The 230,686-nt window shown below is 60.5% G+C and carries 198 protein-coding genes and 5 pseudogenes (2 of these 203 cut by a window edge); 116 read left to right on the forward strand and 87 right to left on the reverse strand.

Annotated elements, in window-relative coordinates; all coding sequences use genetic code 11:
* From ACYG9Z_RS05160 to ACYG9Z_RS05180, 5 genes are all read left to right on the forward strand, one after another.
* Positions 1-13, forward strand: the end of a protein-coding gene (locus ACYG9Z_RS05160; RefSeq protein ID WP_023830842.1) for a carbohydrate ABC transporter permease. It extends 947 nt beyond the left edge of the window; the window shows 13 of its 960 coding nt (coding positions 948-960); its start codon lies off the left edge, out of view; its stop codon occupies positions 11-13.
* Positions 10-900, forward strand: a complete 891-nt coding sequence (locus ACYG9Z_RS05165) for a carbohydrate ABC transporter permease (protein ID WP_031244109.1) — start codon at positions 10-12, stop codon at positions 898-900. The genes ACYG9Z_RS05160 and ACYG9Z_RS05165 overlap by 4 nt, the downstream gene beginning before the upstream one ends.
* A 124-nt stretch (positions 901-1,024) precedes the next feature.
* On the forward strand, positions 1,025-2,122 hold the full coding sequence (locus ACYG9Z_RS05170; protein ID WP_023739523.1) for an ABC transporter ATP-binding protein: 1,098 nt from the start codon (positions 1,025-1,027) through the stop codon (positions 2,120-2,122).
* Positions 2,123-2,153: 31 nt separating this feature from the next.
* On the forward strand, positions 2,154-3,317 hold the full coding sequence (locus ACYG9Z_RS05175) for a mandelate racemase/muconate lactonizing enzyme family protein (protein ID WP_023752139.1): 1,164 nt from the start codon (positions 2,154-2,156) through the stop codon (positions 3,315-3,317).
* Positions 3,318-3,340: 23 nt separating this feature from the next.
* Positions 3,341-4,084 carry a ribonuclease activity regulator RraA gene (locus ACYG9Z_RS05180; RefSeq protein ID WP_023752140.1) on the forward strand — a complete coding sequence of 248 codons (744 nt, stop codon included), beginning with the start codon at positions 3,341-3,343 and terminating at the stop codon, positions 4,082-4,084.
* Between the two features lie 72 nt (positions 4,085-4,156).
* Here ACYG9Z_RS05180 and ACYG9Z_RS05185 read toward each other — a convergent pair whose 3' ends face one another.
* Positions 4,157-5,254, reverse strand: coding sequence for a DUF930 domain-containing protein (locus ACYG9Z_RS05185; protein WP_023752141.1), 1,098 nt, complete (start codon positions 5,252-5,254; stop codon positions 4,157-4,159).
* Positions 5,255-5,396: 142 nt separating this feature from the next.
* Entirely contained in the window at positions 5,397-5,552 is a 156-nt protein-coding gene (locus ACYG9Z_RS05190; protein ID WP_023681184.1) for a DUF1127 domain-containing protein, read from the reverse strand.
* 235 nt (positions 5,553-5,787) lie between these two features.
* On the opposite strand from ACYG9Z_RS05190, the gene ACYG9Z_RS05195 reads away from it, so the two are divergent.
* The 7 genes from ACYG9Z_RS05195 (at position 5,788) to ACYG9Z_RS05225 (ending at position 11,432) form a co-directional block, all read left to right on the forward strand.
* Complete coding sequence (locus ACYG9Z_RS05195; RefSeq protein WP_023752143.1) at positions 5,788-6,657, forward strand: LysR family transcriptional regulator; 870 nt, start codon at positions 5,788-5,790, stop codon at positions 6,655-6,657.
* Between the two features lie 318 nt (positions 6,658-6,975).
* Positions 6,976-7,956 (forward strand): cell division protein FtsZ, encoded by a 981-nt coding sequence (gene ftsZ / locus ACYG9Z_RS05200; protein ID WP_023702103.1) that lies wholly within the window; start codon positions 6,976-6,978, stop codon positions 7,954-7,956.
* 453 nt (positions 7,957-8,409) lie between these two features.
* Positions 8,410-9,051: a hypothetical protein gene (locus ACYG9Z_RS05205; protein ID WP_023691383.1), complete on the forward strand. Its 642-nt coding sequence runs from the start codon at positions 8,410-8,412 to the stop codon at positions 9,049-9,051.
* Between the two features lie 183 nt (positions 9,052-9,234).
* Entirely contained in the window at positions 9,235-10,206 is a 972-nt protein-coding gene (locus ACYG9Z_RS05210; RefSeq protein WP_023668089.1) for an SDR family oxidoreductase, read from the forward strand.
* A 269-nt stretch (positions 10,207-10,475) separates the two neighbouring features.
* Positions 10,476-10,793: a hypothetical protein gene (locus tag ACYG9Z_RS05215; RefSeq protein WP_023687854.1), complete on the forward strand. Its 318-nt coding sequence runs from the start codon at positions 10,476-10,478 to the stop codon at positions 10,791-10,793.
* 26 nt (positions 10,794-10,819) lie between these two features.
* Positions 10,820-11,011, forward strand: a complete 192-nt coding sequence (locus ACYG9Z_RS05220; protein WP_023752145.1) for a PPC domain-containing DNA-binding protein — start codon at positions 10,820-10,822, stop codon at positions 11,009-11,011.
* Positions 11,004-11,432, forward strand: a complete 429-nt coding sequence (locus ACYG9Z_RS05225; RefSeq protein ID WP_084566308.1) for a GFA family protein — start codon at positions 11,004-11,006, stop codon at positions 11,430-11,432. The genes ACYG9Z_RS05220 and ACYG9Z_RS05225 overlap by 8 nt, the downstream gene beginning before the upstream one ends.
* A 125-nt stretch (positions 11,433-11,557) precedes the next feature.
* On the opposite strand, the gene ACYG9Z_RS05230 is transcribed toward ACYG9Z_RS05225, so the two are convergent.
* From ACYG9Z_RS05230 to ACYG9Z_RS05250, 5 genes are all read right to left on the reverse strand, one after another.
* Positions 11,558-13,696, reverse strand: coding sequence for a response regulator (locus ACYG9Z_RS05230; protein WP_245259910.1), 2,139 nt, complete (start codon positions 13,694-13,696; stop codon positions 11,558-11,560).
* Positions 13,644-19,355, reverse strand: coding sequence for a HAMP domain-containing protein (locus ACYG9Z_RS05235; RefSeq protein WP_031195793.1), 5,712 nt, complete (start codon positions 19,353-19,355; stop codon positions 13,644-13,646). Before ACYG9Z_RS05235 ends, ACYG9Z_RS05230 begins: the two co-directional genes overlap by 53 nt.
* A 183-nt stretch (positions 19,356-19,538) precedes the next feature.
* Positions 19,539-19,673: a hypothetical protein gene (locus tag ACYG9Z_RS05240; protein ID WP_280790991.1), complete on the reverse strand. Its 135-nt coding sequence runs from the start codon at positions 19,671-19,673 to the stop codon at positions 19,539-19,541.
* Positions 19,674-20,122: 449 nt separating this feature from the next.
* The gene (locus tag ACYG9Z_RS05245; protein WP_023687850.1) at positions 20,123-20,743 is read right to left on the reverse strand and encodes a cysteine hydrolase family protein; all 621 of its coding nucleotides are present in this window, start codon (positions 20,741-20,743) and stop codon (positions 20,123-20,125) included.
* 23 nt (positions 20,744-20,766) lie between these two features.
* Entirely contained in the window at positions 20,767-21,309 is a 543-nt protein-coding gene (locus ACYG9Z_RS05250; RefSeq protein ID WP_023700055.1) for a DUF6894 family protein, read from the reverse strand.
* A gap of 155 nt (positions 21,310-21,464) precedes the next feature.
* On the opposite strand from ACYG9Z_RS05250, the gene ku reads away from it, so the two are divergent.
* Positions 21,465-22,292 carry a non-homologous end joining protein Ku gene (ku, locus tag ACYG9Z_RS05255; protein WP_023681176.1) on the forward strand — a complete coding sequence of 276 codons (828 nt, stop codon included), beginning with the start codon at positions 21,465-21,467 and terminating at the stop codon, positions 22,290-22,292.
* Between the two features lie 644 nt (positions 22,293-22,936).
* Here the strand turns inward: ku and ACYG9Z_RS05260 are convergent.
* The 5 genes from ACYG9Z_RS05260 to ACYG9Z_RS05280 all read right to left on the reverse strand — a co-directional run bounded on the left by ACYG9Z_RS05260 (position 22,937) and on the right by ACYG9Z_RS05280 (position 26,770).
* Complete coding sequence (locus tag ACYG9Z_RS05260) at positions 22,937-23,983, reverse strand: ATP-dependent DNA ligase (protein WP_023752149.1); 1,047 nt, start codon at positions 23,981-23,983, stop codon at positions 22,937-22,939.
* Positions 23,984-24,111: 128 nt separating this feature from the next.
* Positions 24,112-24,618: a YciE/YciF ferroxidase family protein gene (locus ACYG9Z_RS05265; protein WP_023752150.1), complete on the reverse strand. Its 507-nt coding sequence runs from the start codon at positions 24,616-24,618 to the stop codon at positions 24,112-24,114.
* 332 nt (positions 24,619-24,950) lie between these two features.
* Complete coding sequence (locus ACYG9Z_RS05270) at positions 24,951-25,370, reverse strand: HD domain-containing protein (protein WP_023668074.1); 420 nt, start codon at positions 25,368-25,370, stop codon at positions 24,951-24,953.
* Between the two features lie 40 nt (positions 25,371-25,410).
* A complete protein-coding gene (locus ACYG9Z_RS05275) occupies positions 25,411-25,821 on the reverse strand; it encodes a DUF427 domain-containing protein (RefSeq protein WP_031214606.1) in 411 nt (136 codons plus the stop codon).
* 634 nt (positions 25,822-26,455) lie between these two features.
* On the reverse strand, positions 26,456-26,770 hold the full coding sequence (locus ACYG9Z_RS05280; protein ID WP_031201473.1) for a hypothetical protein: 315 nt from the start codon (positions 26,768-26,770) through the stop codon (positions 26,456-26,458).
* Between the two features lie 346 nt (positions 26,771-27,116).
* Here ACYG9Z_RS05280 and ACYG9Z_RS05285 point away from each other — a divergent pair.
* Positions 27,117-27,422 (forward strand): annotated as a pseudogene (locus tag ACYG9Z_RS05285) (GNAT family N-acetyltransferase); the annotation flags it as partial.
* On the opposite strand, the gene ACYG9Z_RS05290 reads toward ACYG9Z_RS05285, so the two are convergent.
* The 5 genes from ACYG9Z_RS05290 to ACYG9Z_RS05310 form a co-directional block, all read right to left on the reverse strand.
* Positions 27,366-27,515, reverse strand: coding sequence for a hypothetical protein (locus ACYG9Z_RS05290; RefSeq protein WP_023668069.1), 150 nt, complete (start codon positions 27,513-27,515; stop codon positions 27,366-27,368). The pseudogene ACYG9Z_RS05285 and the gene ACYG9Z_RS05290 overlap by 57 nt on opposite strands.
* Before the next feature lie 113 nt (positions 27,516-27,628).
* Positions 27,629-27,961, reverse strand: coding sequence for a hypothetical protein (locus ACYG9Z_RS05295; RefSeq protein ID WP_023681169.1), 333 nt, complete (start codon positions 27,959-27,961; stop codon positions 27,629-27,631).
* A gap of 2 nt (positions 27,962-27,963) precedes the next feature.
* Entirely contained in the window at positions 27,964-28,326 is a 363-nt protein-coding gene (locus ACYG9Z_RS05300) for a hypothetical protein (protein WP_245260251.1), read from the reverse strand.
* A complete protein-coding gene (locus tag ACYG9Z_RS05305; protein ID WP_023668066.1) occupies positions 28,323-29,543 on the reverse strand; it encodes an NRAMP family divalent metal transporter in 1,221 nt (406 codons plus the stop codon). The genes ACYG9Z_RS05300 and ACYG9Z_RS05305 overlap by 4 nt, the downstream gene beginning before the upstream one ends.
* Positions 29,540-30,001, reverse strand: a complete 462-nt coding sequence (locus ACYG9Z_RS05310; RefSeq protein WP_050586847.1) for a hypothetical protein — start codon at positions 29,999-30,001, stop codon at positions 29,540-29,542. Before ACYG9Z_RS05310 ends, ACYG9Z_RS05305 begins: the two co-directional genes overlap by 4 nt.
* Before the next feature lie 517 nt (positions 30,002-30,518).
* Here ACYG9Z_RS05310 and ACYG9Z_RS05315 point away from each other — a divergent pair.
* The 3 genes from ACYG9Z_RS05315 to ACYG9Z_RS05325 all read left to right on the forward strand — a co-directional run bounded on the left by ACYG9Z_RS05315 (position 30,519) and on the right by ACYG9Z_RS05325 (position 32,664).
* Positions 30,519-31,316 (forward strand): SDR family NAD(P)-dependent oxidoreductase, encoded by a 798-nt coding sequence (locus ACYG9Z_RS05315; RefSeq protein ID WP_023696321.1) that lies wholly within the window; start codon positions 30,519-30,521, stop codon positions 31,314-31,316.
* Between the two features lie 250 nt (positions 31,317-31,566).
* Positions 31,567-32,250 (forward strand): hypothetical protein, encoded by a 684-nt coding sequence (locus ACYG9Z_RS05320; protein WP_280804108.1) that lies wholly within the window; start codon positions 31,567-31,569, stop codon positions 32,248-32,250.
* Between the two features lie 168 nt (positions 32,251-32,418).
* Entirely contained in the window at positions 32,419-32,664 is a 246-nt protein-coding gene (locus ACYG9Z_RS05325) for a hypothetical protein (protein WP_023687844.1), read from the forward strand.
* 180 nt (positions 32,665-32,844) lie between these two features.
* On the opposite strand, the gene ACYG9Z_RS05330 is transcribed toward ACYG9Z_RS05325, so the two are convergent.
* Both ACYG9Z_RS05330 and ACYG9Z_RS05335 read right to left on the reverse strand, forming a co-directional pair.
* Positions 32,845-33,261, reverse strand: coding sequence for a response regulator (locus ACYG9Z_RS05330; RefSeq protein ID WP_023668061.1), 417 nt, complete (start codon positions 33,259-33,261; stop codon positions 32,845-32,847).
* Complete coding sequence (locus tag ACYG9Z_RS05335; RefSeq protein WP_023704632.1) at positions 33,258-36,371, reverse strand: CheR family methyltransferase; 3,114 nt, start codon at positions 36,369-36,371, stop codon at positions 33,258-33,260. The genes ACYG9Z_RS05330 and ACYG9Z_RS05335 overlap by 4 nt, the downstream gene beginning before the upstream one ends.
* A 158-nt stretch (positions 36,372-36,529) precedes the next feature.
* Here ACYG9Z_RS05335 and ACYG9Z_RS05340 point away from each other — a divergent pair, with 158 nt between their 5' ends.
* Both ACYG9Z_RS05340 and ACYG9Z_RS05345 read left to right on the forward strand, forming a co-directional pair.
* On the forward strand, positions 36,530-37,084 hold the full coding sequence (locus tag ACYG9Z_RS05340) for a response regulator (RefSeq protein ID WP_050588792.1): 555 nt from the start codon (positions 36,530-36,532) through the stop codon (positions 37,082-37,084).
* A 2-nt stretch (positions 37,085-37,086) separates the two neighbouring features.
* Entirely contained in the window at positions 37,087-37,377 is a 291-nt protein-coding gene (locus ACYG9Z_RS05345; RefSeq protein WP_031197822.1) for a hypothetical protein, read from the forward strand.
* 223 nt (positions 37,378-37,600) lie between these two features.
* Here ACYG9Z_RS05345 and ACYG9Z_RS05350 read toward each other — a convergent pair whose 3' ends face one another.
* The gene (locus ACYG9Z_RS05350; protein WP_023681159.1) at positions 37,601-37,864 is read right to left on the reverse strand and encodes a hypothetical protein; all 264 of its coding nucleotides are present in this window, start codon (positions 37,862-37,864) and stop codon (positions 37,601-37,603) included.
* A 24-nt stretch (positions 37,865-37,888) separates the two neighbouring features.
* Here ACYG9Z_RS05350 and ACYG9Z_RS05355 point away from each other — a divergent pair, with 24 nt between their 5' ends.
* Positions 37,889-38,065 (forward strand): hypothetical protein, encoded by a 177-nt coding sequence (locus ACYG9Z_RS05355; RefSeq protein ID WP_023707700.1) that lies wholly within the window; start codon positions 37,889-37,891, stop codon positions 38,063-38,065.
* A gap of 138 nt (positions 38,066-38,203) precedes the next feature.
* Here ACYG9Z_RS05355 and ACYG9Z_RS05360 read toward each other — a convergent pair whose 3' ends face one another.
* The 3 genes from ACYG9Z_RS05360 to ACYG9Z_RS05370 all read right to left on the reverse strand — a co-directional run bounded on the left by ACYG9Z_RS05360 (position 38,204) and on the right by ACYG9Z_RS05370 (position 40,618).
* A complete protein-coding gene (locus tag ACYG9Z_RS05360; protein WP_023668056.1) occupies positions 38,204-38,368 on the reverse strand; it encodes a hypothetical protein in 165 nt (54 codons plus the stop codon).
* A gap of 245 nt (positions 38,369-38,613) precedes the next feature.
* Positions 38,614-40,107 (reverse strand): alpha,alpha-trehalose-phosphate synthase (UDP-forming), encoded by a 1,494-nt coding sequence (locus ACYG9Z_RS05365; protein ID WP_023704631.1) that lies wholly within the window; start codon positions 40,105-40,107, stop codon positions 38,614-38,616.
* 286 nt (positions 40,108-40,393) lie between these two features.
* Positions 40,394-40,618 carry a hypothetical protein gene (locus ACYG9Z_RS05370; protein ID WP_023687840.1) on the reverse strand — a complete coding sequence of 75 codons (225 nt, stop codon included), beginning with the start codon at positions 40,616-40,618 and terminating at the stop codon, positions 40,394-40,396.
* Positions 40,619-40,810: 192 nt separating this feature from the next.
* Between ACYG9Z_RS05370 and ACYG9Z_RS05375 the strand changes: the two genes are divergently transcribed.
* Both ACYG9Z_RS05375 and ACYG9Z_RS05380 read left to right on the forward strand, forming a co-directional pair.
* Entirely contained in the window at positions 40,811-41,281 is a 471-nt protein-coding gene (locus tag ACYG9Z_RS05375; RefSeq protein WP_023707699.1) for a GFA family protein, read from the forward strand.
* Between the two features lie 182 nt (positions 41,282-41,463).
* Complete coding sequence (locus ACYG9Z_RS05380) at positions 41,464-42,348, forward strand: alpha/beta fold hydrolase (RefSeq protein ID WP_023687838.1); 885 nt, start codon at positions 41,464-41,466, stop codon at positions 42,346-42,348.
* On the opposite strand, the gene ligD is transcribed toward ACYG9Z_RS05380, so the two are convergent.
* On the reverse strand, positions 42,328-44,970 hold the full coding sequence (gene ligD / locus ACYG9Z_RS05385; RefSeq protein ID WP_023752156.1) for a DNA ligase D: 2,643 nt from the start codon (positions 44,968-44,970) through the stop codon (positions 42,328-42,330). The two genes, ACYG9Z_RS05380 and ligD, sit on opposite strands and share 21 nt — an antisense overlap.
* 165 nt (positions 44,971-45,135) lie before the next feature.
* Positions 45,136-45,429, reverse strand: coding sequence for a hypothetical protein (locus ACYG9Z_RS05390; protein WP_023687836.1), 294 nt, complete (start codon positions 45,427-45,429; stop codon positions 45,136-45,138).
* A 414-nt stretch (positions 45,430-45,843) separates the two neighbouring features.
* Between ACYG9Z_RS05390 and ACYG9Z_RS05395 the strand changes: the two genes are divergently transcribed.
* Together ACYG9Z_RS05395 and ACYG9Z_RS05400 are read left to right on the forward strand one after the other, a co-directional pair.
* Positions 45,844-46,836 carry a YihY/virulence factor BrkB family protein gene (locus tag ACYG9Z_RS05395; RefSeq protein WP_023752157.1) on the forward strand — a complete coding sequence of 331 codons (993 nt, stop codon included), beginning with the start codon at positions 45,844-45,846 and terminating at the stop codon, positions 46,834-46,836.
* A gap of 73 nt (positions 46,837-46,909) precedes the next feature.
* A complete protein-coding gene (locus ACYG9Z_RS05400; RefSeq protein ID WP_023752158.1) occupies positions 46,910-47,206 on the forward strand; it encodes a hypothetical protein in 297 nt (98 codons plus the stop codon).
* A gap of 91 nt (positions 47,207-47,297) precedes the next feature.
* On the opposite strand, the gene ACYG9Z_RS05405 is transcribed toward ACYG9Z_RS05400, so the two are convergent.
* The gene (locus ACYG9Z_RS05405; protein ID WP_023752159.1) at positions 47,298-48,698 is read right to left on the reverse strand and encodes a phospholipase D family protein; all 1,401 of its coding nucleotides are present in this window, start codon (positions 48,696-48,698) and stop codon (positions 47,298-47,300) included.
* Positions 48,699-49,121: 423 nt separating this feature from the next.
* Here ACYG9Z_RS05405 and ACYG9Z_RS05410 point away from each other — a divergent pair, with 423 nt between their 5' ends.
* The 5 genes from ACYG9Z_RS05410 to ACYG9Z_RS05430 all read left to right on the forward strand — a co-directional run bounded on the left by ACYG9Z_RS05410 (position 49,122) and on the right by ACYG9Z_RS05430 (position 51,915).
* The gene (locus ACYG9Z_RS05410; RefSeq protein WP_023668043.1) at positions 49,122-49,649 is read left to right on the forward strand and encodes a YciE/YciF ferroxidase family protein; all 528 of its coding nucleotides are present in this window, start codon (positions 49,122-49,124) and stop codon (positions 49,647-49,649) included.
* 216 nt (positions 49,650-49,865) lie between these two features.
* Positions 49,866-50,078, forward strand: a complete 213-nt coding sequence (locus ACYG9Z_RS05415; RefSeq protein ID WP_245259911.1) for a hypothetical protein — start codon at positions 49,866-49,868, stop codon at positions 50,076-50,078.
* 68 nt (positions 50,079-50,146) lie between these two features.
* Positions 50,147-50,923 carry an exodeoxyribonuclease III gene (xth, locus tag ACYG9Z_RS05420; protein ID WP_023752160.1) on the forward strand — a complete coding sequence of 259 codons (777 nt, stop codon included), beginning with the start codon at positions 50,147-50,149 and terminating at the stop codon, positions 50,921-50,923.
* Complete coding sequence (locus ACYG9Z_RS05425) at positions 50,920-51,603, forward strand: hypothetical protein (protein WP_023714643.1); 684 nt, start codon at positions 50,920-50,922, stop codon at positions 51,601-51,603. Before xth ends, ACYG9Z_RS05425 begins: the two co-directional genes overlap by 4 nt.
* A 15-nt stretch (positions 51,604-51,618) precedes the next feature.
* Positions 51,619-51,915, forward strand: coding sequence for a SemiSWEET family sugar transporter (locus ACYG9Z_RS05430; protein ID WP_023687830.1), 297 nt, complete (start codon positions 51,619-51,621; stop codon positions 51,913-51,915).
* 1 nt (position 51,916) lies between these two features.
* Here the strand turns inward: ACYG9Z_RS05430 and ACYG9Z_RS05435 are convergent, their stop codons facing one another.
* Both ACYG9Z_RS05435 and ACYG9Z_RS05440 read right to left on the reverse strand, forming a co-directional pair.
* Positions 51,917-52,516, reverse strand: coding sequence for a cupin (locus ACYG9Z_RS05435; RefSeq protein ID WP_023687829.1), 600 nt, complete (start codon positions 52,514-52,516; stop codon positions 51,917-51,919).
* 40 nt (positions 52,517-52,556) lie between these two features.
* On the reverse strand, positions 52,557-53,066 hold the full coding sequence (locus ACYG9Z_RS05440) for a pyridoxamine 5'-phosphate oxidase family protein (RefSeq protein WP_023700023.1): 510 nt from the start codon (positions 53,064-53,066) through the stop codon (positions 52,557-52,559).
* Positions 53,067-53,206: 140 nt separating this feature from the next.
* On the opposite strand from ACYG9Z_RS05440, the gene ACYG9Z_RS05445 reads away from it, so the two are divergent.
* Complete coding sequence (locus ACYG9Z_RS05445) at positions 53,207-53,383, forward strand: hypothetical protein (protein WP_155922451.1); 177 nt, start codon at positions 53,207-53,209, stop codon at positions 53,381-53,383.
* A gap of 183 nt (positions 53,384-53,566) precedes the next feature.
* On the opposite strand, the gene ACYG9Z_RS05450 is transcribed toward ACYG9Z_RS05445, so the two are convergent.
* Positions 53,567-54,484 (reverse strand): glycoside hydrolase family protein, encoded by a 918-nt coding sequence (locus tag ACYG9Z_RS05450; RefSeq protein WP_023752161.1) that lies wholly within the window; start codon positions 54,482-54,484, stop codon positions 53,567-53,569.
* 353 nt (positions 54,485-54,837) lie between these two features.
* Between ACYG9Z_RS05450 and ACYG9Z_RS05455 the strand changes: the two genes are divergently transcribed.
* From ACYG9Z_RS05455 to ACYG9Z_RS05465, 3 genes are read left to right on the forward strand one after another with little or no spacing between them, the layout of a single operon-like run.
* A complete protein-coding gene (locus ACYG9Z_RS05455) occupies positions 54,838-56,010 on the forward strand; it encodes a glycosyltransferase family protein (RefSeq protein WP_031244114.1) in 1,173 nt (390 codons plus the stop codon).
* A 2-nt stretch (positions 56,011-56,012) separates the two neighbouring features.
* On the forward strand, positions 56,013-57,155 hold the full coding sequence (glf, locus tag ACYG9Z_RS05460) for a UDP-galactopyranose mutase (RefSeq protein WP_023668033.1): 1,143 nt from the start codon (positions 56,013-56,015) through the stop codon (positions 57,153-57,155).
* A 47-nt stretch (positions 57,156-57,202) separates the two neighbouring features.
* Entirely contained in the window at positions 57,203-57,724 is a 522-nt protein-coding gene (locus ACYG9Z_RS05465) for a ferritin-like domain-containing protein (protein ID WP_023687824.1), read from the forward strand.
* A gap of 69 nt (positions 57,725-57,793) precedes the next feature.
* Here ACYG9Z_RS05465 and ACYG9Z_RS05470 read toward each other — a convergent pair whose 3' ends face one another.
* Positions 57,794-58,951 (reverse strand): hypothetical protein, encoded by a 1,158-nt coding sequence (locus ACYG9Z_RS05470; protein ID WP_023691420.1) that lies wholly within the window; start codon positions 58,949-58,951, stop codon positions 57,794-57,796.
* 299 nt (positions 58,952-59,250) lie between these two features.
* On the opposite strand from ACYG9Z_RS05470, the gene ACYG9Z_RS05475 reads away from it, so the two are divergent.
* The 5 genes from ACYG9Z_RS05475 (at position 59,251) to cyoD (ending at position 64,388) form a co-directional block, all read left to right on the forward strand.
* Complete coding sequence (locus ACYG9Z_RS05475; RefSeq protein ID WP_023668030.1) at positions 59,251-60,141, forward strand: MBL fold metallo-hydrolase; 891 nt, start codon at positions 59,251-59,253, stop codon at positions 60,139-60,141.
* Between the two features lie 197 nt (positions 60,142-60,338).
* Positions 60,339-61,304: a ubiquinol oxidase subunit II gene (gene cyoA / locus ACYG9Z_RS05480; protein WP_084627195.1), complete on the forward strand. Its 966-nt coding sequence runs from the start codon at positions 60,339-60,341 to the stop codon at positions 61,302-61,304.
* 2 nt (positions 61,305-61,306) lie between these two features.
* Positions 61,307-63,307: a cytochrome o ubiquinol oxidase subunit I gene (cyoB, locus tag ACYG9Z_RS05485; protein WP_032903785.1), complete on the forward strand. Its 2,001-nt coding sequence runs from the start codon at positions 61,307-61,309 to the stop codon at positions 63,305-63,307.
* Complete coding sequence (locus ACYG9Z_RS05490) at positions 63,304-63,981, forward strand: cytochrome (ubi)quinol oxidase subunit III (protein WP_023752164.1); 678 nt, start codon at positions 63,304-63,306, stop codon at positions 63,979-63,981. The genes cyoB and ACYG9Z_RS05490 overlap by 4 nt, the downstream gene beginning before the upstream one ends.
* On the forward strand, positions 63,978-64,388 hold the full coding sequence (cyoD, locus tag ACYG9Z_RS05495) for a cytochrome o ubiquinol oxidase subunit IV (RefSeq protein WP_023712206.1): 411 nt from the start codon (positions 63,978-63,980) through the stop codon (positions 64,386-64,388). The genes ACYG9Z_RS05490 and cyoD overlap by 4 nt, the downstream gene beginning before the upstream one ends.
* A 217-nt stretch (positions 64,389-64,605) precedes the next feature.
* On the opposite strand, the gene ACYG9Z_RS05500 is transcribed toward cyoD, so the two are convergent.
* Positions 64,606-65,496 carry a LysR family transcriptional regulator gene (locus ACYG9Z_RS05500; RefSeq protein ID WP_023752165.1) on the reverse strand — a complete coding sequence of 297 codons (891 nt, stop codon included), beginning with the start codon at positions 65,494-65,496 and terminating at the stop codon, positions 64,606-64,608.
* Positions 65,497-65,647: 151 nt separating this feature from the next.
* Between ACYG9Z_RS05500 and ACYG9Z_RS05505 the strand changes: the two genes are divergently transcribed.
* Together ACYG9Z_RS05505 and ACYG9Z_RS05510 are read left to right on the forward strand one after the other, a co-directional pair.
* A complete protein-coding gene (locus tag ACYG9Z_RS05505) occupies positions 65,648-66,031 on the forward strand; it encodes a DUF1330 domain-containing protein (RefSeq protein ID WP_023748057.1) in 384 nt (127 codons plus the stop codon).
* A 100-nt stretch (positions 66,032-66,131) separates the two neighbouring features.
* Positions 66,132-66,974 (forward strand): SDR family oxidoreductase, encoded by an 843-nt coding sequence (locus tag ACYG9Z_RS05510; protein ID WP_023752166.1) that lies wholly within the window; start codon positions 66,132-66,134, stop codon positions 66,972-66,974.
* Between the two features lie 131 nt (positions 66,975-67,105).
* Here ACYG9Z_RS05510 and ACYG9Z_RS05515 read toward each other — a convergent pair whose 3' ends face one another.
* Positions 67,106-70,435, reverse strand: coding sequence for a DEAD/DEAH box helicase (locus ACYG9Z_RS05515; protein ID WP_023752167.1), 3,330 nt, complete (start codon positions 70,433-70,435; stop codon positions 67,106-67,108).
* Positions 70,436-70,745: 310 nt separating this feature from the next.
* On the opposite strand from ACYG9Z_RS05515, the gene ACYG9Z_RS05520 reads away from it, so the two are divergent.
* From ACYG9Z_RS05520 to ACYG9Z_RS05530, 3 genes are all read left to right on the forward strand, one after another.
* A complete protein-coding gene (locus ACYG9Z_RS05520) occupies positions 70,746-71,585 on the forward strand; it encodes a Crp/Fnr family transcriptional regulator (protein WP_245259912.1) in 840 nt (279 codons plus the stop codon).
* A gap of 19 nt (positions 71,586-71,604) precedes the next feature.
* Entirely contained in the window at positions 71,605-71,841 is a 237-nt protein-coding gene (locus ACYG9Z_RS05525; RefSeq protein WP_023725511.1) for a DUF6894 family protein, read from the forward strand.
* A gap of 203 nt (positions 71,842-72,044) precedes the next feature.
* Positions 72,045-72,221 carry a hypothetical protein gene (locus tag ACYG9Z_RS05530; protein WP_023725512.1) on the forward strand — a complete coding sequence of 59 codons (177 nt, stop codon included), beginning with the start codon at positions 72,045-72,047 and terminating at the stop codon, positions 72,219-72,221.
* Between the two features lie 168 nt (positions 72,222-72,389).
* Here the strand turns inward: ACYG9Z_RS05530 and ACYG9Z_RS05535 are convergent, their stop codons facing one another.
* The 4 genes from ACYG9Z_RS05535 to ACYG9Z_RS05550 all read right to left on the reverse strand — a co-directional run bounded on the left by ACYG9Z_RS05535 (position 72,390) and on the right by ACYG9Z_RS05550 (position 75,017).
* Entirely contained in the window at positions 72,390-72,782 is a 393-nt protein-coding gene (locus tag ACYG9Z_RS05535) for a response regulator (protein ID WP_023668021.1), read from the reverse strand.
* 242 nt (positions 72,783-73,024) lie between these two features.
* Positions 73,025-73,555, reverse strand: coding sequence for a DUF1003 domain-containing protein (locus ACYG9Z_RS05540; protein WP_031244116.1), 531 nt, complete (start codon positions 73,553-73,555; stop codon positions 73,025-73,027).
* Between the two features lie 20 nt (positions 73,556-73,575).
* Entirely contained in the window at positions 73,576-74,634 is a 1,059-nt protein-coding gene (locus ACYG9Z_RS05545) for an alpha/beta fold hydrolase (RefSeq protein ID WP_023752171.1), read from the reverse strand.
* A 128-nt stretch (positions 74,635-74,762) separates the two neighbouring features.
* Positions 74,763-75,017: a hypothetical protein gene (locus tag ACYG9Z_RS05550; RefSeq protein WP_023696347.1), complete on the reverse strand. Its 255-nt coding sequence runs from the start codon at positions 75,015-75,017 to the stop codon at positions 74,763-74,765.
* Between the two features lie 221 nt (positions 75,018-75,238).
* Here ACYG9Z_RS05550 and ACYG9Z_RS05555 point away from each other — a divergent pair, with 221 nt between their 5' ends.
* The 13 genes from ACYG9Z_RS05555 (at position 75,239) to ACYG9Z_RS05615 (ending at position 90,423) form a co-directional block, all read left to right on the forward strand.
* Complete coding sequence (locus ACYG9Z_RS05555; protein WP_023752173.1) at positions 75,239-78,391, forward strand: GAF domain-containing protein; 3,153 nt, start codon at positions 75,239-75,241, stop codon at positions 78,389-78,391.
* Between the two features lie 370 nt (positions 78,392-78,761).
* On the forward strand, positions 78,762-79,730 hold the full coding sequence (locus ACYG9Z_RS05560; RefSeq protein WP_023681124.1) for a manganese catalase family protein: 969 nt from the start codon (positions 78,762-78,764) through the stop codon (positions 79,728-79,730).
* 141 nt (positions 79,731-79,871) lie between these two features.
* On the forward strand, positions 79,872-80,921 hold the full coding sequence (locus ACYG9Z_RS05565) for a chemotaxis protein CheB (protein ID WP_023681123.1): 1,050 nt from the start codon (positions 79,872-79,874) through the stop codon (positions 80,919-80,921).
* 273 nt (positions 80,922-81,194) lie between these two features.
* Entirely contained in the window at positions 81,195-81,977 is a 783-nt protein-coding gene (locus tag ACYG9Z_RS05570; protein WP_023712209.1) for a heme-binding protein, read from the forward strand.
* A complete protein-coding gene (locus tag ACYG9Z_RS05575; RefSeq protein ID WP_031244118.1) occupies positions 81,974-83,851 on the forward strand; it encodes a methanol/ethanol family PQQ-dependent dehydrogenase in 1,878 nt (625 codons plus the stop codon). Before ACYG9Z_RS05570 ends, ACYG9Z_RS05575 begins: the two co-directional genes overlap by 4 nt.
* Before the next feature lie 58 nt (positions 83,852-83,909).
* On the forward strand, positions 83,910-84,701 hold the full coding sequence (locus tag ACYG9Z_RS05580) for a substrate-binding domain-containing protein (protein ID WP_023668012.1): 792 nt from the start codon (positions 83,910-83,912) through the stop codon (positions 84,699-84,701).
* Positions 84,698-85,231, forward strand: a complete 534-nt coding sequence (locus tag ACYG9Z_RS05585) for a c-type cytochrome (RefSeq protein ID WP_023681119.1) — start codon at positions 84,698-84,700, stop codon at positions 85,229-85,231. The genes ACYG9Z_RS05580 and ACYG9Z_RS05585 overlap by 4 nt, the downstream gene beginning before the upstream one ends.
* Positions 85,228-86,241 (forward strand): cytochrome c oxidase subunit II, encoded by a 1,014-nt coding sequence (gene coxB, locus ACYG9Z_RS05590; RefSeq protein WP_023681118.1) that lies wholly within the window; start codon positions 85,228-85,230, stop codon positions 86,239-86,241. The genes ACYG9Z_RS05585 and coxB overlap by 4 nt, the downstream gene beginning before the upstream one ends.
* Positions 86,238-88,208, forward strand: a complete 1,971-nt coding sequence (ctaD, locus tag ACYG9Z_RS05595; RefSeq protein ID WP_023725519.1) for a cytochrome c oxidase subunit I — start codon at positions 86,238-86,240, stop codon at positions 88,206-88,208. The genes coxB and ctaD overlap by 4 nt, the downstream gene beginning before the upstream one ends.
* Complete coding sequence (locus tag ACYG9Z_RS05600) at positions 88,205-88,810, forward strand: cytochrome c oxidase subunit 3 (RefSeq protein ID WP_023681116.1); 606 nt, start codon at positions 88,205-88,207, stop codon at positions 88,808-88,810. The genes ctaD and ACYG9Z_RS05600 overlap by 4 nt, the downstream gene beginning before the upstream one ends.
* Positions 88,810-89,151, forward strand: a complete 342-nt coding sequence (locus ACYG9Z_RS05605) for a hypothetical protein (RefSeq protein WP_023681115.1) — start codon at positions 88,810-88,812, stop codon at positions 89,149-89,151. Before ACYG9Z_RS05600 ends, ACYG9Z_RS05605 begins: the two co-directional genes overlap by 1 nt.
* A complete protein-coding gene (locus ACYG9Z_RS05610) occupies positions 89,148-90,026 on the forward strand; it encodes a cytochrome c oxidase assembly protein (RefSeq protein WP_023668006.1) in 879 nt (292 codons plus the stop codon). The genes ACYG9Z_RS05605 and ACYG9Z_RS05610 overlap by 4 nt, the downstream gene beginning before the upstream one ends.
* A complete protein-coding gene (locus tag ACYG9Z_RS05615; RefSeq protein ID WP_023668005.1) occupies positions 90,007-90,423 on the forward strand; it encodes a c-type cytochrome in 417 nt (138 codons plus the stop codon). Before ACYG9Z_RS05610 ends, ACYG9Z_RS05615 begins: the two co-directional genes overlap by 20 nt.
* Before the next feature lies 1 nt (position 90,424).
* On the opposite strand, the gene ACYG9Z_RS05620 is transcribed toward ACYG9Z_RS05615, so the two are convergent.
* The 8 genes from ACYG9Z_RS05620 to ACYG9Z_RS05655 form a co-directional block, all read right to left on the reverse strand.
* Positions 90,425-91,231, reverse strand: coding sequence for an ABC transporter permease (locus ACYG9Z_RS05620; protein ID WP_023713344.1), 807 nt, complete (start codon positions 91,229-91,231; stop codon positions 90,425-90,427).
* The gene (locus tag ACYG9Z_RS05625) at positions 91,228-91,953 is read right to left on the reverse strand and encodes an ATP-binding cassette domain-containing protein (RefSeq protein ID WP_023739564.1); all 726 of its coding nucleotides are present in this window, start codon (positions 91,951-91,953) and stop codon (positions 91,228-91,230) included. Before ACYG9Z_RS05625 ends, ACYG9Z_RS05620 begins: the two co-directional genes overlap by 4 nt.
* Positions 91,950-92,912 carry a PQQ-dependent catabolism-associated beta-propeller protein gene (locus tag ACYG9Z_RS05630; protein ID WP_023739565.1) on the reverse strand — a complete coding sequence of 321 codons (963 nt, stop codon included), beginning with the start codon at positions 92,910-92,912 and terminating at the stop codon, positions 91,950-91,952. The genes ACYG9Z_RS05625 and ACYG9Z_RS05630 overlap by 4 nt, the downstream gene beginning before the upstream one ends.
* Complete coding sequence (locus ACYG9Z_RS05635; RefSeq protein WP_023752175.1) at positions 92,900-94,075, reverse strand: type 1 periplasmic-binding domain-containing protein; 1,176 nt, start codon at positions 94,073-94,075, stop codon at positions 92,900-92,902. The genes ACYG9Z_RS05630 and ACYG9Z_RS05635 overlap by 13 nt, the downstream gene beginning before the upstream one ends.
* Positions 94,072-94,743, reverse strand: coding sequence for an ABC transporter ATP-binding protein (locus ACYG9Z_RS05640; RefSeq protein WP_023752176.1), 672 nt, complete (start codon positions 94,741-94,743; stop codon positions 94,072-94,074). Before ACYG9Z_RS05640 ends, ACYG9Z_RS05635 begins: the two co-directional genes overlap by 4 nt.
* Positions 94,743-95,444: an ABC transporter permease gene (locus ACYG9Z_RS05645; protein ID WP_245259917.1), complete on the reverse strand. Its 702-nt coding sequence runs from the start codon at positions 95,442-95,444 to the stop codon at positions 94,743-94,745. Before ACYG9Z_RS05645 ends, ACYG9Z_RS05640 begins: the two co-directional genes overlap by 1 nt.
* A 76-nt stretch (positions 95,445-95,520) precedes the next feature.
* A complete protein-coding gene (locus ACYG9Z_RS05650; RefSeq protein ID WP_031244119.1) occupies positions 95,521-96,555 on the reverse strand; it encodes an ABC transporter substrate-binding protein in 1,035 nt (344 codons plus the stop codon).
* A 157-nt stretch (positions 96,556-96,712) separates the two neighbouring features.
* A complete protein-coding gene (locus ACYG9Z_RS05655) occupies positions 96,713-97,054 on the reverse strand; it encodes a DUF768 domain-containing protein (protein ID WP_023667997.1) in 342 nt (113 codons plus the stop codon).
* Positions 97,055-97,242: 188 nt separating this feature from the next.
* Between ACYG9Z_RS05655 and ACYG9Z_RS05660 the strand changes: the two genes are divergently transcribed.
* The 4 genes from ACYG9Z_RS05660 (at position 97,243) to ACYG9Z_RS05675 (ending at position 100,570) form a co-directional block, all read left to right on the forward strand.
* Positions 97,243-98,199, forward strand: coding sequence for an NAD(P)/FAD-dependent oxidoreductase (locus ACYG9Z_RS05660; RefSeq protein ID WP_031193031.1), 957 nt, complete (start codon positions 97,243-97,245; stop codon positions 98,197-98,199).
* 165 nt (positions 98,200-98,364) lie between these two features.
* Complete coding sequence (locus ACYG9Z_RS05665; RefSeq protein WP_031244121.1) at positions 98,365-99,651, forward strand: SDR family oxidoreductase; 1,287 nt, start codon at positions 98,365-98,367, stop codon at positions 99,649-99,651.
* On the forward strand, positions 99,651-100,133 hold the full coding sequence (locus ACYG9Z_RS05670) for a DUF2269 family protein (RefSeq protein ID WP_023681104.1): 483 nt from the start codon (positions 99,651-99,653) through the stop codon (positions 100,131-100,133). Before ACYG9Z_RS05665 ends, ACYG9Z_RS05670 begins: the two co-directional genes overlap by 1 nt.
* Positions 100,134-100,243: 110 nt before the next feature.
* On the forward strand, positions 100,244-100,570 hold the full coding sequence (locus tag ACYG9Z_RS05675; protein ID WP_023687797.1) for a low affinity iron permease family protein: 327 nt from the start codon (positions 100,244-100,246) through the stop codon (positions 100,568-100,570).
* A gap of 214 nt (positions 100,571-100,784) precedes the next feature.
* Here ACYG9Z_RS05675 and ACYG9Z_RS05680 read toward each other — a convergent pair whose 3' ends face one another.
* A complete protein-coding gene (locus tag ACYG9Z_RS05680) occupies positions 100,785-101,060 on the reverse strand; it encodes a hypothetical protein (protein ID WP_023667991.1) in 276 nt (91 codons plus the stop codon).
* A 217-nt stretch (positions 101,061-101,277) separates the two neighbouring features.
* On the opposite strand from ACYG9Z_RS05680, the gene ACYG9Z_RS05685 reads away from it, so the two are divergent.
* From ACYG9Z_RS05685 to ACYG9Z_RS05725, 9 genes are all read left to right on the forward strand, one after another.
* On the forward strand, positions 101,278-102,384 hold the full coding sequence (locus ACYG9Z_RS05685) for an NAD-dependent epimerase/dehydratase family protein (protein WP_031244122.1): 1,107 nt from the start codon (positions 101,278-101,280) through the stop codon (positions 102,382-102,384).
* Positions 102,381-103,454: a GDP-mannose 4,6-dehydratase gene (locus ACYG9Z_RS05690; RefSeq protein ID WP_023744471.1), complete on the forward strand. Its 1,074-nt coding sequence runs from the start codon at positions 102,381-102,383 to the stop codon at positions 103,452-103,454. The genes ACYG9Z_RS05685 and ACYG9Z_RS05690 overlap by 4 nt, the downstream gene beginning before the upstream one ends.
* Positions 103,451-104,743 (forward strand): TIGR04295 family B12-binding domain-containing radical SAM protein, encoded by a 1,293-nt coding sequence (locus tag ACYG9Z_RS05695; protein ID WP_023725527.1) that lies wholly within the window; start codon positions 103,451-103,453, stop codon positions 104,741-104,743. Before ACYG9Z_RS05690 ends, ACYG9Z_RS05695 begins: the two co-directional genes overlap by 4 nt.
* Positions 104,728-105,828 carry a glycosyltransferase family 4 protein gene (locus ACYG9Z_RS05700; protein ID WP_023681099.1) on the forward strand — a complete coding sequence of 367 codons (1,101 nt, stop codon included), beginning with the start codon at positions 104,728-104,730 and terminating at the stop codon, positions 105,826-105,828. Before ACYG9Z_RS05695 ends, ACYG9Z_RS05700 begins: the two co-directional genes overlap by 16 nt.
* 2 nt (positions 105,829-105,830) lie before the next feature.
* The gene (locus ACYG9Z_RS05705) at positions 105,831-106,961 is read left to right on the forward strand and encodes a CgeB family protein (RefSeq protein ID WP_023681098.1); all 1,131 of its coding nucleotides are present in this window, start codon (positions 105,831-105,833) and stop codon (positions 106,959-106,961) included.
* On the forward strand, positions 106,958-108,052 hold the full coding sequence (locus ACYG9Z_RS05710) for a CgeB family protein (RefSeq protein ID WP_023667985.1): 1,095 nt from the start codon (positions 106,958-106,960) through the stop codon (positions 108,050-108,052). The genes ACYG9Z_RS05705 and ACYG9Z_RS05710 overlap by 4 nt, the downstream gene beginning before the upstream one ends.
* Positions 108,049-109,152, forward strand: a complete 1,104-nt coding sequence (locus ACYG9Z_RS05715; protein ID WP_023681097.1) for a CgeB family protein — start codon at positions 108,049-108,051, stop codon at positions 109,150-109,152. The genes ACYG9Z_RS05710 and ACYG9Z_RS05715 overlap by 4 nt, the downstream gene beginning before the upstream one ends.
* Before the next feature lie 23 nt (positions 109,153-109,175).
* The gene (locus ACYG9Z_RS05720) at positions 109,176-110,216 is read left to right on the forward strand and encodes a UDP-glucuronic acid decarboxylase family protein (RefSeq protein WP_031244123.1); all 1,041 of its coding nucleotides are present in this window, start codon (positions 109,176-109,178) and stop codon (positions 110,214-110,216) included.
* A 94-nt stretch (positions 110,217-110,310) separates the two neighbouring features.
* On the forward strand, positions 110,311-110,496 hold the full coding sequence (locus ACYG9Z_RS05725) for a hypothetical protein (RefSeq protein WP_023667982.1): 186 nt from the start codon (positions 110,311-110,313) through the stop codon (positions 110,494-110,496).
* Between the two features lie 8 nt (positions 110,497-110,504).
* On the opposite strand, the gene ACYG9Z_RS05730 is transcribed toward ACYG9Z_RS05725, so the two are convergent.
* On the reverse strand, positions 110,505-112,319 hold the full coding sequence (locus ACYG9Z_RS05730; protein WP_023752181.1) for a hypothetical protein: 1,815 nt from the start codon (positions 112,317-112,319) through the stop codon (positions 110,505-110,507).
* A gap of 85 nt (positions 112,320-112,404) precedes the next feature.
* Between ACYG9Z_RS05730 and ACYG9Z_RS05735 the strand changes: the two genes are divergently transcribed.
* The 11 genes from ACYG9Z_RS05735 (at position 112,405) to ACYG9Z_RS05785 (ending at position 121,377) form a co-directional block, all read left to right on the forward strand.
* The gene (locus ACYG9Z_RS05735) at positions 112,405-113,508 is read left to right on the forward strand and encodes an inositol-3-phosphate synthase (RefSeq protein WP_023681094.1); all 1,104 of its coding nucleotides are present in this window, start codon (positions 112,405-112,407) and stop codon (positions 113,506-113,508) included.
* On the forward strand, positions 113,505-114,101 hold the full coding sequence (locus tag ACYG9Z_RS05740) for a histidine phosphatase family protein (protein ID WP_023667978.1): 597 nt from the start codon (positions 113,505-113,507) through the stop codon (positions 114,099-114,101). The genes ACYG9Z_RS05735 and ACYG9Z_RS05740 overlap by 4 nt, the downstream gene beginning before the upstream one ends.
* Before the next feature lie 14 nt (positions 114,102-114,115).
* Positions 114,116-115,216, forward strand: coding sequence for a CgeB family protein (locus ACYG9Z_RS05745; RefSeq protein ID WP_023667977.1), 1,101 nt, complete (start codon positions 114,116-114,118; stop codon positions 115,214-115,216).
* Positions 115,216-116,019: a sugar phosphate nucleotidyltransferase gene (locus ACYG9Z_RS05750; RefSeq protein ID WP_023725532.1), complete on the forward strand. Its 804-nt coding sequence runs from the start codon at positions 115,216-115,218 to the stop codon at positions 116,017-116,019. Before ACYG9Z_RS05745 ends, ACYG9Z_RS05750 begins: the two co-directional genes overlap by 1 nt.
* Positions 116,020-116,022: 3 nt before the next feature.
* Positions 116,023-116,784 (forward strand): TIGR04290 family methyltransferase, encoded by a 762-nt coding sequence (locus ACYG9Z_RS05755; protein WP_023681093.1) that lies wholly within the window; start codon positions 116,023-116,025, stop codon positions 116,782-116,784.
* The gene (locus ACYG9Z_RS05760) at positions 116,777-117,709 is read left to right on the forward strand and encodes a glycoside hydrolase 5 family protein (RefSeq protein ID WP_023681092.1); all 933 of its coding nucleotides are present in this window, start codon (positions 116,777-116,779) and stop codon (positions 117,707-117,709) included. Before ACYG9Z_RS05755 ends, ACYG9Z_RS05760 begins: the two co-directional genes overlap by 8 nt.
* A 15-nt stretch (positions 117,710-117,724) precedes the next feature.
* On the forward strand, positions 117,725-118,873 hold the full coding sequence (locus ACYG9Z_RS05765) for a glycosyltransferase (RefSeq protein WP_023714678.1): 1,149 nt from the start codon (positions 117,725-117,727) through the stop codon (positions 118,871-118,873).
* A gap of 8 nt (positions 118,874-118,881) precedes the next feature.
* Complete coding sequence (locus tag ACYG9Z_RS05770; RefSeq protein WP_023714679.1) at positions 118,882-119,859, forward strand: GNAT family N-acetyltransferase; 978 nt, start codon at positions 118,882-118,884, stop codon at positions 119,857-119,859.
* Positions 119,759-120,766, forward strand: a complete 1,008-nt coding sequence (locus ACYG9Z_RS05775; protein ID WP_245259913.1) for a class I SAM-dependent methyltransferase — start codon at positions 119,759-119,761, stop codon at positions 120,764-120,766. Before ACYG9Z_RS05770 ends, ACYG9Z_RS05775 begins: the two co-directional genes overlap by 101 nt.
* A complete protein-coding gene (locus tag ACYG9Z_RS05780; protein WP_460222882.1) occupies positions 120,738-121,058 on the forward strand; it encodes a hypothetical protein in 321 nt (106 codons plus the stop codon). Before ACYG9Z_RS05775 ends, ACYG9Z_RS05780 begins: the two co-directional genes overlap by 29 nt.
* 142 nt (positions 121,059-121,200) lie before the next feature.
* Positions 121,201-121,377: a hypothetical protein gene (locus tag ACYG9Z_RS05785; protein ID WP_023667969.1), complete on the forward strand. Its 177-nt coding sequence runs from the start codon at positions 121,201-121,203 to the stop codon at positions 121,375-121,377.
* Here ACYG9Z_RS05785 and ACYG9Z_RS05790 read toward each other — a convergent pair whose 3' ends face one another.
* The 5 genes from ACYG9Z_RS05790 to ACYG9Z_RS05810 form a co-directional block, all read right to left on the reverse strand.
* On the reverse strand, positions 121,378-121,941 hold the full coding sequence (locus ACYG9Z_RS05790) for a sigma-70 family RNA polymerase sigma factor (protein ID WP_023667968.1): 564 nt from the start codon (positions 121,939-121,941) through the stop codon (positions 121,378-121,380). It lies immediately after the preceding gene.
* A 623-nt stretch (positions 121,942-122,564) separates the two neighbouring features.
* Positions 122,565-123,536, reverse strand: a complete 972-nt coding sequence (locus tag ACYG9Z_RS05795) for an amino acid ABC transporter permease (RefSeq protein WP_023687785.1) — start codon at positions 123,534-123,536, stop codon at positions 122,565-122,567.
* 19 nt (positions 123,537-123,555) lie between these two features.
* Positions 123,556-124,836 carry an NAD(P)/FAD-dependent oxidoreductase gene (locus ACYG9Z_RS05800; protein ID WP_023687784.1) on the reverse strand — a complete coding sequence of 427 codons (1,281 nt, stop codon included), beginning with the start codon at positions 124,834-124,836 and terminating at the stop codon, positions 123,556-123,558.
* A 144-nt stretch (positions 124,837-124,980) separates the two neighbouring features.
* Positions 124,981-125,808, reverse strand: coding sequence for a transporter substrate-binding domain-containing protein (locus ACYG9Z_RS05805; protein WP_031244125.1), 828 nt, complete (start codon positions 125,806-125,808; stop codon positions 124,981-124,983).
* A 299-nt stretch (positions 125,809-126,107) separates the two neighbouring features.
* Complete coding sequence (locus ACYG9Z_RS05810; RefSeq protein WP_031244126.1) at positions 126,108-127,310, reverse strand: MFS transporter; 1,203 nt, start codon at positions 127,308-127,310, stop codon at positions 126,108-126,110.
* A gap of 176 nt (positions 127,311-127,486) precedes the next feature.
* Here ACYG9Z_RS05810 and ACYG9Z_RS05815 point away from each other — a divergent pair, with 176 nt between their 5' ends.
* The 4 genes from ACYG9Z_RS05815 (at position 127,487) to ACYG9Z_RS05830 (ending at position 130,659) form a co-directional block, all read left to right on the forward strand.
* On the forward strand, positions 127,487-128,398 hold the full coding sequence (locus ACYG9Z_RS05815; RefSeq protein ID WP_023691455.1) for a LysR family transcriptional regulator: 912 nt from the start codon (positions 127,487-127,489) through the stop codon (positions 128,396-128,398).
* A 290-nt stretch (positions 128,399-128,688) separates the two neighbouring features.
* On the forward strand, positions 128,689-128,892 hold the full coding sequence (locus ACYG9Z_RS05820) for a hypothetical protein (protein WP_023667962.1): 204 nt from the start codon (positions 128,689-128,691) through the stop codon (positions 128,890-128,892).
* Between the two features lie 224 nt (positions 128,893-129,116).
* Positions 129,117-129,371, forward strand: coding sequence for a hypothetical protein (locus ACYG9Z_RS05825; RefSeq protein WP_023699977.1), 255 nt, complete (start codon positions 129,117-129,119; stop codon positions 129,369-129,371).
* A gap of 313 nt (positions 129,372-129,684) precedes the next feature.
* Entirely contained in the window at positions 129,685-130,659 is a 975-nt protein-coding gene (locus tag ACYG9Z_RS05830) for a L,D-transpeptidase family protein (RefSeq protein WP_023681079.1), read from the forward strand.
* 88 nt (positions 130,660-130,747) lie between these two features.
* Here ACYG9Z_RS05830 and ACYG9Z_RS05835 read toward each other — a convergent pair whose 3' ends face one another.
* The 5 genes from ACYG9Z_RS05835 to ACYG9Z_RS05855 all read right to left on the reverse strand — a co-directional run bounded on the left by ACYG9Z_RS05835 (position 130,748) and on the right by ACYG9Z_RS05855 (position 137,788).
* A complete protein-coding gene (locus ACYG9Z_RS05835) occupies positions 130,748-132,793 on the reverse strand; it encodes a CHASE2 domain-containing protein (protein ID WP_084023710.1) in 2,046 nt (681 codons plus the stop codon).
* Positions 132,794-132,808: 15 nt separating this feature from the next.
* Positions 132,809-133,633 (reverse strand): FecR family protein, encoded by an 825-nt coding sequence (locus ACYG9Z_RS05840; RefSeq protein WP_023691460.1) that lies wholly within the window; start codon positions 133,631-133,633, stop codon positions 132,809-132,811.
* Positions 133,630-134,904, reverse strand: coding sequence for a tetratricopeptide repeat protein (locus ACYG9Z_RS05845; RefSeq protein WP_023681076.1), 1,275 nt, complete (start codon positions 134,902-134,904; stop codon positions 133,630-133,632). Before ACYG9Z_RS05845 ends, ACYG9Z_RS05840 begins: the two co-directional genes overlap by 4 nt.
* A gap of 480 nt (positions 134,905-135,384) precedes the next feature.
* Positions 135,385-136,572, reverse strand: coding sequence for a magnesium transporter (locus ACYG9Z_RS05850; protein WP_023733226.1), 1,188 nt, complete (start codon positions 136,570-136,572; stop codon positions 135,385-135,387).
* 499 nt (positions 136,573-137,071) lie between these two features.
* A complete protein-coding gene (locus ACYG9Z_RS05855; RefSeq protein ID WP_023681073.1) occupies positions 137,072-137,788 on the reverse strand; it encodes a pentapeptide repeat-containing protein in 717 nt (238 codons plus the stop codon).
* A 1,083-nt stretch (positions 137,789-138,871) separates the two neighbouring features.
* On the opposite strand from ACYG9Z_RS05855, the gene ACYG9Z_RS05860 reads away from it, so the two are divergent.
* The 4 genes from ACYG9Z_RS05860 to ACYG9Z_RS05875 are packed head-to-tail and all read left to right on the forward strand — an operon-like array spanning position 138,872 to position 144,454.
* Positions 138,872-140,320: a TolC family protein gene (locus tag ACYG9Z_RS05860; protein ID WP_023681072.1), complete on the forward strand. Its 1,449-nt coding sequence runs from the start codon at positions 138,872-138,874 to the stop codon at positions 140,318-140,320.
* Between the two features lie 37 nt (positions 140,321-140,357).
* Complete coding sequence (locus tag ACYG9Z_RS05865) at positions 140,358-142,490, forward strand: type I secretion system permease/ATPase (protein ID WP_031244127.1); 2,133 nt, start codon at positions 140,358-140,360, stop codon at positions 142,488-142,490.
* Between the two features lie 43 nt (positions 142,491-142,533).
* On the forward strand, positions 142,534-143,823 hold the full coding sequence (locus tag ACYG9Z_RS05870) for an HlyD family type I secretion periplasmic adaptor subunit (protein WP_023752188.1): 1,290 nt from the start codon (positions 142,534-142,536) through the stop codon (positions 143,821-143,823).
* Positions 143,813-144,454, forward strand: coding sequence for a ribbon-helix-helix domain-containing protein (locus tag ACYG9Z_RS05875; RefSeq protein WP_023681069.1), 642 nt, complete (start codon positions 143,813-143,815; stop codon positions 144,452-144,454). The genes ACYG9Z_RS05870 and ACYG9Z_RS05875 overlap by 11 nt, the downstream gene beginning before the upstream one ends.
* An 85-nt stretch (positions 144,455-144,539) precedes the next feature.
* Here ACYG9Z_RS05875 and ACYG9Z_RS05880 read toward each other — a convergent pair whose 3' ends face one another.
* On the reverse strand, positions 144,540-145,478 hold the full coding sequence (locus tag ACYG9Z_RS05880) for a transglutaminase-like cysteine peptidase (RefSeq protein ID WP_023752189.1): 939 nt from the start codon (positions 145,476-145,478) through the stop codon (positions 144,540-144,542).
* 322 nt (positions 145,479-145,800) lie between these two features.
* Here ACYG9Z_RS05880 and ACYG9Z_RS05885 point away from each other — a divergent pair, with 322 nt between their 5' ends.
* The 6 genes from ACYG9Z_RS05885 (at position 145,801) to ACYG9Z_RS05910 (ending at position 161,743) form a co-directional block, all read left to right on the forward strand.
* Complete coding sequence (locus ACYG9Z_RS05885) at positions 145,801-157,569, forward strand: VCBS domain-containing protein (protein WP_460222883.1); 11,769 nt, start codon at positions 145,801-145,803, stop codon at positions 157,567-157,569.
* 68 nt (positions 157,570-157,637) lie between these two features.
* Complete coding sequence (locus tag ACYG9Z_RS05890) at positions 157,638-158,009, forward strand: hypothetical protein (RefSeq protein WP_031243544.1); 372 nt, start codon at positions 157,638-157,640, stop codon at positions 158,007-158,009.
* 81 nt (positions 158,010-158,090) lie between these two features.
* Positions 158,091-158,801 (forward strand): lytic transglycosylase domain-containing protein, encoded by a 711-nt coding sequence (locus tag ACYG9Z_RS05895; protein WP_245260768.1) that lies wholly within the window; start codon positions 158,091-158,093, stop codon positions 158,799-158,801.
* A 97-nt stretch (positions 158,802-158,898) separates the two neighbouring features.
* A complete protein-coding gene (locus ACYG9Z_RS05900) occupies positions 158,899-160,098 on the forward strand; it encodes an ABC transporter substrate-binding protein (protein ID WP_031244258.1) in 1,200 nt (399 codons plus the stop codon).
* 13 nt (positions 160,099-160,111) lie between these two features.
* Positions 160,112-160,825 carry a thermonuclease family protein gene (locus ACYG9Z_RS05905; RefSeq protein WP_245259981.1) on the forward strand — a complete coding sequence of 238 codons (714 nt, stop codon included), beginning with the start codon at positions 160,112-160,114 and terminating at the stop codon, positions 160,823-160,825.
* 165 nt (positions 160,826-160,990) lie between these two features.
* Positions 160,991-161,743, forward strand: coding sequence for a GGDEF domain-containing protein (locus tag ACYG9Z_RS05910; RefSeq protein WP_023687765.1), 753 nt, complete (start codon positions 160,991-160,993; stop codon positions 161,741-161,743).
* 240 nt (positions 161,744-161,983) lie between these two features.
* Here the strand turns inward: ACYG9Z_RS05910 and ACYG9Z_RS05915 are convergent.
* A pseudogene (locus tag ACYG9Z_RS05915) lies at positions 161,984-162,732 on the reverse strand (hypothetical protein).
* A 931-nt stretch (positions 162,733-163,663) separates the two neighbouring features.
* The gene (locus ACYG9Z_RS05920; RefSeq protein ID WP_023753045.1) at positions 163,664-163,885 is read right to left on the reverse strand and encodes a hypothetical protein; all 222 of its coding nucleotides are present in this window, start codon (positions 163,883-163,885) and stop codon (positions 163,664-163,666) included.
* A gap of 96 nt (positions 163,886-163,981) precedes the next feature.
* Here ACYG9Z_RS05920 and ACYG9Z_RS05925 point away from each other — a divergent pair.
* Positions 163,982-164,116, forward strand: a pseudogene (locus ACYG9Z_RS05925) (SOS response-associated peptidase family protein); the annotation flags it as partial.
* A gap of 20 nt (positions 164,117-164,136) precedes the next feature.
* Here ACYG9Z_RS05925 and ACYG9Z_RS05930 read toward each other — a convergent pair.
* Positions 164,137-164,334, reverse strand: coding sequence for a hypothetical protein (locus ACYG9Z_RS05930; RefSeq protein ID WP_023733236.1), 198 nt, complete (start codon positions 164,332-164,334; stop codon positions 164,137-164,139).
* Positions 164,335-164,771: 437 nt separating this feature from the next.
* Here ACYG9Z_RS05930 and ACYG9Z_RS05935 point away from each other — a divergent pair.
* Positions 164,772-165,106: pseudogene (locus ACYG9Z_RS05935) on the forward strand (sunset domain-containing protein).
* Here ACYG9Z_RS05935 and ACYG9Z_RS05940 read toward each other — a convergent pair.
* From ACYG9Z_RS05940 to ACYG9Z_RS05960, 5 genes are all read right to left on the reverse strand, one after another.
* The gene (locus ACYG9Z_RS05940) at positions 165,034-165,225 is read right to left on the reverse strand and encodes a hypothetical protein (protein WP_023733238.1); all 192 of its coding nucleotides are present in this window, start codon (positions 165,223-165,225) and stop codon (positions 165,034-165,036) included. The pseudogene ACYG9Z_RS05935 and the gene ACYG9Z_RS05940 overlap by 73 nt on opposite strands.
* 716 nt (positions 165,226-165,941) lie before the next feature.
* Complete coding sequence (locus ACYG9Z_RS05945; protein WP_031244256.1) at positions 165,942-166,256, reverse strand: hypothetical protein; 315 nt, start codon at positions 166,254-166,256, stop codon at positions 165,942-165,944.
* Positions 166,257-166,373: 117 nt separating this feature from the next.
* Positions 166,374-166,619 (reverse strand): hypothetical protein, encoded by a 246-nt coding sequence (locus ACYG9Z_RS05950; RefSeq protein ID WP_023714697.1) that lies wholly within the window; start codon positions 166,617-166,619, stop codon positions 166,374-166,376.
* Positions 166,620-166,720: 101 nt separating this feature from the next.
* The gene (locus ACYG9Z_RS05955) at positions 166,721-166,846 is read right to left on the reverse strand and encodes a hypothetical protein (RefSeq protein ID WP_280791034.1); all 126 of its coding nucleotides are present in this window, start codon (positions 166,844-166,846) and stop codon (positions 166,721-166,723) included.
* 68 nt (positions 166,847-166,914) lie between these two features.
* Positions 166,915-167,211 carry an ATP-dependent DNA ligase gene (locus tag ACYG9Z_RS05960; RefSeq protein WP_023753041.1) on the reverse strand — a complete coding sequence of 99 codons (297 nt, stop codon included), beginning with the start codon at positions 167,209-167,211 and terminating at the stop codon, positions 166,915-166,917.
* Between the two features lie 179 nt (positions 167,212-167,390).
* On the opposite strand from ACYG9Z_RS05960, the gene ACYG9Z_RS05965 reads away from it, so the two are divergent.
* Positions 167,391-167,903 carry a response regulator gene (locus ACYG9Z_RS05965; RefSeq protein ID WP_023753040.1) on the forward strand — a complete coding sequence of 171 codons (513 nt, stop codon included), beginning with the start codon at positions 167,391-167,393 and terminating at the stop codon, positions 167,901-167,903.
* Between the two features lie 1,129 nt (positions 167,904-169,032).
* On the opposite strand, the gene ACYG9Z_RS05970 is transcribed toward ACYG9Z_RS05965, so the two are convergent.
* Positions 169,033-169,503, reverse strand: coding sequence for a pyridoxal phosphate-dependent aminotransferase (locus ACYG9Z_RS05970; protein ID WP_081726094.1), 471 nt, complete (start codon positions 169,501-169,503; stop codon positions 169,033-169,035).
* A 481-nt stretch (positions 169,504-169,984) separates the two neighbouring features.
* Here ACYG9Z_RS05970 and ACYG9Z_RS05975 point away from each other — a divergent pair, with 481 nt between their 5' ends.
* On the forward strand, positions 169,985-171,415 hold the full coding sequence (locus ACYG9Z_RS05975; RefSeq protein ID WP_023753038.1) for a coiled-coil domain-containing protein: 1,431 nt from the start codon (positions 169,985-169,987) through the stop codon (positions 171,413-171,415).
* Between the two features lie 289 nt (positions 171,416-171,704).
* Here the strand turns inward: ACYG9Z_RS05975 and ACYG9Z_RS05980 are convergent, their stop codons facing one another.
* From ACYG9Z_RS05980 to ACYG9Z_RS06020, 9 genes are all read right to left on the reverse strand, one after another.
* Positions 171,705-173,042: an HlyD family type I secretion periplasmic adaptor subunit gene (locus tag ACYG9Z_RS05980; protein WP_023753037.1), complete on the reverse strand. Its 1,338-nt coding sequence runs from the start codon at positions 173,040-173,042 to the stop codon at positions 171,705-171,707.
* A gap of 26 nt (positions 173,043-173,068) precedes the next feature.
* On the reverse strand, positions 173,069-174,781 hold the full coding sequence (locus ACYG9Z_RS05985) for a type I secretion system permease/ATPase (RefSeq protein ID WP_023753036.1): 1,713 nt from the start codon (positions 174,779-174,781) through the stop codon (positions 173,069-173,071).
* A gap of 335 nt (positions 174,782-175,116) precedes the next feature.
* A complete protein-coding gene (locus ACYG9Z_RS05990) occupies positions 175,117-176,031 on the reverse strand; it encodes a class I SAM-dependent methyltransferase (RefSeq protein WP_023805942.1) in 915 nt (304 codons plus the stop codon).
* A gap of 70 nt (positions 176,032-176,101) precedes the next feature.
* Positions 176,102-177,361 carry a polysaccharide biosynthesis/export family protein gene (locus tag ACYG9Z_RS05995; protein WP_023701104.1) on the reverse strand — a complete coding sequence of 420 codons (1,260 nt, stop codon included), beginning with the start codon at positions 177,359-177,361 and terminating at the stop codon, positions 176,102-176,104.
* Entirely contained in the window at positions 177,348-178,625 is a 1,278-nt protein-coding gene (locus ACYG9Z_RS06000; protein ID WP_023753035.1) for a hypothetical protein, read from the reverse strand. Before ACYG9Z_RS06000 ends, ACYG9Z_RS05995 begins: the two co-directional genes overlap by 14 nt.
* Positions 178,622-179,626, reverse strand: coding sequence for an SDR family NAD(P)-dependent oxidoreductase (locus ACYG9Z_RS06005; protein ID WP_023753034.1), 1,005 nt, complete (start codon positions 179,624-179,626; stop codon positions 178,622-178,624). Before ACYG9Z_RS06005 ends, ACYG9Z_RS06000 begins: the two co-directional genes overlap by 4 nt.
* A 44-nt stretch (positions 179,627-179,670) precedes the next feature.
* Positions 179,671-180,345: a sugar transferase gene (locus tag ACYG9Z_RS06010; protein ID WP_023681043.1), complete on the reverse strand. Its 675-nt coding sequence runs from the start codon at positions 180,343-180,345 to the stop codon at positions 179,671-179,673.
* On the reverse strand, positions 180,342-181,493 hold the full coding sequence (locus ACYG9Z_RS06015; RefSeq protein ID WP_023737039.1) for a DegT/DnrJ/EryC1/StrS family aminotransferase: 1,152 nt from the start codon (positions 181,491-181,493) through the stop codon (positions 180,342-180,344). The genes ACYG9Z_RS06010 and ACYG9Z_RS06015 overlap by 4 nt, the downstream gene beginning before the upstream one ends.
* Before the next feature lie 49 nt (positions 181,494-181,542).
* Positions 181,543-182,271, reverse strand: a complete 729-nt coding sequence (locus ACYG9Z_RS06020; RefSeq protein ID WP_023681041.1) for a nucleotidyltransferase family protein — start codon at positions 182,269-182,271, stop codon at positions 181,543-181,545.
* A gap of 635 nt (positions 182,272-182,906) precedes the next feature.
* On the opposite strand from ACYG9Z_RS06020, the gene ACYG9Z_RS06025 reads away from it, so the two are divergent.
* A complete protein-coding gene (locus ACYG9Z_RS06025) occupies positions 182,907-183,584 on the forward strand; it encodes a LuxR C-terminal-related transcriptional regulator (RefSeq protein WP_023670902.1) in 678 nt (225 codons plus the stop codon).
* A gap of 101 nt (positions 183,585-183,685) precedes the next feature.
* Here ACYG9Z_RS06025 and ACYG9Z_RS06030 read toward each other — a convergent pair whose 3' ends face one another.
* On the reverse strand, positions 183,686-185,404 hold the full coding sequence (locus ACYG9Z_RS06030; RefSeq protein ID WP_023805943.1) for a sensor histidine kinase: 1,719 nt from the start codon (positions 185,402-185,404) through the stop codon (positions 183,686-183,688).
* A 254-nt stretch (positions 185,405-185,658) separates the two neighbouring features.
* On the opposite strand from ACYG9Z_RS06030, the gene ACYG9Z_RS06035 reads away from it, so the two are divergent.
* On the forward strand, positions 185,659-186,336 hold the full coding sequence (locus ACYG9Z_RS06035; protein ID WP_023689781.1) for a helix-turn-helix transcriptional regulator: 678 nt from the start codon (positions 185,659-185,661) through the stop codon (positions 186,334-186,336).
* Between the two features lie 159 nt (positions 186,337-186,495).
* Entirely contained in the window at positions 186,496-187,632 is a 1,137-nt protein-coding gene (locus ACYG9Z_RS06040) for an NAD-dependent epimerase/dehydratase family protein (RefSeq protein WP_023737042.1), read from the forward strand.
* 49 nt (positions 187,633-187,681) lie between these two features.
* Here the strand turns inward: ACYG9Z_RS06040 and ACYG9Z_RS06045 are convergent, their stop codons facing one another.
* The 6 genes from ACYG9Z_RS06045 to ACYG9Z_RS06070 form a co-directional block, all read right to left on the reverse strand.
* Positions 187,682-188,887, reverse strand: a complete 1,206-nt coding sequence (locus tag ACYG9Z_RS06045; RefSeq protein WP_084566348.1) for an acyltransferase family protein — start codon at positions 188,885-188,887, stop codon at positions 187,682-187,684.
* A 215-nt stretch (positions 188,888-189,102) separates the two neighbouring features.
* Positions 189,103-191,271 carry a polysaccharide biosynthesis C-terminal domain-containing protein gene (locus ACYG9Z_RS06050; protein ID WP_027048988.1) on the reverse strand — a complete coding sequence of 723 codons (2,169 nt, stop codon included), beginning with the start codon at positions 191,269-191,271 and terminating at the stop codon, positions 189,103-189,105.
* A gap of 69 nt (positions 191,272-191,340) precedes the next feature.
* On the reverse strand, positions 191,341-193,542 hold the full coding sequence (locus tag ACYG9Z_RS06055) for a GumC family protein (protein WP_023753030.1): 2,202 nt from the start codon (positions 193,540-193,542) through the stop codon (positions 191,341-191,343).
* 1 nt (position 193,543) lies between these two features.
* A complete protein-coding gene (asnB, locus tag ACYG9Z_RS06060; protein WP_023821914.1) occupies positions 193,544-195,541 on the reverse strand; it encodes an asparagine synthase (glutamine-hydrolyzing) in 1,998 nt (665 codons plus the stop codon).
* A 1-nt stretch (position 195,542) separates the two neighbouring features.
* Positions 195,543-196,802: an O-antigen ligase family protein gene (locus ACYG9Z_RS06065; RefSeq protein ID WP_023681031.1), complete on the reverse strand. Its 1,260-nt coding sequence runs from the start codon at positions 196,800-196,802 to the stop codon at positions 195,543-195,545.
* Positions 196,799-198,025 (reverse strand): glycosyltransferase family 4 protein, encoded by a 1,227-nt coding sequence (locus ACYG9Z_RS06070; protein ID WP_023681030.1) that lies wholly within the window; start codon positions 198,023-198,025, stop codon positions 196,799-196,801. The genes ACYG9Z_RS06065 and ACYG9Z_RS06070 overlap by 4 nt, the downstream gene beginning before the upstream one ends.
* 992 nt (positions 198,026-199,017) lie before the next feature.
* Here ACYG9Z_RS06070 and ACYG9Z_RS06075 point away from each other — a divergent pair.
* Both ACYG9Z_RS06075 and ACYG9Z_RS06080 read left to right on the forward strand, forming a co-directional pair.
* On the forward strand, positions 199,018-200,496 hold the full coding sequence (locus tag ACYG9Z_RS06075) for a M10 family metallopeptidase C-terminal domain-containing protein (RefSeq protein ID WP_023681029.1): 1,479 nt from the start codon (positions 199,018-199,020) through the stop codon (positions 200,494-200,496).
* Positions 200,497-200,583: 87 nt separating this feature from the next.
* Complete coding sequence (locus ACYG9Z_RS06080; RefSeq protein WP_023670889.1) at positions 200,584-200,796, forward strand: DUF768 domain-containing protein; 213 nt, start codon at positions 200,584-200,586, stop codon at positions 200,794-200,796.
* Positions 200,797-200,875: 79 nt separating this feature from the next.
* On the opposite strand, the gene ACYG9Z_RS06085 is transcribed toward ACYG9Z_RS06080, so the two are convergent.
* Positions 200,876-201,601, reverse strand: a complete 726-nt coding sequence (locus tag ACYG9Z_RS06085) for an AAA family ATPase (protein ID WP_023670888.1) — start codon at positions 201,599-201,601, stop codon at positions 200,876-200,878.
* Between the two features lie 341 nt (positions 201,602-201,942).
* Between ACYG9Z_RS06085 and ACYG9Z_RS06090 the strand changes: the two genes are divergently transcribed.
* Genes ACYG9Z_RS06090 through ACYG9Z_RS06110 form a run of 5 tightly spaced genes read left to right on the forward strand, consistent with a single transcriptional unit; the run spans position 201,943 to position 209,572 of the window.
* Positions 201,943-204,693: a non-ribosomal peptide synthetase gene (locus ACYG9Z_RS06090; RefSeq protein ID WP_031215078.1), complete on the forward strand. Its 2,751-nt coding sequence runs from the start codon at positions 201,943-201,945 to the stop codon at positions 204,691-204,693.
* On the forward strand, positions 204,690-205,670 hold the full coding sequence (gene nadE, locus ACYG9Z_RS06095; RefSeq protein WP_280790677.1) for an NAD(+) synthase: 981 nt from the start codon (positions 204,690-204,692) through the stop codon (positions 205,668-205,670). Before ACYG9Z_RS06090 ends, nadE begins: the two co-directional genes overlap by 4 nt.
* A gap of 6 nt (positions 205,671-205,676) precedes the next feature.
* The gene (gene asnB / locus ACYG9Z_RS06100; protein WP_023733262.1) at positions 205,677-207,704 is read left to right on the forward strand and encodes an asparagine synthase (glutamine-hydrolyzing); all 2,028 of its coding nucleotides are present in this window, start codon (positions 205,677-205,679) and stop codon (positions 207,702-207,704) included.
* A complete protein-coding gene (locus ACYG9Z_RS06105; RefSeq protein WP_023753026.1) occupies positions 207,694-209,250 on the forward strand; it encodes a class I adenylate-forming enzyme family protein in 1,557 nt (518 codons plus the stop codon). The genes asnB (ACYG9Z_RS06100) and ACYG9Z_RS06105 overlap by 11 nt, the downstream gene beginning before the upstream one ends.
* Before the next feature lie 55 nt (positions 209,251-209,305).
* Entirely contained in the window at positions 209,306-209,572 is a 267-nt protein-coding gene (locus tag ACYG9Z_RS06110) for an acyl carrier protein (RefSeq protein ID WP_023670883.1), read from the forward strand.
* A 54-nt stretch (positions 209,573-209,626) separates the two neighbouring features.
* Here ACYG9Z_RS06110 and ACYG9Z_RS06115 read toward each other — a convergent pair whose 3' ends face one another.
* The gene (locus tag ACYG9Z_RS06115; RefSeq protein WP_023689767.1) at positions 209,627-210,319 is read right to left on the reverse strand and encodes a N5-glutamine methyltransferase family protein; all 693 of its coding nucleotides are present in this window, start codon (positions 210,317-210,319) and stop codon (positions 209,627-209,629) included.
* Between the two features lie 486 nt (positions 210,320-210,805).
* Between ACYG9Z_RS06115 and ACYG9Z_RS06120 the strand changes: the two genes are divergently transcribed.
* Positions 210,806-211,177, forward strand: coding sequence for a response regulator (locus tag ACYG9Z_RS06120; RefSeq protein ID WP_023670881.1), 372 nt, complete (start codon positions 210,806-210,808; stop codon positions 211,175-211,177).
* Positions 211,178-211,548: 371 nt separating this feature from the next.
* Positions 211,549-211,752, forward strand: coding sequence for a hypothetical protein (locus tag ACYG9Z_RS06125; protein ID WP_155921622.1), 204 nt, complete (start codon positions 211,549-211,551; stop codon positions 211,750-211,752).
* 173 nt (positions 211,753-211,925) lie between these two features.
* Here the strand turns inward: ACYG9Z_RS06125 and ACYG9Z_RS06130 are convergent, their stop codons facing one another.
* Positions 211,926-212,111, reverse strand: a complete 186-nt coding sequence (locus ACYG9Z_RS06130; RefSeq protein ID WP_023681021.1) for a hypothetical protein — start codon at positions 212,109-212,111, stop codon at positions 211,926-211,928.
* Between the two features lie 1,491 nt (positions 212,112-213,602).
* Between ACYG9Z_RS06130 and ACYG9Z_RS06135 the strand changes: the two genes are divergently transcribed.
* From ACYG9Z_RS06135 to ACYG9Z_RS06145, 3 genes are all read left to right on the forward strand, one after another.
* The gene (locus ACYG9Z_RS06135) at positions 213,603-213,767 is read left to right on the forward strand and encodes a KTSC domain-containing protein (protein WP_084558913.1); all 165 of its coding nucleotides are present in this window, start codon (positions 213,603-213,605) and stop codon (positions 213,765-213,767) included.
* A 451-nt stretch (positions 213,768-214,218) separates the two neighbouring features.
* The gene (locus ACYG9Z_RS06140) at positions 214,219-214,416 is read left to right on the forward strand and encodes a hypothetical protein (RefSeq protein WP_023741159.1); all 198 of its coding nucleotides are present in this window, start codon (positions 214,219-214,221) and stop codon (positions 214,414-214,416) included.
* A gap of 396 nt (positions 214,417-214,812) precedes the next feature.
* A complete protein-coding gene (locus tag ACYG9Z_RS06145; RefSeq protein ID WP_023741158.1) occupies positions 214,813-214,968 on the forward strand; it encodes a hypothetical protein in 156 nt (51 codons plus the stop codon).
* Between the two features lie 205 nt (positions 214,969-215,173).
* On the opposite strand, the gene ACYG9Z_RS06150 is transcribed toward ACYG9Z_RS06145, so the two are convergent.
* Both ACYG9Z_RS06150 and ACYG9Z_RS06155 read right to left on the reverse strand, forming a co-directional pair.
* Entirely contained in the window at positions 215,174-215,929 is a 756-nt protein-coding gene (locus ACYG9Z_RS06150; RefSeq protein ID WP_245259978.1) for a site-specific integrase, read from the reverse strand.
* 287 nt (positions 215,930-216,216) lie between these two features.
* Positions 216,217-216,444: a hypothetical protein gene (locus tag ACYG9Z_RS06155; protein WP_155923509.1), complete on the reverse strand. Its 228-nt coding sequence runs from the start codon at positions 216,442-216,444 to the stop codon at positions 216,217-216,219.
* 1,001 nt (positions 216,445-217,445) lie between these two features.
* Between ACYG9Z_RS06155 and ACYG9Z_RS06160 the strand changes: the two are divergent.
* The 3 genes and pseudogenes from ACYG9Z_RS06160 to ACYG9Z_RS06170 form a co-directional block, all read left to right on the forward strand.
* Positions 217,446-217,607, forward strand: a pseudogene (locus ACYG9Z_RS06160) (calcium-binding protein); the annotation flags it as partial.
* Positions 217,608-217,847: 240 nt separating this feature from the next.
* Positions 217,848-228,923: a cadherin domain-containing protein gene (locus ACYG9Z_RS06165; RefSeq protein WP_460222907.1), complete on the forward strand. Its 11,076-nt coding sequence runs from the start codon at positions 217,848-217,850 to the stop codon at positions 228,921-228,923.
* Positions 228,924-229,124: 201 nt separating this feature from the next.
* A protein-coding gene (locus ACYG9Z_RS06170; protein WP_245259977.1) for a type I secretion system permease/ATPase crosses the window boundary here: on the forward strand, positions 229,125-230,686 show its 5' portion. It continues 112 nt past the right edge of the window; only the first 1,562 of its 1,674 coding nucleotides appear in the window; it begins with the start codon at positions 229,125-229,127; its stop codon lies beyond the right edge, outside the window.

Consider the following 230,686-nt stretch of genomic DNA (forward strand, 5'->3'; position numbering starts at 1 on the left):
GGGGAGCGCATGAGCACGATCGTCGAGACAGTCCCTCGACGTCCGGCCCGGCGCCGCATGCACATCGACGGATGGCGTTGGGCCGGGCGCATCTTCCTCGTGTTCATGCTGCTTTACACCGCGTTGCCGATGATCTGGATGCTGATCACCTCGATCAAGTCCGGCTTCGCGGCGATGCAGTTCCCACCGCAATGGTGGCCGGAAGAGCCTACCCTGGCCAGCTACCAGAAGCTGCTCGATCCGCAAAACAGCGTCGGCCAGGACTTCCTGCGTTTTTTCTGGAACAGCCTCTACGTGTCGACCGTCACCACAATCCTTTCGGTGATCGTGGCCGTTCCTGCGGCCTACGCCTTTTCGCGCTTTCGTTTCCCCGGTCGAAACTTCCTGTTCTTCACCGTGCTTTTGCGCAACATGTTCCCGGCGGTGATCTTTCTCGTGCCGCTCTTCATCCTGATGCGCGCGATCGGGCTGGTGAACACGCATGGCTCGCTCATTCTCACCTATCTCACCTTCGGCCTGCCGCTGGCGATCTGGCTGCTCAAGGGCTTTTACGACAACATTCCGGTGCAGCTCGAGCAGGCGGCGCGGATCGATGGGGCGACCCGGTTCCAGGCCTTCATCCTGATCGTGATGCCGCTCTCGACGCCCGGAATCATCGCCACCGCGATCTATTCCTTCATTGGCGCCTGGAACGAGTACATCTATGCCTACACCTTCCTTTCCAAGAACGAGCAGTTGACCCTGCCGGTCGGCATACAGCGTTTCTTCTCGGAGAATACGACGGACTTTCCGGGCCTGATGGCGGCCAGCTTCATGATGAGCGTGCCCGTCGTGGTGCTGTTCCTCCTCCTGCAACGATACTTCGTACGCGCCCTTACAGAAGGCGCGGTCAAACACTAGAGCCGGATGATTTCAGGTCTGTTCGACCTCAAATCTGAATCCGCCTCTAAATCAAAGAGATAGAGCATGATGTCGTCCGAAAACCGCTTCACACTTTTCGGCATCATGCCGTAGGGAGTTGCCGATGGCCCACGTGGTCCTGAGAGATCTCGTCAAGACCTATGGCGGCTTCAAAGCTGTCAACGACGTTTCGCTGACGGTCAATGACGGCGAGTTCGTTGCGCTCGTCGGCCCTTCGGGCTGCGGCAAGACAACCACGCTCAATCTTGTCGCGGGATTGATCCCGGTCACATCGGGCGACATCGTCATCGGCGACCGCGTGGTCAACGACCTCGACCCCAAGGACCGGGACATCGCGATGGTGTTCCAGAACTACGCGCTCTACCCGCAGAAATCGGTCTACAAGAACCTGGCGTTCCCGCTGCAGATGCGCAAGCTGCCCAGGGACGAGATCGACAGGAAGGTCAAGGAAGCGGCGCGCGTGCTCGACATGACGCACCTGCTCGAGCGCAAGCCGCGCGAACTTTCAGGCGGGCAGCAGCAACGTGTCGCCTTGGGGCGCGCCCTCGTCCGCGACCCTGCCGTTTTCCTCATGGACGAGCCGCTCTCCAACCTCGACGCCAAACTGCGCGTCCAGATGCGCTCGGAGATCAAGCGCTTCCACCAGGACCTCAAGGCGACCATCATCTATGTCACGCACGACCAGCTCGAAGCCGTGACCATGGCCGACAAGATGGCGGTGATGAACGGCGGCTACCTGTTGCAATACGATTCTCCGGCGCAGGTCTTTGCCCATCCGGTGAACATGTTCGTCGCCAGCTTCATCGGCAGCCCGGCGATGAGCCTTGTTCCACTGGAGGCATCGACAGCAAACGGCAACACTGCGTTGACCGGCGCGGAGGGCTGGAGCCTTGAGCTCTCGCCGCTCAACGCCCGGAAGGTTGCGAAGGCAACGTCGAGGAAAGTCGTGCTCGGCGCACGTCACTCGACCATCAGGCTCCACAAGAGCGCGGTGCCAGGCAGCGTCCCGGCCAGGGCCTATACAGTGGAGCCGACCGGAGACGTCACCTTCGTGCAGGCGTTGCTGTCAGGCGCCATCGTCAACATCAGCGTGTCCCCCAACATCGCCGTCGCACCTGACGAGCAGATCTGGCTCGAGTTCGACCAGGAGCGGCTGCATCTGTTCGATGGCGAAACTGAACTGGCCCTCAAGGCCGGCTGAGACAAGACGGGGTTCATTGGGAAGGTTGGGGATGACTGAAAAGCTTAAGATCACCGCGATCAAACCCTATCCTGTATGGGTTGGAACGCGTAATCAGATGCTCGTCAAGATCGAGACCGACCAAGGCGTCTTCGGCTGGGGCGAGAGCGGCTTGAGCGGGCGCGAAAAGGCCGTTGCCGGCGCGGTCGAGCATTATCGCGAATTTCTCATCGGCCGCGATCCTATGCAGATCGGGCGGATCTGGCAGGAGGCATATCGCAGCCAGTACTTCGAAGGCGGGCGCGTTCTGCAGGCGGCGATCTCCGCCATCGACATCGCCCTGCACGACATCAAGGGCAAGGCGCTGGGGGTGCCGGTCTACGAACTGCTGGGCGGCAAGCAGCGCGACTGCATCCCCACCTTCGCCTCGACCGGAGACGAGGCCGAGGGCGATGCCGCCATCGAACGAGCCCGGGAGCTGCGCGCACGGGGGTGGCAGGCGATCCGCTTGTTCCCCGCAGGGCAAAGCAGCAGGGACATCTTCGAACCCCGCGAGTCGATCGGCGCTACCGCAAGCATGCTGAACAAGGCGCGCGAGGCGCTGGGCGACGACGTCGTCCTCGGCATCGACTATCATCATCGGCTGTCGGTGGCAGAGGCGGCGAGCTTCTGCAACAAGCTCGGCCGCGGCGTGCTTGATTTTCTCGAGGAGCCGATCCGCGACGAGACACCTGAAGCCTACGAATCCCTGCGCAGGATGACCGACATTCCCTTTGCCATCGGCGAGGAATTTGCCAGCAAGTGGCAGTTCCTGCCCTACATCGAGCGCGGCATCCATCAGTTCAACCGTCTCGATGTCTGCAATGTCGGCGGGCTCACCGAGGCGATGAAGGTCGCTGGCTGGAGCGAGGCGCACTATGTCGACCTGATGCCGCACAATCCGCTTGGTCCGGTGTGCACGGCCGCGACCCTGCATCTCGCCGCCGCCGTACCCAACTTCGCGTGGCTCGAGACCAGGGAACCCGAGACGAAGCTGGGCTTCGACAATTCCGACTTCTTCCCCGTGCAGCCACGGCTCGACGGTGCCGACTATCCGGTCAGCGACCTGCCGGGCCTCGGCGTCGAGGTCAACGAAGCGGCGGTCCAGGCGGAGGCTTTTCGTTTCTGGGAAGCGCCTCACCTCAGGCGCCGGGACGGGTCTGTTACGAACTGGTAGTTCCATCTCAACCGGAGTCCACAATGACGCATATCCCTGACATCACGCGACCGTCCAAAGACCTCATTGACGCCCTGAGGGAAATCGGCGCCGCGACGGTTGCCGGCACGCTGGGCCACATGGGTTTCCGCAATCCTCACATGGTCGGTCCGGTGGCGCAGAACCATGGGAAGTCGATCGTCGGGCCGGCGCTGACGCTGCAGTTCCTGCCGCAGCGGCCGGACCTCTTCAGCGAGGGAGAATACGCCGACCCGGAAACGCAACTGCACCGGCACGTGCTCTATCACGCGCAGGAAGGCGATGTGGTCGTCGTCGACGCGCGCGGCGACATGAGCTCGGGCGTCTTCGGCGATATGATGTCGACCTATTTCAAGGGCAGAGGCGGCGCGGGCATCGTCATCGACGGCTGCATGCGCGACCGGCCCAATGTCGAGAAGCTCGATCTGCCCCTATGGCTGCGCGGCTGGACGCCCAACTACCATGTGCAAACCAGCATCTATCCGAACGCCGTCAACGTTCCGATAGCCTGTGGTGGTGTCACGGTGATCCCGGGCGACATTATCATCGCAGACGACGACGGGGCGGTTGTGCTTCCCGTCGCAATGGCGGCAAAGGTAATTGAAGAATCGAAAAAACATCACGATTGGGAGGAGTTCTCGCGCGAGAAGCTCATGCAGGGCGCCCCGCTGCAGCGCTACTATCCGCTGCACGACGATGCTCGCGGCGAATATGAGGAGTGGCGCAAAGCCAATCGTCCGGCGGATTGACGCAGGCATTCAAGACGATCCATATGTGCGGTGAAATTCGATGTGCCCCCCGGCAGACTACTGGGGGCCGTCTCAGCCGGGACCGCGCCGCCGACGGACGTCCCGATCAAGAAAGGCGCTTTCCTCTGGCGAGGCGGCGGCTCCGACGCGGAAGGCGAACGACGTGACCCGCGTCGCATTGATGTCGATACCGCACCGAAAGCTCAGATGGTACCATGTCGTTGCCGTGCGGAAAGCGGTGTCTGGGGCGTCAAGAACATTGCCGGCCTTGAGCGGAATGCTTGGGATCAATTGGGGAGAATAAGAGGCGTCGTTCAACTCTTGCTCAAGAACGCTGGCGCAAAGTCTGGCGGCCCGTTGATCGCGAGGCACGTCGGCCATCGAGTTCGTTGCGAACACATCACCGGTAGCGCCTTGCGAAAAGAGTTTGCGAACGCCCGGAAGGCCCGAATATGGCCGCGGTGTAGCCGAGGCCACGTCGATGGAGTTTGGCTCTTCGGTGATTCCGCGTCCTGACTTCGTAGCCTTTGCGGGGCGGCGTTTCGGCACGTTTTCGGGTCTGGTCCGAGGCGCCTGAGCCGACGCGGGAAGCTCGATCTCACCGTCGTCCCCATGGGCAGCCAAAGGCATTGCGGCCGCGGATGCCTGTTTGTCAGCGGGTGGGGTCGCAGCCTCCCGTTTGTCCGCTTCCGGCTTCTCATTAATCTTGGCTGACTCTGCCGGCTCTCCGGCGTCTGGCGCTGGGGCGGGTTTACTCTCCGCATACTTTGGCGCGACAGCCGACTGTGGCTCGTTATCCTTGGCCGGCGATGGCGCATTGTCTTGAGCGCTGCCTCCATCCAAGGATTTTTTGGGGCCAGTGTCTTTGTCGCCGAACTGAAAAACAGGCTTCAGGACCTCGATCGGCGGCAGCTTTTCCGGTGCCGGCTTTTCAACCTTCTGCTCCGGCGGCTTTCCAGGTTGCGGTGGCGGCGGCGCGGGAGCGGGTTTCGGTTTTGGCTGTTCGGGCGGCGGCACGAGCGCGACGTTCACCGGTTGCTCCTCCTGCGGCTGCTCGGGAGGAATGGGCAGGCCGTAGACCAGGAACGCAGTGATAAGCGCGTGCAGGACCAGCGATGCGGGCAAGGCCCACAGCAAAGTCCGCCGCCGCTCGGATGTCTCGGTCTTCATCCCTTTCGATGTGGAGCGAAACTGCGGCCGCATCAAGCATGGCCACTGCATTGGCACGATTTAGCCGCAGCTCAGCAGTGAGGAGACGACGCCTGATTGCTTCTCGCCGCCGGCTCCATTCTCTGCATGCCCGCCTCCAATCTCAGCGACGCAGGCTGGCGTCGCGGGCACGCTCGCGGAGCTCTTCGCGAGAAAGGCCCGCATCCGCCAATATGCTGTCTGGAAGCCGCCTCAAGCTCGCAAGCGTCTGGCGATAGGCAAGCCAGCGGGCGAAACGGTGTCGAAGTTCATGCAACATGATCGTCTCCTTGGCGAGCAGGATACCCACGCTCTTGGATTGGTCGAAAACGCAAAGCAATCGCGCAAAGCGTATGCACGATCGAACGGATTGCGCTGACTGCCTGGCCAACCGAGGTGCCTGTCATTTTCCCGCCAGGGCAGAATTATCAAGCGCTTCCAATGCCTATATACTTGCGCGTGATGGCCGCTTCGCGCTACAGCCACGGTCGCAAGGAGTTTTTCATTTCTGCAAAATGGATATTGGCTGGGACGATCTGAGGTTGTTTCTCGACGTTGCGCGGCTGGGTGGCCTGAGCGCGGCTACGGCAACCACGCGCCTCAGCGCAGCCACACTGGGACGACGCGTCACCGCGCTCGAAAAGCAGATCGGCGAAGCGCTGTTCGTACGGCAGCAGACCGGCTACCGGCTAACCCCGGTCGGTGAAGAACTGCTGCGGCGCGCCGAAGACGTCGAAGCAGCAATGCAGTCGCTGACCCGCTGGCGCGAGGGAAACCTGCCCGACCGCATTGTCCGCGTCTCGGCCGGGCCTTGGACCTCGGCCTTCGTTTCGGCCCATATCGGCGAAATCTGGACGGTCGATGACGGCATCAGGGTGGAACTCGTCACCACCACCGACCGGGTCGACATCGGTCGCCGCGCCGCCGATATCGGCATCCGCAGCGAGCGTCCAACCGAACAGTGGCTGGCCGGCCGCCAGAGCGGCAAGGTCGCGTATGCCATTTATTCCGGACGCCACCTGATCAACGGCATCGCTGCCGGCTTGTTCGTCGGCGTCACCGGCGAAGGAGCAAACGTCGCCTCGGCGCGCTGGCTGCAAGCCCATCATGGCGACCGCATCGCCGTGCGAGGCAACAACACCCATTCGGTGCGAGAACTTGTGGCCGCGGGCGCCGGCCTTTCCGTGTTTCCGTGTTTCGTCGGCGACAGCGATCCGCGGCTGGTTCGCGTCGCTCAGCCTATCCCCGAACTCGAAACCGACCAGTGGATCGTCACCCATCATGAGGAACGCCACTCCCCGCCAGTACGAAAGATTGCCGACCGGATTGCCGCTCTGATGCGGGCCCATCAGCCGTTGTTTCGCGGCAAGATGCCGATCCGCTAAGCGTCAGGCGTCGATCGGCCGCCAGATTCTCAAGGTTCTCGCGCGTGAGGCGGGCGCGTGAAGCTTGAAGGGGTTGGATCCCGGATTGTGGATTTTCGCTGGCCAGAAGCCGAGCGAATTCCGGAACATTGGACTAGACCCATTCAAAAGGTCGGCTCATTCAGGCGTATATGATACAAGTCCCACATCTTGTCTTGCCGCAAAGTTCACCCTCTGATTCCCTGTGCCAAGGCGATAGAACCTGATTCTTGCACCTGGCGTGTTCAAGCGGCGCGTTCCGGGAACTTTTTTGTCGATCAATTCCAAGGAGACAAGACGATGAGCACCGCGGCAAGGCCCGTCATCTCGGAAATGCGGCCGAAGATAACCGTCATTGGTGTGGGCGGTGGCGGCGGCAACGCGGTCAACAACATGATTGCCGAAAATCTGCAGGGTGCGGAGTTCATCGTCGCCAACACCGATGCCCAGGCACTGACCATGTCGAAAGCATCGCGGCTGATCCAGCTGGGTGCCCATGTCACGGAAGGCCTGGGCGCCGGGTCGCTGCCCGCGGTCGGCCGCGCGGCAGCCGAGGAATCGATCGACGAGATCAGGGACCACCTTGCGGGAACCCATATGTGCTTCGTGACCGCCGGCATGGGAGGCGGAACTGGAACCGGTGCCGCGCCCGTCATAGCGAACGCTGCACGGGCAGCCGGCATCCTGACCGTGGCCGTCGTCACCAAGCCGTTCACCTTCGAAGGGAAGCGCCGCATGCAAGCCGCCGAAGAGGGCATCGAGCAGCTTCGCGAATGCGCCGATACCGTGATCGTTATTCCGAACCAGAACCTCTTCAGGATCGCCGACGCAAAGACGACTTTCGCGGACGCCTTCGCCATGGCTGATCGCGTCCTTTATTCCGGCGTCGGCTGCATAACCGATCTCATCGTCAAGGAGGGGCTGATCAATCTCGACTTCGCCGACGTGAAGTCGGTGATGCGCGACATGGGTCGCGCAATGATGGGTACCGGGGAAGCCACGGGCGAGGACCGCGCCAGGAAGGCCGCCGAAGCGGCGATAGCAAACCCGCTTCTCGACGAAGCCTCGATGATCGGCGCCAAGGGCGTCCTGGTCTCGATCTCGGGCGGCATGGACATGACGCTGTTCGAAGTCGATGAGGCCGCCACCCGCATCCGCGAGGAGGTCGACGCCGACGCCGACATCATCGTCGGCGCCATATTCGACCGGGCACTCGCCGGAAAATTCAGGGTCTCAGTCGTCGCGACAGGATTGCGGCAGGGCCTGGAGATACCGCAGTAGGCAGGATCCGGGCTGCTGATTTATGAGTCTGGTGGACCGTGGTCATGGGCTTCGCCACCGAAAAGTCGGCCCAAGCCCGCACCATTGAACTTGCCGGTGAATTCGCGTTGCCGGCCTAGAGACCGAATTTGTTTCGAGGCCGCTGCCACGAATGCGCGAACTCGCATCAGCGCCGCCGCGGAACCGCTCCCAACTGCAACCGCGCCGCGAATGCGCTTCGACCCGGATCCCCAACAGGAGGCCATACAGATTGACCGCGGCAGACATTTCGCCTGCGATATGGCCAGCGTCTGCTGACCACATGATCGGCCCTTTCTGATCGGTGATGCGGGCTCGCTGGATATGGCACAATAAAACCGGCATGGGTCAGACGTCGGGAGCGTCCAGTGGCGGCCAGCCTCGCAAGCGCTATATCGAAGAAAAACTCAGGTCGACCCGACAGGAGCATACTCCATGGCTGACACGCCGACACCCGATGCTTCGTTTCTCGCGGCCCTGACGACAGAGCATTTCGTGCAGCAGACAGCGATCAGCACGTCCATAAGTGAAATGGCGTCGCGGACGACCATCTACATTATGGCTCTGTCGAGCGCTCTGGTGGCAACGGGCTTTGTTACGCAGTCCTCCGAGTTCTTCCTGCCGTTTGTCGCGGTTGTGCTGCCATCGGTCTTTTTACTGGGTGCCTTTACCGTCTTGAGGTTGGTCGACATCGCCGCTGAGAACATGCAGGCCCATATCGGCATTGCCCGGATCAGAGCCTACTATCGAACTTTGGGCGACGAGGCTGCCTTCCAGTTTTCCAAGGAATTCGGTCGCTGGCCCGAAAATGACGCCGAACCTTCTCTTCGTACTGGGCCTCTCCTGGCGTACCTGACCACTGCAGCTACTATGATCGCATTCATAAATGCCATCGTCGCTGCGGCGGGCGTTACTCTGCTTGCGTTTCGTGTCGGTGCAGAACTATTGCTCGCGCTGTGTCTTGGTGCTGGAACAGCAATCGGCTTAATGACGATTTTCTATTTATACCAGCGCCTTCGGACGAAAGGCATGGTCCGCATTGCCAAACCCTATGGTTCTGAAAAGAGCGTGCTTTGAGCGGGTAATGAATGTGGTGTTTGTGTGAACGCCACCGGCATGGCAATTCCGATCTTATTGACGACCAATGCTCCACGCCCCTCGCAGGCTGTTCGCAATGGCGAGCCCTTTCGGGATCGAGATATTTGCGCAAACTTTTTTGCCCGGCATGCGTTGTTCGTTCTCCGAGCACAGGAGAAAGCCATGCAGACTAAGTCGCAGACTTCAGCCGAAGCCGCCAAGCAACGCCATATCCAGCGTGGTATCGACGCCAAAGACGAGACGAAGAGCATTGGCAAAATGCAACAAGCGATGCAAGCCGGCGCCCGCAAATATCCCGAGCCACCTTTTCCCGAGCAGCATCAACCCAAACCGGGGCATGAATGGGCGATCGAGCCCGCTCCGCTCTACGATGCGCCTTACTACCTCGGATCGAAAAAACTCGATGACAAGGTAGCGCTTATCACGGGTGGTGATTCCGGCATCGGCCGTTCGGTGGCAGTCTTGTTCGCCCGCGAGGGCGCCGACATTGCGATCGTATACTTGAGTGAAGACAGGGACGCCGAAGCGACCAAAAACGCCGTCGAAAAGGAAGGCCGGCGTTGCATACTGATAAAAGCCGATGTCAGTGAACGCGAGCATTGCCGCAACGCCGTGGCGCTGACGGTCGAAAAATTCGGCAGGATCGACGTGCTGGTCAACAACGCCGCTTTCCAAATCCATTCCAGTGACTTCAACGACCTGACCGAGGAACATTTCGACACGACGCTGAAGACCAATCTTTACGGCTATTTTCATATGGCGCAGGAGAGCGTGCCGCACATGGAGCCGGGCTCCGCGATCATCAATACCGGTTCGGTGACCGGCATCGACGGTTCCAAGCAACTGGTTGACTATTCGATGACCAAGGGCGGCATTCATGCCTTCACGCGAGCGCTTTCGGGCAATCTGGTCGGCAAGGGCATCCGGGTAAACGCGGTCGCGCCAGGTCCGGTGTGGACGCCGCTCAACCCTTCGGACAAGGAAGCCGACGACGTCTCGAAATTCGGCGCGGATACGCCGATGAAACGGCCAGCGCAACCGGAAGAACTTGCCCCGGCTTACGTGTTCCTCGCCTCGTCGCATTGCTCGAGTTACATCACGGGAGAGATCCTGCCGGTGGTCGGTGGCTACTGAGGTCGCGGAACGTATTTCGTTGCATTGGGCTACCGAGTAGACGGCACGCGACGACGTCGTCTCCAGGGAGACGCTTGCCGCGCTCGATCGCTTCAAGAAACGCGTGATCGGTGCCGTGCGCCGCCGCTACACGGCACCCGCCACGGCTCCGGACCAATAGCGCTCCGTGTTGGTCGAAATCCTCGCTCGCGTTTTCAATTTTCTGAATTTCCGCTTGGAACTCTCCCGCCGGCATACCGTTCAAACGTCATTGAGCCAGGAGAACGACCATGCCACGAGGCGACAAATCGAAATACAGCGACAAACAGGAACGCAAAGCCGACCACATTGCCGCAGGCTATGAGAAGCGCGGTGTTTCCGAGAAGGAATCCGAGCGCCGGGCATGGGCGACCGTCAACAAGGACGATGGCGGCGGCAAGAAAGAAGGCGGCTCGGGTCGTGGTAAACACACCGGACACCCCGCGGCCCACAAGGGTGGGAAAAGCGGCGGCAAGGCATCGGCTTCACGGTCAGCCGCAAGCCGATCGGAATCGGCAAAGAAGGCAGCGGCAACACGCAAGCGGAATGCCGAGCACCATGCCCATTAACTGCCCCGCAACAGGTTCGGAACGCCATGAAACCCAAGCTCGTCGATCAGGTTAGCGGGCAAAGAATTTTCGTCGTGGTGCTCGACCTCGGCGACGAACGCTTCGCCGCGCTGACCGCCTTCGCAACCGACAAGAACATCGCCGACAAGAACATCGGCAGTGCCTCTTTGACTGCGATCGGAGCGTTCGGCGCCGCCTTGATCGATCTTGATGCGTGAGGTTGGCAAGCGCCTACCCGGCTCCTTGGCCATCAAGGGCGGATGTCTCTGTGGCAGGATCCGATTCAGCGCCGGGATCGAACCGAGGGTTCACTACTGCCACTGCGATATGTGCAGACGAGCGACCGGCAGCGCGTTTGCAGTTCTTGCCTGGATGCCCTGCCAAAGCCTGACCTGGAATTCCGGAACGCCAACATATCGAAGGTCTTCGCCGATCGCGCAAAGAGGCTTCTGCCCAGAATGCGGGTCGCCGCTCAGCCTTTGCTACGACGCGTCGCCAACCGAGATCGCGCTGCACGTCGGTACCTTCGATGATCCGGCTCACCTGGTGCCTCGGTACAACTACGGTTCAGCGCAGCGCCTTGGTTGGGTGTGCTGCGGAATAGACCTACCGGACCGCGACACCGAGGAGCGCTGGTAGCGCCGCCTGTTGCGAATGACCTAGATTGCCGATCAGGAATGCGGCCCTTGTCGCCGTGCCCCGAAAGTGCGGTCTCGATCTGCCCGGCCTGCCGACGTGGCCAGACCGTCGACAAGCCCTAAGCGCTAGCCGGTTTTGATCCTTTGGGGGGCCGCATTCTCTATCGCGAGGAAAATCGCTTCGAACAGATCCTCGTCGCGGAAGGGCTTGCCGAGCAAGGGCACGTCGGCCGGCCGATCGGCAATCTCCCGGGCATCGGCATAGCCCGTGATCATGACCGCTGGCCAGTCCGAGCGCAAATTGCGCGCGAAGCGGATTACGTCGACGCCGGATACGAGTGGCATGGCGAAGTCGGTGATAATGACGTCGAACTTGTCGGGAGTGCGCTCCATCATGCCCAGCGCCTCCGCCCCTCCTCCCGCGCAGGTCACCTCGAAACCGCGCTGGCGAAGGGACTCGGCGGTCAATTGCCGCAAAACATGGCTGTCGTCGATCAGGAGGATTGATGGGTGCTCCATTCCGGCATCGGCGAACGCTCGTTCAATGTCGGGTTCCACCGCAGGATCCACCGGCTGTTCGGTCGAACGTGGCAGCCAGAGTTGCATGGTAGTTCCGCGGTTGACGACGCTTTCTATGCGAAGTGTCCCACCTGACTGCTTCATGAAGCCGTAGACCGTGCTGAGACCGAGGCCCGTTCCCTTACCGACCGGCTTGGTGGTGAAGAACGGTTCGACGACCTTGGCGACAAGATCGGGTGGTATGCCGGATCCGGTGTCCTTGACGGCGATCAGGACATAGTCGCCCGGCGGAATATCCTCTGTTTGCGTCACGATCGATCGATTCTGCGCATGCACGGTTATTGTCCCGCCAGAGGGCATGGCGTCACGCGCGTTGAAAACCAGATTCATCAGGGCCAATTCAAGTTGGCCTGCATCGACATGCACCGGCCAGATCGTGTCATCGATCTGCCAGTCGAAACGGATCAACCCCCCCAGTACGGGCGCCACCAATCCATTCATCGTGTCGCCCAGCGCAGCAAGGCGCACCGCTTCCGGCTTCAGGGTCTGGCGCCGCGAGAATGCCAGCATTCGCGCCACAAGGTCAGCGCCTTGTTTTGCAGAACGCCGCGTCAGGTCGAGTACCTGTTGCGCCTGATCATCCAACGTGGCCCGGCGTTCAAGCAGCCCTAACCCACTGAGAATTGCGGCGAGCAGGTTGTTGAAATCATGCGCCAGGCCGCCGGTTAGCTTGCCGATAGCGTCGATGCGCTGGGATTGAAGCAGCTGATCCTCAAGACCGCGCCGCTCGGTGATGTCAAGCAATGTGCCGATGATTTCCGGTTCACGGCCATCTGAGCCGTCCGACATCACCCCCTGGTCGAGAAAAATGCGATACTCGCCATTGGCGCATTGCCAGCGGAACTCGCACGTATAGGAGCCGGTGGTTTTTGCCGCCAGCAGCGCTTCCCTCAATCGCGGCAGGTCGTCCGGATGAACGCGGCTGAGACCGAACTCTGGATCCGATGTCAGGTATTCAGGCGCAAAGCCGGTCAAGCGCTCGACGCCCTCCGTAACAAAGCGCGCCGCAAAGGGCGGCTCGGCTGCCCGAGCATGAAAGCAGACCGGCAACGAATTCAGGATGGCGTCCTGCCGTTGCTCGGCGCTGCGCAGCGCGCGTTCGGCCTGAAGCTTGTCCTTGTGCGCCTGCAACGCCTGCGCCAATAGTCCCTGCTCGACCTCCGCCTTGCGCTGGATCTCGAGCGTCTTCTCGTGGAGTTCGACGAAAACCGCGACTTTCGAACGCAGCATGATCGGATCGAATGGCTTGAACACATAGTCGACCGCGCCGGCATCATAGCCGCGCAGCATATGCGCATCCTCCTTGTTGATGGCGGTCAAGAAGATGATTGGGGTGCGCTTGGATTGCTCGCGCTGGCGGATAAGTGCGGCCGTTTCATACCCGTCCAACCCTGGCATGAGGACATCCAGGAGAATGACGGCGAACTCCTCTTTCAGCAAAAAGCGCAGAGCCTCTTCGCCCGATTGGGCGCAGATGACCTCTCCGATAGTCGCGAGCACTTCGCTGATCGCCAGCAGATTGCGCTCATCGTCGTCCACCGCCAGGATACGGGCTCTTGCCGGCCCTTCGGCAAGAGCTGCCACCTCAAGTTTCCTTACCCTGTTTCTTGCCAGCTTTTGCATCGAACGGCCGTCAGTTCGCTGCCAGGAGAATTTTTTCCGGGCTCTCGACACGGGATCGGGCACGTCCGATCCAGACACGAAGCAGCGCCAGCAGGAGATCCAGATCGACGGGTTTGGCGATGTAGTCGGAAGCCCCGGCATCCAGACATTTTTGCCGATCCCCCTTCATCGCCTTTGCGGTGACGGAAATCAGCGGGATATGAGCAATCGCCGGTGTGCCGCGAATCCGCCGCATCGTCTCGTAGCCGTCCATCTCCGGCATCATGATATCGATCAATGCCACGTCGACATCGGGCGCCTGTTCAAGAAGCGCGATGCCATCACGGCCCCGCTCGGCATGCAGAACCTGTATGTCATAGGTCTCCAGAACACTCGTGAGCGAATAAATGTTACGAATGTCGTCGTCGACGATGAGAACTTTCGCCCCGGCGAGATCGGACTTGCCGTTGTGTTCAGTTCCTGCCCAGGCCTCTTGGCGACCTTCTCCCGGCAGCGTTGCCGAAATATGCAGCGCCAATTGAGCGAAGTTCTCCGCCCGCGGTGCTTCCGCCAAGGCCGGGTTCAATGCCAGTACCTGTTCAAGCGCGTCCGGGTGAGGTGTAAAGAACAGCAGCTGCGGCAAGGCTTCGCCGAATTGGCCGGTGATCTCGTCCAGCGCCTTTGCGTTGTCCTTGGCGGAGCGTCCAAAGCCGAGCACGACGGCATCATAGAAGGCGAGGCCAACGTCTTCTGCATTTGCCGCAACACGACCGATCGCGGTGACCGACGTTACGCCGTCGCGGATTGCCTCGACCAGAGCCAGACGCCGCTCCGGGTCAGGGTCCACGACCAGAACGCGGCGCTGAACGCGGAGCTTCTTCGAGTGGATATCCTGAAACACCTTCATCAGCTCGTCCGAGGAAACGGGCTTGGTGGAAATGCTGGACGCCCCCTTGCGTGCGAGACTGTCGATGTCTTCGGCACCCGAGATGACATGGATAGGAATTCCCCTCGTCTTCTGGTCATGCCGCAGCAGATCGAAAAGCACCCAGCCATCGATATCCGAAAGTCCGAGATCAAGTGTGATTGCGTCGGGAACGAGCTTGCGGGCCAATGCCAGCGTGCCGGAACCTGCAGTCGACAGAACGCCTTTCAGCCCGGCCGACCGGGCGAGGCCAAGCAGCAACCCGCCAAAGGTCGGATCGTCTTCGACGATCAACACGATCCGATCGGTGGGTAGGATTGAATCGCGGTCGTCGATCAGCTCTGCCGAGGGCGGACTGCTGAGCAGAGCTGTCGCAGCAACCGCCTCCGCCGCCGGAGCCAAGGTCGACTGTACTGTCGTCACGCGGGGGCCGTCGAACGGGATGATGAGGGTAAATGTCGACCCCTTGCCCGGCGTGCTTTCGACCCGCAATTCGCCGCCAAGCAAGCGAGCGATCTCGCGGCTGATCGAGAGCCCAAGGCCGGTGCCGCCATACTTGCGGCTGGTGGTGCCGTCGGCCTGCTGGAAGGCCTCGAAAATCAGCTTCTGTTTGTCTTCTGGAATGCCAATGCCGGTGTCGGTGACGGCGATCGCGAGAGCCTTCACCGGCTGCGTCGCGCCATTGCGGCGGCCGGCCTTTTCAACCCGGAAGTTCAGGCTGACCTCGCCTTCCGAGGTGAATTTGAATGCGTTGGAAAGCAGGTTGAGGACAATCTGCTGCAAGCGTTTCTCATCTGTGCGGACCGTGTCGGGAAGCGCCGGATCGACCTTGATGGTGAAGCCAAGTCCCTTGTCGGCTGCCAGCTGACGAAAAGTTCGTTCCATATGCTGGCGAAGATGCGTCACCGGCATATCGTTGATGTCGATGGAAACAGTGCCCGACTCGATCTTCGACAGATCGAGGATATCGTTGATGAGGCTGAGAAGATCGGTTCCTGCCGAATTGATGGTGCGGGCGAACTCTACCTGTTTTTCGTTGAGGTTGCCGTGCTGGTTGGTCGCCAGCAGGTTTGACAAAATGAGCAGCGAATTGAGCGGCGTGCGCAGTTCGTGGCTCATATTGGCCAGGAATTCGGATTTGTATTTCGACGTGAGCGCCAGTTGCTCGGCTTTTTCCTCCAGCGCGCGTCGCGCCATCTCGATTTCGAGATTCTTGTTTTCGACCTGCTTCTTTTCGTTCTCGAGCAGCTGCGCCTTTTCCTGCAGCTCCTCGTTTGTCGCATGCAGCTCTTCCTGCTTTTTTGTCAGCTCGGTTTGACGCGCTTGCAATTCCGACGTCAGCAGTTGCGACTGCTTGAGCAGGCCCTCCGTGCGCATCGTCGCAGCGATGGTGTTGAGAACGATGCCGACGGATTCCATGAGCTGGTTGAGGAACGACTGGTGTGTGTCACGAAACTCGCCGAACGAGGCGAGCTCGATGACGGCTTTGACTTCATCCTCGAACAGGGCAGGCAGGATGATGACATTGGCTGGCGAGGCGCTGCCAAGACCAGATGTGACCCGAAGGAATTCTGGCGGCACATTGTCCAGCATGATGGCGCGCTTGTCGGCGGCACTTTGCCCAACCAGGCCCTCTCGCAGATCAAGCCGCTGCTTGATGGCAGCCTTGCTCTCGGCGCCATAGGAAGCCGCCAGCTCAAGATAGGATTCCTCCTCGTCGCGATTGGTGACGTAGAACACCCCATACTGGGCGTTCACCAGAGGAGCGAGTTCGGACATGATGAGCCGCGAGACGGTGGCAAGGTCGCGCTCGCCTTGCAGCATGCGCGAAAACCGGGCGAGATTGGTCTTCAACCAGTCCTGCTCGGCATTCTTCAGCGTCTGATCCTTCAGATTGCGGATCATTTCGTTGATGTTGTCTTTCAGCGCGGCGACCTCGCCGGAGGCTTCGACGCTGATCGAACGGGTAAGATCGCCCTTGGTCACCGCCGTCGAAACCTCGGCGATGGCACGCACCTGGGTGGTCAGATTGGCAGCGAGTTGATTGACATTGTCGGTCAGGTCGCGCCAGAGGCCGGCGGCACCTGGCACACGCGCCTGACCACCGAGCTTACCCTCGATGCCCACCTCACGGGCGACGTTGGTCACCTGGTCGGCAAAGGTGGCAAGCGTCTCGATCATGCCGTTGATGGTGTCGGCCAGCAGGGCGATCTCTCCCTTCGCGTCGACCGTCAGTTTGCGCCTGAGATTGCCTTGCGCGACCGCCGTCACGACATCGGCGATGCCGCGCACCTGATTGGTCAAGTTCGTCGCCATCAGGTTGACGTTGTCGGTCAGGTCCTTCCAGGTACCGGCAACACCTTCGACGCGCGCCTGGCCACCAAGCTTGCCCTCGGTGCCAACCTCACGCGCGACTCGGGTGACCTCGCCGGCGAAGGAGTTCAACTGGTCCACCATGGTGTTGATGGTCGACTTGAGCTCCAGGATTTCGCCCTTCACATCGACGGTGATCTTCTTCGACAGGTCGCCGCGCGCCACGGCGGTCGTGACTTCGGCGATGTTGCGCACCTGGCCGGTCAGATTCTCGGCCATCGAGTTCACATTGTCTGTGAGATCCTTCCACGTGCCGGCAACGCCGCGCACCTGCGCCTGGCCTCCCAACTTGCCTTCCGTGCCGACCTCGCGTGCCACGCGCGTGACTTCCGAAGCGAAGGAATTAAGCTGGTCCACCATTGTGTTGATGGTGTCCTTCAGCTCCAGGATCTCGCCGCGGACATCGACGGTGATCTTCTTCGAAAGGTCCCCGAGCGCCACGGCGGTGGTTACCTCGGCGATGTTGCGCACCTGGCCGGTCAGGTTGGCCGCCATGGCGTTGACGTTTTCGGTCAGATCCTTCCACGTGCCGCCGATGCCGCGCACCTGGGCCTGGCCGCCGAGCTTGCCATCGGAGCCGACCTCGCGCGCCACACGTGTCACTTCCGAAGCGAAGGAATTGAGCTGGTCGACCATCGTGTTGATGACGTCCTTGATCTGCAAGATCTCGCCCAGCGCGTCGACGGTGATCTTCTGGGTCAAGTCGCCGGTCGCTATGGCCGTTGCCACCTTCGACACGTCACGCAACTGCACCGTCAAATTGCCGGCCATGGCGTTGACGTTGTCGGTCAGATCCTTCCAGGTGCCACCGACGCCTTCGACATGCGCCTGGCCACCAAGCTTGCCTTCCGATCCCACTTCGCGGGCCACACGCGTGACCTCAGAGGCGAAGGAGTTCAGTTGGTCGACCATCGTGTTGACGGTGTCCTTGAGCTCCAGGATCTCGCCTTTGACGTCGACGGTGATCTTCTTCGACAGGTCGCCGCGCGCCACGGCGGTGGTGACTTCTGCGATGTTTCGAACCTGGCCAGTCAGGTTGGCGGCCATGAGATTGACGTTGTCGGTCAAATCCTTCCATGTGCCGCCGACGCCCCTCACCTCTGCCTGGCCGCCCAGCTTGCCTTCGGTGCCGACCTCGCGTGCCACGCGCGTCACTTCCGAGGCAAAGGAGTTCAGTTGGTCGACCATCGTGTTGATGGTGTCCTTGAGTTCCAGGATTTCGCCTTGCACGGCGACCGTGATCTTCTTGGACAGATCGCCCGACGCGACCGCCGTGGTCACCTCGGCGATATTGCGCACCTGACCGGTCAGGTTCTCGGCCATCGAGTTGACGTTGTCGGTGAGGTCCTTCCAGGTGCCGGCGACGCCGCGCACCTGCGCCTGGCCGCCAAGCTTGCCTTCGGTGCCAACCTCGCGTGCCACGCGCGTGACCTCGCCCGCGAATGAATTCAGCTGGTCCACCATCGTGTTTATCGTGGATTTCAGCTCGAGAATCTCGCCCTTCACGTCCACCGTAATCTTCTTCGACAGGTCGCCCAAAGCCACCGCGGTCGTCACTTCGGCGATGTTGCGCACCTGGCCAGTCAGGTTCTCGGCCATGGAATTCACATTGTCGGTCAGATCCTTCCACGTACCACCAACACCCTCAACGCGCGCCTGGCCGCCAAGCTTGCCTTCAGTGCCGACCTCGCGCGCCACGCGCGTCACTTCCGAAGCGAAGGAATTAAGCTGGTCCACCATCGTGTTGATGGTGTTCTTCAGTTCTAGGATTTCGCCCTTGACATCGACTGTGATCTTCTTCGACAGGTCGCCCGACGCGACCGCCGTCGTAACCTCCGCGATGTTGCGCACTTGCCCGGTCAGGTTCGTGGCCATCGCGTTGACGTTGTCGGTCAGATCTTTCCACGTGCCGGCGACGCCCTTGACCCGGGCTTGGCCGCCGAGCTTGCCTTCCGTACCGACCTCGCGCGCCACGCGCGTCACCTCAGAGGCGAAGGAGGCCAACTGGCCGACCATGGTGTTGACGATCTTGCCGATGCGCAGGAATTCGCCGCGCAGCGGTCGGCCATCAATTTCGACCATCATGGTCTGCGAAAGGTCGCCCTTGGCGACGGCGCCGATAACGCGCGCAACCTCAGCCGTTGGCTGAACCATGTCTTCGATGAGATCATTGACTGAACGGACACTGGATTCCCAACTGCCGGTGGCATTGCGAACCCGGCCGCGCTCGCCTATCCGCCCCTCCTTGCCGACGACCCGGCTCAAGCGCTCGAACTCGCGCGTCACTTGGTCGTTGAGGTCAGCGATCTCATTGAAAGTCTCAGCTATCTCAGAATCGAGGCCTTCATAAACATTGTCGATGCGGACGGAGAAATCGCCGCGCCGGAAGGCTTTCAGAGAATTCAGGATGCTTCGACGGTCCAATTGCTTCTTGGATGCCTGCACGGTCACAGCGCCACTCCCAGCCCTATGGATTTATACGGATAAAGTTGCCCCCGCGGCCAATGGTGGATCGCGCCGCAAGACCCCAAACGCGGCATCTTCAATTTTGTTCCATCGTGCCGTGAATTCCAGGCCGACGGTTGCGCCTTGGTTTGAACGCCGGATTTTCATGATGCGGTTGTGGATTTATCGTGCTTCAGCCGACCACGACACGTCATAGCCGTTTGCCATTGCCAGAGAGGCATGAATTGCGTTGCGCAACTCGGAAGGCGAGGCAGCCACCCGGTGGTCGAAGCTCACGGCAATTTTCTTGCCGGACATGGCATGGACCATAAGCCCGACAATTCCTCGTCGTCGCAGCGACACTCAGGAAACTTGCGCGGATTCCATCGACCGCAAACGCCGTCGACACAATGTCGTCAGCGCGATTGCCAGCGACTAGGTTTCAAGGTCAATGACTTCGCTTTTCAGCAAATCACCCTCCCAGCGGAAGGCCGACGGCAGAGGCGCCGGATGTCTCGCAAAGATTGCTAGATGCCGGCATCGAGTCTTCGGCGCTGTATCCTGTCCATTCTATGACGGTTGGCCGCGCTGTCGATAGCTCTGCAAGGCTTTGTACGCTTCCAGACACTGATTCACGCGAGCGAGCAGATCAGGCAATCGTGCCGTTCATATACGTTTTCCGGTTCACTGTAGTGCCGTCCGCCAACTGAAACAGTCCGCCCGACCAGAATGACGATTGTCGGCCCTTTCACTTGGAGCCCCCCAGATCAGCGAGTGAGTTGTGGCCAACACTCCAACACCTCCGCCATGCTGGCCGCCTCAATCTGCTCACTGAAGCGGGAATGGTAGACTTCCATCAGTGCGTCATGGGTCTGGTCGGCAGAGCTGCAGATGGCATCGGTGACGAGAATGACGCGAAAGCCACGATCGATGGCGCCAAGCACGGTCGCGAGAACGCAAACGTCGGTTTCGCCACCGGTGATCACGAGCGCACGCACGCCGGAGCCACTCAGCAGCGCGTCGAGCCGCCCCTCGGTCCAGGGCGAATAGACATGTTTGTCGACCACCGTCGCCGGCGGTACAAATCGTGCAAGTTGAGGCATCAGCTCGATCAGGCGCGGATCGATGTTGGAAAGGGTTACCTCCGCCCACCGACGATAGTAGTTTGCCCACATTCCCGGCGCCTCGCCCGGGCGGGCGGCAGGAATGAAGCGCGTGAACAGGGTACGGCTGGCATGTCTGGCGACCAGTTCTTCGATCGCCGGGACCACCTTTTCAGCCCACGGCACGGGCCAAGGTCCACCCGGCGCAAACAGGCGCTGCATGTCGACGCACAGATGCAGGCCATCGTCGCCTATTGGTCCGTGAATCAATCCTTGGGCGGCCACTGGTGGATTCCGTCGGGTTTGGGTTACTGGCCTGCCTGCCGCGCTGCATCGGCCTCAGCCACATCAACAGTGTAAAGCAATTCACCGTTTTCGTTGGATACCCTCACAAGCCAGCCGGACAGAGCGTCCGTGCCAGGCTGCAGGTCGGCGAGAAGATCGATTGCGCAGCGGATAGCTTCGGACCGGGCCGCCTCAAGGCTCGCCATCCTCGACGGCGGTATGCGTCGGCTGGTTTCGCCATCGCGATACTCAAAGACATATACGTCGCCGGCGCCGTCGCTTGCAGAGGTTATCTCGACCTGGTCGAAATTGCCGTTGCTGCTCGCGTCATATTCATTGGCTGCGAGATCAAAGGTCGCTGTCTGGACCAGGATTGCCTTTGCGCGGGCAAGCACGTCATCTTCAGCTTGTATCCCGACGTTTGCCATGTCCACCGTAACGCAGTCGCCGCCCTCGCCGCAAAATATCACCCGGCGAACCGACTGCCCGTCTGGCGCCCTGGCATTCACCACTTCGGTCCGAACGACTTGCATGACACTCTCCTGCCTGTGTCTGACAATGTTCATGGTGCGCTTTCGGTTCCTGCGGATGCAGGCGCCGGCCCGGCTGTCGAGACCGACAGGATTTCCCCCACCGGACATTCACGGTGCACCGAGCCCCCGCCGCAGGAACAATTCGAGCGGAAACGCGTTGCCCTAGCTGGAAACGGGATAAGCGCAAAATGGCCGCGCCACGTGCTGCCTGGAAGGGCTTCTTGAAGGTTGGTTCGGTTACTTGCGGCGTGAAGATTGTCGGCGCAACCAGCGAAGCATCCAAGATCCATTTCAAGATTTTGAACCGCAAGGACGGTCTGCCGGTCAGGAGCGTCTACGCCGACGAGGAGACCGGAAAGCTGGTGGATGCAGCGGATCAGGTGAAGGGTTTCGAGATCGAAAAGGACGAATTTCTCCAGATCGAACCTGACGACATAAAGGCGTTGAAGCTGACGTCGAAGCACACGCTCGAAGTCGGCGAATTCGTATCGATTGACGATATCGATACGCGCTATCTCGAGAAGCCCTACTATCTGATCCCGGCCGACGGCGCCGCAATCGAAGCATACGGAGTGATCCGCGATGCCATGAAGAACAAGGGCGTGGCTGCTCGATCCTGCGTGGTGCTCTACCAGCGCGGCCGCGAAGTGCTGATTCAGCCCTATGGCAAGGGGATGGTGATGACCGAGCTTCGCAACCACAACGAAATGGTTTCGGAAAGCACTGTGTTCGATGGATTGGCCAAGCAGAAATACGACCCCGATCTGCTCGAAATCGCCGGCATGCTTATTGACAAAAAAGTGACGACCTTCGATCCCTCGAAATTTGAAGACACCTATGAAGACGCGCTGATCGCCATGATCGATGCAAAGCGCAAAGGCAAGAAGCTGCCGAAGCCGGCACCAAGGCCACAGGAGAATGTCATCAACCTCGCTGAGGTGCTGAAGAAGAGCCTCAAACAGGAAGGGCTGGCGAGATCCACAAAGAGAGCCTCACCGAAACGCAAGACAGCATAGTTGGTAACTGCCCAGCCAGAAGGTCCGCACAGCAGCCCCAGCCGCCCTAAATCGCTCGGAACAATTCTCGCGGTTGCCCGTTGGCCACCAAGTTATGGCCGAGATCAAGAACGTCGACAGGGCAGTCCTCAAAGAGCCAGAGGCAGCGGATGCCAACATTGCGCTCAAAGGAGCCGGAACGCAGGACTCTGATCGAGCGTCGACAAGCCCCAGGACCGCTGGCCATCGGTAAAATACATGGGGTGTGAAAGGACCCTTTCGCCTCCAGACGCGGCGACGCGCGACCTGTGGCGGGCCGAACCCCACGCCCAAGCGAAACCCGGAGAATAGATGTGCCCCCCAAACCAGAGCCAACCGAAGAGCCGCCAGTGGATGCGCCGACGTGGACGCCGGACATACGCGAGCCTGAGCCGGATCTTCTTCCCGACGAAGTGCCAGTTCCTAATCCGGACGAGAATCGTGATCCGCCAAAGCGAGGCGTGGTGACAGACTGAACAACGGGTTTGGTCCGGCATCCTCCTGCAAAGGCGTTTATCTCGCCGCCGGGTTCAAGATCGCCAGTGAAATGCGACTGGATTTGGCTGCGCCGAATGCTTGACGGATTTGGTCTCCATAGTGTGGACCTGCCGACGCTTCGCCAAGCCTCATTTTCCAAGTATCTGTTCGAACGTGCATTGCTTCGGGCTTTTGTCAGGACGCCATCGCAGAAATTTGGTGCCATGACGGAAACGATCCCCGGTGACATGATCGAACCGCACCTCCGCCACCAGTTCGGGCCGCAATGGCTCCCATTGTCCGCTTCTTTCCGTGCTCCACCGACTGGGACCGCCCGGCGCTTTTCCCGTGAAGCCAGGAGCCGATCGCAAAGCTTCAAGTTGTCGCGTAAGCTTGGCCCTGTCCTCCCGGGCGATCGTCGAAGTGAACCCGACATGGTCGAGTTGCCCCTGGTCATTGTACAGGCCAAGCAACAGGGAGCCGACTTCACGCGAATTCGCCAGGTAGCGGAACCCTCCGACGACACAATCGGCCGTGCGCAGGTGCTTGACTTTGACCATGGCGCGCTCGCCGGGTCGATATTCATCATCGAGAAGCTTGGCAACGACCCCGTCGGTCGAACCTTGTCCGGATTGGCCAAGCCATCTGCCTGCCGCCGCCAAATCACGCGTTGCCCGAGACAGTTCGAGATCCTTTCGCCCGGCCGACTTCACGAACAGTTCGAGTGCAGCGCGCCGAACCGAGAGCGGCTGCTGCATCAAGGCGCCCTCGGAGGTCGCCAACATGTCAAAGAGGATCAGCTTTGCCGGCGTCGCGACCGACAGTTTCCGGATCCTGCTTTCCGCCGGATGCAGCCGCATCTGCAAGGCGTCGAAAGAAAGAGAGCCTGCAATTTCGATGACGATCTCACCATCGACCACGAACTCTTTTGTTTTCAGTTCATGCAACATCGCGACGACTTCCGGGAAATACCGCCCTAACGGCTTGCCGGATTTTGCACGCAACTCCACGGCCGCGCCGGCTTTAAAGGCCAGGCAGCGGAACCCGTCCCATTTGGGTTCGTATTGCCATCGGCCAGCATCGGCCGGCAACGTGTCGGCAGCCTTTGCTTCCATCGGCGCCGTGCTCAACGCCACGCCGAAAGACAATTTTACACTCGTCGGCAGATCGCGAGAGATGGCAGATTCGCCCGTCATGAAAGTTCCGTGGACAACGATGGAGATCGACTCAACGCAGCACTGGTGCCGGTTTTGGAAAAATCATGCTTCAACAGGGTTAGGTCATGATGAGATTTCAACCAGATCTCATCATGACCTCGGACGGTCTACTCGGCAGCCTGCATGTTGATCTTGCTTTCCGCCATTTCGGTGAGCTTGCGATCGGTCGCCTGCTCTTCTTTCAGGTTCTTGGCCAACACGTTGGCGCAGTCGCTGCGGCCAAGCTGCTTGGCCCAGGCGATGAGCGTGCCATATCTGGTCATCTCATAATGTTCGACCGCCTGCGCCGACGCTATCAGTGCCGCGTCTAGGACCTCCTTGTCGTCAACGTCGCCGCTCACATCGTCGGCTTCTTCGAGAATGCCGTCTATCGCCGGGCAGTTGACCTCCTTGGCCTTGACGCCATGCAATTCGAACACCTGTTCGACGCGCTCGATATGGCCTTTGGTCTGCTCGAGGTGTTTTTCGAATCCGGCCTTCAATAGCGGATCGGTTGCCTTGCCGATCATCTTCGGCAGCGCTTTCTCGATCTGCTTTTCGGCGTAATAGATGTCGCGCAGCGTGTGCACGAAGAGATCGTCGAGTGTCTTGATGTCCTTCGAAAAGAAGCCCATGGCCTTACCTTTCATTGTGCAGAAGTTCGGGTTTGGCGGCGGCTTGCCCGCCACCCGCGGAGGCCGGGAACTCGTCCCGGCTTGCTGGTCAACGCGCCGGTGCCGGAGGAGTTCCTGATTCCGAGCCGGGCCGTTACTCCTTTTCGAGACGCTGCGATCCATCTCCGGAGGAGCTTTGACCCGATCACACGTTCCATGGTCCAGACGACGACCCCCAGGCGCACGCCGGCGCGGAAAAACTGACGGCCAGGAGAGCCGAAACGTGCTGTGCGCCGCAAGCTCTCGCAGGCGATGGCTGCCTCGGCAGATGCAATGCCAGCGTCGGGCGCGCACTATTGTCGGGAGAACTCTTGGTCAGGTATGCGAAGGCCCTCTTCATATTTGGCCGCCGACGCTCCGACCTGCCTCGACTGCCAGATGTTGTCCTCCAGATCGGCGCGTTTTACGGGGAGCGCCACTGGGTTCGACGCAGCCCGCCGGACAAAGGCGAAATACTCCTCATCCGGCCTGCGCGACATGGCATCGACCGCCGCGGCAATTGTCGGTCCGAAGCCTGCTTCTTCGAGCTTGGCGCGGGTCCAGCCTTCGCCTTTCTCCAGAACGTCATGAAGGTAGGCAACAGTCTTCTGATCGATTGTCTCGACAGCGTCGACGACACGGCGGCAATGCTCGATGTAGGGCCGCCCGGTCTTATCGCGCTGCGACGCGTGAACCTCCTCCGCAATCTTTGCCGCCTGGTAGAAACTGCTCATCGCGCCTGTCGTTACCGTGATTGTCTCTGCCTGATGAAACCTATTCGACGATATGTGGCGTGTGTCGCTTGTCCTCGGCAGGGTCGACATCGATACGGGCCTTTTCCGGATCGAAAGCGGCGTGACCTGCAATAGCCAGAGCGGCCGCATCGGGCGTTTCGTAGGCCCACATGAAATCGTCGGAAGAACTGCCGACGGCGTGGACACGCCAGTAGGTTGCGGTGCCTTTAAGCGGGCACCGGGTGGTGGTGTCGGTCTTTTCGAAAAGATCGAAATAGATGTCCTCGAAGGGGATATAGAAAACGGGCTCGTGCCCGTCTTCACGCAGGACCTTCGCCCGCTCCGTAGCTGCGACGATGGCGTCGGAAAACCGCACCGTCACCGTGCCGGAAAACGGTTCTATGGCCAATCGGCCAAGGTTTTGCTGTGAAGTTGCGCCTGAAGTTTGCATTTGGATTTCTCCCTGGCGATTACCGCAAGATCGGTCATGCTTGGAGACGAAATGCGCGGCGGCGCTTCAGGTTCCGGCATGTCCGATGAACCTGAATTGCAGCCGGACTTAAAGCGCCTATCGGTTGCCGTATCCAGCAGTACTCGTCGGTAAGGCGCGGTGAAATGCTCGTCCAACCCATTCGAAGACTTTGGAAGACGACACGGTGGTCGCTTCCGTGGAGCGTCAGGGCTGGCACCGAAATGATCTTCGCCGCTACTTGCCGGCGGGCGAGTTCCTGGCAGGAGATGCTCCAGCTGTTTGGCCGTCGTCAGCTGCCGCCTCACGCACGGGCTCCGGGGCGGCCTGAGTTGCTGCCAAGTGGGCCGCAAGGTCCCTATAGACCTTGCCCCTGCCGCCATCGTGTTTAGCGATCAGGCCAGGTAGGTCATGACGGCTTAGCTTTGCAATCTTCATTAGGAATTCGAATTCGTGCTTCGGAATCGAGGCTGCTAAGCGATCGAGTTTGGCCCGCCGGGTCTCTTTGGACACATGTGCTCCTATGTATCCAGGCAGCATGCGAGGCACGTATTCGGAGGCCCGCCATTGTCTTGATGGCGGGCCTTCGGGCGGCCGAAGCCGCTAGGTCCATCGACTACTTGTTGCAATTTTGCACGGTCGAGGTCGTTGCGCCACTTGCAGTGTTGTTATCGATGTCATTGCCTGCGGCGTCCTTGCAACGGTCGGTCATGCCGTTCGATTTTGTAGTCGAGTTTGTGGAATTCGGATCGGTTGGCACGGCCGCATTCCCGCTGCCAGTGCCAGCGGCGCCGCCGCTGCCAACAGTTCCAGTACCAGTTCCATTACCCGTGCCAGCCGTGCCGCCAGCACCCGTTCCATTTGTCTGCGCCAAGGCGGAACCGGCCAAGGCAATAGTTAGCACCGACGCGGCTAGAATTTTCTTCAACATTGGAGTCTCCGTGTTTGAATCGCCGAATTGCGATCGCTTTCCCAACGACAGGTTTTTCTCATTGTTCCCGGCGTAATGGATTGTGATCCGCAGCAGCCTTCGTCGAGGTGGACACTCTTGACGGCGCACGAATTGTGATGAGACCTGACAAGGGCAGGATGGGCTTTGTTCAACACCAAAGCGATATGTTGGGCGCGGCTGCATGCATCCGACGCGGATCGCGATGCGGAATGTGGGCAAGACGGGTTACAACAGAAGCGGCGATCAGAGCTGCGAGCGAACCGGCCGCCTTGATGTTAGTCTGACGGTTGAATCTCAAGACCATTCCGACGCAGGAGCAGAACGCATGCCGGCTCGATCCGAAGGATTTACAATCGCTCTGGCTCACAACGGGGATGCACGAACGCAGGCGGCCGCTGCGCTCTATCGACACAACATCGAACAAACCGGAATCGATGACCGGGCAGTGATCGGCGCGGAGCTTACCGACCCCTCGGGAAAGATCTGGGGTGGAATTTGGGGCAGAACGGAACTGGGGCTCCTGTTTCTCGACATGTTCTTCTTGCCTGACAAATTGCGTGGCCGATCCTATGGATCACAGCTTCTTATGGCGATTGAGGAGGAAGCCATTAGGCGCGGATGCAAGAGAGCCGTCGTCGAGACGAGCAGTTTCCAGGCGCCTCAATTTTACCGGCTTCATGGGTTTGAGGAATTCGGCAAAGTCGAATTCGTTATTCCAGGACATGCCCGCATCTTCCTTCGCAAGAAACCTGCAGTAATCTTTGCGGAGGCGCCATCTGCACGAACGGCTGTTCGCCGGCAAAACGCCGGCGCCTTAGCCCTCCCAGCCGTAGCCATCTACTCCCGAAGGTCCTTTTGCCCTTTCCATCCGGGAAGCTCGGTCATCGGGCATAGCAGCCGCGGTCGCGCCGGATCGGAGATATCGAGTTTATCCCAGGGAATGCGGTACAGGCCGTCGCGGCGGCGCAGCCGAAACAGGTCGAGCATCGCGATGCCGATGGTCGAGGCCGACAGACGCTCGAACGCGGCGTAGATGCCAACGTGGAATTCAGTAACGACGAGCTCGTCGCCACGCTGTTCGGCGAGAATCTCTTCGATGTGACCGATGCTCTTTCCGCGCTGCGAGAGCACGCGTCGCCCGGCAAGATGTTCGAGGTTGACTGTCCTCATCATCACGCTCCTGGGATGCGCCCGATGACATGATCGCGCAACCAGTCCTGCCAGGCGAAAATCGACGTCTCGCCCACCTCGATGTCACATTCGATGTCGAGCCCGTTGTCCTGCACCTTTTTCCACGCAATCCTGTGTGGCTCGGCGTGGCGTTTGCCACCCACCCTCGTCGCCAGTTGCGCCATCCATTCCCCGGGCCGCGCGCCAAGGCGGCGCGCCAAAGTGATGGAGCCGAGTTCTATCGCGACAATCCTTGGTGGTTTGCCCCGCCGCAACTCGGCCACCACTCCGTCGACCTTGCCGATCTTGACCCGCCGGCGGTCGAACACCTGCTTGTCCAGGAGATCACGCATCAATTCCATCATGTGCCTCCGAATATCTGCAGCGGAATCGTCACCACGGCGAGCACGAAGGCAAGCGCGATAATGAAGACAACGGCGGCATTCGAAATGATGCCGTTGCGATGTTCGCCGACATAGCGTTCGTCATTCAGCAGGAAGAGAAATGGAACTACCGTCAGCGGAAGGCTCGCCGCCGTTACCGCCATGGAAAAGATGGTCAGCCTCAGTGGGTCGAGGCCAAGCATGATCGGAATGGCGGCCAAAAACAATGATGCCGTATAGACGGCACTGAAGCCCGGATCATCGCGCGGCTTGCGATCCTCGCCCCAGGTCCAGCCAAAGCCCTGTGCCACCAGATATGCCTGTTGCAACCCGACTTCGAGTGCGGCGCCGAAACAGGCAATGGCGAGCGAGGCAACGAATAGAACGAACCCCCAGAAGCCGAATATAGGGATCAGCATCAACGGCAGTTGGTGATAGTCGTCCACCTGGTCGATGCCGCGCGTCGCGAGAACGAGAGCAGCGACGATCAACACGCCGATCGAAATGGTCCCACCGAAGGTCATGCCCAGCCCGGCGATGGCACGATTGGCCCCAAGGTGGCTTTCATCCCATTTGTCCTCGATAGCTCCCGAGGAATAGAACATGAAAAGATATGGCGATATCGACGCGCCGAGAATGCTGGCCGCCATGAACCAGTAATTGATGGCATCGTGAGCCGGCAGCGAAGGCACGGCGCTGCCAGCGACCGCTGTCCAGTCGGGCTTTAACATCACCGCACCAACCACGAAGCACAGCGTCACGAGGCCGAGGACCGAAACGCCTTTCTCGATAAAGCCAAACGTGCCTTTCCACAGCAGCAGCCATGCCAGCAACGCCACCGGCAGTGCCCACCACTGGAAGCCTATGCCGGTGGCAAGTTCGAGTGCGATGGCCACACCGCCGATCTCAGCGGACAGCACCATGAAATTGACGAGAAGGACGACGAGCAACGGCCATAGGAAGACGTTGAACCCAAATCTTTCACGAATGCCCTCTGAGATCGTGTGATGGCTCATCGCGGCGAACCGACCGGCCATTTCAACCAAAAAGATGATGCATATGGTGCCGAGAACTATGGCCCAGATCAGCTGGAATCCGAAGGCGGCACCCGCCTGCGCCGCCGTAGCCATCGACCCGACTTCGAGGAAACCTCCGACACTGGTGACGACGCCAAGCGATATTTCCAGAAGCTTCTTCACGGCTTTGGTCCGAAAGCGCTGGTGTAAGCGGCGGCGAGCGAGCGCATGGCCGCCCGAAGATCCTGTTGTGCGCTTTCCACCTCAGTGCGATTGTTCACCCGCAATCCCGCCTCGGCATGCGCCACCGCCACCGACAAACTGTTGACTGCTGCCGTCAGTCCTGCTCGCCCGGCTGGTTCAGCGGTCTCGGCCGATCGAATTTGCGCCTCGACATCGGCCAGCGTTTTTCCGACCGAGTGCAGTGCGGCCGTGGCATAGGCGGACGGTGCCGCTCCCTCCACCCAGGCATCCAGCACCATCGATACGGTCTGTGCCGCGGAGGCCGCTGTTCGTGATTGCTGCGCCACCTGATTGGAAGACGAGCATCCGGCCAACCCGGCTAGAATCAGAAGCAAGCACAGGCAGCCAACCGGAAAATGACGGTCGTTATGGGGTACAGCGCGCGTTGGATGCGCCACGCGGATTTCCTCCCCGGCCCGAACCAACTGCGTCCGGCATCAATGATCTAGAGCGCTCGGAGAGCTCGTCAAACGAAACCGACGACGAGCTTGTGAGGTCGGCTAGTCCCACGTAACAAAACGCTCCATCCCGGACAGCCGTGAAAGTGGGGGGGCCCGCGCTTCTCTTTGGCGCGGAGAAGCGCGGGCAGATCGGGCTGAGGGGATGACCCGATCGCGCAGCATCAACATGGGAGGGCAACAACGCTGCACGATTCGAACTTCCAACTGGGCCACTTGTTCCAACTTCAACTGATCCGTTCTGAGTACTCAATCCATGCGTTCGGGGGGCCTTTTTTTGAAGGTAGGCCATCGCGAGTTCTCATGGCGTAGAACGGTTTTTGTCCCAACGCTCATCCATGAATGCGCGCAAGGACCGCGACGACGACCGTCGCCTGACCGTCATGACAGCGCACGATCAATCCAGCCCAAACGCCGCGGAACAATTGTGCCCGCTCGTGGTTCCGATGGCACGAAGATGGAGGATATGATGACGGACGCCAAACTCGCTGTGGTGACCGGCGCCTCGAGTGGCATCGGAAGGGAACTCGCAAAGCTGTGCGCTAAAGACGGTTACGACCTGATCATCGCCGCCGACGAGCCGGCTATCCGGCAGGCGGCAGAGGCACTTGAGACCCACAATGTAACGGTCGAAGCCATTGAGGCCGATCTGGCGACCGTCGAGGGCGCCGATCGGTTGATCTCCCAGATCGGCGATCGCGATATCGACCTGTTGTTTCTCAATGCGGGACGCGGGCTCGGCAACGGCTTCGTCGACCAGGACTGGCGAAAAGTCCGCCGGATCATCGACACCAATGTCACCGGAACGGTCTATCTGGCGCATGAACTCGGCGCCAAGATGGCCCGGCGAGGTCGCGGACGCATCCTGTTCACCGGGTCGATCGCCGGCTTCATGCCCGGAACATTCCAGGCCGTCTACAACGGCACGAAGGCGTTCATCGATTCCTTCTCGATCGCGCTCCGCCATGAGCTGAAAGATAGCGGCGTGACGGTCACCGTGCTGATGCCTGGCCCCACGCAGACGCGATTCTTCGAGCGCGCTGAAATGATGGATACCAAGGTCGGCTCCGATGAAAAGGACAATCCGGCCGATGTCGCCAAGACGGGTTACGAGGCGATGATGGCCGGTGATGAACAGGTCGTCAGCGGTTGGAAAAACAAGCTGCAGGTCGCCGCCGCGCATGTCACGCCGGCAGGCACCTTGGCCGAACAGCACCGTAGGATGGCCGAGCCGGGGTCGGCGTCCAGCGACTGAGCCAATATTTCGCGCCATCAAACGGGCTGGCATTCGCAGAGACCGCATGTGCTGCGCGACGTAATCAATCGCTGCCGCAAGGACGGCACCATCTCGGTCCCCACGGCGTCTGTGTTGGCCTGATCGATCACATCCCGTCTGGCGCGGCGATGAATAAGAGACCGGCTTTCCGGATGGGCCAGACGCATACGCAACGCTGCCTCGAACCTCTTTTGGCCATGGTCCAGAGCGGCGCAATCGATCCCTCCTTGTGATTACCCACCGGGCCGATCTGAAAGCAGGGCCGGATCTCTACAAGACGTTCCGCGACAAGCAGGATGGCTGCATCAAAGTCGTGACGCGGCCTCACAGCAAAGACGGGCAAGGCGACCGACACTCACTGCAATCACAAGGGAACATTCGCGTCGACGGCCGGTTAGGTGCCACTTCCGTAACGGTCACCTGCCGTCAAAGCGAGCCCATGATGAACCACGACCAGCATGACAATGTACCAGACGCAGCGCGTAGACTTGTCGTCGGAAGCATGGCGGGAGGAATTCTCGCCGCTTATGCTTCCACGGCGTCAGCCGATACGGGAACAGTGCCTGCTAAAGCAGGCCCTGCGAGCCCGATGCTCAAACAGAATCCGGTGACGCAATATCACCAGCCGCCGTTCAAGCCACAGGAACAGAAGTGGCCGGGTTTGGCCAGCAAGATGGTGCCGCGCCCGGACCACGGCGAAACGACCTACAAAGGATCAGGCAGGCTTGCCGGCCGCAAAGCGCTGATAACCGGCGGCGATTCCGGTATTGGTCGTGCTGCGGCGATTGCATTCGCGCGCGAGCGTGCGGACGTTGCTTTCGGCTACCTCCCCGAAGAACAGGAAGACGCCGACGAACTGGTGGACCTAATAAAAGCGGCAGGTCAAAAGGCTTGCCGGCGATATCCGCAATGAGGCCTTTGCAGAAAGCTGGCCGATGAAGCAGCAACGCCCCTCGGCAGTCTCGACATCCTGGTCAGCAACGCTGCCCGCCTCACTAGAGTCCACGGTCCTCAAAAAGGGGCGCCAAGGCCACCGCTCCTTAGGCGTGGTGGGCTTTCAGACTGTCTACAGGAGGAACCAATGGCTGGCGATGAAATAGAAAGAAGGCGACTGCAGATGTTGATCGAACAATATCTGGAGACCCGTAAGCGACGGCACGATTTCGTGTCGATTGCGAATGCCGAACTCGCGATCAAGGCGGTCATGCCGCATTGCCCGGTGTCGAGCGCAGCGTTGGCAGAGATGATTGCCGCTGGCGCCGTCACTTACGGCCTTGGCGTCCTATTCGACGCGAGGCAAACCGAGGGCGAACTGCCCGTTGTTTGATAGGCTCATCGCCTGACCAATCGTCGCGCCGTGGCGAAGTTTCGCCCAGCGCTGGAGTACGCCAGACCGGGAGCATGCCAATCGTGCCGGCCGGATCGCAGGCACTTGCCGGCGACGCCGTCTCGGGCCTGGACCCGAATGTCGTCGCATATCTGATGAAAAACCAGTGTCTTTGTGCAGTTACCGGGCTTCTCGTTGGGTTGGCACCGTTCCGCTGTCCTGGTGTCTTGCCAAAGCTGTCGGTTGAACACCGAGCATATTTCGCACGGCCTCGACCAGCGCGGCAGCCCACACGGGTTTTGACAGCATCTTGTGATGACGCAAATCCTGCGGAATGTCGGATGTTGTGTACCCACTGACGAAAACAAACGGAATTCCGCGTTGCGCTAGAAGAGGGACAAGGGCAGCGCTGGTCTCGCCGCCGAGACCAATGTCCAGGACCGCGGCAGATATGACTTCACTCTCGATCAGCTTTTTCGCGCGAGCAACGGACGGCACTGGCCCGGCGATGGCGAAGCCGGCCTCTTCCAGAATTGCGCGGTGCTCCTCCGCGACCAGCCATTCATCTTCGACGATAAGGATACGAGATGCAGTCACGTTTCGCTCTCCCGATGATCAAACGGAAACTCAATCCGCAAGCTCAAACCATCGGAACCGAAAGATGTTTCAAAATTTCCGCCAAGCCGATACTCAATTTCGCCTTTCACCAGCGAAAGACCAAATCCCGTCTTCTCAGGCGGAATGACAGCGGGACCGCCGCTTTCTAACCATTCGAGCTGAAAACCGTGATCCGACGCCGACCAAGTCACGGACACCACGCCGTTTGGCACGGACAAGGCGCCATATTTTCCAGCATTCGTGGCAAGTTCATGGATCACCATGCCAAGCGACAGGCCCTGCTGAGGCTTGAGCCGAATGTCCTCGCCTGTGGTGTTGATGCGTTCCAGCCCGAACGGCTCGACTTCCTGCCGCACGATTTCCTCTACCGAGACCTCTTTCCAGCTTTCACGCGAGAGCACTCCGTAGGCCCGGGCCATGGCGCGCAGGCGACCGATGAGCGCTTCGGCGAAAGCCTCCGAAGAGGGAGCATTTTTCAGGGTCTGACTGGCAATGCTGACCGTAACAGCCAGCATGTTCTTGACCCGATGGTTGAGTTCCGAGATCAATACCCGCTGGTGGGCTTCGGCTTCAGCCATGGTCGTCACATCGACAAAGGTCACCACCACGCCCTGGATTTTCCGCGCGCTGTCGCGGTAGGGGATCAGCCGCACGAGATAGTGGATGCCGTTGCTATCGCGCGGCAGCTGGTGCTCGATCATCTCGCCGGCCCTGAAAACCTGGGCAATATGGTCGCGCAGGTGCGGATAATCGAGCCGGCTGGCAAGATCGGTCAGCGGTCTTCCGATGTCGGTCGGCAGCAAGTTGAAGAACGAAGACGCCGCCGGCGTGAAGCTGCGGATAACCAGCTTGGTATCGAGAAAAACAGTCGCGATCTGTGTGCTCTCGAACAGGTTCTTCAGATCGCTGTTGGCACGATCGAGATCCTCGATCTTGGAAACCAGTTCGGCATTGATGGTGTTCAATTCCTCATTGAGGGACTGCATTTCTTCCTTGGAGGCCTCGAGCTCCTCATTGGAGGACTGGGCTTCTTCGTTGACCGAGACGAGTTCCTCATTGGAAGATTTCAACTCCTCCAACGCGGTCTCATATTCTTCGATCGTCGATTGCAGGCGCTCGCGCGTATCGCGGAGCTCGCGTTCGAAATCAGCAATCCCAGATGCCACCGGCTGTCGAACCTTTAGAGCCTCCAGCCGCGGCTGCGGCTGGCCCACCGGCTCGAACAGGACGAGAAACAGCGGCTCGCCGCTGCCGCGATCAGTCAAGGGCTCGATCGTCAATGTGACGAATTGGACACGATCTTCATCTTCTTCAATGGCTATCGCTTCGCGCACAACCGTGCGCCGGCCCTCGGCGGCTTCCCGCAAAGCGCCGCGCAATTCCAGACGCAGGCCGCTGCGTGCCATTGTGAGCAATTGTCTGCTCGGCACCCCTTGCGGCGGCTCGAGATATTTGCCGGTTCGGACCGAGTAATAGACGACATCTCCATCACCATTGACGACGACGTGAGCCGGAGCGAAGCGTTCGAGAACCTGCGCTTCAACGGTTTGCCTTAGGGAATAAGACAAGCCGCGGCGGGCATGAGTGTCATTGGCGCTGGAAAAATTGCTTGCAGGCGCAGCATTCAACAAGATCGGCAGCCGCGGCGGCGCCGTATGTTCTCGTGCCTTGAATATCCGTTGTTTCTTGTCGACCGGTGCAAACAGATCGGCATGCTGGCTTATGCTCTCGGAGGTGCCAAGGAACAGATAGCCGCCGGGCTTCAGCGAATAGTGGAAGGTCGGAATAACCTGCTTTTGCACATCGGGGCCGAAATAGATCAGCAGGTTCCGGCACGACACCATGTCCATGCGCGAGAAGGGTGGATCACGGATGACGCTGTGCGCCGAGAAGATGCAGAGATCACGTACGCTCTTGCTCAAGATGAAACTTGTGCCGTCATTGCTGAAGAAGCGTTCGCGACGTTCAGGCGAAACGCCCGCAAGCAATGACTCCGGATAGCGCGCCGAACGTGCGATGCCCAACGCCGCGTCATCGATGTCCGTGGCGAAAATCTGGATGCGCGGCACAGCCGAAAGTGTATCCATATGCTCGCGCATCAGCATTCCGATCGAGAAGACTTCCTCGCCGGTTGCGCAGCCGGGCACCCAGACGCGGATCGTATCGTTGGCGTCCTTGCCTTCGAAAAGTTTGGGGATGACGGTTTCTTCCAGGGTCTTGAAAGCGTCCGTATCGCGGAAGAAATTTGTCACGTTGATCAGCAGGTCGCGAAACAGCGACCGCACTTCCTCCGCATTTGAACGAAGCAACTCTATATAGGCATCGATCGCGGTGTTCTGTGTTATTTGCATGCGTCGCCTGACGCGGCGCAAGAACGTCTTGGCCTTGTAGCCCGAGAAATCATGTCCCGAATGGCTGCGCAGGATCGCGTAGATTTCCTCCTGGCCCTTGCGGAGTTTCAAAGCACTGGCCTTGCCATCGTCAGCTTCGAGCTCGTCGAGCAGTTCAAAGCTATGGGCAAATTCCATGAGTTTCGCACCCATCTCATCGGCGGGGATGGCGATATCGATCAGACCGGAACTGATCGCGCTGCGCGGCATGTCGGGATTGCTCGGACCCGACTCGTCGGAGAGTTGCGCCAGCGTCAGGCCGCCATGCTCCTTGATTGCCTTGATGCCCAACGTACCGTCGGAATCGCCGCCCGACAGGACGACGCCGACGGCGTATTCGCCCTGATCCTCGGCCAGCGCGCTGAAAAAGATATCGATGGGCTTGCGCTCCCTGGACACCGAATTCGGTTGGCGCAGCTTTAGGCTGGAATTTTCGATGGTGAGGATCGCGTTGTGCGGCATCACGTAGACGGTGTCAGGATGGATATCCATTGCATCTTCAGCGACACGAACCGGAATTCCGGTGTAAAGCGCAATCACTTCGTGCAGCAGACTTTCCCGTTCCGGGCTGAGATGCGTGACGATCACGAACGCCATCCCGCTCGAAGACGGCATCCCGCGAAAAAATCCCTCCATGGCGGCAATGCCGCCCGCAGAGGCGCCAATACCGACTATGGGGAACCTCGGCAGCTTTTGCATCAATTGTCCTGCTTCAGTGAAATGCAACGCGGCAGCGCTGATTTCGATCCAATGTGTAAACCGTTCCTGGTCGAATTCCCATCCCGCACCGCCGATAGCCACGGAACCGATGGACGCGACCGCCGTTTAAAGCCCGGAGGGCTGCTATGTTATTAGGCATGCGAATTCTGCTCGTCGAGGACGAATTCTTGCTGGCAAGCGAACTTGCCTCTTATTTCAGCGATTGTGGGGCGACCGTTTTGGGGCCGGTGTCGTCAGTCAGCCGGGCTCGACGATATATCGATTCAGCGGACGGGGCGGTGCTGGACATCGATCTTAACGGTGAGACTGTTTTTCCCCTCGCCGATGAGCTGACGGACAGAGGCATCCCGTTCGTATTCTTCTCCGGAAACGATCAGATCACCCTACCGGAGCGGTTCCGGTACACCCAAAACCTCTCCAAGCCGGCCGGGTTCAGGACGGTTGCCGGGATCCTCGCCGCGCAATCAACAGCGCTTGGTGAAGACAATGTTTTCCGCGCTCTTCCAAAACTGAGGCTGTCCGCGCGGCTGCTGCTGGGCGACCCACAGGCGGCCGATCGCCTCGTCGAACGGACATTGAAGGCGGCGCTGGAGGAGCGGTTGTCGACGCGGCATGACCTTCCCTTGAGCGAATGGCTCAATACACTCATGGAGGAGGTGCTCCGCAACGACAGGTCTGGCATCATGAATTAAGATTGTCCGATAGTTTGCCGCAGGCCGCCCTGTCGACCGCCCCCGCTACGGTACCCCTCCCCAAGAGCGCTTCGCTTCGTCTTGCAAATACGGCCGCATTCCTGCTAGAAATCCTCGTGGCCAAACCTCCGCAAACCAAACCTGACTCATTCCGCGATCCTGTTGAGGGCGACGCACTCGCAGCGCTGCTCGACGAAATCGCGGAAGAGGAAACACCTGAACGGCTGTTGAAGCTCGCCCTTGAGCTGCAGCAGCAACTGCTGTTGTCAAAGCAGCTGAAAAATCCCAACTGAACGGCCTGCAGCTAGGCATCTTGATGTGCCTCGAGTTCCACGATGGCGTGATCGCCTCGTTCGCCAGACCGATGCTGCTGCGGTAATCTTTCTGCGCTCGATGTGGGCGAAACCCAGTCTCAATAGCTCAGCGGTTCCTGCGCCCAGAAGGCCCTGATCCCATCATGACGCCGATGAGACGACCAGGAAGATCAGGCCAACTTGGGTCGCAGCCCAAGGTCGATCACTGCTGCCCTGGCATCTCGGTATTTTCTTGCGGGTTCTTTTTAACGCCGGGCGCGGGTGATGTCTCGGCGGGGGCATTGCCGCCTTGGTTCTGTTCCGGGGTGCGCTTTACTGGCGATGTCTGCCACGATCCGCCTGAAAGGGGTATGAACACAAAGAAGGCTAGCAGTGCGACGAAGATCACAGCCGCAATGACGACGCCCCACCCGAGTACATTTCGGGTGCCACGCTGTTCTTCCTTCCGGGACACATGCTCCGTCATCACTGGACTCCTTTGTGTCATTCGATGAAGTACAAATTTATCGTGCAGATCGACCGCACGGTCTGCTCTTCCCCGACGCGTGCCGCCGGCACAGCCGAAGAAGCTGAAGCTAATCTTCTCCAGCTTTTCGGCTGCCTGGTTTGGCGGCCCGCTTTGGGGCTTTCGGCACTGCCGGTTTCCGCTCGGGTGCAGGCGGATTGATCGCCTCGTGCGCCAAACGGGCTTTGCGCAATCGCGCCGTTTTCTCTTCCCGCGCCTTGCGCTCGGCTTCCATTACGCCTTGTGCGTAGAGGGTGGCTCGTGCGTCTCTGTCGTTTGCGGATCCACTGGCCGCCATAGTCAGCCCTCCGCCTTGTAATTTCTTGCTTCCTTCTTGGCGCCGTCTTTGCCGTGCTCGGCTGCAAGCTCTTTGGCCTGCCCGGGTGACACGTCGGTGACTTCGGCCAACTTGATTGCCTCTTTTTCAGAGAGATCACTGTCCTTTCGCGTGGGGTTCCTTGTCATCGCAGATCTCCTATCAGAGCCCAAACGACCGGACCGGCGGTGTGTTCCGTGGAACCTTCGATAGTCCACCGATTGAGGCGGGCTATCGCGCTTCCGGCAACGAGCGAAAAGTTTCTGATGCGGGCTGACAAGGTACATGATCAGCTTCAAGGCCTTTCGAACTGCTAGGCCAGCCGGGTTATTGCCGGGCTATGACCGTGTGGGACGCGTGACACACGGACGGATTCAGGCATCGATGCCAGGCGCTAGTTCTCGCCCGCGAGCGTGGCGAGAAATGACCGCCGCCATTCTGCTGCGTCATTGCGCCTGATGCGCTTGAGCAGTGCACTATGCCTTGCAATTCTTTCCTCAAGCGGCATCGCGAGCGCTTTTGCGATCGCATCGGCAACCTCGTCGACCGCATACGGGTTCACGATCAAGGATTCGGCAAGTTCTTCAGCCGCACCTGCAAAACGCGACAAAATCAGCACTCCGGGGTCGGCTTCGTCCTGCGCGGCTATGTATTCCTTGGCGACGAGGTTCATTCCGTCACGCAGGGGCGTGACCAATCCGACCTGGCTAGCGCGCAACAGGCCAGCAAGCCGAGAGCGTGATACGGCACGGTGGATGTAGCGGATCGGGGTCCAAGCCAAATCCGCGTATCTTCCGTTGACCGCGCCGGCGGTTGCTTCAAGCTGGGCCCGGATGTCGGCATAGGCGCTGACCTCCTCGCGCGTCGGCGACGCAATCTGCAAATAGGTTGCCGCCCGCTCGTGTTCCGGATGCCTTTCCAAAAGACGCGCGAAAGCCTGCATGCGGCCGGGGAGACCCTTGGAGTAGTCCAGCCGATCGACGCCGATGATTTGCTTGAGGCCCAGAATCTGGCGGCGCATGGAATCGATCTGCACATCCTCCGCCGCCTCATTGGCCATGCGTGCGATTGAATCGACGTCGATGCCTATCGGAAAACACCTCGATAACACCGTGCGGCCGTTCATCTCAGCCGAACCATTGATATCAAAAGTAGTGGAGTTGGCCGCCTGCACTGAGCGCCGGAAATTCCCCACGTCCGTTTCGGTCTGGAACCCCACGACGTCATATTGAAGCAGATCATCGATGAGTTCTTCATGGTCGGGCGTGGCTACAAACAGGTCGGGCGGCGGGAACGGTATGTGAAGAAAAAACCCGATCCGATTCCGGACTCCCAGCCGCCGCAACTGGGCGGCCAAGGGGATAAGGTGGTAGTCGTGAACCCACACCAGGTCGTCGTTGCCCGACAGCAGTCCTGCGAGCGCCTTCGCGAACCGCGCATTGATCTGCCGGTAGGCGTGTAGAAACTCTGCCCGGTGGTTCACCAGGTCGAGTCGGTAATGAAAAAGCGGCCACAGCGTGCTGTTGGCATAGCCATTGTAATAGAGCGAATACTCCTCATAGGGCAGGGTAAGCGCAGCCGTCTCGATCTTTCCCACCCGTTCCAAGCGGATCAGCGGTTCGTCGCTCGCGGCGTAGTCCTGATACTCGGCGCTTGCTCCTAGCCACAGGCCTCCACGCTCGGCCAACGCATCCCCGATGCCTACAGCAAGTCCGCCGGCTTGCGACAGATCGCGAATGTTCCCCAGCCTGTTCGAGACGACAACCAGACGACGCGGGATGGCGCGATCGCCAGTTAGCTCAGCCTCCCCACCTAAGGCGTCGCGCTCAAGGGGATCACCAACCGTTTGCGAGGCCTCGTTGAAAATTTCATCCGGTCGCTGCAACAAGAGCAAATCCTGAGCGTGAAGATCGCTTGGGGAACGGTCCGCGCGTGCGATTGTTCCCGACGTAAGTGTCCAGCCGGATTCGCTGGTTCTCGGCCCGCTCGGGCGCCTTTTTCAGCGGCTCTCGCAGGATCGTCGTCGGACACACCGGTGATGAGACCCCGATCCAGCACGCCGAGCAGCCGCTTTGGCGACGGCCGGACTTACCGCTTTGGTATTCATGCTGCCGGATCCCCTGCCCTGTCATATCAACTCCCCACCTTGGCAAAAGCCCCAAGTGACCAAACCGTCAGTCCACCTCGATTACCTTGCGCGTCGGCTTTCGTTGGCGGGGCGGCTGCTTTGCGGCTACGGGCGCGGGCGGGGTCTGCGTTATCGATGCCTCCAACAACTGTCGCTGTTCTCTAAGCCGCGCCGTCTTGGCTTCCCTGGCATGCCGCTCCGCTTCCAACAGCAACTTGGCTTCTCGATCCGCCCTCTCGATCTTTTCCCTGTCGACGCGTCGTGTTTTCAAGGTCGCCTCCTTTGGTCAGACGGCGAACAAAGTGCGGACCTGAAAAAATGTTCCCAACAAATTAAGGCCTGATCTGCCTCAAATGATATTGACCAGCAGCCCGCCGGTTGCGCGCATCTGCGGCTCTGTGACGTCCAAAGGAACTGCTTGCCGTCCGCGGCGTTACGCCACCACGCTGGCCGGAAGATTACCATGGACGACAAACCCCGAACGACGGTCAGAAAACCGGCCCGGATTGATCAAGGGCATTGCTTTTGCGGAGCCATCACAGCTGAATTCAGTGGCGATCCCTTTTGGATTTGTTTCGACCACGACGATGACTGCCGACGAGCGATCGGCAGCCCACTGACGATCTGGATTGGCTATCGTCCAGATCAGGTCGATTGGCTCGGCTCCAAACCAAAAACATTTTCGAAAACCAGGGGCGTCGTGCGCTCCTTCTGTTCGGAATGTGGCACCTCGATTGGGTACACCGATGAAGGCTTGCCAAATGAGTTCTACATCTCGATCGGATTCATGGACGCGCCCGAGAAGTACCATCCCCAAGCCCAGGCCTATTGGGAAATGCGGCTGCCGTTTATCAGGATGGATGACGGTTTGCCTCGCGTCGAGGGCTACACCCGGGCGCGCGACCCCGCCCTGGGCAATCCCAGAGACCGGTGAGGCAGGAGGCTGGATCTCGGGCGTCGTACCTGCAAGCCAGCGCCAGGGCTGGCGGAACGGCGGCCGAACCATTGGAATGAGAGAGATCTCCAAACGGACAAATGCCCGAAACCAATTTCACCGGCGTGGGTTGAAGATGGACATGCGGGACTTGTTTTCACAGTCTGACGACAAAGAAGCGGATGTTTGAAGGATTCAAGCTAGAGACCGTGGATCTGCCCGAGTCCTCACTGCGAGTCAGGTATGGAGGTTCAGGCCCGCCGCTTCTTTTGCTGCATGGCCATCCTCGGACGCACGTTACCTGGCACCGGGTAGCCCCACTTCTCGCCGCCGACCACACAGTTGTCTGCCCCGATCTGAGGGGCTTTGGCCAGTCCTCGGTACCGGCGGACGCCGTGGACCATGCTGGATCCTCCAAGCGTGCCAAGGCCAGGGACTGCATTGCTCTCATGGGACATCTCGGCTTTCGCCGGTTTGCGATCGCAGGCCATGACCGCGGCAGCTACACAGCGTTCCGAACAGCCATGGATCACCCGTCGGCGATCAGCCATCTGATCGTCATGGACAGCGTCCCTATCCTGGAAGCCCTCGAACGCTGCGACGCCCGCTTTGCGAAGCTCTGGTGGCACTGGTTCTTTTTTGCACAGCCGGACAAGCCCGAACGCGCAATCATGGCCGATCCTGACGCGTGGTATGGCGGCTCAGCCGAGTCCATGGGGGCTGAGGCCTATGTCGACTACAAGGACGCAATCCACGATCCGAATGTTGTTCACGGCATGCTTGAAGACTATCGGGCAGGTCTGGCCATCGATCAATTGCACGATACCGACGACAGGAAAGCTGGTCGCCGGGTCGCGTGCCCGACCTTGGCGCTCTGGTCCGCCCGCGATGACCTTGAGGCACTCTACGGCAACGTGCTCGATGTTTGGCGACCCTGGACCACCGAACTGAAGGGCCAACCGATCGAAAGCGGACATCATATGGCCGAAGAAGCAGCCGAGGCGGTAGCCGCAGCCGTCATGGCGTTCTTGCGCGAACCGACGTCGTCATGCGGCGAGCTTGGCTGAACCGATCCGTTTGATGGCACTGCTGATCGACCGTTCGCCATCGTCGTAGTCAGCCCAGGCGACGGTCTTTTTCAGGTGGCCCGGGACCGTGCGAACGGTGTATTTTTTCGGATCGAGATCCGCCTTCACCTGACTCCAGGTCAGCGGCATGGATACAGTCGCGCCTTCCCTGGCGCGAGGGGAGAGAGGGGCGACGGCTGTCGCCATGCGATCATTCCTGAGATAGTCGAGAAAAATCCGGGATGTCCGCAGCTTCTTGGCCATGTTGACGAGGTAGAGATCCGGGCTGTCTGCCGCCATCTGGATGCAGACGGCCTTTGCGAAGGCCTTGGCCTCGGCCCATGTCGTCTTGCTGCGTTGGGCCGCCAATGGCGTCACGACATGCAAGCCTTTGCCGCCCGTGGTTTTGCAGAAGCTCACCAAGCCCAGATCTTCGAGACGATCGCGCATTTCCTTGGCAGCCGCGACCACCTTCGCAAAAGGGACTTCCGGACCAGGGTCAAGGTCGAAGACAAGTCGGCCAGGCATTTCGGGATGACCCGGCTGGCAATTCCAGGGGTGAAGCTCAAGGCCGCCTATCTGGGCGATCGCGGCCAGACCCTCGACGCGGTCGATTTGCAGATACGGTTTGTGATCGCCGAAGACTTTCACCAGTTCCAGCAGATTGGATGTGCCTGGCATTGCGTGGCGCTGGAAAAACTGCTCGCCAGCGTAGCCATCCGGCGCGCGCACGAGTGAACAGGGACGACCTTTGATATGTCTGATCATCCAGGGGCCAACGGTCTCGAAATATTCTGCAAGATCGAGCTTGTCGACGGGCTGACCGTCGCCGGCATTCGGCCAAAGCGGCTTGTCCGGCTTGGAAATGATGACGCCCATGACAACCGGGCTTTTTCCTGTCTTGCCAGTCACCTTGGCAGGGTCGGCAATCGGCGTCTCTTGAGGATCAGCTGGACGCTCGGCCTCGACGTCTTTTGCGGGCTTGTCTTCACGCAGGCCTTTGAAGGCGGCCTGCCGGATATTGCCACCCCCGGTCCAGCCGGCGAACTCGATTTCCGCGACCAATTCCGGCTTCGTCCAGAAGACGGTTGAATTCCTTTTCGGTGCGCCATCGCCGGTAAACGGCGACGTCGCGGCTTTCATCTCCTGCAGCCTGGGCATCAGCTGCTTGACCTTTGCCTCGCTGAATCCGGTCCCCACACGGCCGATATAGGCGAAATGTTCACCGCGATTGACGCCGACGAGCAATGACCGGAATTTGCCGTTGGTCGTCGACCAGCCGCCGATGACCACCTCATGCCCGGCGCGGCATTTCGATTTGGCCCAGGTGTCGGTCCTCCCCGAAACATAGGTTGCATCGGCCCTCTTGGAGACAATCCCCTCAAGCGAAAGGCGACAGGCAGAACGCAGCACCGCGTCGCCGCCATTGCTGAAGTGCTCGACATAGCGGATGAGATTTTGCGCGCCGCGATCGACTTCGCCGAGCATCTCGCTCAGACGTTCCTTCCGTTGTGAGAGAGGCATCTTTCGCAGATCGACGCCATTTGCGAAGAGCAGGTCAAAAGCAAAGTAGATCAGGTCTTTCGTCCGGCGCTCCGACAGCGCCGCCTGCAGTGCGGCAAAATCGGGCGCGCCGTTCTCGCCAAGCGCTACGATCTCGCCGTCGATGATGACGTTGGGAAGACTGGCGGCCTCCTTTGCGATGGCGCCAAATTTCTCCGTCCAGTCAAGACCCTTGCGGGTCCTAAGCGCGATGTCCTTGTCTTCCACGCGCAACTGGACGCGATAACCGTCAAACTTGATTTCGTGAACCCAGTTCGTCCCGGCCGGCGGCCGGGAGAGCGTCGCGCAAAGCTGTGGTGGGATGAAGTCGGGCATCTTCGCCGCTGAGGCACCAGCGGCTCGCTTCGGCCGCGGAGCAGGCTTTGCCGACCTGGCGGCGCGCTTGTCGGCATGGCCGCGCTTGCTGTCCCAAACGGCATCCGCATCGGCCAACGATGAACCTTTCATCATGAACGGCTTCGGACCTGCCCTCTTCCCCGCTGCAATCCTCTCCATGCTCCGACCCGAGGCGACGGATCGATCCTGAGCCAGCACCGCATCGCCATTGCCCTCTGTCGCGTATTTGTCGCGGTGTTTGATCAGCAGCCAGTTGGTCCGCTTCCCGCCATTGCGGTCATGCTTCATGCGCACGAGGACGAAGCTTCCATGCAGGCGCTTGCCCTGCAGCGTGAATTTCAGGTCGCCTTTTTCCAACGCCTTTTCGGGAGACATGGCGCCTTCCGGTTCCCAATATCCGCGATCCCACAACTGCACCGTGCCGCCACCATATTGTCCTTTGGGAATTGTGCCTTCGAAGTCGCCGTACTCCAGCGGGTGGTCCTCAACCTCCACGGCAAGTCGTTTGTCGTGAGGATCCAGTGATGGACCTTTGGTCACAGCCCATGATTTGAAGACCCCGCCAAGCTCGAGGCGAAGATCATAGTGCAGCCGCGTGGCCGCGTGTTTTTGGATGACAAACCGAAGTCGATTCGAACCCGCAATCGAGCTTTCGCCGCTGGGCTCTTTCGTCTTCGCGAAGTCCCTTTTGGCCCGGTAGGTTGAAAGCTCGCCCGTTTTCATGGAAGTGCCCCGACTAATGACGCAACGCCGGACTCAACGCAGTGGGTGAGATTTGGTTCGGTTCATGGCCGAGACGGCGCCGATGCTGCTTTTCCGCTTCAGAGTGGCATCGCCGTCAAATGTAGGCCTTCACGGAGATTACACGTCATGTCGTCACCGCTGACGTTAAGGTTCCTTGGTTTGCCCAACCATTTTTGCAAGCTCTGAAAATGGTGGGATGTCCAGTTCGCCTTGCGCGTTGTTTGCGATCTGCAGAAGCCTGATCGGGAAGCAGATCGCGTCACGGTTGGCCGGTGACATGTCTTCGTAGGTCCGCTCGTCACCTGTCATGGACGCCTCTGCCTTTCGCAGGGCGGTATCGATCTCGTCAATTGACAGCAGACCTTTGTGAACGAGCAGGTTGTTGATTGACGCGACCGCCATCATCAACCCTTCAAGCTGAAGATTGGCAACGTTCATGGCTTAACCGTGTTTCCGCTGCCCGGCCTCGCCGGGGCGTTCTGGCCATCGGATTGGTGCGTCTTGTCATCCACCTCATTGACTGGCCGCGTCAGACCGACCCCACTCTTGGGTTTCTTGTTGCCGGCCGCATCCTGAGAGAACGCATCCGAAGGATCAGGACCTGTTCTAGCCGGGTACTTCGTTGCGCCGGTCTCGCGACGGTTTTCATTATCAGGCATTTTTGATCACTCCAATCGGATGACCGATAACCATTACGAGCCCGGCGAGTTCCGGCGCCGCATGGAACATTTCTGGCCGTTCGTGCAGAGACAAGCGGGCGTGTCTCTGCAATCGCGCCTCGCGCACTGGCGGCAGGTCTCGCTTTCGTTGCCGACAGCACTAGGTTGCTCGTTGAGGTAAAAGGAATTCCCCATGCGGGTGGCACGCGAAGCCTGGGTTCTTGGCAAGGAGAGCATCCTCGGATTCATCAACGACAATGCCCTCAGCCACGGTGCGGCGATGGCGTTCTATGCCGTTACGTCCCTGGCCCCGATCTTGTTGATCGTTGTTGCGATTGCTGGACTTGTCTTTGGGCATGAAGCAGCTCAACTCGCTCTGTCGGCCGAAATCGCAGGCGTGATGGGATCGCAAACCGGCGACCTTCTGCGCAGCACCATCGAAAGCGCTTCTCACAGAACCGCCGGCACTCTTGCCACCTTGGTGGGCATCGTCACCCTCTTCGTGACAGCCTCCGGGGTGTTTGGCGAAATGCAGCTTTCGCTCAACACAATCTGGAAGATTGACCCACCACCCATGTCTGTGTCGCGATTGGTGCGGGCGCGGGCGGCCAGCCTGGGCCTGGTTGCGGCGTTGGGATTTCTACTGCTTGTGTCGTTGGCGGCAAGCGCCGCCATTTCCGCGCTTGGCGCTGTCATCAACGCCCATCTGCCGTTCGGCACGATCATTCTCGCGTCGATAAACGGCGTTGTATCCTTCGTGCTGATTTCCGCTCTGTTTGCCGCGATCTTCAAGATCCTGCCGGACCGGTCGCTCGCTTGGCGCGATGTCGCAATTGGCGCGGCAGTGACCGCTTTGCTCTTCACCATCGGCAAGTCGCTGATTGGCTGGTATATCGGAACCAGCGCGATCGCATCTTCCTATGGCGCGGCGGGTGCACTGCTGGTCGTGCTGCTTTGGGTTTACTATTCGTCTGAGATCTTCCTGCTCGGCGCCGAGTTCACGCGGGCCTATTCCGTCCGTCTTGGCAGTCGGTCCGACCTTCAACCGATAGTGGAGGCAGAGAGCCCGTCGCGACAGACATCGAACCCTGGGCCAACTATCCAACGCGAGGTGCAAGCCTGGATTGTGATCACGGGTTTGCTGACCTTCGTGGCGACACGGGTCTGGCCATCGCGGCGATCTTAGCTGCTTCCCACCAATTCTGTTTCTTTGGAACGCAACCCGGACACCGGAATTGCATAGGAACAGGAGGTTGCCCATGCCAAAATTTCGCTTTGAGACGACAGTATCCGGCCAGACTACTGCTTTCCAGGAAGAGCTAGCGAGTGCGGAGATGGCCAGTCCAAGAGCAATAGAGATGGCGCGCGTAGCGGTGGCGGCGGAACCTGGGTCAGGAACCAAGCAATCGGGATCGACTATCAAGGTCTACGATGAAGCCGGATATCTGGTCGCCACAGTCAATTTTTCCGACGTGTTGCCGAGTGATCCGGACGCCGGACAGCATGGGACTGGCGACGCGGTTGTCGAAGAACCGGGTGTGATGCGGTCTGGCTGACCCGTGGTAGATCAGGGTTTCACGTTTCGCTCACGCGATCCCCGGCAGGGCAATTTGCTGAGATCGCGAGGTCCTCGGCCATCGTCGGATGCTAGAGCTGAGATTCGATCGGGAGGTGACGGACGAAGACCGCCAGGATACGGCGAAAAAATCCGGCTTCTGGTTCATGCGTATAGTCCTGAATCTTGCCTTCGCCGCATCCATGCCAATGCAGGACATTGTGTTTCAGTTCGAGCCGATAGCTTGTTTCCGGAGATATTTCCGATTGGAATCGATGCCGCAACTCGGCGACCAATTTCGGATCCTCAAACAGCACGCCCATTTCCGAGTTCAAGGACACTGACCGTGGATCGAAATTGAAGGAACCGACGAAGCCGATATTGTCGTCGACGGTGAAAGCTTTCGTATGCAGACTGGCGCCCTTCGAGCCAAACACCGAGATTGCCGAGCGCCGGTTGAACGGCTGAAGCTCGAAAATATTGACGCCATTCCTCAGCAGCCGCTTGCGATAATTTGCGTAAGCGCCATGGACTGCGGCGACGTCCGTGGCGGCCAGGGAATTGGTCAGAACCGAAACGTCAACACCGGCGCCGACAAGGTCCAGCAAGATCGCTGTGCCCCTTTTGCCGGGGATGAAATAGGGCGACACAATTTCCAGACACCCGCGCGTGGATTGGATGATCGGACGCAGCTCTTTCATAAGCCAGCTGCGACGTCTCCAACCACGAACCTTCTCCGGCGGATCGGAAATGACCCGCACGCCATCCACCCAATGAACGTCGTTGCTGGCCGCAATAAACTCCGTGATCGAGCCCCGGTTGCCGATGCCGTTCAAGAATTTGGGATCGGGGCCGGTATCGCTTCCTTCAAGCCATTTGGCATGCTCATGCTCAGCCACTGATCCCAAGGTTTTGATTGGCTTGGCTTCATTGCAAGCCCAGAAGGCATCGAATATCGCCGCGGTTTGCCGTACCGCAGGCCCCAGGAGCAGCAGATCGAGGTCCCGGAAATTGGTTTCTGCCGCATCGAAATAGGCATCGCCAACATTCCGACCGCCGACAATGGCAAATTTGTCGTCAACGATCCAAGCCTTGTTGTGCATCCGTCGTGTCAATGCAAAGAGCCGCAACAGCACTTCCACACCACGCATGATCCGGCCGCGCCTGATACCGCTCGGATTGAACAACTTCAATTCGATGTTTGGATGGTTGTTCAGCGCCAGATATGCCGCATCATTTTTACGCGGATTGACGTCGTCAAGGAGCATGCGCACCCGAACACCGCGCTCAGCAGCTCGAAAAACCTCGCGAAGCAGCAAGCGGCCGGTGTGGTCATCATGCCAAAGGTAATACATCAGGTCGAGGCTGCGCTCAGCGCTCCTTGCCGCCAGCACGCGCACGGCGAAAGCGTCATAATTGTCCGAGACAAGCAGCAAGCCGCTCTTGCCGGCCTTGATGTTGTGGTCTGCGGTTCGCGAAACCGATACGTCCATGAAAATTGCCACCTTTGGACGGCGCTCGCGCCATCCCGCTCAAATCATAGCTAGAACCATTCTGAGGTATTCTGGTTGCATACGCAGCGTCCAATCACCCAATTCCTGGATGCAAGCGGGGCCCAGCAATCAAGCGGCTGCAGAGCGGTCAGGAGGCTTGAGAGGCGTTGCCCCGACTGCTCTGCTGCCGCTGCGGTACTTGCGTCTCCTGCAGTCCCAGGCCCTCAGACCGCACGACCGTTGGCGGGAGCCCGATGGCGTGCGCCCCGCCGCGGCTCTTCGACGAGAATGACGTGGTCGTTGTTCTCAGTGAAGCGCAGGACCCTTTAAATTTAGATATCTCCATTATCCCGGAACCGGGTTCGGGTTTCCGAGTTAAGAAAATGCTCGCGACGGGCAATTTTCAACAGAGGAGACGGCACAATGCCCACTGCCAAGAAAGCCAATGGCAACAACAAGGACCTGGAGGACCTTTTCCTCGATGGCCTCAAAGACATCTACTATGCCGAGAAGAAAATTCTGAAAGCCTTGCCGAAGATGGCCAAAGGCGCATCCGAAGAGCAAGTTTCGGCAGCATTCGAGAAGCACCTCGCTGAAACCGAGGGGCAGGTCGAACGTCTGGAGGAGGTCTTCGAGATTCTCGGCGCTGCCGCGCGCGGCAAAACCTGCCCGGCGATCGACGGCATCCTGGAGGAAGGATCTGAAATCCTTCAGGAGTACAAGGGTTCGACTTCGCTCGATGCAGGGCTCGTCGGTGCCGCGCAAGCCGTGGAGCACTACGAGATCGCCAGGTATGGAACCCTGATCGCCTGGGCTACGACGCTCGGCAAGGACGACGTGGTTGCGCTCCTCAATGCGACACTTGAAGAGGAGAAGGCCACCGACGAGGCGTTGACTGCCCTCGGTGAAGCCGGCGTCAACGAACGAGCGGCAGAACGGAGAGCGGCTTGATTTGATCGCCTACCCAACCGCCTCGGCGACCCATGTGCCGAGGCGGTCCCGGGAGATGAAGGACATGATCACGCATATCTACAAAGGACTGGAATGTTTCCTGCTTGAGTGTTCGGCCGCGCTGGTCAGGCGCCGCGCGCTTGGCGGTTCGCGCAGCGATCCTCGGCAGCTGCGAGAAGAGCGCAGAGATGAGTTCAGGGCCCGCAAAGCCGCCGAATGAGCGCCAAGATGGAGAGTCGGATGGGCTTCTTTGGAAAATATTTCTCAGGACTGTTGAGCAAGAAATCGACTGACGGCAAGGGGAGCGGCGATATGCGGAAAGCTACCGGCGCGGGTCCGGCAATTGCCGCGCATTCCAAAGATGCAAAGACATCCGCTGCTTCCGGTCAAAGCACCAATGCTTCGAGCAAAAATGCAGATGGACGATGACAAAAGGCAAGATTTGGCTACCGACTCTAGGTCGCATCGAAGCGGCGCAAAGACGTTAAATCGTCGAGATGAGCCGCATCGCAACCTTCAACGTCAATGGCGTCAACGGCCGACTGCCAGTGCTTCTCAAGTGGCTTGGCGAAACCGGCTATGACATCGTCTGCCTTCAAGAACTGAAGACCTCTGACGAAAAATTTCCCGTCGATGCGATTAGAAACGCCGGCTATGGCGCAATCTGGCACGGACAGAAGTCCTACAATGGCGTGGCAATCCTCGCTCGCGGGATTGAGCCGCTGGAACGTCGTCGAGGTCTGCCGGGCGATCCCGACGATTCGCACAGCCGCTACATCGAGGCAGATGTGAATGGGCTTGTTGTCGGCTGCCTGTATTTGCCCAATGGCAATCCAGCGCCGGGGCCGAAGTTCGACTACAAACTTCGCTGGTTCCGACGTTTGATCACCTATGGCCAGGTGCTGCTCGGCGATAGCTCACCGACCATCCTGTGCGGCGACTATAACGTCGTTCCAGGCCCGATCGACGCGGCGGTGCCGGGGCGCTGGGTTGGCGATGCCGTTTACTTCCCCGAGAGCCGGAGCGCGTACGCCGAAATGCTTGCTCAGGGCTGGTTCGATGCGGTTCGTCGCATTCATCCAGAAAAAGGAATTTACACCTATTGGAACTTCTCCTACCGCGGCGGGTACGATCGGAGTTCCGGGCTCCGGATGGACCATCTCTTGCTGAGTTCATCCCTATTGGATCGCCTGAAGAATGCCGGAGTAGATGCCGAAACGCGTGCATGGGACAAGCCGAGCGATCATGCGCCAGCCTGGATAGAACTTGATTGAGCTTCCTCGGCAAGGAGCCTGAAGACCTGGTGGCGCTCCTTCGTGATTACATTTGGCCGCGCATGTCTATCGTCAACAATGAGGACTGCCGGCGCCAAGCGATCAAGGACGCAATGATGACAACCACTCAAAAGGAAGCTGAACTGATTGCGCGCCTTGCACGCCAGCATGGCGTCACTGATGGCGCTGTCATGGCTGTCCTTGAGGCGTTGCGGCGTGGTGGTGGAACCATGGCCCAGTTCAGCCACGTCGACTTCGGAGGAATGTCACAATGGTCCTCCGGCATGACGATGGTCGGCGACATGTTCGATGACAGCCTCAAGGCGAAGCTCAACACTATCGCGGCGGAGCTCTCGGCCTACCTGCGCGATCATCCCGCCAAGCCACAACGCGACGACACGAGCTATCGTTCTGCAGCTATGGCCCACGCCGGCTCATGGTGGCCTGAGGAGTTTGGGAGCCCGTCTGCCGCTGGTTCTCAAAACAATATGCGCTACGCAGCGTTTCCTGAGCAAAGCCGCCTGGTCATGGACGATCATGGAAAGATGGAGATTTATGACACAGGCGACCATCGCATATCCGGTGTTTCGCAGAGCCAGAGCACGGACTCCACCCTGACCTTTGTCAGCCAGCACGGCGTGGTCCGCGTATCTGATCTCAAGCGCGTATCTGCGACGTAGGTCAGGGCCGCTTCCATGCAGACAGTCACGCTCATCGGCTATCTCGCGACCGTCTGCTCGATGAGCAGTTTCACCCCGCAAGCCTGGAAAATCATCAGGACACGAGAGACAAGCGGCATCTCCGCACCGATGTATGCCATCACTGTGTTGGGCTTCGCCTTGTGGCTGGCCTTCGGCATCATGAAGGCAGAGTGGCCGATCATAATCACGAATGGCGTCTGTCTCCTGCTGTCAGCGTTCATTCTCACAATGACAGTCCTGCCGCAGGCTGAGAAAGATGCGGTTGCCAAGGCTTTCGACCCCGACGACTAGATTAGCGCTTCCAACTTTTCAGCAGCGGACCTTGGCTCCCATATGCAGGATCCTTGCGCGGACGCCCCACCCTGGGGATCGTTGCGAGCGCACCGCTATGCTGATCCTTGCTCCTACATTCGTCATAAGTCCCAAACGGAGGATACGCGCCGACAACCAAAAAATCATCGGATGCCAAGAGGCATTGGTGCCCGGTGCCTGCCGGGAGGACCGCGACGTCACCGGCCTTCAGCGACAGCGTTCGTCCTTTCTTGCCGCCAAACCGGACTTCAGCGTTTCCGCGCGCAATGCCCAGAACCTCGTGTATTTGCGAATGATAGTGAACATAATCATAGATGCCGTTTCGCCAGCTATCGCCCCATCCGTTTGCCTCGAAAAGCACCTCCATGACGGCTGCTGGATCAAGTCCTTCGGGCAATTCGACGGCGCCTCGATAAACGACGAGCGGCCATGCTGGATGATTGGGTACAAGTCCATCATCCTTGAACCAGAACTCATTCGACTTTCGCTGCCTCACAAATCCGGCGACAGCTTGCTTGCGCGGTCTTGCGAAACCGGTGACGTTCTCGATCACTTTCTTGCTGGTTTCCAAAATGCTCATCGACGCTGCCTCTAAAGCAGAGGTTAGTTTAGCCGCTCGCTCAGAGCTCGACCTTTGCGTTGTCGCCCACATTCGGCTTGGCGCCGGTAACGGCCGCAAACACCATCGTTGCGGTAGCCATGATTAGCCCCGGGCTGTCCCACAATTCGCCTTCGTCGGGTTTGACCGTTATCAGACGAATCTCGGGATCATCGGCATTATCCCACCAGGCTGCGTCAGTTTTCTCCCAGAGTTCGGTGATCTTTTCCCTATCATTTGTCACTGTGGCCGGGCCTGACATCGTGACGTATTTGTAGTGGCTGTTGTCACTCCAGGCCAATGTGACCTTTGGATAGGTCGACAGTTGCTCGCTCTTGGCGCTGTCGTCATTGACGAGGAAGTATATGGCGTTTTCTTCACGGACCACACGCGCAGATAGCGGACGGGCTCGATTGTACTCGCCGTCCCAGGTCACAAACATGCAGACGTCGATGTCCTCGGCGAGTTCCCAGATGCGGTCTGTTGCCTCGGCGGGCGTGAGGTCCGTCTGCTGCTCTCGGCGGTTAGCCATAAGCGTCCTCCTGCGGGTGAATATCCTCGCTTACAACTCACGTCCCGCCACGACGTTCCAACTCACTGGGTCCTTCGGCTTGCTAAAGCGGTGGAACTTTCGAAATTGCCGGAAGTTTGGATGGCAAACGCGAGGCCATGATGGCGGACAAGACGCTTCGAACATCAAGACGGACACCCGAGCAGGACGCTAAGGGTCAGTCGGAAAAGGACCACAAGGGCGGCGGAAACGATGGCGTCGCCAGCGCCGATCCGCGGGTGATCTCCGGCAAAAAAGACGGCGACGCGACATTCCCTGTCAAGGGACCGAAGAAATAGCTATGAGCCCATTAGTCGGGCATCTGGCGGTGTCATCGATGCGCGGAGACAATTGACGAACGGGCTGACATCATTTCGCGATGACACTTTGCTACCGTCACCGACGCGGATCACCTTCAACCCTCCGGAGTTCCATGGCCGCATGACGCGCATCCGCCTCAAGGCGCTAATGGCAGCCTGGAATCACGCGACCTTTGAAAAGAGAGCGACGTCGCATCTGGCCAAACCATAGCGCCATCGGTGATCGGTTGTGGCAACCCGGCTCTGGTAGAACAGTGAAAGCTGACTGCCATCGATCATCACTGTCGAGTGGCCGTTCTCGCCCGGTTGACCTGGCTCCAACACCGGGCCGATCGAAACGTAAGGGCCGCTGACCTCGTCGGCGATGGCAAAAAACACCCGTTGCCGGTTTCCCCGAAGGCCATTCGGAAGAAAGCAAGTGGCGTTGAGAAGCACCCGGCCGTCCGGCAGCTCGATCAGTTGCGCGCCCTCAATGCCCCATTCGTAGTCGGGATCATCTCTGGTGTTATGGTGGGGAACATCGTTGTGGTCGAGGATTTTGCCGATCCGCTTCCACGGACCGAACCACGAGTCGGACTGGCTACGTGCCAGATAGATGTCGGGCTGAGGCACCCTGGTGAATTTTGGCATAGCCGAATAAACCAGGTAGCGCCCACCGCCAATGACTGCTGGATGCGGATCGTAAATGCCGTCCTCTTCCGTGTCCGGGATGGCCAGAATGGCCGGACTGAGGACTACCCAATGGAACCCGTCGTTGGAAACCGCATGCTCGCAACGGCCACCCGACTTCATGAATTCTGTCTGGATGAACATGTGGAAGACGCCGCACTCGTGGGTCACACCGGGAGCCGCAACACCAGTGCCGTTGATTGGAAGTTCGATCGGCTCATGCTCGGCCCACGGCCCATAAAGATCGGGCGCCGTGGCATGCAAGATTCTCCACGTCTCGGTGGTGACCGTGCCGCTTGACCCGAAGACGTGCCAGACACAGCCATCGAAGACAGGACACGGGTCCTTGAGATCATCCACGCTTTGCGGATGAAACAGTGGAAAAACGTTGGTTTCAAAGTTGATGTTCATGTCAGCCCCGGAATTCGCCTCGGCAGTCGGAGACGCGCAGAGATACAGGCGAATCATTGATGTTAGGCACATTCTATAGCCAACGAGTTCAACGCAAATACGGCAATGCCGCTGTCCACCAGCATTCCTCGCTGAACCACGCTTTCAGTGGCGGCCGGGTTCCGACAGCCGCCCTCGCCTCCGCACCCAGATCCCGCTTCGTGCGTGGACCAAGCGGGCGACCGGGCCTTCTTCATTTCAGTTGGAACAACTCACCTGATCGAAAGTTAGGAGCTGGAACTAAGTAGTTCTCTCCATTCGCGATTAACAAATGTTAATCGTAACATAAATAGTGTCACAGAGGGAGTATGTCAATGGAAGCGGCCTTTGGCGGGGTAACCGGCAGTCAATATGTTCGTCGCGAAAATATACTGGTTTGCTTCTCCCACTTACGATGGAATTTTGTTCACCAGCGTCCGCAGCATCTCCTCACTCTCGCATCCGCTCAGCAGAGAGTGGTCTACTTTGAAGAACCCGTTTTCGAAGAATTGCCGCAGCCGCTGATGCGGACGAGCGTGGGATCGGAAAACATTCTGATTGTCACACCAGTGCTGCCGCTTGGCACGTCGGCCGCGAAAGCAGATGCCGTCCAGCGGAGATTTGTGCAGCAGACCATCGCTTCTATGCCGCATAGCCGGCTGATCGCCTGGTACTACACCCCAATGGCTCTTCGCTTTACGGAATTCCTCGACCCAGACATATGCGTCTATGACTGCATGGACGAACTCTCTGCGTTCAGGAATGCGCCCCCCGAGCTGGGCCAGATGGAAAAGGAGCTTCTGCGTCGCGCGGATCTGGTTTTCACCGGTGGTCTAAGCTTGTTCGAGACCAAGCGTCACCTCCATCCCGCCATCTTTCCATTTCCGAGCAGCATCGATGTGAGGCACTTTCACACCGCAAGACGGCCAGGAAGGGACCCAGCCGACCAGGCGGGCATTCCTTCCCCGAGGGTTGGATATTTCGGCGTCATCGACGAGCGGCTGGACGTCGATCTCGTGGCGCTAGCGGCAAAGACAATGCCGGACGTGCATTTCGTCATGCTCGGTCCGGTTGTCAAGATCGACCCTGCAAGCCTGCCGCAAGCCGAAAACCTTCATTGGCTTGGCCCGAAAGCCTACTGCGATCTGCCCGACTATCTGCGCCATTGGGACGCCGGATGGATGCCGTTTGCCCTCAACGAGGCGACGCGTTTCATCAGCCCGACCAAGACGCCGGAATTCCTCGCCGCGGGTCTGCCGGTGATCTCGACGGCAATCGTCGACGTGGTGCGCAGTTACGGTGCTGCCGGGCTGGTGGAAATCGCCGACTGTGACGATCTGGAAATCAAGCTGCGCTCCGTCCTTTCGCGACCGCGTCAGATGCTCCTGCAGCAAGTCGATGCCTATCTTGCGGACATGTCCTGGGAACGGACATGGAATGCCATGGCAGCTCACATTGAGCGCGCCTACCAACGCAAGAAGGTCGTGCCCCTTCGCAGGAGTGCATAGCCATGTTCGATTGGCTGATCGTCGGCGCGGGTTTCGCCGGCAGTGTGCTTGCCGAACGGATAGCGTCGCAGCGTCAGGAAAGCGTTTTGCTGATCGATCGCCGCAGCCATGTGGGAGGCAACGCCTATGACTGCTACAATGAAGCCGGCATCCTCATCCATCGCTACGGCCCGCACATCTTCCACACCAACAGCCAAACGATCGTGGACCACCTTTCGCAGTTCACGCAATGGCGGCCGTACGAGCACAGGGTGTTGGCGGCCGTGGACGGGCAACTGGTTCCCATCCCGATCAATCTCGACACCATCAACCGGCTTTACGGGCTAGACCTGACCTCGGCACAGCTGGAGGATTTCTTCGCGTCGCGACGCGAAACGGTGGAGGATGTCCGAACGGCTGAGGACGTCGTCGTCAGCACCGTGGGGCGCGAGCTCTATGAAAAATTCTTCCGCGGCTACACAAGAAAGCAATGGGGCGTCGATCCCAGTCAGCTGAGCAAATCCGTGACGGCACGAGTGCCGACCAGGACCAACCGTGACGACCGCTATTTCAGCGACAGCTTCCAGAAAATGCCGGCCGGCGGGTACACGCGGATGTTCGAACGCATGCTCGATCATCCGAACATCAAGATCATGCTGCAGACCGACTTCCGTGAAATTCGTGAGAAGATACCGTTCAGGCGCATGGTTTATACCGGCCCGATCGATGAATATTTCGGCTGGCAGCTCGGGCACCTTCCGTATCGTTCGCTTCGTTTCGAGCACGTTACACTGGATTGCGAGCAATTTCAGCCGGTTGCCGTGGTCAATTATCCCCAGACGGAAGATTACACGCGCATTACCGAGTACAAACATCTGACCGGCCAGCAGAGTTCGCGGACCAGCCTGACCTACGAATACCCCACGGACATCGGGGACCCGTACTATCCCGTGCCCCGGCCCGAAAACGAAGTGCTCTACAAGCGCTATGAAGCGCTCGCGGCAAGCTGCCCAGACGTCTGGTTTGTCGGTCGGCTTGCAACTTACCGCTATTACAACATGGACCAGGTAGTCGGACAGGCTCTGGCCACCTTCTCGCGCATCCAAAAAAGCCTCCCGGCCTGGGCGCGCACGGACGAGCCGTTGTTGGCCGAGCCGAGAAGATAGTTTCTTTCAAGACGGAAGATCGGGCGGGTATCAGAAGGAGAAACTCGATGGATACAAACTTCAACTCGGAAAGCCGTGAGATATTTATCGTCGGCTTGCGCAACGCGCACGCCATGGAAAATCAAGCGCTGTCGATCATGAAGCCTCAGGTCGAGCGTATAGAGAACTATCCGGAGGTGGCCGATCGCTTGCGCCGGCACATTCAGGAAACCGAAGGCCAGATCACGAGACTCGAGTCCGTCCTGGAGGGCCTTGGCGAGGAGCACTCCACCCTCAAGGACACCGCCTTGTCGATGGTTGGCAGCGTGGCCGCCATTGGACATTCGATGGCCGGCGACGAGATCATCAAGAACAGCCTGGCGAATTTCGCATTCGAGAACTACGAGATTGCTGCCTACAATTCGCTGCTGGTACTGGCCGACGCTGGGGGCTTCCAGGATGCTGAAAGGGCCCTCAAGCAGAACCTGAACGAAGAGGAAGCCATGGCCAACTGGCTCAAGGAAAATCTGAGCGACGTTACCATGCGGTATGCCAGGCTGCGCGAGGCCGGGGCGACTGCAAAAAGCTGATGCACCGCACCGGCGCGGGCGGCGTTTCGAAACAGACGCTCGCCCGCCCCTCCCTCGTTTGAGGCCTCTTCAAGGCGTCGTGTCCGCCACGAGAAGAGCTTGCTGACGGGCCAGTTCATCTGCTGTGGGTTTGCGCAGGTGTCGCCTGCCGTCAGCCTGGATGACGGAAAACAAACCGACCTCGGCATGTCGCGAATTGTCCCAGCCCGGGTAGGCCGTTATCGGGTACAGGCAAATACCCTCGATCGGCGCTCCGAGACTGATTGCGGAACGCACCTCGTCGCAGACATAATGGAGCCAAGCCGGCCCGCCGGATCCCTCGGAGCCGGTCTCCGCAATGAACATCGGCTTGCCGTATCGATGAGCAACTTCTAGCAACATTTCCGACAGGGCGCGGTACTCGTGGTGTCCCATCGGAATCGTCGGCCCGTTTACGTACCATTGATTGTGCGGGTAAAAATTCAAGCCCACGACATCGACAACATCTTCGCTCCCGCCCAACTCAGGTTCGACGCGGCCCAGCAACATGTCGTAAGCTTCGAACTGTCCCTGTCGGGCGTTTTCGGCCCGGCGCCGTTCGCTGCGGGTCCGGTCACGAGGGGCGATATGGATAAGCGGCTCGGCCCAGACAAATCTGCAGGCGGGATCGATCTCCCGCATTGCACGAACACCCGCGATGGCGGCCTTGACGAGGTGCCGCTTGAACCATCCACGTTTGTTCGGCCCCACGCGCGGGAAATAGCCGACCTCGACAGCCCATGCGAAAAACGAGATTTCGTTGATGGGGCACAACAGAGGCGATGTTCCGGTGATCGAACGGTGTACCTTGACGGCTTCTGCCGCGAACGAGGCATAGGCGTCGATGAAATGCAGCGAGCCCTGATCGACATGGTCCGGAGATCCGTAGTGAAAGATGTCCCAGATTACCTGAACACCTGCCGATCGGGCTGCCTCGACCATTGGCGCCCAACTTGACCAGTCATAGGTTCCGGGAGCGGTTTCGATCAAATGCCAACGCAGGCCGTCGCGGATGGTGCGAAGGCCGAGTTCGGCGCAGCCGCGGTAGTCGCCCAGGGCATGCAAATTATGCGAGGTCGCACGAATAAGATCGAGGCGAACGCCGTCCTTGCGCCGGTGCGAGGAGCATTCAAAGCCTGCCATGAAAAAACTGGCGAAGCGCGAAGCTTCCGGAACCGAGGCCTCCGTCTGGCGTCCCACTTCGCTCATTTTTCGAAGTCTCCTTTGGGCAATCGGCTTCGAACTCGGCCGCCTTGTCCGGACCGGGAACCGCGTTGGCGAAATACCGAATTCAGTCGGGCGCGCCCCATGTTCGTTGCTCAGTCCAGCTCGTCCTTGCGTGGCCGGGTAGTGCCGAACCCATTGGTAGAGCCTTTGTTCCGGTGGTGAACTGTCCGGGCGCCGCGTGCAAATGAGGAACAAGGAGGCCCGTCCCAAGTTCGGGGCGATGTACAGCCGCCGTCATCCACTCGAGCGGCTGCTCGGCAACAACAGAGGCATGGGATCACATGACCGTTCAGATTCGACTTTCCGAGATCGACCACGCCAGGCGCGAGGATCGTGGCGACGGCGCTTGGAGCATCGCACCGGACCTGGGTTACTTGCGGCTAGCAATCGTGAATGTCGTGTTCTTCGGCGCACCGGGCAGCGGAGATCGGAACTGGGTGCTGATCGATACCGGGTTGCCGACGTCTCGCAGCAGCATTCTAGCGGTCGCGGAAAAGCGGTTCGGCGTCAACGCACGGCCGGCTGCAATCATCCTGACCCATGGCCATTTCGACCATGTGGGAACGGTTCTAGAACTCGCAAATGGCTGGGACGTGCCTGTCTTCGCCCATCCACTCGAGCACCCCTATTTGGACGGAACCACATCCTATCCGCCACCGGATCCCTGGGTTGGGGGTGGACTGATGGCGCTGCTTTCACCGCTTTTTCCACGCGGGCCAATCGATCTTGGCAGCCGTTTGCAACCCTTGCCCGCCGATGGATCGATCCCCGGAATGCCCGGATGGCAATGGCTGCACACACCCGGACATGCCCCTGGGCATATCTCGCTCTGGCGCGAGCAAGACCGCTCGCTCATCGTAGGAGACGCTTTCATCACCACCGGTCAGGAGTCGGTCTATGAAGTCGCCATTCAGGATCTCGAGATGCACGGTCCGCCGCGCTATTTCACGCCAGACTGGGATGCAGCGGAAAGGTCCGTGAAGCATCTGGCTGCCTTGGGCCCCCAGATGGTCATCAGTGGACACGGTGCGGCTGCTGCGGGAGTGGGCATGCGTCAGGCTCTCGATAATCTGGCTGAGCGATTCAGGGTATTCGCCGTCCCGCCGAAATTGAAATTCGTGCGGGAGCCAGCGTCGCCGATAGCTAGGCCAATCGAGCCTCCATCGTTCTGAAATTATGGTCGGATTGGCGAACGCGGGACCATCGGACAGAGTAACTCGGTCCAGCGGAACAAACCCGGCCGGCGACAGTTGGGGCACTCGCTCAGGGGGCGACACCCTGCGAAGTGCCGCGAGGTTCCGCGCCATGGGGAGGCTCAGATGGAAACCCGATGAACGCATGCCCCTAGCACGCGTTCCCGCAAAGAGAGATTGCAGAACCGGTGTTGTTGCCATCCAGCCCTAAGTTGACACGCCAACTGCTCTGGATCCTCGGAGGCGCATTCTTGCCCGGTTGCGCGGGGGGAGTGCTCGATCCCCAAGGACCAATTGGCGTCGGCAATCGCACGATCCTTTTGAACTCGCTGGCGGTGATGCTGGTGATCGTTGTTCCCACGCTTGTTGCACTTCTGGCATTCGCCTGGAAGTTCCGCGCCTCGAACAGCAACGCCCGCTATAACCCGGAGTTCACCTATTCGGGACGCGTGGAGTTGATCGTCTGGTCGATCCCGACGCTCACCATCCTGTTCATTGGCGGTCTGATCTACTACGGATCGTATCAGCTCGATCCGCGCAAACCGATCCCTTCTAGCCAGCCGCCGCTCGACATTCAGGTGGTGGCGCTCGACTGGAAATGGCTGTTCCTCTATCCGGAGCAGGGCGTGGGCGCTGTCAATCAACTGGTTATCCCCGCCGGTGTTCCAGTGCGTTTCAAGTTGACCTCGGCCAGCGTGATGAACACGTTCTTCGTGCCCCAGCTTGGCAGCATGGTCTACGTCATGAACGGCATGCAGACCGAATTGCATCTGCAGGCCGACCGCGAGGGCAGCTTTTTCGGCCAGTCGGCGCACTTCAGCGGCGACGGCTTCTCGGATATGAATTTCAGTGTGAGCGCGGTTTCAGCCGATGCCTTCACCCGCTGGGCGTCATCGCTGCGTGGCGGGGGCGGCGTGCTCAACGCCAACGCCTATCGCGAACTCGCCCGGCAAAGCACAAATGTGGCGCCGGCTTCCTTCGGTCATGTCCAGCCTGGGCTGTTCGAAGCGGTCGTTCAGCAGACGCTCCCACCGGGTCCGGGGCCTGCTGAGAGCGCAGCCAGCGGCGAGCCACAGGTGAGCCCAAGGGCATTACCCGCGGCGGCGGCAACGATGACCCATCATCCACAAGGCGCAGAATGACGATGCTGGGCAAGCTCGACTGGTCGGCCGTTCCTTTCGATCAACCCATCCCCCTCGGCGCAGCCCTTGGCGTCTTTCTGGCAGCAGCCGCCGTGCTTGGCTGGATAACGGTGAAGGGCTACTGGCCATATCTGTGGAGCGAGTGGATAAGCTCGGTCGACCACAAGCGCATCGGCGTGATGTACATTGTGCTGGCGATGCTCATGCTTCTTCGTGGTTTTATCGATGCTATCATGATGCGCACACAACAGGTGCTGGCGATTCACGGGCCGGGCTACCTCCCGCCGGAGCATTACGACCAGATCTTTTCCGCGCACGGCACGATCATGATCTTCTTCGCCGCGATGCCGTTCATGATTGGCCTGATGAATTTCGTCGTGCCGCTGCAGCTTGGCGTACGCGATGTCGCTTTCCCGACGCTCAATTCCGTCAGCTTCTGGCTGACGGCTTCCGGAGCCCTGCTGGTCAACATCTCGCTTGTGATCGGCGAGTTCGCGCGCACCGGCTGGCTGCCCTATGCCCCTTTGTCGGAAACCACCTACTCGCCGGGCGTCGGTGTCGATTATTATCTGTGGGCGATCCAGATCTCCGGCGTCGGCACGCTGCTCACCGGTGTCAACCTGGTGACGACTATCCTCAAGATGCGGGCGCCGGGAATGGGCTATCTGCGAATGCCGATGTTCTGCTGGACCTCGCTCGCGTCCAACCTGCTCATTGTCGCAGCCTTCCCGATCCTTACCGCCACGCTCGCAATGCTGACGCTGGACCGGTACCTCGGCTTCCACTTCTTCACCAACGAAGCCGGTGGAAATCAGATGATGTTCGTCAACCTGATCTGGGCGTGGGGCCATCCCGAAGTATACATCCTGGTGCTTCCCGCCTTCGGAATCTTTTCCGAGATTTTCTCGACTTTTTCATCGAAGCCGCTGTTCGGATACCGTTCGATGGTCGCGGCCACGATGTTCATCTGCATCGTCTCGTTCATGGTCTGGCTGCATCACTTCTTCACCATGGGTGCCGGAGCGGACGTTAATGCCGCCTTCGGCATCGCCACGTCGGTCATTGCCGTGGGAACCGGTGTGAAAATCTACAACTGGCTCTTCACCATGTATGGCGGGCGCGTTCGTTTCGACACGCCGATGCTTTGGGCACTGGCTTTCGTGACCACCTTCACCGTCGGCGGCATGACTGGTGTGCTGCTTGCCGTCCCGCCGGCCGACTTCGTGCTACACAATTCCCTTTTCCTCGTCGCGCATTTCCATAACGTCATCATCTCGGGCGTGTTGTTTGGAGCATTCGCCGGCTTCACCTACTGGTTCCCCAAGGCGTTCGGCTTCCGTTTGCACGAAGGCTGGGGAAAAGCGGCATTTTGGGTCACCTTGGCCGGCTACATGCTGGTCTTCGTACCGCTCTATATTGTCGGTCTGCTCGGCATGACGCGGCGCCTGCAACATATCGATATGGACCTTTGGGCACCGTGGCTGGTGGTGGCCGCTTTCGGCGTGGTGGTGATGATCGCCGGCGCGGCGCTGCAGATCACACAGCTTTTCGTTTCGATCCGGCATCGCGACAAGTTTCGCGACGAAACCGGCGACCCGTGGGACGGGCGTTCGCTGGAGTGGTCGACATCTTCCCCTCCTCCTGTCTTCAATTATGCACGGCTGCCTCACGTGGAAGACGAAGAACCCTACTGGAGCATCAAGCAACGAGGGATCGAACAGAGCGCGGACGAGGAAAAGGCATATGAGCCGATCGAGATGCCTCGCAACAGCCCGACTGGCTTCGTCACCGCCTTCTTCAGCACACTGATCGGCTTCGCGCTGATCTGGCATATATGGTGGCTGGCGATCGTCGGCTTCATCGGCGCCTACGCAACCTTCGTCGTATTCGCCTGGCGCGATCATGGAGACTACGAGATCCCTGTCGACGAGGTCGCCCGCATCGACCATGACCACAAGGCAGCCCAGTTTGCCTGGCTGCGCGGGTGGGAGCGCCCGGCATGAGCGATCATGCATTCTCCAGCGTCGGCACCCAGGCACGGGACCCGTATCGGCTCAATCACACCGGTCGGCACGCGGTGCGCTCTGCGACCGGCCACGGAGAAGGCGGCCCGGCCTCAAAGTTCGTCACAGTGACTTACGGCTTCTGGAACTTTCTCCTGTCCGACATCATCATGTTCTCGGCATTTTTCGCCGCCTACGCCGTGCTCGCCAAGGCAACCGCCGGCGGACCGACAGGCAAGGATCTGTTCGAACCGACACGCGTTGCGGTCCAGACGGGCCTTCTGCTCACTTCGAGCTTCACCGGCGGCGTGGCAACACTCGCCACCCTTCGCAGATCAATGGCTGCCACGCAGTTCTGGCTTCTCGTCACGGGGTTGCTCGGGGCAGCGTTCCTGTTCCTGGAACTGCAGGAGTTCGCGGCAATGATCGGCGAGCAGGCAGGCCCCTCGCGCAGCGCATTTCTTTCTGCCTTCTTTGCGCTCGTTGGCTGCCACGGTGCCCACGTCGGTCTCGGCCTGCTTTGGCTGGGAACGATGATGGCGCAGCTGTGGGTCAAGGGCTTTCGGCCCGACATCTTGCGGCGGCTCCACTGCTTCGGGCTCTTCTGGCACACCCTCGACATCATCTGGGTTGCCATCTTCACCCTGGTCTATCTGCTGGGAGCATCGTCATGACCGAGATCGAGAGCAAGACCGGCGAGTTGCAGGACCGCCGCGATTCAGCGCCGGGCGAGGAACACATAAGCGAGCACGAAACCGCTGGGGGCCTCTCGGGCTATGTGCTCGGCTTCGGCCTGGCCATTCTGCTCACGATCGCGTCATTCCTGGCGGCGCGAACCGATCTGATTTACCAGCCCGCGGTCATCTCGGCCCTGGTGGTGCTCGCTGTTGCGCAGATGGGCGTGCATCTTGTCTTCTTTCTGCACCTGACCACCGGGCCGGACAACACCAACAACATCCTGGCCCTGGCCTTCGGCGTGCTGATTGTCGCGCTGGTGGTTCTGGGCTCTATCTGGATCATGGCCCATCTGAATGAAAACATGGCTGCCATGACACCCCATCAAGCCGGAACGATGCCTTGAACGCTGCCCTGCGAACGCACGGCCGCCCACAGTGCACCATTCGCACCGATGGCCCGAGCCAAGCTGCGGCGGCAACGCTGAGATGATACTAGGCAGTGAACTCATAAATTGGGGAGACTGGGATCGGTGGGAAACGGGCGCTCCGGACTTCCTGTACTGGGCGGCTTTGATAGGCGCCATGGTCGTCGAGGTCTGGCGATCCTTATTTCAATCGCACTCAGTCGCGGTAGCGCAGCCTTTCCAGCGCGAGTGCGAAAGCCGGCGAGTGTTGGCGCCGGCTTGGATAATACAGGTGATAGCCCGGCCGAAGGGGGCACCAGTCCTCAAGAACGCGCACTAGGCGACCCTGTTCGAGTAGGTAGGTCACTAGATCCTCGGGCAGATAGGCGAGCCCGAACCCTTCAAGGCTGGCCTGGCAGATCATCGCGAGGGTGTTGAAGGCGGCGTGTCCGTGAACGCGCACCTTCAATTCCCGCCCCTCCTTGCGAAACTCCCACGGTGCAAAGCCGCCTGTGGGCAGTCGCAGGGGTATGCATGCATGATCGGCAAGATCTTCAGGCGTGACCGGACGGGAGCGGCTTACAAAGTATGAAGGCGCTACCACAACCGCCATGCGGAAGTCTGGCCCAATGCGCGCCGAGATCATGTCCTTATCCACCTGTTCGCCGAGCCGTACACCCGCATCGAAGCGATCGGCCGCAATGTCAGCCAAGCCGTAGTCGTGGATAATCTCGACCCTGATGTCGGGATAGTCGCGCATGAGCCCGACCATGGCGGGCCAGATGATGGTCTCGCCGGCATGCTCCACGGTGGTGATCCGGACTGTACCGGCCGGCTTGTCGCGCAGGGCGCTGAGGGCGGCAATCTCGCTTGCGATCTCATCTAACTTGGGAGCGATGCTTCGAAACAGGCGATCCCCCGCTTCGGTTAGCGAGACGCTGCGGGTCGTGCGGGTCAGCAGCCGAACGCCGAGGCGTTCTTCCATCGTCCGGATCGAATAGCTCAGGGCAGACTGCGACACGCCGAGCATGGCGGCCGCCTTGGTGAAACTGCGCTCGCGGGCGACGGCGATGAAGGTCAGGAAGTCATCCAGACTGTCGCGACGCATTCATCAATCCTACTTCTAAGCCCATGCAGATTATACCACCTAATGGCATGTCGCTAAAGGAGCTAACTTCCTGACTCAAGGCCAGACGGTCAACCGGAGCAACTCTCCGCGCAATGCCTACCGTCCCACTGGCCCACTGAAGGAGAACAATATGAAGAAGGTAATCGTGGGCGCGCTCGCCGCCCTCACCATGATCGTGAGCCCGGCCGCCTTTGCTCAGCAAGCGACGGGCGTCGCTCCCCGCGCCTACATGATCGGCAGCTATGACATCAAGGATCAGGCGGTGTTTCAGCAGTACATCGAAGCGGCGTCGCCGCTCGTCACCAAGTATGGCGGCCGCGTGATCGTCTACAATCCCAATGTCACTGCCATCGAAGGAAGCTCGAGATCGGTGATCGCCATCGCCGAGTTCCCGAGCCTTGCTGACGCCAAGCGCTACTACAACTCGCCGGAATACACAGCGGCCCGGCAGTTTTTTACCAGGTCGACCGAAGGATTTCGCATCATCACCGAAGGCGCCGGCCTTCCGCAGTGACGCAGTCCGCCGGCGGATGGATCAACATGGGGATCAGTCCCTGCTGGCCATCGCGTCCAAATCCGGGGCCGTGCTGCGGCCTAGAGAACAGGAGCCCAATATGAGTGTTTGGTTCATCACCGGCGCAGGCCGGGGCCTCGGTCTGGATATCGCCAAGGCCGCATTGGCGGCGGGCCACAAGGTGGTGGCAACCGGCCGCAACACGGAAAAAGTCGCAAGGGCCGTGGGAAACGCCGAGAACCTCCTTATCGTCAAGCTGGACGTGACGAGCGCGGCCGACGCCGAAGCCGCTGCCCAGGCCACGTTTGACCGGTTTGGCCGCATCGACGTGCTGGTCAACAATGCGGCGAGTTTCTTTGCCGGGTACTTCGAAGAGTTGACCGCCGAACAGATGCAACTGCAGCTCAGCACCAGCCTCGTCGGACCCATGAATGTGACGCGGGCCTTTCTGCCAGCGATGCGCAAGCAGCGGTCCGGCAGGGTCATTTCGATCTCCTCGACGGCCGGGCTAATGGGTTTCGAGTTCTGCACGGCCTATTCAGCCTCGAAGTTCGGCCTCGACGGCTGGATGGAGGCGCTGCAGACCGAAGTCGTGCCGTTCGGCATCGAGACGATGATCGTGAACCCGGGCTTCTTCCGCACCGAGCTTCTCACGGAAGAGTCGACCAACTATGCCGCCCCCTCCGTCGAGGACTACCATGAGCGGCGGACGGCGCAGATCGCCTTCTGGCGTTCTCAGAACGGCAAGCAGGGGGGTGATCCGGCCAAGCTCGCGCGCGCCCTGATCACGCTCACGTCTGGGGACGTGCTCCCCCAGCGTTTCCTTGCCGGTACTGACGCCATTGCGACGGCAGAGCAGAAGATTGCCATTCTGCAGCAGCAGATCGGTGCCTATCGCGAGCTCTCGAGTTCCCTCGCCATGGACGAGAACGGCCGCAACTAACGACCCCTGCGGAACATCCGGACTTGCGGTACTGGTGGCTGAACACCACTGGCACTGCAATTCCGAGGTGAAGACTCGTGGCTGCGGCACTCCCATTGTCGTGCCGCCGCCGGATGGAGAGAAAAGGCTAGTCAGATCTCGTGCTTTGGCTGAGCTGCACGTATGGCATCAAGCGCTAAGCGAACGGCGTCGACGCCAGAGACGCCGGGCGGGATCGGCCTGAAAATCAGGCGGCCGTTCCGGTACTCCAGGCCCAACGCCTTGCTGTTCCGCCATTGGGACGCCGACGGCTTGTTCCGAAGGGTGATCGCGATGGCCTCGGGACCCAAATCGACTTTGCCGATGCCCAGTTCCGACGCTGCTATTCGCAACCTGGTAAATTCCAGCAAAAGGGCTACTTCGCCAGGCATGTCTCCAAAGCGGTCCTCGAGCTCTTCGCTGAATGTATCGAGGTCCGGCTCCGAACGGATGCGGGAGAGCCGCGCATAGAGGCCAACACGCACCGTAGGCTCTTCGACATAGCTCTTGGGAAAAGCGCCCTTTCCCGAACCGTTGATCTCGGCAAGTTGCTTGTCGAAGTCGGCCCCTCCGCCAGCCGCCGAGACCGCCCGCTCCAGCAAGTGCTCGTACAAGCCCACTCCGATCAGCTTCATATGCCCGGCCTGGTCTTCTCCGAAAAGATCTCCGGCGCCACGCAGGTCGAGGTCCCTTTGACTGATTGCCAGGCCGGAGCCGAGCCGATCGAGCGCAAGCATCGTCGAAAGCCGGGTCCTGGTGCTGTCGGCCAGTTCAACGCCAGGCTGGGTCAGAAGAAACGCAACAGCCTGCACCGCCCCCCTTCCGACCCGGCCCCGCAGCTGGTGCAACTGCGCCAGACCGAACCGGTCGGGGCGCCAAACGATGATGGTGTTGGCCCGCGGCACATCGAGGCCGCTCTCGATGATGTCGGTGCTCAACAAAATGTCGCCATCACCGTCGGCGAATCCGACCATGACTTCGTCCAGCTGTCTCCCCTTCATTTCACCATGCGCCGTCTTGACCCGGAGTTCCGGCACCAGTCTGTTCAGTTGGTCACAGGCCGGGGCAATATCCTCGATCCGCGGGACCACGAAGAAGCTCTGTCCACCCCGGTGAAATTCACGCAGAAGGGCCGCGCGCACCGATGCTGGATCGAACGCTGCCAAGATCGTGCGAACGGGACGTCTTTTGGCGGGCGGAGAGTTTAGAACGCTGACGTCCTGGATGCCCGACAACGTCGATTGCAGCGTCCGGGGTATCGGTGTGGCGCTCATGCTCAGCGTATGGAGGCGAGGCGTCATGGTCCGCAGGGCCCGCTTCAACTTGACCCCGAACCGGTGCTCCTCGTCGATCACCAGCAGTCCAAGATTGGCGAAGGTGACGCTCTTGGACGCCAGGGCCTGAGTACCCACAACGACCGCAACCTGGCCGCTCCGCAGACCCTCTTTTGCCGCTCTCGCCTCCGCTGCCCCGACCATCCTAGAAAGGTGGGCGACCTGCAGGCCGTTTCCTGCGAAGCGGCGGCTGAACGTCTCATAGTGCTGTCGTGCCAACACCGTTGTCGGTGCTATGATAGCAACCTGTTTCCCGCAGAGAGCGGCGGCGGCGCAAGCACGCAGGGCGACCTCTGTCTTGCCGAAGCCGACATCGCCGCAGACGAGCCGGTTCATTGTTCTTCCGGACGAAAGGTCATCGAGCACAGCGCGGATGGCGGCCGCTTGGTCGGGCGTCTCCGTATAGGGAAATTTCGCCGCAAAACGAGCCAAGTCCGTGCGGGAGGGCTTCAAGATCTCGGCAGGCTCGCTGGACCTGATTTTGGCAAGGCTCAAGAGGCGCTTGGCCAGCCTGTCGATCTCGCGCAACGCAGCTTCGCGTCGCTTCGGCCAGCCCTCGCCGTTGAGGCGATCAAGCGACACTGCCTCCGGTTCCGAGCCGTAGCGCCATATTCGTCCAAAGTCGTCGACCGGAACCAGCAAGGAAGCCCCGCCGTGATATTCCAGTCTGACGACATCCTGTTGCTGGCCAGCCAACTCGACCTGTTCGACCGCGGCGAGCACGCCCAGGCCATGGTCTTCATGGACGACGACATCGCCAATGCGCAACTCGGGTTCGAGTATGCCCGTGGTCGCGCTCCCGTTCGCCTTCAACGCGGGACCAAACAGGTCGGATGCGGCCACCACCGCGATATTGGATTGCGCGTCGACAAACCCTTCGTCGAGGACGAATTCAGCCTTGAGAAGAGAGCCCCTTGCGGCCGAAAGGATTTGCGGCAAGTCGGCCGCTTCCTCTGCCCGCCGGCCTAGTCTCCTATCGAGCAGGCGATCTGCTCGCTGCAATTCAGAGGCATCGCCGGTGAACACTACTCTGACTCCGGCGCTCGTCTGCCTTGTGACGAATTCCGCGAAATCATGCCCGGGTCGGGCCTGGCGGAAGAATTTGGGAACTCCCACGGCAGAAACGGCAAGTCTCACGCAGCAGCGGTTAAGCAGAGCAGCGTCCCACTCTTCACGGGATAGGTAAAATCGTCCCGGCAAAGGTTTTTTCGTTCCGGCTGCCTCCTGCCTGGCACGACGTGCATCCTCGACCAGATCCAGAATTCTGCCGAGCGGCTGCCCGTCGGTCCCTTCAAGGAAGGAGATCGAGGCGCTGGAAGCCGCATCGAAGACGGATGGCATAGCGCCATACGATGCGACCAGGCGCTCTTCCATCGACGTCGCGCGCATCGCTGTCAGCTCAGGATGCTCACCAGCTTTAAAGATCAGCTCGGATGCCGGTCCGACAGTAACCGAGTCTCGAACCTGATCGCTGAGCTGACTGAGCGGGTCGTAGGTCTTGAGCTGGCCGATGCAGGCATCGGGACCAACGATGATGCGAACGGGGCCATCCGCGCCAGCAGGGAAAATATCGATGAGATCGCCCCGAAAGGCTATCTCACCCGGTTCGTCGACCCTCTCGTCGACGACATAGCCAATGGCTTCGGACCTGGTTCTGAAATCGTCACGGTCGAGCTTTTGGCCTACCTCCAGAATTGTGAAACCGCCAGCGATGACGGGAGCAGGCGGCACCCGCTGCAGAATGGCTTCGAGCGACATTACAGCGATGCGCGGGCGATCCGGCTTCGTTGCGATCTCACGCAACGCACGAAGCCTTCGCCCCATATTGGCACGTGTGGGCCACACCCTGTCGTAGGGCAGGCAATCCCAGGACGGCAGCAAGATGATATCCGCGTCAGGCAGGAACTGACGCAAGGCGCCGGCGATCTCCTCGGCACTGCGTTCCGAGGGAGCTATATGGACGATGTGCTTATCCCGACTGGTCTCCAGCCCACGGGCCAGCGCTACCGCGATTGCTGAGGATGGCGGTCCGCCGTGCTCTATCGCAAACCCGCTGTCATCCGTGTGATCGATTTGTTCGACATCCGTCCGCGAAATATGCCTGTTCACTGAAATCTCACCTTGCCACTGAGACAACGTCAGCGGAGCCACCCCGTTCCTGGTGGCGCATCAAAGAGTTCCAGGACTGGCTGCGGGTGCAGCCCTTGAAATTGGGGGGAGCGACTGGGTCAAAGCTGCGCCGTGATCGGCGAACTCCTGGGGCTGGCTGCCCAGCGGGACAATTTCTAACCGAGCCTATGTCATAGGTTAATGCATTGCTGCCTGGCTCACCTATGGCTGTCCTAAAAAACTGGTGCTTGGATCATTCCGGGATCTTCAACCACCCTCGACGCTGGCAAAACGCCCCAGGCACGGGACCATGCCGCACGGCGGCGCCTTCTGCCGCCGCGCATATGTCCCCATGCCAATCGGAACTTTTGGCGCGGATAATAGTTCGATCACCAACATCAGCCAGGTAGTCAATTTGTTCCCCACCTCATCCTCGGATGTACTCATTCGCAAGCTTCAGACCATCTCGGATCTTCGAGAGGCCGACATCGGCGTTCTGAAAGGCATTCCGATCCAGGAGAAGGAATATTCGGCCAACCACGATCTGGTGCGTGAGGGCGACCGTCCTGTTTACTCGTTTATCGTTCTTGATGGCTTGGTCGGTTCCACCAAACATACGGGCGAAGGAAAGCGACAAATCACATCATTCTTCGTCGCTGGCGACATTCCTGATCTGCATGGGCTGCATCTGTCGGTCATGGATTGTAACTTCTCGACCCTTACGCCGGCCCGAGTAGGTTTCATGCGGCATGACACTCTGCGTGCCGTTTGCGACCAGCACCCTCGCATCGCCACCGCTTTTTGGCGGTCGACGTTGATAGATGCCGCGATTTATAGGGAGTGGGTCATCAATGTGGGAAGACGCGAGGCATACACCCGCATGGCTCACATCCTTTGCGAACTGATTTTTCGCTTGCGCTCCATGGGGCGCATTGAGGATCACGTGGCGGATATTCCCATTACCCAGGCGGCCCTTGGCGATGCACTGGGTTTGTCCACGGTCCACGTCAACCGGATGCTCCAGGAACTACGACGCAGAGGCCTCATTGCCACCTCGGGATCAAAAGTTCACGCACTGGACTGGGCCGGCCTCACTCACGCAGGAGATTTCGACACGACCTACCTGCACCAAAGGAACCCCGCTGATTAGCAGTGACGGAAGCTCTCCGATGGCACGATTTTTCTTCGACAGCGGCGATGGCGATCTCATCTTCGAGGACGAAATAGGTGTCGAATGCGCTGGCCTCGAAGAGGTCCGCCGCGCGGGATTCGAGGGCCTTGTCGACCTCACGAGAGAGTCACTGAAGAGCGTCGACGGGCAGCAATTGTTTATCGAAGTGCGTGATGAAAACGGCGCCAAGATTTTGCGGCTGAGCCTCTCGCTTCGGGTAAAATCGATCGCTTAAATTTGCACTCTGCGCTCAGCGTTAGGCGCGCGGATTGAGACTGCAAACATCCACTGGCATGTCGTTGTCTCAAAACCAGGGCCACTTTTGAGCGACATACATTAACCCATAGATTGTGCCTCGATTCGCCTCGATTTGTGTACAGGACGGGGAACCATCAAAGAGCCGCCGAGTTCGTCCAACGGACAAGCTCGGGTTCTAACATGGAAGAAATCGGCAAGGCACAACAAAAGGTCATAGCCCGCCTCATACGGCAGTGGATTTCATCGGACGCCAATCGTCGCCAGCTTCGCCAGTTGCTGGATCTGCCGACAGATACGGACATGCCCAGCGAGCATCGGTCATTGCTTGACGAACTCGACCGAAAGCTCAACCAATGAGCGCCCCTGCTTTCGGGAGGGCTCCCGAGTGGATGCGAGCCGGTGGCGAGGGGAAGGAGCTGAGGTCGACATCTGGTTGAGGCCGCCGGCCCAAGCAGACGCGAACGCTTTACGCCGGACGGCGCCGATTGAATGTTCCGTGGTTTTCGTGGAGCCGCGGTCCGATTCCTAGAGGTGAGTTTCTGCACCTTGCTGCGCGTTTAAAAGTTGAGAAACGGCAGTTATGATCTGCGGCAGAAAAAAGGGCTTGGTGATCATTATGCTGTTGGGCACACCTTCCGCTCCCCAGTGTACCGCGCTGTCGCCACTGATATAGACAACCGGGATGGTCGAGTTGGACCTTCGCAAGTGCCGAGCGACCTCCCACCCCGACTGTCCTGGTCCCAAACGGATGTCCGTGAGTACGGCCTTGAACTTGGTCGGATCGGGGTCGAAAGCCGCCAGCGCCTCGGCGGCACTCCGAGTGCCGACCACCTGGAAGCCGGCCTCCTCCAAAGCTGACTCGAGGTCGAGCAGGATCATTGTCTCATCTTCGACGATCAGAACAGCACCTTCGCTCATCCGGAATCTCCCCAAGCCGCCACCGCTAATACGATTTCGGCGTCAACTTGGTTCCATCTGACCCGCAGCAGCCTTTTGGCTATCGAAGCTCCACGCTGCCTCGATTGCGCGGCGGACTTGTGACGTCGGGAAGCCACCCTGGAAAAGGCCGACACCGGCTTAGCTGCTTCGACAGCCTTGGCAATGAGGCTGAATTACAGGTTGTAGCCGACGCTGAACCGTCGCCGACGAGGTCGCTTTGATCAAGCGTTCTCCTGTTCTTCAGAAGCTTGCTGGATTTGCGTCATCACCTTTTGGGGATCGACATTCTCGGCGAGTTCCGGCAGCTCTTTGTCGGCCGGGGTCGAGATATTCAGACGCGCCGTCAAGGCAGCCACCATCTCGATCAGCCGCGTGGTTTCATGTTCGTTTAGAAGGCTGATCTGCAAATCCAGTTCGGCTCGGCGCTCGCTGTGTGCGGCCATTCTGTTCTGATTGATCAGCACGAAAGTAGACAGGAAGATTGCCTCAACCGAGGCGACCATGGCCAGGATCACGAAAGTCGGGTCCCAGGCTGGGACGGCTGGTATCGCGCCAAGGTTCGCGAGGACCCAGACGACAAGAATTGCAAGGTGCAAATAGACGAAAGTCATGCTTCCCGCGAAGCGCGAAACAACGCCGGCGACCCACGCTTGAACACCTTGGTGCTCCTCTTGCTGTCGCCTGTGCTCGACCAGGGCCTGTATGTTCTGGTGGAGCACCGACTGCATGTCGGCTGGACGTTGGTCGCTCATTTGAAAGCCCCGTTTGGAGATCATTCCGTGCAAGCGGCGTCGCTTATCGCCGGTGGCTCCCGCGAGGCCGGATCTGCCTTGAACTCGTCGGCACGCGACTTGGGTCGCTGCCGACGGCCCGCTTGGAACAAGGCGTGCCGCCCTGCAATGGTGTGCACCATGCCAACCACGGCTTGCGGGGCGCTCTGATGAACCATATGGCCGGCGCCCGGAACCACCTCAAGGAGAGACCTACCGACTTCCGCGTGCAAGCGTCGTGCATCGCGTTGCGCGTCGAACAACCGGTCCCCGGATCCCGCCATGATGCCGGTGGGCACGGCAATGTCCCTATAGTTGGCTTTTCCCAAGAGGGACGCGGCCAGCATCGATGCTGTCTCCAGAGAAACCGCCCGCAGTTGGGAAGGGCGGCTGGCGACATCTTTGGCCAGTGCGGCGAAGTCGCTGGCGACGACGGCGGGTTTAAAGATCTTCTCCATTGCCCAATGCCAGGCAAGCCTTACAAGCGGGGGCAGCAAGGTGTGACGAAACGCGGTGCCGATCACAGGCAATGCAGGGAGTGCGGCCAGTGCAAGATCCAGCCGCGGTGACGGATAGTAGTAACCCGAGACCAGCACGATGCCGGCGACCGATGGAGAATGCCTTCGCGCCAACTCGAGGGCGATCCAAGCTCCCCAGGAATGTCCAAGCACGAGGTATTTCTCTATACCCAGCCCGCAGGCGGCGGCATGTATAAGGTCGGCTTGGTCGCGAGCGGACCAACGCCGGCCGCGCGGCCGTGAGCTTCGCCCAAAACCGGGACGATCAAATGCAATCACCCGGTAGGTCTTTGCCGCCTCATCGAAGATGCCGCTCGACTTGAAATCCTCCGCCATGGATCCATTGCCATGCAGGAGAAGCAGCGGCATGCCGGTTCCGGCTTCGATAAAATGCAGGCCCAGACCATCGATCTCCATCACACGTCCGCACGCCCGGCCGGCAATCGCACGTTTGGCGCGGATGGCGTTGTATGCCGCCAGCGCCGCCAACGAGGCCGCGAGCAACCCGGTCGCGAGTTTCGGTCCATCTCTGTCGAACGCCATGCCCGTGCCTGTTGGAAACTATCTGCCGACCCCAACTCTCGGGGCGAAAGCTTGTTCCGCCAGACAAGACAACGCTGTACAACCGGCTCAAGCGGCTAAAGTAGGCCTTCTCCATGGAGTTGGGACCGTTAAGCCTGGGCAGCGCTGCTGCCTCCCAGTTTCCAATCACCCTGCCAACGTGCGCGCACGGCAATCATCAGCATGGCCGCTTCCGTCATCCCGGTCTGGAAAAGTCTGACCAACTCTCTCGCGATGGATTCTGCCGCGGTAGTGTCCGACGAAATCTCAAATTCCTCACACAGCGCGTCGAAAACCGACCGAAGCGTTTTCAGGTCGTCTGGATAGAGAGCGTCCGTATTCGTAAGAATGGGTCGGTCAAGCATCAAACGTCTCCAAACGAGTGAAGTGCGGTTCGGGCACCCAGCCAGCGGGAGCTCGTCAAGTGCCCGCTGGTTTCCCCCTTTATCCGCCACAGCGCGCCAAGCTGTCATTAACCTATGACCGGTGCGGCGTGTTCGGCTGACCGGCCCGCCAAAGAAACTGCCGTCCTGCGGGGAACTCTTGGCCGCAGACTGCATTTAAGTCCCGGCAAAACGGGGGCGAAATGGGGGCCACTTCAAGCAATCCGCGATCTGAACTGCAGCGCTTCGAGCTTTTGGCAGCGCTGGGCGACCGTATTCGCGAGATTACGGATCCCGCAGAACTGGCCTACGCAGCCGCGGAACTGCTGGGGAACCATTTTGGCATCAGCCGAGCCGGATACGGCACGATCGATCTAGAGAAAGAAACGATCACCATCGACAGGGACTGGAACGCGCCAGGCATCAAAAGCCTGGCTGGGACGCTGAATTTCAGGAACTACGGCACGTATATCGAGGATTTGAAGCGAGGCGAAACCGTTGTCTTTGAAAACGCCGAGACAGATCCGCGAACCAGCGGCCATGCGGAGGCACTCAAAGCCATCAGCGCCCAATCCGTCATCAACATGCCCGTCACCGAGCATGGCGGGCTGGTGGCGCTGTTATACCTGAACCACTCCGCGCCCAGACGCTGGGCGACGGAGGAAGTAGCCCTCATTTCGGCAGTCGCTGACCGGACGCGTACGGCGATAGAACGCCTTCGCGCCGAACTGGCCCTGCGTGAGAACGCCGAACGCCTTGCTTTTCTCGACCGCCTCGGCAGGGAGATAGCCCTCGCGGCCGACGCCGATGCTGTCATGCAGATCACCACTCGGCTCCTCGGCGAACATCTTGGCGTGTCGATTTGCGCCTATGCCGACATGGAGCAGGACCAAGACCATTTCACCATCCGCGGCGATTGGAGCGCACCTGGCTCGCCCAGCATCAGGGGATATTACAGTCTTGCCGATTTCGGTCGCCTGGCTGTCACCAACCTCAGCGCCAACAAGCCGCTTATCATCAACAACAACCTTGAGGAAATTGCTCCCGAGGAAGCGAAGACCTTTCAGGATATCGGGATAACGGCAACCATCTGTATGCCTTTGGTCAAACAAGGCCGACTGACTGCCCTGATGGCCATCCACGACAAGCAGCGCCGCGTCTGGTCGCAACGCGAACTGTCCTTGCTGACCGAGGTGACGGAGCGGTCCTGGGCTCACATCGAGCGCGTTCGCTCGGAACAGGCGGCACGGGCCAGCGAGGAGAGGCTGAGGCTTGCCACCGACGCGGCCGCTATTGGCACCTGGGATTACGATCCCATCAGCGGAGTGCTGCGTTGGGACGACCGGTGCAAAGCCCTTTTTGGTTTGCCGCCGGACGCGGAGGTGACATATGAAAGCGCCTTCCTGGCGGGCCTCCACCCGGAAGATCGCGCACGGGCCGACGAGGCCGTACGCCAGTCGCTCGCGCCGGGCACCCCCTCCCGCTACGACATCGAATACCGGACGATCGGCCTTCGGGATGGCAAGGAGCGCTGGATTGCCGCAACCGGGGAAGCGCTTTTCCAGTCCGGCCGTGCGATCCGCTTCATCGGCACCGTGGTTGATGTCACCGCGCGAAAGCGGGTGGAGCATCAGCTTCAGTTGATGAACGCTACTGCGGCAGCCGTGGCGGCCGAGCTTGACGTGGAGCGAATTGTCCAGACGGTAACCGATGCCGGCGTCGTGCTGTCGGGCGCACAATTTGGAGCTTTCTTCTACAATGTGATCGACGACAAGGGCGACAGCTATGTGCTCTACGCCCTTTCGGGGGCACCTCGTTCTGCTTTCGAAAACTTTCCCATGCCGCGCAACACCGCGGTGTTCGAGCCCACTTTCCGCGGCACAAGCGTGGTGCGTTCCGACGATATCCTCACCGATCCGCGTTACGGAAAGAACTGGCCCCGCAAGGGAATGCCGGAGGGCCATCTGCCGGTGCGTTCCTATCTCGCCGTGCCGGTCGTCTCGCGTTCGGGCGAGGTCCTGGGCGGCCTCTTCCTTGGTCATTCAGAGACCGGCGTGTTCGCCGAACAGCAAGAAGCGGCCTTGCTGGGGCTTGCCGGCCATGCCGCGACGGCCATCGACAACTCCCGGCTGTTCAAGGCGCTGCAGACACTCAACGGCACGCTCGAACAACGTGTCAAAGATGAAGTTGCGGAACGCGCCAGAGCAGAAGAGCACCTGCGCCAAGCCCAGAAGATGGAAGCTGTCGGACAGCTCACCGGTGGCATCGCGCACGACTTCAACAATATGCTGGCCGTCATCATCGGCGGCCTGAACCTTGTGCAGCGCAAGCTCAGAAACGGCGATACCAACGTCCACCAATTCGTAACCGGCGCGATCGATGGAGCACAACGTGCCGCAGAACTTACCAGGCGACTGCTCGCCTTTTCCCGCCAGCAACCACTGGCGCCGAGGCGGCTGAATCCAAATCGCCTCGTCTCCGGTATGAGCGAATTGCTGAACCGGACGCTTGGCGAGACCATTCAGATCGAGACCGTGCTCGCTGCGGGCCTATGGCATGTCGAGGCCGACGCAGGGCAATTGGAAAGCGCGCTGCTCAACCTTTGCGTCAACGCAAGGGATGCCATGCCTGCTGGCGGCAAGCTGACGATCGAGACATCAAACGCCCACGTCGACGATCGCTATGCCAGGGAGAACGCGATCCCCTCCGGCCAGTATGTGATGATAGCGGTCACCGATACAGGAACGGGCATGACTGCTGATGTTGTCGCAAGAGCCTTCGATCCGTTCTTCACCACCAAGGGGGTCGGCAAAGGCACCGGGCTGGGACTCAGCCAAGTCTATGGGTTTGTTCGCCAGTCCGGCGGCAGTGTGAAGATCTATTCCGAGCAGGGCATTGGAACCACCTTGAAAATATATTTGCCGCGCTCGCACCATGGCGTGCTCGACAGCCAAATCGACGTCGTGGCAGGCGAGCACCCCGGCTGTGCAGACGAGATCATCATGGTTGTCGAGGATGAAGATCGCGTCCGGCTGATGGCCGCGGAAGCGCTGCGGGAACTGGGCTACTCTGTGCTGGAAATGCAAGGTCCACGCGAAGCGCTGGTGGCCGTCGAAAGCGGGCAAGTGCCGTCGCTTCTGTTCACCGACGTGGTGATGCCGGAGATGTCGGGCCGGGAGCTGGTGGATCAGGTCAAGACAATGCACCCGTCGCTAAAAGTGCTCTACACCACCGGCTACACACGAAATGCGATTGTCCACAACGGCACGCTCGATTTCGGAACCGAACTTTTGACCAAGCCCTACACGATCGACGAATTGGCAGAGAAAGTCCGGAAGGTGCTGGATCGAAAGTGAACGGGCAACAGCCCGCGACGCTCGCCCCGTGACCGAACACGCCGTTTGCCGCGTGGGTGTGCAGCGAAAAGGGCCGGACACCGACATCATATTGACATGGCCCGGCTTCACTTTTCCGAGCCAGTATCCCTCCAGATTTTGTCGACCTCTTGCCCATCCGCGGCCTTGCTCATTGCCGTGATGGCGCAGCACGATCGAAATCTCGTTGCCGCCGGTCGCCAGTCGGAGAATCCCAGCGAGAAATAAATGCCGCCTCTGGCTCCCTGCGATGCTCAACACTGAAGCTGCCGTAAAAATGCTCGCTGGCCGATGGCCGGATGGAACAATCATCTTGCGGGGATGTTCGGATGATCTAACCGGAGAGATGTCCATGTTCATGCACAACAAGCGCCTGCAGTACACCGTTCGCGTCTCGGAGCCGAATCCTCGCCTGGCCTGCATGATCATGGAACAGTTCGGCGGCGCCGATGGCGAGCTTGCAGCGGCCATGCGCTATTTCACGCAAGGGCTTGGCGAGGACGATCTTGGCCGTCGCGACATGTTGCTCGATATTGCGACCGAAGAACTCAGCCATCTCGAAGTGGTGGGATCAATCGTCACCATGCTCAACAAGGGGCTCAAGGCACAGCTGGCCGAGGGCCAAATGAAGGAAGCCGACCTTTACCTAATGATCGGCGCCAGCGGCACAACAGCCAAGGAATCAATTCTGTTCGGCGGCGCTCCCGCGCTGTGCGACTCAGCCGGCGTTCCCTGGACCGCGGCCTATGTCGACTCGCGCGGTGAACCTACGGTGGATTTGCGGTCGAATATCGCCGCCGAAGCCCGCGCCAAGATCGTTTACGAACGCCTTATCAACATCACCGACGACCCGGGAATCAAGGACGCGCTCGGCTTCCTGATGACGCGCGAGATCGCGCACCAGAAGTCGTTTGAGAAAGCACTTTACGCGATCGAAAACAATTTCCCTTCCGGCAAGCTCCCAGGCGTAGAGAAGTACGCCAGCATGTACGTCAACACCTCTCAAGGCGACGGCGATGTCGCTGGCCCATGGAATTCCGGCGAAGAGTGGGATCGGATCGATGACCTTGAAGAGGTGATGCCCGTCGACGGTGGAGACGGCCTTGCAACTGTCAAGCTGGGGGCCAAAGACATGAAGGTGGTGGCCAGGATGGCCGACCGTACGCTTTCCGATCCGGCTTCCGATCCGACAACAGGCGCTGATCTAGGGGCTGGCCCGGGAGCTGGCCGTACCAAGAACGCCGATTTTGGCGGCGCGGCAAGCATTCAGGAGGCCCCGGCCGTGGCAGAGGCTGCTGTCAAACGCGCACGTAGGCGTTAGCACAGAGCCGACATCATTGCGGGCATCTATGTTCCGCGATGCGGCCGGAAGCTAACACCGACGAAGGCAGGGCATCCGACCAGCAACGGACTGGCCGGAGCGCTCGCATCGACATCTGTGCTGAATGTGGGTGAAGCAACCATGGCCACCGCCGCACCACGATCAGATTCGGAGCGTGCGGGCCAGCCGGATAAGGTCCGTCCCGACGGTTGCGAGAACCGGTGCATCGTGACAATCGGAGCATCGGCCGGCGGCGTCGACGCGCTGAAGAGACTTGTCCGCGATCTTTCGCCGGACATCCCGGCGGCTCTCCTCGTCGTACAGCACGTTGGTCCCACGAGTTACCTCGGCGACATTCTCGGTCGCGCTGCCAACATGCCCGTTGCAAATGCCTCCAACGGCATGAAGGTTAAAAACGGGCACATCTTCGTTGCACCGCCCGGAGCTCACCTTCTGTTACATGACGATCATATGCTGCTGCGGCGCGGGCCGCGCGAGAACCTGGCGCGCCCCGCCATCGACCCCCTGTTTCGATCGGCGGCCTGCAGCTTTGGCGGCAGCGTGATCGGCGTCGTGCTCACAGGCAGCCTCTCCGACGGCACCGCCGGCCTGCACGCAATCAAGATGTGCGGAGGCGTCAGCGTAGTCCAGGACCCCGGCGACGCTGCGGTACCCGACATGCCGCTGAGCGCCTTGCAGAATGTGGAAATCGACCATTGCGTCCCTCTGTCCGAAATGGCTGGCCTGTTGCACAGGCTTGCTTCCGAAATCGCAGGACCGACACCAGAAATCCCGTCCGGCATCCGCCTTGAGGCAGCGATTGCAGCTCAGGAGCACAGCACAATGGAACTGACCGAAGGCCAGCTTGGCGCCCCCTCGACATTTGTCTGCCCCGAATGTCATGGCCCCCTATGGGAGATAGAAGACGGGCCGATTACCCGTTACCGCTGCCACACCGGACATGCGTTCGGAGCGGACGTTTTAATGCAGGCCCAGGCTGACGATGCGGAACAGGCTCTTTGGAGCCTTTTAAGAGCGCACCAGCAGCGGGCTGAGTTGGCGAAACGTACGGCAAAACGCGAAGCCGCGCGGGAAAGACACAGCCTGGCCAGCCAAATGGCTGCGCGGGCCGCGGAGTACGAAGCCGACGCGAAACTTATTGAAGAGATCATCCATCGTCGAACGCCGTGACAAGGCAACAGCGTTTGTCAGGGCGGGTGCGTCTGCGTCCTTCCGATCGCATTTTCCTGGATCAGCCGCGTTGCCTCACCGCTTGGCCTGTGGCCACGGGTATCCAGGTCCCATGCTTTGATTGAACACCTGCACCCAAATCCAACTGCACGAATTTTATGCAAAGCAGGAACATAGAAGCATTACGCGAGTTAGGCACTGACCCATTGGACGTATCCTCGCATTCTGCGGTCTGCCTGGGTGGTCCTTGTTTTGTAAACGAATGCCAGGACAATGTATCGCTCGCAGCTTTTCGTACCTCTTTTTGGCCTGCTGTTGCTGATGGGTGGCCTGTTCCACGGGCACGAGGCCATGGCGCAGGAACCCTGTCCGGCCGATCACGATAAGCTGCTTGCAGCCCTCAAAGCCAACGTGAAGGCAAGCGGCGGACCAGCCAATGGCGGCTTTGAAACCAACGAATGGGCAGCCATCGTTGCCCGTGACGGCACTGTCTGCGCGATTGCGTTCAGCGGCCCCACCCCCGACTCGCAATGGCCGGGAAGTCGGCTCATAGCAGCGGAGAAAGCCAACACGGCCAACGGTCTCAGCCTGGCTCAGATGGCCCTCTCGACGGCCAATCTCTATGCGGGGGTGCAGCCCGGCGGACCGCTATTTGGCCTGCAGGAGACCAATCCCGTCAACCAGGCCGCGGCCTATACGGGCGATCCCAAAACGTTCGGAAGCGCCGGCGACCCGCTCGTCGGCAAGCCGATCGGAGGCGTCGTGGTGTTTGGCGGCGGACTTGCCCTCTACGACGGCAAGAGCATTGTCGGCGGCCTCGGCGTTTCAGGCGATTCCTCATGCGCCGATCACAATGTCGCTTGGCGTATCCGCGCGGCGCTCGGCTTCGACAAGGTCCCGGCAGGCGTCAATCCAAATCGCAAGGATGCCATTGTCTACGATCTGGACCCCGGCGGCAAAAGCGCTTCGGGCTGGGGCCATCCGCTTTGTGCCGGAACGGAGGCCGACATCGCGGCCGAACTCGGCGCCGGCGTGGGAGGCTCGATCAATAAATGAAAGCTATGCCCCAGTTGGCATTGACGCGCGTTGACGTAGAACGCCATACCCGCAAATTGGCTGCCGGGAATTCCTTTGGCGCTATCCTTCTGGTGACGCTGCTCGCCTGCCTGCCGCTTTTGGGCGCTGCGTCCGAGCCACCTAAAACACCAGGGATCGTACCGCCAGCCGCAGCCTCGCCACCCGATGACGGCCAATGGACGATGCCGGCCAAGAACTACGCGTCGACGCGCTTCAGCGAACTCTCCGAGATCAACGAAGGCAACGTCAAGAACCTGCAGGTCGCGTTCACGTTCTCGACAGGCGTGAACAAGGGCCAGGAAGCAGCGCCGCTGGTCGTCGGCAACACCATGTATATCGTGACGCCCTTTCCCAACTTCGTCTATGCGCTCGATCTCTCCAAGCCCGGCGCCCCGATGAAGTGGAAGTACGAACCCAATCCCGAGCCGGCGGCACAGGGGGTGGCCTGCTGCGACGTCGTCAACCGAGGGGTGGCATTCGCCGACGGGCGCATCTTTTTCAATACGCTGGACGGCCACACGATTGCCCTTGATGCGAACACGGGCAAGCCGATCTGGAACACTCATGTCGGCAACATCAACATCGGCGAGACCATCACCATGGCGCCGCTTGTGGTGAAGGGCAAAGTGCTGGTCGGCAATTCCGGCGGCGAGATGGGCGTTCGCGGCTGGGTAAAGGCGCTCGACGCCGGCGACGGTCATGTCGTCTGGATCGCCTATAGCACCGGGCCGGACAAGGACGTGCTGATCGGATCGGACTTCAAGCCGCACTACGACATGGACAAAGGCAAGGATCTTGGCGTCACGACGTGGCCGCCGGAAGCCTGGAAGATCGGCGGCGGCAACATGTGGGGCTGGATTTCCTATGATCCCGATCTGAACCTGATCTTCCACGGCACCGGCAATCCCGGACCATGGAATCCGGATTTGCGGCCGGGCGACAACAAGTGGACGTCTGGCATTTTCGCGCGCGATCCCGACACCGGCGCGGCGAAATGGTTCTATCAGTGGAGCCCGCACGACCTCCACGATTATGACGGCATCAACGAGCAGATCCTGCTCGACATGACCTGGCAGGGCAAGCCGCGCAAGGTGCTGATCCGGCCGGAGCGCAACGGCTATCTCTACATCCTCGACCGGACAACCGGCGAGGTGCTGTCGGCAAAACCGTTTGGTCCGGTCAACTCCAGCAAAGGTGTGGATCTGAAAACCGGTCGGCTGATCGTAAACCCGGACAAGAAGACCGGCACCGGCAAGGTCGTTCGCGATATCTGTCCGACGGCGTCGGGCCTCAAGGACTGGCAGCCTTCCGCGTTCTCGCCGAAGACCGGCCTGCTCTACATCCCGCACAACAATCTGTGCATGGATGAAGAAGGCGTCGAGGTGAACTACATCGCCGGCACGCCCTATGTGGGCATGAACGTCCGCATGATACCAGGGCCTGGCGGTAATCGCGGCGCCTTCACCGCCTGGGACATCGCCGCGGAGAAACCCGCCTGGAGCCTCAAGGAGAATTTCCCGGTGTGGAGCGGCGCGGTAGTGACCGCCGGCGACGTTGTGTTCTATGGCACGATGGAAGGCTGGTTCAAGGCGGTTAGCGCCAAGACCGGAGACCTGCTTTGGCAGTTCAAGACCTCGTCCGGGATCATCGGCCAGCCCATCACCTATCGCGGTCCCGACGGGCACCAATATGTCGCCATCCTCTCAGGCGTCGGCGGCTGGGCCGGCGCCATTGTATCGGGCGATCTTGACCCGCGTGACGCCACCGCCGCGCTCGGTTTCGTCAATGCCATGAAGGATCTGAAGAACGCGACAACCTCGGGAGGCACGCTTTATGTGTTCCGGCTGCCTTGATGGATTGTACTTGACCGTAGGTCCGGCGCGAAAGGCGTGTCAACGGCTGGTGATCGGCATGGCCGCCATCGCCTTCGTGTTCTTGACGGCCACAGCCGACGCACGTGAGCTGAGGGTCTGCGCCGATCCGAACAACATGCCGTTCTCCAACGCGGCCGGTCAGGGCTTCGAGAACAGGATCGCCGAAATCGTTGCGTCCGATCTCGGCGCGAAGCTGACCTATACCTGGTGGGCGCAGCGCCGCGGCTTCATCCGAAACACGCTGAAGGCCGGTCTATGCGATCTCGTGCCGGGCACGCCGAGCAACCTCGAAATGCTGCGCACCACCACGCCCTACTACCGATCGTCTTATGTCTTCGTCACCCGCAGGGACGGCCCCGACGTAGCATCGTTCAATGATCCGCGGCTGCGCGACATGCGGATCGGTGTTCAGCTCATCGGCGACGATGGCGCCAATTCGCCTCCGGTCCAGGCGCTTGGCCGCCGAGGTATCGTCGGGCACCTCGTTGGCTATCCGGTCTATGGCGATTATTCCGCCCCCAACCCGCCGGCGCGCATCGTCGAAGCGGTGGCGAGTGGCGAGATCGACCTTGCCGTGGTCTGGGGCCCCCTCGCCGGCTACTTCGCCGCCAGGCAGAAGGTACCGCTCCGCATCACGCCGGTTGCGCCCCGCATCGACGGACCGCAACTGCCGATGATCTACGACATCTCGATGGGCGTCCGCCGCGAAGACGATGCGCTGCGCGGCGATGTCAATGGCGCCCTGTCCAGGCACAAGGTCGAGATAGATGCCTTGCTGTCACAGTATGGCGTGCCGCGCCTCGATGCCCCGGGGAGCCCGGTGCGATGAGAGCCGCGGTGGCCATGCTCCTGTTTCCAGTCCTGGCGCTCGCTGCCTGCCAGCGCGAGGAACGTGACACGCGCCCGCAATCGGCGCTCGGATCGGGCGAGCAGCCGACGCCTGTGACCACGCTGGAGCCCGGCGGACAGCGGCCCCCCGCCAGCGACAACAAGGCGGCGAGCTTCGAGGCCAACGCCTTCCACATGAGCGAAGGGAAACGGCTTTTCGGCTGGTTCAACTGTTCGGGATGCCACGCCAATGGCGGCGGCGGCATGGGGCCGGCCCTGATGGACCAAAAGTGGCTCTATGGCAGCTCGATCGAAAGCATCCATGCCACGATCCGCGACGGTCGGCCAAACGGCATGCCGAGCTTCCGCGACAAGATTCCCGACGACCAGATCTGGGAGCTTGCGGCTTTCGTGCGCTCGCTGAGCGGCAACGCGCCGTCTTCCGCCGCGCCGCAACGCAATGACGACATGATGGCGCATCCTTCGGAAAACCGCATGCCCGACGCGGCCACGCTGGGGAAGTCGCCGTGAAACGTCTCGTCTCGATGGCGTTCGCCACCGCCGGGGCTCTGTTGCTCCAGGGATGCGCGGGCTGGCAATCCGCCCTCGACCCGAAAGGTCCCGCGGCGAGCGAACTGGCATGGCTGATCTGGTTCTTCACCGCGCTCTGCGCCGTGGTGTGGGTGCTGGTGATGATCGCCCTTGTCGTGCCTTTGATGATGGGGTCGCGCGCGCAGGCGGAGCCGCTCGCGATCGAGGCCGGCGCCGACGACCGGAAGCTGCGCGCGGTGATGACCGCCGTCGGGTTGACCGCCATTGTCCTGATCGGACTGACCTTGCTGAGCTTCTTCGCCAACAGGACGCTCGCCGCGATCGGCTCGGATGCCGCGCTGACCATTCGGGTCACCGGCCATCAATGGTGGTGGGAGGTGCGCTATGAGGATGCCACGCCAAGCCGCATCCTGACCACGGCGAACGAGATCCATATCCCCGCCGGGGAACCGGTGAAGCTTCTTCTGACCTCGACCGACGTCATCCATTCCTTCTGGATTCCGAGCCTTTCGGGCAAGCTCGACCTCATTCCCGGCCACATGAACGTGCTCGACCTCAAGGCCGACAAGCCTGGTGTTTACCGAGGTCAATGCGCCGAGTTCTGCGGGGCGCAGCACGCAAACATGGGTACCTTCATCATCGCCGAGCCGCGTGCGAAGTTCGACGCCTGGTGGAACGACCAGTTGCAGCCGGCAGCTACTCCGACGGGGGACGAGGCCAAGGCCGGCCAGGATCTGTTTCTGAAGCGCCCTTGCGTGATGTGTCACAGAATAGGCGGCACGCCTGCCGGAGGAACGGTCGCCCCCGACCTCACCCATATAGCCAGCCGGCAGACGCTTGCCGCCGGGACATTGACCATGAGCCGCGGCAATCTCGCCGCCTGGATAGCCGACCCACAGGGCATCAAGCCCGGATCCCACATGCCGGTGGTGGAGCTCAGCGGCGACGAACTCAACGCCATGGTCGCCTATCTCGAGGCGCTTAAATGAGCAGCGCGGATCTCACAAGCGAACGCGACCTGCCGCGCGAAACGCCCGCCACAGGCGACGTCGCACCCGAGCATGACGGACCGCGCGACACCGGCATGGACGATGCCAGCCTGGATCGCTGGCTGGCGCGGACATGGCGCACGCCCCCCGGCATCATCGGCGCGCTGTCGAGCGTCGACCACAAGGTCGTCGCACGGCGCTATCTGATCACCGCCTTCGTGTTTCTGTGCCTGGGCGGGCTCAACGCTGTCGCCATGCGCATCCAGCTCTCAGGGCCGCAGCGCGGTCTGATCGGCCCGGACCTCTACAACCAGCTGTTCACGATGCATGGTGTGACCATGATGTTCCTGTTCGCCGTGCCCATCGTGCAGGCGACAGGCATCTATCTCGTCCCGCTGATGGTCGGCAGCCGCAACATCGCCTTTCCCCGCCTGAACGCGTTCAGCTACTGGATCTATGTTTCGGGCGGCATATTCGCCTGGGTGTCTTTCGCGCTCAACATGGCGCCCGACGTCGGCTGGTTTGCTTATGTGCCGCTGTCAGGCCCCGAATTCGCGCCGGGCAAGCGGGCCGACGTCTGGGCCCAGATGATCACTTATACAGAAGTATCCTCCCTGGCCGTCGCGGTGGCAACCATCGTCACCGTGTTCAAGCAGCGAGCCCCCGGCATGTCGCTGGACAGGATTCCGCTCTACGTCTGGGCAATGCTGGTTACCTCCTTCGTCGTCGTCTTCGCCATGCCCGCGGTGATGATCACCTCGACCTTCCTGATCCTCGACCGGCTGGTCGGCACACATATCTTCAACCCCGCCGAGGGCGGCGACGCACTGCTCTTCCAGCATCTGTTCTGGTTCTTTGGCCATCCCGAGGTCTACATCATCTTCCTGCCGGCGACGGGCATGGTCTCCGCGATCATCCCGGTCTTCGCCCGGCGTCCCGTGTTCGGGCATCTCGGGCTGGTCTTGTCGCTGATCGCCGTCGGTTTCCTTTCGTTCGGCCTCTGGGTCCATCACATGTTCGCGACGGGGCTACCCAAGCTCGGCGCCAGCTTCTTCACCGCGTCGAGCATGCTGATCGCCATCCCCAATGGCGTTCAGATCTTCTGCTGGCTGGCGACCTTGTGGGACGGCAGGCCGGTGATCCGCACGCCGCTGCTGTTCGTGTTCGGCTTCTTTTTCATCTTCGTCATCGGCGGCCTCACCGGCGTCATGCTCGCTTCGGTGCCGCTGGACCTCCAGGTGCACGACACTTATTTCGTCGTCGCCCATTTCCATTACGTGCTGATCGGCGGTTCGGTCTTCCCGCTGCTGGGCGCGGCCTATTTCTGGTTCCCCAAGATCAGCGGCCGCATGATGAGCGAGCGTCTCGGGCGCTGGCATTTCTGGCTGGCTTTCATCGGCTTCAACGCGGCTTTTTTTCCAATGCATCTCGTCGGGCTCTGGGGCATGCCACGAAGGGTCTACACCTATCCGGCCGAGCTTGGCTGGGGCAACATCAACCTGTTCATCAGCGCCGGCGCGGTGCTCTTTTTCCTCAGCTTCGTACTGTTCACTTTCAATCTTGTACACGGCGCGTTGAAGGGCGCACTGGCCGGAAACAATCCCTGGGATGCCGGTACGCTCGAATGGGCGACGTCTTCGCCGCCGCCAAGCTATAATTTCGCGCGGATACCGATTGTCACACATGTCGAGCCGCTCTGGGCCGAACGGGAGGCGATGCCTGTGGCGACCGGACTCCGCGTCGATGTCCGTGAGCTATTGATCTCAACCGTGGCGGAAGCCCACCCCGACATTCGCGAGAAATCGGCGACACCGTCGATCTGGCCGCTGCTGGCGGCAATCGCCGTCGGCGGTACGTTTGTCTATTCGATCTTCACGCCCTGGGCGATCGTCTGGGGCGCCGCGCCGATCGCCATCACCTTGATCGGCTGGTTCTGGCCCAAGGACGACCCGGAGGATGAGGGATGAGTGAGCGTCCCAGCTTGGATCTTTCGGACCTCCCAACCTTTGGACATGGTCCGCGCAGCCCGACTTGGTGGGGAACGCTCGGCTTCATGGCGCTGGAAGGCATGGGCTTTGCGTTGGCCGCCGGCGCTTATCTCTATCTCGCCACTTTGTGGCCCAACTGGCGTCTAAGCGCCCCGCACCCCAATCATTGGCCCGGAACGATCGTCACCATCCTGTTTATCATCAGCGTGGTGCCGAATCACATCCTCCACGGCCATGCCAAGCAATGCGCGATCGTACCGGTCCGGATCGGGCTGGTGGTGATGTCGCTGCTCGGTCTGGCCCCGCTTGTCGTGCGCTGGTTCGAATTCCCGGCGCTGAACATCTACTGGGACACGAACGCCTATGGCTCGATGCTCTGGGTGCTGCTCGGGCTGCACACCACACACCTGATCACCGATGTCGGCGACACCATCGTTTTGACGGTGCTGATGTTCACACGCCATGGCTATAGCGGCCGGCGCTTCGGCGATGTCGGCGATAATGTCTTCTATTGGGATTTCGTGGTGCTGACCTGGATCCCGATCTATCTGCTCATCTACTGGATGCCGAGGCTAGGCTGATGCGTGCGTTGAAAATGGGAACGTCCTGGGGTGGTCTTCTGTCGGGGCCGATGGCTTGGGCAATCTCGACGCAGCTGAACTACGCACTCGTACCATGGCAGTGCAACCGCCAGGTGCCGGTGGTGCTTCCCGTGGCACTGGTGCTCGCCGTGCTTTCGCTGCTCGGCGGTGCCTTGTCATGGCGGGCGAAGCGGCAGGGCGGCGCCGCCTTCAAGCCTGAGCGCACGCGCAGCACCGAGCAGTTCGTCGCCGATCTCGGCATGCTTGCGGCATTGCTGTTTGCCCTCGTCATCATCATGCAAGGCAGCGCGGCTCTCATTCTCGACGAGTGCCTGCGATGAGCTTCGACGCGTTCTTCTCGACCTCGATCTGCTACGGCGCCGGCGCGCCCGAGGCCGGATGGACGCTCGCATTTCCCATCACGTTTCCGCTGGCCGCGATTGCCTTCCTTTATACCATCGGAGCGACTCGGTTGTGGCGCCGCAGCAGCCGAGGCCGTCCCGAGCGGATGCGGCAGGCGTTGTTTTTCGCCGCCGGTTGGGGCGTGCTGACGGCAGCACTGGTCAGCCCCATCCATGCGCTCGGCGAGCGGGTGTTTGCCGCCCATATGATCGAGCATGAACTGCTGATGGCGGTGGCGGCGCCCCTCCTTGTCGCCGCTTGCCCAGGCGCAGTCCTGCTCTGGTCCTTGCCGGCCGCACTTCGCCGCGGAACGGGCAAGCTCACGCGCGCAAAGACGCTGCAATCGGTTTGGGCCCTGGTGATCCGCCCCCTCAACGCGACGATCATTCACGGCGTCGCCATCTGGATCTGGCACATTCCGGCGTTGTTCCAGGCAGCGCTCCAGCAGGGCTTTCTCCATTATGCCCAGCATGCGAGCTTCCTCGGCACAGCCTTGCTGTTCTGGTGGGCGCTCCTACCGCGCCCCGGTCGGCAGCAGACCTATGGCAACTCCGTCATGCATCTTTTCTTCACCTCGCTTCATACCGGCCTGCTCGGTGTCCTGCTGCTGATGTCGCCCAAACTCTGGTATCCGGAGAATGGCGCCGGCGCGGCATTGTGGGGACTGACCGCGATCGAGGACCAGCAGCTCGCCGGATTGGTAATGTGGGTTCCGGCCGGCTTGATCTATGGCGGCGCCGCCTTGCTGCTCGCCGGCCTCTGGATAAGCAGCAGCGCAACCAGGGAGGCAACACATGCGTTCCGACCTGGTTAGGCTGATCGGGGGCGCCCTTGCCGCAATCCTGCTGCTGACCGCGGCTGTGGCAGCGGCGACCTTGTGGTCCGACCGGCGCGAGCGCGTCCGGCACGAGTCGGATGCGGCGACCGGGGGCGTAGGCGCTCGCGCCATTCCAATCATGACGGCGAATGGCTGCTCCGGCTGCCATACGATACCCGGCGTGCCGGGTGCGCAAGGCCAGGTCGGACCCCGCCTGGACGGTGGCCTTGCCGACAGGGTCTTTATCGGTGGCCTGCTGGCAAACAATCCGGAGAACATGGTCCGCTGGATACGCTCGGCGAGGGAAGTCAATCGGCACACGGCCATGCCGTCGACGAGGATCACCGAGCAACAGGCGCGGGACATCGCCGCTTATCTCTACGCGTTGAAGTAATTCATCCCTCGCCGCCGCGCCGGGACCACAAGCCGCGGCCGGGGTCATAGCCGATGACCGCCGCGAGGAAGAAGGCGATGAGGCAGCCAAGGACCACAACCGCCGCGACAGGATCGAACCGCAGATAGAGCGCGAAGCGTATCAGCTCGACCGCCGAGCTGAACGGGTTCCAGGCGGCGATTGTTGCCAGCACCGGTCCCGCCTCGGCAAGCCGCCACAGCGGATAGAGCGCCGTCGAGGCAAAGAACACCGGAAAGATGACGAAATTCATGACACCGGCAAAGTTCTCCATCTGTGTCGAAACCGAGGAGACAAGCAGTCCGAACGCGCCAAGCATGAGGCCCGCCAGCACGAGCGCCGGAAATACCGCGACGTAGCCGAGAACGGGCGGCCGCACATCCCAGAAACGCGCGATCAACAGAAACAAATAGACCAGCGGCACGCCGACGATCACGCTGGCCAGCAGGCGCGCCGCAAGCAGGTACCAGCGCGGCAATGGTGCGGTCAGCAACAAGCGCATGCTGCCCATCTCGCGATCGTAGACCATGGCCAGCGAACTCGCCATGGCATGGAAGAGCAGCATCATGGCCGCTAGCCCGGGCACCACATACACGTCATAGAGAACATAGGTCTGGTAGGGTGGCGTGATCGACAGACCGAGAACGGAGCGGAAGCCAGCGGCAAAGATTGCCAGCCAGACCAGCGGCCGCACCATCGCCGAGAGCAGCCGACCGCGTTGCCGCAACGTGCGCAGCATCTCCCTGCGCAGGATGCCGTTGAGCGCGCGCACCGCGTGAGACGTTTTCATTCGGACTCCGTCAGCGACGCGAAGGCCTCGCCCGTGCTCGCTACACCGAGATCGGCAGCCAGACGATCGGCGCGGCCGGCCCACCGCATTGTGCCTCGATGCAGCACCACCACATCGTCATCCGCCGTTAGTTCTTCCAGAAAATGTGTTGCCCACAGGACGGCAATGCCGCGCTCGCGGCAAAGCTCCCGCACGTGCCGCTCGAGCGCGCGGCGGCCCGGCACGTCGAGCCCGGTGGTCGGCTCATCCAGCAGCAAAAGGCGTGGGCTATGCATCAGAGCGCGTGCGATCTCGACACGGCGACGCTGCCCCCCGGAAAGCGCTCGGGCAGGATCGTCGATCCTGTCCAGCACGTCCAGCCGGCCGAGTTCGTGGATGGAGCGCTCCTTGCTCAAGGCCTGGCTAAGCCCATGCAAGGCCGCGTGGTAACGCAGGTTCTCGCCGGCTGTCAGATCGAGATCGAGGGTCGGCAACTGGAAGACGACGCCCATCTGCGCCAACGCGGCGGACGGGTTGACATCCATCGCCTGGTCGAAGAAATGCACCGAGCCGGAGCGGGCGTGATAAAGACCGGTGATCAGCGAGAACAACGTCGTCTTGCCGGCGCCGTTGCGGCCTAGCAAGATGCACATCCTGCCTTGGGCCACAGAGAAAGAGACGCCGTCGAGAACCCGCCGGTTTCCGAAACTATGGCCCAGATTCTCGACCGACAAGGCGTTCATGGCCCGATCACGACGCCCCACGGCCCCCGCCCTACCGGCAGCGATTTCACCACCTCCTGGTTTTCCAGATCGATAAACGAAATATCGCCGGAATTCCCGTTTGCGCTGACCAGGCGCTTCTGGTCGCCGGAGAGCGCAACGTGCCAGGGTCGTTGACCAACAAGGTAGAGCCGACGGACCGCCAGCGTTTTCACATCGACTTCCGCAATCCTGTTGGCGGGGCCGAGCGCCACATAGACGGTCGTGCCATCGCGGGACGTCGCCATGCCGACCGCCTGCACGCCCTCGCGTCGTATACCCGGCACCTCGAACTCGACTTTGCCGGTCTGCGCGCGCGTTGCCGTGTCGAAGACGGTGACGGTGCCCCGGATCTCCGAGGACACCCAGAATTGCTTACCGTCCGGCGAGAATAAAGCCGCGCGCGGCCGGGTATCGACCAGCAGATTGTCGACGAGTTCAAGCGTGCCTGCGTCGATCAGATGCACCATGCTGGTGGTCTCCGAAGTGCAGGCGACATAGCGGCCGTCGGCGCTGGCCGCCATTCCTTCCGGTTCGACGCCGACATCCACGGTGCCGATGACCTTGGCCGCGGCGATGTCCACCACCGACACCAGATTGTCATTCTCGTTGGCGACGAACAGCCGCTTGCCATCGGGATGGACTGCGAAGAATTCCGGATCGGCTCCCGAAGGCAATTCCCCGACGACCCGCCGCTTCGCGACGTCGACCACGTCGATGCGGTTGTCGTCGCCTTCCGCGACGAACAGCATCTTGTTGTCGATCGACAGTGCCAGCCCGCGCGGACGGCGGCCGACATCGATCGTCGCCAGCAAAGTCATTGTCACGCCGTCGACGACCGCGACGGTATTATCCTGCTCATTGGAAACGTAGATGGTCTCGGCGGCGGCGGGAGCAGCAAGAGCGAACGCCGCCAACAACAGCGTCATCAGAACTTGCATGTGCTCTCCTCCAGGTCGATGCCCAGCGTGTCGAGCTGCGTGCGCTGATGCAGGAAACCCGGTTGCGGTGAGCTGGAAATCAAGAGGCGAGGCCCGGCGATCAAAATGGGCTGGCGCATCTGTCCGTCCCAGGGACGGAAACTAAGCCCCTGCCCCTTGAAGCCAGCGAGAAGAAACGCGTCGCCGCGTATATATCTGCCGATTGCCGCGGGATCGAGACTGTGCAGGCGCGTCGCCGCTTCGCCGATACTGCGCACAGCGAGCCAGGCCGCGTAGTCGCTGGGCAACATCCAGCGCCCTGCCTGCCTGTGGAAACGGTCCTGCAGTTGCGTGGCGCCCCATTCCTCGCTGACAGCGCTCCAGCCTGTGGCGACAAGCCCTTGCGTACCGGCGACGATTCTCGGCAGCGCAGTGCGGCCCTCCAGATAGGCGCCGAATTCATCCGCCTCGTCGGCGACCACGAGCACATCATAGTCGCTGACCTGCGTGACCGCCGGTATTTCGGTCTGCAGCGTGACATGCCCTGTATCGGCACGTCCGTTGGCGGGCCTGAATGTCCACGGCTGGTCGATCTTGATCTCGGCTCCGAAGCGAGCCGCCGCCCGTCGAAAGGCCGCAGCCATCGCCTGATCCTGCGAATGCGGCCCCACAAGCAGGAACCAACGCTGCCAGCGCTTCCAGGCGAGATATTGCGCCAGCCCGTCGGCGAGCATGGCGCGGCTCGGGATCGTGTGCAGGACGTTCCGACGGCAGTCCTGTTGGCGAAGCACGTCGTCCGGCGCCCGGCTGTTGAGCAACGTCATCTGCTCGGCACCGGGCGCGGCACTGGCCTGTAGAAGCTGACGGGCGTCGAGATCGGCGACGACAAAGGCGATGCCGGCATCGGCGAATTGTCTTACCGCGTCGTCCGGCGTTTCGGTTGGTTTCAATATTCTTTCCTCCAGCCGAAATTTCTGCCCAAGAAACCGGCCGGTGCTTTCGTCGTCGGCAATGCCGAGCCGTGCGCCTTGCAGGCCGCCGTCAGTGACGGTTTCATCAAGGGGTCCAAGGGGCAGAGCCGGTTTGCGCTCCTGGCCGATATACCCGATCACCATCGTCTGTTGCTCGGTGGCGCCAGGGCCGGTGATCAGCAAAAGAAAGAGAAGGCCCAGCAACAGTCTCATTGTGTCGCCCCCAGCCCAAAGCGCGACGATCCCGCTTCATCGCCACCAGAGATTGCGACATCGCGCACGATGCGCGCCGGCGATCCCTCCAGAACAATAACCCGATCACCCAGCGACGAGGCATAGGCGAGATCATGCGTAACCAGCAGCGTGGTAGTCCGCCGACTGGCGAAACAATCCTGCAGCAGGCGGCGCATGGCTTGCGCGGTCGCCTCGTCGAGTGAAGCGAATGGCTCGTCGAGGAGCAGGAGCGAAGGCTCCACGGCGAGCGCCCGGGCAAGCGCTACGCGCCGCGCCATGCCGCCCGAGAGTCGCTGCGGATAGCTCTTCTCATTGCCTTTCAGGCCGACAGCGGCAAGCCACCGGGCCGCATCGGGCGCGCGATCCGGGATGGCCATCTCTACATTGCGCAAGGCGGTGATCCAGGGCAGCAGCCTCGGTGTCTGGAACAGCATGCCTATCGGAAGCGGTCGTCCGCTCACGCTGCCGCGAAATTCGCGGTCGACGCCCGAAACGATCGACAGCAGCGTCGACTTGCCGACACCGGAAGGGCCGGTCAGGACGCAGACCTGTCCGTCGGCTATATCAAGCGACAGCGCGCGAAAGATCGTTCGGCGCTGTCCGTCGTCACCGGGGAAAGTCTTGTCCTCGATCCTGATCCTCAGCATCAGCGTCGCCAGGCGAACAGACGACGTTCCAACGGCACAAGCAGTCCATACTCTATGGCAAGCATCACAACGCCGAAGCTGATCGCATAGGCAAGGATGTGGGTGACGTCGAAGTTCTGAAAATAGACCTGTAGCTGGAACCCGACGCCGTTGGAGCGGCCGAGCAGTTCGGCGAGCAACACGATCTTCCACGTTAGTGCCAGCCCGCTGCGCAGGGTGACGAGAAAGAACGGCGCCAATTGCGGCAGCACGACATGCTGCAGCTTTGCAGCACGCCCGAAGCGATAGAGCTCAGCCATTTCGGCAAAGTCCTTGTCCAGCCGGCTGGCGCCTTCACGAATAGTCACCACGACATTGGGGATCTTGTTGAGCGCGACCGCAAGGACAAGCGCGGTCTCGGCAAGACCAAGCCAGATATAAATTAGAATGACCGTGATCAGCGCCGGCATGTTGAGGAGTAACACGATCCAAGGCCTCATCCATATGTCGGCTCTGTGCGAGCGGCCTGCCGCGTAGCCAAGGGCCGCGCCGATGACTATTGCCGACCCGAGGCTTGCCACGACGCGCGCAAGCGAGATGCCCAAATGGTATGGCAGCTCGCCCCGAACCGCTTCGTGCAGGAGAACCGAAACAACCTGGACCGGACCAGGAAACAGCCGATCGGCGGCGATCGATGATGCAATCTGCCAGACGAGCACCATGGTCAGCAATGCCGCAGCCGATTGCCAACGCTGCATTGTGATGGGGAACGCTGGGACATCGGTCATTGGCGCGAGCTCAAGCCGGTATGGCCCGGAAGACACCAGGATCGAGGCTCGTCGCCTTGCCGACCAGATCCTCGCCGCCCAATTCGGCCAGGATTGCAAACAACCGGGCCGCGCCATCACGTTCGTCTTTGCCGAACCGACGAGGGATTCCGGCTCGATAGGCGGCGCGTAACGCCGCCTGTAGGTGAGGATCGTCCGTGCCCAATTGGGGCGCGAGCACCCGCCATTCGTCGTCCGAAGACTCGAGCAGCGACTTCGCTGCCGCGGTCGCGCTCGTGAATCGCGCGAGGGCTATCGGGTTGGCCCGCGCCCAGCTTTCATGGAAGACGTAGCCGAGCATCGGCAAGTCCACGGATACGCCAAGCCCCTGCAGGATTTGCGCGACACTGAGCAGAGGCCTTGCCCCCTCTGACTCGAGACGGGCGGCGAAATTCCAGAACGTCAGCAGTGCATCCAGTCGCCCCGCCAGAAATTCCTGCTCCAACAAAGGCGGCGCGCCGAACACTGGCTCCACCTCTTCAGCAAGATCGCGCTTCACCTGACGGAGGCCGAGCGCGCGCAATAGGATCCAGCTTTTGTCCAGCGGACCACCTGCGATCCCCAGCCTTTTGCCCTTGAGGTCCGCAAGAGTTCGAATGGGCGAGCCTTGCGGCAGTTCCAGCGCGCCGACGGCACGAGAATAGGGATAGAAGACCAGATCAGCGCCTTCGCTGCGCTGGCGCATGACCCACACCCAGTCCGAAACGATGACGTCGACGCTGCCCGCCAGCAATGCGGTCCTACCGGCTTCGGTACCGGCAAGCCGCTGAGCCTCGATTGATACGCCGTGCACAGTGTCCAACGCATGTCGCCGCATGACGTCAACTTCCCAGGCGGCAGTGCCAAATCCCAGCACGCCAAATCGCACGAGCGGCGATGGCTGTGGCGCGGCTTCTGCGGAAGCACCCAATAGCCAGCAACAAATACCCGCAAGAGCGGCCCGCCGCGAGATGTGACCCTGATCATGCCGGGTCAGCCATTCGCCTGGAAGGGTAGCAGTCAGCACGGGCGCACCGGGTGTGAAGGAACTTTCCTAACGCCGTGGCGGCAGGAATGTTCCTCAATAGTGCATGGAACTAACGGGAAAGCACCTAAGGTCCGTTTTTCAGCTCGTATAACAGCCCGGGGGGCTCGTTCAGGCGAACAGAAGAAGGTGTCAGGGGCTACGGTCCGCTCTTGGCATCATCGACCTCCAACGCGTCCATTACAGGTGCCGGATCGCTCTTTTCGGAGCTCGGGCTCTGCACCCCGGACCCGGCGTTCTCGATCGCTTGCACGATAGCATCTTCGATGTTTCCGAGTTCGTCCTCCCTTACTTCACGCCCATAACCAGCCACCTCGGCATCCTGCTCGAATTGCTGAGCGAGCACCGCGACGCTGACTTCCTCTCGACCAGGAAGTGTGCCGACATTCTCCTGTAGCCAGTTTTGAAAAAACTCTCTGGTCGCGCTCATCTCAGACCACCCTTTCGCCAAACTAAGCGCGACGATGAGCCGAAGTTCCATGATGCGTTCACTTTCCCAGTGGCGCTGTACTCACAGCGTTGGGAGCCACGAGGTTTTTGCAGGCTTGATGAGGCAGTGGCCTTTCTCTTCACGACTCGATTGGAGTTCACTCTTATCGCGCAGTGTGCATCCTGATTGCGTCCATTTCGACCCTGTGGAACAAGCTTGTTGAGTTGAAGTTAGGCCCTATGCCAAGCTTTTCGGGCGAACCAAGTTTTTCGGGCGAACAAGTTTTTGACGTTGCCATCGTCGGCGGCGGCCCCGCGGGGCTCGCTGCAGCCATGTATTTAGCCAGGTTTCTGCGTTCGGTGATCTCGCTCGACGCGGGGCATGCGCGTGCCAAGCTCATCCCAAAATCCCGTAACTGTCCCGGCTTCCCCGACGGCATCAGCGGGGAAGAACTGCTCGGCCGCCTACGAGCCCAGGCACAGCTATACGGCGCGAGCCTTGTCCATGGTTGCGTAGGCCACGCCGAAAAACGCGAGGGGTTTTTTGTTCTGACGACCACCTGCGGGATTGTCCAAGCAAGGCGCGTGATTCTGGCAACGGGCATTGTGGACAAGGCACCTCCCATTGAAAGACTGGAGGAGGCGATCGCAACCGGCATTGTCAGACTGTGCCCGGTTTGCGATGCATATGAGGCCCGGGGTAGCCGCATCGGCGTTGTTGGTCCGGAGCATCTCGCCGTCAGGGAGGCTCTGTTCCTGAAGGGATATGGCAGTCAGGTCGCCTTGCTCGCCAATAACCAGGATGATGTTTCCGAAGCTGCCCGCGGCGCCGCCTTGGCAGGCGGAGTTGAAATCTGGGACGCTGTCGATGACCTGATCCCTCGACGAACCGGGTTCGATGTCGTCATGGCCGAGGGCGCCCCGATGCGCAACATCGATGTGGTGTACCCTTCGATGGGCAGCGACGTACGCTCCGAACTAGCGGTTGCTCTGCGGGCTGACTGTGACGCAGAAGGCTATGTCCTGGTCAACCGACACCTTGAGACTTCAACGCCAGGACTCTATGCCATTGGCGACGTGGCCGAGGGGCTCAATCAAATTGCTGTTGCGTTCGGAGACGCCGCCAAGGCTGCAACTCACATTCATAACGACCTCCGCGATTGCGCCGAGCCGGCGACGAACTTCCGGCGAAGTTGACCTGCAGATGCGAACGCACCGTACCGGCTCACCTTTGGCTGCGTTGATGCCCGGAACCTGTTCCACCCGGCGTGAGACTACCGGCTTCGGCTTTGCTAGAGTTCTCCCAGGCGCAGCCGCTGGGTTGATGGACGGGCACGCGCTGGCGAACGGCTGGAGGAAGGAATGAAAATTCTCGTCACCGGCGCGTCAGGTCTGATTGGAGCCGCGCTTTGCGCGCGCCTGGCCGGCGAGAGTCATGAAGTGGTCCGCGTGCTTCACCACGCAGACACTGGCGTCCCCCCGGAGATCCCAACCGTTTCCCTGGATATGGCGCGGGCCTTGCGACCTCAGGACTGGACCCCCTATCTCGCCGGTGTGGACGCCGTCGTAAACTGCGCCGGCGTCCTGCAGGATAGTGCCCGGGAAAACACCCGGCATGTCCATTCTACCGGCGCCTCGGCTCTCTTCACCGCGTGTGAGCAAGCAGGTGTGAACAAGGTGATCCACTTTTCTGCCATCGGGGTCGATCGCCAGCAGCCGTCCGCCTTTTCCGCCAGCAAGCTCGCTGGCGATGAAGCACTGATGGCACGTAGCCTTGACTGGGTCATCCTGCGCCCCTCCGTAGTGCTGGGAAGGCCGGCCTTCGGCGCAAGTGCACTGTTTCGCGGCCTCGCGGCTTTGCCGCTCTTGCCGTTGATGCCCGGCACGGGCCGTCTCCAAGTCGTCCAACTCGATGACGTCATCTCCACCGTCCTGTTCTTCCTCAAACCCGGCAGCCCATCGCACCTCACGCTGGACCTGGCTGGGCCCGAGGCACTTTCGATGAGCGAGGTCGTGGGTCGCTATCGCCGCTGGTTCGGATGGAGCAGTGCTCGGGAGTTCATCTTGCCGAATTGGGCCGCAGCTATCTTGTACAGGTTCGGGGATGCCGCGGCTCAGCTGGGCTGGCGCCCGCCGATGCGCAGCAATGCAGCAAAAGAGATTGCCCGTGGCGCTGTCGGCGATCCCCAACCCTGGATGACGGCGACCGGCATTCAACCATCAAGTCTTACATCTGCACTGCGTTTAAATCCTGCGACGGTGCAGGAGCGATGGTTCGCCGGTCTTTACTTCGTCAAGCCGGCGCTCTTTGTCATCTTGCCGCTCTTCTGGATCATGACCGGCATCATTTCCCTCACTGCCGGCTGGCGCAGCGGAGTTGACTTGCTGATTGGCACTGCTGCCGGCCCCTTGGCCGAACCGGCGGTAGTCGCCGGCGCGCTGGCTGACATCGCCGTCGGGGCGCTTATCGCCTGGCGCCCAACCAGCCGGCTTGGTCTTTTCGGCGCAATCGCGGTATCGCTTTTCTATGCGATCGCTGGGAGCATTCTGCGGCCGGATCTTTGGCTTGAGCCACTCGGGCCGTTGATCAAAATCCTCCCGATCCTCGTTCTGCATTTTGCAGCGCTGGCCATTCTGGAGGAACGCTGATGATGTACTTCGTGCTTAAATACCTGCACGTGATCGGCGCTGCTGTGCTGCTCGGAACTGGTGCCGGCATTGCTTTTTTCATGCTTTTGGCACACCGGACCGGGAATGCCGCGACGATCGCAGCCGTCGCCCGCATTGTCGTGCTGGCTGATTTCCTGTTCACGGCTACGGCCGTTGTCGCACAACCTCTGACCGGCCTGGGCCTCGCTAGGGTTGCGGGGTATTCGCTGTCCGAAGGATGGATCGTTCTCTCGATCCTGCTCTACATCTTAACGGGCCTGTTCTGGCTGCCTGTCGTGTGGATGCAGATCGAGATGCGAAATCTAGCCACACAGGCCGCACTCTCCAACCAACCTCCTCCCGAGCGCTACCATCAGCTGTTCAGACGCTGGTTTGTCTTCGGTTTCCCAGCTTTCGGCGCCGTGCTCGCCATTTTCTGGCTGATGATTGCGCGCCCGGCAATCGAGTGGTCATCGTTGTAGCTGCGATCGGCAAGCACTGCGCCGTGAATTCATCCGTCGCGCCTAGCTGGCTCGTGCCGGCGCGATGCACTGCGGTCGGGAACCACGGTCACTGCCGCGAGTTCTTTCGCATGGCCAATCATCCCGTCACCGGCGTGCTTACCTCAATCGGCACATTAACCTCCCGCCCCGCGGCATTCCTGATCCTGTTGGTCTACGCAATCCTTTGGATGATCTTCGAGCGTCAGACCCTGGACTGGCATGGAGCGGCTACCTTGTTTACGTGGGCCATGACGCTGTTCATCCAGCGTGCCGAGCACCGCGACACTCAGGCCATTCACGCCAAACTGGATGAGATCCTGCGATCAGACCACAATGCTTCGAACATCACGCGGATCGACGATGAAGAGCCCGAGGAAATCGAGAAACACCGCCACCGCAAGCAGCAGGACGACTGATGAGCGGCGTTTTGGTTTCACGGCAGGACGAGTAGCGGGTTTCCAGCTTTTGACGCCTATCCAGCCCCGCCGCCTCCTGCGCTCAGGCCCAGGCCTTCGATCCTTGCTGCGCCTGTGGTTCAGCGACCGAAGGATCGGAGCCCTCTATTGTTCCACTGATCCAGAAAAATTTGCCCGAGAACCAGGTCAGGCAAATCGGCCGGCTCGAAGTGCGTCATTCGCCTTTCTGGTTGCGCTCGACGAACTTGTTGAAACGGCTGGTTTGTCCGTCACCAGTCTTGGACTGGTAAAGAAAGGCCAGATCGTTCTCGTCGAATATGCGGAAGAACTCGTCCCATTCGACCGGCTCGAATGCTTCCTCGGGTTTGCCGAAGTCGATCCGCAGGATGCCGCCCGCGCCTTTGGTGCGAACCACTGCCGGCCGTCCATCCCGCTCCTCGGCCCATTTGCGGATTTCGTCGTGATTGGTGGTCGTTTGCGACTGGGACATTGAAATCTCCTTTGATCATCGGCGTTGCCAACATCGGGCATCGTCGGGGCTGCCGGCGTCCTAACAGCACAAGGGCGGCAATGTTCCGGCACGGCGCGGCGAGCGCGATGTGGCTGCTTCCGAACGAAGCCGGCCAAAGGAACTTTGTTGAAGCCAAGGGAACAAACCTTTTGCCGAAAAGTTCGGGTCGCCAAGATTACCTGTCTGAGGAGTGGTCGTGGAACGGATATTGGTTACAGGGGGCTGCGGCTTCATTGGCCGGCATGTCGCCCAGGAACTCATCGAGCAGGATTATTCGGTTCGCATTTTGGATGTGCTGCTGGAGCAGGTGCACGCAGGCGAAACAGTCGCCCTTCCCGCCGGGGCCGAGCTGATCAAGGGCGACATTCGGGACCGGGAGGCGGTCGCCAAGGCGCTGGAAGGCGTTGACGCGGTCATTCATCTGGCCGCGGAAGTCGGCGTCGGACAGTCGATGTACGAGATCGCGCGCTATGTCGGCACCAACGATCTCGGCACCGCGACGCTGCTTGAGGCGCTGATCAAACACCCGGTCGAGCGCATTGTCGTCGCCTCATCGATGAGTGTCTATGGCGAGGGCCTCTATGCTACATCGGACGGCCGGCGCATCGACAATGCCCGGCGCAAGGCGAGCGACATCAAAAACGGGCAGTGGAATCCGCTGTCGCCGGAAGGCGAGCCCCTCTCCCCCCTGCCGACGGACGAGGAAAAGCCGGTCGACCTCGCCTCTATCTATGCGCTGACGAAATACGCCCAGGAACGCGCCGTGCTGATCTTCGGCGAAGCCTATGGCATCGATGCGGTCGCGCTGCGCCTGTTCAACGTCTTCGGCGCCGGCCAGGCGTTATCGAACCCCTATACCGGCGTGTTGGCCAATTTTGCTTCGCGTCTCGCCAACGGCCAACGTCCAATGATCTTCGAGGATGGCGAACAGAAACGCGATTTCGTCCATGTGGATGACGTCGCCCGCGCCTTTCGTCTTGCGCTGCAGCAACGCCAGGCAAGGGGTCACGTCATCAACATCGGCAGCGGCCGAGCCTATGCTATCAGCGACGTCGCGCGGGTACTTGCCGAGGCCATGGGAACGCCGGACCGCTCGCCAGAGTTGCTCGGCAAGGCGCGCTCCGGGGATATCCGCAACTGCTTCGCCGATATTTCCAAGGCCCGTGAGCTGCTCGGTTTCGAGCCGAGGCAACAACTGGAGAATTCGCTCGCCGATTTCGTTTCCTGGGTGCGCAACTCGTCCGCCATCGACCGCGGCGCCGACATGAAACGCGAGCTTGAAGAACGTGGGCTGGTGTCATGAATACGCGCAATCGACGCGACGCGCCCGTCGCCATTGTCGGCGGCAGCGGCTTCATAGGATCGAACCTGGCCGACAGCCTGTTGTCGGATGGCGAGCCGGTGCTGGTGATCGACAATCTCAGCCGCCCCGGCGTCGAACAGAACCTTGAATGGCTGGCGCAGAAACACGGAAGCCGCCTCATGGTCGAAACGATTGACGTGCGCGACGCCAACGCGCTTGCGCCCGTTCTGAAGAGTTCCAAGGCGATCTTCCACCTGGCCGCGCAAACCGCCGTCACAACGAGCCTGGTCCAACCGGACGAGGATTTCGACATCAACCTTCGAGGAACGTTCAATGTCCTCGAGGCGGCGCGGCTGAGCAGTGAGTTTGTTCCGGTGGTCTTCGCCAGCACCAACAAGGTCTATGGCAGCCTGCCCGACGTCGCGGTGCGCGAGGACGGCGATCGTTACCTGCCTTGCGACGGCATCATCCAAGCGAATGGCATCGACGAGACCCACGGCCTGGATTTCTGCACGCCCTATGGCTGCTCCAAAGGCGCGGCGGACCAATATGTGCTCGACTATGCCAAATCCTACGGCATGCCCACGGCGGTGCTGCGGATGAGCTGCATCTACGGGCCGCGCCAGTTCGGAACCGAGGATCAAGGCTGGGTCGCGCACTTCCTGCTGAGTGCGCTGACGGGACGTCCAATCACCATTTACGGCGACGGCAGACAAGTGCGCGATATACTGCATGTCTCCGATGCGGTCGCCGCCTACAGGGCCGCGCTCGATCGTATCGAGACGACCAAAGGCCAGGCATTCAATCTTGGCGGCGGCCCCGATAATGCGATCAGCCTGCGCATGCTGTTGAGCGAGATCCGTAGCTTGACCGGCCATGAGCTTTCGATCCGCCATGATGACGAACGCACCGGCGATCAGCCCTTCTTCGTCGCCGACACCCGCAAGATCAAAGCGATGCTTGGCTGGAAAGCTCGTGTTTCATGGCGCGAAGGCATTCGCGATCTCGCAGACTGGCTGCAACAACACCGGCTCCAGCCTCGCCCCGAAGTCGTGAGGTACGTCGCATGAAAATCGCCCTGGTAAACCCGTTCTGGACCTATGACGACAGCATCTATTTCGGCTGCCGCCAACCACATCTCCCGCTGGAACTCGGCTATTCGAAATCCCTCCTCGAAACAGCCGGCCATGAGGTGTTGATGCTGGATGGGCAATTGCAGAAGCTCGACAACTCGGACCTCTCCGAGCGTGTGGCTGATTTCGCGCCTGCAATGACGGTCGTCAGTACCGCCCCGACTTATCTGTTCTGGCGCTGCGCACCACCCGAGTTGCGCGTGCCGGCCGATTTCCTCAACCGTCTCGCCGGGCGCGGTGGACGCACAGTCGCGGTCGGGCCGCATGGCTCGGCTACGCCCGCGCCAACCTTGCGCAAGCTTGGCGTCGACATTGTTGTGCGCGGCGAATGCGAGGAAATCGTCGCGGAACTTGCCCGGCGCGACGACTGGAGCGCGGTCCCCTCGACCGCTTACCTGCGCGACGCCAAGGTGGTTTTGAACGGCGGCGTCCACGCCAGCTCGTTTGTCGATCATCCGCCACTCCAATGGCCATCAGACTGGATCGCAGCCCATTCGCATCACCATCACAGGTTCGATGACAAGCAGGTTGGGTTCGGCGCGGAGGTCGAAGCATCGCGCGGCTGCCCCTACAATTGCAGCTTCTGCGCCAAGATCGATTTCCGCGATGCCTATCGCCGCCGAAACCACGAGGCTGTCATAGCGGAAATCGATGGGCTGATTGCCCAGGGGGTCGGCTACATTTATTTCATCGATGAAATCTTCCTGCCGCAAAAAGCGCTGCTGGAAGCGTTGATCCATCGCGACGTGAAGTTCGGTGTGCAGACCCGCATCGACCTTTGGAAGCCCGAGCTGCTGGAACTGCTCGGTGCGGCTGGCTGTGTCTCCATCGAGGCCGGCCTCGAAAGCCTGACCGTGGAAGGTCGTGCGATGCTGGCGAAACGCTGCCGGCTGGGTACCGAGGAACTTGCCGCGCTGCTCGTCAATGCCAGGCGTCACGTTCCGTTCGTACAGGCCAATCTGATCGGCGTCGTCGAGGATGACCCTGCCCTTGTGGACTACTGGCGAACGCACCTGATCGACAACGGCGTGTGGGCCAATGAACCCGTACCGCTTTATCCATATCCGAGTTCGCCAAGCTATCGCGAGCTTTGGGGCGAACCCGACGACCTCGCCTGGGAGCGCGCCCATGATCACTATCTCGCATCATTCCAGAAGTTCAGCGACATCCAGGAAAGGCGCCCGCGTCCGCTGGCGGAACTGGAGGCGACATGTTGCGGACACTGACGCCGCGCTCGCGGCGCATCCTGATGACGGTCGACGCCGTGGGCGGCGTGTGGCGCTATGCGCTCGACCTGGCCAGGGAACTTGTCAACGGCGGCGATAGCGTGGTGCTTGCCGGCCTCGGTCCGCCACCGTCCAGGCAGCAGGCCGACGAGGCGGAGGCTTTCGCGAAGCTGATCTGGCTGAACACGCCGCCGGATTGGATGACCCGCAACGGCGGTGATCTCGACGCGCTGCCGCGGGAGTTGCATGCGCCCATGCGCGACCACGCCATCGACCTTGTCCATTTCAACGCGCCTTCGCAGGCGGCGGGATTCGACGCGCCATGCCCGGTCGTGGTGGTCTCCCATTCCTGCGTGACGACCTGGTTCCATGCGGTCAGAGGACAGGCGGCGGATGGGGCATGGGCCTGGCAGAAGGAGCGCAACAGACGCGGCATGGATCGGGCCGACGCGGTCATCGCGCCGAGCCGCAGCCATGCCGACATGCTAGAGACCTGCTACGGCCCGATCGCGCGCTTGAGTGTGGTCACAAATGGTGCCCGTCCTCTGCCGAAGGCCGAAAAGCATCAACCGCTCGTCTTCGCCGCTGCCCGCTGGTGGGACGAGGGCAAAAATGCGGCGGTGGTCGATCAGGCGGCGTCCCTGACGCGATGGCCTCTGTTTGCCGCCGGTTCGACGAACGGCCCAAACGGCGAGCATGTCAGCTTCAGCCATGCTGTTCCTCTGGGAGCAGTGCCGTCCGATGAGGTGCGTTCGTTGATGGCTCGCGCGGGTATTTTCGTATCGCCATCGCTCTACGAGCCATTCGGCCTGGCCGCGCTGGAAGCCGCCATGTCGGCTACGCCCCTGGTGCTTTCCGATATCGCCACCTATCGCGAACTATGGGACGGGGCCGCGATATTCTTTGACGCGCGCGATCCGCACGATCTCGCTGCCTGCCTCAACCGTCTCTCCAGCGATGCCGAGCTCCGGCGAGAGCTTGGCCAGGCAGCCATCCGACGCAGCCGCAGGTTTAGGCTGACAAAGCAGACAGCGGCTATGCGCGGCGTCTACGACAAAGCGGCCTTAGCGATGGCGGAGCGCTGATCATGCGCTTTGTGTTTTACACCCACTCGGTCGTTTCCGACTGGAACCATGGCAATGCCCATTTCCTGCGCGGCGTCATGCGAGAGCTGGTCCAGCGCCGGCATCAGACTATTGCGCTGGAGCCGGCGAATGGCTGGAGCCGGTCGAATCTGCTGGCTGAGAAGGGGTCGTTCGCCATCGAACGCTTCCGCAAGGATTTTCCCGAACTGATGCCGGTGACCTACGACGCCGGATTTGATCACGAAGCCTGGATTGCCGAGGCCGACGTTGTGATCGTTCATGAGTGGACGGATCCGGAGCTTGTCGCACGTATTGGCCGTGCCCGGGCCGCCGGCGGCAACTTCATCCTTCTTTTTCACGACACCCACCACCGGGCCGTGTCTGCGACCGAGGCACTCTCGGCGCTCCGGCTGGAGCACTATGACGGCGTTCTCGCCTTTGGCGAAACCTTGCGCGAGAGCTATCTGCGCGCCGGCTGGGGCAAGCGCGTCTTCACTTGGCATGAAGCGGCGGACGATCGCCTGTTCAAGCCGCACCCGGAGATCCACCCCACCTCCGATCTGGTCTGGATCGGCAACTGGGGCGATGATGAGCGGACCGCCGAACTCAAGGAGTTTCTGATCGAGCCGGTGCACGATCTCGGCCTTGATGCCGCTGTTCACGGCGTACGCTACCCCAAGACCGCACTTGCGGATCTGGCCACCGCAGGACTGCGCTATGAGGGGTGGATCGCCAATGCCGACGTGCCGAAGGCCTTCGCCGCGCATCGTGTCACCGTTCACGTTCCACGGCGCCCCTATCGCGAGAGGTTGCCCGGAATCCCGACGATCCGCATGTTCGAGGCACTCGCCTGCGGCATTCCGCTGATTTCAGCGCCATGGTCCGATGTCGAGCAGCTTTTCAGGCCCGGTGTCGACTTCCTGTTTGCCGAGAATGGCTCGCAAATGCGGCAACAGCTTCGGACGGTGTTGTCCGACGAGGACTTTGCGGCCTCCCTGGTGACCTCGGGTCTCGAGACCATCCGCTCGCGGCACACCTGCCGCCACCGCGTCGACGAGTTGCTCGGCGTGCTCACGCAATGCGCGAACCGACACACCGCCGTCCCGACAGCCGCAAAGGAAGCCGTCGCATGAAGATCGCATTCTATGGATCGAGCCTTTTGTCGTCCTACTGGAACGGTGCCGCGACGTACTATCGCGGTTTGCTCAAGGCACTTTCGCAATTGGGTTACGAGATCACGTTCTACGAACCCGATGTCTACGACCGGCAGAAGAACCGCGACATCGAAGCTCCCGACTGGTGCACTGTCGTCGTTTATGAGGCGACCCAGCATGCGCTGATGCAGGTCGCGGCACGTGCCGCCGGCGCCGACATCGTCGTCAAGGCGAGTGGCGTCGGTTTCGAAGACGAGGCGCTGCTTCGCGCCGTTCTCGACCACGCCCGCAGCGACGCGCTTGTCGTATTCTGGGACGTGGATGCGCCAGCCACGCTTGCCCAGTTGCGCGACGAGCCGGACCACCCGCTCCATCGTGCACTGCAGGAGATCGACCTCGTGCTGACCTATGGTGGCGGCGATCCCGTTGTCTGGGCCTATCGTGCCATGGGCGCCAAGGAGTGCGTGCCCATCTACAATGCGCTCGATCCCGAAACGCACCATCCGGTCGCCAGCAAAGCGCGTTTTGCCTGCGACCTGGCGTTCCTCGGAAACCGGCTGCCGGACCGTGAAGCGCGTGTCGAATCGTTTTTCCTCGATCCCGCCAGCCAGCTGCCGAAACAGCGTTTCCTGCTCGGAGGCTCGGGTTGGGGCGACAAGCCGCTCCCCACCAATGTAGGCTGGCTCGGCCATGTCGGCACCCGCGATCACAACGCCTTCAATGTCACCCCAAAAGCCGTGTTGAACATCAGCCGCGACAGCATGGCCGCCAACGGTTTTTCACCGGCCACGCGAGTGTTCGAGGCGGCCGGCGCGGGCGCCTGTCTCATCACGGATGCATGGCTGGGCGTGGAACTGTTCCTGAAACCAGGCGAGGAGATCCTGGTCGCGCGTGACGGCGGCGATGTCGCCGAAATAATGCGCTCGCTGACCCCCGGGCGGGCCAAGGCAATCGGCCAAGCCGCACTTCACCGCGTGCTGGCGGACCATACCTACGCGCTTCGGGCGGATGTGGCGGATGCCGTCTTCAAACGTCATTTCGAGCACGGGGCCGTGGAGGCAGCGGAATGACCAAGAAACTGGACATCGTCTTTCTCGGCCTGTCGCTGTCCTCATCCTGGGGAAACGGCCACGCCACGACTTTCCGGGGTCTTTTGAAAGGCTTGCACGGACTCGGTCACCGGGTGACTTTTCTGGAGCGCAACGTGCCCTGGTACGCCAATCACCGCGATCTGCGCGATCCGGAGTTCTGCGCCTTGCGCTACTACGAAACCACTGCGGAGCTGCAACGCGACTACGCACAGTGCCTGGAGCAGGCCGACATCATCGTCATCGGATCCTTTGTTCCAGAAGGACGCCAGGTCATCGACATCGTCGCCTCGCTTTGCAAGGGGCAGCTCTGCTTTTACGACATCGACACCCCGGTGACCCTGGCCAAGCTTTCAGCCGACGATTGCGATTATCTGAGTTCGCGGCAAATTCCGTATTTCGATGTCTATTTCTCCTTCACTGGCGGACCAACGCTCAACCATCTGGCGCAAGACTTCGGCGCGCGTCATGCCGAACCTCTCTATTGTTCGGTCGATCCAGAACGGCATCACCCGACAGGAGATCCGATCCGCTGGGATCTCGGCTATCTCGGCACCTACAGCATGGACCGGCAGACAACGCTGAACGCTCTGCTGCTCGAGCCCGCACGGCATATGCCGAACCTCCGTTTCGTCGTGGCCGGCTCCCAATATCCATCCGACATCATCTGGCCGGACAATGTCGAACGCATCGAACATTTGCCGCCAGCCGATCACGCCGCGTTCTATAGCCGTCAGCGCTACACGCTGAATGTCACACGCAGTTCCATGATCACCGCAGGATGGTCGCCCAGCGTGCGCCTGTTCGAAGCGGCGGCTTGCGGCACGCCCATCGTCAGCGACCACTGGCCAGGGCTCGACAGCTTCTTTCCCGCATCGGCGATCCACACCGCCGCGGAGACGGACGAAGTCATCGATATCCTCGTTGGCGAGTCCGAGCGCGCACGCCTGGCCATGGCCGGCCGGGCTCGCAAACTCGTCCTCGCTTCCCACACCGGTGGGGCCAGGGCTCGCGAATTCGTGGCGGCGCTGACCCAACCAACGGCGACGGCCCTCGATCTCGACATTGGAAGTGCAGCATGAACGGCAGACAGGAGAAAACAGCGATGCGACAGACAAGAAAGGCGCACAGGGCAAAGACGGTGCTTGTTGCCGGCGGCGCGGGTTTCCTCGGTTCGCATCTTTGCGAAGTATTGCTCCGCAACGGCTGGCGCGTGATCTGCGTCGACAATTTTCTGACCGGGCGCATGGAAAACATCATCTCGATCATGGACCGGCCGGGTTTCCGGTTGATCGAGCAGGACATCTGCCGGCCATTGGATCTCGGCGAGCCCGTGGATCACATCTTCAACCTGGCCTGCGCCGCCTCACCGCCGCGTTATCAGGCCGACCCGATACACACCACGCGTACCTGCGTGATCGGAACCCTCAACCTGCTCGAACTCGCTGTCCGCAATGACGGGCGACTGCTGCAGGCCTCGACGAGCGAAGTGTATGGCGATCCGGAACAACACCCGCAAAGGGAGGATTATGTCGGCCATGTGAACTGCACCGGCCCACGCGCCTGCTACGACGAGGGCAAGCGCACCGCCGAAACGCTTTGCTTCGACTATCTAAGGGCCGGCAAGGCCGACGTCCGCGTCGCGCGCATCTTCAACACCTACGGTCCGAGAATGGATCCGGCCGACGGTCGCATCGTCTCGAATTTGATCATGCAGGCGCTCGAGAAGCGTCCGCTGACGATATTCGGCGACGGCCAGCAGACGCGATCCTTCTGCTATGTCTCCGACTTGATTGATGGATTGATGCGCCTGATGAACATCGACCCCAATCCGGGCAAGCCGGTCAATCTGGGCAATCCCGGAGAATTCACCATCGTGCGACTGGCGGCATTGGTGAAGGCGATGACCGGCACCAAGTCGGATCTGAAATTTCTGCCCCTGCCGCAAGACGATCCTCGGCGCAGGCAGCCTGATATTTCGCGTGCGAAAACGCTGCTCGGCTGGTCGCCGAGAGTGCCGCTCAACGAAGGGCTCAAGCTGACGATCGATTATTTCGCGGCGCTCGAAGGCACCGGCATCGGCGATCAGATGACAGGCCTTGCCAAAAGGAGACCCGCAGGCGGGCTGCAGAACCTTCCTGCATGACGCGGGCCGCGGACGGACCTGCCCGGAGATCGTTCGGAACATCCATCCAACCTTGTAGTTTGGCGGGAGGGACCCGATACGGAGGATCATCCTCATGCAACCCAAGCGACCCGCGAAGGATGTCGACAAGATTGCCGAACGCGAGGCGGCTGCCTATCTGCGGCGCTCCTCGATCACCTATCTCGAGTGCTGCGTCAGCCTGATGATGACGCATCTGCAGCGCGAGGAAGTGGCCGCTATTCTCGAGCAGGAAGCAGACATGCTACGAAGGCTGGATTGATCGAAACGCTACACCTGAGATTCGTCCAGGAATCGTATCAGCCCCGCCCTGTATCGGTCTCCGGTCGCGGCCAGCCTTGCTTTTTCCTGGCCATTTTCGGATTGCGCAGCCGTGCTCCAGAGCCCGATTTGGAACGCCAAATAGCAGGGTTCGAAAAAATCGATGTGGCCATTGTCAATATCGAGCCCCATCCCCTCGACCAATGTCGTCACATCGCTGTCGGACAGTCCATATTCGACACGGGCGCCGGCAATGTCCCACTCTATCGGCTGGCAGCCAATCAAATCGTGTGCCCGGCAATGGTCGACGGCATCTGTCTTGACCACCGAGCCGTCGGCACAAACGAGAAACTCCCACGCGTGAAGCTTTCCGTCGATTTCCACCGGCTGCAGAACATGCGCAGGGGTTTTTTTCGAGAGCCAGCCGCGCAACGTCGCCGCTCGGTTCTCGCCCAGAGCTTCAGATGTATTGAAAACAGCCATTTCCGTGAGTGCGAGCAATGATGCACCCGGTTCGCAGGTTCGGAGATTGAGCGCCCGCCAGGTTAGATAGCGCGCCAACTCCGCGACCAGCCTTCCTCTTGGCAGCGGCGCCTGGTCCATCGTGGTGCCGTCAATCCACCGTTCGACCAGAAAGCCGTGGCAAAGCCCGACCACTTGCGATCCGAACCCGGCTTTCCCCAACATTTCCGCGGCTCGTCTCTTACGCCGTCCGGTTTCGCCGAGGCCGGCGAATTTGACGAGCCAGCGACCACACCCCGCGGACGCCAGGAATTTACGCCGCTCGATGCCGCGCGGGCTCGGCGGCCAATGCTTTTCGTCGACGTAGTGGACGCTCCTCCATTCGCCACCAGACAGTTCGGTCAGGCGTAATTCGGGGCTGCCGACCGCCTCGGCCACCCATTCGCTAAGCGTGGGAATGTTCGAGCTTTCGGGGAAGGTGCATTCGAGCGCCGTCGCCACATGTTTCGGACAGCGCGACCATGTCTCCCTGGCCTCCCGTGACGCTTCGATGCCCGGGTCGCCAGGATGGCTGGGAAACAGGTGAATGCGGTCCATACCAATACCCAGTTCCCGCAGCCACGCGACGACGGCGTGCATCGAACTGCCGGACAGACCGGGACCTTCGTCTACAACGGCGAAGCGTGCCGATGGATTGTTCTTCCAGGAAGCGATCGAGCGCGGATCGGCATTGATGTGCCTGCGGAAAGGATGGCCGACCGGACGAACGCTGAACGGCGCCGGCGCGCCAATCGCGGCAGCCACTATGGCGGCAAGCCCCAGGCCGATGCTGCGGATGCCGATCACGCATGTGTTCGCATCGAGACCTGACTCCTGCGCCGCTCCCAAATAGCTTTCGGGATAAAGCGCGTAATGCGCGTAACCCTCGGCAGAACCGGTCAGAACCTCAGCCTCGCAATCCAACCCGTCCAGCAGTTGGAGAAGTCCCGGCTCGATGCCACCGCCAACGGCGAAACCGCTTCGCCACGACTTCGCCACCTCTGCCGCAAGACCAACCAGCAATCTGGCGCCTTGCTGTTGCCGCGGCGAAAAGATGTCGATGCCCCTGTTCTCGAAATCGACATCGGCAAGCGCGCGAACCAGTTCCGATACGCTGATGAATAGGCCGACCAACGCGGCATGGCGTCGGACGCCATGAGCCATGCGGTCCAGACTTTGAGCAACTTCGCTCGCAGCATCGCGAAGCCGTTCTGCGCTCTGCCTCCGCTTCTGGTCGCCGTAAACGATCATCGACCGGTTTTCCAATGCTTTGCCTTGCGGCAACGCAGCGAGCGCTGCTTCGATCCATGCTGTCTTGCGCAATTTTTCGGCAGGCCAAGGAACATTCCGGCACGCTGGTGGTTCGGCGGCAGGAACTTACCTTTGAACAGCATAGGGCGGCAGTTTCGTGGGATCGAAAAAGGTTCGTGTCGGTATCGTCGGGGTCGGCAATTGCGCATCCTCCCTGGTGCAGGGCCTCTCCTATTATCGTCACGCAAAAAGCAACGAACCAATCCCAGGGCTGATGCATGCCGACCTCGGCGGTTACCATGTCGACGACATCGAGATTGTCTGCGCATTCGACGTCGCCAGGAGCAAGGTTGGCCTCGACGTCGCTGAAGCAATCTACGCCGCCCCGAACAACACGTTCCGCTTTGCCGATGCGGCGGCAAACGGCGTTCGCGTCGAGCGCGGACCGACACTTGACGGCATCGGAAAATACTTGCGCGACGAAATCGAGGAGGCGCCGGAGCCGGTTGCCGACGTCAGCGAAATCCTGCGCAACAGCGGCGCCGACGTGCTGGTCTCTTACCTGCCGGTGGGCTCCGAGGAGGCGACGCGCTTCTACGCCGAATGCGCGCTTGAGGCCGGCTGCGCCTTCGTCAACTGCATACCCGTTTTCATCGCCTCACGTCCGGAATGGCGCCGGCGCTTCGAGCAGCGAGGGCTGCCGCTGGTCGGCGATGATATCAAGAGCCAGGTCGGGGCGACCATCGTTCACCGCCTGCTGGCCAATCTCTTCCGCGAGCGCGGCGTGCGCATCGATCGCACTTATCAGCTGAATTTCGGCGGCAACACCGACTTCCTCAACATGCTGGAACGCGAGCGGCTGGAATCAAAGAAAATTTCCAAGACCCAGTCCGTGGCCAGCCAGTTCGATGTTCCCCTGGAGCCGGGCAATATTCATGTCGGACCCAGCGACCACGTACCGTGGCTGACTGATCGCAAATGGGCCTATATCCGAGTGGAAGGGACGACCTTCGGCGGCGTGCCGCTCAACGCCGAGCTCAAGCTGGAAGTCTGGGATTCTCCAAATTCAGCCGGCGTGGTGATCGATGCGATACGCTGCGCCAAGCTTGCGCTCGATCGCGGCATAGCGGGAGCACTGACCGGTCCCTGCAGCTATTTCATGAAGTCGCCTCCCGAACAGTTCACCGACGCCGAAGCGCGGCAGCGCACGCTCGCCTTCATCGCCGGCAAGGACGAGCCTTTGCTGGATGCCGCGGAATGACGACAACGTTCTTTTTGATCCGTCATGCAGCGCACGACAATGTCGGCTCCTATCTTGCAGGACGGATGGATGGCGTTTGCCTTGGCGAGGCTGGGAAGGCGCAGGCCGCGCATCTTGGTGGCCGCATGGCCCGGGAGCCGATTGAAGCCATCTTGTGCAGCCCGCGTGAGCGTACGCAAGAGACGGCCGTGCCGATCGCGCTTGCCTGCGGCGTCGGTGAAATCGCGATCTGCGCCGAACTCGACGAGATCGATTTCGGCGATTGGTCGGGAAAGACCTTCGACGAGTTGAATGGCGATGCCGGTTGGCGGGCGTGGAACGACCAGCGGCAGGAGGCCAGGACACCGAGCGGCGAGACCATGCTGGATGTCCAGGAGCGGATCGTCGCACTGATGAACGCAGTGCGCGAGCGGCATCCGAATCAGTGTGTCGCCCTGGTCAGCCACGCCGACGTGATCAAAGCCGCCGTCTGCAAGGTGCTTGGCTTGCCGGTCGGCGACTGCTTCCGCTTCGACATCGATCCAGCCTCGATCACGACGATCGTGTCGGGTGACTGGGGCTCCAAGCTCCTGCGAATGAACGAAGCTGCCTGACGAGGACTTTCCGGATGCAGATGGTCATTTTCGGTCTCACCGTTACATCATCATGGGGCAACGGCCATGCCACGCTCTGGCGCGGTCTGATCCGCGCCCTGGGTCGGCTGGGATGGTCCATCACCTTCTTCGAACGCGATACCCCCTACTATGCCGGGACGCGTGATCTCGATCGGCTCGATGGCGGCAACGTCGTCATTTATCCGGACTGGGAGGACATCCGTCGCGTTGCGGAGCGGGCAATGAAGCAAGCGGATGTCGTCGTCGTCACCTCCTACTGTGCCGACGCCGTGGAGGCCTCGCGGCTGGCGCAGCAGACAGGTCGCGGATTGCGTGTCTTCTACGATCTCGACACTCCGGTCACGCTTGCCCGCATCGAGCAAGGCGAGCGTCCGCCCTATTTCGGACCTGAGGGTCTCGCCGATTTCGACCTCGTTTTGAGTTACACCGGCGGCTCTGCGATCGAGGCGCTTAAGTCGGTTTTGGGCGCGCGTCACGTGGTGCCGCTCTATGGGCATGTCGATCCCGACCAACACCGGCCGGCAGAGAAGCGGGCCGAATTCGCCGGTGATCTGTCCTATCTCGGAACTTACGCGGCGGATCGCCAGGCCGGCGTCGAAAAGCTGCTGGTCCGCCCGGCCGCGCGCCTGCCTGACCACCGTTTCATCATTGGCGGCGCGCAATATCCGCAGGAATTCCCATGGAGCGACAACATCTTCTTTGTCAGGCATCTTCCGCCAGCCGACCATCCGGCTTTCTTCTCATCATCTCGCCTGACACTGAACGTCACCCGGGAGGCGATGGCGCAAAAGGGCTGGTGCCCGTCGGGACGGCTCTTCGAAGCGGCCGCGTGTGGGGCTGCCATCGTCACCGATGCATGGCCGGGCCTGACCGAATTTTTCGAACCCGGCCGCGAAATCTTGTTGGCGCATGACACCGATGATGTGGTCGCCGCATTGCGATTGCCGGAGCGCGAGCTCGACGGCATTCGAAGGCGTGCCCGCGACCGGGTCTTGGGCGAACACACTTCGGCACGGCGCGCGGCGGAACTGGATCGCATCCTGAACGAGGCCTTTCAAAGATCTCCCGGCGAACCGATGAGGGAAGCGGTCTGATGTTGGGCATCGTACCCGCTGCCGGGCGCGGCAGCCGCATTCAGCCGCTCGGCTTCTCGAAAGAGCTGCTGCCGGTCGGTAGCCGGATCGATGGACAGACCGAGCGTCCATGCGCCGTGAGCGAGTATCTGGTACGGCGCATGGTGCAGGCCGGCGTCGACAAGATTTGCTTCATCATCGGATCGGGCAAATCCGACATCCTTGAATACTACGCCGCCGGCTACGGTGACGCGGCGGCTCTCTTCGTGGTGCAGCCGAACCCCGTCGGTCTGTGCGATGCGATCTTCCGGGCGGCGCCCCTCGTCGCGCCCGACGAGGTCGTCCTGGTCGGCCTTCCCGATACGATCTGGTTTCCCGAGGACGGTTTCCGCCATTTGCCCGACGATCAGCTCTCATTTCTGCTTTTCCCGGTGGATCAGCCGGAATTCTTCGACGCCGTCGTCACCGACGTCCACGAGCGCGTGATCGAAATCCAGGTCAAACGACAGGATGCCGCCACGAACTGGGTTTGGGGTGCGTTCAAGATGCCGGGCCATATCCTGCATCAGCTTGCGGCACTCTGGCGTGAGCGCGAGCGCAGTGACGAATATATCGGCACTTTGGTCAACGCCTATATTGCGGCCGGCGGTACAGCTTTTGGTGTCAGGGCTGGGTCGGACTATGTCGATGTCGGCACTTTCAACGGCTATCGAACAGCTCTGCGGTTGCTTGAAAACGACGCCCCATCCGCGCACCGCCGGCCCACCATGATCATGCCCGGCGCGCAGTCGCATGTACCCGTCGTTCCTGGCGAAGGAGCCTGAGCCATGCTGCATTCCCATGCCGAAATCCGCCGCCGCATCGATGCGCTCGGCCCATGGTTCCACAACATGGAACTTGCCGGCGTCCAAACCGCTCCCAACCATTTTCTGGGCAACTACCCGCTGATCAAATGGCGCAAATTTGCCAATGCCATTCCCGCTGATCTGACGGGCAAGGCGGTACTCGATATCGGCTGCAATGCAGGATTTTACTCCATCGAGATGAAACGGCGAGGTGCTGACCGTGTCCTCGGCATCGATTTCGATGACGCCTATCTGGCCCAAGCTCGCTTTGCGGCCGAGGTTGCCGATTGCGAGATCGAATTCCAGAAGCTTTCGGTCTACGACGTCGGTTCGCTGCGCGAGACGTTCGATGTCGTGCTGTTCATGGGGGTGCTTTACCATTTGCGCCACCCCTTGCTCGCGCTCGACCTGATCCGCGAACATGTCGCCCGTGACCTGATGATCTTCCAGTCCATGCAGCGCGGCAGCGCGGATCTGCCCGAGTTGGAAGAAAACTATCATTTCTGGACGCATGACCTGTTCGACCAGCCGCAGTTTCCCAAGCTGCATTTTATCGAGCACCGCTATGCCGACGATCCCACCAACTGGTGGATTCCAAACCGCGCCTGCACCGAAGCGATGCTGCGCAGCGCCGGTTTCGAGATCGTTCTGCACCCCGAGCAGGAGGTCTATTTCTGCCGCGCAGCCGGGGACCCGGCCGGCGGCGGCGCCATCTACCCCTCGAAAGGACAGCTCCATGATTGAAGCCGCCATGATCTGGAACGAGCCCAACAACAAATCGCATTGGGACCCAGAGCTCGATCCCGATTGGAGCCGCTTTGCCAGGATGGCGATCTTGTCGGCTGACGCAATCGCGTCGGAGAACCCGTCTTTGACGAAAGTACTCGGTGGCATCTCGCCGATAGATCCGGGCTTTATCACCCGCATGAAGGAATTCGGCGTGCTGGACCATGTCGATGCCGTCGCCGTGCACGGCTTTCCGCTCGACTGGAACCTGTGGCAGATCCACGAATGGCCACAGAAGATCGGCGAGATCGCGACCGTCACCAACCTTCCCATCTGGGTCAGCGAAGTCGGCGTATCAACCTTCGGCGCGGAAGAAATCCAGGTTTGGGGGCTCAAGCGCACCGCTGAGTTGCTGATTGGCAACGCACCACGCATCCAGTGGTACAGCCTCTACGATCTTCCGCGCGAATGGGAAGCAACGACGCGGCATCGCGAGGCGGAGGGCTCTTCTTACTATCGACATTTCCACATGGGGCTGCTGCGCCAGGACGGCACGCCAAAACCAGCGCTGGAGGAGTTCCTGCGCTACTCGCCCGCAATGGGGCTGGTGCAGTGGTTTCATTTCGAGGACCCCCGGCTGGACGATGCCGTCGCCTGGATGAAGCGGCTGGGCGTCACCAATATGCGCACGGGGCTTTCCTGGGCAGACAGCTTCCGGCCGAACGCGCTGGACTGGTTCGACCGGCAGATGGAGGCACTCGCCGATTTCGACGTGACGGTCACCTTTTGCTTTACACCGCAGCATCGGGGAATGATGCCCCACCACACCAGCCCGCCACTGGTGCCGGAGGAGTTCGCGGAATTCTGCGCAACCATGATCCGCCGCTATGCGCCCGGCATGACGTCCGCTTCGCTCCCGACGCGGCGGGCCTCGGCAGCGTGAAAGTGTCATGCTGCCATGCATCAGACGCCTGACACATTGGACGAATTAGCGGCATCATCGACAGGTGGTGCGGCATACGGGACCGAGGCGCAACCAGCCGCGGCGCTCACTATCCTCAATGTCGCCTACCCTCTCGCACCCGTCGGACCCGATGCTGTCGGCGGTGCCGAACAGGTTCTGTCGATTCTCGATCGGGGGCTGGTTCGCGCCGGCCACCGCTCTATCGTCATTGGCTGCCGCGGCTCCAGCGCGAGCGGTACCCTTGTGGAAATACCGGCTGAAAACGGCGTGCTCGACGAGGCGGCGAAGAGCCGCGCGCAGCAGGCTCATCGCAAAGCGATCGCCGCTGCCCGCGCCCGATGGCCGATCGATGTGGTTCATCTGCACGGCATCGATTTTCATGCCTATCTGCCCGACGATGGTCCGACCCTGGTGAGCCTCCACCTGCCCTTGGACTGGTATCCGGCCGAGGCTCTGCGACCGACGCGCGACGACCTGTGGCTCCATGCGGTCTCGCCCACCCAGCAGCAAACGGCGCCACCAGGGGCCAGACTGGTGGCGCCGATTCCCAACGGCGTTGACATCGAAGCACTGAGCCTGGTGCAGCCGAAGCGAGACTTTGCCCTGGTTCTCAGCCGAGTCTGCCCGGAAAAGGGCATTCACCTGGCCCTGGACGCGGCCAAACAGGCGGGCGTGCCCCTGATCATCGGCGGCAAGGTCTACCCCTACGAAACACATACGCGCTACTTTCGCGACGAGGTCCAATCCCGTCTTGATGCTCGCCGCCGCTTCCTGGGCCCGCTCGGTTTTAACGCCAAGAGGCGCTTTCTCAACGCAGCCCGCTGTCTGGTCATTCCGAGCCTCGCCGCCGAGACAAGCTCGCTTGTCGCCATGGAGGCCCTCGCCTGCGGTACCCCGGTGGTCGCATTCCCGAATGGCGCGCTTGCGGATGTCATCGAGCACGGCAGGACGGGCTTTCTCGTCAACACAGTCGACGAAATGGCCCAAGCCATTCTTGCGGCGCCCAGCCTGGACGCCGAGGCGTGCCGGGTGGAGGCGCGACGGCGGTTTTCGCTGGAACGGATGATCTCGTCGTATATGGCTGCCTATCAGGCGCTGGCACAACTTGGCACAGATTGCCGGCGCTTCGCTGCGGCACCGTGAGAAAAGCAGTGTTGCGCAGCGAAATCATCGATGACCCCGTAAAATTCGATGCCTTGACGCCGCACTGGTGGAAACTATGGGAGCAGAGCTCCTCTGCGACGCCGTTCCAATCCCCCGCCTGGCTGGTGCCATGGTGGCGCGCATTCGCACCCGGTGAACTGGCGACAGTCGCGGTCTGGCGTGGCGGCGATCTGGTCGGGCTGGCGCCACTCTATCTCGAGCATGGAACGGCCGGTTCGAAGCTGCTTCCGGTCGGTATTTCGCTCAGCGATTATCTGGACATCCTGGCTGTCCGGGATATCGAGGCGGCGGTCGTGTCCACAATTGCCGAAACGATCTGCTCGGTCGGGTGGTCACAATGGATCTTGTCTGATCTGCCGCAAAACAGTGCCGGTCTTACGATCGCGCATCCCGGTTTAACGGTCGAGAGGCCGGCAATTCATGCAGCCTGCCCCGTGCTTGCTGTTGCCGGCGACGAAACATTGGCCGGCTGCGTTCCCGCTCGGCGCAGGCGCCAGTTGCGCCGGGCGCGCCAAGCGGCGTGCAGACGCGGCCGGCTCGCGTTGGCGTCAGCCCGGGGCGACCAGAACTTCCTGAACCAATTGATCCGCCTGCACCATGCACGCTGGGTTGGACATGGAGGTGGTGTATTGGCCGACCCCGCCGTGCAGCACTTCCATGGGCTTTCACTTCCCTTGCTCGATGCTCACGGTCTGGTCCGATGCTGGTTGCTCGCGATCGATGGCACGACTGTCGCCGCCTATTACGGATTTCACCACCGCGGCCGCGCCTATGCCTATCTCGGCGGCCTCGATCCTGCTTATGCCGAGGAGAGCCCAGGTGCGATCCTGATCGGCCACGCGATCGCGGAGTCGATCCGCGAGGATGCGCGCGAGTTCGACTTCCTGCGCGGCCAGGAAGCCTACAAATATGGCTGGGGCGCCGTCGACAGGTGGACGATGCGGAGGATCTGGACGCGGAGTTGATGTCATGAGTGTGCTCGCGCAGCGCCGGACATCGGTCAGACGGGCGGTCGAAGGTTGTGTGGCCGGTGGTGCCTGCGCCGAAGCTGTTCTCGTCAGGCTGGCGCTTCACCTGCCGCCCACAATTGAAGCGGCGGAATTGGCGGAGGTCGTGCTGAAAGTCCGTCCGGCGGATACCGGCGATGCTGAAAGACTGCGAAAGGTCGCTGGACTGCTGCGCCACAAACCGGGCGTCCTTGCCACTTTGCGAGCGACAGGCGGCGCCGTTCGGCATGAACGCGGTAACGGCGAGACGGATGTCGCCGTGGTCAGGAGGCTGGCCTCGAGTTTTGATGCCGCGGCAGCAATTTCGACAGCCGCAAGTGTCCAGTTAGGATCCCTTGGCGATGACGAGCGGCTGACAGCCATGACCGACGAAATCGTTGAATGGCTCGAGGCGCGAGAATTCACCGGAATTGAACGAGACATTCTCGACATCGGTTGCGGCATCGGACGTTTCGAGCGCGCGCTGTCCAATTCCTTCAAGCGGATGGTCGGCATCGACATATCATCGCGGATGATCTCTATCGCCTCCGAGCAATGCGAAGCGCTCGGCAATGTCGAACTGCGCCAAACCTCCGGTCTCGATCTGGCCGACTTCGACGACGACAGTTTCGATTGCGTGTTGGCGGTCGACAGCTTTCCCTACCTGGTCCTGGCCGGCATGGCTGAGCGGCTTTTCGATGAAATTGCGCGCGTTCTCAAACGGCCGGGCCGGCTCGCATTGCTGAACTATTCTTATCGCGGATCGCTTTCTTTGGACCGGGCCGACATCGGCCGTCTTGCGCAAGCTCACCAATTGCGGGTCGTCATCGACGGCGAGAAGCCGTTTCGGTCATGGGATGGCGACGCCTTCCTGCTTGCTGGGTGAGACGGAACATTACAGCGCGATGCCGGTTCGGGCGTCGGCACCGATCGGTGTCCTGGATTCGAAGGAGGAGATCATGGCATCCGGCGGCAAAAAGCATTTCGGCCAAGGCAGCCAAGGCAAAGGTGCCGGCGCCGGCGCAATGACCACCTTGGACAAGGACAAGATCGAGGAAAACGCGGTTTTGTCCAACCGCGACAGGAAGCAACATGGCCGAGAGCGCGGGCTGGACGGCAATCGAATCAAGTCCGATCAATTTCAGGATCACGCCGCAAACCGGTTGCTGAAGGACTGACGCCACCGCGCCGCGTCTTGCCGCGGCACGGAGGAAAAACTGTGCAAGGGCCGCCGGTGAGCCTCTCGGCGGTCGACAACGCCTTGTAGTGCCGAGCGCTCATCATCAGACTTGGATCTAGGGATGCTATCAAGAGAACGTGATGTCTCATTCGAGCGACGATACCACGGATCTGCTTGTCGAGATGGCAGTGGATCAGGAGATTGCTTCCCTGCTGGCCGCCATAGAGCAGGAAAAGATACCAGACCGCCTATCCAAGCTGGCGATCCAATTGCAAAATGCTCTCGTCGAGAAGCGTCGGCGAGACGTGAAGAGCTGATTATCTGCGGCTGTCGACCTCTATATCGAGCTGACCATCCGACAGCTGATTTCGCCTTTCTATCAATGTCTGCAACGAGCTCTCCCCGAGTAGCTCAAGGATGTTGGCGCGGGCACGGTTCAGCCGGCTCTTGACCGTCCCTACCGCGCAGCCGCAGATTTCGGCGGTTTCCTCGTAGCCCACTCCTAAAACGCCGATCAGCATCAGCACCTCGCGCTGATGTTCGGGCAGCTTTTGGATGGCGCCGTGAACTTCCTTGCTCTGAACGGTCCATTCCTGGGTAGCTTCCGAAATCGGTCTCGAAGACGCGCAGTCGAGAAGGCCTGGCGCTTCCCGTGCAGCGATCTTGATCCGGGTGTAGTAGGTGTTGCGCATGATGGTGAAGAGCCACGACTTCATGCGTGTACCAGGTTCGAACTTGTCGATGTTGGCGAGCCCTTTGGTCAACGTTTCCTGCACCAGATCGTCGGCATCGTCTGGAACGCGGCAGAAGGTGCGCGCGAAAGCCCGCAGGGCAGGTATCAGATCAACGATGGAAACGTCATTGGTTTGTTGGTCGGCCAAGAGATAGCCTCCGGATGACAATGGTCCAGCTCCCAGAAGAAAGAGTGAATGAACGAAGCCAGAGCTAAATGCATGGAAGTTTGGTTCGTTCCCGCCGTTGGAAACAACTCTTCGAAAATTCCACCGGGCGCGAACACGCCGACTACGGTCTTCCCCCAACCACGCCCACTTCAAAGGAACGAAACACCATGCCGAGCTTCATTCCCGGGAAGTCTCGCCGGTGCGTTTGGCTGTGCAGGGCATGGACCGAGTCGTGCGGCTGGTAACGCGCAAACCACTGCTGACAAACCTATTGGCGAACCACGTGGCGAACTCGGCTACCATCGATACATAGCGATAATGGTTGGCCGGAGACATGTTAGAGTCATTAATTTTGTTAACTTATTGGCGCGGGTGAAATCCAGCAATCGGTCGTAGTTGCCGGGCGGTCGGCCAACGAACATGCTCGTCCAGCACTTGCTCTATTCTGCCCTCCGATCGGGCTAAGCCGATGAAATACCGGGTTGATTCACCCCTCACGACGTCGCCGAACGGCATGCTGTCGCGTACAATCTGCAGCTGCTCTCCGAAGCTGGCTGTTGCGGTGCTGTGCAACTCGCTTTGGCGAAGATCACGGATGACGATCAGCGCTTGAGTGAGCGCCCGAACCGGTCCTCGATCCGCGACTGAAGGAACTCGAGCCCCATCGAGAGCAGCCAATAGATCATCGAGGCGGTGATGAGCATCTCGATGTGGCGGAACTCGGTCTGGCCCTGCGTGCGTGCGAGATACATGATCTCCCAGACCCCGACCACCGAGACCAGCGAAGAATCCTTCAGCATCGCAATGAACTGGTTGCCGGTCGGCGGCACGATGACGCGCATCGCCTGCGGCAGGATGACCAGGAACATCGTCTGGTTAGCGCTAAGGCCGAGTGCCGTAGCACCCTCGGTCTGGCCGCGCGAGATGCTTTCGATGCCGGCCCGGAAGATCTCGGTCATGTACGCGCCGTAGCAGAGCGACAGCGCCATGATGCCAGCCGGCACGGCGCCGATCACGTAGCCAATCTGCGGCAGGCCGAGATAGATGATGTAGATCTGCATCAGCAACGGCAAGCCACGAAACAGAGAGGTATAGAAGGTCGCCAAGCCATAGACCACGCCGTTGCGGGAAAGTTTGGCGATGGCGCCAACGAAGGCGATGAGGGTGGCGATGGCGATCGAAATGGCCGAAATGTAGAGGGTCGTCACCACACCCTTCGAGACGAGGAAGCCGATCTTCTTGGCGATGAACGCGAAGGACAGGTCGAAGGAATAGAAAAACAACATTAGCAACACGAACAGCTCTATCCAAACTGCCACAATCTGCTGTTTGCGGCTGAGATACCGCAGCGCGTTCCAGTTCGCCACCAAGATCAATGCGATCAGCACCGCCGAGACCGCCCGCCCGACGTCCGGGTTGGCGGCGAGCCACTCGACCGACCCCGGAACGAGCTTGCCGAGCCAACTGGCTTTGATGCCGAGCCCATACAGGCCGGCGGCGATGGCGGCGAGCACGAAGAACACGCCAACGCGGCGCGCCGCGTCCGGGTGGTTGAGCAATAGTCGGCCGATCACGTCTTCGATCTCCCTGCGGTCAGCGGGCCCGCTCGCGCCACCAATCCTGCGCCTGCAGCTTCCAGTAGGTGAGTTGCGCAACCGCAAGTCCAGCCGGGCCGCCCGCCCAGGCAAGGCCGAATGGTGCAAACAGCCGGTAACGGTCCGATTGTCCCAGTATGGCTTCGGCGATCAACTTGCCGGCGATCGCCGTGGTGTTGATGCCATGGCCACCAAAAGCCGTGAGGTACCAGACGCCCGGCTGCAACGGGCCTATCTGGGGCATCATGTGCCGGGCATAAGACATGAGCCCGGACCAGGCGAGTTCGGTCTTGAGGTGTTCGAGCTGCGGATAAGTGGTGACCATCTCACGGCGCAATTGCCTCGCCAACACGCCCGATGAGGCTGCCCGGGTGGTGATGCGCCCTCCCCAGAGCAGCCGCCTGCCGCCTTCGACAACACGGTAATAATCGCCTGCGCGACGGTTATCGCCGACGGCGTCGGTCGTCGTAATCGCCTTGGCGATGAGGTCAGGCGCCTCCTCGCTCACCATAACGTAAGTGGCGATAGGCAGGAATGCCCGCTGCAGCCGGCCGACCAGTGGGCCCGTATATCCGCCGGTGGCAACTACGGCCTGGCGGGCGCGCACTTCGCCGCTGTCGGTACGCAAGATCTTTTCGGCGCCGTCAAGGTTGGCTTCAACGGCAGCCGTTCTCTCGTATATCCTGCCGCCCAGCCGCTCGATCTCGCCAGCAACGGCGCGCAGATAGTTAAGCGGATGCATGTGGAAGGCGCTGGGATCGCGCAGGCCTTGGTGGTAGCGATCCGAATGCAGCACCGCTCGCACCTGGTCGCGATCGAGATAGTCGAGCCGGTAGTCGAAATCCCGCGCCAGTTGCTCGGCATATGCCTTGAGCACGGCGCCGCCATCGTGGCGAAGCACGCTCAATATACCGGAGCGCGGCTCTGCCGCCTTGACGTCGAGATCGCGGATCGTCTGCCGCACGAAGTCGACGCCTTCGATGGACAGGCGGTGCAGTTTTTGTGCCGCGTCGACGCCGGCCATCGCGGCGATGTTGTCGGTGCCGGTGGCGAAACCGGGATTAACGAAGCCGCCATTGCGACCGGAAGCGCCGAATCCTATCCGCTGCGCCTCAAGCACGACGACCTGCTGGCCGGCGCGAGCCAGCTGCAACGCCGTCGTCAGGCCGGCCAGTCCGCCGCCGACAACGACTGTCTCGCACTCGGAAACGCCGCTCAGCGGCGGTCTGATGGTGTTGTCGGCAAGCGTGCGTCGGTAATATGTGTCAGGACATGTCATGATCAATATGATGAGGTGGCGGCACTAGAGCATTTTGCAGGCAGGCGGAGCCGCCCGGTGTCGTGGAAATGCGGCTGAAACAAAACAGATGGAGCGGGATGTTCAATTGAATGCACCCCGCTCAAGCTTTATCCACGATGCCTCTCAGTCAGAGCTGTAATCCTTGCCGTACCACTTGGTGGTCAGTTTCGCGAGGGTACCGTCCTTCTTCATCTCGTCGAGAATGCCGCCGATCTTGGCATTCCACTCGGCATCACCTTTTTCCGCGATCACCACCAGTGGCTCACGGAAGGCATAGCCGCCTTCCAGGACACGCAACGGGTAGCCGTTCTTTATCGCGTTCTGAGCCGTCTGTTCTGGTGCGATGACCGCGTTGAGGCGCACGCCGTCGCCGAGCCTCAAATCGTCGAACGGCAGCATTGAGTCAGCGAAAGTCCTGATCTCACCGGGCTCCAGCTTGTATTCGATGGGCGGCAGGCCGGGAGCATCGATCTCGAGTTGTCTACGGATGAAATCCTCCGACGTGGTGGCGGTCTCGACGCCGATGATCTTGCCGTTCAGGTCGGCGACCGATTTGGCCGGGCTGTCCTTGTGAACCACGTAAACGTAGGGGCTATAATAATAGATGCCTTCGAAATCGATCAACTTGGCGCGCGCTTTGGTCGGCGTCACCGAGCCGACACCCAGATCGTAACGTCCCTGCCAATGGCCGCCCGTCATCGTCGCCCAGTCCGGCGTATCGAAACTGACCTCGACACCGAGGCGCCTTGCGATCTCTTTCGAGACATCTATGTCGAAGCCGACCAACTGATTGCTGTCGTCGAGGAAACTCTGCGGCGGCCAACCGCTGTTTGTGGCGACCACCATTGCCTTCTTCGAGGTAACCCGGTTGATGGTTTCACCCGCCGAGGCCGCAGACGCGAACGCGAGCGTGGTAGTGGCCAAGGCCAGCCACGCGATCAATTTCCTCACTTGAACCTCCCTCTTCATCGTCATTCAGACATATGCTTCCCAGAGCGCGCTCCCGTAGAGAAACAGCAATTGAGAGCGCGGCATGAGATCGATCTCATATCAGCACACATATCGACGAGGGGATCAAGTCCTTTTTCAAGTAGCCAGTTGTCCTCCGGGGGCGCAAAGCATCGGCACCCGCACGGTGCGGCGGAACCCGCGTTTGATGTGATGCGCGTGACTTTCAAGACAGAGGAAACGAAGATCTACTTCAACCTATCACATCATTGCCAGATGGGCGGCACAGGATGGCTTGCTGTCTACGAGTTTCCGATGTTCCGGTTAAGCATGGGTGCGCGGCACACCGGCAGCAGCACCAGCAGGATGATGGCGGAGTCGACCCAGAGGACCCTGTTCACGCCTATCGTGTCGACGATCTGACTGGTCGCTAGGGTACCCACGGAGATGGCAAGATTGAAAGTGAAGCAGTAGATGGCCGTCGCGGTCTCCGCGCTTTCTGGTGCTGCACTCAGCACCCACGTCTGCAGCGTGATGGGCGCCGCGCCATACGCGAAGCCCCACACCAGCAGCAGGATGGTTCCTGTGAGCGGCGTGACCCCGAGCAACGGGAAGAGAGCCAGCGTGGCGCCGAGCCCAATGACGATGCAGGCCAATGTGCGACCGACGGATTTGGCGGCCCAGACGCCTGCGACGGCGTTGCCAATCATTCCGAGAATGCCATACCCCAACAGTAACCAACCTATGCTCCCTGCAGTGACGCCCGAGACCTCCAGCAACACCGGGCTCACGAAAGTGTAGGCACCGTAGTGGGCAGCCACCAGCAGTGCGGTCGCAACCACGCCCGACAGGAGGGCGGGATTGCGCAATTGCGCACGCAGGGCTTTCACCTCCACAGGCTGCGCCGCCTCCAGCTTCGGAAGCACAAGCAGGGCGGCGAGCAGTATGGCAAAGCTCAGGCCGGCGAGAGACCAGAACGCGCCGCGCCAGCCGACTAGATCACCGATGATCGTGCCGGCCGGCACGCCCAGCACCGCAGCGGCACTTACACCGCCGAAGACAATAGTCATGGCGCGCGGCACGGACGGTCCAGGAACAAGTCGTACTGCGATGCTCCCGGCTATCGCCCAAAAGCCACCGATGGTGATCCCGACGAGCAGCCTGGACGCGAGCAGCACGGGAAAGTTCGTTGCGAGCGCTGAAATCACGCTCGCCGCAGCCATTACAGCGAGCAGGCCCGCCATCAGAATACGCCGGTCGAGCCTCCCCACTGCCAACGGCAAACCGATAGAAGCGAACGCCGCAATTACGCCGGGTATCGTCACCGTGAGACCGCCACTCCCAATAGAGACATTCAACTCGGAAGAAATTGCCGGAATCAGCCCCACAGGGAGTTGCTCCGCAGTGATCATCGAAAAAATACCCAGCGATACAGTGAGCACGGAGAGCCACATGCGAAAAGTGGCTCCCTGTTTCTCCCGAAGGGCTGCTTTGGTCAGAGACATGATCACCTCCAGCCCGCGAGAAGGCACTCGACGCCAACGTTTCGGGCAAACGTTAGAGAGACGGATCGGGCAATTGATCCCGGCCTGGTTTCAGATAATCTGTCCACTGCGGATTGATAATCGAGGGAGATATGGATGGTGAATTCACGAAACGTGAATGAAAGAGGTGATTGCAGTTGGACCGGCTGACCAGCATGACCGTGTTTGCCAACGTCGTCGGTGAAGGCAGCTTCGCTGGAGCGGCCAAGCGGATGCGACTATCGCCAGCGGCCGTGAGCAAACATGTCCAGATGCTGGAAGAGTGGCTTGGCGCACGCCTTCTCAACCGGACGACCCGGCGCATAAGCCTGACAGAGCTCGGCGCCTCCGTCTACGAGCGCAGTCTGCGCATAATCGAGGATGTCGAGGAAGTTCGTACGAGCGCGGCCGAGAGCAAGACACGTCCCACCGGCTCACTGCGTGTCAGCGCGCCGATCTCCTTCGGCGCGATGCACCTTGGGAGAGTCGTTGCAGAATATCTCGCGGTCTACCCGGAGGTGTCGGTTGAGTTGGTGTTGGACGACCGTGTGGTTGACATCGTGGAAGAGGGCCTGGATGTCGCGGTACGCATCGCTCCACTCACGGTTTCCAATCTGGTTGCTCGCCGAATCGCGCCTTCACGCGAGGTGGTCTGCGCTTCGCGCGATTATCTGGACAGACGCGGGCGTCCCACAAAGCCGTCGGATCTCCACGACCATGATTGTCTGGACTACGCGTTGCGCGCCAGCCGCGGAAAATGGCGGTTCGACGGACCAAAGGGGGAAGTGGCGGTAAAAATCACTGCACGGATGACGGCAACGAACGGGCAGCTCCTGCGCGATGCGGCGCTGGGTGGAGCAGGCATAGTACTTTGCCCCACTTTCCTTGTTGGAGAAGCCATTCGTTCGGGCCAACTGGAGACAGTGATGCCCCAGTTCAAGCCGGTAAGCCGGTCGATCTACGCGATGTACCCGTCAAGAAGGCATCTTTCCGCCAAAGTTCAAAGCTTCGTGACGCTTCTCGCCGCCCACTTTGGTGAGAACCCACCTTGGGACAACTTTGGACCATGACGACTGGAATGTTGAGCCCAGAGGCCGCGCGCACTTGCACGGCCTTACTGTGCATGGGACCAGCACCCAGGGCCAAGGGGCGGTGCATATCGAGCCGTCCAGCACCTTTTCGAGACTGAAGCATCCGCTATTTGCCGACGGTCATTCGCTGAGGCTCAATCCACCGCCCATGCTAAGCGCCGCCACAGCGCAAGTTGTAGCATCTGCGGTGTCTCTGGTTCTCTGCGGCCACCGGCGGAACGGGTTGTAAGCAGGCGCGTTCCTCCAGCGTCAAGCTTGGAGAACATACCATGGATGACGAGCTGCGCCTGAAGTTACAAGAGCTGAGCCAAAGCATGCAAACGCGAGCGGCCGAACTTTCGACGCTCGGCGGCAGCGCAGACATAAGTACGGTGATGTCGGGGATCGCCGTCGCTCTGGAGGCGCTACTGGTGATTGCCGAAGAGATGAAAACGCCACGTTCCGGCCCTTCGGTCCTGCCCGACGCTACATGAACATCTCCGATCGTTTGGGAGAGGCTCCAGAGCGAGAGCGCCTACCGCTCACCAGCAAATCGCTCGCCGAGGAACTGGCTTTAATCCACATTCTGGGTTGGAGAGTGGAGAGCGCAATCTACTCGGTGGAGTACTCCAGGTGGGGTGAGCGTCGGCAGAAATGGATTTTGCACTCGACGATGCCTTTTGGGTAATCGGGGACGGCCTTAGGACGGAGGACCACGATGGCTTGGATGGCCGCAATTTGCCCGATTACAGATGAGCAGGCGCTCGTTAATTCGGAGACAGTTGGTGACATCCGGGAGTTTCGCTGTCCGAGTTGCGGCGACTTCAAAATCACGAACTCGGCCACCGCGATGTTCAAAGGCCTATCGGCAGAACAGAAGTTGGAGCGCTTCGAATACGCTAGAGCAATCGCGGGCGACAACGCGATCACAGTGACGACGGAACATGGATCTATCGATACCGAAGATCAATAGAATACCCGCCCGATAAGCCGGTTCCCAGCGCATCTCCTCACTTGCTGCCCTGAGACCATTTGACTGCCGGTCCAGGTAGTGGGCAGTTTGAAAGTAGAAGCTCACGTCAACATGGCCAGACCATTTTTACACTGCCGATCTGCGCGGCCAGCAACGCCTCTCGTGAGGGGCAAGGCATGGGCATCAAACGTCTCGGACCGGTCGGCAGCGTAAGGCTGGTTGCCTATGATCCCCTACCGGCGAATGGAACCAGATCTGCCACAGCGCGTCATAGAAGCAGATCAGGTGCGATTTAACGTAAGGAGTGAAATCGATGATCAGGCTCCTTCTCCTCCTCGCCATTGCACTCGCCTTCGCATGCGGCGGGACGGAGGCGGCCAAGCTGGACCTAGCCGCGGTAAATCAGGCGCAATTCTCCGCCGGCGATCCGAAAGGGCTCGATCCTGCCGTGCTGAAGGCGCAAATTTTTTTGGATCGTGCGCGCTTCTCACCGGGGCTCATCGACGGCCGCCTTGGAGAGAACTTCGCCAAGGCGGTCAAGGCCTTCCAGGCGTCGAACGGACTGGCGCCAGATGGCAAGCTCACCCAAGCGACTTGGGACAAGCTGATGGCAACCTCCACCAGCCCAGCTCTGGTCACCTATGAACTGACCCGCAAAGATGTACGCGGCCCCTTCACCAAACGCATTCCGGGGCGCATGGAGAGGATGGCTCGCCTGAGAAGGCTTGGCTATCACGACTCGATCGAGAAGCTGGCGGAGCGCTTCCATGTGAGCGAACCATTGCTCAGGAGGCTAAACCCAGGCACCGGATTCAGGAAAGCTGGAACCACGCTGCTGGTACCAGATGTTGGCCGGGGTGAACCTCCCGCCACCATTGCCGGCGTGGAAGTCGACAAAGGCGCTCATCAGGTGCGCGTGCTCGACCCCTCCAATAAAGCGCTTGCCGTCTACCCTGCCTCGATCGGGAGCGACGAGAAGCCGGCACCAAGTGGGCAGGCAGAGATCCAAAGGGTGGTGCACAACCCGACCTATCACTACGATCCCGATTTTGCATTCAAGGGAGTCAAAACCAAGCGGCCCTTCACCATTGCTGCCGGCCCTAACAATCCCGTGGGATCAGTCTGGATCGACCTCTCCATCGAAAGCTACGGCATTCACGGCACGCCCGAACCCGGCAAGATCGGGAAGACCTTCTCTCACGGCTGCATCAGGCTCACGAACTGGGATGCCGAGGACCTCGCCTCGATGGTCCAAAAACATATGAAGGTGACTTTCAAGGACGAGTGACGCAAGCCGTCGCATCCCTCGATGGTCGCCGAAACAAGATGTCCGTCTGTGCCCGTGACAATTGCATCTTGCGATCCGCTGGATCCGATCAGCGGATGCTCCGGGTTCGGGGTGTCAGGTCAAGCGGCGCCATTTGCACGGATGGCGGCGAACCAACCACCATGGCGGGGGCGCCAGATTGCTCACCACGTTGGCTCTCTACTTCGCGGCTCATACCTTGTTGAGCAGCTTGCATCTCCGGAACGGTGAAAACCGGCACCTCGCCCTTGAAACCCTGGAGCTCAAAGGCGCCCGCCTGGACGACCGGCATCGATGCTGCTGCCGCAAAGCCGGGTCCAAGCACCAGGGGGATGCCCAGCTTCTTGGTCGTCGATTCGAGCCGTGCCGCGCGGTTCACGGGGGAGCCGATCGCGGTGTAATCGAAGCGCCGTTCGGAGCCGAAATTGCCTACCGAGCAGATGCCGGTCTCGATGGCGACGCCGATTTCGATGGATCGATGGCCATCCGCGGTGAAGGCGGCGTCTTCGCGCCTCACCCGCTCGATAAGGGCAAGGCCCGCGTCCAGCGCACGCTCACGATGATCGGGTTGATCTAGCGGTGCGTTCCAGAAGGCCAGTACCGCATCGCCCATGAACTTGTCGATGGTGCCGTCGCGCTTGAGGATCTCATCGGTCGCAATGCCGAGGAAATGGTTGACCACCTTGGCGATCTCTTGGGTGTCGAGCTGTTCGCTCATGGTCGTGAAGCCACGTATGTCGCTGATCAAAATGGTGATCTCGCGCTTCTCGCCGGACAGGATTGCCTCGGTGTCCGAGCTTGCGAGGCGCTGCACCACGGAGGGCGACAGATATTGGGAGAACTGTCGCGTCAGGGTGGACCGGCGCTGCTCGCTGCGCCTGTAGAGGACATAGCCTTCGAAGCCCGCAACCATGATGGTTGCAAGCGCCGGCTGCAGCGGGTCATAGAGTGCACCCTGCAGGCTGTACTCGAGAGCGCCGAACACGAACGGCGTGACGGCCAGCAGCGCCAGGGAGAGGGCGCCAAGCACGACACGCCCGGCGAGCACTCCGGAAACCCCGATGAAAACGACGGCACTGAGGAGAAACCAGAGCCGCTCGAGCATACGCGCGTGCGCTGGCTCTGCCAGGAAGCGCCCGGCAAGCATCTGGCCGATCGCATCGGCGTGGATCTCCGCTCCTGGTCGCGCTGGACTCGTCGGCGTGGGCAGGTACTGCGTCAGGCCCACAGCCGACAGGTCGACAATGGCGATGGCGTCCCGCAGCCGCGGATCGCCATGGCCCGAAAGGATAGTGCTGGCAGACAGGCGAGGCGTGTCCGTGGCGGTTTCCCAGAGGCGGATGCTCCCCTCCGGCTCGAGCGGCACAATGGCGCCTGCCATCCTGAGTGCGTCGAACCCGGCTGCATTCATCCGGGCTGTGTAACCGTCCTGTCCAGCGTAAAGGCGCAGGAGCTCGAGTGCGAAAGACGGCCACAGCTGCGCGCGTTGAGGGGTATTGCGAAGCCAGAGCAGCGGCACATGGCGCAGTACGCCGTCGGGATCGGGCAAGGTGCGAATCACGCCGAGGCCTGCGGCGGCGTTCGAGAATTCGGCAAGCGAGCCGGTAAGACCGGTGAAGCCGGGAAGTGTATCGGGCACTTGCCCGACGATCGACCAGCCGGCTTTGGGTTCTGCTTCTGATACCGTCGCTTCATTGCCCAGGCTGACGGCAAGCGCCGTTCGACTTTTGGACAGCGCCGCTGCCAGGCGCTTGTCTCCGGCGATGCCCTCAGGCGAGGTGTCAGCCTCGGGGAGTACCAGCGCAAGCCCGACCACCGCCGCACCGGATTGCGTGATGCCATCGACCAGATCGGCCAAGAGGCCACGGTTCCAGGGCCATCGCCCATGTGCCTTGAGGCTGGCGTCGTCTATCGAGACGATCACGACAGGATTGCTCGTCGCCTGACGTGGGGCGAGAAACTGATAGAAGTCGTACGTCCGCTCACGCAGGCGCGACAACGGCCCGTCAAAAGCCAAATGGCAAGCGAGCAGCAGGAGCACGACCAAAAGGCCGGATATTTTGCGCCTGCCGGCTTGCCGCCAATCAGCCCAGCGCCTACCGACCGAGTGGCTCATCTCGTGCAGCCAGGCCTAATCGCAGTTGTAGTAGTAGCAGCAACCCTCACCCTCACACTCGCCCCGCCGGCCCCCGCTGCCCGCAGGTGGCGTTGGGCTGTCAGGGAATTCCATGACCACTCCTGGCAGTGCGCCGTCCCTGGACCCGCAGACTTTGAGCGAGGAGCCTAGAGCCGACGCACAAATTGCGCTTACGTCCAACCCAGGACCCGGTGCGCCCGGCAGGCCGGTTCCCGCTATCCGGTCGATACTGTCCAAGATCGGGAAGGCGTCGATGCCGCCGTAGCCGGCCAGAAGCTTGCCATCGTCCGACGTGCAGGCGTAGCCCGGGTTCGTGATGACCAGCCGTTTGCCATTGATCGTGCAGGTCATGCGGCCGGCGCGCAATATGCCGACGGTCTGGCCGGCTGCCACCAGCACTTCGATGATGCCGCCTCTCGCTCCGAGCACCATGTGCGGCGTCGCAACCTGCATGACGCCCCCTTTCGAAACCTGGCCGCCATAAAAACGGGCCAGGCCGCTGTTCATCCCGATGTCGATCTTTCCCGACCCGGAGCCCGGATTGTAGACGAACTCATCGATCGTCAGGCTGGTGTTTGGACCAATTTTGGCGCTCGATTCATCCCGGAACACCAGCATTCCGAGACCGGTGGGATTGCTGCGCAACTGGTCGCCGAGTTCGACGCCGGCGCCAACGTTCATCGTCCCGCCGTTATTGCGGACGATGATGGTCTGATAGGCCGTCATCGACCCGACCGTCTCAGCAGCGGATGGTGCCGCGAAGGCGAGGCAGGCGACAAAAATGACGATCTGAAGATACCTCATCGCGGCCTCTTTCAATTGAGCGTCAACGTATAGCTCATGAGCATTTCGAACGATTTTCGGTCGCGGTTGGCGAGGGCGAAGTTGGTTTTGCGGTAGGCGAGATCGACGCTGATCTTCTGCGCTTCCGTCAGCTGAAAATCGCTTTCCGAGGCAATGCGCCAGAAGTCGCTCTTGATATTTGTGCCGATGCCGACGGACAGATCGGGAGTGTCGCTGTGGCCGGCCGATAAGGCGATCTGGTGCGACCATGCGAAAAGATCCGGTACCTTCATCAACAGGCCGCCATAGCGGACCTCGCCCGTATAGCTGCGGCTGATTTCGCCCGATCCGGAAGCGAAGTCATTCGAGCCGACAAAGCGCAAGCCGAGCGCCTGGCCATTGCGGAAGCGGTAGCTGCCGCCTGCCTCATAGAAGACCCTGCTATCGGCGAAAATGCCTTGCGAGGCGCTTAGATCGATGTAGCCGCCACCGGCGAAGAGCGTCGTCTCGACCGTCGGGCGAACGACGAAACGTCCACTGAGGCCGATACCGGTTTCGTAAATATCGCTGTCGAAACGATCCGTAACGGTGAACGCGGAAAGCAGCAGGCGCAGCGAATCGATCCCGCTGTTGGGCAGTCCCTTGTCCCAGGTAATTGCTGCGTTGCCGTGAATAAAAGTCTTCTCGCCACCCGGAACCGACAGGTCTTCCGTGAAGAGACGCTCTGTCGCGGTCAACGACCCCGAAAGAACGAGCGCGTCGGCACTTGGCGTGCCGAGGTCCCACCGCACAAAACCTTCCGCCTGCCCGTAAGGCGAGACGAAGCTGTCGTCGTCCTGCGCCCCGCCTGGCTCAAAATCGGTGAATGCGCTGAATACCCCGCCGGTCAGGGCGAGTTCCCAGGTGACGCCACGCAACGCGCGCTCGATGTGGGCGAGCAGGCGAACAGCTTCCTGTTGCTCACTTGCGGTCAGACCTCCGACTTCGATGCCGTACTGCACCTGCCGCCGGGCCAATTCATAGGACCCTACATGATAATACAACCGGCTGGCCGCAAGCCGGGCGCGCGCATCGCGCGGGTATTGGATCAGATACTGCTCGATCGAGGAGATCGCCTGATCGTATTGCCCAGCATTGACCGCAACCGTGACGAATTGGGCGAGCGTTCCATTGTCGGCCGGACTGGCGATGCGGGCCGCAAACGCATCGTCATAGGCCCCAAAAAGACCTTGTGCGCCGGCCGGCAACACGCCGGCACAAAGCAGCGCTGCGGCGACGCCGAAGATCGTTCGAAACGAAGATTGCATGCCGAGAACCCACCCCAAACCCGACTAGTGCGAGAGATTTAGCACGACCGCAAGAAAAAGGCGACTGAACGGTCGCCGGACTTATGCGAGTCCTCAGCAGCTGTTGCAGCTGCGCAACAAGATATCGGGTTTATTCCTATTTCGGCTGCGCTGATTGTCAAAAACTCTTCTCGACATTGCTGCACGTGATTGAAGTATTTGGCCCAAGGCTTAACAAACTCAAATCTCATCAGTAGTGGATCGCCCAGCCGAGAAGATTAATATTGGGTGGGCGATTCTGCGTATCTGGTCACCATGCTTCAAGGTGACCCACGGCTTCTCCAAAGGCCTTCCGTCGCGTTTCGCAAGGGGCCGGAGAGCTGCCGAAAGGTGTTCTCACGACGCGTGTGCGATTCGGCCTGGGTCTTGCAATTTCTTTAAACGCGACGAGGTCAGCTTGTTGCCTCCGACTCCAGGGGACGGGTCAGCGGACGCAGCTTGCTAGAGCACGAGCATGGTTGCCAGCCCCAGCATCAGGCCCATGCCTACAATATCGGTCACGGTGGTGAGGAAGATCGCCGAGGCGACCGCCGGATCGGCGCCTACCCGGCGCAGGCTCAACGGGATCAGCACGCCGGAGATGCCGGACATGAGGCACGATCCGGACATGGCAAGCAGGATCACAAGTGCCAGCATCGGCGCCTGCGCCGCCGACGCCGGTTGCATCGAGGCATAGAACCACATCGCCGCAGCCGCAACAACGCCGACGAGCGCGCCGTTGGCGGCCGCGAGCGCGCCCTCTCTCATCACCAAGTGCAGCTTCGGTCGTTTGTCCACATCCCCCAGGGCAAGGCCACGCAGCGTCATAGCCAGTGCCTGGCAGCCGGTGTTTCCGCTCTGCCCGGCCAAGACTGGGAGAAACGCCGCCAGAGCGACGATCTTCTCGATCGTGCCTGTGAACGAACTGACCACGAATGCGGCCATGAAGGCCGTCAGGAGATTCAACTGCAGCCACGGATGACGCTTCAGGAAGGCTGAAAACAGCGGCGTAAAAGAGCGCTCCTCCTTCTGGAGGCCTACCATCTGTCCAGACTGGGCGGAAATCTCGATGATTTGCTGCTCGAACAATCGCCAGCCGCGAACCTGCCCGAGCAGCCGGTTCTCCGCATCCACCACCGGATAGACAGGATAGTGACGCCGTACCGCCGCCTTGCATGCGTTACTCAAAGAGAGACCGACATCAAGAGCGAACGGCCTGGGCAGCATGATGTGATCGACAATCGCGTCGGGTTCGCTCAGCATCAGATCGCGCAGGACCGCCAGGCCAACCAGTTTATTGCCCTTGTCCGTGACGTAGAGATAAGTGAGCTCGGTCGGCACCAGGGCGCCTCTGACAGCTTCCACCGCGGCAGCAACCGTCGTCCCGACAGGAACGCTGGCGGGGATCGGGTCCATCACCTCGACGAGCGACTCGGGGATCGCGAAACCCATGTCACCATCATGAGAGCTGATGGGCCGCATATGCAGTGGCAAATGCTCGGCCACCTTACGGGCGTGCCCGTCAGGCAACAGCTTTAGTGTGTCGCGGATGAACTCGGGAGACTCTCTAGCGAGCAATTCAGCTGCGTCATCAGGTGCTCGAGCACGCAGCGTGCGCACCAACTTCTGAACGCCGGTCTCTTCGTTCATATGATATGGCCCCCCAATTGAAAGTGAAAAAGTTGTGAAGTGTCGGATCGCACCGGGGCGGAAATACGACAGTTCTTCCGGCCCAGCAGTCCGCCTTGTGGTTCTCGCAAGCGCCGCCTGCACGCTCCTAGCTTGAGAAGGCAAAGCAGACGTCTACATTTTGGGCGTGCCCTCGTCAGGTCAGCATGCGAGTGTCCGCGCTATTTCCCTCGCTTTTCAACCTTTAGATTTGGGAGGTCGGGTCGCTTGGATACCACACCGGCCTCCTTCAAGGCGGTGTATCCAACCTTTTTGAGGAGCTTCTCTGTTTTGGCGCGCTCCTTGTCCAGAGCGGTATCACCTTTGACCTTGGGCATCCGTCCTCTATTTGGCCGTTGTCGTCCGCCGGTAAATGAGATTGCCGGAAATGTCCCGCAGTGTCGTGCTTTGACCCGCGGCCGAGGACTGATTGAGGCGCTTTGCCGCCCGGCAGCCTTTGGGCGGGAAGCGGACGGGCGGGCTATTCCTGCTGGAATTGACAGGGCCAATTTTCTGGCCTCGTCATGCCAGAAGGCAACTCGGTCCGGGCGTCCCCGCAAGCCATGTTGAGCTGCCACTGGGACAGACCCGCCGAATTGGATAGATCGAGGCCCTCGATACGGGTCAGAAAGAAAAAAGCGCCCTCAAAGTCTATCGGTGCGGTGAACTTCGCTCCTCGGAAGTCCGCCCGCGCGAGATTGGCAAACGAAAAGTGGCTGCCGCTGATATCGGCGTCATGGAACTGCGCACGCCCCAATTCCGCCTTTGTGAAATCAACATTGACCAGATTGGCGTTCTGGAAATTCGAGCGCTGCACTTCCGCGCCCGTAAACACAGCGCCCTGCGCGTCCATCTGGCTGAAGTCGGTCCTGTACGCCTCGATTTTGTCGAACCGGGCGCCTTTGGCGGTCGAGCCGGCCAGGGAAGCGCGCACAAGCGTTGCCTTCTCAAAATTTGCCGCAAGGAGATTGCTGTTCCTGAGGTCGGTCGAAGTGAAATCAACACCGAACAGGTTTGCCCCGCTCAGGTCCTGTCCTTCCAGGATGAGAAGCTTTTTGTCACACTCCTGCCAATTGACGCCAGGCGTCGCGGCTGCGTAGCAATCTTGAGCGGCGGTGGCGTTTTGCCAAGCCAATACAGTGCAAACCGCCAGACCCAAGCCGGATCCGCCGTAAGCTCTGGTTCGTCTCAAAGTCATTGTTGCTGGACCCCTCTGCTACTCGTCGACAATCAGCCTTACCACATCTGCTGACACTCGAGCCACGGTAACGACCACCGTCACAGTTGCGCATCAACGATCCGCCGATAGCCAGCAGCAGCTTGCGAAATTATCGAGAGGTGGGGAAAGGCTTTGACGGTAGAGTGAGTCGAGGCGCCGGACCAGGACGGGCTCACTTGCCTCGAAGTTCAGCCTGTTGGAATGGCGCGGAGGAACGAGTAGTGGTATCTAGCGAGCCGGCGGCCTTGATGTTTGACCGCTCGTCCTGCAACTCTCGTATGTCGTCCCGCAAAGTGGTGGCGCAACCGACCACTTCGTTCCGCATTGTTTAAACAGCGTATGACTCAATTACAGTCAAATTTTTTTCTGAGCTGCGAAAAGGCGGACACTAACCGTCAAAAAAAAGTTGCGCTTTTGATTTTAACGGGAAATCGCCGCAAGAAATATTTTGAGGTTTCACCAGCTATGGGATCAATCGAGCGATTTTTGGACCTTGCGGCATTCGATGGCCTACCGAACCGCCTCAAAAAGTACCGTCACCTCTTCGGTTGACCCAGTCGTTGATCGGCCGTCATACGAGCCCTATGCTGGCACGCTGGCCAGTGAAGCAGTCGTCGGCGTTTATTCGCCGGCTCAGGGATTTATGCCCACGCTTCAGGTCGAAGAAAGGCAGGGGTGTCCGTTCCAGGCTTCTTGGCAAGCGGGCTAAGATTATCCTGCCGATTGTAGCTGCCAACCAAGATGTTGTCGGTCACCTCGCTGAAAAGTACACCCAGAAATAGTCAAGCCATCAGGAGCAAATAGGTCATAAGGTGGCCTTGCGGTCCTCCTTCCCGGAGCGGTTTCGCTCGCCTGTTCAAACTCGGACGGCTGTTACCCAAAAACCGCAGTGGGTATTTTATGTGCCATTTTTGCGACATTCTATAGAATTTTGCTTGAATTCAGCGTTTTAGCGGTCACTAAATCAATAAGTGCTCCCATATTTTGCAAATTTGTGAACAATCACGGTTGAGTTGTAACGCCTGGCAATAATGGCGCAGGGGAACGTTGGGGTGGGGTGAAATGAATACGACATCTATGTCGGCGATAGGCAAGCGCCTCGGCCTGCTGACGACGGTCGCCATATTGAGTTGTGGGAATGCTCACGCGCTCACTCTCCAGGAGGCGATGGCAGTTGCGGTGGAGTCCAATCCCGAAATTGGCCAAGCGATCGAAAACCGCGAAGCAATCGAATTCGAGCTACGCCAAGCGAAGGGACTTTATCTTCCCAGCGTCGATGTCGAGGCGTCGGCGGGGGTTCGTCGTCTCGACAATTCCTCCCGGCGTTCGCTGTCCATAGAGGATGACGCGCTCTATCCGGCGGAAGCCGATGTCGTTGTCACGCAGACGCTTTATGACAGCGGCGCAAGGCGGGCGGAACTGAACCGTCAGGCGTCGCGGGTCGACGGCGCATCGTTCCGGGTGCTGGAACGGTCTGAATTCATTGGACTGTCTGTCGTCCAGGACTATCTCGAATACATGCTGCAGGCTTCGATCGTTTCAGAAGCGAAGAAGAATCTTGGCTTTCACCAGGCAATCCTCGGCGACATCCGGCAAGGTATTGCAGGCGGGGCGTTGAACGAGGCTGATCGCCAGCAGGCCGAGGAGCGGCTGTTCGCTGCCAAGGCACGTATGCAGGAGGCGACCGAAGAACTGGAGGCTTCCAAGATACGGTTCTTCAAGACGGTCGGTAAGCCGCTGACCAACGCGTCAAGGCCAGGCGATGTCTCGAGCGCGCTGCCAAGGTCGCTCGACGACGCGCTAGGGCTGGCGCGACAGAACAATCCGCGCGTCCACATGGCCAACAGCGATATCGACGCCGCCGCCTCCCTGGTGGATGCGGCGCGGGCGAAATTCGGGCCCTCCGTCATCGCCGAAGGCCGCGCCCGCGGCGGCTATGACATCGACGGCGACGATGGCGACGCTAGCGACCTGCAGGCGCGGCTGGTGCTGCGCTGGAACCTCTATCGCGGCGGCATCGACAAAGCCAACGAGCAAGAGCAGGTCCGCCGCACCAGCGAGCAGCGCCTTGTGCTGCACCAGGTTCTGCGCGAGATCGAGGAAGCCGTCCGTACGTCATGGGATCGCCGCTTCCGGCAGGCCGATCTGGCAAAGACATTGAAGCTTCAGGCTGCCGCCAACGAAAGGCTGGTGGCGTCCTATCGCGAGCAGTTCAAGGTCGGACAGCGCTCGCTGCTCGACGTGCTCGACGCGCAGAACACGCGGTTCAACACAGCTACGCTTGCCGACACCGCATCCTACGCGTCGCTTTTCGCGCAGTACCGGCTGCTGGCGGCAACCGGGCAGTTGCTGAAGACCATGAATCTTCAGCCGGCAAAACAGGCCACCGCCTATGCCAAGGCCGAGTTCAATGCGCCTGAAACGGCCGACACCGAAACGTATGCGCGCACGCCGTCGGAGCAGACGAACGATCTGCCTTTCGACATCCTCGCACCGGTAAGAAAGAAGTAGGAAGGTCAAGGACGAACGATAGTCCTGCGGGCCGATCGTGAACCCACAACCCAAAATCCTCTCCCCAAAAGAGGCGTTCAAGGCCTGCTTCTCCGCTGTTGCCGGGTACCTCGGCAGGCCGAGTTCCGAGACCGTGCTGTTTGCCGGCGTGCCGCTGTCAGACACCCGCATCGATATCGACGCCATCCGGCATCTTGCCGAACGCATCGGTCTTGAAATCACGGAATTCAGCCATCGCGACTTTCTTCGCGGACGCATCGACCTTCCCGCCATTCTGTTTCGCGTCAGCCAGTTGCCGGTTGCGCTGCTTGCCCAGACCGAGGACGGTGGATTTACGACCGCTCCCCAGGAAGACGGGCGCACGACAATTAGCAAATCCGAGTTTTCCGGAAGTTATATTAGTGGCGGCGTTTCCTTCTCGATAACCTATGCCAACGCAGTAGAGGCGATGAGCGTCGGTTCGGCGGCCAAGATCGAGCGGCGACATTGGCTGACCGGCACGATGGGGCCGTTCTGGCGCACCTATTCGAAGGTCATCCTGTCGGCGGTATTCATCAATCTGCTGGCTCTTGCCTCACCGATCTTCACGATGAACGTCTACGACAGGATCTTGCCGAACAAGGCGATATCGACTCTCTGGGTGCTGTCGATCGGGATCGGCGCGGTCATTCTGTTCGACCTGCTCTTGAAGACCGCCAGAGCGTCACTGATCGACTATGCCGGGCGCAAGGCCGATCTTCGCATCTCCTATATGCTTTTCGAGAAGGTGCTGAACTCGTCCTTGTCGGCAAGGCCCGGCTCAACCGGCGAATATGCAAATCGGGTGACCCAGTACGAGTTCGTGCGCGAGTTTTTCACGTCGAACACCATCAGCGTCTTCATCGACACAGCCTTCGTCTTCGTCTTTCTTCTTGTCATCTATGCGATAGGCGGTTGGCTGGTCGTCATACCGGCCATTGCCTTTGTCGCCTCGGTGATCGTCGGGCTGATCACGCAACGGCGCATCGGCAAACGCGTTGCCGCTTCCATGAACGAGGCTTCGCAGCGCCAGGCCCTGCTGGTGGAATCCATCTCCACGCTGGAAACGATCAAATCGCTGCGGGCAGAGGCGTACCTTCTGCGAAAATGGGCGGAGCATTCCAAGAACGCATCCAACACGTCCGAGAAGATCAAACAGCTTTCGGCTGCCGCCGGCAACATAACCCAAGCCATCCAGCAGATGGTCACCGTCGCTTTGATCGTGGCCGGCGCCTATGCCTTTTCGGAAGGGCATGTCTCGACCGGCGCCATCATCGGCACCGTCATGCTGGCGGGCCGGGCGGTGGCCCCGCTTGGGCAGATTGCGATCACCTTGTCCAGACTTCGCCAGGCGATGCTGTCCCTGCGAATGGTGAATTCGATCATGGCGCAGCCTGAGGATCGGCCGTACACGGTTGGTTTCGTCAACCGCCCCATTCGCAACGGTGCAATGGCATTCAGGAATGTCGGCTTTGTCTACCCGGGTTCCGAAAACGAAGTGCTGACCGGCCTGAATTTCTCGGTGAAGCCCGGTGAGCGGATTGGCATCATCGGCCGCATAGGCTCGGGAAAGACGACCATGGGGAGGCTGATCGGCAGGCTTTTCCTGCCGACCTCCGGCGAGCTGCTGCTGGACGGGATCGACATCCGCCAATACCACCCATCTGAGGTTCGCGCCGCGGTCGGGATCGTCGCGCAAGCCAACGATCTATTTTCCGGCACCATCAAGGAAAATCTCCTGATGGCGTGCCCGGAGGCGACCGATGAGCAGATCGTCGACGCGGCCAAGGCTGCCGGCGTCGACGACTTCGTCTCCCGCCATCCGCGAGGTTACGACATGAATGTCGGCGAGCGCGGCACCAATCTCTCGGGCGGTCAGAGGCAGACAATGGCAATTGCCCGCCTGTTGCTGACCAAACCGAAAATCGTGTTCCTGGACGAGCCGTCCGGCTCGATGGATCTGGCTTCCGAGCGCCAGCTGATCAAGCAGCTCAAAGTGGCTTTCGATCGCAACACGACCCTGATCGTTTCGACGCACCGCTTCAGCATGCTCGAGCTGGCCGACCGCCTCATTGTCATCGAGCAGGGCAAGATCGTTGCCGATGGACCGAAAGACCAAGTGATACAGGCGCTGCAGAAAACAAGCGCCTGACGAACAGACTTATGCGTGAATACAACACGTTGGGGCGTTGGAAATGCTAGCCAGGGAAGACCGTCCGCCGCTTTTTGCGTCGGCTTCGATATTCATTATCGGAGCGCTTTTTGCGAGTTCGGTAGCCTGGGCATCCTTCGCCGAGGTCGATGAAATCGCACGCGGCGACGGCAAGATCATACCGGCGTCGAAGACCCAGATCATCCAGGCCAGCGAGCCGGGCGTGGTTCAGGAAATCGCCGTGACGATCGGTCAGGTCGTCAAGAAGAATGACCTCATCATTCGTCTCGACAACACCTTCAACACTTCCAGCCTTGGCGAGCAGCAGGCCAAAGCTCGGGCGCTGCAGACGCGCATTGCACGGCTCCAATTCGAACAGACCGGCAGTCTCGAGGGCGCGTTTCCCTGCCCACCCGAGATCCAGAAGGTGGCGCCGGAAATCTGCGACAACGAGCAGAAGCTGCTGATCGCGCGGCGCGACAACTTCGAAGTCAAACTGTCGGTTCTCAAGTCGCGCCTCGATCAGCGTGAGAAGGAACTCGACGAAGCCAACGCCAATGCCGATCGCCTCACCAAGAACCTGGCCGTCAGCGACCAGGAGGCGAAGCTGGTCGAAGCGATGGTCAAGAAAGGCCTGATGGCGCGAACCGAGCAGCTCCGCGTCGAGCGCGAGCAGACCGAGCTCAACGGTCAGCTGACGCTTGCCGGAGAGACAATCAAGAAAGCCAGGTCGGCCATCACGGAAGCCAAGCTTCAGGTCGACGAACTCGGCCTGCAGCTGCAACAGGAAGCGCTCAGCGATCTCACGCAGGCGCTGGCCGATCTCTCGGTGGTGGAAGAGACGATACGCGGTGCCACCGACAAGGTGGCGCGTACCGATATCCGTTCGCCTGTCGATGGTATCGTCAACACGCTTGACATCAACACGGTCGGCGCCTTCGTCCAGCCCGGCGCGGTCGTCGCGGGTATCGTGCCGACGTCCGAGACCCTGCTGGTCGAAGCCCGGGTTTCACCGCGGGACGTCGCCTTCATCCGGCCGGGCCAGGATGCCCTGATCAAGGTGACTGCCTATGACTTCTCGATTTTCGGCGGCATCGAAGGCAAGGTCTCGAACATCACTGCCGACAGCCTGGTCGACCAGAAGACCGGCGAACCCTATTATCAGGTCCGTGTCGCCACCGACAAATCGACGCTGACACGCGACGGCAAGACCTATTCGATCATCCCCGGCATGATCTGTTCGGTCGACATCAAGACCGGACGCAAAACGATTCTCACCTACCTTATGAAGCCGATCAACAAGGCGCGAGAGGAGGCAATGAGTGAGCGATAGCGCGGTCTCCCTTCCTGCCGATCGCGACCGGCTGCTGCCACCGCTGGCGGCAGAGGATTTCGGACTGGAGTTCCGGGTTGTGGCGCGTGGCGGCATGCGCCGCGGCATTCGTCTGGAACGGGCGTTCTGGACATCGCTGAAGCAGATGGCGGAAAGCCGCAAATGCACGATCGGCACACTGATCGAGGAAATTGCAGAGAGCCACGCCAACGCCGGAAACCTGACATCGGCAATTCGCGTAGCCTGCATGCGTGGATTGGCCGACCAAAACCTCACCTTGCAGAGGCTCGCGTCGATCAAGACCATCAGCGCCATTCTCGTCGCCTGTCCCTCGCCGGCCTTTGCCCTGGCATCGTCGAAGAAGATCCTGACCTTCAATGCGCCGTTCCAGCAACTGGTGCGGCGGCAATTGCCGGTGGCGCCGAACGAGGACGCGCGCCAGGATCTCAAGCTGGCGCTGGACCTCAATGTCGCCGACATATTCGCTAGGCTCGACGCCAATGGCGAGACGCCGGTCGCGACCGGTTTCGTCATAGGCGCCGGCGACCGCCGCTACCGCGGTCAACTGAGCGCGGTGCGGGCGCCGGTGGTCGAGCCGGAACTGCTGATGGCGTTCGTCTTCGGCGGCTAGAGCAATTCCGGGAAAAGTGTGAGCGGTTTTCGTGGAAAATTGCGTCAAACAAGAGATAGAGCGCTCAAGACTCTCTGATGGGAGCTTACGGCTGCACACCTTCACCAGGCGCGACCGTCGAAAGGCCGCCCTTGATATCGGCTATTTGAGCAGAACCGGTCTTCGCGCCATGGATCCACGCGCGATCGGTGCTGAACGAATACAGCGGCACGTAGGTCGGCAGGTCTGTGTCGCGGGAAACTACATTGCTCAAACTGTCGAGAATGAAGACGCCGCTGCCGGTGCTGACCGACAGCACGGCATGAAAGAAACCGCGCTTGCGATCCTGCAAGACGACCAGCGACATGCTCTGCGCCGGGATGCCTGCATGCAGCAGCGCGGCCATCTTGAGGATGGCGAAATCCTCGCAGTCCCCTGCCCGCCGCTCAAGGATTTCCCGGGGCTTGGCCCAGTAGTCGAGCTTGCCGTAAACCACGCTGTCCTTCTTGTAGGCGATGGCGCGATTTATACTTGAGTTGACGAAGGACAACTTGTCGATGAAGCGCTTGTTCCCGGCTGCCTTGACTATCTCGGCAAAGGCGCTGTTCTTGCGTTCGCACGCGCTGCTCGCGGTACAGTCGACAATTGCCTTGTAGACCGGCGCCCAGCGCGCCGAAACCGGGAAATTGCGCATCGACAGGGCAACAGAACCGAACACGCCGGGAATGATCGCCGCCGTCTGGATCAAGTCGATCCCGGCGGCGGGCGGCGCGATCGAAGAACCACGCTTTTCATCAACGGCAACAGAGCTGCTGAAAATCATGCTGATCCGGTAGGCTGAAACCGGCTGCCATGGCTGCGGCCGAGCCAGCGAAACGCCGCCGAGACTGGACGGGGTTTCGACCGCCGCCAGAACTCCAGCGGCAGCGCCGGCATTCACGGCAATTGCTTTCGCGGATGATGGCTGCGGCAGGCTTGCAATCGCCATTGCCAGCAGGAGGAGCCTGAGCCCGGTTATTCCCAGGGCAGATTTTTCTTTTTTCATGACGCCCACCTCTTGACTGTGGACGGTACCAATATTGTCTCAAATTACTGGAAAGGAAGGTGGATAAGTTTCCTTCAATCGGGAATACCTATTTTGTGTAAAACTTTATTCAAATTTATACTTCTGTTTACCAATCCAGCTCAGCCGGCGGATATCAAACGAAGCGCGGCGCGGCCAATGTATATCAGATTATATCTTCCGGTTTACCACATGTAAAAAATGCCGAGACTTGCATACCGGGATATATGAAATTGATTGCGGGACAGTTGCAAAGCAGAAGTCGTCACTGTCTCTATCCGGGAAATGCCGGAGGGGTTTGGCGATGACGACGAGTAACGATTTGGATACCGTCTCGAATTCTTGGGACGAGCACTCTTCACATGAACATGGCGGCTCGCCATCGCAGGCAGGCATCCAGGTAGCGCAGGCCGCTCAGGCGGCGCCTGCCGAGCCGGTGCCGGTCGATGTCGGCAGTGGCGCACCCGTTCAGCCGGCAGCACCCGCGGAGGCGAAAGCGCCGGCGGCAGCCGCGCCGCATGAATACGTGGCCGACGCCAGCAACATCGTGAAACTTCCGGCGGACGTCTCCATCGACAACATCAAGGTCGACGGCCACAATCTGTTGCTGGAACAGGCGGACGGTTCAGTCATCCTCATCAAGGATGGCGCGCTCAACGTGCCGACCTTCATCATCGGTGATGTCGAAGTTCCGCGCGTGGCCTTGCTGGCCGCTCTTGAAGCGAGCCACGTCGATGTCGCCTTCGGTGCCGATGGTTCGATCTCGGCCGGCCCGGGCGGCGCCCCAGGCAGTGCCGGCGGCGACTTCACCATTCCCCCAGGTGGTATCGGCGACGGCTTCGATCTTTCCGCATTGTTGCCGCCGACGGACCTGCAATTTGGACGGCTGGAGCCGCGTGAGCTGACGATCGGGGTCAGGGAAGAAGATACGACGCCGACAATCGACATTGGCTCCGGATTTGTCGTCAACGAGGCCGCGCTTTCCGACGGGACGGACCCGGCCAGCACCGCCGAGCAGGTTTCAGGGACCTTCAACATCGTCTCGGGTGATGGCATCGGGACGCTTGTCATTGACGGTGTGGACGTGACCAACGGCGGCAGCGTTGCCGGGCAATACGGCACGCTCGTGGTCACCGGCAATCCTACGAACGGCTATAGCTGGATTTATACCCTTGCCGACAACACTCTTGATCATCACGACAACTCATCGACCGGAACGACCGAGGGGGTTTCCGACAGCTTTGCCGTCGTGGTTACAGACACAGACAATGATCCGGCCACCGCGACCCTCAATATTGGTGTGCTGGACGACGGCCCTACGCTTTCGGTCCAGGCAACCGCGCAAGCGGCACAGTTGCTTTCGGTCGAGCTCGACGAGACGGTCGGCGGCGACCGCTATAATGCCGGCGAGACCGAAGATGCCGGCGGCAACGCCAACACCGATGACGGCGTTGGCCTGGCCCAGGTGACGACCGGCCTGGCGGGTGGCCTTTCTTCGCTGTTCGCCGTTGGCGGCGTCTACGGTGCCGACGGGCCAGGCAGCACGACCGCGCAGTTGGCATTCACCGGCATTCCGGCCGGTGGCCTTGCCACGAATCTCATTGCCACGGACGGCGGGGCCATTACGCTCTTCCTCGAAGGAGGAGTGATTGTCGGCCGCGACACGCAGGGTGATCAGGTCCTGACCATTGCGATCACCGGCGCGCCCGGCGCAGAGCAGTTGCAGACCACGCTCTACGAAGCGCTCAACCATGGCGCCGACGGCAACAAGTTCGATTCCGAACTCAATCTGTCGCTGACCAATGGCGGCCAGGTTCAGCTGCAATATGAGGTGACGCGCCAGGACGGCGACGGCGACACCGTCATCGAGAAGGCTACCGTCGATCTGATCGACGGCAACGGCTCGGCATTCTCCTTCGACGATGACGGGCCAAGCCTTACGGTCGGCGCCCACGATGGAGCCGCTGGCCTGCTTTCGGTCGAGCTCGACGAGACGGTTGGCGCGGACCGCTACAATGGCGCTATCGGCGAGACCGAAGACGCCGGCGGCAACGCCAACACGGATGATGCCGGTCCGGGCCTGGCACAGGTCAACACGGCAGTATCGGGCGGACTGACCAATCTGTTCACGATCGGCGGCAGCTATGGTTCGGACGGTCCTGGAACCGTCACCGGAACTTTGAGCTTCACCGGCATTCCGGCCGGTGGCCTTGCCACGAATCTCACTGCCACCGATGGCGGCGCCATCACACTGTTCCTCGAGGGCGGCGTTATCGTCGGCCGCGACACGCAGCTCAATCAGGTTCTGACCATCGCGATCACTGGCGCGCCGGGCGCCGAGCAGCTGCAGACCACGCTCTACGAAGCGCTCAACCATGGCGCAGACGGCAACAAGTTCGATTCCGAACTCAATCTGTCGCTGACCAATGGCGGCCAGGTTCAGCTGCAATATGAGGTGACGCGCCAGGACGGCGACGGCGACACCGTCACCGAGAAGGCGACCGTCGACCTGATCGACGGCAAGGGCTCGGCATTCTCCTTCGACGATGACGGGCCGAAGGCCATTGGCACCGCCCAGATCACCGCGAATGTCGACGAGGATGGCCTGCACAACAGCCAGTCCACCGGAAATGCCGACAATCTTCAGCCTGGCGAAGTGACCGGAACAAACTCCGCGGTTGCCATCGGTGCTGCCGGCGCATTGAATGCAATCGTCGACTTCGGCTCTGACGGCCCGAATGCGACCTCGGCCTTCGGCCTTGTCACCCAAACCACCCCATCGGATTCGGGATTTGATTCGAAAGGCGGCAACGTCCTCATCGTCTCCGACGGCACGACCCTGACCGGCTATGTCGATGTAGGCGCCGGCGCCGGCTATCAGGCGGGCACGGATCGTCCTGTTTTCACCCTGACCGTCGGTGCGGACGGCTCCTATGTCTTCACCCTGATCGATCAGATCGATCATCCGACTCTGGATACGCTCCCGGGCGACAACACCGAAAATACGCTTGCCAATGGCGGTATCGATCTTTCGGCCTTTGTCGTTGCCATGGACGGTGACGGCGATACCATCGGACTGGCGGCTGGTACATTCAAGGTCCAGGTGCTCGACGACGTTCCGCAGATCGTCGCGCGGGATGCCGGCACGACGACCACAACCACGACCGAAACGATCGTCTACACGCTGCAGGCCGGCAACACCGATGTTCGCGGCATGGATGGCGCAGGCAACCACGACATCAAGCTCAGCGCCGTCGACATCAACGAAGGCGACAATTCCGTCAACACCACCGGCACCAAGATCGGCGTTGGCGACGGCCAGATCATCGACGGATACGAAACCCATCCGCATTTGACCGGCCCCGAAATCGTGACGATGGACTTCGTCAACAATCTTGTCATCGCCCCCAACAATCCGAATCCGCCCAGCATCACCGACGGTGGTTCATACGACGTCGACTCGGTCAAGTTCACGATCAATGTTGCGGAAGCCCAGGGTGTCGAAGCCGCCGTGATGTTCATCGGCGCCAAGGACGGTGGCACATTCGAGCCGTTCACCGTGAGCATCAATGGTGTGCTGACGGCCGGCACGGCTGTCTTCGAGGGCGGCGTGCAGGTGGGCTATGCCTTCGCCGGCGTGCCCGATGGTGCGACTGTCGAGGTCATCGGCAGCACCCCGTTCGACCAGCTCAAGGTGGGCAACTACAACGATTTTACCTTCGATTCCAACGCTGGCGGAACCGATGCGACCCTGACTGGCGGCAACCCGTTCAAGATCTTCGGCATCGAAGCCAAGGTCACGACAGTCACAACGCAGACCGAGGTCTTCCGGGTCAGCCACGACGAGTCCGCCGGCGTCAACAACGCCGCAGATCCCAATCCGGCGGATGACACCGCTCTCTCCCCGCCAGCTCTGGTGGACGAGCCGGGGGCGTTGGGCTACGCAAAATCGTCAGCCAGCGCGCTCGGCCTTTTCAACGCCTCGGTCGGCGCCGATGACGACGCGACATTCTCGTTTGCCGTCACCGACGCGATTGGCAATCCGCTGTCAAACGTCGATTCCGGCCTGAAGACACTCGACGGCTCGGCGATCATGCTCTCGACAAATGCGGACGGCGTTCTCGTTGGTTCTGCCAACGGCGTCGACGTCTTCAAGGTTTATGTCGATCCGACCGGAGCGGTCTGGATCGGGCAATATCAGCCGATCGCTCACAATGTCGACGGTTCAAGCACCGCAGCCTTTGACGACATAGCGACCGTCGCCGCCGACCTGCACGTCAAGGCCACCATCACCGATTTCGACGGCGACACGAGCACCGCCGTATCCCATGTCGCGTTGAGCATCGAATTCCAGGATGATGGCCCGGTTGCGGTCAACGATCAGGACTCGGTCACCGAAGATGGGCCGCTCACGGCAGACGGCAATGTGATCACGGGCGTGGGTGGCGCCGACGCAAACGCAACCGACGGCCACGCGGATCACCTCGGCACCGACGGCTTGGGCTCGATCACCTGGGACGGCGCCGTTGCCAACCACGTTGCTGGAACCTACGGCCAGCTTACGGTGGGCGCCGACGGCAGCTACACATATGTGCTCTACACCCAAGCCCAGAACCCGGCCGGGTATGCCGCGGTACAGGCGCTGGATGTCGGCCAGACCGTGGCCGAGAGCTTCGACTATGCTGTGGCGGATGGCGACGGCGATACCGCTCTGGCGTCCCTGACCATCACCATCAACGGCACCAACGACGTGCCGCAGATCGTCGTCGACCAGGGCAACCCGGCCGGCGCGCACGACCTGGTCTATGAAGCCGGCCTTGCGGCGGGCTCGGCGGCCGGCAACGGCAGCACGGTGGCGACCGGCACCTTCACGGTATCGGACCCCGACGGCCTCGACGACGTCCAGAGCGTCACCATCGGCGGCACCACGGTTGCCATCGGCAGCCTCAACGGTTCGACCTTCCCGGGCGACCACGGCACGCTGCTGATCACCGGCTACAACGCCGTAACCGGCGTAGCGACCTACCAGTACACGCTGACCAGTCCGACCACGGACGTTCCCGCCGTCACCGAGACCGAGACCTTCTCGCTCACCGTCTCGGACGGCACCTCGTCCTCGGCTCCGGCGGCGATCGTGATCGATATCGTCGACGACGTGCCCAATGCGGTCAACGACACCAACTCCATCAGCGAGGACGCGGTTGCGCCGGTCAACGGCAATGTGCTGACCAACGACGTGCACGCCAACAACCAGCCGGGCGCCGACACGCCGACGAGCTTCGTCAGCTGGGACGGCTCGACGACGGGCGCGCATGGCACCTTCGCGCCCAATGGCGACGGCACCTACACCTATACGCTCAACAACGCCGATCCGGCGGTGCAGGCGCTCGATGTCGGCCAGACGCTGACAGAGACCTTCAACTACACGATGAAGGACGCCGACGGCGATACCGCTCTGGCGTCCCTGACCATCACCATCAACGGCACCAACGACGTGCCGCAGATCGTCGTCGACCAGGGCAACCCGGCCGGCGCGCACGACCTGGTCTATGAAGCCGGCCTTGCGGCGGGCTCGGCGGCCGGCAACGGCAGCACGGTGGCGACCGGCACCTTCACGGTATCGGACCCCGACGGCCTCGACGACGTCCAGAGCGTCACCATCGGCGGCACCACGGTTGCCATCGGCAGCCTCAACGGTTCGACCTTCCCGGGCGACCACGGCACGCTGCTGATCACCGGCTACAACGCGGTAACCGGCGTAGCGACCTACCAGTACACGCTGACCAGCCCGACCACGGACGTTCCCGCCGTCACCGAGACCGAGACCTTCTCGCTCACCGTCTCGGACGGCACCTCGTCCTCGGCTCCGGCGGCGATCGTGATCGATATCGTCGACGACGTGCCCAATGCGGTCAACGACACCAACTCCATCAGCGAGGACGCGGTTGCGCCGGTCAACGGCAATGTGCTGACCAACGACGTGCACGCCAACAACCAGCCGGGCGCCGACACGCCGACGAGCTTCGTCAGCTGGGACGGCTCGACGACGGGCGCGCATGGCACCTTCGCGCCCAATGGCGACGGCACCTACACCTATACGCTCAACAACGCCGATCCGGCGGTGCAGGCGCTCGATGTCGGCCAGACGCTGACAGAGACCTTCAACTACACGATGAAGGACGCCGACGGCGATACCGCTCTGGCGTCCCTGACCATCACCATCAACGGCACCAACGACGTGCCGCAGATCGTCGTCGACCAGGGCAACCCGGCCGGCGCGCACGACCTGGTCTATGAAGCCGGCCTTGCGGCGGGCTCGGCGGCCGGCAACGGCAGCACGGTGGCGACCGGCACCTTCACGGTATCGGACCCCGACGGCCTCGACGACGTCCAGAGCGTCACCATCGGCGGCACCACGGTTGCCATCGGCAGCCTCAACGGTTCGACCTTCCCGGGCGACCACGGCACGCTGCTGATCACCGGCTACAACGCGGTAACCGGCGTAGCGACCTACCAGTACACGCTGACCAGCCCGACCACGGACGTTCCCGCCGTCACCGAGACCGAGACCTTCTCGCTCACCGTCTCGGACGGCACCTCCTCGTCAGCCCCGGCGGCAATCGTGATCGATATCGTCGACGACGTGCCCAATGCGGTCAACGACACCAACTCCATCAGCGAGGACGCGGTTGCGCCGGTCAACGGCAATGTGCTGACCAACGACGTGCACGCCAACAACCAGCCGGGCGCCGACACGCCGACGAGCTTCGTCAGCTGGGACGGCTCGACGACGGGCGCGCATGGCACCTTCGCGCCCAATGGCGACGGCACCTACACCTATACGCTCAACAACGCCGATCCGGCGGTGCAGGCGCTCGATGTCGGCCAGACGCTGACAGAGACCTTCAACTACACGATGAAGGACGCCGACGGCGACACCGACACGGCAACGCTGACCATCACCATCAACGGCACCAACGACGTGCCGCAGATCGTCGTCGACCAGGGCAACCCGGCCGGCGCGCACGACCTGGTCTATGAAGCCGGCCTTGCGGCGGGCTCGGCGGCCGGCAACGGCAGCACGGTGGCGACCGGCACCTTCACGGTATCGGACCCCGACGGCCTCGACGACGTCCAGAGCGTCACCATCGGCGGCACCACGGTTGCCATCGGCAGCCTCAACGGTTCGACCTTCCCGGGCGACCACGGCACGCTGCTGATCACCGGCTACAACGCCGTAACCGGCGTAGCGACCTACCAGTACACGCTGACCAGTCCGACCACGGACGTTCCCGCCGTCACCGAGACCGAGACCTTCTCGCTCACCGTCTCGGACGGCACCTCGTCCTCGGCTCCGGCGGCGATCGTCATCGATATCGTCGACGACGTGCCCAATGCGGTCAACGACACCAACTCCATCAGCGAGGACGCGGTTGCGCCGGTCAACGGCAATGTGCTGACCAACGACGTGCACGCCAACAACCAGCCGGGCGCCGACACGCCGACGAGCTTCGTCAGCTGGGACGGCTCGACGACGGGCGCGCATGGCACCTTCGCGCCCAATGGCGACGGCACCTACACCTATACGCTCAACAACGCCGATCCGGCGGTGCAGGCGCTCGATGTCGGCCAGACGCTGACAGAGACCTTCAACTACACGATGAAGGACGCCGACGGCGACACCGACACGGCAACGCTGACCATCACCATCAACGGCACCAACGACGTGCCGCAGATCGTCGTCGACCAGGGCAACCCGGCCGGCGCGCACGACCTGGTCTATGAAGCCGGCCTTGCGGCGGGCTCGGCGGCCGGCAACGGCAGCACGGTGGCGACCGGCACCTTCACGGTATCGGACCCCGACGGCCTCGACGACGTCCAGAGCGTCACCATCGGCGGCACCACGGTTGCCATCGGCAGCCTCAACGGTTCGACCTTCCCGGGCGACCACGGCACGCTGCTGATCACCGGCTACAACGCCGTAACCGGCGTAGCGACCTACCAGTACACGCTGACCAGTCCGACCACGGACGTTCCCGCCGTCACCGAGACCGAGACCTTCTCGCTCACCGTCTCGGACGGCACCTCGTCCTCGGCTCCGGCGGCGATCGTGATCGATATCGTCGACGACGTGCCCAATGCGGTCAACGACACCAACTCCATCAGCGAGGACGCGGTTGCGCCGGTCAACGGCAATGTGCTGACCAACGACGTGCACGCCAACAACCAGCCGGGCGCCGACACGCCGACGAGCTTCGTCAGCTGGGACGGCTCGACGACGGGCGCGCATGGCACCTTCGCGCCCAATGGCGACGGCACCTACACCTATACGCTCAACAACGCCGATCCGGCGGTGCAGGCGCTCGATGTCGGCCAGACGCTGACAGAGACCTTCAACTACACGATGAAGGACGCCGACGGCGATACCGCTCTGGCGTCCCTGACCATCACCATCAACGGCACCAACGACGTGCCGCAGATCGTCGTCGACCAGGGCAACCCGGCCGGCGCGCACGACCTGGTCTATGAAGCCGGCCTTGCGGCGGGCTCGGCGGCCGGCAACGGCAGCACGGTGGCGACCGGCACCTTCACGGTATCGGACCCCGACGGCCTCGACGACGTCCAGAGCGTCACCATCGGCGGCACCACGGTTGCCATCGGCAGCCTCAACGGTTCGACCTTCCCGGGCGACCACGGCACGCTGCTGATCACCGGCTACAACGCGGTAACCGGCGTAGCGACCTACCAGTACACGCTGACCAGCCCGACCACGGACGTTCCCGCCGTCACCGAGACCGAGACCTTCTCGCTCACCGTCTCGGACGGCACCTCGTCCTCGGCTCCGGCGGCGATCGTGATCGATATCGTCGACGACGTGCCCAATGCGGTCAACGACACCAACTCCATCAGCGAGGACGCGGTTGCGCCGGTCAACGGCAATGTGCTGACCAACGACGTGCACGCCAACAACCAGCCGGGCGCCGACACGCCGACGAGCTTCGTCAGCTGGGACGGCTCGACGACGGGCGCGCATGGCACCTTCGCGCCCAATGGCGACGGCACCTACACCTATACGCTCAACAACGCCGATCCGGCGGTGCAGGCGCTCGATGTCGGCCAGACGCTGACAGAGACCTTCAACTACACGATGAAGGACGCCGACGGCGACACCGACACGGCAACGCTGACCATCACCATCAACGGCACCAACGACGTGCCGCAGATCGTCGTCGACCAGGGCAACCCGGCCGGCGCGCACGACCTGGTCTATGAAGCCGGCCTTGCGGCGGGCTCGGCGGCCGGCAACGGCAGCACGGTGGCGACCGGCACCTTCACGGTATCGGACCCCGACGGCCTCGACGACGTCCAGAGCGTCACCATCGGCGGCACCACGGTTGCCATCGGCAGCCTCAACGGTTCGACCTTCCCGGGCGACCACGGCACGCTGCTGATCACCGGCTACAACGCCGTAACCGGCGTAGCGACCTACCAGTACACGCTGACCAGTCCGACCACGGACGTTCCCGCCGTCACCGAGACCGAGACCTTCTCGCTCACCGTCTCGGACGGCACCTCGTCCTCGGCTCCGGCGGCAATCGTCATCGACATCGTCGACGACGTGCCGACCGCCAACAATGACACCTGGGGCCTGACCGTCACCGGCGCCACAATCCTCACCGGTCTCTTGACCAATGACGTGTTTGGCGCCGACGGCGTCGATACGGACAATGCTCCAACGCCAGGCCAAGTGACCGTAACGACAAACGGCGCCCACGGCACGGTGGTCTATAACAACAATGGAACGTTCACCTACACGCCGACGGGCATCTATATCGGGTCGGACTCTTTCACATACACGATCAAGGACGGTGACGGCGACACTTCGACGGCCACGGTGACCCTGAATGTGCAGACCAACACCGTTCCATCGGGTGGCGGGACTGCATCGTTGACATTGAACGAAGCCGCGCTCGACACCACGCTCGATGCTTCGGCGCCTGCGGATCTCCAAGCCGGGGCCGTGACCGGCACCAACCCAGGCAGCCGCGGCGAGACGGCGCAAGCAATCAGCGGCATCACCTTCACCACGACCGGCGAAGCCATTAATGTTGCATTCGCCAACCCGACCGGCGATCCAAACTGGGTGGCGCCGACTGTTTCTGGCCTAGCCTCTGGATACACAATCAGCTGGGCGCTCGTGGGCAACCAACTCGTCGGCAGTCTGATACAAACGGCCGGCAGCGTGAACCTCGGCGCATTCGTCTATCTGGCGCTGTCAAACACAAGCGCCGGCGCCAACAGTTCGTTGACACCCGTCGTTACCGCGACACTGACCGACCAGCTCCAGCATCTTGCCGGCTCGGGCAACGTCACCATCAACGGGCTTCAGGTGGTGGCAACCGACACCAGCGGTGATCATGTTTCCGGATCGGTCAATCTGACGGTCCTGGACGACGTTCCGCTGCCATTCAAGCCGGATGGCATCTTCGTGGAAAACACCACGCATACGGTGCTGACGGAGAGCATCAATTTTGCCGCGAGCGCCGGTGCTGACGGCGTTGGCAATGTCGTGTTCAACGTGACCGAAGGCGCGGCCGTCACATCAGGCAGCACAAACATATTCCTGAATGGCGAGCAGGTCTTCTTCCACGTCGTCGATACGCATACTGTGGAGGGACGGACCTCGGCCGCGAACGGCAGCGACCTCGCTTTCACGGCGACCCTGAACCCGGCGACAGATACTTGGACATACACCCAGGCCGCGACGATGTTTGCCGGCAACCAGTTCAATACGGCGAACTTCTCGCCAAGCGGCGGCAACAACCAAGCGATTGTCCTGGACTCCATCGGCTCAACCAGCGACCTGCTTGCAACCGCCAACAGCCCCAATTTCGTGAACACCAGCACAGGCAGTTGGGGCGTCGATGGCGGAAACAGCATCAGCCCTGGTGAGAAGATCCGCTTCGATTTCGTCAGCAATGCAACCACCGACGGCACCATCGCCGGAACCCCCGCGGGCATCGGGGCGGGAACCCACTATACGGATCACTACGAGGTGGCTAGCTATACACAGGGGATTGGCAATGTCTCGGGACCGGGCCTGGTTTCGATAACGATCCGCCCGGTCAACGCCGACTATGATAACACCTACATAGGTGATGTTACCGGCGAAAGCACGGCCCTCGGCGCCTTGGTCACTGTCGTCAACGGCTCCGGCGGAGCTACTCCGACCGCAACGAACAATGGGGACGGAACGTGGACGATCACCGGTCTCGCGCAAGGCGACACCTTTACCGTGGTTGCAAATTCAGACCCGTTCAGCGCAATCGAAATTTCGGCCAATGTAGGCTCGAATGACTTCAAGCTAGGCCCGGTCACCTACACGACCGCCAACGCCGTCACACCGTTCGACATCTCGATCCCGGTCACGGCGACCGACGGTGACGGCGACCCAATTGCCGGGTCAGTGACGGCACACCTTTCGCCCGATCTCAGCACCTGGCAAGGAACTTCGGGCGTGGACACTCACACCACGACCGCGACAGAAACCACGCTGCTCGGCGAGGACGGTAACGACACCCTCAATGGACTCAATCTCCAGGCTGATATCCTCTCCGGCGGACGCGGCGATGATACCTTGTCGGGCAACTCCGGTAACGACACGCTTTACGGCGGCTCGGGAGCGGACATATTGTTCGGCGGCGACGGCAACGACCTGCTGATCGGCGGTTCCGGTCAGGACACGCTCACCGGTGGTATAGGCGTCGATACGTTCAAGCTCGAGCACCTCGACATCAAAGATCTTATCGCTGACTACAGCGGTGTCGGCGGCCATGGCGACATCATCGACCTTACCTCCTTGTTCGATACAGCCGCCGGAGGGGCCAATGTCGGCGACTTCGTGAACTACAATGCGGGAACGAACACTGTCAGCGTCGACGCCGACGGTTTGGCCAACGGCGCCAATTTCGTGGACGTGGCCACCTTGACGAATGCACCCGTCGCCAACACGATCACCCTGCTCTACGATGACGGAGTGACGCAGCATACGACAACGGCAAACGTGGTCTAGGAGCATGGTGCGGGGCCACGCGACTATGCTATGTATTAGAGATTAGGAATACAGAGGGGGATCTCATCATGAAACGTTCCGTAAGACTGTTGGTTTCCGCTGCGACGCTGTTTCTGGCAGTCGGGTCGACGGGTTATGCCGCCGACATCATCGAAGGGCCGGTGGCCGACTATTGCCGGACCGTCGGCACATCGAACCTGGTGTTGAACGACAACATCGTCGATCTCAAGGTCCAGGTGGTCAAGCTGATGGACGAGTCGGTGGCCGTCGCCAACAGCTCGGAATGGATCAATTCATCCCGCCCCGCCTTCGTCTGGGCGTCGGAAGCCAAGGTCGCCTGCGGCATGGCCTATGGCTACCTCAAGACGAACTACAAGGACGAGGACACGCTCAACAAGTGCGAGTGCTTCCACGACCGCATGGTCGAGTACATGAACTGACCGAAAGGGATCCGGCAGTGCCGGTTGGCTGACCCGATGGTCGGCGGACGATTGACGAGGGCGATCGCCGGAGCGATCGCATTGACCGGTTTTGGCCAGCTTGCCACTCAAGCCTGCGCCAACTGGCTGGAACGACCTAGCCTGGAGAGACCAGCACCGTTCGGCTTAAGGCGGCCGGTTCGCTGCGACGCCGCCTCCGAATGGACGCGCGCGACATTCAAGGCGTTTGCGACATGCCAGGCATCGCTCTACGGCTTGGAGCCGGTGCTGGCGCACGCGGTGATGGAGATCGAAAGCGGATTCGATCCCGATGTGCACGGCGCCGATGGTGAGGTCGGGTTGATGCAGGTAATGCCCGCGACGGCCCGAATGCTGGGCTTTCGTGGCTCGCTCGACGAGCTTGGCGCGCCGGCGACCAACATCGCGCTCGGCGTCAGATATCTGGCGCAGGCAAACAGCCTTGCCGCAGGCGATCTCTGCACCACCGTCATGAAGTATCGTGCCGGGCACGGTGAAACCCGGTTCTCCGAACTTTCGGTCCGCTACTGCCGGCGTGCGCGTGCAATCCTGGCGAGAGAAGGTTTTGCGGTGGCCGGGCCATTGCCGGTGGCGACGTTCGGATTCTCCGCATTCCCGACAGCAGGAGACGATGGTGCCCCTGCCCCGGCGAGGCGGATTTGTGTGCGCCGGCTGTTCGTGCCGGGCCCGCGATACATGAAATGCACGGACTATCGAAGCGCCGGGCAAGCCAGAATGATCAAGGCGCTCCGGGCAAGACTTTTCGACGGCTGAGCCATAATCCAGCAATTGCAAAGACGGCGAGGCAAGTCTGCCGTAAGATGAACGGATGAGACCGGATAAATACCCGGCGGGATATCAGGGAGGCATCATGGATTCTGGCCGGCAGCGACACGGTTCGTGGACGTGGGCGATCGTCTTTGCGTTCGCGGGCATAGTGTCGGGCTGCCAGTCGAAGGGCAGCGTCTCGGACGCGCTCGACCCGGCGGCGATAGCCGCACCCGGAGCGCCGGCCGCCGGCGCTGTTGCCGGTCCCGCCCAGGCGACGCAATCGCTCGGCACGGGATCGACGAAGGTCACGATGCTGCTGCCTTTGTCGGCCCCGGGCAACGCCGGCGAAAACGGCAGGAAGATGCTCGATGCGACCAAGCTGGCGATGGCCGACCTTGGAAATGTCCTGCTCACGGTCACGGTCGAGGACACCAAGGGCGACAGCGCGCACGCCAGCGAATTGGCTGTGAAGGCGATCACCACTGGAACTAAGATCGTTATCGGCCCGGTCGAACTCGCGGCCGCGCAGCACATAGCCAAGCTCTCGGGATCGAAGCGACCGCCGGTGCTGGCGCTGGCCGACAATTTCGCCGGCGGCCCGGGCGTCTATGCGGTGCGCCTCAACGAGGCCGACAGCGCGGCCGCGGGCGCAGCCGGCCTGGCGGCCAAAGGCAGCAAGAAGTTCGTGTTGCTCGTCGCGGCAGGAGCGAATGCCGGCGCGGTTGAAAAGCGGGTCGCCAACAGCCTCAGCATCTATGGCGCGACGCTCGCCGTCACCATTCCGTATCCGGCCGGCGATGGCGGCACCAAAGTGGTCAATGATATGAGCTCGCTGGTCGAGGCTCCCGATGCCATCATCATCGCCAGCGGCGACGACAATCCGGCGCAGATCCTTGCGGCGCTCAAAACGAAAGGCATTCCTGGAAAAGCAATTGCCGTCGTTGGAACCAACCGCTGGCTGGAACATCCGATGGAGCCGCTGTTTGAGAGCTCCTACATCGCCACGCTCGACCCAACCGAAACCGGCCCGATCGCCGACCGCTTCAAGACGACCTACAATTATCCAGCCGACGCCAATGTCGCCTACGCCTATGATATGGTCGCCCTGACAGCAGGAATTGCAAGTTCGGCCGGGCCTGACGGCTTCAGCAAGCAGGTGCTCGAAAATCGGAGCGGATTTCGCGGATCGACCGGCCTGTTCCGGTTTCGGGCGGATGGCTCCAGTGAGCGATCCATGCCCTTCTACCAGGTTCGAAAAGGCGTACTCAAGCTGGTCGCCAAATCGACATCGGGGTATTGAGGGGCAAGGAACCTTGCTTGAGTTGATGAGCTGGCTGAGGCACAATCGCTTGATATTGCTCGGAAGCCTGCTCCTCCTGTCCGGGGTCTTGTTGATCATCCGGGCCGCCGATCTGCTTCCCGTCGATCGGCCGATACCAGCGCCGCGTCAATCCATCGACGATAGCCAGCCAATGCGACCAGTTGCGACCGTCGCCAATACGCCATGGCGAGGACGGGCACGCAAGATTGCTCAGGACCTTATCGCGCCGCCACAGCTTGATTCGGCGCAAATCGAACGGGTCGAGCCGCGCCCGCCGCTCAGCGACCTTGGTCTGGCCGCGCCTGCAGGGATGCGAATGCCAAAGGATTGGAAAGAGGTCCTGCTGTACCAACCGGTTGCCACCTCGTCGGCAACCTTCGAATCCGTAGGGCGCAAGGTAGCCATCAGCGGGATCCAAGGCATTGACCTGGATGAGACCTGTTCCTTTCGTGGCATCGCCTGGCCTTGCGGCCAGCGTGCGCGCGCGACGTTCAATTCCTGGCTGCGCGGCCGGGCGCTGAAATGCGTCGTGCCGCCGGAAATCGATCGTTTTGCCATTGCGGCACCGTGCAGCTTGGGCAAGCAGGATGTCGGCGCGTGGCTTGTTTCCAATGGCTGGGCGACGGCCTTGGCGAGTGGCATCTATGGCAAGGCGGAGGCAGTGGCCAGAGACGCGCAGATGGGGATATTCGGCCCGCCGCAATAGCCGATAATTCGGTGTCGTTGCTTTTGCCGCCGTAGCCTTGCTTTTGAAGGGCTGATTTCGGGCCGATGGTAGGTGATTGCGCCATTACTAAAATTGTATGTTTCCTCGAAACTGAAAGTGCAGCACCTTGGCCTTATGACAGCCGATCAGGCGGGAGATTGGCTAATGATGACACCAATGGCGAATAGCTCGCCCCGGCAATGGAAAGATATCGCATGGCTGACTGCCCTGGGATCGGCGGGAATTCTGCTCCTCTCGGTTGGCCTAAATTATCTGCTTCTGTTCTCGGAAGCCTTGACGCCCTTCGGCCGCAGCATGGTCACAGCGATCCTCTTGCCGGTCATCGTCGGTGGCCCACTTTTCCTGTTCATTGGACTGCAGCGGACCGAGCTCGTCCGTTATCGAAGAGAACTCAACAAGTCGGCGACCTTTGACAGCCTGACAGGCTGCCTCAACCGGACAGTCTTCACGTCGATGGTCGAAAGGAGAGCAACCAGGCCGGAATCGTCTGGTCCAAGATCTGGCGCCTTCCTGGTCATTCATCCCGAACACATCAGGTCCATCAATCTGCGCTTCGGCCTTGGCTGGGGTGACGAAGCCTTGCGGCTCATAGCCTCGACCATCCAGTCATCGGTACGCAAGGAAGATCTGGTGGGCCGGATCGGAACCTCCATGTTCGGGGTCTTTCTGCCCGGTGCGACAGAAGACGACGCCAGGGAGATCGGCGACCGTATCCGGGCGCGCGTGGCCCAAGCCTATTTCGCGCCAAAAGGAACCGCGGACACGCTGACCATCAGCGTCGGCGGCGTGGTGTTTGAAAACGAGTTGGAATTCGAGGACATGTTCCGATCGGCGGAATCGCTGTTATCCGGCGTCGAACGCCAGCCCGGATTTCAATTGTCGCACCTCCACAACTAGCTGAAACAAGTCGTTGCCGGAGGAACACCGCCGCAAATGTCTTGCCGCACGGCTGCGGCAGCGATCATCTTGGCCCTTGTTGCCAAACCGGACGATTGACCCATGGGCGGTTTCAACCCGTGGGAGGTCTGGTTCCTGACGGTGCTGACGGCATCGCCGCGCATCGCTGGCAGTATTTGCCGGACCGACCAAGTTCTGGTTGCCGCTGGTTGCAGCAACCTTGATCGCCTTGATGGCCGGCTATCGGACCATGCTGCTGCCGCCGAACTCCTGACAGGTCGAGACACCCGCCGCGCGAGTAGCATCAGGTTCGGCGCTCAGGGTACGAGCGACAAAGCTTGAGGCACACAGATGCTGGACCCCCACGGCTCTCTCTTCATCGGTGGGGATCACAAGCGCGTCGACGTCGGAACCAGCAAGGCTGATGACCTCGTCGCCTCGCCCATTCAGCTTGTGGTCGATATTAACCGCAAGCCAGCCGGCCACAGCCCCGGCCCTCTCTCGAATATATGGCGCGTTTTGGCGTATGCCTGCCTTGAACACCAGCGTGTCCAGTCCGCCTATCGCAGCGGCCAGCGACCCGATCTCGCGTGCGATACGATAGACGAAGAGATCGACTGCTTCGGCGGCAAGAGGATCATCGGAGTCGATTAGCGTCCGCATATCACCGGATATCCCCGACACTCCGAGCAGGCCGGATTGCTCGTAGAGAAGGGTGACCAATCGTCCGTCTGCAGCTTCCGGTCATTCAGCAAATGGAGGGTGACGCCAGGATTGAGCGCGCCGCAACGCGTGCTCATGACGAGGCCGTCCAATGTCGAAAACCCAACACTTATTCCAGCATTCATGGCGCACAGACTGGCACCGCTGCCGAGATGGGCGACGATCACCTTGCCGCCAGCTGCGGGTCCGTAGCGGGTCCGAAGCTGCGAAGCGATATGGCTATAGGTAAGCCCGTGAAACCCATAGGAAATGCCGGCATCGGTCATCGCATGCGGAAGGCCATAGATCTTGGCGATCCGAGGCCGAGCGTATTCTTATGGATGACGATCTGGATGCGCCCAGGTAGTCGTCTTCATACGTGTCCTCGCCATACGGAGTTCAGAACCCGCCAATTGCACGTGGTTGCCGCCGATTACCGCACGCATCGTTGCAGGTTCTTTCGAGACCGGGAGGCTTAGCTACTGTGACAGGCGCCAACGAAAGACCGACAAATTGACGAACAGGCCCAAAGCCATTTCACTCTAGCGGAAAGACTTAGCCAATAACGCTCAATTCAAACTTTGAGAATTAAGCGTAATCCATTGATGTAGTAAGTTTGTGGGCCCGGAGGGTCAGCGTTTTCTACAGGAAATCAGTACGTCAGTGGTTGGTTCGCCAAGCCGTTTCTCTCGTATTCTCTCGTATGGTCTGGCGAACCAAAGGCCAAGAAGACAACTAGTTCCATGAGAGCTGTATTTGACCATGGTAGTATGAGCGCTGCCGCATTTGGCCGGAAGCTGACTGGCCGCTTCTGGCGCAAAACGATAACGGACGTTTAACCTGGTCTGGTTCAAGCACCGTTGTCGGGTTCAAATCGCGTGACCACGCCAATGCTACTCCAGTATGGCGCTTCGGAACCTCCAGGTTGCGGGGCCTTGTGATCGCAAGTAAACAGTCGCGGAATTTGGTCACACGAAATGGCCAATGACCGGTTTCGAACGTCCGCAATTCGTGGCGTCAACGATATATTGCACACCGACGGGACCTTACTGACCGATGCCGGCCTGCTCGCCTGGAGGCTGGGGAGGAGCGGCCCGGGGAGTCTCTGGGCCGGCATCGGTCACCGCTGGCATTACGCTGTTGCCGGCGGAAGCTGAGAGTCATTGTGATAAGGGCAATTCGCCCACCTCGTCGTCAAACTGCGCGGCCGTGAATGACCTACTGCATTCCGCGGAGGGAATTCACGTCGGCCCAGAACTCGGCGTAGGGCTTGCTCATTGCCGCGTCATTGCATTCGCGCATGATCATTTCGCGCATGGGCTTTGGCTTGGCCATGAAGACCGCCTTGAACTCGGGCATGGACTTCAGTGTCTTCATCGAGGCATCGGTGTAGAATGGCACGATATTGTCGACGACATCAACCGCGCCGGCAACTGCCATGCTCCCTAGATTGCCGGCCGAGCACCCGCCGCGTGAACGTGCTGCTCAGGGAGAACAATAGCGAACGCGCTCATTGCCTCTCCTTCGCTGCGCGTTTTGCCCCAGCCAGGCCACGCGCCTTTCTCGTTCGCCGGACTTTGGGCTTACAATTCCAATCTCGACATAACCAGCTGCACCATCATCACAAAGCCTGCCGCAGAACCGATGAAGCAGTTGCATGATCAACAGCCTCTCATTCTCTACCAGGCATACTATGACGCCTGGCTGGACCAGGGGACCAAAGGACCAGCCTCAAGGACATTCTCAGCCACGACATCGACGGTCAGCTGCAGTTCAACCGCGTTGGACGTGAAGTGAACACGAGCGCCGTCAACAAATTTCCCAACGACCATCCCGGCCTGGTCGGGCGGAGCCGGCGACTTTTTCTGTTCGCCGAAATCGTCAAGCATGCCCCTGCTGGGGCGAAGCTTTCTAAAGCACGCTCCGACCACATATTTAGGAGGGCGGGATGACAGAGCGTCAGCAAGAGATCGTCGCGAATGCATGGGCACTGGCTACGGGCGCACAACAAATCCTAGAGGCGCTTCTCATCATGCTGAAAAAGTCGGGAACGTCGCGCGACCTTCGATTGCCGGGTAGCCGGGAAGTGGACCATCAGTTAGGGTCCGTAGCCAGAGCGTGATAAAGCAGCAAACACACTATCATAGAAACGGCGCTGCCTAGCAGCTGGTCTGCCGTCAGGCCGGAAAAATAGACAAGATGAAACGCCACCAACGCTCTACCAATCACGGTTCGGAACACTGCCGAACTAACCGTTAGTCGGCGCTAATGTTCCGGTCTGGACTCGCTACCGCTTTGGAAGCATTCTGCACTCGGGGGAGAGGGCGTGGGCAAAGTCCAGCGTCATCAAGGTGCGGATCAGGCCGACCGCTGGCGCAAAAACGCAAAGGGGCGGTGGATGTGGCGACGGCAATATCTGCCGGCGCTGGTGATGGTTCCCTGACCGGCTCATCCCAGCTGGCTGGCTGAGTGGCACCCGCACGGCCGGCGCGGGGAGCTGCGATATCAAGGGCAACATTTCCACCAGTACCGATGAGCGATTTATCACGTTCCAGGGCAGGAGCATTACTGGAAGACGACGATCAGTTTCAGTACAGCGAGCGCTGGCTGTGCAGCGAGGCAGAGGCATGGGCCGCCGGCTGGCGCAAAGCAAGGCGGTAGCGCGGTAGCCACCACCATGTGCAGGCCAACCAGCCCGTCATCATGGTCCGAACCTGATCGCACCCGCCGACCTTGGTCTCAACGTCGTTGATTGGCACTGCCACGCGGCTTTCCTTCATTCGCATGGTTCGCAGACATTATCATGATCGCATACTCTCATCATCCGGCGTCGTCTCCCTCACAAAGCAGCGCCGGTAAGGCTCGGCGCCCTTCTTGTTTGTCCCGTGTGCCAAAGGAGGTCGCCGGGCCTGCCGTTGCTCATCTTTGCGGGTTGCTCCTGATGGCTCCGCTTGGCGCCGTGGCCCTGCGTCTTCCTTCGGGTAAGGCCGGCGAGGCGCTTGTCAGACGGCCTGGCATGTAGGATTATGGTCCTCGTTGCGGCGACGCCCTCAATGGAGAGCGCCAATGGCCAGAACAAACCTTCCGAACAGCTTTCCCGGGCTGAAATCGAGCGCTTCCTGGCGGCAGCCGAAGCGCTGCACAAGAGCATCGCCGGGCCGCTCCTGGCGTACCACAGGGAGCACTGCCAAGCTCTACCTGAGGCCCATGGACCCCTGTTGAAGTCGATTGAGACGGTCACCGGCCAGAAGGCGCAGTTCATCCGCTGGAACGGGACAGGACCGGCACAGCCCCGGAGAAGCCTCCGGGCTGGTTCTCCTCGCGCAACTCTCGCGCCGCATCACCTCTAAGAGCAGTTCGAAGACGCTTTCGATTTCGCCGTTGATTTGGTCGGCAGGGATGCCAGGCTTCTCGGCCGCTGTCGTCAATTGGTCTGCTAAGTCGCTGGCGGCGATCGGATCGCCCCGCGTCACAATCGCGGCGCGGAGGGGTTTTATTAGCTCCCCCTCATCTTGACGCCGGCGCCGGCTGCTCCAAAGTCTTGGGCATGGCTCGGGGAAGTATCAAAGTTGGCGACGAGGTCGCAGTCACGGCGATTGTGCGCGGCCGGGTGACGCCCGATCGCATAAGCGTGACGATCCCCTCCTACGACTTCCCGCATTCTGTTGTCGATTCGACTTGGAAGGCTGTGATTGGCCAGCATATGGAATTGATCGGCCCTGTCACACGCATCGACGGGGACAAGGTAACCGTCAGCCTCCGGCCATTGGTGACTGTCGACGCCGAGCACGTGCGCCTTGTCGAAAGACATGTGGCACTTCCACGCGGGCGAAAAAAGTCGCTGGTTGACAAGGCTTAAACTTCGTTGCCGACCCCAGGAACAGCCCACTGAAACTTTCCCCATCACATCGGCTCTGGTCGCCTCCCGCTAGCTGCCGGCGCGTTGCGATATCGGCGCAGTAGACGGGTCGGCATTTTCCGAACTTTCCGACATCTCGTCGCGATGACGTTGGCGAAGGCGCTTCAGCAGTTCGCGTGAGGCTTGGATCGCCCTGCGCGATTGATCCATGTTCTGGCGAAACGTGGCGCGTTCCTCCATGGACTTCTGCCACTTCAGCAAGGTAGCCGTAGTCGCAGTGGCCGCTTGAGCGATATCTATGGGCGTTGCAACCATCGCATCCTCCCAAAAAAGGCAATGGTAAACGCAATCTTTATAGGCCCGCCGAAACCCTTTCTTCAATCAAAAACGACCGTACAGATTCATACACCAAATGGCTATTCGTCGGGGCGCTCGACGGCGGCTTCGTCGACCTCGGCCTCCATCTCGTCGTTGACGGTTTTGGTCTTGCCAAAACCGTCCATCGCCACACCGTCAAGCCCTGCAGCCAGCTGGCACCTCACGCTCCTTGCCATCCTTGCGCGCTTGGGCGCCGTACATCCAGGCGTAGGTGGCGCGTTCCTGATCTTTCTTAGGCATGGCCATTTGCATCATCCTCCCGGAAATCCAGCAGCATTGCGTGCCCCAGCTTCTCTTCGCCTTTGAGGGTCTTGACCCAGCCAACCAGTCCGGGCTTCAGCCACTCGGCCTTGTCCTTTTTATGCCCCTTCGGGACCGGGCCGCCAACCTTGCCCTGGACGCGATCCCAAAGCGCTTGCCGCTCATCGGCACTGAAGTTGACGAGTGCGCCGCCTTTATAGAGGCCCTTTTCAGCGATGATCACCTGGGTAGCTTTGCCGCGCTCGCGCTGTGCACCGATGATTTGCATTTCCTTTTCCTCAAAGCACTTGATCTTGCGCCAAGCGCTCGTTTGCCGCTGCGATATGGGCTGCCCTTGAGCTTCGAGACCATGTCTTCTAGCCCGTCTCGCCGACCAGGTGGCAAACGGCGTCACCAGTGCGGCATCGCTCCGCTGAATTGAATGCGCCCGCCGGCAGGGATCATTTCGTGCAGGATCTCGCCGCGATCTTCGGTCGGCATCCCGCGCAGGTCATGATGCGTGGAACCCTGCCGGTTGCTGACCGTTCTCCGTCAATGGAAGCCCCGAACCAACAGAGCCAAACGATCCTCGTGGTTGACGGCGACGTCATCGCCCGATGCGTCATCGCGGACTATCTCCGCCACTGTGGCTACAGGGTGATTGAGGCCCATTTCGCACGTGAGGCGCAACAAGCGTTGAACTATGCGGAGTTCGGTGTCGACACCGTCTTGTGTGACGTTGACCTGCCGGGCAACATGAACGGGTTCCAACTGTCGAAGTGGGTTCGCGAGAACAAGCCCGAGGTCAAAATAGTGCTTTCCGCCGCAGTAGAACGAACTGCGATCGCGGCGGGCGACCTTTGTCAGGAAGGCCCGCACCTTGCGAAGCCGTATGAGCCGGCCAACGTAGTGGACCATATCAGGCGACTGCAGCGTGTTTGGAGCTTACGATCCAGGAACCCTGGTGCAAAGCGCAATTGATCTCTGTCCAGACGCCGAGAGGCTCGTCTGCATACCAATGGTGATTTAGCCCTGCGAACTGGACGCCGCTCAAAGGAAGAACGGCGTATAAGCCGCAGTCCTGCGTGCGGCCGCAACAGTGGACGGTTGTCGCGCGCAGGACGGAGGAAATTCGCCCTCCTGCGCGGGCGGTGAACGGGATACCGTAGGAGCGTCAGCATAGCGCCGGCCACAGGATGGGACGCGGCACCGACTGTCCCCGTCCGGTAGTCCGCATGTTTTGGTCGAAGCCGACCGGCTGAGATCGTGCGCATTTTGGTTCTCGACGGTACGGCCGCTGATCGGCGATGATGCGAGGACCGAGTTGCCTGGAAGAAATCGATCTGGTCTTGCACCTTTTTTGCTTCCTCATTCGCGGGGCAGCTTGTGATTTTCCAGCCTGACAGACCCTCCCCTGTCTATAAGAAATTTCCCGACGCATGAGCGCACGTCCAACACAGTGCGGGCTCCAATGCTCACCGGCTGCGCGAGAATGGTAACCACCTACCTTGAGGGGAGCGCCACGTGCGTAGTCAACGATGCAGGCGCTGCCAACCTCGGCATCCCCGGGAATAGCAGGCTTATAAATGAATATATCGTTGATCAACGCTATCGGCGCAGCCGCCGGGAGATGGACAGACCGCGTTCCAGCTAGGGGTATCGATGTTCCAGGCTAAAGGCATTGGCATGCCCGAATTAGAAAAAAGACCTGAATCCCGTAAAGCAGCAACAAAATGCCGAAAGCTATCCAGAAGCCGGGTCGCGTAAGCAATGCCAGATCTTTTCTTAGCTGCTCCATTCACATCAACTAACATGGCCAAGCGTCGTTCCCGTCCGCTGGGGACAAATTTCAACTAAGCTGATCGTCGCATAATGGCCGCGCCACTGCAGATCGAGACACCTCAGCGCCCCGCATGAGCACGCGCAACTCGATCGGAGGCGCAAGGAGAAAGTTCGGAACGGTTCCAAGAACCCCAAGCAAATTGAGCGCCGCAGCGGACGATAAGGTTCACGCATATCCCCGGCGAACATCCGCACAGCATTGGTCAACATCAACGGCAGAAGGGCGTCCGAAAAGAAACGCATCTCTGCGTCACCGCCTCATCGAGAGTCACCGCTGCGGCATCCTGAATACGGTCGGCGATCCGAAGAGCATGCATTGCGCAAGATTTTCCAGATGAACTGATGCCGAGACCGGCCCAAGCGTCCACCCTAGCCTCCAGCCGGTCATTGCATGAGACTTCGACAGGCTGTTCACAATTATCGTCCGCTCTCTCATTCCGGGACTGAATGCTATTGAGAGGAACTCGCCGTCGAACACTGTGCTGCGGTAAACCTCATCGCTGATGATCCATAGATTGTGCCGCTCGGCAAATGTGGCAATGGTTTCCAGATCCTCCTTGCCGAACACATATCCGCCGGGATTGTTTGGGGAGTTCAGCAAGATCGCCCGCGTTCGATCTCCTACCGCTGAACGGAGAATATCCTCGGATGCCTTCCGCCGCGCATTTTGCAGCGATAGTTTGACGGGTCGGACCACTGCTCCATCGGCGCGTATTGCCGCTTCGTATGTAGATACCAAGGCTCAAGGCAAAGCACCTCGTCGCCAGCTCCGGCAACGGAAGCTTAGTGCGATTGAGCGGCCAGGCGGCCGGTCCCCAATTCGTTCGAATGATGCGCTTGCCTCGCCAATGTCGCATGGTGAGTCAGCCGGCAAACCAAAACACTCAACCGCCGGTTAGGCCCGGCCGCCTGATGCGCCCCACAAGAGGCTGTGCCGGGCCGTTCGTCGGGGCTTCTGCACCTGAGTTGTTAATGTGCCCAGGCAACACACCATTGACGCCAAGACGATGGCAAGAAGGGGAGCCGCGCAGTCCTCAAGAATAAGTCAGCAGGCACCTAGACCGATGTAGGGCCTTCCGATCGCAGCTCTCGGCTCCTCGCGGCGCCGGCGCCCTGGCATCGTTTGATTGAACGAAGACGCTGAGTTGAGCTCTCGATACAAAAGCATCTCAGTCCTCGTGCCTCAATGGTCCGGGCATGCGGCTGCAGGGGATGAAGTCATGAAGTTCAGGGATTTGATCAGACGCGCCGAGGACAATGTGGAGAGGTCGTTCGACGATCTCGAAGCTGACTTGGCTAACGCTGTCGACCAGTGCCTCGATTTGGAGGATGTCGCCGACGTGCCAAACATGGCAGGCGAAAACAACGAACAGGATGACAGCGTACCAAGCGAGGACGGTGCCGGCGACGACGATGATAGCTCGCCGATACCAGCGCATCGGATGACCTCACATACGCAGAGCCGAATTGCTGCCGTGAGCTCGTTTAACGGCTTGTTCCACGATGCCAAGCTCCATTTCGAGGAGATCAACGCAAAAATCTCCGAAATTACAAGCACATGTCAACTGACGTCCGAGTTTTTTCACATCCTTCACGCGGACATTCTCCGTGCCAACGAACTGGAGTTGGCGAATCAAAATCTGATCGCAGATCAAAGGAACTTGTCGGAAACACTCAATGACCTGAACAGACGGTACTGTGAGCGTCAAGGCACCGTCGAGACATTGCAGCAGCGCCAGGCAAGCCTTGTTCAGGAGTGTGAAGTGCTCCGTGGCGCGTTGGCCGCGGCAAGGCTGGAGCTGGTCGAAGCGGCGAACACCACCACAAAGAACGAAGCGGAATTTGGCGACCTCACGAACAAGCTTGCCGCCGCAAATGTCGAGGCCGACAGGCGCTCCCGAGAGAACAAACAGCTGCGTGAAAAGAATGTGAGCCTGTCTATTGACCTGGAAAAGGCCATGAAGCGGGAGGAAGAGGCACGGCATAGGCTGGATGCCTTCTCCACGATCCATGCCAACGAAGCTGCGCGAAATTCCGAAATGCTGAGTGCGCTCGGCAAGAGCGAAAAAGAGGCAATCAAATTGCACACCTCACTCGAGGTTGCGCAGGCGAAGCTATGGGAGGTGACCGAAGCAGCCAGGATTATGCAGGCGGACATGGATGGCGAGCTTAAACGCTGCCAGGCTGAGAACCGAGGATTGCGCTCAGAAATTCAAAGTCTCCAATCGCGCTTCGAACTCGCCTCAAACGCAAACAACGAGGCCGCGGCCGAGATCGCCAGGCTCCAGCTACAATGGAGCGACGCCCTGGCCGAAAAACAGGTGACCGACGAAAGGTTGGCCGCACTCACCGAGGAGGCCGAAACCAACAAGGTGAACCTTTCCAAGATCGCCGCAGATTTTGCACAGCTGTCCATGCAGCAGGCGTCCGATCAGATTGAACTCGATGTGAGACGGCAGGAATGCGAGGACTTGCGGGTCGAGATTGCCTCGGTCAATGCTCGGGTCAGGGAATTGCTGCCCTACAAGAGGTCGCATGGAAGCGCGAACGCCTTGCCGCATACATCTGACGTGGCAAATGTAGCGGTGACTGCAGACCGAACGGTGCATGCCGCACGCCGTGTCCGCCGCAGGGCCCTCGCCGCGTCGTAGGAGCAAAGAACCTCTCCTCGTGAGGCAATTGCCCATGTCGATGATCGTGGAACGGTATGCGCTGTTTGTTGCGCAAAAGATGACAGGACACTAACGCTGTTGTCGGGGCAGGACTTGGTGAGGCGGCCAGGAAAATCCTGTTGGGGCATCCTTGTAGCCGGGACAATGTCCCAGACGAGCCTCGCGCGTCGGCCGCAGGCGTCACCCCTGTGGCATCACGTCGCCTACCCTAATATGTCAGCAAGCACGCCTGCCGTGTTCCCGCGGTCGACCGCTCACAGCCGCCATGTCATTCCCGGAAAGCCCTCGACATCTGGTCGGTAAGCGGCTTCAGCAGATAAGACCAGACGCTGTGTTCGTCCGTACTTATGTGAACCTCCGCTGGCATACCGGGTTTGAGCACTTTGGCATCGGTCAGACAGGTGGACTTGTCTTCGACATTGATGCGCGCCGAGAAATAAGAAAGCTGGCGCTGTTGATCTTTTATCAGGTCCGCCGAGATGCGCTTGACAGACCCTTGGCAGGCAGGCGTAGTGCCGGCGTCGAAAGCCGGAAACCGGATCGAGACCCGCTGACCTGGACGAACGTCATCTATGCGCGACGGCGCAATCAGCGCGTCGACGACAAGGTTGCCGGTGTCAGGGACAATCATCATGAGAACCTCGCCCGCGGCAATCACGCCGCCGATCGTGTGAATGGAAGATTCCTGTACGGTTCCCGATTGCGGCGCGCGGATGGTGGTTTTGGCCAGTTCGTCCTGTGCCACAACCTTGCGCTCGCTGAGTTCGGTTTGCTTGGCTTCCGTTTCACGAAGTTCGCTCGTTACGTCACTACGCCTTTGTTCATCGAGCTGAAGAATCTGCAATTCGGTCTCGCTGATCCGGGCCTGCGCCTCGGCAACTGCCGCCGCGAGGCGCCCTGATTCTCCGTGCGCCCGGGTGGCATCCAGTCTGATGTTGCTAAGTCGCTCTTTGGACACCAGTTTCTTTGTAAAAAGCGCCTGTACATCGACAAGATCGCCATCCAGCAGGACCACGGATTGTTCTTCCGCGGTCTGTTGCGCCTTGAGGCCCTCAACTTGGCGTTCGAGTTGCTTTGAGCGGCTTTGCAACTGTGCCTTCTGCCCGTTGAGGGCCGTAGCGCGGCTTTCGAACAGCGTGCGCTCACCGTTCACCAAGGCAGCCAGTTCCGGCTCGCCCATTCGCGCTTGAAGGCTGAACGGAAGCTGCATCTCCGACAGGCCTTGCCGCTCTGCCTCCAGCCGCACAAGCCGAACCGTTGCCCGATCAAGATCCTTGCTAATTATCTGCAGATTGGCCCGTGTCAGTGTGTCGTCCAACCGTGCCATCACATCGCCGGCCCGTACATGATCCCCGTCTTGCGCGAAGATGCCACCTATCGTGCCGCCCGTCAGATGCTGCACCTTCTTTATGTTGCTCTCGACCACCACGGTCGCCGGCGCAATTACCGCGCCAGCAATCTTGGTCAGACCGAGCCAGAGCCCGCCGCCGGCAAGCAACATAACCGTGACCGCCGCACCCAGGATCAGGTTGGCCCCGATTCCATCGCGCGTGCCCGAAATCGCGTTGCGCCGGCTCCCATTGCCGATCGGGGCCGATGGAGCCATCGTCGCCTCAGACAAAAAAATATCCCTCATGCATGACCGCTCACCCCTTTGTGCATCGCGACGGCCGCTGCCGGGCGTTCAACAGGCGCAGCAAAGGGGCGGATGACGTTGGCCAGGACCTCCTCGCGTGAGCCGAAGGCGTGAAGCATCCCATTGGACATTACGAGTACCCTGTCGATATTGGTAAGGGCAGAAGGACGGTGCGCAACTACGATGACGATGCCTCCACGTCTGCGCACTGCCAGGATCGCACCGGCCAAGGCGGTATCGCCATCGACGTCCAGATTTGAATTCGGCTCGTCCAGAACGACAAGAAACGGATCGCCGTAAAGTGCCCTTGCAAGCCCTACGAGTTGCCGCTGTCCAGCCGACAAGGCTGTTCCTCCCTCGCCCATGCGTGTTTGAAAACCGTTCGGCAATCGCAGGATCATTTTGTCGACGCCCGCTGCCTTGGCAGCTGCAAGCACGCCCTTGGCGTCGCCCTTCCCGCCAAATCGCGAAATGTTGTCGGCAACCGTTCCATCAAACAGTTCGACGTCCTGGGGCAGGTAGCCAATATGTGCGCCAAGGTGTTCTTGGTCCCATTGGTCAAGCGAGGCGTCGTCCAGCCTCACCGTGCCGCGAAGTGGCTGCCAGACGCCCACCAGCGCGCGCACAAGCGTGCTTTTGCCAGAACCGCTCGGGCCGACAACGGCCATTCCCATCCCTGCAGCCAGGCGGAAGCTGACATTGGCTACCGTCGGTTTTTGCTGGCCCGGTGGCGCTATAGTCAGGTCCTCGACCGCAAGCTCCGCTTGGGGGCGCGGAAGTTCCATATGTTCGTCCCGGTCAGGAAAAGCGGCCAGGGCCGTTGCCAGTTGCGAATAGCTTTGCCGGAACGCGGCGAAGCCTCGCCAGTTCGCGATAGCGGCGTCAACAGGAGCCAATGAGCGGCCCAGCAAGATGGAGGATGCGATGATCACGCCTGGCGAGGCTTCGCCTCCTATCACCAGGTAGGCACCCAGTCCAAGAACGCAGGACTGCAAGGCCAAACGCAGTGCCCTAGAGAGTGCCCCGGTGGCGCCGACGACGTCGGAAAGCTTCTCTTGGTGCCTCAGATATGCGTTATTGATCTCGCCCCAGCGGTGGGCAAGCCGTGCGGAAAGGCCCATCGCGCGTACGACCTCCGCGTTGCGGCGTCCGGATTCGGCGAGATTGCGCTGCGACACCAGCGTCTCGGACGCGCGTGTCACCGATGTGCGGCCAAGAACTTCCGCCATGACCGTGAGCAGCACGACAATGATCGCACCGCTTGTGGACAACAGACCGAGCGCAGGATGCAGGAAATAGATGATCAGCAGGTAAAATGGAATCCACGGAGCGTCGAATATAACAGTCGGCCCCATTCCGGAAAGGAAGCCGCGTAACTGATCGAGATCACGGAGGGGCTGTATCCGGTTCGCATCCTGCCCGCCAATGAGCGGCAAGGACAGCGAGAGGCCGAACACCCTCTGCTTCAAATTCCTATGGACACGATTGCCCACTCGAACCAGCAGGCGCAGCCGCACGAAATCCAGCAGCCCGTAGACAGCGTAAAGACCCAGCATTCCGATCGTGAACCCGACAAGCGTCGGAACGCTCTGCGAAGGTAAAACGCGATCGTAAATTTGCAGCATATAGACCGAGCCGGTCAGGGCGAGAAGGTTTATGACTGCCGAGAAGACGGCGACGCCTACCAGGCCAGGCACGGTCCCAAGCATTGCGCCTCGCAAATCCGACGAACTCCTTCCACCAGGGTTCATAGGCTTCGACCTCCCGTGAGAGATCGTTGCGCAAGCTCACTGGCCCCACTGGGCACCGACAATCTCTTGCTGTTCAGGAGCGTATCCCCTTAGCCTTCTAATATTACGCCCCACTAACATGCTTGGACTTTAGTCAAAATGTAGCAAAATCGTGGCGCTGCCCTCAGAAACCCGGAACCCACATGTCAAATCGGGGGAAAACTGCCGTTCCATGGTATTTGGGCGGGGCTTCATGCCGGGCGGAGCGGCCCAAGAAAACCACCCCCTGCCCTTTTTCGGGGCATTTTCGCGCTTTAGCGCTTCCTCGCAACAACCAGGAAGTGTTGCGCCAGCTGGCCAGGAACGCAAAGCCTTCTGCAGGCCTTCTCGACAGGCTGCATCATCATTTCACAGAACCCTGGCAACAGGTTTCCCGGCCGAGGCAGGTAACCGTACGGTATCGTCTGCTCGACGGTGAATCCCGAGGCAGTCAGGAGGGCCTTGAACCTCGCCGCGCTCAGCGTGTGGCGAATTGTGCGTCCAGACACTCGATTGAGCAGCCGGCACGCCAGGCCGACGGGCGACGTCGCATTCATGTGAACGTTGCACACAAGCCGCCCGCCATCTTTCAGGTGCTCATTGATCGCTTTCAGTGCATGCCATTTCAGTTCATCCTCTGCGTTCAGGAAAAAACGAAATGCGGTTACCACATCGAACGTCATACCCAACTTCTCCCTTGTCACGTCGACGTGACGCAAACTCACATTGGGCGGTACTTGAGCGCTGTCGAGCATAGTTCTGGAAACGTCGGCGCCAACCACCTCGCTGAAGAGGCCGGCGGCTACCTCGGCGATGCGACCTGTTCCGCATGCGAAATCGAGGCAGTTTCGGCTCGCTCCGCTCAAGGGGCGAAGAACGTTGAGGATCAGGGGCTTTTCGATGTTCTCCCAAAGCGCGCCATAATAGCCGGAACTGTGCGTTTTGTTGTAATGTAGGCCGTAGCCGGGCGCGCAATGGCTGGTCCTATAGCCGTCCGACACCCAGCCGCCCTGCGCATTGCTCTCCTTGCTGGACGTAAATTCCTGCCAATTTCCGGACTCACCGGCGCGCGACCTGGACCGCACAATTCGCGCTGACGGCATATGGGAAGCATAACTTGCAGACTGCGTCATCTGATCCGCGTTCGTTGAGGGTGTCAGGGTCGCTCCCTGGTTGAAAATGCGCCTCACCTTGGATCTCCGTTCAATTGGGTTGCCCCCCCGATAGAACAGTAAGCTCCGCACGGACTGCGCTGACGCCCTATTGGACTGCCACACTTTGCAGTTCACTGCTGAATCTGGCTTCGAGAGTATCCCCCGGCAGCACAATCGCATCTTCGTCAACCAACAGCTTGCGCCATTCATTGCCGATCTTGCGCACGATGGTCACCTGGGCCCGTACCGTTTCGCCGGCAATCGGCAATGGCTGTGTGGATGCTCCGGTCGGCTGCAGCTTCTCGCTGGCGGCATGGAGCCTGGCGGTGACATCCGCCAGCCGGGCGTTGGTGTCCTTCAGATCCGTCAGCAGGCCAATCCTCCTTTGATTGTCGTTGCGTTCGTGCTGTCTGACAAAGTCCTCCTGCTGGCGCCGCGCCCTCATCAGTTCGACCGAGGTTTGAAGCGCGCCGCTTGAAGATAAAAGCAACGCGCGCCTGACATCCGCGAGCCGGGTGTTGGTCAGATTGCCTGCATCGAATGCCTTCGTCACTCGCGCCAAATCTTGCTCATCCGCCTTCACGCTCTCGCCCTCGACTCGTTCGCGTTTCTGCAAAACGCCAATTTGCTCGGCAGCGTCCGTCCGGCCCTTCTCCAGAAAATCCTGCTCTTGCCGGAAATCACTCAGCGCAACCTTTAGCGCCTCTGCTTCAGCCTGAGCCATCGCGGCTACAACGCTCGGCGAAAGAGGTGATCCCTGTGGTGTCTTCTTGTCGAAATCCGCCTGGCCCTGAAGCTCGGCGCGAATGCGGGCAGCGTGAAGGTATTCTTTCGTGTAATCTCCCCAGAGCATTTCGTAATCGCGCTTGAGATCGACCGGATCAGGCCCGGCCTGGCCCGCCCGTGATCGCAAAAAACTGAAGCCGCCGGAAACGGCCAGCGCCTGCCGTACAGTCATGAGCGGACGGTAGGCCTGTTGTCCTGGGGTGAGCACATCGCCCGTTACATAGATCGGGCGATAGTCCGCTATGATTGCTGTGACATCGTCGGGCTCGACAGTAACTGTCTGCTCCCGCCCGTCAGTCAGACGCACGTGAAAAATCTTGCTTGGCAAGAGCTCTTGCATTCGCCTTTGCAATTGAGACGCCGTCAGGCCTGCGACCATGATCATCCCCGCCTCCGGAAGGGCGATATTGCCATCCATCTGGACTACGGCGCGCTGCGTCCGATCAGGGATCGGCGCTATTCCTATCTCGACCGTATCGCCAGGTGACAGTTGATAGGGCTCGACCTCGCCTGCGCAAGCCATCGAGGTTAGCGACATCATCACGACTGCGCCAAGAACGTATCGTCTACTGAAGGTCATTTGCGACAATCTCCTTCCGGTCGAACACCGGCTTCAAAGGCCATTCAACACGAGTAACGAAATCGTATACCGGGCCACCGGGCACGCCCCAGTTGCTGGACCAGACCACCTGGGTGCCGTCTGGAGACGGAGAGGCATGCGTCTCGCTCCAGTAGTCGAAGGGCGCGTTGTGCGTGTCTGCGACACGGCGGACCTCTCCACTGCCGTCTAGACGCAGCGCAATGACTTGCTGAGCGTAAGGCGCCCAATCCGGGTGCTGCGATAGTTCGGCTGGCGTGCCGCCATAACTCAGAAACACCCAGCCGGGCCTGCCGAGCGACCTGAGTGACGCATGCATGGCCTCGCCATATTTCATCAGCGAGGTAGCCTTGCCATCAGCCAAGCGGCGCTTGATCACCTGATATTTGTCAGGATCCGATTTGCTGATCCCGACATAGATTTCGCTTCCGTCGGAATCGACCGTCATGTCGCCATGGCCTGGTCGATGGTGCTCCATCCACTTCTGGCGCAATATGCCGTCTATGGAGAAGACGAAACTCGCTTCGATTCCGTCCGGTAATTGCTGGGAACACAATATGTTGATTCCGAGTGGTGAGATTGAGCAGGAGCCGGTTGTTCCCGGGAATTCGGCAAGATCGATATCGGGGAATTTCTGCCGTAGCTTTAGATCGTAGCCAAAGACCACCGCTCTGCCGTCATTGTTCGTTGCACGCACCGCAATCCGGCTGCCGTCGCGGCTCGGATTGCCTTTGTTGGGTCCAAATTTGAGGTTGGAGTACGCTGCGGAGGCAAACACGACGTCCTCATGATCGGTACGTGGCGCCCATGTCGCAATCTGCCGGCCCCCGACGCAGATCATCAACTCGGGATCAGTGGGATGCCATTCGCATTCGGTAGCGCGGTTGCGGTGGAACAAAGGCAAGTAGGTTTGTCCGTCGAGAAAGCACAGGCCACCGCAACCATTGGCGATCAGGAGCAGGCTCTGGTCGGCATTCCAAGCCTGTGCGCTTGAGTAACGGTGGGTGCAGTACTTCTTCCCGCATACACCTGCCCGGCCGAGAACGCCCGGTCTGGTGATCCGTGCGAAAACCATGCCAGACCAAGGATCCCTTGTTTCGTGCACATAGCCCGGCAGGTTGTCCACAACCGCTGTGGCCGCCGCCTCCGCTGCCTTGCTTTGACGGCCGCCGGCAACGTAGATGTTGGGAGATATGGCACCGGCAGCCAGCAACAGCGCCAACGCATGACGGCCGCCCAGGGTCATGTCATGTAACCCACTTCGCGCCGTACCCGGCCTTCACTAAGGCGCTCGCGCCACCACGTGATTGTTCGCTCCAGCCCATCGCGCAGGCTGGTCTGTGTCCGCCATCCAGTCTCACGTTCAAAGCGCGAGGAATCGGCGAGCAAGGCGCGAACTTCGGAATTTTGCGGCCTCAGGCGCCTTTCATCACGACGGACCGGCTTTTTGCAATCGGTCAACTCAAGAACAATGGCCAATACGTCCGAGACGGTCGCAGCGCGTTGGCTGCCAGCGTTGTAGGCGTGGCCGAACTCGAGCTGGGCGAGACCTGCGGTCAGGAACGCTGTCGCGGTATCTTCGACATAGGTCAGGTCGCGGATCGGGCTGGTATCCCCGATCATGATTGCAGGACATTTCGGGTCGAGGACCTGCCGGATAATGGTCGGCACGATGGCGCGTTCACTCTGGCGCGGGCCATACGTGTTGAAGGGTCGCATGATGACCACAGGGACATCGAACGACCTGGCGTAGGACTCCGCCATCATGTCAGCGCCGATTTTGGACGCCGAATACGGTGACTGTCCCTGCAGGGGGTGTGTTTCGCCGATCGGCATGGTTTGGGCAGTTCCATAGACCTCGCTCGTCGAGGTATGGATCACCCGCTCCGTCTCCCACAGGCGCGCCGCTTCGAGGACATTCACCGTGCCTAAGATGTTGGTTTCCACATAGGACTGGGCAGCGGCGTAGGAGTATGGAATCGCAATAAGCGCCGCCAGATGAAAAACCACGGCTTGGCCGCGCATGATCCGGTTAAGGAACGCACTGTCGCGGACGTCACCACGGACGAGCCTCAACTGGCTGCGGATGGTGTCCGGCAGATCGTCTAGCCATCCATGGCTGTCGAAGGAATTGTAAAGGGCAAGGGCTGTGACATCTGCCCCGTTGCGAACAAGCGCCTCCGTGACATGCGAACCGATGAATCCGTCCGCGCCGGTCACCAGGACTTTCTTTCCATTGTAGCTCATCACTGCGCATTCCCTTGGCTGTTTGGAACGCTTCCCTTGGATATTCAAACGTCGATCGGCGGTACCGGAACCCAACCGACCACTGCCAGCACTCCCCGCACCATCCACGCGAGGTCGGAGACGATGGTGCGTCGCGGATAATATGAGAGGTCCAGTGTTGCCTTGGCGGGGAACATGACCTCCCGGTAGAACACGATCGGATCTACGGATTGGGGGAAGTAATGCGCTTCGTGCCGAAAAACGACCTGGGCTGGTCCCAGCAGGCCTGGCTTGTATTGCAGCACGGCCCTAAGCTCGCCCCGGAAACAATCGGCGAAAGCCAGGCTCTCGGGCCGTGGGCCGACGATCGCCATTTCGCCTTTGAGGACATTCCACAGCTGCGGTAGTTCGTCCAGCTTCGTCGCTGCGAGAAAGCGGCCAACGGTGGTCATGCGTGTATCGCCCACGACCGTCAGCGCAAGGCCTTGAGAGCCGCAGTTCACACCGAATTTGCGAAATTTGTACATGCGGAAGGTTCGGCCGCCGGCCCCGATGCGGGTCTGAGCGAACAAGATCGAGCCACCGCCCTCGAGCAGAAGCGCTCCGGCGATCAGCAGCATCAATGGCGCCAATGCGACGGTAGCGATGCCCGCCACCGCAAGATCGATTGCGCGTCTCGCAAAGCCGTGATCAGGATTTGGAACGAACATCCGGTGAAAGGCAGGGTCTAACGCATTCATGCAGCAGTTCCTCTTTGGGCGCCTGCTTTGAGCGCGCCTGTTTTGAGCGCGGCTGCCAGGGCAGCCACGACTGATTCGGCGGCGGCGGAAGTGATCTGGGGGTGCAGCGGAATTGTGAGCTCTCGCTCAGCGAAATCCTCTGTTCGGGGCAAACTCACGCCGGGAAGGCGCTCGCGGTAGAACGTCATTTGGTGCACCGGCGGGTAGTGGATGGTGGTCTGTATGCCCTGTGTCCGCAGCTCGTCGATGACATCCTGCCGGCTCGCGTAGCGCGGCAGGACGATCGGCATGATGTGGTAAGCCGACGTCCGGGGTTCGCTAAATGGAATGACAATGGCTGGGCAACGGTCCGCGATCAGGCGTCGGTACAAGACAGCTATGATACGCCTGATTTCGTTCCACTCTTGCAGGTTCTGCAACTGAACCAGCCCTATTGCCGCTCGCATCTCGTCCATTCGGTAGTTGAACCCGAGCATCGTGACATCATATTGCGGCGTACGACTGTTCAGCCGCTGATGCGTCCCCGTGGTCATTCCGTGCCCGCGGGCCAGGCGAACCCTGTCGAGCAGATCGGGGTCACGTGCAATCACGGCGCCCCCTTCGGCCGTTGTCATGTTCTTGTTGCCATAGAAGCTGAACGCGGCCGCGGCGCCGAAGGTCCCGACTTCCCTAAGCCCGGGCGCGTGCGCAGCGTCCTCGATGATATGCAGCCCGCGAAGCCGGGCGAACCGCTGCCATTGTTCCCGATCGGGGAGATACCCGGCGAAGTGAACGAGAATGACCGCTTTCGTGCGCGTCGTGCACCGCGCTTCGGCTTCCGCAACCGAGATCAACGGCACGTCGACGGACTCGATATCGACGAAGACCGGCGTCGCCCCTACATACAGCACCGCATTCGCCGTCGCCACGAACGTCAGCGAAGGAACCAGTACTTCGTCGCCAGGGCCGATGCCCAAAGCATGGAGGAGAAGATGGAGCGCTGCGGTGCAGGAACCAACCGCAACGCAATCTCGCGCGCCATGCATGCTGGCAAAGGCCTGTTCGAACTCTCGTACCCTGTCCCCCATCGTAAGCCAGCCGCTATCAATCACCTGCGACAGGGCTGCCTTCTCTGGCACGCCTAGGATCGGGGCGCTCACCAAGAGCATCTTGACCTCCTGAAAGCCTTGTTAGTGGCTAGACCTCTGCATCAGACTTTCATGCGGCTGCAGCGGCAGCCGCGACCTCGATTGAGGACGACTGATCTTCCCAGGCAATTGCCTGTGCATTCTGGAAGTCATCGACACGACCGATGTCGAGCCAAAGACCGTCATGCTTGTAAACATGCACGGTCGTGCCGCCCTGCATCATCTGCAGCATCAGGTCATCGAACCCAAATGGGATCCCGGACGGAATGAACCGCAGGACATCTGGGTTCATGCAGTAAATCCCCATGCTGACGAGATGGGAAAGCGTCGGCTTTTCCCGGAAGAGCTGGACGGTATTGTCGATCTCGTCGATGACCCCGAAGTCCATCTTGATATGACGGCACGCCGTGGCGATCGTAACGGGATCCCTATGCAAGCGGTGCGCGGCTACAAACCGGCTCAGGCTTAGATCTGTGAGGACATCGCCGTTCAGAACGACAAATGTTTCGTTCAGTTCATCCCTAATCAGAGAGAGAGGTCCGACGGTGCCGAGTGGCTCCATTTCCTGGGTATATTTGATCTTCAAGTTCCATTGCGATCCGTCGCCGCAGACGCTACGGATCAAATGTCCTAGATACCCTGTCGTAATATATACCTCTTCAATGCCGTTGCGCCGCAGCCACTTCAAAAGCAACTCAAGAACAGGCCGGGCCCCTATCGGCATTAATGGTTTCGGCAGGACCGATGTAAACGGTCGAAGGCGCGTACCCATCCCACCACATTGAATCACCGCTTTCATTCGATCCTCCTGATCTGCAGTTGGCTTTGTTCGGGATCGGTGTTCCATTGTCCGGCCAGGGCACACCCTCAAATCCGGCCAAACCTCGGCGGCAATCCGAACATCATATGCGAAAAGGTATGTGACAGCCGGGGCGGCTGTCGTCGTGCATTCGAATGGTAGGGATTCAAAACGTTCAAGGTATTAGATGGCCACGAGATCAACAGCCGATAGAAGCGCGATTGGGCACTGATCATGACGCCGATAAAAACGAAAGCAGTTGCTTTCAAGAAAGCTGCGATCCGCCAGGGCCGGACCGGCCTACAGGTCCGGCGACAGCGGGTGGCGACATAACAGATGCCACATGATTACGATGGTCCTGAACAGCTGGCTTTGGACCCAGAGATGGGAAACCGGCATCGTTTTGCCGACAGGCACCGCACGCCAGGGTTAAAAATCTATGGATGAGCTTCGCAATTTAGTATTATATTAGACGTTCTGGATGTGCGTGGATGGGACGCTGCGGACATCACTGTGATGCGTTGACCAGTGGATGGCCGCCATTTTAGGACCACCACGGATTGTCGATCATAGGCGAATGGGAGGTTCCAGCGGGTTTTCTCGTCGGGAACCGAGTAACGCGTTGGGGTAGTTGCATGGCTCGGATCGTCATTGCCGACGATCACGGCTTATATCGGCGTGGTCTCCGGCTGGCACTCATGGCTGGAATTCCAAGCGCCGAAATATTCGAAGCTTCGTGTTTCGATGCCGCGGTCAATCTTTTAGAGGAGCAGGCGTCCATCGATCTTGCGATCCTCGATCTGAACATGCCTGGGCTGTTCCATCAGGAAGTGCTCAGCGACTTTATGGCTGCCTATCCTGACACTCGCTTTGCGATCGTTTCCGGGGATGATTCCCGCTCGGAGATACTGACCGCGCTTTCGATCGGACTTCACGGGTATATCGTCAAATCGCAGAGCGACGAAGAAGTCGTGCTGGCTGTAAACGAAATCCTCGCTGGCCGGATCTATGTGCCATCTCTGCTATCTCGAACGTCTGCCGACCAGAGATCGCATGCCCCCCCACCTCCGGTTCAAAATCCCAGCCGCCGGCACGAGGGCTCGGGCGACGTCGCTAGGCTGACGTCTAGACAGAAGGACGTCCTCAAGCTGATGGCAGAGGGGTACTCGAATAAGGAGATTGCCCGTAATCTGGACATTGCCGAGGCGACAACGAAAATCCATGCCGCAGCCGTGCTGCGTGAGCTTGGGGTTAGAAACCGTACCGAAGCAGCTGTGTTGCTCCAAAGCTGGCTGACGAGACAGGCGAGTTGACGTATGCCCCTCGAACCGGCCCGAGTTTGCTTGCAGGAAATCGCAGCAAAGGGCCCACACCATCGGTTAATTGGCCAATTCGGCTTCGACTTGTAGAGGCTCTATTGCAATCCAAATTCCTCAATTTCTTTGCGCGATACACGCAGCGAATATCGAAGGCCATCTTCGGTTATTTCCATATTCGGGGAATGCCCGACAAGCGGCGTGCTGTCCACACCGATTATCAGTGACCCGAACCCGCGGCGTACGACTTTTGAACTCTTCCGTCGGCCCGATTCCACCCAGTCGAACACGAGGTCGTCACCTTCGTCCTCGGATGCAAATCGCCACTTAACTTCGACCTTGCCATTCGGGTCACCCAGCGCACCATGTTTCACCGAGTTTGTCGTCAACTCGTGAAGGATCATCGCCAAGCCCTCGGCGGCGCCGCTTGGCACAGTGAGGGAAGGTCCACTGATCGTAATGTCGCGTGTCTCCTTGAAGGGCTGCAATTCCCGGTCCACGAGTTCATGGAGCATCCCTGACAGGTTGGCATGACGAGAAAGGATGCGATGGGTCGCCTCCAGTGTTCGAATCCAATCGATCAACATCTCCTTGTATTTGGCAACATCATTGTCGGGAATATCGATCATGTTGACCAGAGCTCTAATCACTGGAAACACATTGCTGAACCGATGGCGCTCTTCGCGCATTATGCGCTCGCGTCTCTTTACGGCGGCGCGAAGCAAAGTTGTTTGTCGACGTTCGGTCAGATCCGCCGCCACCCCGATGCGCATTTTGCGGTCGCCGTGCTCTTCCTGCCGTCCACGCAATGCAATCCAGCGTGTGTGACCATCCACTTGCCGGACGCGAATCTCGACGTCAAAGTTCAAGGCCGATGAAGGCTTTGCCGAGGCGGACAACTTCGGCCAGTCGACGGGATGGATTACGGCCGAGAGTTCTTCCAAGCGGCGGACTGGGGCCGGAGGCAGACCAAGGATGTCCCAGAACTTGCCGGAGCCGGCGACTGTCCCATCCTCAATGTCTATTTGCCATGTGCCCAGGCGCCCGGCAGATACGGCGAGATCGAGCCATTCCTTCTGAGCCCGAAGGGCCTCGCGTGCCGCTTGTCGCTCGGAAATATCGTCAACCACCACGAATACGCTCTCATTTGGCGCCTCGTCCGGCCGCGACGAAGACAGGGCCAGGTGAGCCCAAAATGCCGTGCCATCCTTGCGCAAAACGCGGATATCCGTCGCCGACGCGGTCCCATTGCCCAAATCTTGCAAAAGTTTCCGCACAGTACCTCGATCGTCGGGGAAAATGAGTTCCTCCAGCTCCAGTTGGGCAAGTTCCTTGTGCGCGTAGCCAGTCATCTCCAAAAGCCGTCTGTTCGACTGCAGCAGTTCGCCATGGCGATTGGTATTAGCAAAGCCCAAGGCGGCAGCATCGATGGCAGCGAGCCTCGCTTCTGCCACCCTGAGCGCGCCGTGCAGATCTTGTCGCAGGCGGTGGAACACGGTTGCGATCAGGCTACCCGAACCCAGAAGGAAGACGGCCCCGGTCCAGTCTCGACCAGTGAGGTGACCGTCCAACAGGTGTCGCATCCACAAGCCGGCGACCGCCATCAGAAGCGTTGCTGCGATGGCAACAAAACGGCCCTCAAGATACACGATGACAACGGTTATGGGGATAAACGCAACAAGCGGCAACGGCTGGCCGCCATATACCGTACTTATCGCCTCGAATGCTATCGATGCTGCAAACACCAAAAGCGAAGCTAGATGAGCCCACGTAGTGCTCGACACATTCGATTTGAGCCAGCGCAGGTCCGAACCCATGCGCAAAGACTACAACTTTCGGTCTAGTCCGTCGAGACTAGGCCGAAGGGGTGGCACCTAATCCCAATGCCCGATTGCCATGACTTTGCCGGCGAATAAAATCATGGTGTCAGGAGCGCTCTTCAGAAAGATATATCCAAGAGACGCTGCGGAAAAACCATTCGCAGATTTCTCGCAGTATGTGGAAATTCAAGTTGAAGCAGCAACTTCATCAGATTTGATTTGCGTCAGTAGCAATGGGTTGGGTGGAAGCGATGACACTGATTGAAACGCGAAACGATGCGCTTGCAGGCAGGCAATACATTGTATTGAACGATACCCGCCACGAAAGGCCGATAAGCCTTGTGGACCGACCGGACGCAAGGGTCGGCGGATCTCGACGACGCAGCCTGGAATCCATCACCGGCATGCTTGATCGTATGGGTTGCGGCTATCTCGTCCTGGACCGAGACAAGAAAGTAATAGAATGGAACGCTGCCGCTCGGGACACCCTCGCACGCCAGGGCGAAGCAACTGATACAGCCGTCGAGCTTGCTGCCGGGTTGAGGCGGCTGGTCGCGAATGTTCCGGTCCACCTCCAGCCGGGCTCACTCTCATGGGTAGTGATCCACAGCAGAGGCGACAGGCCGGTGACCATGAACGAGACGGGGGTCGTTACACCGGACGGGACAACCGTCGTCGCATTGCTGGACCGGGATAACAAATCGGCGGCCAACCCTCGCACGTTGCAACGGATGTTCGGTTTGACCAGCGCGGAAACGCAGTTGGCGCTACGCCTGGCCCATGGCGACGCGCCCCTGGAGATCGCCCGCAGCTGGCATCTCAGTCGCACGACTATCCGCTCTCAGCTCGCCTCGCTGTTCGCCAAGACCGACACGAGGCGTCAGGCGGAACTAGTGGCTCTTTTGGGGCGCATTTCGGTTTTGCCATGAGAAATCGACTGCTGTCTGCATCCGCTTTGATTCAGACAGCGGCGGCCCGCATTGAGCGCGCTGTCGCGTAGATCACAAGGCCGGCGGCGCCATTTCCGATCGTTCAAGCGCTGCCGAGATAGCGCGGAACGCGGAACCTGGAAACGGGAGTGACTTGCCATGGCCGAAGCAGATTCGAAGGTCAACAAGCTGGCGGATATCGTTCACGGGCTGCAGGATGGTGCTGCGTCGACCCTTACGCACACGGGGCCGATCATCGTCACGGGCGCCGCTGGGTTCATCGGATTTCATGTTGCGTTACGCCTTTTGCGGCTCGGCGCCGAGGTCATCGGCGTCGACAACTTCACGCCTTACTACGACCTGAAGCTGAAGGAGGCGCGATTTACACGGCTCTGCGCCGAGCCGAGGTTCACGCCGATGCGCTTCGACCTGGCGGACCGGTCGCTGGTGAAAGCGCTGTTCTGCGAATTCCAGCCATCGCACTTCGTGCATCTGGCCGCCCAGGCCGGGGTACGTCATTCGCTCGTGGACCCGCATGCCTATGTGGAGTCAAACATAGTCGCGTTTCTCAACGTTCTGGAGGGCTGCCGACACGCCGGCGTCAGCCATCTCGTTTATGCCTCGTCGAGCTCCGTATATGGTGCCAATCGACGCATACCCTTTTCCGAGCATCATGGTGCCAATCATCCGGTGAGCTTCTACGCCGCCACCAAGGCCGCCAACGAGTGCATGGCGCATTCCTACAGCCATCTGTTCGGCTTGCCCGCAACCGGACTGCGCTTCTTCACCGTCTATGGTCCCTGGGGCAGGCCCGACATGGCTGTCTATACTTTCACCCATGCCATCGCCGAGGGCCGAACGATCGAAATCGCCAATGCCGGGCGCGTATGGCGGGATTTCACCTATATCGACGACATCGTAGAGGGGGTTGTTCGCGTGCTCGCCAAACCACCGTGTCAGGATCCCGATTGGGACGGTCGCGCTGCCGATCCTGCCACCAGCTCGGCGCCGTATCGGCTCTACAATATCGGCAATGATCGGCCTGAAGAAATTAACCATCTGATCGCGCTCATCGAGACGGCCCTTGGCCGCCGCGCCCTTCGCGTCAACGTACCTTTACCACCAGGTGACGTCCTGGAAACCCGCGCCGATGTCAGGGACCTCCGCCGCGCCGTTGGCTTCGCACCGGCGACAACACTGGAGGACGGCGTGCAACGTTTCGTGGAATGGTATCGGGAATTCCATGCATGCCCCGTCGGACAGGTGCGACCAGCCGGCCTTACGGCAACGGCATAGTGAGCACAACAGCGGCATTTCCTTGGTGTGGCAGGGTCGCGGCTCGCCTTCAATCTGTCTTGGGATACGCCGGCAATGGAAGGGACCCAAGCTGCCGTCCTGTGCCGTGCCCGACCCCCAAAAGGCGCCGCGCATAGCGGGTGAGCGGCTTCTCGAACAGACGGTGGATGATAAATGCCACGCCCACGGTTATCGCCAAGGCGGAACCGATGAAGGCCCACGGGCCGAGCACAAAGATCAAGCCTGTACGCCAGAACAATATGCGCATGGCGCGGATCACGAATGGATGCATGAGGTAAAGAGCGTATGACGCATCGCCAACGCCAGCGGCCAACCTCGCCGCCAGGCTGTCATGCCTCAGTTTACCCGGGGGTGCCAAGGCAGCACTCCAAACAATTAGAGACGCCGGAATGCCATACACGACAGGGCGACCAAGGCCGGCCGAGATATCGGGAAACGCCGCCGCAAGCATCAGGGCACCCAGTCCCGTTGCGGCGACACAGGCCCTGATTGGGCCGGAAGGCCGCAGGCCCGAGGCGCACATGACCCCGATCATCGCGCCGAAAGCGAATTCGAGGATGATCGGATTGGTCCAGAAACCCCAAGGCTCTGGCAAAGGAGCCGCAAGAGCGCCCAAGAGCACCATCCCAACCAGGATCGTGAGCAGGACCGTAACTGCCCACCGCATGGGCAGCACGATCGTCGCCGTGAACAGCACGTAAAACAGCATCTCATAATTGAGCGTCCAACCCAACTCGTAGACCGGCTGAACGACGCCGTCAGGGCGACTGGCCGGAACGAATAAGTAGGATTCGACTACAAACCTGAAATCGACGTAGCTCTGGTTGAGAAGATTTGGGGCGGCCACCGCCACCGCAATGTAGAGCGAGGTGAGCGCCCAATATAGCGGGACAATTCGCGCGATCCGGCGGGAAATGAAGAGACGCGCGCCCCCGGGCTTTGCGAACAGCTGTCGCGACGTATGCACCATGATAAGGCCGGAAATCACGAAGAAAATATCGACTCCAGCGCTCCATGGTATCGGATTCCAGCTCTGAAAGGTGCGGCCGGCCTGTAATTCCAGGGTGGCCGCATCATGCTGGGCGTGTCGCAGCGCGACCGAACTAGCCGCGAGGGCGCGCAGGACCTGGACCTGGGTGAGGGTTTCGCGTTGGCTGCGCTCGACAGGCGTCGATCTCTCCGAGCGACGGCGCACTGCAGGCGCCGAGGCGCTCGCCATTCGGGCTTGTTCCATGGATGCTCCGCAGATTGTGAGCACACCCTGGGGCGCCTCCGAAACTGATGCATCCTTCAAATGACGGACACAGCCCGCGAAGTATCGGCTGCCCGCGCGGGTGTCCGGAACAGAGATACGCCGAAGCGTCTGTGCAGCCCTATGGCCTTTGTGCGATCCGGGCTTCGTGACTTCCTGCCCGAACGACGGCGATCACCGTAGCCAAAACAGTGCTCTCATTTGCTCGCCCTCAAGAACCAATGCCATTGACGGGCATCGACCGCGCTCGGCCTCATCGACAGCAAGGCAAAAACCAAGCCTGGCATGATTTTCAGTCGCTTGCGGATATAGACGGCCATGGCAATGCTCCAGATGCTCAGTGCAAGTGCCACACCCACCGCAGCGCCAAGCAGGCCGTACACCGCAACTCCGGCTGCACAGGCAATTATATTGGCCACAGCACCCGCTACCATCGTCGTTGCCGCAGCCCATTCATTTCCAGTCATGGTCAGGAGATTCTGTTGGGGCCCGCACAGCGCGACAAAGACATATCCCAAAATCAGAACCCGTGCGATCGGCGCTCCCGCGCTATAACCCTCACCGAAATAGCTCAAGAACGGCTCGACTATCACCATCATTGGGACGGCCACCAGGATGGCACCGCCAGCAGAAAGCAGGGTTGCGCGCGCGAACAGCTGTTGTAGGCCTCTGCGATCGCCTCTGACGTAGAGATCGGCTGCTGTTGGCGAAAACATGGTTGCCACGGCGATACGGGACAGGCCCACGAGCATCGCGACATTCAAGGCCAGCGCGAAAATACCCGCTTCAGCAATATGGCTTGTCCAGCCCAAAACCAGGACTCCTGCCCGACTGACGAAAACATCGAGCCCAGTGATGAGCATGAGCGGGGGGACGGCAAGCCACCATTCCCTCGAGGCATAACTTGGCTTGGCGTGTCCCAGGCCGGGTGGTTCAAACCTCCTAGCGATGATGAACACCAGCGCCGCTGTGAAAGCGGAACTCACAAGCACCGCCAGCGTCACCGAGGGCGCATCCACTGTTCGAAATCCCGACAATGCCAGGAGCGCTACCAACACGAGCAGGAGCCCGTCTCGCATGATGCGCTCCGGCAACAACGCCGAGACAACGCCGCCGAAAGCACGCACAAGCGTGGCTCCGAGAGCATAGGCCGTAACCAAGGGCACAGCCATCATGCCGAGCACGATGCTTGTCTCAAGCCCTCTTTCCGTTGGATCTGAAAGGAACAGGACGGACGCAGCGCCGATCATCCCGAACAAGGTTGCCGCTATCAGCGATCTCTGCAGCGCAAATCTTATCACGCCGCGGGCCAGATCAAGCCTGCCACTGGCCCTATAGGCCGGGAGGAAACGCAACAATGATACATTAAAACCAAGCGTTGCCAGATAGGCGAGCACTGACGTCCAAGCCTGAACGTAGGAATAGATGCCGTAGTTGTGAGGTCCGATAAGTCGTGCAATTGCCAACTGGGCAAGACTGGTCAAACCAGCGCCACCAATATAGATCAGCAAGGCGAATATGCTTGCCCAAGCGAGCCGCGAGCCCATGTCCTTGTTGCGCGGCGGTGCGGTTGCTGAACCAGTTACATCTGCGCGATGAGCCGGCAACTCAATTTGCTTTTCGCCGACCGCCCTATCGAAGCGCGACAATGCAGAAAGTATTTGTCTCTCAATCCGACAAATACTTTTAAAGGTCGATGGACCATCGGTGTTTTCGACGGAGATGATTTCCCGGCCAGATGTTGTCAGGAGGTCATGCATCGCTTCAAAAACGGCGAACGAGCGCATGTTCACGTTCAAGTCGGCCTCGAAAATCCGTTCCGCCGGCGGCTCAAGCTCCATCCGCCGACGAAGGCGACTTTCCACGACCGCAGCTGGCACCAAGAGCCTGACGGTGAGATCGGCCGCCGGTGCGAGGCTGAGCGCCTTTTCCAGCGCTCTGGGGTTGGTGCTCCCATTAAACATCGCAAGCGAACCAATCGCTTGAACATATCCTTGATCGAAAATTATAATTTCGGGCGATTGCTCAGCAGACTTCCAGCAACGCGAAAGGTGCAGGATGTATCGCCAGATTCGCGCGCGCCAAATTCGGTTTCTTGGCGGTATCATCCTCACCATTGCAAAGGAATTGGAAATATCATCGGCTCGCCCTGCCGAAAAAAGCAGTATTCTGGAGGTTGAAAATATCGCCGATACGATCCGTGATATGAATAGAAAGATTCCGAGGTCATATTTGGCGGCCCTGGTGCTTGGCTTGTAGCTGAGAGCGACCTTGGCGTGATAGCCTTTCCCGCGCAGCTGCTGCGCAAGCGCATGTGCGAAGGTTGTTTTGCCGGATCCTGGAGGTCCGAAAAATTCAATGATCATCGTGTAGCTGGCTCGATTTAGGGGCGCGATCGCTCCCTGGAGCTTCTGTTGAAGATCGCACACGCATCTTCAAACCCTCTCCAACAGAAGATCGGCGTTGTCTCCGAGCCTGGAGCCGGCTAGCCTCTTCAGGTTCACCCGGGTGAGCACACTCCCTACTGGAACGGTGGCGGATCCGCCGGCCCCTATTGCATCCAGAGCACCACGGGCAATGCTGCGCCTCGTCCTTGCCCAGCGAACGGCAAAAAGCACCGAATCGGCCCAGCGCTTAAGCAGCCTGGTTTCAGGCCCCCCGAGGCCCAGGGGACCGTTCATGATGACCACGTCGTAGGCCGAACGCAGCTCCTCGGTGAACTGGCATTTGTCGACGGTGGACAGAAGCGTCAGGAGATCATCGGAAGGTGCTGGAGCGGCCATGAGGTCGATACCGATTTCCGGCATCCTCGTAATTGCATCCTTCAGCACGCAACGTTCATTCACATAGTCGCCGAAGGAGTTCCGGGCCTTGTCGGTGCTGAATTCACCACGAAACCCGTTCGTGAGCCGTACATCCTTGCGATCGAGATCGAGGAAAAGCACTCTTCCTCCCAGCCGCGTTGCCGCCAGCGCCAGGCTCCATGCCAACTCGGTCTTGGCATCGTCCTGGATGCTGGACGTCACGAGAATGATATGCGGCGGCTGCCCCTTCCCCTGAGTTGGCGCCGCAGTGACGAGCAGCGAAGTCACGGCGCGGCTGAACGGCAAGTTCTGCTGGCTCAGAACCAGATGCCGCAGCTTTCTGGCATTAAGTCCCGCAACCCTGGGAAGCAGTCCTACGCACGGGACCCCAAGCTCGGCCTCGGCTTCGGCTTCACTGCGCAAGGTTTGGTTGAAACCGTTGCGGACCAGGACAATGACCGCCCCCATGAGACCAAAGACGACCATGCCGGGGGGAATCAGGAAAATCGGCGACAATGTCACGGGGGTCGACGGCGGCCAGGCGGTCGAAAGGACCGCTACGCCTGGCGAAGGAGCGGCGATGCGACGTATCAGATCCTGCTGCCGGCTCAGGAGTTCGTTGTAATGCTGCGTCACGATGGCTACCCTAGGCTCAAGGGAACGCAGCCCCGAAAGTTGGCTCGCCGTGTCGGCCACGGCCGCGTCGAGCATCGCCTTGCGACTTTCAAGAGCCGTAGCCTGAGACCGGTAGACATTTGCCTCGGCAGCGATTCGGGCAACGCTTTGCTCCATTTCGCGGGCGATCGCGTTGCGCAGATCGCCGTCGGCGGCGGCACCCGACTGGCGTGTCACCAGGTCCGTCAACACGGGCGACCCGATTTCTTCAGCGATGGCCGTGACCGGGGCGCCCGCCTTGCGCAGGTCCTCAATACGGCGAAGGCGCGCTTCCGACGCGGAAAGACTGGCTTTCGATAGGAATATCTGCCGGCCGAGTTCCGCTGTCTCACTGGCTGCGTTGTTGGCCGCAGTCTGATCGACGGCGCCATGCGTGAGCCGGTATGTCTCCAGCCGATCTGTCGCTTCGACAAGATCCCTTTGTACTTGCGGAAGGCTGGCGACTATCGAATCCAGATGAACCTGATCCGATGCCCGGCTTTTTTGTACCAGATCTTGAATGTAGACCTGGGCAAACGTGTTCGCGACATGTGCCGCACGCGCCGGATTTGGATCGGTGAAGCCGATGGTGATGACGCGCGATCGCAGCTCTTGTCCGACCCTCATTCCGTTGCGTAGCGCCTTCAGCTCGGGCGCGTCCGCTGCGTCCGGATTTTCCGCCACCGTGTTATCCTGTCTCCAGGCCCTGTTCAGGAGATCGATGAGGAACGAGCCAGCCGCGGGCGGGACGGCATTGACGACGGTCTTTCCGTTACCGTCGACTGGTTGGGCTTTGCGCAGTGCTGCCAAGACCCGACGCAGGTGGCCTTGCGAGGAGAGCATCGTCAGATGATCATCGATGTTCGATTCCAGCGAGTCCTGGGCGGATGCCACGCCGCCCGAAGCACTGCTGCTCGGGGCATCGATAATGACCTGGGTCGTTGCCTCGAACAGCACCGGGCGGGTGAAGCCTGCCAGTCCGGCCAGGATGCCGCCCAGAAGGGCCATGGCAAGCAAGAACCATTTTCGCGTCGTCAGGATGATGACGAGCTGGTGGAAGGGTGACGATTGCGTTGGCTCGCGTGGCGGCCGCATCAAGCGCAGATTGGTTTCAAGCGTCCCAACTTCCATCTGCTTGGCGCGCGGACGCCGGGCGCGGTTGGCTATGGAACCTTCCATCTCAATCCCCTGTCAGTTCGATATGGTAAGAAGGGTGCGTGGCGACCGTCGATGGCCGCATGGCTTCGTTGCGCCACGCCTGAAACATGAGCACCGGCCACAGGTCGCGGAAATTATCTTGGCTTCCATGCAGATGATTGCGCCAGCATGCGTCGACCTTCTCACGGTCGATGACCCCGTCCCCGGAGCGGCCGATCGTGGCAATGATATCGGTTGCCCAGCCGCGCAAGGGCCCTTTCAACCAAGTCCCGACCGGAACGTCGAAACCTTGCTTGGGCCGGTCGACCAGTCGGCGTGGTACATAACGATCAAGCAGTCGGCGAAGCAACCATTTGCCCTTCCCGTTTCGGACTTTGGCACGGGCTGGCAAGCGCCAGGCGAATTCAACGACGCGATGGTCCAGGATCGGGCATCGCCCCTCGAGGCTGTTGGCCATGGTGGCTCGATCGAGCTTCACCAAAATGTCGCCCGGTAGATAGCCTGTCATGTCGGCGAATAGGAGACGCGAGAGCAGGCCGTCGAGCTTTGTGGTGTCGGTAGGTGCTGTCGACGGCTTGCGATGAACAAGGTCGTTGGCTGAAGATTTTGTCAGTTGCAGAAAGAGTTCGTCCTCATCTCGCGCCGCGAGCAGGCGGGCAAGGCGAGCCAGGCGGTCACCGCGCAAGCCATGCCGCATATTCGCCGAAAGCGGCAGATTGCCGAAGATATCTTTCTGAGAGGCTTGGGCCAGCAACCCAGCCCCCGATGCCAACAGCCGGCGAAATGACAATGGCAGCTCATGCTGCTTTGTGAGGCGGGTTGCCAGGAAGTGTCGAGAATAGCCTGCGAAGCACTCGTCGCCGCCATCGCCTGAAAGCGCCACGGTTACGTGTTGCCGCGCGAGGCGCGACACCAGCAGCGTCGGTATCTGCGATTCATCGGCAAACGGCTCGTCCCAAATCCGGGGCAGCTCCGGAATGACCTCAAGCGCGGCAGCCGGCGAGAGATGAAGTTCCGTATGATCGGTGCCCAAATGCCGAGCAACCGCGGCCGCATGGGGAGCTTCATCAAACCCACCTTCCCCGAACGCTATGGTGAACGTCCGAACGGGGTTTCGGGACTGTGCCTGCATCAGGGCGACGACAGTCGAGCTGTCGATCCCGCCCGACAGAAAGGCGCCCAGCGGCACATCTGCAATCATTCGTTCCTTGACGGCCAGGCGGAGCAGGCTGTCGAGCTCGGTCGCGAGGTCCTCGTCGCTGGCAGCTATCGGATCGCGCTGTCCCTTGCAGGCGACATCGGCCAGCGACCACCAAGGGTGAATGCGATGCGCGAGCGAACCGGTGCCTCGGGCGTTGGCGAATTGCGCCGCAGTGACCGACAGGACTGATCCAGGTGGCAGCTTGAACACGCCTTGCCAAATGCAACGGTCATCCGGCACCCAGCCTTTGGAAACCATTGTCGTCGCCGCATCGACATCGAGTTCCGGGGTGAATCCTGGGAAGCGAGTGATCGCCTTCAACTCCGAGGCGAAGACGAGCGCATCACGTGTCAGGGCGACATAGAGTGGCTTCTTCCCCATTCGGTCGCGGGCAAGCTGAAGCGTTCGGTTCTTCAGGTCCCACAGCCCAAAAGCAAACATGCCAGCGAAGCGCGCGAGGGCTGCATCAAGGCCCCAGCTTTCGATCGCGCACAGCATGACCTCCGTGTCGCTGGCGCCGCGGAAATGATGGCCCGCCCCTTCCAGTTCACGGCGCAGATCGCGAAAATTGTATATCTCGCCATTGAAGGTGATGACATACCGACCGCTCGCGGAGAGCATTGGCTGGCGACCCGCTTCGGACAGGTCGACGATGGCCAGTCGCCGGTGGCCGAAGGCTACCCCCCCTTCACGGCTCACCCAGAAGGCCTCACCGTCAGGTCCGCGATGACGAAGCGCCGTCGCCATCGGTCCGATGGCCCTGAGCGCACTTGCGTTGGCTGCATCGGGCGCCAACAAAATTCCGGCGATCCCACACATTCTAGCATCTCCTCTGGCGAACAATCGCAGGGATCGCTTCCGGCGTCCCAGCGGCAAGGCAGAGGGTCAGACAGAACCACACGATCGGATGGCGGATGACCAAATGCGGAGCACTGAAAACGGCGATCGATGCCACGAGCGCCACCAGAGCGTCCAGCTTCGCCCGCCAGGCGGACAACGCAGCCGAGCCGAAGATCCACATCAGGGCTAGAACCGAAATCAGGCCGCCCTGAGTGTAGAGATCCAGGATGGTGCTGTGCGCCTCGAAGGGCCGCGGCAAAAACTGTTGATTGACCACGGGCGGACTATCTAGGTGCGGGCCCGGACCCAGTCCAAGCGATCCCGATCGTGCCCCCTTCTCCAAGGCTGCATTCCAGAGGTAGAGGCGAAGCGCCGCGGTTTGGGCAGTCGCTTCCCCGCCCTTGTCTTTGGTCAGGCTCTTGGCGAAGTCTTCGGCGCTGGAGGCCTCGCTGAGGGCATAGGGCGCTATAGACAGGGCCAGCGGCAGGAAGCCAACGGCCATCAAGACGGCAAGCTGCCTTGAAAGGCTCGCCTTATTGCCGTCGCTCGTCAGCCAGGCCCGGACCCGCAGCCCGAGAAGGATCAGACAAGCCAGGACCGTGGTATAAAGGTAGGTATCGCTTTTTGTCAGCCTTCCGACGTAAACGGTGAATATGAGGCTGCATAGGGCAAGGCATCTTCCCCATTTATTGCTGGTGGTTGTGGCAAGATGCAAGGCCAGTGGACCGAGCAGGGCGCAGTAGAGCGCAAGCTGGTTCGGATTGTCGGACCATCCGCAGAAGCGGTCCCAGTACCAGGGCTCGACCCCAGCCTGATGGAGCCAGCCGAAGCCAAGCCCTACCTGAATGATGAAGCCCGCATTCGCGATAGCAACCATCCACCAGGCGATACGACGCAAACGGAAAGACGCGTTGGGCTCCGCAGCGGCCAGACAGGTGACGCACGCCAACAGCACATAGGCCAGCGTGTCGTGCAACAACGGATCCAGGAACAACGTGGTTGTCAGAAAACCGATGATGTAACCCACGCCCATGGCAAGCGCCAGGATCAGCCAGAAAAGCCCAAGCTTGGCCAGGGCCGGCGTAACCTCCAGTTGGCCGCCAGCAAGGATTCGCGTCATCGACAGCATTATCCAGAGCGTGAGGCACAGTTCGCTGTAGCCGAAGGGCAGCCCTGGGATGCTGAGTTGCGCCGCGTAGGACATCGCGACGCCGAAGGCCAGAAGCGCATCACGCATCATTGCCGCGCCTCACCCAGTCGATGGGGGCTTGGCACCGCCTCTTCCCTCGGATTCGCCTGCGCAGCTTGAACAAGCCTGCTGCGATATCTGCCACCCAGTATTGTCTTATACAGGTCGCAATACTGGTCGATCACCCACGACAGCGAGAACCGCTCCCGCACGAATCCGACGGAACGGCTGCCCATCGTCTTGCCACGGGCGGGGTCGGAAAGAAGATCGACTATCCGGGAGGCCAAGCCATCCGCATCGCGCGGCGCCACGAGATAGCCGTTCCAGCCATCCTCAACCACATCGTTGCAGCCCGGCATATTCGAGGCGACGATCGGCAATCCGGACAATCCCGCCTCCAGCAGGACACGCGGAATTCCCTCGCGATATTGCGTCGGAAACGCAAAGATATCCGCCATGCCAAGGAGGGCTGGAATGTCGCGCCTTGGCCCCAATGCGACAACGTGGGGAACATGGCGCTCGATATCGGCTCTGCTGACGGCAAACGGACCTTCGGAGTCTTGCGGGCCGACAAGTACGAAACGCGCGTTGGGCCTCTCGCGGATAACGCGAGGAACCGCCTCGATGAGGGTTGGAATCCCCTTCTGCCGCGTGAGCCGACCGACAAATATTATGACCTGGGCCGATTGTAGGCCAAGTTCCTCGCGCATCGTGGCAGCCGAAGGACCACGATACCTTGCCATCGAGAATGCATCGGGGTCGATGCCAGAACTCCGGATCAGTCGCCCTTTGCCGCGAGCCACCAGCCGATAGCGCTCGAAGAAGGCCTGATCATCACTATTCTGGAAGACGGTCATGGCTGTCCAACGAGACGCCACCCCCTGAAGGCCGCAAAAGAAAGGACGCAATGCCAGGGCCCGCGGCTCCCGCGACGAGAATGTCCAACCAAGCCCGTTGATGGTGCGAACGACGGGAACGTGCCCGCGCACCGCCAGTGGAGTTAGGAGATTGGGCTTGGTGTCGAAACTTTGAATGATGTCCGGACGCAGTTCGGACATCAGTTCACGGATCGCGCCGACAGCACCCCATTCTGCACCGCCGCTGCCAAAGCGGTCGAACCCGAATCGGCGATGGGCAATGCCATGGGGTGAAAAGGCGGCTCCGAGATCACTCGAAACGGCAGTGACTTGAAAACCCCTTTCGCGAAGCGCCAAAAGAAACGGGATTCTTAGTCTATGATCCTCGCCGCCAACGCAAACCAGATGCGGACTCATCCTGTCGCTCCTGGATGCGATCCCAATCTCGTAAAACAGCTGACCCTATCCGCGGTTTCCATGGCCGGTTTCATCGCCCCTGAACACACAACAGCCAGTCCCACGCTAGGAGCAGGCTTTCGTGCTGTCCTCGTCTGTTTGCATGAAGCAAGCTGATCAACGATGCGGCAATGCAGCCACAATCGCTGTCGCCTCGGTCAGTGCGTTGGATCATCCGGTCTGACGGTGCAACGACGACACGTTCGCGTACGACACGGCGGGCCGGATATTTAGAAAAAGAGGGCTGTGTTCGACGGGGTCCGCGCGCTCGCGTTCTCTGCCCGCCTTCTCACGCCGGATCAACATCGCACCCAGATGGTGTGATGACTCGCACCGGCAGTTCTCCCGACCGCTTCGTCTGGAACAGGCTTTCACCCGGTCTTTGGATACGGTCGGACCACCAGCCGCCTCTTCCTGCGGATGGGCGACCGCGTTGCCATGCTCCCCGTCATTCGGACCCGCACGCCCGCCTTTCGGTTGAACCCGGCGGGATCCAGTTCAGTGCCTCTCCGCAATTGCCAGCGGCGAGCGCCTCGCATGACCTTGCGGACATTTGGCGCCGAGGCTTTGCTCACGAGGAGCATTGAGCGGCTGCAATGGGAGGGCTTCGCCAGGACGCGATTCTTTTGCGGTCTGAGCTCGAATAAATCCTGCGGAAGCGCGCATTTGGGCGGTGGCTCGCGCAACCGAAGCGCGCATTGGCCGATTGCCGCCACTGCAAATGCGCAGGCGCTCCGGCAGACTTCGCTGCAACGCTTTCGTTGCAGGCTTGAGCGCCCGACATACTTGGATCATCTACAAACCTCTGACGCAAGCGTAGCATCGAGGCTGTTGTGTTTTCCGGACGATGATCAAAGATTCTATCAAGGGACGCCGGTATTTGATTTGTCGCTAATGGATCCTTTCCCTAGGCAGGTGTGGGGCGCCTACCGAATCGGACGAAGGGTATGTCAATGACAACACTCCATTACGCCTCGGGCGGGTCGGCCTCCGAGGTCGCGAAAGCCGGATTCAATCTTGTTGATGTATCTTCCTTGGACCAGCTCAACGCCTTGCCGGCCGGCCAGAAAGGCCTGGTGTGGCTCAATGAAGCCGATGGTGCAACCTCCTCCTTTATCCAGAAGGTCACGCCCTTCATCGGCAATCCGAAAGTGTTTGGCTTCTTCCTCGTCGATGAGCCGGACCCGACCGGCAAATGGGGAACTTATGCCACCGCCGCTGATCTGAAGGCGGAGTCAGACTGGATCCACAGCCACCTGCCCGGCGCCAAGACCTTCATAACAATGATGAACATGGGGTCTTCCGCTAACCCCGACTTTTCAAACACCTTCAATCCTGCCAACACGCATATCGACTATTACGGCTTGGATCCCTACCCGGTACGGACCGGAACAAGCACGATTGATTACAACATGATCGACAGGACTGTGGCGGCGGCCGTCGCCTCGGGCATCCCGCTCAGTCAGGTCGTTCCCGTGTATCAGACCTTCGGCGGCGGCGACTGGACGACCGACACGGGCGGTCGCTATGTCCTGCCCAGCGTTGCTCAGGAAAAGACCATGTTGGACCACTGGGCCAAGGTAGCGCCTTCGCCGGCCTTCGACTATGCCTATGCTTGGGGTTCTCAACAGGGCGACACGGCGCTTGAGAGCTCGCCGACGCTGCAGGCTCTGTTCCTTCAACACAACCAGAGCACCGCAAGCGGTCCTTCGGCCAGCGAACCGACGCCGCCGCCTACCAGCACAGCGCCTCCGCCCACAAGTGTCCCTCCGACCAGCACCGGCGATCACATTTTCTACGGCACGGGTAGCGCGGATGTGCTTCGCGGCACCGCTGGCGCGGACACGATGATGGGCCGCGGCTACAACGACACCTACTATGTCAACAACGCCGGCGACAAGGTGGTGGAACTGCGGCACAGCGGCAACGATAGCGTGCTGGCATCGGTCAGCTACGCGCTGTCGGCCGGCTCGCAGGTCGAGCATCTTGCGACCACCAGCAAATTGGGAACTGCCGCCATCAAGCTCACGGGAAACGAATTCGCCCAAACCATTGATGGCAATTCCGGGAGCAACACTATCAACGGCGGTGGCGGGAGAGACGTTCTGACGGGACATGGCGGCAACGACGTCTTTGTCTTCGATTCGGCTCTCAAGGTCGGCAATATCGACAAGGTCACCGATTTCAAAGTGGGCCACGACAAGATCCAACTCGACCACACCGTGTTTGCCGGCCTGCATACAGGCGCCCTTCCCTCTTCGGCGTTTTACGCCGGCAGGGCCGCGCACGACAGCGGCGATCACATCGTCTATAACAGCACGACCGGCGCGCTTTCCTTTGACAGCGACGGCTCGGGCGGCGCACATCAGATCCAATTTGCCACTCTATCGCCACATCTGGCTCTGACGGCGTCCTCGTTCATCGTGACGTGACCGTGGGACGTCAGCCTGAGCAAGATGGTCTGACGTTCTTGAATATGGCTGACGGAACCAAGAAGCCCCGCCGAGCTTGTACTTGGTATGAGCGCGCGCGGCATCGAATTCCTGCAGAAATGGGTAGAGGATAAGATCCCACTCTACACCAAGGCCGATCCGGCTCTTGCGGCGAAACTTGCGGACCAAGCAACGGCGGATGCCATCAGAGCGGGAATCCGCCCCGAGGAAATCTCTGAGGAAGTCGGAAGCATGTTGACGACCATGCTCGAAGTGCTCGATCAGCACGATTCGACATGATTGCGCGCTTGGCGGCAGATGCTGCCCGGCTTGGCGCCAAATGCATAAATGTGTCATGGATCATAGGTCATGGGCCAGCCTAGGCAGCATGACCAACATGCTCTCCCAGAACGCGCGCGACGACCCCGTCCACGTCGTGAGGTTCAGCACCATTGACTTGTATCAACGGCCATCGGTCCTGGCGCAGGCACTCGCCGACCTCTCTTGAGATTTCGGCCTGCCTTAATCCTTTGTCCACGCCAAGTTCGAACAGCATAACCTCGAGGAGCGGTTGCTGCGCATGCCTATCCACAAGACGGCGGCGTAACGTTTCCTGGGGCGCGTCGAGTTGCACAACGAGATCCGGCCGCGGCAGGAACGCCAGGCACTCGCGGACCGCGTCGAGGCTTGGAGTTCTAGCCAGCACACCCAGCGCACACAAAGCCTGAATCATGCCCTCTTCGAAGATGAAGCAACCGGGCGACTCCCGCGCTTGGCGCCAGGACTGGCACAGTTGGGCGATGTCGACCTTCATTCGCCATGACCACACGCGGCTTCGAAGAGGGATCGATGCCAGAAGCCGGGCCGCGACACTGTCCTTTGGCAAGGTCGACAGCAAGATAGGACCGGATGTGGCAATCTTTTTGCCAATTCTTCCTATGCCATGGCGGATTTCCGGAGCGTCATCCTGAGCCGATCCAGGTTCAATCAGGCGATACCCATTTACTGTCTTCACATTGATGCCGTGTCTCGCCAGCCCTTGGCAGAGGCCGCGAAGCAGCGTGGTTTTACCCGCGCCAGGCGGCCCAAACAACTCGATGATCATATGCTCAAGCGTCTCCGAACGAGCAGTCATTCCCCTACGGATCAAGCTTAGCCGGATTTCAGATCACACCAACGTTCATTTGAATGATTGTTCCAGTCAGTGAATCTGGGCACCGAGCCCGGATTCTAGCGGAGATGCCGATCGCTCCGTTCGCCTGGGCAAGCCGTCTTGCGCTCGACGGAGCTTGCAAGGAAAAACGACCGGTGCTGGACACAGATGGCAAAACTTCTGAAGGACGCTCGGGAAGCGCTGGCTAGGCAAGATCGAGGCATCATCCGAATGATTGATGAAAAGATCTCCGCGGCGAGCGATGTTCGACCGTCAGCTTGGCGGGGCCCTGAATGTCCTCAGTGTGTTTGCATTCGGAAGTGGCAAATCAAAACCTACAGGTGGATCTGCGACCCACCCGAAAGTGGTCAGTCGTTCCCGAATATGATCTTGACCAAGGGGGGCCAGTCTGGCGCCGTTACCGACAGATGGGTGCCAAATTTGCGGACACTCCAATCTTCGACCACCTTGGAGATGTCGCCAGGCGGTATCCTGACAAGCTCGCAATCAGCGACGGCGCGAACCGCCTGACTTTTTCTGAGCTTTTCCGGGCGGTCGAGACGCTGGCAACTCATATCGCTGCCGTCGTCCCCGAAGGGCAGGCCATCGGCATCCTGCAAGCAAACTCCGCTTGGTATCCTGTGGCGATGTTGGCGACCATGGCGGCGGGACGGCCTTCGGTCCCGCTCAACACAAGAGATCCCGCCTCTCGCATTTTCGATATAGTCAGTGCCGCGGGGCTCGGCGCGATTATAGGCGCCGAAAATGTTCGCCCGGTCGAATTGGCCCAAGAGATCGTCTGGATCGAAATTGCGGCCGCCGTGGCGTCCAACGATCAACACCCAGAACAGCAGCATAAGCCCCCTATGGTTTCGGTCGATGCGCCCGCATTGGTGCTTTACACTTCGGGCAGCACCGGGCGCCCCAAGGGAATCGTCAACAGCCAACGCAGCCTGCTATGGCGGGTCCGGCAATATGTCGATGCGTGCCATATCAGCGCGGATGACGTTTTCCTGCCGCTGACCGGGCCAGCCACGATCGCCGGTTGCCGGGAGATCTTTGCGGCGCTGCTGACGGGCGCCACGTTGCATCTTCTCGAGGTGGAGGCTGTCGGCCTGCGCGCTACGCGCGCTCGATTGCAGTCCGAAGGTGTGACGATCGCCTATCTTGTGCCGGCACTGCTTCGAGCCCTCCTGGCTGAGGCGCCCGCCGACGCTTCCTGGCCGCTCAGAGTGGCCCGGATCGGTGGGGAGAAAGTGTCATGGATGGACATCGCTTTGCTGCGCAAAGCCGTTTCGGACCAGTGTCTGATCCAGATCGGCTACTCATCGACTGAAACCATCGGTTCGCAATGGTTCTTGCCGCCTGACTGGCCCGAGCAAGACGCGTCGGTTCCCGTCGGCAGGCTGCTCCCTGGTATGACATTCGCTATCGTCGACGAAGCGGAGCGCAATGTAGGGCCAGGCGAAAGTGGAGAGCTTCTGATCAAAAGCCGCTATGTCCTGCTTGGTCATTGGGAGAACGGTGTGGTCGTTCCCGCGCAGCCGGACCCCGACGATCCCGAGGCTCGGCTTTTTTCGACCGGGGACCTCGTTCGGCTCGACGATGATGGCATCTTGAGGATCGTCGGCCGCAAAGGGCGCCAGATCAAGATCAATGGTCGACGCATCGAGCCCGCCGAACTCGAACGGGTCTTGCGTTGCGCGCCTTCGGTGGCGGATGCCGTGGTGATGGTAACGGCCGCGCAGGAACTCATCGCCTTCGCGGTTCCCCAGCGCTTCGCAGGCGGCGCTTTTGCAGACGACCTTCGCCAGCTCCTCAGAATGACCTTGCCGGCACCATTGCGTCCCTTGCGATTGCACCCCGTTGACGCAATCCCACGCCTGTCGGGAGGTAAGGTCGATTTGGCAACACTGGCCGAGATAGATCGTTCGCACGGAAGGAGGGCGCGAGTCGCCCGGTCGTCCACTCTCGATGCTCCGCCCGCCGGAGGAGCAAAGGACACACGTCAAATAGTGCAGCACGCGTGGACGCAGGTTCTCAACACAGGCACTGCCACGGGAAACTGGGATGATGCTGGAGGAGATTCGCTGCAGCTGCTGCACTGCGTGATGGCGATCGAAAACGCCATCGGGCAAGAGCTGGGCCTCGAAGCATTCACCGTCGGCATGAGCTTGGACGAGATGGTTGAGGCGGTCGTCTCTGCACGGTCGGGCGAAGGGCGCGAAAAGAAGCACCACCCCCCGGTTCTTTTCCTGTTTCCAGGGTCCGTTGGCTATGGTCCGAGCCTGGCTGCGTTCGCAGCCGCCATAGGGAAAGTCGCCCGTGTAAACCCGATCCGATATCCGAGCCTTGCGGCGATACTGGACGGACACAACACCCTCAGCGCCATGGCTGGCGCCGCACTCGAGCAGATAAGCCGCATCCAACCTGCGGGCCCCGTGCGACTTCTCGGCCATTCTCTGGGTGGCGCGGTTGCATTCGAGGTTGCCGCACGGCTCATGAAGGCCGGGCGAACGGTGCGGTTCCTGGGCATCCTCGACACGAGCCTTCTGGACGAGCCGAGCAACCGTTGGGAGACACTTACCCGTACGTTCTATCGTATTCGCACCAACCGCATATCCGCGCATCGGATGGCTTGCAGAGCCCTTGCGAAGATCACCGTCGCCGTGGGCGGCGAAGCGCGTCTGGCCAGGATTCTGGACAGATTTGCCAATGGAGAGTTCAACCCGACGATCTTCAGGACCAAACTGGAACTGCAGGAGGTTTTAAGGGCGAAGTCATTCTTCCAATGGCTTGAGGCACCGAAACCGGCTCTGCCCCTCTCCGGTACCTTGTTCCGATGTCGCAGGGAGGGAATGCCGCGGGCCTTGGGCTGGGACAGCGTCTTGGCACACCTGGACGTCATTTCGATCACGGGCAGCCACATCGACCTTGTCGTCGAACCAAACCTTGCCACCAACCGTCCGCTTATCGAGACGGCCATCGTGCAGACCTATTCCCCCGCCGAATCTCGCAAAAGGGAGGACTTGTCATCGACATAATTCCGGAATTCAGCAAGGACATGCTGACGCTCGATGCCCGCGCGGAGGTCGATCGCATCGTTGACACCTTGCGCACTCAGGTTCTCGGCACCCTGCATCGTCGCGGCGTGGTTGTCGGTCTTTCCGGCGGTATCGACAGCTCCGTCGTCGCGACCTTGTGCATGCGCGCGTTCGGGAAAGACAAGGTCCTGGGACTGTTCATGCCGGAGCGGGATTCTTCCGGCGACTCCCTGAGACTTGGCCGCCGCGTCGCGGCACAGCTTGGCATTGAAAGCGTCCTTGAGGACATAGCACCGGCACTGGAGGCCATTGGGGCCTACCGCCGGCAGATCGATGCGATCCAGACCGTCGTTCCCGACTATGGGGAAGGGTGGAAATGCAAGCTGGTGATCGCGTCGGTTCTGGAGAGCAGCGGGCTCAATATAACCCGCCTCACGGTCCAGGATCCGCAGGGTAAAGTAGATACCGTGCGTCTGCCGCCAGCTGCCTATCTGCAGATCGTTGCTGCGACAAACTACAAGCAGCGCCTGCGCAAGATGACGGAATACTATCACGCCGACCGCCTCAAATACGCGGTTGTCGGCACTCCAAATCGCCTCGAGTACGACCAGGGCTTTTTCGTCAAGCAGGGCGACGGAGCCGCCGACGTGATGCCGATCGTTCACCTTTACAAAACCCAGGTTTATCAACTCGCGGAATATCTCGAGGTGGATGATGAAATCCGGCAGCGGCCACCGACCACCGACACCTTTTCCATGACCCAAAGCCAGGAAGAATTCTATTTCGCGCTGCCCTATCACCTGATGGATCTATGCCTCTACGGCCTGAACCACGGGGTCGCCAGCAATGAGCTCGCGGCGGTTGCTGGCCTCACCGAGCCCCAGCTTCAGAAAGTGTTCAAGGACATCGAAGCGAAACGAAGGGCGGCCCACTATCTTCACGCGCGGCCTTTGCTGTCCGCGGAAGGCGGAGATTGACCGAGCATGTGCGGCATCGCTGGAATCGTGGCGCTGAATGCCACAGCGGCTTCTCCTTCGCGGCAGGCGCTGATGCAGATGATGGGCGCGCTGGCGCATCGCGGCCCCGACGGGCGCGGTCTCTACCGGGACAGACGCGCGGGGCTGGCGCATGTGCGCCTGTCCATCGTCGATCTTTCCAGTGGCCAGCAACCGATGGCGGACACAGGCGATACGACGTGGATCGTGTTCAACGGCGAGATATTCAACTACGTCGAATTGCGTGAAAAACTCACGGCGCTCGGCCACCGCTTCCGAACCCGCAGCGACACGGAGGTCGCGCTACACGCCTATCGTGAGTGGGGAGCAACGGCCTTCGAGCGGATGAACGGCCAATGGGCAATTGCGATCTGGGATTCAGTGGCCAATCGTCTTATATTGTCGCGCGACCGCTTCGGCATTTGCCCGCTGTATTTCAGCGAGCATGCGCACCGGCTTTATTTCGCCAGCGAAGTGAAAGCCATTTTCGCGGCCGATCGAACCATACCTCGCGCCCTTGATCCAGCCGGCATCGATCAGACGTTCACGCTCTGGACGGTCGTTCCGCCGCAAGGAGTTTTCCACGGAATCAACGAACTCGAGCCGGGTCGTGTCCGCATCTATCAGGATGGCACCGTTCGTGAGCGGATTTTTTGGCAGCCTTCCTATCCCGACAATTTCGGATCGCGGCAGGGCGAGTTCCCCGGGTCCTCCAACGACGCGGTGGACCGCGTGTCTAGCGCTCTTGAGGCCGCGACGGCGCTCAGAATGGTGCGCGCCGACGTGCCTGTCGGGTGCTACCTCTCCGGAGGGCTGGACAGTTCGCTTGTGGCCGCGCTCGCGAGGCGCTTCGCGGGCGATCGCTTCCAAACCTTCTCCTTGCGTTTTGCCGACGCCGAATATGACGAGACCCGCTTCCAGCGAATGGTTGCCGAGGCGACCGGCAGTGAGCACCATGAAGTGGTCGTTTCGCGCAGAGATATAGCCGGAATCTTTCCGGAGGTAATCCGACACACCGAACGCCCGATACTGAGGACTGCCCCGGCGCCACTCTTCCTGCTCTCGCGCCTAGTGCGCGAGCGTGGAATCAAGGTCGTGCTGACCGGCGAAGGCGCTGACGAAATGTTCGCCGGCTACGACCTGTTCCGCGAAGGCAAGGTCCGCCGCTTCTGGGGGCGCCACCCGACTTCGACACGACGCTCTCGGCTCCTGGAACGCCTTTACCCCTATCTCACCCGCTCGCCGGTGCAACAGCAGGCGATGGCGCGTCAGTTCTTCGGGCGAAATATTCAGGCTTACGACGCGCCGGGCTTTGCTCATGAAACCCGCTGGCAAACCACCAGGGCCATCAAGCGCTTGTTTACGGCCGATATGCGGGCTCGAACGCAGGGCCGCGACGCCGTGTCCGAGTTGCTCGCCCGTCTGCCCGCGCAGTTTGCCCGTTGGAGTCCCCTTGCGCAGGACCAGTATCTCGAGGTGCAAACACTGATGTCGGGCTATCTGCTCTCCTCGCAAGGCGACAGGATGCTGATGGCTCACTCCGTCGAGGGGCGCTTCCCGTTCCTGGACGATGAACTTGTGAGGCTCGCGAATTCGCTGCCGCCCTCCTTCAAACTCCGCGGCCTCGACGAAAAGCACGTGCTGAAGCGCATGGCGGCACCCATCCTGCCCTCCGAGATCGTAGCCCGCAAGAAGCAGCCCTTCCGCGCGCCCAACGCGCTTTGCTTCGTCGGCGCAGACGCTCCGGATTACGCTCGCGAGGCGGTTTCGCAGAAGGCCCTGCGCGAGGCGAATGTCTTCGATCCAAAGGGGGTCACGCACCTGCTTGCCAAATGCCAGGCCAGAACTGGCGATGGCGACCTGTCCAATGCCGACAACATGGCGCTGGTCGGCGTGTTGTCGACCCAACTTCTTCATCAGCAGTTCGTCGCGGGTTGTCCCAGTGCAACGCTCGAATGCACGCTCAGCGTCGACGTCGACTGCGAACATCGGGAAGAGCGCCTGTATGTTGCATGATGCCGTACCATTGCTGCATGACTACCTCGCCCATTCCGCCGTCCGACACGGAAGTAAGGTGGCGCTGGTGTGCAACAGGCAGCGTGTCACCTACCTCGAACTCGAAACGCGAGCCAACGCGATCGCCTGGGACCTGTCCGCATCCGGAGTCGTTCGCGGTGATCGCGTGATGATCTTCGCCGACAACACCGTCGAGACGGTGGTTAGCTTCTGGGCGGTGCTAAAGGCGAATGCGGTGGTGTGCATCGTCAACCCGCTCACCAAGAGCGACAAGCTCGATTATCTGCTCAACGACTGCCGGCCGACGGCGCTCATCACGGACGGCCATCTGCAAGCGATCTTCCGCGAGCCGGCGCGCGGCTGCCCGTCACTTCTGCGGGTGATCGTATCGGGACCGATCGACGACGTCGAACTCGCCCAGCTGCCGTTTGCCGTGCGCTGGGACGCCGCCCTCGCCAATGGCGCGGATACGCCGCCGGCACGGCAGTGCATCGATGTTGATCTGGCAGCCATCATCTACACGTCCGGGTCGACGGGCGAACCCAAGGGCGTGATGCTGACGCACAGAAACATGATGGCCGCGTGCGCGTCTGTCGCTTCCTACCTGGCGATTGCCGAGGACGAGGTGATCCTCAATGTCCTACCCCTCGCCTTCGATTATGGACTGTACCAGATGATCATGGCTTTTCGTACCGGCGCCCGGCTGGTGCTCGAACGCTCGTTCGCTTTCCCGGCACAGATCCTCGGGTTGATCAGGCAGGAGGGAGTTACGGGCTTTCCCGGCGTGCCCACAATCTTTGCCGCACTCTCCGAACTCAGGTCCCTCAAAGACCAGGATTTCTCGAGCATCCGCTACGTCACAAACACTGCGGCAGCCCTACCCCTCAAGCATATTTTCATGCTTCGCGAGCTGTTTTCGAGTGCACGCATCTATTCGATGTACGGTCTCACCGAATGCAAACGTTGCACCTATTTGCCGCCAGAGGACCTCGAGCGAAAGCCATTGAGCGTAGGGATCGCAATCCCGAATACGGAGATGTGGATCGTTGACGAGCATGACAGGCGGATAGGCCCAGGCGTTGTCGGCCAACTCGTCATTCGCGGCGCAACGGTGATGAACGGGTATTGGGGCAAGCCCGAGGCAACGGCCAGGAAACTCAAACCCGGCCCGCTGCCCGGCGAGCAGGTCCTATACACCGGCGACTACTGCCGGATGGATACGGAGGGTTACCTCTACTTCGTTGGCCGTGGGGATGAGATCATAAAGTCGCGAGGCGAGAAGGTGGCGCCAAGGGAAGTGGAAAATGTACTGATGGACATTCCAGGAGTCCGAGAAGCGGCTGTCATAGGTGTTCCCGACGAGCTCCTCGGGCAAGCGGTGAAAGCTTTTGTGGTGATGGAGCATGGAAGAGCCATTGGCGAAAGGGAACTGCAGAAGGAGTGCCAGAAGCGTCTGGAAAACTTCATGGTCCCGAAATCCATCGTCGTTGTGGCGAACCTGCCGATGACGGACACGGGAAAACTCAAGAAAACGGCGCTGTCATGATACGGGGCCAGAACCAAGTCGCTGATTTAATGGTGACGCCACGGAGGACGAATTCATGTTGACCATCAAGGAACGCACCGGAATCTACAGCGAGCAGATTCGTAGTTTCTTGGTTTCGAATTTCTACGTCAGCGACGTCAAGGCATTGCTGGATGACGCATCCTTGCTCGATCAAGGCATTGTCGACTCGACGGGTGTGCTTGAGATTATCGGCTTCATCGAGGAGACCTTTGGCATTACCGTCGAGGATAGCGAACTTCTGCCTGAAAACCTCGATTCCATCCAGGGGATCGAGCAATACATCATCCGCAAAATGAACTGATGGGTAAGCGTAACGCCCAGAGCAGCCCCGTATTTGGTCTGATTGTCGCAGGATTCATGCCTGCGTCTTGACTTGCCCCAGAACCACCCGGCCCTCGCCCGCTTCGTTCGAGACCGAACGGATGTTCTCGAATGCCTTGCTGCGTTCCAGCAGACCCGCTACCTGTCGGTCTTGGCCAAGCCCGACCTCGAAGAGCAGGATGCCGCCACGCCGCAGGTATCGCGGTGCGTCTTTCAGTACGCGCATATGAATGCTCAGGCCGTAAGGGCCGGCTGCAAACGCCTCGCGCGGCTCAAGCTCGATCAGATGGGCGCGGTCGCCCTCGAGCCGCTTTTCAGAAATGTAAGGCGGATTGCAGACGATTACGTCGATAGTTCCGTCTAACCCAAGGCCGATGAGAGAGTCGAACAAGTCGCCCTGAAGCACCGAAAGACGCTCAGCCATGCCGTGATGTGAGGTGTTGCGGCGTGCCGTTTCGACGCATTCATCGGTGAGATCGCTTGCCCAGACAAGGGCGCTGGGCACATGGTAGGCGATCGCGCACGCCAGATTCCCAGTGCCGCAGCACATATCAACTATGCGCGGAGCCGGCAGGTTCATCTGATGCAACACACCAAGCGCGGTCTTGCCGAGCAACTCGGTCTCAGGTCTGGGGACGAGCGCACCGGGCGAAACCAGCAGTTCAAGTCCCATGAACATGGCGCGGCCGGCGCCATAGGCATCAGCTACACTGAACTCTTTGCTCATGGCCGACCCCATCGCTTGATCTCCCCAGTATAGATCTGCGGCGCTCATGCGCCAGCCAAACCTGCTCCGAAATCATGAATTCTCAAGCCTTTCCTTCGAAAAACTGCAGGCACAAACTCGGTGCATCGCACTTCTGACGCTCATTGACCGATTGCAATCTCAGGTCGCCAAAGATGGAGAGAGAGGTGCTGCTCATGCTTTGAAGAGCCAATGGCGCGGTACGGCGGCTTTTAGATTTTGTGGATGGTGGAGAGGGGTAAACGCCTATCCAACTCTGATGGAGCGGAGGCGCGGACCGCAGCTCCATTGACGCGCTAATCTTCGGCTCCGGTAATTCAGCAAGTGGTCGGTGGAAGCGCCTCCGCTCCAGCATCAGCCTCACCTTGCTGCATGGAGAGGTTACCTATAGGTTTGCGGACATGTCGAAACAACTGTCCGAAGGTCTCGGATCGACATCTCATTTCCGGTCAATCGCAGAGAGGGGCCGTGAGCGAAAGCGTGAGTGTTCTGATTGTTGAGGATCAATGGCTAGTCGCGCAGGACACTGCCGCGCGGCTGCGTCGCGCCGGTTATCAGGTGGTCGGACCTGTGCCGTCGGTATCCGCCGCTCTGCGTCTTGTCGAATCGGACAAGATTGACGTGGCGTTGCTAGACATCCAGCTGAACGGTGAAACGGGTCTGCCGGTGGCGAGGATATTGCAGGCGCGAGGCATCCCCTTTGCCTTCTTGTCGGGATTTGGCCCCGCCGACGTTCCCGCGGCTTTCCGCGACTGCAGATTCCTGCCGAAGCCGGCAACCGATGCTGTCATCCTTGCTGCTGTCAGCGAGTTGGCGTCCCTGCGCACAGCTTCGCGCTGACATTCGCTCCGCCGCATTATTACCGGAGTTGCGCCCTGGCGACCTGGTAGGCCGGACGAGGTCAGTCTCACAAAGGGCAACATTGGCGCTTTGGCCATGAGGACGGCGGACTACGACCGGCGAGGACGGAAATTCAGCGTTCAAAAAGCATCCGCCGGGGTTCCACTTCTCGGCCTGTTGGCGGCGATTTGGACTTAGGTCCGATCCCGGTCGCCAGAGGTCGGATTGCGGAACATCTGCCAAGGACCCACGTTCGGGGTTTGAGCACGGAGGTGCCGGCCGATCTCGAAGCGCAAGTTTCACGGGCAACTGTTGGGGAGTGTCGTAGTGCCGATTTCAAACGATATGGGGGACGAGTACCTGGAACTGGAATGTCCAAACTGTTCTCATGTCATCATAAAAAAGGGATCGTGGTTGAAGGTGATATCCAACTTCAACTGCACCCAATGCCATGCAAAAATCAGAATTGGTTATATGACCAAGCTCGCGCTTTTCGAGAAAAAAAGGCAAAGCATGAACCCGGCTGCGCAGTGAGCGTCCTGGCGGCCCGACAGTCGTTTGGGGTGGTGCGTTGAACCGTCGGGCCTGACCGGCCCGATGGCGGGGGAGCCAGGCCGGCTGGGTGAATCGTATACATTAGATCGTGCTTATCAAGCCCAAATACGCGGCGCGACATCGCCTGGTGACGCAACGGTGAACCCCGCGCCCGTATACGCGCTAGCAGGAACGTCGGCGGTCAACATGCCGCTCATTCGTAGAGAGTGCGAACAGCTTCATCAAACAGCTCCACCTCGGCTTCAACCTTTTCAGCCGCTTTATCGACCTTGTCGAAACGCTTCAGCATTCGATTGTGGAGCATGGACAAGCGTGCCGCATGGTAGACCACGCTGCGCTTGTAACCTTCAGAGTCGAGTGGTTCGAACAACATTGTCATGGCAGAAATCCTCAATGTTTTTCGTCCTGCAATCCTTCCCTAGTAAACCGCCAGTTAACTCTTTCGTTCCGCTGGTGATGCGAAGGCGCCCGAATGAATAACTCGTTGCGCTGTCTCCAGACTGCACGAGCGTGCTTCGTCTGTCTGAGGTTGGGCCCCAAGGCTTGCGCTTGCCTCGCCTGTTCGGCTCATGCTGCGTCAGTCACGACATCGACGGCCAGCTTCAGTTCAATCGCTTTGGGCGTGAGTTGAATACCGGCGCTGCCAAAAATTGCCGAATGATCATCCTGCTGTGGTGGGACCGCCGAACCCGTCAGGAGCGACGAACCGAGCCGGCTTGGATAGTCGCCCCGCCGCAAGGACGCGAGCGATCGAAGATCACGTCGGCAGGTGCTCTGCCCTCTCTGGGAAGCCGGCGCCGCGCGCACTTACTGAAAAAACCCAAACAGAATAAGAGCGAGAAAGGCAAACAGCAGCGCTGCAGCCGCTAGCAACACACCTTTGTTGGAGCCGCGCCGAGGTTGAGGGTCAGGCACGAGTTTTTTCCGGTTTGGGAGTTCATTCATTGGACATTAATTTGCGGCTGCAAATTAGGTTCCGCTCATGCTTGGATGCCTACAATGCCGCCCCACAGCGCCCTACAGGCGCACGACCTTCGCTAGCCCTAGGCGTATCCGCTGGCCTTCTGCAAAGGATAACGCGAACGATTCCTGATTGAATGACCGGGCAATTTCCTGATCTTTCTCAACCACGCGGACGAACCATTCGCCCCAGGTTTCTGTCACTTCGACGCAAGGGACGGCCTTGCGGAATGGAGCCGCGTTATCCATCACAGCAGACCTACGAGCAATGGCAACGTCAGTTTTATAAGGCCACCGAATTCGGGATTTCAATGCAAAAGTCGATACGTGATCATGTAATTTACGGGATCAAGTAATTAGTGAGCAGCGGATCGCATTTGAAGTGCGCTAACGATCACCTATGTGCTCACCGAAGCATTGGGGTTCGGCCGACACGGTGATTTTGAACGCCTACGGCAATTCCTTCTCTGAGAAAGTCGCTGACCGGCATGATGGCGCACTGAACCAAGATGGCGGGCATGGGGCCCGGCTGCAAGCTGCATGGACTTCGGAAGACGCTGGGGAAGTACCTGGCCAAGGAGGGCGCGACCTCGAAACAATCGGCAGGCATTCTCGGCCACGACGTCCTGGACCACGTAGAGCTTTACAGCAAGGACGGAGCAGGAGCGGCTCGCCGTGGATGGCATGGCGAAGCTTCTGAAGCGGTTTGTCTAACCCACTGTCTAACCAGGTTGTCTACCCTCGACGCAAAGCCTTGTGCATGAAGGCGACTGGTGGCCCGGAGGGTGTCTAAAAATCCTTGATTTTGTTAGTTTTTTCTTGGGCCAAAATCAGAAATCTTCCCGTATCGTTCCGTATGTTTCCCGTGACGCTATGAAGTCCACTCCAGCTAACCTCGTTTGAGAACGTTCTGAGGCATGCTCTAGAACGGCCGCAGTGGTGCGGGAAGCATTACGAGGTTTTGGACGTACCTGCTGATGCCGTTGCTGCGTTCAAAGTTGCCTTTGCCAAGGGCGTCTATTTTAACAGCCACATCCGCAATCGTTATACAGTCCGGCTCGCGCCAGAGCGCTGACATCTGGAGACGCCGGGTTTGTGCAGGGATGGCCCGCGCCTGCTTCCGAGCGCGGGCCGACCATGATGAGTGAGGGGCCATCTTGGTCACCGGCAGGGACCGCTGAGAACGAGCCGGGTGTGACCGAACAGCCTCGGAGCGGGGATGTTCCCGGCTGACCCAAAAAGGCCGAAGGGCGCAATTAGCACCGACTTAATTAGGTCCGGATCATTTTAACGAATCGTTGACCGCGCTGTCCCAGAATAGGACGGCGCGGTCAAACCCCAACCTTGGCTGCGCAGGCGGCTTCGGCACTCAGTTCCACCCCCGAGCTGTCGGAGCCGCCACCCACCCCACACTTATACCAGCAATGGTTGAATCAACCGTTACTGCACGTGCTTTCATGGCGCTTCCCTGATCGTTAGACTTTGACGGATCAAACAGGGGATTCACAGATTCGGAGACTCGACCGATGGAAACGATCTTCGATGACATTGCCAAGTCCCTCAGAGCGCTCCGCACAGACGCATGGCGCCCTGTACGCGCCTTCGCCATCGACATGGCCGGCAAGCTGTTCCTTGGCGTCGCCCTGGACCTTGGCTTCGGAATTGGCGATCGCGGGTTATACCCGACCTATCGGTTCGGGCGGTCCGTAGCCAAAGCGTTGTAAAGCACCAAACACGCCAGCAACGAAATGACGCTGCCCAGCAGGTCGCCTAGGGTCGGGCCGAAAAAATAGACAAGATCGAGCGCCAGTACCGCCATCGCTCTCGGACACTGCCGGACATTAACCGTTAGTCGCCGCTAATGTTCCGGTCTGGATAACCTGTTCAATCTTTTGGTTGAACTTGCGCCATTCGCCAACAATCCAAAGTTGGGCGAAGCAATCAAGCTTGCGAATGAATACGCCTCCGGAGACGTCCCCATCGGCCAAGAGGTTTTGAGGCCATCGGAGCGTCGCGGAAAGAAATGATAGAGAGTTGGCGAAAGAGGCGGAACGCTATCCGGTCTGGCAAGCTCGCTCCCACACCACGCAACATTATCCAAAGTACCGCGAGGAATAGGAATGGCTAAAGTCCGCAAACGCACCCTGCCCTCCGTCGAAGTCCGCTGGCTGGCCGACTATTTCGATGCCGGCGGCAATCGCCGCTCCAAGCAGTTCGACAAGCGCAAGGATGCCGACGGCTATCCGGTAAAGGTGCGACGTGACCTGCAGCTATGATTCGAATCCAGGTTCCCCAGAAAGCGATTTTTCCGTTTGATCATTAGAATATTTCGTGTCAGTCGGACGCACAGTCGGTAATTTTTGTTTCCGTTTCGAGCTTGCGGATGGCGCTTTCGCCGAGCGCCGGATCTCGGTTGAGGAAGGCTGTGGCCGGTGATCGTTGCGATTTCCGGCACCCAGGCCTCGACGAGCGCCAGGCGCGTTACAGCAGTCCCGCGAATGTATTGAGGGTCACTCCGACCACCCCGGCCGAGGCGCAGGCCTTGCGCCACGATGATCGAAAGCCATCGGAGGTCCATGGCACGCCGTCGCTGTTCAAAAGTATCTGCCCGACCTTGTCGCGCAACGCCTTGAGCGGCCCTCCGACGGGAATGACCACACGAGTTCCGGTCTTGGATTGCTGCAGGCGGATCACCTTGCCGTCATACTGCTGCCAAGTGAGCCGCAGCAGGTCGCCCTGGCGCCGGCCGGTCCACAAGGCCAGTGTGAGCGGCAGATGCAGGTGCGCGGGAGCGCTGGCATAGAATGCGGCCTCATCGGCGGCAGTCCAGACGTTAGCCACCCTGGTGCCGCGATAGAGGCGCCCGCCCTTCTCGCAAGGATTGGCTGACACAAGGCCGCGACCGTGTCCCCAGGACAGGATCCTCGCCAGCACCTGCCAGCCATAGTCTGCCTGTCGGCGCGATGCCTTGGCGCGCTCGTCGCGCCACTCCATGAAGATGCCGTGCGTGCGGCGGTCGCTCATGCCCGACAGCGGGAAGTCACCGAATTTCTTTCCGATAACCTTGATCAGCTTGACATAGTCGGCTTGCTTGCGCGGCGCCAGGTCATCCAAATCCGAGCTGGCCTGAAATTCATTCATCACGGACAGGAGCGCGCCCTGGCGCGGCTTGGCCTTGGTCGCGGCGGCAGCTTTGTAGGCCGCGATGAATTCGGGATCTCCAGGCTTGCCAGGCAAGGTGGCCCGCCCTTCCAAGCCCACTAGTAGGTGACGAGGCTGCCGTCGGCGAGTTGTTTCGTGCGGCTGTTCAGCCCCTTAAGACGAACGCGCATGATTTTTTATACACTGGTCGATGGGGTTTTCCGGTTCGCTCGTATGTGTAGCGGCGATGACCACGATCTTGCCCGTCGCCTCTACCCTGCCAGGCTCCATGTTGCCTTAGCGTGCGCTCTTGATCCGCGCGCAATATCGGCAATTTTGAAGGAGATCAGTGTGCCGGCCATTTTTGGGTTGCTCCCGCCTTTTCAGCCGCCGCGTTTTCCAAAAGATTGGTGAGGTTTTGGATTAACTGCTTGGAGCAGATCCTTGACGGGCAGCCCCATCACCTTCTCGATGCCAATTAAGACTTCCAGGACAATTCGAGCCGGCCTGAGAATGATCGAAACCGGATATTGATCGCGCCTAATTACCTCTCCTACCGGAGACGATGCATCGAAATCAGACCATCCCTGCCCTTCCTGGTCGAAAGACAAGGCCAAGGTGCGGAAATTCGGACTCTTGGGACCTTCTCAGATGGTTACAGCAACCGACACAGTGAAACGCAATTGTCCATGAGATCGGCGGTTGCTGCTACACATTCACCTGACTGGGGCATGCGTTTCTGGAAGGCGGTCCGCAGCCGGTTCCGTGCACGTTTTATTTTGACTGTTAACTGTCACGCTAGTCGAATGTTGACGACTCCCCCTCGGAAGAGTTAATAATCTCCTAATATAAGCATTTTCTTAAAAACATGATCGGCAGCCGACGAGTTTGCCGACGCAAGGGGAGACGCAGCGCGACGACCAATCTCGTCGCAACATCATCATCATCATCATCATCATCGAGCCGCCATCCGTAAACGGTACTGCTGAGTCAGCCGTTCGCAAGGCGTAACATAGCGGTGGTTGGGTGGGCTGACTAAGTCTATGAGCTTTGATAGCGAGTGCTTTGTCTTTTCAGTGCGGTCGGTAAACGGATGTGGGGGCATCTGTGTATGAGTAAGGGGGTTATAGTGGCTGCTTCTCAAATCATAAACGCCGACGGAATGTCGACGTTGCTTCCCGATACGCCACAGGGCGGAGACTTATACCTACCGCTTAGCCGAAAATGCGCCCGTCCCCATTTCCACCGTTCTGAATTATATCTCTCGATGGGTCGAGTAGCGATCTGGCCGAAATCACACTTTGCTCTCCGAATGATGAGTTTTCCGCCTCGACCGATCCGAAGAAGCCCGCTGTTGCCTGCGCAGATTCAGCAGGCATCAAGCTGTGTTTGCCGGACTCGCGAGCGTGGGCGTTTGGCATTGGTACACATGCCATTGGTCTGGATGCGAACTCATTTGGTCCGGCGCTCTTTCCCAGGATCAAGCCGTTTGTTGGCGAAGGCGAACTTGCCCTCATAGGTTCACAATTTTTGAGCGACGCCGCTGCAAGCGGCAGGTCAATGTCGGCACTTCTCGATCGACAAGAACAACTAGCGAGATAGGGGACGGGGTATGGCAACGACCATTGGGACAGGCAGCAACGATAATCTGGTCGGCGGTAGCGGTGTAGACATACTGTCGGGGGGCGCTGGAGACGATCGCCTGAATGGCGGATCGGGTGATGACATCCTCAATGGCGGTAGCGGTTTCGATACTGTTCTCGGCGGATCAGGGACGGACACGCTGATCTATAAGGCCTATGAAAATCAGTACCGCCTTGGCAGCACATTCACAAGTTCCACCCAGACGGTGACAGGCGGGACGCTGTATTCTGGAACAGACCAGACCACCAATGGCATCGTGCCTACTCAAACGTTGCTGGGCGGGACCACTTTTTCGGGTTATGATTCGTATGACGGCGGAAACGGCGCGGCGCAGCTCGGTAAGACTGGATCCACACCCGACGTCGACACTATGCAGATTTGGCTGAGCGCAGCTCAGTTCAGCGACTCGGCCATTGCGGCAGAGATCGCTTACGTCAAAAACGTTTGGCTTCCCGCACACATCAGCGCGCAAACTGGCCAGGCTGATAGCTCTGTCTACACCTTCAAGACGCTCGATCTTAAAATCACCGGTATTGAGCAGATTGTAGTTCTCAACGAGCAAGGAACAACAAATCACGCACCCTCGACGCCGACTGACAGCGACGGTGCCGTCGGCGGCAGTGTTTCGGAAGGCGCTGCCAATGGCACCACGGTCGGGATCACGGCGATTGCAACCGATGCTGACGGCGACACGGTCACCTACAGCCTAACCGACAATGCCGGCGGCCGGTTTGGGATCAATGCCACCACCGGCGTGGTGACGGTGGCCAACGCCTCGCTACTCAACTACGAGACGGCGACCAGCCATACGATTACGGTACAGGCGAACGATGGCCACGGCGGGATAACTACCCAGAGCTTCACCATTGCGGTGACCGACGTGGCACCCTCGACGCCGACGGACGGCAACGCCGGGGCCAACACCGTTGCAGAGGGTGCGACCGCAGGCACGCTGGTCGGGGTGACGGCCTCGTCAAGCGACGTCCATGGCGGCACGGTGACGTACTCGCTGAGCGACGATGCCGGCGGGCGGTTCCAAATCAACTCGACCACCGGCGTGGTGAGCGTGAGCGCCGCGGGCGCCGGCACGATCGATTTCGAGAGCAGTGGCGGCAGTTACACAATCAAGGCGGTTGCCAGTGACGGGACCCTGACCAGCTCGCAGACCTTCACCATCAATGTGACCGACGTTGCGCCGACGCAGCCGACCGACGGCAATGGCGCGGCCAACACGGTTTCGGAAGGCGTCGCCAACGGGGCGACGGTCGGCATCACGGCGACCTCGACCGACGTCAACGGCGGCACGGTCACGTACTCGCTGACCGGCGACACGTCGGGTGGCGGCTTCACGATCGACAGCGGCACCGGCATCGTGACGGTGGCGGACGCCACCAAGATCGACTTCGAGAGCGCCGCTGGACACGCCTATGACGTCACGGTTCAGGCTTCTGACGGGACCCTGACCAGCTCGCAGACCTTCACCATCAATGTGACCGACGTTGCGCCGACGCAGCCGACCGACGGCAATGGCGCGGCCAACACGGTTTCGGAAGGCGTCGCCAACGGGGCGACGGTCGGCATCACGGCGACCTCGACCGACGTCAACGGCGGCACGGTCACGTACTCGCTGACCGGCGACACGTCGGGTGGCGGCTTCACGATCGACAGCGGCACCGGCATCGTGACGGTGGCGGACGCCACCAAGATCGACTTCGAGAGCGCCGCTGGACACGCCTATGACGTCACGGTTCAGGCTTCTGACGGGACCCTGACCAGCTCGCAGACCTTCACCATCAATGTGACCGACGTTGCGCCGACGCAGCCGACCGACGGCAATGGCGCGGCCAACACGGTTTCGGAAGGCGTCGCCAACGGGGCGACGGTCGGCATCACGGCGACCTCGACCGACGTCAACGGCGGCACGGTCACGTACTCGCTGACCGGCGACACGTCGGGTGGCGGCTTCACGATCGACAGCGGCACCGGCATCGTGACGGTGGCGGACGCCACCAAGATCGACTTCGAGAGCGCCGCTGGACACGCCTATGACGTCACGGTTCAGGCTTCTGACGGGACCCTGACCAGCTCGCAGACCTTCACCATCAATGTGACCGACGTTGCGCCGACGCAGCCGACCGACGGCAATGGCGCGGCCAACACGGTTTCGGAAGGCGTCGCCAACGGGGCGACGGTCGGCATCACGGCGACCTCGACCGACGTCAACGGCGGCACGGTCACGTACTCGCTGACCGGCGACACGTCGGGTGGCGGCTTCACGATCGACAGCGGCACCGGCATCGTGACGGTGGCGGACGCCACCAAGATCGACTTCGAGAGCGCCGCTGGACACGCCTATGACGTCACGGTTCAGGCTTCTGACGGGACCCTGACCAGCTCGCAGACCTTCACCATCAATGTGACCGACGTTGCGCCGACGCAGCCGACCGACGGCAATGGCGCGGCCAACACGGTTTCGGAAGGCGTCGCCAACGGGGCGACGGTCGGCATCACGGCGACCTCGACCGACGTCAACGGCGGCACGGTCACGTACTCGCTGACCGGCGACACGTCGGGTGGCGGCTTCACGATCGACAGCGGCACCGGCATCGTGACGGTGGCGGACGCCACCAAGATCGACTTCGAGAGCGCCGCTGGACACGCCTATGACGTCACGGTTCAGGCTTCTGACGGGACCCTGACCAGCTCGCAGACCTTCACCATCAATGTGACCGACGTTGCGCCGACGCAGCCGACCGACGGCAATGGCGCGGCCAACACGGTTTCGGAAGGCGTCGCCAACGGGGCGACGGTCGGCATCACGGCGACCTCGACCGACGTCAACGGCGGCACGGTCACGTACTCGCTGACCGGCGACACGTCGGGTGGCGGCTTCACGATCGACAGCGGCACCGGCATCGTGACGGTGGCGGACGCCACCAAGATCGACTTCGAGAGCGCCGCTGGACACGCCTATGACGTCACGGTTCAGGCTTCTGACGGGACCCTGACCAGCTCGCAGACCTTCACCATCAATGTGACCGACGTTGCGCCGACGCAGCCGACCGACGGCAATGGCGCGGCCAACACGGTTTCGGAAGGCGTCGCCAACGGGGCGACGGTCGGCATCACGGCGACCTCGACCGACGTCAACGGCGGCACGGTCACGTACTCGCTGACCGGCGACACGTCGGGTGGCGGCTTCACGATCGACAGCGGCACCGGCATCGTGACGGTGGCGGACGCCACCAAGATCGACTTCGAGAGCGCCGCTGGACACGCCTATGACGTCACGGTTCAGGCTTCTGACGGGACCCTGACCAGCTCGCAGACCTTCACCATCAATGTGACCGACGTTGCGCCGACGCAGCCGACCGACGGCAATGGCGCGGCCAACACGGTTTCGGAAGGCGTCGCCAACGGGGCGACGGTCGGCATCACGGCGACCTCGACCGACGTCAACGGCGGCACGGTCACGTACTCGCTGACCGGCGACACGTCGGGTGGCGGCTTCACGATCGACAGCGGCACCGGCATCGTGACGGTGGCGGACGCCACCAAGATCGACTTCGAGAGCGCCGCTGGACACGCCTATGACGTCACGGTTCAGGCTTCTGACGGGACCCTGACCAGCTCGCAGACCTTCACCATCAATGTGACCGACGTTGCGCCGACGCAGCCGACCGACGGCAATGGCGCGGCCAACACGGTTTCGGAAGGCGTCGCCAACGGGGCGACGGTCGGCATCACGGCGACCTCGACCGACGTCAACGGCGGCACGGTCACGTACTCGCTGACCGGCGACACGTCGGGTGGCGGCTTCACGATCGACAGCGGCACCGGCATCGTGACGGTGGCGGACGCCACCAAGATCGACTTCGAGAGCGCCGCTGGACACGCCTATGACGTCACGGTTCAGGCTTCTGACGGGACCCTGACCAGCTCGCAGACCTTCACCATCAATGTGACCGACGTTGCGCCGACGCAGCCGACCGACGGCAATGGCGCGGCCAACACGGTTTCGGAAGGCGTCGCCAACGGGGCGACGGTCGGCATCACGGCGACCTCGACCGACGTCAACGGCGGCACGGTCACGTACTCGCTGACCGGCGACACGTCGGGTGGCGGCTTCACGATCGACAGCGGCACCGGCATCGTGACGGTGGCGGACGCCACCAAGATCGACTTCGAGAGCGCCGCTGGACACGCCTATGACGTCACGGTTCAGGCTTCTGACGGGACCCTGACCAGCTCGCAGACCTTCACCATCAATGTGACCGACGTTGCGCCGACGCAGCCGACCGACGGCAATGGCGCGGCCAACACGGTTTCGGAAGGCGTCGCCAACGGGGCGACGGTCGGCATCACGGCGACCTCGACCGACGTCAACGGCGGCACGGTCACGTACTCGCTGACCGGCGACACGTCGGGTGGCGGCTTCACGATCGACAGCGGCACCGGCATCGTGACGGTGGCGGACGCCACCAAGATCGACTTCGAGAGCGCCGCTGGACACGCCTATGACGTCACGGTTCAGGCTTCTGACGGGACCCTGACCAGCTCGCAGACCTTCACCATCAATGTGACCGACGTTGCGCCGACGCAGCCGACCGACGGCAATGGCGCGGCCAACACGGTTTCGGAAGGCGTCGCCAACGGGGCGACGGTCGGCATCACGGCGACCTCGACCGACGTCAACGGCGGCACGGTCACGTACTCGCTGACCGGCGACACGTCGGGTGGCGGCTTCACGATCGACAGCGGCACCGGCATCGTGACGGTGGCGGACGCCACCAAGATCGACTTCGAGAGCGCCGCTGGACACGCCTATGACGTCACGGTTCAGGCTTCTGACGGGACCCTGACCAGCTCGCAGACCTTCACCATCAATGTGACCGACGTTGCGCCGACGCAGCCGACCGACGGCAATGGCGCGGCCAACACGGTTTCGGAAGGCGTCGCCAACGGGGCGACGGTCGGCATCACGGCGACCTCGACCGACGTCAACGGCGGCACGGTCACGTACTCGCTGACCGGCGACACGTCGGGTGGCGGCTTCACGATCGACAGCGGCACCGGCATCGTGACGGTGGCGGACGCCACCAAGATCGACTTCGAGAGCGCCGCTGGACACGCCTATGACGTCACGGTTCAGGCTTCTGACGGGACCCTGACCAGCTCGCAGACCTTCACCATCAATGTGACCGACGTTGCGCCGACGCAGCCGACCGACGGCAATGGCGCGGCCAACACGGTTTCGGAAGGCGTCGCCAACGGGGCGACGGTCGGCATCACGGCGACCTCGACCGACGTCAACGGCGGCACGGTCACGTACTCGCTGACCGGCGACACGTCGGGTGGCGGCTTCACGATCGACAGCGGCACCGGCATCGTGACGGTGGCGGACGCCACCAAGATCGACTTCGAGAGCGCCGCTGGACACGCCTATGACGTCACGGTTCAGGCTTCTGACGGGACCCTGACCAGCTCGCAGACCTTCACCATCAATGTGACCGACGTTGCGCCGACGCAGCCGACCGACGGCAATGGCGCGGCCAACACGGTTTCGGAAGGCGTCGCCAACGGGGCGACGGTCGGCATCACGGCGACCTCGACCGACGTCAACGGCGGCACGGTCACGTACTCGCTGACCGGCGACACGTCGGGTGGCGGCTTCACGATCGACAGCGGCACCGGCATCGTGACGGTGGCGGACGCCACCAAGATCGACTTCGAGAGCGCCGCTGGACACGCCTATGACGTCACGGTTCAGGCTTCTGACGGGACCCTGACCAGCTCGCAGACCTTCACCATCAATGTGACCGACGTTGCGCCGACGCAGCCGACCGACGGCAATGGCGCGGCCAACACGGTTTCGGAAGGCGTCGCCAACGGGGCGACGGTCGGCATCACGGCGACCTCGACCGACGTCAACGGCGGCACGGTCACGTACTCGCTGACCGGCGACACGTCGGGTGGCGGCTTCACGATCGACAGCGGCACCGGCATCGTGACGGTGGCGGACGCCACCAAGATCGACTTCGAGAGCGCCGCTGGACACGCCTATGACGTCACGGTTCAGGCTTCTGACGGGACCCTGACCAGCTCGCAGACCTTCACCATCAATGTGACCGACGTTGCGCCGACGCAGCCGACCGACGGCAATGGCGCGGCCAACACGGTTTCGGAAGGCGTCGCCAACGGGGCGACGGTCGGCATCACGGCGACCTCGACCGACGTCAACGGCGGCACGGTCACGTACTCGCTGACCGGCGACACGTCGGGTGGCGGCTTCACGATCGACAGCGGCACCGGCATCGTGACGGTGGCGGACGCCACCAAGATCGACTTCGAGAGCGCCGCTGGACACGCCTATGACGTCACGGTTCAGGCTTCTGACGGGACCCTGACCAGCTCGCAGACCTTCACCATCAATGTGACCGACGTTGCGCCGACGCAGCCGACCGACGGCAATGGCGCGGCCAACACGGTTTCGGAAGGCGTCGCCAACGGGGCGACGGTCGGCATCACGGCGACCTCGACCGACGTCAACGGCGGCACGGTCACGTACTCGCTGACCGGCGACACGTCGGGTGGCGGCTTCACGATCGACAGCGGCACCGGCATCGTGACGGTGGCGGACGCCACCAAGATCGACTTCGAGAGCGCCGCTGGACACGCCTATGACGTCACGGTTCAGGCTTCTGACGGGACCCTGACCAGCTCGCAGACCTTCACCATCAATGTGACCGACGTTGCGCCGACGCAGCCGACCGACGGCAATGGCGCGGCCAACACGGTTTCGGAAGGCGTCGCCAACGGGGCGACGGTCGGCATCACGGCGACCTCGACCGACGTCAACGGCGGCACGGTCACGTACTCGCTGACCGGCGACACGTCGGGTGGCGGCTTCACGATCGACAGCGGCACCGGCATCGTGACGGTGGCGGACGCCACCAAGATCGACTTCGAGAGCGCCGCTGGACACGCCTATGACGTCACGGTTCAGGCTTCTGACGGGACCCTGACCAGCTCGCAGACCTTCACCATCAATGTGACCGACGTTGCGCCGACGCAGCCGACCGACGGCAATGGCGCGGCCAACACGGTTTCGGAAGGCGTCGCCAACGGGGCGACGGTCGGCATCACGGCGACCTCGACCGACGTCAACGGCGGCACGGTCACGTACTCGCTGACCGGCGACACGTCGGGTGGCGGCTTCACGATCGACAGCGGCACCGGCATCGTGACGGTGGCGGACGCCACCAAGATCGACTTCGAGAGCGCCGCTGGACACGCCTATGACGTCACGGTTCAGGCTTCTGACGGGACCCTGACCAGCTCGCAGACCTTCACCATCAATGTGACCGACGTTGCGCCGACGCAGCCGACCGACGGCAATGGCGCGGCCAACACGGTTTCGGAAGGCGTCGCCAACGGGGCGACGGTCGGCATCACGGCGACCTCGACCGACGTCAACGGCGGCACGGTCACGTACTCGCTGACCGGCGACACGTCGGGTGGCGGCTTCACGATCGACAGCGGCACCGGCATCGTGACGGTGGCGGACGCCACCAAGATCGACTTCGAGAGCGCCGCTGGACACGCCTATGACGTCACGGTTCAGGCTTCTGACGGGACCCTGACCAGCTCGCAGACCTTCACCATCAATGTGACCGACGTTGCGCCGACGCAGCCGACCGACGGCAATGGCGCGGCCAACACGGTTTCGGAAGGCGTCGCCAACGGGGCGACGGTCGGCATCACGGCGACCTCGACCGACGTCAACGGCGGCACGGTCACGTACTCGCTGACCGGCGACACGTCGGGTGGCGGCTTCACGATCGACAGCGGCACCGGCATCGTGACGGTGGCGGACGCCACCAAGATCGACTTCGAGAGCGCCGCTGGACACGCCTATGACGTCACGGTTCAGGCTTCTGACGGGACCCTGACCAGCTCGCAGACCTTCACCATCAATGTGACCGACGTTGCGCCGACGCAGCCGACCGACGGCAATGGCGCGGCCAACACGGTTTCGGAAGGCGTCGCCAACGGGGCGACGGTCGGCATCACGGCGACCTCGACCGACGTCAACGGCGGCACGGTCACGTACTCGCTGACCGGCGACACGTCGGGTGGCGGCTTCACGATCGACAGCGGCACCGGCATCGTGACGGTGGCGGACGCCACCAAGATCGACTTCGAGAGCGCCGCTGGACACGCCTATGACGTCACGGTTCAGGCTTCTGACGGGACCCTGACCAGCTCGCAGACCTTCACCATCAATGTGACCGACGTTGACGAGGCGCCGACGGTGACCTCGGGTGCGACGGCGAGCGTGGCGGAGAACGCGCCGGCCAGCACGGTGGTGTATACCGCGACGGCGACCGATCCAGACACCACGGCGCCGAACAATACCAAGACCTGGAGCTTGACCGGCACCGATGCATCGCTGTTGAGCATCAATTCCAGTGGCCAAGTCACACTCAATGCCTCGGCCAACTTCGAGGCCAAGACTTCCTACAGCTTCAATGTCGTGGACACCGACGGCGGCGGGCTGACCGCCAGCAAGGCCGTGGTCCTGAGCATCACCGACGTCAACGAGGCGCCGACGGTGACCTCGGGTGCGACGGCGAGCGTGGCGGAGAACGCGCCGGCCAGCACGGTGGTGTATACCGCGACGGCGACTGATCCAGACACCACGGCGCCGAACAATATCAAGACCTGGAGCTTGACCGGCACCGATGCATCGCTGTTGAGCATCAATTCCAGTGGCCAAGTCACACTCAATGCCTCGGCCAACTTCGAGGCCAAGACTTCCTACAGCTTCAATGTGGTGGACACCGACGGCGGCGGCCTGATCGCCAGCAAGGCCGTGGTGCTGAGCATCACCAACGTCAACGAGGCGCCGACGGCGCCTACCGATACCAACAGCGCGAACAATTTCGTTGCCGCGAACGCCGCGAATGGCACGCTTATCGGGGTCACGGCAAATTCGACCGATCCCGACGCCGGAGACACGGTTACCTATAGCTTTACGAGCAATCCCAACAATCTGTTCGCTATCAACTCGGCGACCGGCGTAGTGACCGTCGCCGACAGCTCGAGTCTCAATGCGGGCTCCTACACGATCGGAGTTCAGGCCACTGACAATCATGCGCTGTCCGGTCCGAGCTCGAACTTCACTGTCGCGGTGGCAGGCCTCGCGGTGACCTTGACTTCAGCGCAAATCAGTAATCTTGAATCCGGAAATCAGCTCAACAAGAACACTGACCTTGGAATTTTCAATGTCATCGGGAACCCTAACGCGAACACCTATACCTTCTCGCTCCCCAGCAACGTAGGCGACAACAACAGCTTCGCTATCAACTCGACTACAGGCCTGCTGTCGACCGGGACATCTAACGTAGGCTCAAACGCGACTTACCATCTCACTGTGACAGTTACGTTTGGGGCCAATACCTTATCGGTGCCAGTCAATGTTATAGCTGGAGGAACCGGTAACGACTCGCTATCGGCCACAACCGGAATTAATTTGTTCTACGGTCTAAATGGAACTGACACCATCGCGGGGGGCTCCGGCTTCGACGGAATTATCGCTGGTGCTGGGACCGACACCCTTATTGGAAATGGCGGAGGCGATTTTCTGGCGGGGGGCGGGCAAAGCGATACGTTCAAGTACAATGCCATCACCGACTCCCAGTCCGGCATTGTCAACAACGTTGCCAATTATGACACGATCGCCGATTTCACTTCGGGGACGGACAAGATCGATTTGACGAGCTTTATCGCTTCGGCTTTCACGGCGTTTAAAATGAGCGACGTGGGGGTCGCAAATGTCGCGGCGCATACTATCGCCTGGCATTTTGACAGCGCCACCAATCAGACGATTGTCTACGCCAACCAGACCGCCGGTGCCCTGGCGCAAGGCAACTCTGGGCTGCTCGAAATCCATCTAGCAGGCACCCCGTCGGTGGCGGTAGGCGATTTCCTGGATACTGGTGGCCTGGCAGTAGCGCCCGCCGGCATCGCCGGAGAGCCGATCAATCTTGCCCTGACCGCACCGTCGGCGAATCTTGTCCCCGTCTTAGTCACAATCGCCGGCGTTCCTTCGGGGTGGACTTTGAATGAAGGCACTAACAACGGCGACGGCACGTGGACGGTTAACACGAACGACGTGCAATCGCTGACCGTCACCACGCCTTCCGAATTCACCGGCGCAGCCGTGCTCGACGTCCAGATGACCTGGACCAACGCAGACGGCACGACCGGCAGCGCGTTGATCGTCGACAATGTCGAGGCCTACGCGGCAGGCTCGCCGATCTTCGCCTGGTCGGGCGACGACGTGCTGACCGGCTCGAGCGGCAACGATCTCTTTGTCTTCTCGCAGCCAATCGGCGACGACACAGTGCACAGTTTCGATGCGGCCGCGGACAAGATCGACCTGATCGGCTATTCCGGCTTTGCGAGCTTCGCCGATGTCCAGGCGCATATGGCCGACGATGCCAATGGCAATGCGGTGATCACGCTTGGCGACGGCCAGTCGATTATGCTTGATAGCGTGCATTCGAGCGCGCTCACGGACGGCAATTTCGTCTTCGACCAGACGCCGGTGGTCAACAATTCAGGCACCATGACGATCGGCGACGGCGCTCTGCTGCCACTGAGCGGCACGATCAACAACAGCGGCCTCATCTCGCTCGACTCGGTCGGCGGCGATACGCTGCTGCAGATCATCCAGCATGGCGTGACCCTGCAGGGTGGCGGGCAGATCCTGCTCTCCGACAGCGCCGCCAACGTCATCTCCGGCACAGGGCCGGACGTCACTCTGGTCAATGTCGACAACACGATCTCGGGCGCCGGCCAGCTGGGCGGCGGGATGCTCAGCCTCGATAACAGGGGCACCATCATCGCCACCGGCTCGAATGCGCTGGTCATCGATACCGGAGGCAGCGTCGTTGTCAATTCGGGAACGCTTGAGGCAACGGGCTCCGGCGGCCTTACTATCACCGGCGGCCTGGCGAATTCCGGCATGATCTGGGCCAATGGCGGCAACATTGCCATCAACGGCCAGGTCACTGGCGACGGCGATGCCACGATCGGCGATCTGTCGAAGCTCGAGTTCGGTGCGGCCTCTTCAACCGACGTCACGTTCGCGGCGGATGCCGCCGGCACATTGCAGCTGGACGATTCCTTCGATTTCAGCGGAAGCATCGCCGGCATCACCAATGACGACAAGGTGAACCTCGAAGACATCCTGTTCGGCACCGGAACGTCCGCTGCCTATCAGGCGGACCTCGACGGCACCGGAGGAACGTTGACCGTCTCGGACGGCACGCACAACGCCACGCTCCACCTGCTCGGCGTCTACGATGCCCACAGCTTCACACTTGCCGACGACGGCACCGGCAGGACGGTGGTGCAAGTGAGCGACTTTGTGATGTGAACCAAAAGGAGAGCCGCGCGGACAGGCGCGGCTCTCCTCATGCTGCCGGTTCCTGATTCAGCTTACGAATTGAGGTTTACGGCAGGAATAGAAAGGGAACCACGTGGCCGGTTGGACGATCAGGAGTAGTATCGGTTCCGGGCGTGGACAGGGGGGCGGTTTTCCGCTGGGTATTTGAGTCTCGACAACAAATCCAAGATCGTGAGGGACGCCCTTCGGGCATGCCGCCGCTATTTCCTGGTTGCGGCGGCATTCAGCCTGGCGATCAATCTGCTCTACCTCGCGTCCCCCCTATACATGCTGCAGATCTACGACCGGGTCGTCACAAGCGGCAGCGAAACCACGTTGGTGATGCTCACCCTGGTGTTGCTGGCGGCCTTCCTTTCGTTGGCCGGCCTCGACCTGGTGCGCGCCTCCATCCTGACGCGCGCCAGCGCGCGGCTCGACCGGTTGCTCTCGGCAAAAGTCCTCGCCGCGTCGGTCGAGACCCCATCGCCGGGCTCCTCACAAAGCCAGCCGATCCGCGATTTCGACACGTTCAGGCAGGTGATCACCGGCAGCGGCATCCATGCCCTGTTCGACCTGCCATGGTCACCCATCTACATCGGCATCATCTTCCTGCTGCATCCGTGGCTCGGCTTCTTCGCACTGGGCTGCTCCCTGCTCCTGATCGCAATGGCCGTGCTCAACGAGTATCTCGTGCGTTCGCCGCTGAAGCAGGCCAACGATCTGGCGACGACCAACTATAACTTTACCGAGATGAGCCTCAGAAACTCGGAAGTCGTTCGCGCCATGGGGATGATCGACGGTCTCATCCGCCGCTGGGGGCGCGACCGTAACCTGGCGCTGCGGCGCCAAGCGGAGGCAAGCGACCGCGCCGCCCTGATGTCCGGCCTGATCCGGTTCCTGCGGCTCACCATGCAGTCGCTGATCCTCGGCCTCGGCGCCTATCTGGTGATCGAGCGGCAGATCACCGGCGGCACCATGTTTGCGGCGAGCCTCTTGCTGGGCCGGGGGCTACAGCCGGTCGAGCAGACCGTCGGCCTTTGGCGCAGCCTGATCCTGGCCCGGGCGGCGTTGGCAAGGGTCGAGAAGCTGGTCGACGGGGGCGCGCTGAACGAAAGATCGTTCAACCTGCCGAAGCCCACCGGCAAGATTTCGGTCGAGCAGGTCAGCTTTGCAATTGCCAGCCAGCAGAAAGTGCTTCTCCGCGACGTATCATTCCGGCTGGACGCAGGCGAGGCGCTGGGAATCGTCGGCCCTTCCGGCGCCGGCAAGTCGACGCTGGCGCGTCATCTCGCGGGCGTCATGCAACCCAGCCGCGGCACCGTCAGGCTGGACGGCGCCGACCTGTCGCAGTGGGGGCACGACGCGCTCGGCGACCACATCGGCTACCTGCCGCAGGATATCGAACTCTTCGCCGATACGGTCGCCGCCAACATCGGCCGCTTCAAGACCAATGTCGACCAGGAGGTGATAGCCGCCGCGCGGCTCGCCGGCGTGCACGAGATGATCATCCGTCTGCCGCAGGGCTACGAGACCCAGATCGGCGAAGGCGGCGCAGTGCTGTCGGGAGGATATCGGCAGCGGATTGCTCTTGCTCGTGCGGTATTCGGAACGCCGAACCTGATCATTCTCGACGAGCCGAGCTCCAATCTCGACGCCGATGGCGACCGCGCGCTGAGCGAGTGCGCGATCGAGCTCAAGCGCCGCGGCAGCACAGTGATCATCGTCTCGCACCGGCCTTCGACCTTGGCCAATGT

This window comes from Mesorhizobium sp. RSR380A (genome assembly GCF_054719385.1).

What these genes read in the sequence shown, in the direction of transcription:
- ACYG9Z_RS05575 (WP_031244118.1), top strand. Translation starts at nt 81,974, where the DNA reads ATGAAAGCTATGCCCCAGTTGGCATTGACGCGCGTTGACGTAGAACGC.
- ACYG9Z_RS06000 (WP_023753035.1), bottom strand. Translation starts at nt 178,625, where the DNA reads ATGACCCTGGGCGGCCGTCATGCGTTGGCGCTGTTGCTGGCTGCCGGT.
- ACYG9Z_RS06035 (WP_023689781.1), top strand. Translation starts at nt 185,659, where the DNA reads ATGACACTGATTGAAACGCGAAACGATGCGCTTGCAGGCAGGCAATAC.
- ACYG9Z_RS05350 (WP_023681159.1), bottom strand. Translation starts at nt 37,864, where the DNA reads ATGACGGAGCATGTGTCCCGGAAGGAAGAACAGCGTGGCACCCGAAAT.
- cyoB (WP_032903785.1), top strand. Translation starts at nt 61,307, where the DNA reads ATGCTGGGCAAGCTCGACTGGTCGGCCGTTCCTTTCGATCAACCCATC.
- ACYG9Z_RS06165 (WP_460222907.1), top strand. Translation starts at nt 217,848, where the DNA reads ATGCAGATTTGGCTGAGCGCAGCTCAGTTCAGCGACTCGGCCATTGCG.
- ACYG9Z_RS05475 (WP_023668030.1), top strand. Translation starts at nt 59,251, where the DNA reads ATGACCGTTCAGATTCGACTTTCCGAGATCGACCACGCCAGGCGCGAG.
- xth (WP_023752160.1), top strand. Translation starts at nt 50,147, where the DNA reads ATGAGCCGCATCGCAACCTTCAACGTCAATGGCGTCAACGGCCGACTG.
- ACYG9Z_RS05675 (WP_023687797.1), top strand. Translation starts at nt 100,244, where the DNA reads ATGGCCAATCATCCCGTCACCGGCGTGCTTACCTCAATCGGCACATTA.
- ACYG9Z_RS05705 (WP_023681098.1), top strand. Translation starts at nt 105,831, where the DNA reads ATGCGCTTTGTGTTTTACACCCACTCGGTCGTTTCCGACTGGAACCAT.
- ACYG9Z_RS05250 (WP_023700055.1), bottom strand. Translation starts at nt 21,309, where the DNA reads ATGAACATTGTCAGACACAGGCAGGAGAGTGTCATGCAAGTCGTTCGG.
- ACYG9Z_RS05690 (WP_023744471.1), top strand. Translation starts at nt 102,381, where the DNA reads ATGAATACGCGCAATCGACGCGACGCGCCCGTCGCCATTGTCGGCGGC.
- ACYG9Z_RS06020 (WP_023681041.1), bottom strand. Translation starts at nt 182,271, where the DNA reads ATGAAAGCGGTGATTCAATGTGGTGGGATGGGTACGCGCCTTCGACCG.
- ACYG9Z_RS05715 (WP_023681097.1), top strand. Translation starts at nt 108,049, where the DNA reads ATGACCAAGAAACTGGACATCGTCTTTCTCGGCCTGTCGCTGTCCTCA.
- ACYG9Z_RS06115 (WP_023689767.1), bottom strand. Translation starts at nt 210,319, where the DNA reads ATGAGCAAAGAGTTCAGTGTAGCTGATGCCTATGGCGCCGGCCGCGCC.
- ACYG9Z_RS05565 (WP_023681123.1), top strand. Translation starts at nt 79,872, where the DNA reads ATGGCCACCGCCGCACCACGATCAGATTCGGAGCGTGCGGGCCAGCCG.
- ACYG9Z_RS05785 (WP_023667969.1), top strand. Translation starts at nt 121,201, where the DNA reads ATGTCTCATTCGAGCGACGATACCACGGATCTGCTTGTCGAGATGGCA.
- ctaD (WP_023725519.1), top strand. Translation starts at nt 86,238, where the DNA reads ATGAGCAGCGCGGATCTCACAAGCGAACGCGACCTGCCGCGCGAAACG.
- ACYG9Z_RS05165 (WP_031244109.1), top strand. Translation starts at nt 10, where the DNA reads ATGAGCACGATCGTCGAGACAGTCCCTCGACGTCCGGCCCGGCGCCGC.
- ACYG9Z_RS05535 (WP_023668021.1), bottom strand. Translation starts at nt 72,782, where the DNA reads ATGAGCGAAGGTGCTGTTCTGATCGTCGAAGATGAGACAATGATCCTG.
- ACYG9Z_RS05195 (WP_023752143.1), top strand. Translation starts at nt 5,788, where the DNA reads ATGGATATTGGCTGGGACGATCTGAGGTTGTTTCTCGACGTTGCGCGG.
- ACYG9Z_RS05950 (WP_023714697.1), bottom strand. Translation starts at nt 166,619, where the DNA reads ATGGTTGCAACGCCCATAGATATCGCTCAAGCGGCCACTGCGACTACG.
- ACYG9Z_RS05395 (WP_023752157.1), top strand. Translation starts at nt 45,844, where the DNA reads ATGCGGGTGGCACGCGAAGCCTGGGTTCTTGGCAAGGAGAGCATCCTC.
- ACYG9Z_RS06050 (WP_027048988.1), bottom strand. Translation starts at nt 191,271, where the DNA reads ATGATCATTGAATTTTTCGGACCTCCAGGATCCGGCAAAACAACCTTC.
- ACYG9Z_RS05755 (WP_023681093.1), top strand. Translation starts at nt 116,023, where the DNA reads ATGCTGCATTCCCATGCCGAAATCCGCCGCCGCATCGATGCGCTCGGC.
- ACYG9Z_RS06145 (WP_023741158.1), top strand. Translation starts at nt 214,813, where the DNA reads ATGGCTAAAGTCCGCAAACGCACCCTGCCCTCCGTCGAAGTCCGCTGG.
- ACYG9Z_RS06065 (WP_023681031.1), bottom strand. Translation starts at nt 196,802, where the DNA reads ATGATGCGTGATGCGCTTCTGGCCTTCGGCGTCGCGATGTCCTACGCG.
- ACYG9Z_RS05910 (WP_023687765.1), top strand. Translation starts at nt 160,991, where the DNA reads ATGATGACACCAATGGCGAATAGCTCGCCCCGGCAATGGAAAGATATC.
- ACYG9Z_RS05720 (WP_031244123.1), top strand. Translation starts at nt 109,176, where the DNA reads ATGCGACAGACAAGAAAGGCGCACAGGGCAAAGACGGTGCTTGTTGCC.
- ACYG9Z_RS05800 (WP_023687784.1), bottom strand. Translation starts at nt 124,836, where the DNA reads ATGACATGTCCTGACACATATTACCGACGCACGCTTGCCGACAACACC.
- ACYG9Z_RS06015 (WP_023737039.1), bottom strand. Translation starts at nt 181,493, where the DNA reads ATGCTCTTGGTGAGCGCCCCGATCCTAGGCGTGCCAGAGAAGGCAGCC.
- ACYG9Z_RS05600 (WP_023681116.1), top strand. Translation starts at nt 88,205, where the DNA reads ATGAGTGAGCGTCCCAGCTTGGATCTTTCGGACCTCCCAACCTTTGGA.
- ACYG9Z_RS05975 (WP_023753038.1), top strand. Translation starts at nt 169,985, where the DNA reads ATGAAGTTCAGGGATTTGATCAGACGCGCCGAGGACAATGTGGAGAGG.
- ACYG9Z_RS05765 (WP_023714678.1), top strand. Translation starts at nt 117,725, where the DNA reads ATGCATCAGACGCCTGACACATTGGACGAATTAGCGGCATCATCGACA.
- ACYG9Z_RS05335 (WP_023704632.1), bottom strand. Translation starts at nt 36,371, where the DNA reads ATGCAAAAGCTGCCGAGGTTCCCCATAGTCGGTATTGGCGCCTCTGCG.
- ACYG9Z_RS05835 (WP_084023710.1), bottom strand. Translation starts at nt 132,793, where the DNA reads ATGAGCCACTCGGTCGGTAGGCGCTGGGCTGATTGGCGGCAAGCCGGC.
- ACYG9Z_RS05605 (WP_023681115.1), top strand. Translation starts at nt 88,810, where the DNA reads ATGCGTGCGTTGAAAATGGGAACGTCCTGGGGTGGTCTTCTGTCGGGG.
- ftsZ (WP_023702103.1), top strand. Translation starts at nt 6,976, where the DNA reads ATGAGCACCGCGGCAAGGCCCGTCATCTCGGAAATGCGGCCGAAGATA.
- ACYG9Z_RS05215 (WP_023687854.1), top strand. Translation starts at nt 10,476, where the DNA reads ATGCCACGAGGCGACAAATCGAAATACAGCGACAAACAGGAACGCAAA.
- ACYG9Z_RS05890 (WP_031243544.1), top strand. Translation starts at nt 157,638, where the DNA reads ATGAAACGTTCCGTAAGACTGTTGGTTTCCGCTGCGACGCTGTTTCTG.
- ACYG9Z_RS05985 (WP_023753036.1), bottom strand. Translation starts at nt 174,781, where the DNA reads ATGCTTGGGACCGTGCCTGGCCTGGTAGGCGTCGCCGTCTTCTCGGCA.
- ACYG9Z_RS05900 (WP_031244258.1), top strand. Translation starts at nt 158,899, where the DNA reads ATGGATTCTGGCCGGCAGCGACACGGTTCGTGGACGTGGGCGATCGTC.
- ACYG9Z_RS05885 (WP_460222883.1), top strand. Translation starts at nt 145,801, where the DNA reads ATGACGACGAGTAACGATTTGGATACCGTCTCGAATTCTTGGGACGAG.
- ACYG9Z_RS05615 (WP_023668005.1), top strand. Translation starts at nt 90,007, where the DNA reads ATGCGTTCCGACCTGGTTAGGCTGATCGGGGGCGCCCTTGCCGCAATC.
- ACYG9Z_RS05190 (WP_023681184.1), bottom strand. Translation starts at nt 5,552, where the DNA reads ATGTTGCATGAACTTCGACACCGTTTCGCCCGCTGGCTTGCCTATCGC.
- ACYG9Z_RS05845 (WP_023681076.1), bottom strand. Translation starts at nt 134,904, where the DNA reads ATGCAATCTTCGTTTCGAACGATCTTCGGCGTCGCCGCAGCGCTGCTT.
- ACYG9Z_RS05430 (WP_023687830.1), top strand. Translation starts at nt 51,619, where the DNA reads ATGCAGACAGTCACGCTCATCGGCTATCTCGCGACCGTCTGCTCGATG.
- ACYG9Z_RS06140 (WP_023741159.1), top strand. Translation starts at nt 214,219, where the DNA reads ATGGAAACGATCTTCGATGACATTGCCAAGTCCCTCAGAGCGCTCCGC.
- ACYG9Z_RS05750 (WP_023725532.1), top strand. Translation starts at nt 115,216, where the DNA reads ATGTTGGGCATCGTACCCGCTGCCGGGCGCGGCAGCCGCATTCAGCCG.
- ACYG9Z_RS05920 (WP_023753045.1), bottom strand. Translation starts at nt 163,885, where the DNA reads ATGGCAGTTGCCGGCGCGGTTGATGTCGTCGACAATATCGTGCCATTC.
- ACYG9Z_RS05325 (WP_023687844.1), top strand. Translation starts at nt 32,419, where the DNA reads ATGGCTGGCGATGAAATAGAAAGAAGGCGACTGCAGATGTTGATCGAA.
- ACYG9Z_RS05570 (WP_023712209.1), top strand. Translation starts at nt 81,195, where the DNA reads ATGTATCGCTCGCAGCTTTTCGTACCTCTTTTTGGCCTGCTGTTGCTG.
- ACYG9Z_RS05855 (WP_023681073.1), bottom strand. Translation starts at nt 137,788, where the DNA reads ATGACTTTGAGACGAACCAGAGCTTACGGCGGATCCGGCTTGGGTCTG.
- ACYG9Z_RS05820 (WP_023667962.1), top strand. Translation starts at nt 128,689, where the DNA reads ATGGATGACGAGCTGCGCCTGAAGTTACAAGAGCTGAGCCAAAGCATG.
- ACYG9Z_RS05775 (WP_245259913.1), top strand. Translation starts at nt 119,759, where the DNA reads ATGCGCGCGAGTTCGACTTCCTGCGCGGCCAGGAAGCCTACAAATATG.
- ACYG9Z_RS05585 (WP_023681119.1), top strand. Translation starts at nt 84,698, where the DNA reads ATGAGAGCCGCGGTGGCCATGCTCCTGTTTCCAGTCCTGGCGCTCGCT.
- ACYG9Z_RS05645 (WP_245259917.1), bottom strand. Translation starts at nt 95,444, where the DNA reads ATGGTGCTCGTCTGGCAGATTGCATCATCGATCGCCGCCGATCGGCTG.
- ACYG9Z_RS05830 (WP_023681079.1), top strand. Translation starts at nt 129,685, where the DNA reads ATGATCAGGCTCCTTCTCCTCCTCGCCATTGCACTCGCCTTCGCATGC.
- ACYG9Z_RS05405 (WP_023752159.1), bottom strand. Translation starts at nt 48,698, where the DNA reads ATGGACGTATCGGTTTCGCGAACCGCAGACCACAACATCAAGGCCGGC.
- asnB (WP_023733262.1), top strand. Translation starts at nt 205,677, where the DNA reads ATGTGCGGCATCGCTGGAATCGTGGCGCTGAATGCCACAGCGGCTTCT.
- glf (WP_023668033.1), top strand. Translation starts at nt 56,013, where the DNA reads ATGTTCGATTGGCTGATCGTCGGCGCGGGTTTCGCCGGCAGTGTGCTT.
- ACYG9Z_RS06045 (WP_084566348.1), bottom strand. Translation starts at nt 188,887, where the DNA reads ATGGAACAAGCCCGAATGGCGAGCGCCTCGGCGCCTGCAGTGCGCCGT.
- ACYG9Z_RS05435 (WP_023687829.1), bottom strand. Translation starts at nt 52,516, where the DNA reads ATGAGCATTTTGGAAACCAGCAAGAAAGTGATCGAGAACGTCACCGGT.
- ACYG9Z_RS06005 (WP_023753034.1), bottom strand. Translation starts at nt 179,626, where the DNA reads ATGAGCTACAATGGAAAGAAAGTCCTGGTGACCGGCGCGGACGGATTC.
- ACYG9Z_RS05545 (WP_023752171.1), bottom strand. Translation starts at nt 74,634, where the DNA reads ATGGCGTTCGACAGAGATGGACCGAAACTCGCGACCGGGTTGCTCGCG.
- ACYG9Z_RS05380 (WP_023687838.1), top strand. Translation starts at nt 41,464, where the DNA reads ATGTTTGAAGGATTCAAGCTAGAGACCGTGGATCTGCCCGAGTCCTCA.
- ACYG9Z_RS05625 (WP_023739564.1), bottom strand. Translation starts at nt 91,953, where the DNA reads ATGAACGCCTTGTCGGTCGAGAATCTGGGCCATAGTTTCGGAAACCGG.
- ACYG9Z_RS05555 (WP_023752173.1), top strand. Translation starts at nt 75,239, where the DNA reads ATGGGGGCCACTTCAAGCAATCCGCGATCTGAACTGCAGCGCTTCGAG.
- ACYG9Z_RS05695 (WP_023725527.1), top strand. Translation starts at nt 103,451, where the DNA reads ATGAAAATCGCCCTGGTAAACCCGTTCTGGACCTATGACGACAGCATC.
- ACYG9Z_RS05850 (WP_023733226.1), bottom strand. Translation starts at nt 136,572, where the DNA reads ATGAACGAAGAGACCGGCGTTCAGAAGTTGGTGCGCACGCTGCGTGCT.
- ACYG9Z_RS05400 (WP_023752158.1), top strand. Translation starts at nt 46,910, where the DNA reads ATGCCAAAATTTCGCTTTGAGACGACAGTATCCGGCCAGACTACTGCT.
- ACYG9Z_RS05505 (WP_023748057.1), top strand. Translation starts at nt 65,648, where the DNA reads ATGAAGAAGGTAATCGTGGGCGCGCTCGCCGCCCTCACCATGATCGTG.
- ACYG9Z_RS05360 (WP_023668056.1), bottom strand. Translation starts at nt 38,368, where the DNA reads ATGACAAGGAACCCCACGCGAAAGGACAGTGATCTCTCTGAAAAAGAG.
- ACYG9Z_RS05745 (WP_023667977.1), top strand. Translation starts at nt 114,116, where the DNA reads ATGCAGATGGTCATTTTCGGTCTCACCGTTACATCATCATGGGGCAAC.
- ACYG9Z_RS05290 (WP_023668069.1), bottom strand. Translation starts at nt 27,515, where the DNA reads ATGTCCTGGAATAACGAATTCGACTTTGCCGAATTCCTCAAACCCATG.
- ACYG9Z_RS05610 (WP_023668006.1), top strand. Translation starts at nt 89,148, where the DNA reads ATGAGCTTCGACGCGTTCTTCTCGACCTCGATCTGCTACGGCGCCGGC.
- ACYG9Z_RS05340 (WP_050588792.1), top strand. Translation starts at nt 36,530, where the DNA reads ATGCGAATTCTGCTCGTCGAGGACGAATTCTTGCTGGCAAGCGAACTT.
- ACYG9Z_RS05980 (WP_023753037.1), bottom strand. Translation starts at nt 173,042, where the DNA reads ATGGCTCCATCGGCCCCGATCGGCAATGGGAGCCGGCGCAACGCGATT.
- ACYG9Z_RS05525 (WP_023725511.1), top strand. Translation starts at nt 71,605, where the DNA reads ATGGCACGATTTTTCTTCGACAGCGGCGATGGCGATCTCATCTTCGAG.
- ACYG9Z_RS05510 (WP_023752166.1), top strand. Translation starts at nt 66,132, where the DNA reads ATGAGTGTTTGGTTCATCACCGGCGCAGGCCGGGGCCTCGGTCTGGAT.
- ACYG9Z_RS05295 (WP_023681169.1), bottom strand. Translation starts at nt 27,961, where the DNA reads ATGAGGACAGTCAACCTCGAACATCTTGCCGGGCGACGCGTGCTCTCG.
- ACYG9Z_RS05440 (WP_023700023.1), bottom strand. Translation starts at nt 53,066, where the DNA reads ATGGCTAACCGCCGAGAGCAGCAGACGGACCTCACGCCCGCCGAGGCA.
- ACYG9Z_RS05530 (WP_023725512.1), top strand. Translation starts at nt 72,045, where the DNA reads ATGGAAGAAATCGGCAAGGCACAACAAAAGGTCATAGCCCGCCTCATA.
- ACYG9Z_RS05185 (WP_023752141.1), bottom strand. Translation starts at nt 5,254, where the DNA reads ATGAAGACCGAGACATCCGAGCGGCGGCGGACTTTGCTGTGGGCCTTG.
- ACYG9Z_RS05680 (WP_023667991.1), bottom strand. Translation starts at nt 101,060, where the DNA reads ATGTCCCAGTCGCAAACGACCACCAATCACGACGAAATCCGCAAATGG.
- ACYG9Z_RS05725 (WP_023667982.1), top strand. Translation starts at nt 110,311, where the DNA reads ATGCAACCCAAGCGACCCGCGAAGGATGTCGACAAGATTGCCGAACGC.
- ACYG9Z_RS05280 (WP_031201473.1), bottom strand. Translation starts at nt 26,770, where the DNA reads ATGTTGAAGAAAATTCTAGCCGCGTCGGTGCTAACTATTGCCTTGGCC.
- ACYG9Z_RS05945 (WP_031244256.1), bottom strand. Translation starts at nt 166,256, where the DNA reads ATGTCTTTCGACAAGGCGCACGTGCTCGGCGTCGACAGTCACCAATGG.
- ACYG9Z_RS05870 (WP_023752188.1), top strand. Translation starts at nt 142,534, where the DNA reads ATGCTAGCCAGGGAAGACCGTCCGCCGCTTTTTGCGTCGGCTTCGATA.
- ACYG9Z_RS05560 (WP_023681124.1), top strand. Translation starts at nt 78,762, where the DNA reads ATGTTCATGCACAACAAGCGCCTGCAGTACACCGTTCGCGTCTCGGAG.
- ACYG9Z_RS05940 (WP_023733238.1), bottom strand. Translation starts at nt 165,225, where the DNA reads ATGAAGGAAAGCCGCGTGGCAGTGCCAATCAACGACGTTGAGACCAAG.
- ACYG9Z_RS05410 (WP_023668043.1), top strand. Translation starts at nt 49,122, where the DNA reads ATGCCCACTGCCAAGAAAGCCAATGGCAACAACAAGGACCTGGAGGAC.
- ACYG9Z_RS05275 (WP_031214606.1), bottom strand. Translation starts at nt 25,821, where the DNA reads ATGCAAACTTCAGGCGCAACTTCACAGCAAAACCTTGGCCGATTGGCC.
- ACYG9Z_RS05390 (WP_023687836.1), bottom strand. Translation starts at nt 45,429, where the DNA reads ATGAACGTTGCCAATCTTCAGCTTGAAGGGTTGATGATGGCGGTCGCG.
- ACYG9Z_RS05620 (WP_023713344.1), bottom strand. Translation starts at nt 91,231, where the DNA reads ATGAAAACGTCTCACGCGGTGCGCGCGCTCAACGGCATCCTGCGCAGG.
- ACYG9Z_RS05740 (WP_023667978.1), top strand. Translation starts at nt 113,505, where the DNA reads ATGACGACAACGTTCTTTTTGATCCGTCATGCAGCGCACGACAATGTC.
- ACYG9Z_RS05240 (WP_280790991.1), bottom strand. Translation starts at nt 19,673, where the DNA reads ATGTCCGGCAAGAAAATTGCCGTGAGCTTCGACCACCGGGTGGCTGCC.
- ACYG9Z_RS05825 (WP_023699977.1), top strand. Translation starts at nt 129,117, where the DNA reads ATGGCTTGGATGGCCGCAATTTGCCCGATTACAGATGAGCAGGCGCTC.
- ACYG9Z_RS05995 (WP_023701104.1), bottom strand. Translation starts at nt 177,361, where the DNA reads ATGACCTTCAGTAGACGATACGTTCTTGGCGCAGTCGTGATGATGTCG.
- ACYG9Z_RS05930 (WP_023733236.1), bottom strand. Translation starts at nt 164,334, where the DNA reads ATGCTTGACGATTTCGGCGAACAGAAAAAGTCGCCGGCTCCGCCCGAC.
- cyoD (WP_023712206.1), top strand. Translation starts at nt 63,978, where the DNA reads ATGACCGAGATCGAGAGCAAGACCGGCGAGTTGCAGGACCGCCGCGAT.
- ACYG9Z_RS05355 (WP_023707700.1), top strand. Translation starts at nt 37,889, where the DNA reads ATGAAGTACAAATTTATCGTGCAGATCGACCGCACGGTCTGCTCTTCC.
- ACYG9Z_RS05470 (WP_023691420.1), bottom strand. Translation starts at nt 58,951, where the DNA reads ATGAGCGAAGTGGGACGCCAGACGGAGGCCTCGGTTCCGGAAGCTTCG.
- ACYG9Z_RS05670 (WP_023681104.1), top strand. Translation starts at nt 99,651, where the DNA reads ATGATGTACTTCGTGCTTAAATACCTGCACGTGATCGGCGCTGCTGTG.
- ACYG9Z_RS05455 (WP_031244114.1), top strand. Translation starts at nt 54,838, where the DNA reads ATGGAAGCGGCCTTTGGCGGGGTAACCGGCAGTCAATATGTTCGTCGC.
- ACYG9Z_RS05270 (WP_023668074.1), bottom strand. Translation starts at nt 25,370, where the DNA reads ATGAGCAGTTTCTACCAGGCGGCAAAGATTGCGGAGGAGGTTCACGCG.
- ACYG9Z_RS06070 (WP_023681030.1), bottom strand. Translation starts at nt 198,025, where the DNA reads ATGAGTCCGCATCTGGTTTGCGTTGGCGGCGAGGATCATAGACTAAGA.
- ACYG9Z_RS06030 (WP_023805943.1), bottom strand. Translation starts at nt 185,404, where the DNA reads ATGGGTTCGGACCTGCGCTGGCTCAAATCGAATGTGTCGAGCACTACG.
- ACYG9Z_RS05665 (WP_031244121.1), top strand. Translation starts at nt 98,365, where the DNA reads ATGAAAATTCTCGTCACCGGCGCGTCAGGTCTGATTGGAGCCGCGCTT.
- ACYG9Z_RS05170 (WP_023739523.1), top strand. Translation starts at nt 1,025, where the DNA reads ATGGCCCACGTGGTCCTGAGAGATCTCGTCAAGACCTATGGCGGCTTC.
- ACYG9Z_RS05500 (WP_023752165.1), bottom strand. Translation starts at nt 65,496, where the DNA reads ATGCGTCGCGACAGTCTGGATGACTTCCTGACCTTCATCGCCGTCGCC.
- ACYG9Z_RS05180 (WP_023752140.1), top strand. Translation starts at nt 3,341, where the DNA reads ATGACGCATATCCCTGACATCACGCGACCGTCCAAAGACCTCATTGAC.
- ACYG9Z_RS06110 (WP_023670883.1), top strand. Translation starts at nt 209,306, where the DNA reads ATGTTGACCATCAAGGAACGCACCGGAATCTACAGCGAGCAGATTCGT.
- ACYG9Z_RS05960 (WP_023753041.1), bottom strand. Translation starts at nt 167,211, where the DNA reads ATGCAAATCATCGGTGCACAGCGCGAGCGCGGCAAAGCTACCCAGGTG.
- ACYG9Z_RS06075 (WP_023681029.1), top strand. Translation starts at nt 199,018, where the DNA reads ATGACAACACTCCATTACGCCTCGGGCGGGTCGGCCTCCGAGGTCGCG.
- ACYG9Z_RS06080 (WP_023670889.1), top strand. Translation starts at nt 200,584, where the DNA reads ATGAGCGCGCGCGGCATCGAATTCCTGCAGAAATGGGTAGAGGATAAG.
- ACYG9Z_RS05540 (WP_031244116.1), bottom strand. Translation starts at nt 73,555, where the DNA reads ATGAGCGACCAACGTCCAGCCGACATGCAGTCGGTGCTCCACCAGAAC.
- ACYG9Z_RS05700 (WP_023681099.1), top strand. Translation starts at nt 104,728, where the DNA reads ATGTTGCGGACACTGACGCCGCGCTCGCGGCGCATCCTGATGACGGTC.
- ACYG9Z_RS06010 (WP_023681043.1), bottom strand. Translation starts at nt 180,345, where the DNA reads ATGAATGCGTTAGACCCTGCCTTTCACCGGATGTTCGTTCCAAATCCT.
- ACYG9Z_RS05630 (WP_023739565.1), bottom strand. Translation starts at nt 92,912, where the DNA reads ATGCAAGTTCTGATGACGCTGTTGTTGGCGGCGTTCGCTCTTGCTGCT.
- ACYG9Z_RS05780 (WP_460222882.1), top strand. Translation starts at nt 120,738, where the DNA reads ATGGCGACGCCTTCCTGCTTGCTGGGTGAGACGGAACATTACAGCGCG.
- ACYG9Z_RS05415 (WP_245259911.1), top strand. Translation starts at nt 49,866, where the DNA reads ATGAGCGCCAAGATGGAGAGTCGGATGGGCTTCTTTGGAAAATATTTC.
- ACYG9Z_RS06130 (WP_023681021.1), bottom strand. Translation starts at nt 212,111, where the DNA reads ATGACAATGTTGTTCGAACCACTCGACTCTGAAGGTTACAAGCGCAGC.
- ACYG9Z_RS06085 (WP_023670888.1), bottom strand. Translation starts at nt 201,601, where the DNA reads ATGATCATCGAGTTGTTTGGGCCGCCTGGCGCGGGTAAAACCACGCTG.
- ACYG9Z_RS05225 (WP_084566308.1), top strand. Translation starts at nt 11,004, where the DNA reads ATGCGTGAGGTTGGCAAGCGCCTACCCGGCTCCTTGGCCATCAAGGGC.
- ACYG9Z_RS05640 (WP_023752176.1), bottom strand. Translation starts at nt 94,743, where the DNA reads ATGCTGAGGATCAGGATCGAGGACAAGACTTTCCCCGGTGACGACGGA.
- ACYG9Z_RS05520 (WP_245259912.1), top strand. Translation starts at nt 70,746, where the DNA reads ATGCCGCACGGCGGCGCCTTCTGCCGCCGCGCATATGTCCCCATGCCA.
- ACYG9Z_RS06040 (WP_023737042.1), top strand. Translation starts at nt 186,496, where the DNA reads ATGGCCGAAGCAGATTCGAAGGTCAACAAGCTGGCGGATATCGTTCAC.
- ACYG9Z_RS06055 (WP_023753030.1), bottom strand. Translation starts at nt 193,542, where the DNA reads ATGGAAGGTTCCATAGCCAACCGCGCCCGGCGTCCGCGCGCCAAGCAG.
- ACYG9Z_RS06125 (WP_155921622.1), top strand. Translation starts at nt 211,549, where the DNA reads ATGTCCAAACTGTTCTCATGTCATCATAAAAAAGGGATCGTGGTTGAA.
- ACYG9Z_RS05315 (WP_023696321.1), top strand. Translation starts at nt 30,519, where the DNA reads ATGGAGGATATGATGACGGACGCCAAACTCGCTGTGGTGACCGGCGCC.
- ligD (WP_023752156.1), bottom strand. Translation starts at nt 44,970, where the DNA reads ATGAAAACGGGCGAGCTTTCAACCTACCGGGCCAAAAGGGACTTCGCG.
- ACYG9Z_RS05490 (WP_023752164.1), top strand. Translation starts at nt 63,304, where the DNA reads ATGAGCGATCATGCATTCTCCAGCGTCGGCACCCAGGCACGGGACCCG.
- ACYG9Z_RS05550 (WP_023696347.1), bottom strand. Translation starts at nt 75,017, where the DNA reads ATGCTTGACCGACCCATTCTTACGAATACGGACGCTCTCTATCCAGAC.
- ACYG9Z_RS05760 (WP_023681092.1), top strand. Translation starts at nt 116,777, where the DNA reads ATGATTGAAGCCGCCATGATCTGGAACGAGCCCAACAACAAATCGCAT.
- asnB (WP_023821914.1), bottom strand. Translation starts at nt 195,541, where the DNA reads ATGTGTGGGATCGCCGGAATTTTGTTGGCGCCCGATGCAGCCAACGCA.
- ACYG9Z_RS05655 (WP_023667997.1), bottom strand. Translation starts at nt 97,054, where the DNA reads ATGGAACTTCGGCTCATCGTCGCGCTTAGTTTGGCGAAAGGGTGGTCT.
- ACYG9Z_RS05880 (WP_023752189.1), bottom strand. Translation starts at nt 145,478, where the DNA reads ATGAAAAAAGAAAAATCTGCCCTGGGAATAACCGGGCTCAGGCTCCTC.
- ACYG9Z_RS05210 (WP_023668089.1), top strand. Translation starts at nt 9,235, where the DNA reads ATGCAGACTAAGTCGCAGACTTCAGCCGAAGCCGCCAAGCAACGCCAT.
- ACYG9Z_RS05710 (WP_023667985.1), top strand. Translation starts at nt 106,958, where the DNA reads ATGAAGATCGCATTCTATGGATCGAGCCTTTTGTCGTCCTACTGGAAC.
- ACYG9Z_RS06090 (WP_031215078.1), top strand. Translation starts at nt 201,943, where the DNA reads ATGTCCTCAGTGTGTTTGCATTCGGAAGTGGCAAATCAAAACCTACAG.
- ACYG9Z_RS05375 (WP_023707699.1), top strand. Translation starts at nt 40,811, where the DNA reads ATGGACGACAAACCCCGAACGACGGTCAGAAAACCGGCCCGGATTGAT.
- ACYG9Z_RS05175 (WP_023752139.1), top strand. Translation starts at nt 2,154, where the DNA reads ATGACTGAAAAGCTTAAGATCACCGCGATCAAACCCTATCCTGTATGG.
- ACYG9Z_RS05445 (WP_155922451.1), top strand. Translation starts at nt 53,207, where the DNA reads ATGGCGGACAAGACGCTTCGAACATCAAGACGGACACCCGAGCAGGAC.
- ku (WP_023681176.1), top strand. Translation starts at nt 21,465, where the DNA reads ATGGCCGCGCCACGTGCTGCCTGGAAGGGCTTCTTGAAGGTTGGTTCG.
- ACYG9Z_RS05300 (WP_245260251.1), bottom strand. Translation starts at nt 28,326, where the DNA reads ATGATGGAATTGATGCGTGATCTCCTGGACAAGCAGGTGTTCGACCGC.
- ACYG9Z_RS05220 (WP_023752145.1), top strand. Translation starts at nt 10,820, where the DNA reads ATGAAACCCAAGCTCGTCGATCAGGTTAGCGGGCAAAGAATTTTCGTC.
- ACYG9Z_RS05450 (WP_023752161.1), bottom strand. Translation starts at nt 54,484, where the DNA reads ATGAACATCAACTTTGAAACCAACGTTTTTCCACTGTTTCATCCGCAA.
- ACYG9Z_RS06105 (WP_023753026.1), top strand. Translation starts at nt 207,694, where the DNA reads ATGTTGCATGATGCCGTACCATTGCTGCATGACTACCTCGCCCATTCC.
- ACYG9Z_RS05260 (WP_023752149.1), bottom strand. Translation starts at nt 23,983, where the DNA reads ATGACGGGCGAATCTGCCATCTCTCGCGATCTGCCGACGAGTGTAAAA.
- ACYG9Z_RS05660 (WP_031193031.1), top strand. Translation starts at nt 97,243, where the DNA reads ATGCCAAGCTTTTCGGGCGAACCAAGTTTTTCGGGCGAACAAGTTTTT.
- ACYG9Z_RS05860 (WP_023681072.1), top strand. Translation starts at nt 138,872, where the DNA reads ATGAATACGACATCTATGTCGGCGATAGGCAAGCGCCTCGGCCTGCTG.
- ACYG9Z_RS05465 (WP_023687824.1), top strand. Translation starts at nt 57,203, where the DNA reads ATGGATACAAACTTCAACTCGGAAAGCCGTGAGATATTTATCGTCGGC.
- ACYG9Z_RS05635 (WP_023752175.1), bottom strand. Translation starts at nt 94,075, where the DNA reads ATGAGACTGTTGCTGGGCCTTCTCTTTCTTTTGCTGATCACCGGCCCT.
- ACYG9Z_RS05265 (WP_023752150.1), bottom strand. Translation starts at nt 24,618, where the DNA reads ATGGGCTTCTTTTCGAAGGACATCAAGACACTCGACGATCTCTTCGTG.
- ACYG9Z_RS05810 (WP_031244126.1), bottom strand. Translation starts at nt 127,310, where the DNA reads ATGTCTCTGACCAAAGCAGCCCTTCGGGAGAAACAGGGAGCCACTTTT.
- ACYG9Z_RS05205 (WP_023691383.1), top strand. Translation starts at nt 8,410, where the DNA reads ATGGCTGACACGCCGACACCCGATGCTTCGTTTCTCGCGGCCCTGACG.
- ACYG9Z_RS05580 (WP_023668012.1), top strand. Translation starts at nt 83,910, where the DNA reads ATGGCCGCCATCGCCTTCGTGTTCTTGACGGCCACAGCCGACGCACGT.
- ACYG9Z_RS06025 (WP_023670902.1), top strand. Translation starts at nt 182,907, where the DNA reads ATGGCTCGGATCGTCATTGCCGACGATCACGGCTTATATCGGCGTGGT.